This is a genomic window from Demequina maris, from assembly GCF_000971155.1.
Taxonomy (GTDB): Bacteria; Actinomycetota; Actinomycetes; order Actinomycetales; family Demequinaceae; genus Demequina; species Demequina maris.
The window spans coordinates 98,064-324,580 of record NZ_BBLX01000001.1; the positions used below are offsets into that span (position 1 = coordinate 98,064).

Here is a 226,517-nt window from a genome sequence, read left to right on the forward strand (position 1 = left end):
GCGCCCGCCTACGACTGGACGCCGGAGCTGTGGCCCGCGCTGCTCGACGGGACGTTCCCGCCCGGCTCGGTGTCGGGCGCGCCGAAGTCGTCGGCGCTGCGCATCATCGACCGCGAGGAGACCACCGACCGCGGTGCGTACTGCGGCGGCATCGGCTGGATCGACGCGGACACCCGGACCGCCGAGCTCGCGGTCGGCATCCGCACCTTCGCGTGGTCCCCGGACCAGGGCGGACGCCTCCGCTTCGGCACCGGTGCGGGCATTACGTGGGGATCTGACCCATATGGGGAGTGGGAGGAGACCGAGCTCAAGGCGCGTCGGTTGATCGGCCTGGCCTCGGGCACCACAATGACGCCATGACAACGCTGGTGTGGGCTGGGGGGCTCCTGCGTGCCGAGGACGATCCGATCGTCCGCGCGGGGGACCACGGATGGACCGTCGGTGACGGCGTGTTCGAGACGATGGAGGTGGTCGGCGGCCGCGCGTTCGCGCTGCGCCGACACCTCAAGAGGCTGGCCTACTCGGCCGCGCGCATGGGCATGCAGCCCGTGGACGAGGACGCGGTGCGGGAGGCGATCGGCGAGGTGCTCGCCGCCGGGACCGGGCTCACGCGGGTGCGCGTGACGGTCTCCTCGGGTCCGGGGCCGATGTCCTCGGCCCGCGGGACGGGACCGCACACCATCGTCGTGACCGCGAACGACGGGCCCGCGCTCACCGAGTGCCGGGCCGTCCGCGTGCCGTGGCGGCGCAACGAGCGCTCGCCCATCGCGGGCGTGAAGAGCACGTCGTACGCCGAGAACGTCGTGATGATGGAGTTCGCGCGCTCGCGCGGCGCCGACGAGGCGCTCATGGCCAACACCCACGGCCACCTGTGCGAGGGCACCGCGAGCAACATCCTCATCGAGCGCGGCGACGAGATCGTCACGCCGCCGCTGGCCTCGGGCTGCCTGCCCGGCATCGTGCGCGGCCTCGCGCTCGAGTGGGGCTCCGACGCCGGGATCCCGATCCGCGCCGCCGCGCCGGGAGAGCTCGACATGGGCGTGCTCGACGAGGTGGTGCGCGGCGAGGCCTTCGCCGCGGTCACGTCCTCGACGCGCCGCGTCCAGCCGCTCACCGCGCTCGACGGCACGCTCGTGGAGAGGGGCCCGCTGCTCGAGCAGCTGGCGGCGGTCTTCGACGTGCACGCCGCGCGGGACGCGGACCCTGCACCGAGGCACTCCAAATAGCCGCTATAGTGGTCTCCGCACCGCAAGGGGCGATTGGCGCAGGGGTAGCGCGCTTCCTTCACACGGAAGAGGTCACTGGTTCGATCCCAGTATCGCCCACCACGACGAGAGGCCGTCCGGATCATCCGGACGGCCTCTCGGCTTTTCCAGGCACGATGCGCGCTCGTCACGCCGGGGTCGACGCCCTGGTCCTACGCTGAGGTGTGCGGCTCTTCGTGGGGATCATGACGCCCGACGCCGTGGACGACGCTCTCGACGCCGTCCTCGACGCCGCGGTCGTGTTCCGCGCGCGCGAGGCCGGGGTCGACCGGTGGACGCCGCGGGACGAGCGCCACGTCACGCTGCGCTTCATCGGCGAGACGGAGTCGCGCGCCGACATCGAGGCCGCCGCCGCGCTCGCGGCCGCGGCCTCGGGCCCGCCGCGGCTCCTCATCGGCCCGCTCGCGGTCGCGCTCACCGCACGCGTCGTCGCGCTGCCGGTCGAGGGCGCCGATCGCGCCGCCGACAGCCTCGACGCGGCGCTCGCGGAGGCCGGGCTGCCCGTCCGCGACCGGCCCTTCACGGGCCACCTCACGGTGGGGCGCTCGCGCCATCGCATCCGCGGCGCCGCCGCGCACGACGCGCTGCGGCACGCGCCCATCGCGGTGCCATGGCAGCCCGCCGCCCTGCACGTGGTCGCGAGCGAGCCGGGACCCGGCGTCCGCTACCGCGTGCTCTCCACCCATCCCTTCGCCGGACCGGGCGCCGCCGCCGCGTGACGCTTGCCCGCATCGTCGCGCGTCGCTAGCGTCCCCGTAAGGGATGGACGGGGAGGCGCGCATGGCAAGGACCGCGGGACGCGGACGGGCCCCCGAGCCGCCTGAGATGCCGGGCGCCGAGGCGGTCGACACCCAGCCCATCGACACCGCCAACACGCCCGCCGCGACCGACCCGCGCGTCGCGCGCTCCGTGCCGGAGGGCCTCGACGAGTTCCAGCTGGTCGAGTACCGGCCCGAGTACCGCGTCGACCTCGAGCGCATCCGCTTCTCGCCGTACTTCTCCCGCCTGTCCGCGGTCACCCAGGTGATCTCGCAGTCGGGGGCCGGGCTCGCGGTGCACAACCGCCTCACGCACTCGGTCAAGGTGACCGCCGTCGCCCGCGCCATCGCCGTCTCGCTCGCGGGTGACTGGGGCGAGCGCGGCGCGCTGGTGCGCGACCTCGGCGGCTGCGACGCCGTCGTCGTGCAGGCCGCGGCGAGCGCGCACGACCTGGGCCACCCGCCGTTCGGCCACCTGGGGGAGCAGACCCTCGACCGGCTCGCGCGCGAGCGCTTCGGGCTCGAGGAGGGCTTCGAGGGCAACGCGCAGACGTTCCGCATCCTCACGCGCCTCGACGAGTACGACCGTGCCGGCTCGGGCCTCAACCTCACCTCCGCGGTGCGCGCGGCGGTGCTCAAGTACCCGTGGACGCGCGCCGAGGGCGAGGGCTGGACGCCGGGGTCCGGCACGCCCCGCGGCCTCGCGCCCCGCCGGCCGGGGGAAGGCGCCCGCAAGTTCTCCGCCTACACGCTCGACCTCGACGACATGGAGGCCGCCCGCTCCGCCTTCCCGGCCATCGGCAGCCTCCAGCAGACCGTCGAGTGCTCGGTGATGGACATCGCCGACGACATCGCCTACTCGCTGCACGACCTCGACGACTTCTACCGCGCGGACCTGCTCAACCAGGCGGCCGTGTCCGCCGAGTTCCGCACCTGGATCCGGGACCGCGCCGCGCTCGCGCGCATCCCGCGCGAGGACCTGCTGCGCGCTCGCCGAACGCCGGGCCACGGCCTCGAGCTGCTGCGGCGCCGCCTCGTCAGCCACGACCCGTGGGTCGCGGGGGACGATGCGTTCGGCGAGTCGGTCGCCCGCGTCGCCGACGAGGTCGTGGACGGGCTGCTGTCGGTGCCGTACGACGGCTCCCTGGCGGCCGACCGCGCGCTCGCGGTCTTCATGGCCGGATGGATCGCGCGGCTGCAGCACTCGATCTCGGTGTCGCGCGACCCGGACGTGCGCTCGGGCCACGTCAGCCTGGACGCGGCGGCCTTCCACGACGTCGCGGTGCTGAAGTTCCTCCAGGAGCGGTTCGTGCTCCACCGCCCCGACCTCGCGCTCTATCAGCGCGGCCAGGCCAGCGTGATCGAGCGGCTCGTCACGAGCTTCGCGGCGTGGCTCGACGACGACGACGAGGTGCGCCGCGCCCCGCGCCGCCTGCTCGACCTCGTCGAGCTCGCGGCCGAGGACTACCTCAAGGTCCGCGACCGTCGCCCGGGGTCGCTGCCGACCACGGACGCGAGCGCGCTGCGCCGCTACGCGACCGGGCGCGGCATCATCGACTACGTCGCGTCGCTGTCCGACGCGCAGGCGATGTCGGTCGCCAACCTCGTCTCCGGCGCGTCCGAGCGCCTGTGGGACGGGGGACAGGGGCTGTAGGCGCGGCCCGCGGCGGCGGTGACCCGAGGCCCGCCGGCTCGGTAGCATCGTCCCGTACAACCGAACCTTCTAGGGAGTGACCTGTGCCCAGCGTGAATGCGACCATCGACGGCGTCGAGCGAGAGCTCGAGGCGGGCACGACGGGCACCGACCTGTTCGGCGACCGCAGGGACGTCGTCGTGATGCGCGTGGACGGCGCCCTGTGGGACCTCGCGCGCGAGGTCCCGGCCGGCGCGGACGTCGAGGCCGTCACCACGGCCGACCCCGACGGCCTCATGGTCCTGCGCCACTCGACCGCGCACGTGCTCGCGCAGGCCGTGCAGCAGGTGAACCCCGACGCCAAGCTCGGCGTGGGCCCGCCCATCGAGAACGGCTTCTACTACGACTTCGACGTCGAGACCCCCTTCACCCCCGAGGACCTCAAGGCCCTCGAGAAGGCCATGCAGCGCATCGTCAAGGAGGGCCAGGCGTTCGTGCGCCGCGAGGTCACCAAGGACGAGGCGCTCGCCGAGCTCGCCCACGAGCCCTTCAAGTGCGAGCTGCTCACGCACGACACCGCGGGCGCCGAGGGCGCGTCGGTCGAGATCGGCGAGGGCGACATCACCATCTACGACAACGTCCGCCGCGGCGGCGAGGTCGCATGGAAGGACCTGTGCCGCGGCCCGCACGTGCCGTCGACGCGCGTCCTGCAGAACGGCTGGTCGCTCATGCGCTCGGCCGCCGCGTACTGGAAGGGCTCGGAGAAGAACCCGCAGCTCCAGCGCGTCTACGGCACCGCGTGGCCCTCGAAGGAGGAGCTCGTCGCGTACAAGGAGCGCCTGGCCGAGGCCGAGCGCCGCGACCACCGCAAGCTCGGCGCGGAGATGGACCTGTTCTCCTTCCCGGACGAGATCGGCTCCGGTCTCGCGGTCTTCCACCCCAAGGGCGGCGTCATCCGCATGGAGATGGAGGAGTACTCGCGCAAGCGCCACGTCGAGGAGGGCTACGAGTTCGTCTACACGCCCCACGCGACCAAGGGCCACCTCTTCGAGGTCTCGGGCCACCTGGACTGGTACCGCGACGGCATGTACCCCCCGATGCACCTCGACGAGGAGCGCGACGCCGAGGGCAACGTGACCAAGCAGGGCCAGGACTACTACCTCAAGCCCATGAACTGCCCGATGCACAACCTCGTGTTCGACTCGCGCGGCCGCTCGTACCGCGAGCTCCCGCTGCGCCTGTTCGAGTTCGGCACCGTGTACCGGTACGAGAAGTCCGGCGTCGTGCACGGCATGACCCGCGCGCGCGGCTTCACGCAGGACGACGCCCACATCTACTGCACCCGCGAGCAGATGAAGGACGAGCTCACCAAGACGCTCGAGTTCGTGCTGGGCCTGCTCAAGGACTACGGCCTCGAGGACTTCTACCTCGAGCTGTCGACGAAGAACCCCGAGAAGTCCGTCGGCTCCGACGAGGTGTGGGACGAGGCCACCGAGACGCTGCGCGAGGTCGCGGTCGCCTCCGGTCTCGAGCTGGTCCCGGACCCGGGCGGCGCCGCCTTCTACGGCCCCAAGATCTCCGTGCAGACGCGCGACGCGATCGGCCGCACCTGGCAGATGTCGACCATCCAGCTCGACTTCAACCTGCCCGAGCGCTTCGAGCTCGAGTACACCGCCTCGGACGGCTCGCGTCAGCGCCCCGTGATGATCCACCGCGCGCTGTTCGGCTCGATCGAGCGCTTCTTCGCGATCCTCACCGAGCACTACGCCGGTGCCTTCCCGGTGTGGCTGGCCCCGGTCCAGGTGCGCGCGATCCCCGTCGCCGAGCCCTTCAACGACTACCTCCGCGAGGTCGTCGTCCGGCTGCGCGCCGAGGGCATCCGCGCGGAGCTCGACGCCTCGGACGAGCGGTTCCCCAAGAAGATCCGCACCGCGTCCAAGGAGAAGATCCCCTTCACGCTGATCGCCGGCGGAGACGACGCGGACGCGAACGCCGTGTCGTTCCGCTACCGCGACGGCAGCCAGGACAACCAGGTGCCGGTCGACGAGGCCGTCCGCCGCATCGTCGAGGCCGTGCGCACGAAGGCGCAGGTCTGACGACGTGACGGAGGCCTTCGACGCGGAGACGATGGGAGGGGTCCCGGACGGCTTCGAGCGTCTGTGGACGCCGCATCGTCTCGCGTACGTCGAGGGCGAGAAGCCCGCGGACCGCCCCGCGGGCTGCCCGCTGTGCAAGAAGGCCGAGTCGGACGACCGCGAGCACCTCGTGGTCCACCGCGGCGAGCACTGCTACGTGGTGCTCAACCTGTACCCGTACAACCCGGGCCACCTCATGATCTGCCCGTACCGCCACTTCGCCTGGTACACCGAGTGCACCGACGCGGAGCGCGACGAGATGAGCGCCCTCACGCAGCGGGCCATGCGGGTGCTGGCCAAGGTCAGCGGTCCGCAGGGCTACAACATCGGCATCAACCAGGGGGGAGCGGGCGGCGCCGGCATCTCCGGCCACCTGCACCAGCACGTGGTGCCGCGGTGGGAGGGGGACACCAACTTCCTCCCGATCGTGGCGCAGACCAAGGCCATCCCCCAGCTGCTCGACGACACGTGGCGGCGCGTCAGCGACGCCTGGAGAGAGGACGACTGAATGCTCGGCAGGCTCCGGCCCTACATGGCCGCCCTGTGGCAGGCGCCCGCGCGCTTCCTGCTCGCCCGGGGCATCCACCCCAACGTCATGACCGTGATCGGCACGGTGGGCGTGGTGCTGGGCGCGCTGCTGTTCTTCCCGCACGGCGGCATCTGGCTGTTCTGGGGCACGCTGTTCATCACGTTCTTCGTGGTGACCGACATGCTCGACGGCACGATGGCGCGCCTGGGCGGCAAGAGCTCGCGGCTCGGCGCGTTCCTGGACTCCACGCTCGACCGCGTGGCCGACGCGGCGATCTTCGGCACGCTCACGTGGGTGTTCATCGACATCGACCGCCTGACCGCGCTGGGCGCGCTGCTGTGCCTCGCGATCGGCTCGCTCGTGCCGTACGCGCGCGCCAAGGCCGAGGGCATGGGCGTCGCCGCGAACTTCGGCCTCGCCGAGCGTTCGGACCGCCTCGTCATCTCGCTGGTCGCCACCGGCTTCTACGGTCTCGGGCTGTTCCCGCTGTGGGTGCTCACCGCGGCGCTGTGGATCCTCACGGTGCTCGCGGCCATCACCGTCGGCCAGCGCATCTGGGCCGTGGTGCGCCAGGCGCGCCAGCACCCCGAGTGGAACGCGCGGCTCGACGGCCAGCCCCAGCCGTACCCGCACGAATGAACGGCATGCTCCTCGCGTTCCGCGCCTCGCGGTACGCGCCCCGTTCGCTCACCCGCGGCCTGCTGTGGTCGGGGACGATGCTGCAGTGGGCCAGGCGCGCCAAGCCCGCGCGCCGGCTCGAGGACAACCTCCACCGCGTGACCGGGCTCGAGGGCGGGGAGCTGCGCGCCCTGTCGCGCCGGGGCATGGCCTCGACCGCGCGCTACTACGCGGAGACGTTCGAGCTCGGGCGCATGACGCCCGCGGTCGTGGACGCGCGGGTCCGGCTCGACGACCCGCACGACGCGATGTCCCGTATCGAGGCCGACGGCCGCGCGGTCCTCGCGCTGTCGCACTCCGGCAACTGGGACCTCGTGGGCGCGTTCGCGTGCCGGCACATCCTGCCCGTCGTGTCCGTCGCCGAGGTCCTCAAGCCGCGCGAGGTGTTCGACGAGTTCGTCGCGCTGCGCGAGAAGGTCGGCATGCGCATCCTCGGCCACGAGGGCGGCTCCACCTTCCGCGAGCTCATCCGCATCGCGCGCACCGACAACGTCCTGGTGTGCCTGCTCGCCGACCGCGACCTGTCCGGCTCGGGCATCGAGGTCGACATGTGGGGCCACGGCGTCAAGGTCGCGCCCGGCCCCGCCGCGCTGTCCGCCGCAACCGGCGCGCCGCTGTTCCCCGTGCACGTGCACTATGAGCGCCTGCGCGGCCGCGCCCGCCTGCGCGCGCGCTCGCGCTGGGGCGTCGTGCTGCGTTTCGGCCCGGTGATCGAGCCCGCCGACGCGCCCGCCGACGACCGCGTCGGGCACCTGTCGCGCGCGTGGGTACAGTTCATGAGCGAGGCCATCGGGGACCACCCCGAGGACTGGCACATGCTGCAGCGGTTCGGGTGGACGGAGACCAACGGGTGAGGATCGGCATCGTCTGCCCGTACTCGCTCGACCGGCCCGGCGGCGTCCAGCTCCACGTCCTCGACCTGGCGAAGGCGCTCATGGAGCGCGGCCACGAGGTCTCGGTGCTCGCGCCCGCGGCCAAGGACACCCCCGTGCCCGCGTACGTCTCGAGCGCCGGCCGGTCCGTGCCCATCCGCTACAACGGCTCCACCGCGCGCCTCACCTTCGGTCTCATGGCGGCGAGCCGCGTCCGCGAGTGGCTCAAGCTGGGCCACTTCGACGTGGTGCACCTGCACGAGCCCGGCGCGCCGTCGCTCAGCGTGATCGCGATGTGGGCCCGCGTGGGCCCCACGGTCGCGACCTTCCACTCGTCGCAATCCGAGTCGCTCGCGATGCGTCTAGGCAAGCCGTGGATCAAGCCCGGCTACGAGGAGCTCGACGCGCGCATCGCCGTGTCGCCCTCCGCGGCGGCCACCATCCGCGACCACCTGCGCGTCCAGGCGACCCACATCATCCCCAACGGCGTCGACACCTCCCGCTACGTGCGGGCCCGCGCCGACACGCGCTGGGAGGGCACCCGCGAGGCGCCCACCATCGGCATCCTCGGCCGCCTCGACGAGCCCCGCAAGGGCCTCGAGGACCTGCTCGCCGCGATCCCCGCGGTCCGCGCGCGCCACCCGCACGCGCGCTTCCTCGTCGCCGGGCGGTTCTCCGACCGGATCGCCGCCAAGGCGGCCCGCGCGGGCGCCGAGGTCGTCGGCGAGCTCGACGAGGACCAGAAGGCGCGCTTCATGGCCTCGGTCGACATCTACTGCGCCCCCAACACGGGAGGCGAGAGCTTCGGCATCGTCCTGGTCGAGGCGATGGCGGCGGGAGCCGCCGTCGTCGCCTCCGACCTCACGGCCTTCATGGACGTGTCGACGATCGCCGACGGCGGCCACGCGGCCGCGCATCACGCGGTGGGCGACCCCTCGTCGCTCGCCGCACGCATCAACGAGCTGCTCGACGACCCGGCGGGTCGCGAGGAGCTGGCCGAGCGCGGACGCGAATGCGCGGCCGCCTTCGACTGGTCCAATGTCGCGCCACGCGTCGAGGAGACGTACCGCGACGCCATTAGGATGGACGCCGAGTTCCATCCCCATCCGACGAAGGACGTCAGCACCCCATGACCACCACCGATGAGACCACGAAGCCCCAGGTAGGCACCGACCTTGTGAAGCGCGGCATGGCCGAGATGCTCAAGGGCGGCGTCATCATGGACGTGGTCACCCCCGAGCAGGCGAAGATCGCGGAGGACGCCGGCGCCGTCGCCGTCATGGCGCTCGAGCGTGTCCCCGCCGACATCCGCGCCCAGGGCGGCGTCTCGCGCATGAGCGACCCGGACATGATCCAGGGCATCATCGACGCCGTCTCGATCCCCGTCATGGCGAAGGCGCGCATCGGCCACTTCGTCGAGGCGCAGGTCCTCGAGAGCCTCGGCGTCGACTACATCGACGAGTCCGAGGTGCTCACCCCCGCGGACTACACGCACCACATCGACAAGTGGAACTACACCGTGCCGTTCGTGTGCGGTGCCACCAACCTGGGCGAGGCGCTCCGCCGCATCTCCGAGGGCGCGGCCATGATCCGCTCGAAGGGCGAGGCCGGCACGGGCGACGTGTCGAACGCCACCACCCACATGCGCAAGATCCGCGCCGAGATCAAGGCCCTCACGGCCCTGCCCGAGGACGAGCTCTACGTCGCGGCCAAGGAGCTCCAGGCCCCGCTGCCGCTGGTCCAGGAGATCGCGAAGACCGGCAAGCTGCCCGTCGTGCTCTTCACCGCGGGCGGCATCGCCACCCCGGCCGACGCCGCGATGATGATGCAGCTCGGCGCCGAGGGCGTGTTCGTCGGCTCCGGCATCTTCAAGTCGGGCGACCCGGCGACCCGCGCGAAGGCGATCGTCAAGGCGACCACCTTCTTCGACGACCCGGCGGTCATCGCCGACGTGTCGCGCGGCCTGGGCGAGGCCATGGTCGGCATCAACGTGGACGAGATCCCCGAGCCGCACCGCCTCGCCGAGCGCGGCTGGTAAGCACCGGCCGGTAGACGGAGACGTATGGGCGCCGCGTCGGGGGATCGCATCCACCGTCGCGGCGCCCGCGTGCTCCTCGTCTCCCACTCCGCCGGGGAGCCCCGGCTCCTCATGGTGCGCGGCCACGACCCGCACGACCCCGACCGCTACTTCTGGTTCACGCCGGGCGGCGGGCTCGAGGAGGGGGAGACGATGCGCGCCGCCGCGGTCCGCGAGCTCGCCGAGGAGACGGGGCACGTCCTCGAGACCCACGAGCTGGTCGGGCCGGTGTGGCGCCGCACCGCGGTCTTCGACTTCGCGTCGCGGCCGTATACGCAGTTCGAGGAGATCTTCGTCGGGCTGCACGTCCACGCCGAGCGGCGCGACCGCACCGCGGAGGAGTGGACCGAGATCGAGCTGGAGACCATCGACGAGGTGGCCTGGCTGACCGAGAGCGAGCTGCGGGAGTCGCCCATCGAGGTGTTCCCCGCGCAGCTGCGCGAGACGTGGGCGTGGTTCCTCGAGTGGGACGGCGTCACCCGAGACCTGGGAGAGGTGGACGAATGAGCACCGTTGGCGTGCTGGCCCTGCAGGGCGACGTGCGGGAGCACCTGGCCGCGGCGACGCGGGTGGGGGCCACCGCGATCGGCGTGCGCCGCCTGGGCGAGCTCGAGTCCGTCGACGCGCTCATCATCCCCGGCGGCGAGTCCACGACGATCGACAAGCTGCTGCGCGCCTTCGACCTGTTCGCGCCTCTGAAGGAGCGCATCCACGCCGGGATGCCGGTGATGGGATCCTGCGCCGGCATGATCATGCTCGCCACCGACCTCGTGGGCGGGATCGAGGGCCAGCAGTCACTCGCCGCGATCCCCATGACCGTGCGCCGCAACGCGTTCGGCCGCCAGGTCGACTCCGCCGAGACCGAGCTCGTGTGGGAGCCCGACGGCTCCGCCATGCACGCCACCTTCATCCGCGCGCCGTGGGTCGAGTCGTGCGACCCGGCCGTGGACTTTCTGGCCACCGCGGCCGGCCCCGACGGCACCCGCCACCCGGTGGCCGTGCGCCACGGCTCCGCGATCGCGACGAGCTTCCACCCCGAGATCGCCGCGCCCGGCGCGGTCCACGACGACCGGGTGCACCGGCTGCTGCTCGACCTGATCTGAGCCCCGGCCGCCCGGCCCCCGCCCCTCCCGTCGCTCCCACGAAAGTGGTAGCTGGTGGTCGCTTCTCGGGGATCGCCGCGCCCCATGGGTAGGTGAGTGTCGGTCCTCAGCCCTCGATGCCGGGCGGCTCCTCGCCGGTGACGCCGTCGATGACCGTACGGTCGTCGAGCGGCGCGTCCAGCTCGACCTTGAGGCTGTCCTCCACGCACTCAGCACCCCAGCCGGAGTCGGTCGACGTGACGGTGACCGTGACGGTCGTCTCGTCCTCCACCACGGACGCCACCGGGTCGCCGTCGCACGTGTGCACGTCCACGTTGATGACGTCCCCGCCGTTGGACCAGCCGGTGATCTCCTGAGGCCCGCGCTCGGCGGGGTGCGCGCACGCCGCGAGGGCCATCACGACCAGGGGCGCCACGGCCGCGGGATGCACGCGCATGAGGGCACGCTACCGCGCGGCGGCCCGGCGGCGGAGGCACGGCTCCCGCGCGGCCCAGCCGCCGCATCGTCCCTCCGTGCACGCACTACACTGGACGGGATTCCAGACCGACATTCGACGAGGAGCACACGTGTCCGGGCATTCCAAGTGGGCGACGACCAAGCACAAGAAGGCCGCGATCGACGCCAAGCGCGGCAAGCTGTTCGCCAAGCTCATCAAGAACATCGAGGTCGCGGCGCGCGTGGGCGGCGGCGACCCGGCCGGCAACCCGACGCTGTTCGACGCGATCCAGAAGGCCAAGAAGTCGTCCGTGCCGAACGACAACATCGACCGCGCGGTCAAGCGCGGCTCGGGCGAGGACGCGGACGGCGTCAACTACGAGACGATCATGTACGAGGGCTACGGCCCCAACGGCGTCGCGATCCTCATCGAGTGCCTCACCGACAACCGCAACCGCGCGGCCACCGAGGTCCGCGTGGGCCTCACCCGCAACAACGGCACGCTCGCGGACCCGGGCTCGGTCTCGTACCTGTTCTCGCGCAAGGGCCAGGTGATCGTGTCCAAGGAGGGCGACGTCACCGAGGACGCGCTCATGGAGGCGACCCTCGAGGCCGGCGCCGAGGAGATCAACGACCTCGGCGACGTGTTCGAGATCATCTCCGAGGCCACCGATTTCGTCTCGGTCCGCTCCGCGCTGCAGGAGGCGGGCATCGACTACGAGAGCGCGGAGGCCACCTTCATGCCCTCGATGAAGGTCGAGCTCGACGTCGACGGCGCCCGCAAGATGCTGCGCCTCATCGACGCCCTCGAGGACTCGGACGACGTCCAGAACGTCTACGCGAACTTCGACGCGTCGGACGAGGTGCTCGAGGCCGCGCAGGCCTGACGGCAGCCGGCAGGGGGACGATGCGCATCCTGGGGGTCGACCCCGGCCTCACCCGGTGCGGGCTCGGCGTGGTCGAGTCCGGATCGGCGCGCCGGGTCACGATGCTCGACGTGCGCGTCGCGACGTCCCCCTCGACCCACGAGACCCCCGCGCGGCTCGCGCAGATCGCGACGGTCCTCGAGGCCATGCTCGACGAGCATCGGCCCGAGGCCGTCGCGATGGAGCGCATCTTCGCGCGCTCCGACGTGTCCACGATCATGGGCACCGCGCAGGTCTCCGGCGTCATCATGCTCGCCGCCGAGAGGCGCGGGCTCCCGCTGACGCTCTACACGCCGTCCGAGGTCAAGGCCGCCGTCACCGGCAACGGCCGCGCCGACAAGGCCCAGGTCACCACGATGGTGACGCGCCTGCTCGGGCTCGCGGAGGCCCCGCGCCCGGCCGATGCGGCGGACGCCCTCGCGATCGCGATCGCGCACGCCTGGCGCGGAGGCGCCGCCCCCGTCGGCTCGGGTGCGACCACGCCCGCCCAGCGGCAGTGGGCCGAGGCCGAGAAGGCGGCGCGGCGTCGTGGTTGAGACACGCCCGCCCGCCCGAGGCGGAGACGTCCCACCCATCCGCTAGCCTGTTCGCACAGGTGTTCGAAAGGGGAGCCGGGTGATCGCGCAGCTGTCGGGAACCGTCGCGCATGCGGGGGCCGCCTCGCTCGTGCTGGACGTCCAGGGCGTGGGCTACCGCGTGCTGTCGACACCGGCCACGCTCGGCGAGCTGCGCACCGGCCAGGACGCGACGCTCCACACCCAGCTCGTGGTCCGCGAGGACTCGATGACGCTGTTCGGCTTCCTCACGTCGGGGGAGCGCGACACGTTCGAGCAGCTCCAGAACGTCCAGGGCGTCGGCGCCAAGCTCGCCCTCGCGATGCTCGCCGTGCACTCGCCCGAGGCGCTCGCCGGCGCGGTCGCCGCGGGCGACCAGAAGGCCCTCACCAAGGTGCCCGGCATCGGGCCCAAGGTGGCGGCGCGCCTGCTGCTCGAGCTCGGCGGCAGGCTGGTGCTGCCGGACGATGCGCCGGGCGCCCCGGCCGCGGACGCGCGCGCCGAGGTGGTCGAGGCCCTCGTGGGGCTCGGCTACCCGCTCAAGAGCGCGCAGGCCGCCGTCGACGCCGTCGCCGAGGAACCCGTGGCGCCGGGGGAGACCGCCGCGACCCTGAGGGCCGCGCTCAAGCACCTGGGAGGCACGCGTGGATGACGAGACCCGGGTGGTGAGCCCCGACGCGGACGCGATCGAGCGCTCCAACGAGGCCGCGCTGCGGCCCGTCAACCTCGACGAGTTCGTGGGCCAGCGCGTCGTGCGCGAGCAGCTCGGCCTGGTGCTGAGCGCCGCCACCGGCCGCGGTGCCCCGCCCGACCACGTGCTGCTGTCCGGCCCGCCCGGCCTGGGCAAGACCACGCTCGCGATGATCATCGCCGCGGAGCTCGGCTCGACGCTGCGCGTCACCTCGGGCCCCGCGATCCAGCACGCGGGCGACCTCGCCGCGATCCTGTCCTCGCTCGACGAGGGCGACGTGCTGTTCCTCGACGAGATCCACCGCCTCGCGCGCCCCGCCGAGGAGATGCTCTACCTCGCGATGGAGGACTTCCGCGTCGACGTGGTCGTGGGCAAGGGCGCGGGCGCGACGTCGATCCCGCTGAGCCTGCCGCCCTTCACCGTCGTGGGCGCGACCACGCGCGCGGGCCTGCTGCCAGCGCCGCTGCGCGACCGCTTCGGCTTCACCGGGCACCTGGACTTCTACGAGGACGACGAGCTCAAGGCGATCGTCGTGCGCTCCGCGGGCCGGCTGGGCCTGTCCATCACGCACGACGCGGCGCATGAGATCGCGTCGCGCTCGCGCGGCACCCCCCGCATCGCGAACCGTCTGCTCCGCCGCGTGCGCGACTGGGCCGAGGTGCACGGCACCGGCCGCGCCAACCTCGACGCGGCCCGCGAGGCGCTCACGGTGTACGAGGTCGACGAGCGCGGCCTCGACCGCCTCGACCGGGCCGTCCTCAAGGCGCTGTGCACGCGCTTCGCCGGCGGGCCGGTCGGCCTGTCCACGCTCGCCGTCACGGTGGGCGAGGAGACCGAGACGGTCGAGACCGTCGCCGAGCCGTTCCTGGTCCGCGAGGGTCTCATGAGCCGCACGCCGCGGGGCCGGATCGCCACCGCGGACGCGTGGCATCACCTGGGGCTCACGCCGCCGGCGGACGCGATCGGCGGCGAGGCCGGCGGGCGTCTCTTCGACTGAGCCCGGCCCGGCGGCACCTGGTGCCCCCTCAGGCTGGCTAGAATCGCTCGGGGCTCGAATCGAGCCGAGACCGTGAGGATTCCTGTGGCACGTGTGAAGAACGAGGCGCGTCGAGCGCTGACCTGGCTGGGCGCGATCGTCGTCGGCCTCTATGGAGCTTTGGCGATCGGTGTGCTGACCGGGGGCGCGTCGTGGACGCCGTCCCTCGCGCTCGACCTCGCCGGCGGACGCGAGATCGTGCTCGCGCCCACGCTGGCCGAGGGCAGCGACCAGACGATCGACCAGGCCGACCTCGACCAGGCCGTCGACATCATCCGCCGCCGCATCGACGCGTCCGGCGTCGCCGAGGCGGAGATCAGCACCCAGGGTCAGAACATCGTCGTCGCGCTCCCCGGCAACCCGTCCGAGGAGACCGTGGACCTCGTGCGCCAGAGCGCACAGCTGCAGTTCCGCCCCGTGCTCGTCGCGGGCTCGCCCGCCGCCTCCACGGCCACCGACGCGAGCGCCACCGCCGAGCCGAGCGCCTCCGCGTCCGCCGAGGCGACCGCCGAGCCCTCCGCCGACGCCAGCGCCTCGGCCGAGCCCACCGCCGAGGCCTCCGCCTCGGCGGAGCCGAGCGCCGACGCCTCGTCCGACGCGTCCTCCACGGAGCCGGCCGAGGGCACCGACGCCTCGTCGCTCGACTGGATCACCGACGACGTCCAGGCCAAGTACGACGCGCTCGACTGCACCGACCCCGAGAACCTCTCGGGCGTCACCCCGGGCGACCCGACCAAGGCCGACGTGGCCTGCGACCAGGACGGCTTCGCCAAGTACATCCTCGGCCCGGTCGAGATGGACGGCACCGACGTCGACACCGCGACCTCGGGCCCCGAGTACAACTCGACCGGCTCGCTGACCGGCCGCTACGAGGTGCGCCTCGAGCTCACCAACGACGGCGGCAAGAAGTTCGCCGACATCACCGGCCGCATCAAGGACCTCGAGTCGCCGCGCAACCAGTTCGCGATGGTCCTCGACGGCGTCGTGATCTCGGCGCCCAGCGTGTCGACCTCGATCACCGGCGGCCAGGCGTCCATCACCGGCTCGTTCACGCAGGAGAGCGCGCAGCAGCTCGCCAACCAGCTGAAGTTCGGCGCCCTGCCCCTCACGCTCGAGGTGCAGTCCGAGCAGCAGATCTCCGCGACGCTCGGCGCCGACCAGCTCCAGAAGGGCCTCATCGCCGGCGCGATCGGCCTGCTGCTGGTCGTCATCTACTCGCTGATCCAGTACCGCGCGCTCGGCCTCGTCACGGTCGGCTCGCTCGCGATCGCCGGCGCGATCACGTACGTGCTCATCGCGCTGCTGTCGTGGACCATCGGCTACCGCCTCTCGCTCGCCGGTGTCGCGGGTCTGATCGTCGCGATCGGTGTGACGGCGGACTCCTTCATCGTCTACTTCGAGCGCGTGAGGGACGAGCTGCGCGAGGGCCGCTCGCTGCAGGCCGCGATCGACCACGGCTGGCGTCGCGCCCGCCGCACGATCCTGGCCTCGGACGCGATCAACATCCTCGCCGCGGTGGTGCTCTACATGCTCGCGGTGGGCGGCGTGCGCGGCTTCGCGTTCACGCTGGGTCTGACCACGCTGGTCGACATCCTCGTGGTGTTCCTCTTCACCCACCCGATCCTCATGCTGCTGAGCAAGCGCCCGTTCTTCGCGCACGGCCACAAGTGGTCGGGCCTCGACCCGCGCCAGCTCGGACGGGACACGATGTACAAGGGCCGCGGCCGCATCGTCCCCACCGGCCAGCCCACCCTCGCCGAGCGCAAGGCGGCCGCCGCCGGCATCGGCGCCGCCTCGGCCCCGGCCCAGGACGACACCCGCCCCGAGGGGGAGGAGAACTGATGAAGCTCAACCTGGCCCAGTGGGGCAACAAGCTGCACTCGGGGGAGAAGACCTACCCCATCGTCCAGCAGCGCAAGCGCTGGTTCATCGTGTCCGGCGTGCTCGTCGCGCTGTCGCTCCTGCTGCTCTTCACCAAGGGCCTCAACCCGGGCATCGACTTCGTCGGCGGCACCGAGTTCCGCGTGACCGACACCCAGATCTCCGAGCCCGCCGAGGCGCAGGCCGTCGTCGAGGAGCTCGCACCCGAGTCCACCGCGCGCGTGACGATCCTGGGCGAGAACGACGTCCGCATCCAGATCGGCGTGGTCGACACGCAGACCGCGCGCGACATCACCACCGCCCTCGCGGACGCGTACGAGGTGCCCGAGGCGCAGGTGAGTTTCACGCAGATCGGCCCCACGTGGGGCGCGTCCGTGGGCAAGGCGGCGGTCACCAGCCTCATCGTGTTCCTCGTCCTCGTGACGATCGTGATGTCGCTGTACTTCCGCGCGTGGCGCATGGCCGTCGCGGCGCTCGTCGCGCTGGCGCACGACCTCATCATCACGGCGGGCGTGTACGCGCTCGTGGGCTTCGAGGTGACGCCCGCGTCCGTGATCGGCTTCCTCACGATCCTCGGCTACTCGCTGTACGACACGGTCGTGGTCTTCGACAAGATCCGCGAGAACACCGCGAACCTCACCGCGCAGCACCGCTACACGTACGACGAGCTCGCGAACCTGGGCCTCAACCAGACCCTCGTGCGCTCGATCAACACGTCCGTCGTGGCGCTGCTCCCCGTGAGCGCGATCCTGTTCATCGGCTCGTTCCTGCTGGGTGCGGGCACGCTCAAGGACATCTCGCTCGCGCTGTTCGTCGGCATGGCGGTCGGCACGTACTCGTCGATCTTCGTGGCGACGCCCGTCGAGGTGCAGCTGCGCGACAACGAGGAGCGCATCAAGCAGCACACCGCGAAGGTGCTCGAGCTGCGCGCCGCCGGCGACACCGACGTCGCGATCTCCGCGACCGGCGACGTCCGCGTGGGCGCGGTCGACAAGGGCCGCCACCAGGGCGCCGCGGCGCAGCCCAAGCGCAAGAAGCGCAAGGCCTGACACCAGGCCTCCGGCGAGGGGACGATGCGGTGGCAGCCGCATCGTCCCCTTCGTCGCGTATGGGGGCGTGTCCCTGAGGGGGTATGCGCGGATAGACTGTCCGTCTACCAGCCTCGGAGGTGCGCGTGACTGAGACCCGTCCCTCGACCGGGACGCTCGGGCTCGGGTTCCTCCGCCGGGGGAGCCGCGAGGCGAGCGCGATCGACGGCGTGCTCGACACGTACCGGCGCATGTACCCGCGCGGACGGACCGGCCTCATCGAGCGCGCCTACCGCGTGGCCGAGGAGGCGCACCGCGGCCAGAAGCGCAAGAGCGGCGAGCCGTATATCACGCACCCCATCGCGGTCGCGCAGATCATCGCGGACCTGGGCCTCACCGACACGGTCATCGCGGCGGCGCTGCTGCACGACGTGGTGGAGGACACCGAGTACCCGCTCGAGCGCATGGAGCAGGAGTTCGGCGACGAGGTCGCGATGATCGTCGACGGCGTCACCAAGCTCGACAAGGTGCAGTACGGCGACGCCGCGCAGGCCGAGACGGTCCGCAAGATGGTCGTCGCGATGGCCAAGGACATCCGCGTCCTGCTGCTCAAGCTGTGCGACCGCCTCCACAACGCCCGCACGTGGAAGTACGTGGCGCCGGAGTCCGCGCGCAAGAAGGCGCAGGAGACGCTCGAGATCTACGCGCCGCTCGCGCACCGCATGGGCCTCAACGCCATCAAGTGGGAGCTCGAGGACCTCAGCTTCCAGACGCTGTACCCGAAGATCTACCAGGAGATCGTCGACGTCGTCACGGATCGGGCCCCCGAGCGCGAGAAGTACCTCGCGCAGGTCCGCGCGGAGATCGAGAAGGACCTCCGCCAGATGAAGATCAAGGCGGAGATCACCGGCCGCCCCAAGCACTACTACTCTGTGTACCAGAAGATGATCGTCCGGGGCCGCGACCTCAACGACATCTACGACCTGGTGGGCATCCGCATCCTCGTCGAGACGGTGCGCGACTGCTACGCGGTCCTCGGCGCGATGCACGCCCGCTACCAGCCCGTGCCGGGCCGGTTCAAGGACTACATCGCGATGCCCAAGTTCAACCTGTACCAGTCGCTCCACACGACGGTCATCGGTCCCACGGGCAAGCCCGTCGAGCTGCAGATCCGCACGTACGACATGCACCGCCGCGCCGAGTACGGCCTCGCGGCGCACTGGCGCTACAAGGAGACCGCGAAGACCGGCCAGCCGTCCAAGGGCGGCGAGATGGGCTGGCTGCGCCAGATCGCCGACTGGCAGCAGGAGACCGCGGACCCCACCGAGTTCCTCGACAGCCTGCGCGGCGAGATCTCCAAGGCCGAGGTGTACGTCTTCACGCCGCGCGGCAAGCTGCTGTCGCTCCCGCAGGGCGCCACGCCCGTGGACTTCGCGTACGCGGTCCACACCGAGGTGGGCCACAAGACCATCGGCGCGAAGGTCAACGGGCGCCTGGTGCCGCTCGACTCGACGCTCGAGAACGGCGACACCGTCGAGGTGCTCACCACCTCGGACGAGAACGCGCATCCCAAGCGTGACTGGCTCGAGTTCGTGCAGTCCACCCGCGCGCGCAACAAGATCCGCCAGTGGTTCACGCGCGAGCGCCGCGAGGAGTCGATCGAGACCGGGCGCGACATGCTCGCCCGCGCGATCCGCCGCCAGCAGCTGCCGATGCAGCGCCTCATGAGCCGTCCCACGCTCCTCGCCCTCGCGAAGGAGATGCATTACGACGACGTCGACGCGCTCTACGCGGCGATCGGCGAGCACAAGGAGCAGGCGGCCGACGTCGTCGCGCGCATGACCGAGGCCGTCGGCGGCCAGGAGGGCGCCGACGAGGACCTCACCGAGATCACGCGCCCCGGCCTGCCCGCCGCGCGCCCCGCGCGCCGCGGCGACCCCGGCGTGTCCGTGCACGGGCTGACCGACGTGGTCGTCAAGCTCGCGCGCTGCTGCACCCCGGTGCCCGGCGACCCGATCCAGGGCTTCATCACCCGCGGCTCGGGCGTCTCGGTGCACCGGGCCGACTGCGACAACCTCGCGCAGCTGCACAACCAGAGCGAGCGCCTCATCGACGTCGAGTGGACCGGCCACAGCGCCGGCACGTTCCTCGTGCAGATCGAGGTCGAGGCGCTCGACCGCAACCGCCTGCTGTCGGACGTCACGCAGGTGCTGTCCGACCACCACGTCAACATCCTGTCCGCCAACGTGTCGACCACGCGCGAGCGGGTCGCGATGTCGAGCTTCCAGTTCGAGATGGCCGACCCGTCGCACCTGGGCGCCATCCTGTCGGCCGTGCGCCGCATCGACGGCGTCTACGACGCGCGCCGCGTCACCGGGGCGAAGCGGCCGTAGCCGGCGTGGTCGTCGCGACCGCCTCGACCAGGGAGGCCAGCCGCGCGTAGCCGCTCCCCGTGGGCGAGTCCGGCACGAGGGCGTCCCGGAGGTCCGCGGGGACGATGCGGCCCTCGGCGATCGCGCCGCACACCGCCGCGAGGGCGTCGGCGGGAGGCTCCCACCGCAGCGCGTCGAGGCACGCGCGTGCCGGGGGAGCGAGCAGGAGGCCGCCCCCGACCCGGACGCCCAGCCGGGCCGTGACGCCCGAGTGCAGCGCGACCTCCGTGCCCGGCGGCCGGTAGAGGCCCCTCAGGCCCACCGCGTGCCACCCGACCGGCGCATCGTCCACCCAGCCGTGGACCCACAGCGCCGCGGTCCCGGTGAGGACCACGTGGGCCGGGACGCGCGGCGCGGCCGCGAGGGCGCGCAGGCCGGGGGAGTCGGGCACGTCGCGCGGACGGGCGGCGCCGGGGCCGTGCGGCGCGACGATGCGCTGGCGGAGCAGGCGCGCGAACGCGGGCCGGCCCACGTCGTCGGCGCGCAGCAGGATCACGCTCCCAGCGTCGCGTGCGGGGGCGTGCCGGGCCACCCCCTGTGGACGGCGCCCCGGGGAAGCGAAGGGCCCCGCCACCTCGCGGTGACGGGGCCCTTCGGGACGATGCGGCGCTAGGCCAGTCCCTCGATCTGCTTGAGCCACGCCTGGCGGGCGGCCAGCGACTCCTCGAGCTTCTTGGTGTTCTTGCCGGCGGCCTTGGCCTCGGCGATCTCGTCCTCGAGGGCGGTGATCGCGGAGTGCAGCTGCGCGGCGGCACCCGAGGCGCGGGCCTCGAGCTCGGGGTTGCGCGAGTTCCACTCGGCGTCCTCGGCGTCGCGGACGGCCTTCTCGACCGCCGCCATGCGCTTGGACAGGCGGGCGATGTCGGCGCGCGGCACGCGGCCGGCGGCCTCGAAGCGGTCCTGGATGGGACGCAGCGCCTGCTTGGCGGCGGCGAGGTCCTTGACCGGGAGGAGCGCCTCGGCCTCGGCGACCGCGGCCTCCTTCGCCTCGACGTTGCCCGACAGCGCCTCGTCCTCGGCGTCGGCGGCACCCCGGCGGGCCTCGAAGAACGAGTCCTGCGCGGCCTGGAACCTCTTCCACAGCGCGTCGTCGACCGAGCGGCGGCCGCGACCGGCGTTGCGCCAGTCGTTCATCAGGTCGCGGAAGCCGCGGGCACCGTGGTCCCAGTCGGTGGTCTGGGCGAGCGCCTCGGCGCGGGCGACCAGGTCCTCCTTGCGCGTCGCGACGTCCGCGTTGGAGCGGTCGAGCTCGGCGAAGTGGTGCTTGCGGGCCTTCTCGAAGGCCGAGCGGGCGTGCGTGAAGCGCGTCCACAGGGCACGCTCGACGTCCTTGGGGATGCGGGCGCCGGAGCGCTGCGCCTCCTTCCACTGGTCGAGCAGGCCGCGCAGCGTCGCGGTGTCGTTCTTCCAGTGGACCTTGTCCTCGGGCTTCGCGGCGAGCGCCTCGGCGGTCGCGACGATCTCCTCGCGGGAGGCGATCGCCGCCTCGCGGGCCACACGACGCTCCTCGTGGATGCGGGTGCGGGTCTCCTCGGCCTCGGACTTCACCGCGGCGTAGCGCTCGACGAGCGTGTCGAGGTCGCCCACGACGCTCGGCGGCGTCAGCACGGCCTCGATGGTCGCGATCGACTCGTCGATGTCCTTGGGGGAGAGCTCGGCGGACGCGAGGCGCGCATGGAAGCGCTCCACCGCGGCCTCGAGCTCGAAGAACGCGTGGGCGTAGGGCTTGAGGGCCTCGTCGTCGGCGGCGGGGCCGACCTCGACGCGCTCCTCGGCCACGATGACGAACGCCTTCCCGTCCTCGACGAGCCCGTGCGCGAGGGCCTCCTCGAAGCGCTCCTCCGGCACCTCGGCTGCCACCGGCACGGCGACCACGGTGTGCGTGGTCTGCTTCGCGACGGCCACCGGCGACGGCGCCTTGAAGGCGCCGGGCTTCGGGGCCTTCGGCTTCGGCGCGCGGGGGGCCTTGGGCGCCTTCGGAGCCTCTGCGGCGGGCTCCTCTGCGGAAGCGGGCTCCTCGGGTGCCGGCTCCTCAGCCGGAGCATCGGCCTCGGCGGCAGGCGCCTCGGCGGGCTCCTCCGCGGGTGCCTCCTCGGCTGCCGGCGCCTCCTCGACCGGGGCCTCCGCGGCGGGCGCGGCCTCCTCGGTCACGGCCTCGGCCGCGGGCTCGGGGGTGGACTGGGACGGGGCCTCGGCGGCCTCGGTCTTCGACGCCTGAGCGTCGGGCGACTCGGTCATGAGACGGATACCTCGTTCACGATGACGGACATGGCCGGCGGACCGTCGGTGTCCCCGGTGATGGTGCCTGCTTCGGCAACACGGCTCACACTACCGTTTCCCTCGACCACCTGGCCCAGCACCGTGTAGCCGCCCGCGCTGTCCGACGGGATGGTGGAGTCCTGGTAGACGATGAAGAACTGGCTTCCCATGGACTCGCCGTCGCCGCCCACGCGGGCCATCGCGACGGTGCCCGCGGGGTAGAAGTCGTCTGCCGGCGCGTTCTCGACCGGGCCGAAGCGGTAGCCCGGCCCGCCGGTGCCCGTCCCGGTCGGGTCGCCGCACTGCAGCACGTAGATGCCGGACGTCGTGAGGCGGTGGCAGTCGGTGCCGTCGAAGTAGCCCTCCTTGGCCAGCTCGACGAAGCTCGCGACCGCCTGCGGCGCGGCCGCGCCGTCGAGCTCCACCACGATGTCGCCCTGGCTCGTCGCGAGCGTCGCGGTCCAGGTGCGGTCCTCGGCGTAGGACGGGTCCGGCGGCTCGGGGGAGACGGCCCAGCCCGACTCGAGGGTCACCTCGTCGTCCGCGGTGGACGATGCGGTGGCCTCGGTGGTCGACGCCGCCTTGGCCTGGTTGTTCTCGTGCATCGCGATGAGCAGCACCGCGAGCCCGCCGCCGAGCAGCAGCGCCCCGGCGGTGACGAGCGCGGTGACGCGGATGATCCGCTCGCGGCGGCGCCGCTTGGCCGCCACCCGCGCCTCGTAGGCGTGCTGCTTCTTGAGGGCGTTGGCCTTCGCCTGCTTCTTGGTTGTCATCGAACCTTCCCGTGCCGCGGATGTGCCAGGTCAGTCTAGGTGGGGACGATGCGGAACAATGGCGGGCATGGCACGCGTGCAACCCCTCTCCGGATTCCCCGAATGGTCCCCGCAGGAGCGCCTCGTCGAGGCGCACGTGATCGGCACCCTGCGCGAGGTCTTCGCCCTCCATGGCTTCGGCGAGATCGAGACGCGCGCGGTCGAGCCCGTCGAGCGCCTCGCGGGCGACTCGGACGCGTCCAAGGAGATCTACGCGATCGGCCGCCTCAACGCCGACGAGCAGGCCGGCCGCGAGGCCAAGCTCGGCCTCCACTTCGACCTCACGGTCCCGTTCGCGCGCTACGTCGAGGAGAACCAGGGCCGCCTGCAGTTCCCGTTCCGGCGCTGCCAGATCCAGAAGGTGTGGCGCGGCGAGCGTCCCCAGGAGGGTCGCTTCCGCGAGTTCTACCAGGCCGACATCGACGTCGTGGGCCGGGACACCCTGCCCGAGCACCTCGAGGCCGAGGTCGCGATCGTGATGGCTCGGGCGCTGCGCGCGCTGCCGCTGCCGCCCGCGCGCATGCACCTCAACAACCGCGGCCTGGTCGAGGGCTTCTACCGCGGCGTCGGCATCGTCGACATCGCGGGCGCGCTGCGCAGCGTGGACAAGCTCGACAAGATCGGCCCCGAGGGCGTCGCCGAGGAGCTGCACGCCAAGGGCGTGAGCCCCGAGTCCGTGCACGCGATCCTCGAGCTCGCGGCGATCCAGACGACCGACGGCTCGTTCGTCGACCTCGTCGAGGCGCTGTGGGACCACTCGCCGATCGTGGACGACGCCGACGATGCCCGCGAGCAGTTCGACCGCGGCGCGCGCTCCCTCGCGACGCTCGTCGACGCCGTCAACGCCGCCGTGCCCGACACCGCGATCGCGGACCTGCGCATCGCGCGCGGCCTCGACTACTACACGGGCGCCGTCTACGAGACGGTGCTCGACGGCCACGAGGACCTCGGCTCCATCTGCTCCGGCGGCCGCTACGACTCGCTCGTCGCCGGCGGAGGCTTCCCCGGCGTGGGCATGTCGATCGGCGTGAGCCGCCTCGTCAGCCGCATGCTCGGCGCCGGCCTCGCGACCGCGAGCCGCTCGGTGCCCCAGGCCGTGCTCGTGGCGGTCACCGACGAGGAGCACCGCGGCGCATCGTCCGCCATCGCGGACCGCCTGCGCGCCCGCGGCATCGCGTGCGAGGTGTCGCCCAACGCCGCCAAGTTCGGCAAGCAGATCCAGTACGCGGACCGTCGCGGCATCCCGTTCGTGTGGTTCCCGGCGGCCGGCGACGGCACGTCGCCCGACGGCGAGGTCAAGGACATCCGGTCGGGCGAGCAGGTGCCCGCCGACGCGGACGTCTGGGCGCCCCCGACCGAGGACCTGAACCCGCGCATCGTCCGCGGCTAGACTGAGACCCGCTCTTCACAACCCCGCGCGCCTCCGCGCGATAGAAAGGCCTTGACTTGCTCCGCACGCATCTCGCTGGAAACCTGCGCGCCGCCGACGCCGGCGCCACCGTCACCCTCGCCGGCTGGGTGGGCCGCCGCCGCGATCACGGCGGCGTCGCGTTCATCGACCTGCGTGACGCCTCGGGCCTCGCGCAGGTGGTGCTCCGCGAGGAGATCGCGCACGCGCTGCGCACCGAGTACGTCATCCAGGTGACCGGCGAGGTGCGCCTGCGCCCCGAGGGCTCGGCCAACCCGAACATGCCGTCGGGTGAGATCGAGGTGGCCGTCACCGACGTGGTGATCCTCAACGAGTCGGCCCCCACGCCGTTCCCGATCGACGAGCACGTCAACGTGGGCGAGGAGGCGCGCCTCAAGCACCGCTACCTCGACCTGCGCCGCCCGCAGCCGCGCGCGAACATCGTGCTGCGGTCCGAGGTGAACAAGGCGGCCCGCCGCGTGCTCGAGCGTCACGACTTCCTCGAGATCGAGACCCCGACCCTCACGCGCTCGACCCCCGAGGGCGCCCGCGACTTCCTGGTGCCCGCGCGCCTGTCGCCCGGCTCCTGGTACGCACTGCCGCAGTCGCCGCAGCTGTTCAAGCAGCTGCTCATGGTGTCGGGCATGGAGCGCTACTACCAGATCGCCCGCTGCTACCGCGATGAGGACTTCCGCGCGGACCGCCAGCCGGAGTTCACGCAGCTCGACATCGAGATGAGCTTCGTGGACCAGGACGACGTCATCGCGCTGGGCGAGGAGCTCGTCCGCGAGCTGTGGTCGCTCATCGGCTACGAGGTGTCGCTGCCGATCCCGCGGATCACGTACAACGACGCGATGGCGCGCTTCGGCACCGACAAGCCGGACCTGCGCTTCGGCCTCGAGCTCACCGAGCTGACCTCGTACTTCAGCGAGACGCCGTTCCGCGTCTTCCAGGCGGAGTACGTGGGCGCGGTCGTCATGCCCGGCGGCGCCTCGCAGCCCCGCAAGACGCTCGACGCGTGGCAGGAGTGGGCCAAGCAGCGCGGCGCCAAGGGCCTCGCGTACGTGCTGGTCCAGGAGGACGGCACGCTCGGCGGCCCGGTCGCCAAGAACCTGTCCGAGACCGAGCTCGCCGGCCTGGCCGAGGCGACCGGCGCCAACCCCGGCGACTGCATCTTCTTCGCCGCGGGCAAGGCGGGCGCGTCGCGCGCGCTGCTCGGCGCCGCCCGAAACGAGATCGCCCGCCGCGTCGGCCTCATCGACGAGGACCGCTTCGAGTTCTGCTGGGTCGTCGACGCTCCGCTGTTCAAGCCGGTCGACGTGGACGACGACGACGTCGCGCTGGGCACCTCGGCCTGGACGGCGGTGCACCACGCGTTCACGAGCCCCAAGCCGGAGTTCATGGACACGTTCGACACGGACCCGGGCCCGGCCCTCGCGTACGCCTACGACATCGTCTGCAACGGCAACGAGATCGGCGGCGGCTCGATCCGTATCCACCGCCAGGACGTGCAGCAGCGCGTGTTCAACGTGATGGGCATCGGCCCCGAGGAGGCGCAGGAGAAGTTCGGCTTCCTCCTCGACGCCTTCCAGTTCGGCGCCCCGCCGCACGGCGGCATCGCGCTCGGCTGGGACCGTGTCACGGCGCTCCTGGCCAAGGCCGACTCGATCCGCGACGTGATCGCCTTCCCGAAGTCGGGCGGCGGCTACGACCCGCTGACCCAGGCGCCCGCCCCGATCACCTCGGAGCAGCGCGCTGAGGCCGGCGTGGACTTCGTGCCCGAGGCCGAGGAGGCCGGCGCGGAGGCGTAGAGCTCACCGCACGTCACGAGGGCGGGATCCCGGTGCGGGGTCCCGCCCTCGGCGTGTGTCCTGGGCGTGTCGCGCCGCGTTCGCCATGGACCCTCTCGCGTGTGTCAGCGTGAGCTGACATGGGCGGCCGGGGCCTCGCGTGCCGAGCGGGAACAGCGCACCGCCGGGGGCGCTGTTTCAGCCAGGGCTGATACGCGGATCCGAGGTCATCGCCTGAGCGCGGGTGCGGGCCCGGGTACGGGCAACGGCCGGGCGGCCGGCCCGGGGCCCGCCGGGACGATGCGCGCCCGCGCCGGGCGCGACGCCCAGAGCACGCAGCCGACCACCAGCACGCCGCCGGCCAGCTCGAGCGCGGCGGGACGCTCGCCGAGCGCCAGCCAGGCGGTCGCGATGCCGACCACCGGCACCAGCATCGAGAACGGCGCCACGCGGCCCGCGGGATGGCGTGCCATGAGCCACACCCAGATCCCCGAGCCGACGAGCGTGCCGAGCAGGACCGTGTAGGCGAGCCCGAGCCACGCGGGCACGGCGGCGGCCGTGAGCGACGTCGCCAGCGCGTCGCCGATCGCGGCCGGGCCCTCGACCGCGAGCGACAGCGCGAGCATCGGCAGCGGCGGCACGACGCTCATCCACAGCACGAGGTGCAGCGGCCGCGGGGCCCGCGCCTGGCGGCTCGCGAGATTGCCGAGTGCCCAGCCGAGCGCCCCGAGCAGCACCAGCAGGAACGGTCCCGCCGGCGCCGAGGTCCCGTAGCTGAGGCCGACCACCGCGAGCCCGGCCGTCGCGACCGCGACGCCCGCGATGGCACGCACCCCGAGGCGCTCGCGCAGCAGCACGGCGCCGAGGACCACCGTGAAGGGTGCGGAGGCCTGCAGCACGAGCGACGCGAGGCCCGTGGGGAAGCCGGCGTTCATGCCCAGGTAGAGGAAGAGGAACTGCAGGGTCCCGAAGCCGAGCCCGTAGCCGATCAGCCAGCGCGCGGGCACCTGCGGGCGCGGCACGAGCAGGACGGTGGGGATCGCGATGATAGCGAAGCGCAGCGCGACGAGGAACAGCGGCGGGAAGTGCGTGAGCGACGCGTGGATCGCGAGGAAGTTGAGTCCCCAGAGGACCGCGACGAGGACGGCGAGGGCGGTGTGGCGGAGGGGCATGGCGCCAGTCTGTAACCGCCGTGCATGTAGGACAAGCGCATTGTCGTACATGTGATGTTTAGGATGCCTACATGGAGGTCCGTCATCTCGAGCTGCTCCGCGACCTGAAGGAGCGGGGCACGCTCGGCGCCGTCGCGGCGGCCACGTACCGCACCGCGTCGGCGCTGTCGCAGCAGCTGCGCACCGCCGAGCGCGAGCTCGGCGTCGCGCTCGTCGAGCCCGCGTCGCGCGGGCTGAGGCTCACGTGGGCGGGGGAGATCCTCGCCTCCGGCGCCGACGACGTGCTGTCGGCCCTCGCTCGTGTGCAGGCCGCGCTCGACGAGGGCAGGGGCGAACCGAGCGGGACGGTCCGCATCGGCACCCTGCCGAGCGCGGGCGCGGCGCTGCTCCCGGGCGTCATGGCACGGCTCGCGGGCACGCGGCTGCAGATCGCGCTCGAGGACTTCGACCTCGCCGAGGCCGACTACGCGGGCCGCACGCTCGACCACGACCTCGTCATCGCGCACAGCCTCAGCGCGGACGTGCCGGCGGGCGCCGAAGGACTGTTCTCGGGTGTGGTCGCGCGCGAGCCGATCGACGTGGCGGTGCCCGCGGAACACCCGCTCGCGGCGCGCGCGAGCCTCGTCCCCGAGGACGTCGTGGGCCATCCTTGGATCGCGGTCCCGCGCGGCTTCCCGTTCGCGACGGTGCTCGAGGGCGTCGAGGCCGCGACGGGGGCGACGCTCGAGCGGATCGTCGAGATCCGCGACAATCGCCTCGTCGAGTCGCTGGTGGGCCGGGGTCTCGGGCTCGCGCTGCTGCCGCGCTTCTCCACGCCGCCGTCCGAGGACTACCGTCTCGTGCCGCTCACCGGGGTGAGGGCGACGCGCGCGATCGTCGCGATCGGCCGGCACGACCGCGTCGCGCGGCGTGCGGTGAGCGCCGTGCTCGACGCGCTGGCCGACGTGGGCGCCGGGCTCAGCTGAGGCGCGGCCACCGCGCGAGCGCCAGCGCACCGATCGCCAGCACCGCGGCCGGCAGCCACAGCGCGGCCGCGCTCGACGTGGCTCCCGCGAGCACGCCCAGGCCCGCGGTCGTGACGATCGCCGTGCCCTGCATCGCCATCGAGTTGAGCGACAGCACGGTGGCGCGCTGCGCGGACGATGCGGCGGCATGCGTGAGCTCCTCGACCAGCGGTACCGCGATGCCCAGCAGGACGTAGAAGGCGACGAACGCGACCGCGGCGGCGAGCGGCGCCGGCAGCGCCACCGCCGCGAGGGCGACGGCCGCGCCGAGGACCCCCACGAGCGCCGCGCGCGACGGGCCGCGCGTGAGACGGGCGACCGCCGGCGCGAGCGCCGAGCCGGACGCCGAGCCCAGGAAGCCCGCGGTCACGAGCACCGCGTACGCGCCTGCCGCGGCGGACTCGCCTCCGAGCAGCGCGGCGAACCGCGGCGGCGCCAGCAGCTCGAGTCCGGACAGGGCCGCGCCCACGGCGGCCGTAAGGAGCAGGATCCGCCGGAGCGCCGGGTGGGTGCGCGCGAGGCGCAGGCCGGCGGCGATGGTCTCGCCCAGCCCGCGCCTCGTCCCCGGTGAGGGAGCGTCCGCGGGGCGTGCCGGGTCCCGCACCCACACGAGCACGAGGACCGCGTGCAGCACGGACAGCGCGGCCGCGACGAGGAACGGCGTCGACAGCGCCACCAGCCCGTCGCCGCTCGTCGGCAGGGGCGAGATCGCGACGAGCCCGCCGCCGGCGAGGGCGCCCGCCGCGAGGGCGACCGACTCGGCGACGCCCGCGCGCGACAACCCGGTCCGGAGCGAGGCATCCGGGTCCACCTCGTGGGTGCGGTCGACGAACCACGCCTGCAGCGGTCCCGAGTCGAGCGCCCGGGCGATGCCGCCCAGGAGGTACCCGAGGGCCAGCACGAGGGCGCCGCGCCCGAAGGCGAGCGTGAGGCTGGACACGGCGGCGACGAGCGCGGCCGTCGCGAGCACGGGCCGGCGGCCGATGACGTCGGCGAGGCCGCCGGTCGGCAGCTCCAGCACCAGCGTCGCGGCGCTGTAGACCGCGACGATGAGGCCGATGGTGGGCAGGTCGAGCCCCCGTTCGCGCAGGAGCAGCACCGTCACCGGCACGACGAAGCCCGTGGGCAGCCAGCGCAGCGCGGTGAGCGCGACGAAGCGGCGACGGATCGAGACGAGCGCGGCCGCGGTCGCGGGGGCCTCGGCGGGTGGGGTCGGGGACATCGCCGCTCAGTGTGACAGGCCGATGCGCCGGTGCAGGCGCCGCAGCGGACCGGGCGCCCACCAGTTCCAGTCGCCGAGCAGCGTCATCGTGGCCGGCACCAGGAGCATGCGCACCACGGTGGCGTCGAGCAGCACCGCGAAGGCGAGGCCCACGCCCACCTCCTTGATCATCAGCAGCTCGCCGAGCGCGAAGCCCAGGAACACGAGCACGATCACCGCGGCGGCGGACGTGATGATGCGGCCCGAGCGCTGCAGGCCCTTGCGCACGGCCGCGTCGTTGTCCTCGCCGGCGTCGACGTACTCCTTGACGCGCGACAGCAGGAACACCTCGTAGTCCATCGCGAGGCCGAAGCCGAAGGCCGCGATGATGACCGCCACGTAGGTCTCGATGCCGCCCGTCGAGCTGAAGCCGAGCGTGCCTTCGAGGTGGCCCTCGCCGAAGATCCACGTGACCACGCCGAGCGTCGCGGCGAGCGACAGCGTGTTGATGACCAGCGTCTTGATGGGCACCAGCAGCGAGCCCGTCATGAGGAACAGCAGCACGAGGGTCGCGAGCACCACGAGTCCGCCCGCGAGCAACGCGCCCTCGACGATCGCGTCGAGGAAGTCGATCTGCGTGGCCGCGACCCCGCCCACATGGACCTCGACCGGCGCCTCGAGGGCGCGCACGTCCGTCACGGCGTCGACGGCCTCGGGGCCCGACGGGTCCGTCGAGTCGAGCCGGACGCCGACGAACGTCTCGCCGTCGCGGACCAGCGGCGCGTCGACGGCGCGCACCCCGTCCACCTGCGCGACCTCGTCGAGCCAGCCGTCGAGCGAGTCCGCGGGCTCGAGCGTGTGGATCCAGATCGCGGGCTCGCCGAGGTCAGGGAAGCCCTCCCGGAACTCGGTGACGAACTCCCGACGCTCGTTGCCCGGGGGCAGCGCCTCGATGTCGGAGTTGCGCAGGGTGAGGTGGAGGACCGGGCTCGCGAGCACGAGCAGCAGCCCGACGCACGCGATCACCACGAGCCACGGGCGCCGCTGCCCCCACGCCGCAAGCCGCGAGAACGCGCCCTCCTCGCGGTCGACGTTCGACGTCGTGGCGAGGATGCGGCGCAGCCCCGGCACCCGCGACAGGATCCCGGGCTTGGCGATGCGTGGTGCGAGGAGGAACAGCACCGCGGGCACGATGGTGAGCGCCGCGATCATCGCGGTGGTCACGACCCCGACCGCGGCGCCGCCGATGCCCTGCATGATGACGGGTTCGAACAGCAGCATGCCGCCGACGGCGATCGCGACGACGATGCCGGAGAACGTCACCGTGCGGCCCGCGGTCGCCATGGTGATCTCGATCGCCTCGGCGCGCGCCTCGCGCGGGCCGCCGCCGAGGCGGTGGATCTCCTCGCGGAAGCGGGACACGATGAGGAGCCCATAGTCGATCGACAGGCCGATGCCCAGCACCGTGACCACGTTGACGGCGCTCTGGTCGAGGTCGAGCAGGAACGAGAAGCCGTAGAGCACCGCGAGCCCGCCCGCGATCGACGCGATCGCGCCGGTGAGCGGGGTCGCCGCGGCGAGGAAGCCGCCGAAGACGAAGACCATCACCACCAGGGCCGCCGGCAGGGCGATGATCTCGCCGGTCACCAGGTCCTGCTCGAGCTGCGCCGTGAAGTCGTCGAAGACCAGCGGGTTCGAGGACGTCGCGACGGTCGCGTCGGGGTTCGTGGCGCGCATCTGGTCCACCGCGTCCGCCACGATGGCCGCGACCTCCTCGTGGACGGGCAGCGGGTCCTCGTCCCCGAACGACGTGAAGCCCACGTCGATGAGGAAGCCCGTGCCGTCCGCGTCCACCAGGCCCGCGGTCGGGTCGCCCGACCCCGCGGACGAGGCGGCGGCCGGGTCGAAGGCCGGGCCCGTCACCACGCCGAACGGCGAGACGACGGTGGTGACCAGGTCCATCTCCGCGATGCGCGCGGCGGCCTCGTCCGTGGCCTCCTTGACCGCCGCATCGTCCATCCGTACGTCCATGACGTACGAGGTGACGCCGGGGCCCACCGTGTCGTCGGCGGTGCGCTCGAAGGCCTCGTAGACCTCCCACGAGTCGGAGCCGTCGACGAGCGGCGGGCCCGTGGTGACGCGCTGGAAGAGGCCCTCGCCGTTCACGCCGACGGTGGCGAGCGCGTAGAACCCGAGCGTGCCGATGACCGCGAGCAGCACGACCAGGCGCGGCGCGCGGGCGATGAGACGCCCGACACGGGCGAAGCCCCCCATGGCCTCCAGGCTAGGCCCGGGGTGCGACATCGTGAAGTGCGTGAGATACAGCACGGCGGCTGGACTCGTCCCTTATGTCACGCTAACGTCACGGGCTCAAGGGCTGGCGAGGGGCAGCCCCGCACGGACGCCGGGGAGGGCTTGGCGTCTCAACGGAAGGAAACTCATCGATGACCGCCACCTCGACGCGACGTCGCGCCGCCGGCCTGATCGCCGGACTGCTCGTGACGGCCACCCTGGCCACCGCTCCCGCCGCCTCCGCCGCACCCGCCGGCACCGACCTCAGCACCGCACCCCTGGCGGCCGCCCCGGCGTCGGGCCAGGTGCTCTTCGTCGACAAGTGGAGGCTCAGCTTCCGCTGGAAGCCCAGCTTCAACAGCAACACCCGCCTGTCCGGGTTCCGTGACGCGCGCGTGGTCGCCACCGGCAACGCCAAGAACGGCTTCATCCAGGTCAACGCCGCCGGCCTCAAGGCCTGGGCGCCCGCCGAGTACCTCACCACCGAGAAGCCCGGGTGGCGCAAGGCCACCAAGGTGGGCACCAAGCCCACCAGCATCAAGCTCCGCGCCAAGCCCAGCAAGGACGCGAACGTGATCGCGACCGCGCCGCGTGGCACGGTCGGCAACTACATGCGCTTCAAGTCGAACGGCTGGTGGCGCGTCAAGATCGACGGCAAGGCGTCCTGGGCCCAGGAGAACCTGCTGTGGGTCGGCGGGTACTACGACGTCGACCGCATCCTCGAGGTCGCCCACTCGCAGGTGGGCTACCGCGAGCCCGCGTTCCAGGTGAACAAGTACAACACCTGGATCGGCGGCGCCAACCCGTGGTGCGAGGTCTTCGTGTCGTGGGTCTTCGACAAGTCCGACTACGCGGCGGGCGTGCCCAAGCACGACACCTTCCGCGAGTACGCCAAGGAGCTCCGCCAGCTCGGCATCATGGACATGACGCCGACCGCGTCCGAGCTCAAGAAGGGCACGGTCGTGCTGCTCGACTGGGGCCTCGGCGACGGCCCCAAGCACACCGCGATCGTGGACCACGTGTCGGGCGGCTACGTGTACCTGGTCGAGGGCAACACCACCGACGGCACCGGCGACAAGACGCGAGGCGTGTTCTACCGCGCCCGCCCGCTGTCGTACATCTGGTCCTGGTACAACCCGGCGGAGTACGCGCGCGTCACCATGTGACGTCTCGCCTCCCGCTGAACCGCGTCGGCCCCGGCCCTCTCCTCGTCGAGAGCGCCGGGGCCGTCCGCGTTGTCGGAGGGAACGCCTACGCTGGCCCCATGGATCTGTTCGACGCGGCGCGCACCGACGCCTCGGGCGTCCCCGAGACGCTCGGCAACGCGCCCCTCGCGGTCCGGATGCGGCCGCGCGGGCTCGACGAGGTCGTGGGGCAGACCCACCTGCTCACCGAGGGATCGCCGCTGCGGCGCCTCATCGGGGACGATGCGCCGGCCACGTCGGTGGTCCTGTGGGGCCCGCCGGGCACGGGCAAGACCACGCTGGCCTACCTCGTGGCCGGGAACCGGCGCTTCGTCGAGCTGTCCGCCGTCACCGCGGGCGTCAAGGACGTGCGCGCGGTCGTCGACGACTCGAAGCGCCGCATCGCCACCGGCGAGCGCGAGACCGTTCTGTTCATCGACGAGATCCACCGCTTCACCCGCTCGCAGCAGGACGCGCTCCTGCCGGCGGTCGAGAACCGGTGGGTCACGCTCATCGGGGCCACCACCGAGAACCCGTCGTTCTCCGTCGTCGGTCCGCTGCTGTCGCGCTCGCTGCTGCTCGTGCTGCAGCCCCTCGCCTCCGCGGACATCGCGGCGCTGCTCGCACGGGCTGTCGCGGACGCGCGCGGGCTCGGTGGGAGCGTGTCGCTGGACGATGCGGCCCGCGAGCACATCCTGCGCGTCGCCGGCGCCGACGCGCGCAAGGCGCTCACGCTGCTCGAGTCGATCGCTCAGGCCGCGGGCAAGGATGGTGTCATCACCGCGGAGCTGGCCGAGGCGACGATGGACGCCGCTCTCGTCGCGTACGACAAGTCGGGCGACCAGCACTACGACGTCATCAGCGCGTTCATCAAGTCGGTGCGCGGGTCGGACGTCGACGCCGCGCTGCACTACCTGGCGCGCATGGTCGTGGCGGGGGAGGACCCGCGCTTCATCGCACGGCGGCTCGTGATCCTCGCGGCCGAGGACATCGGCATGGCGGACCCCCAGGGGCTCGTCATCGCGCAGGCGGCCGCGGACGCGGTGAGCTTCATCGGCATGCCGGAGGGGCGGATCGTGCTCGCCGAGGCGACCACGTACCTCGCGAGCGCGCCCAAGTCGAACCGCTCGTACCGGGCCATCGACGCCGCGATCGCGGACGTGCGGGCCGGCAAGGCGGGCGTGGTGCCCGAGCACCTGCGCGACGCGCACTATGCGGGGGCCGAGCGGCTGGGCCATGGGAAGGCGTACGTGTACGCGCACGACGCCCCGCACGGCGTCGCCTCCCAGGAGTACCTGCCCGAGACGCTGCGCGGCTCGCGCTACTACGAGCCCACCGAGCACGGCTATGAGCGCGCGCTGGGGGAGAGGCTCGGGACCATCCGGAGGCTGCTCGGGCGGTGAGTGCCCGGGTGCCCGCCTTCCGGAATTGGTAGGTGGTGGTCACCTTCACGGGGTGGCGGCGCCTCAGTGGTAGGCGGTTGTCGCTCGCCTGGTGGGACCGACAGTGACGTACCCATGGCACGCACGAACCTGCCAGAACCGACTTCCACCTACCACTTCGGGGGAGCGGGGCGGGGGTTCACCAGCCCTCGGGCTTGGAGTCCTTGCCGTCGAGCCAGAGGTGGTCCTTGGGGTCGGAGTGCGTGCCGCCCGAGTCGACGTGCTTGTCCGAGATCTGGTCGCCCTTGGTGATGACGTGGACCATCGCCATCGCGTGACCGCGACCGAGGCCGTAGTCATCCTTGAGCCACTCGATGATCGGGGTCGCCTTGGTGCCGGGGCCGAAGCCGCGCTCCGTCGCGAGGTCGACCAGCTGGCGGGGCGTGAGCCCGGTCTTCGTCTCGACCGCGTCGAGGTACGCCTGGAAGGACATGGCTACGATCGTAGGACCGTCGCTGGCTTCCCCGCAGGAGGAGCAAACCTCCTGAAACCGTCGGTGTGTTCCCCATAGCCGGGGCGGGGCGGCCCTGGTATAGTTGTGGAGCCCTCGCGGACGGTTGGCTGCTGTCGCCGCGAACTCAGCAAAGCAACGATCATTTCTCCGGTCGCATCCGCGCGCCCGGAGAGCTGTGAAGGAAATCATGACCTCTGTTCAGAAGGCACGTCGCCAGGTCCGCCTGTCGCGCAGCCTCGGGATCGCCCTGACCCCGAAGGCCGTCAAGCACTTCGAGAAGCGCCCGTACCCCCCGGGCGAGCACGGCCGCACCGCCCGCCGCAAGGAGAGCGACTACGCCGTCCGCCTGCGCGAGAAGCAGCGTCTTCGCGCGCAGTACGGCCTTCGCGAGAAGCAGATGACCTCGACCTACGCCGAGGCCAAGAAGGAGACCGGTCTGACCGGTGAGGCCTTCGTCGAGCTTCTCGAGATGCGCCTTGACGCCCTCGTGCTCCGTGCGGGCTTCGCTCGCACGATCCTTCAGGCGCGTCAGTCGGTCCTGCACCGCCACATCCTCGTGGACGGCAAGATCGTCGACCGCCCGTCGTTCCGCGTGAAGCCGGGCCAGACCATCCAGGTCAAGCCCAAGGCCGTCACGCTGGAGCCCTACATGGCCGCCGCCGCCGGCGCGCACCGTGACGTGCTCCCGCAGGTGCCCGAGTACCTCAACGTCACGCTTGAGAAGCTCACCGCGACGCTGGTCCGCCGCCCGAAGCGCGCCGAGGTCCCCGTGACCTGCGACGTGCAGCTGGTCGTCGAGTACTACGCTCGCTAAGGCGCACCCGTGAGGCCCTGACGGGCCGCACATGCAGTGGCCGCGGTGCGCCGCCCCTCGGGGTGGTGCACCGCGGCTTTTTCTGCACCATGGCAGGGTGGGCGGATGCGCACGATGCGCACCTGGCCCCGGAGACGAGAAGGACCTAGAAGCAAGCATGCAGACCTCTGAGATCGCCACGCGGTGGGTCGACTACTTCGCGAAGAACGACCACCACATCCAGCCGAGCGCCTCGCTCGTCTCGCCCGATCCGTCGCTGCTGTTCACGGTCGCCGGCATGGTGCCGTTCATCCCGTACATCATCGGGACGGACACCTCGCCGCACCCGCGCATCGCCTCGGTCCAGAAGTGCATCCGCACCAAGGACATCGAGGAGGTCGGCAAGACCACCCGCCACGGCACGTTCTTCCAGATGCTGGGCAACTTCTCGTTCGGCGACTACTTCAAGGAAGGCGCGATCGACCTCGCCTTCCAGTTCCTCACGGGCCCCGAGTCGGAGGGCAACCTCGGCTTCGACCCGGAGCGCTTCTGGGTGACCATCTGGAACGAGGACGAGGCCGCGTTCAGCCACCTCAAGAACGTCGGCGTCGACCCGTCGCGCATCGTCAAGCTGACGCGCGAGGAGAACTTCTGGGACACCGGCCAGCCCGGTCCCGCCGGCCCGTGCGCCGAGTGGCACTACGACCGCGGTCCCGAGTTCGGCCCCGAGGCGGTGGGCGGCACCGTCGACCCCGGCGGCGACCGCTACCTCGAGGTGTGGAACCTCGTGTTCGACCAGTTCCTGCGCGGCGAGGGCGCCGGCAAGGACTACCCGCTCATCCGCGAGCTCGACCAGAAGGCGATCGACACCGGCGCCGGCCTCGAGCGCCTGGCGTACCTCAAGCAGGGCGTCGCCAACATGTACGAGATCGACGAGGTCTTCCCGGTCATCGCCAAGGCGCAGGAGCTCTCGGGCCGCACTTACGGCGCCGACACGACCGACGACGTCCGCATGCGCGTCATCGCGGACCACGTCCGCAGCTCGCTCATGCTCATCGGCGACGGCGTCACCCCCGGCAACGAGGGCCGCGGCTACGTGCTGCGCCGCCTCATCCGCCGCTCGGTGCGCGCGATGAAGCTGCTGGGCGTCGACGAGCGCACCATGCCCAAGCTGCTGCCGGTCTCGCTCGACGCGATGAAGGCGTCGTACCCCGAGCTCGAGGCCAACCGAGTCAAGATCGAGGCCGTCGCCTACACCGAGGAGGACGCGTTCCGCCGCACCCTCGCGCAGGGCACCACGATCTTCGACGTCGCCGTCGGAAAGGCCAAGGAGGCCGGCACCCCCGCGCTGTCCGGCGCCGACGCCTTCACCCTCCACGACACGTACGGCTTCCCGATCGACATCACGCTCGAGATGGCGGCCGAGCAGGGCGTCCAGGTCGACGAGGCGAAGTTCCGCGAGCTCATGAAGGAGCAGAAGGAGCGCGCCCGGGCCGATGCGAAGGCCAAGAAGGGCGGCCACGCGGACGTGGGCGTCTACCAGGGCATCAAGGAGGACGCGGGCGCCACCGAGTTCCGCGCCTACGAGGAGCTCACCACCGCGACCGAGATCACCGCGCTCATCAAGGACGGCGTGTCCGTGCCGGTGGCGAGCGAGGGCGAGACCGTCGAGGTCATCCTCCCGCAGACGCCGTTCTATGCGGAGTCCGGCGGCCAGGAGGCCGACTCGGGCACCATCCGCTCGGCGCACGGCACGCTCGAGGTCATCGACGTGCAGCGCCCCATCAAGGGCCTCATCGTGCACACCGCGCGCGTGGTCGAGGGTCAGGTCGCCCAGGGCGACGCCGTGTCCGCCGAGGTCGACCCCGAGTGGCGCATCGGTGCCCGTCAGGCGCACTCCGGCACGCACATCCTTCACGCCGCGCTCCGTGAGGTGCTCGGCCCCGACGCGCTGCAGTCCGGCTCGTACAACAAGCCCGGCTACCTGCGCCTCGACTTCTCGTGGCCCTCGGCGCTGTCCGCGGAGACCCGCTCGGAGATCGAGGAGGTCACCAACCGCGCGATCCGCGCGGACCTGGGCGTGTCCGCGCAGTACATGACGCTGCCCGAGGCGAAGGACTGGGGCGCCGTCGCGCTGTTCGGCGAGACCTACGACGAGACCGTGCGCGTCATCCAGATCGGCGGCCCGTGGTCGCGCGAGCTGTGCGGTGGCACGCACGTCGAGCACTCGAGCCAGGTCGGGATGGTCGCCCTCATGGGCGAGTCGTCCGTCGGCTCGGGCTCGCGCCGCATCGAGGCGACCGTGGGCATCGAGGCGTTCCAGAGGCTCGCCGCCGAGCGCGCGCTCGTCTCCGAGCTCACCACCACGCTCAAGGTCCAGCCGGGCGAGCTGCGCGGCCGGGTCGAGAAGCTCCTCGAGCGCCTCGCCGAGACCGAGAAGCTGCTGTCGGGCTACCGTCAGCAGGCGATGCAGCAGGTCGCGGGCGAGCTCGTGGGCAAGGCCGTCGACGTCGCGGGCGTCCGTGTCGTCACGCACGAGTCCACCAACGCCGCCGACGGCGACGACCTCCGCACGCTCGTCACGGACGTGCGCGGCCGCCTCGGTGACTCCGCGCCCGCCGTGGTCGCGATCGCCGGCGCCTTCAACGGCCGTCCGCAGATCGTGATCGCCACGAACCAGGGCGCGCGCGACGCGGGCCTGCGCGCCGGCGACCTCGTCAAGGCCGCATCGTCCGTCCTGGGCGGTGGCGGCGGCGGCAAGCCGGACCTCGCGCAGGGCGGCGGCCAGGACCCGGCGCAGATCGGCGCGGCCCTCGAGGCCGTGCGCGCCACCGTGGCGGCGCGTGGCTAGGGGCGCGCGACTGGGGGTCGACGTCGGCACCGTCCGCATCGGCGTGGCGGCGTCCGACCCCGACGGCCTCATGGCGTTCCCCGTCGACACCGTGCAGCGGGGCGACGGGGACGCGCAGGCCGTGGCGGCGATCGCCGAGGAGCGCGGTGCCATCACCGTGTTCGTCGGGCTGCCGCGCAAGCTGTCGGGCCAGGAGGGGACCAGCGCGGAGGACGCGCGCGGGTTCGCCGCCAGGCTCGCGGAACTGTGCTCCGGCACGGTTCGTTTGATCGACGAGCGTTTCTCGACCGCCACCGCATCCCAGGCGATGCGCAGCGCGGGCCGCAATGCCAAGAAGCAGCGGCAGGTGATCGACCAGGCCGCGGCCGTGGTGATCCTCGAGAACGCCTTGGACGTAGACAGGAACGGTAACCTCGAGGCTGTGACCATCGAGGTTCCGCGACAGGGGAATGATGACTGACCTTTTCGAGGCCGAGGCGACCACCACGACGTCGCTTGACCTGCGCAGGCTGCAGCGCCAGAAGCGCCGCGCCGCGCGCCGCCGGCTCACGCTCGTCGTGACGGCGGTCGCTCTCGTCGTGTTCGCGCTCGGCGCGTCCGTGACCTGGAACTTCCTCCAGGGCTTCGAGACGTCGTCCAACGAGGTCGCCGACTACGAGGGCCCCGGACAGGGCAACGTGCAGGTGGTCATCGAGAGCGGCGCCACCGGCGCCGACATCGCGTCGACCCTGTACGACGCGGGCGTCATCGCCTCGCCGCAGTCGTTCATCATCGCCGCGAACGACAACCCCGACTCGGCGTCGATCACGCCCGGCTACTACTTCATGCACAAGGAGATGAAGGCCGAGTACGCGCTCGCCGCGCTGCTCGACCCCTCGAACCGCGACGTGCGGTCGATCACCATCCCCGAGGGCAAGACGCTCGACTACTACTTCCAGTCGATCGCGAACCTCACCGGCACCACCAAGGAGGAGGTCGCCGCGGCGGCCGAGGACACCGAGGCGCTGGGGCTTCCCGAGGAGGCCGAGGGCAACCTCGAGGGCTGGCTGTTCCCGTCGACGTACGAGTTCAACCCCGGCGTCACCCCGCAGGAGGTGATGTCGAAGATGATCCAGCAGACCGTCAAGGTGCTCGACAAGTACGACGTCGCCATCGAGGACCGCGAGAAGATCCTCACGGTCGCGTCGCTCGTCGAGCGCGAGGCGAAGCTGGACGAGGACCGCGCGCAGATCGCGTCGGTCATCTACAACCGCCTCGACATCGACATGAAGCTCGAGCTCGACTCGACGGTCAAGTACCTCACCCAGTCCGAGGGGGTGTGGACCTCCGACGAGGAGCGCAACACCGACTCGCAGTACAACACGTACATGTACACCGGCCTCCCGCCGGGCCCGATCGCCGGACCGGGCGAGGCGTCGATCAAGGCCGCGGTCAAGCCCGCCGACACGAACTACCTGTTCTTCGTGACGGTCAACCTCGACACGGGCGAGACGCTCTACGCGTCGGAGTACACGGACCACCTCGCGAACGTCCAGCAGCTGCAGGACTGGGTCGCCGCGAACCAGTCCGACGACTCCTGACGTGGGGGCGGCTCCCGGCCCGCGGCGCGCGGGCGTGCTCGGGCACCCGATCGCGCATTCGCTGTCCCCGGTGCTGCACCGGGCCGCGTACCGCGAGCTGGGGCTCGACTGGGAGTACGACGCGTACGACGTCGAGTCCGGCGGGCTCGCGTCCTTCCTCTCGGGGATGGACGATGCGTGGGCCGGGCTGTCGCTGACCATGCCTCTCAAGGTGGAGGCCGTCCCGCTGATGGACTTCGTCGAGTCGATGGCGAAGCTCGTGGGCGCGGTCAACACCGTGCTGGTGCAGGACATCGGCGGCTCGCGCCAGCTGGTGGGCGCCAACACCGACGTGTGGGGCGTCCAGGCCGCGTTCCGCGAGGCCGGGGTGTCCACCGCATCGTCCGGTCTGATCATCGGCGGGGGAGCGACGGCGACCTCCGCGATGGCCGCGCTCGGGGCCCTCGGGGTGACCGCGCCCTTCGTGGCCGTGCGGTCCCGCGGGCGGGCCGGCGGTCTGCTGCGCGCCGCGACCAAGATGGGCGTGACGCCGCGCTTCATCGGGCTCGACGAGATCCCCGCCGCGATGCCTCTTGCGGACGTCGTCGTGTCCACCGTGCCGGCCTCGGCGGGGGCGGAGATCGCATCGTCCCTTTCCGGAATTCGGGAGGGTGCGGCGCTGCTCGATGTCGTTTATGAACCGCTTATCACTCCGCTAAGTATCCGATTTGCCGGTTTTGGTGGAATTGCGATCGGCGGGGAGCGGATGCTGCTCCATCAGGCCGCTGAGCAGGTACGACTCATGACGGGAAAGTCGGCGCCGATTAATGCAATGGATGCCGTTCTACGAGAAATGTTGAATAGGTAACACTTCAGCCTTCACCCCTCCCTGCCGATGGTAGGTTCACGATCGTTCATCGAGCGCATGAGGGGGCGGCAGATGAAGCAGCTGGGGACCATCCTGCTCGAGGATGGTGCGCTCACCGAGGAGATGCTCGCTGAGGGCATCGACGAGCAGCAGGCGCGCGGGCAGTCGCTCGGCCGCACGCTCGTCGAGCTCGGCTTCATCTCCGAGGGCCAGCTGGTTCGCGCGCTCGCCTCACAGGTCGGCATGGAGTTCGTGGAGCTCGCCGAGTACCCGGTGGATCGCGCCGCTGTCGCGCTCGTCCCGGGTGCCGTGTGCCGCCGCCACATGGCGCTGCCGATCTCGGTGGAGGACGGCCTCGTCAAGGTCGCGATGTCCAACCCCGGCAACGTGGTCGCGGTGGACGACATCAGCACGATCACCCGCATGCGGGTCGTCCCGGTGGTCGCCGCGCACGACGACGTCGCCACCGCGATCGACCGCTACTGCCGCTCCGACGCGGAGATGGAGGACCTCCAGGAGTCGATCGAGACCGAGGCCTCGATCGATGAGGAGGACATCGGCTCCGTCGCGGACGACGACGCGCCCATCGTGCGCTTCGTGAACCTGCTCATCACCCAGGCCGTCCAGGACCGCGCGTCTGACATCCACATCGAACCCGCCGAGCACGACCTGCGCGTCCGGTACCGCATCGACGGTGTGCTGCACGAGATGCAGCGCGCGCCCAAGGCGATCACCGGTGGCGTGATCTCGCGCCTGAAGATCATGTCGGACATCGACATCGCCGAGCGCCGCAAGCCTCAGGACGGCCGCCTTTCGGTCAACCACCAGGGACGAAAGATCGATCTGCGCGTCGCGACCCTTCCGACGGTGTGGGGCGAGAAGGTCGTCATGCGTATCCTCGACAACTCGACCGCGAGGCTCGCGCTCGAGGACCTGGGCATCCGTGAGCGCAACGAGTCGATCTACGCGGAGGCGTACAGCAAGCCCTACGGGATGATCCTCGTCACCGGACCGACCGGCTCCGGAAAGTCGACGACCCTCTATGCGACGCTCAACCAGATCTCGCGCCCCGAGGTCAACGTCATCACTGTCGAGGACCCCGTCGAGTACCGCATCCCGGGCATCAACCAGGTGCAGGTCAACCCCAAGGCGGGTCTGACGTTCGCAGCTGCTCTGCGCTCCATCCTCCGCGCCGACCCGGACGTGGTCCTCGTCGGCGAGGTCCGTGACGGCGAGACGGCTCAGATCGCGATCGAGGCGGCGCTCACCGGTCACCTCGTGCTCTCGACGTTGCACACCAACGATGCGCCGTCGGCGATGACGCGTCTCATCGAGATGGACATCGAGCCGTTCCTCGTCGGGTCCGCGATCGACTGCGTCGTCGCCCAGCGCCTCGCGCGACGTCTCTGCGAGCACTGCGCGGTCGAGCATCAGGTCGACCCGTACGACCTGCCGCCGGCGATCAAGTGGGACCCGAACAAGGCGATCCCGCCGATCATGCGGCCCGAGGGGTGCGCGCGCTGCTCGAACACGGGTTACCGAGGCCGCGTCGCGCTCCACGAGATCATGCCGATCAACGAGGAGATCGAGCGGCTCACCGTCGCTCGCGCCTCTTCCGCGGAGATCGCCAACGCCGCGGTCGACGCCGGCATGGAGACGCTGATCCAGGACGGGTGGGCGAAGGTCATGGACGGCACGACTTCCTTGGAGGAATTGCTCCGAGTCGTGAAATAAGTCACATCTCTACAGACACGCCACGTAAATGCCGATATCTCTATGCGAAGGAAGCGTAGTTTTTGCTTCCAGTTGAGGGAGGAAAAGTGAACGAGTTCACGCCTGGCGAGCCCTGGCGGCCCACGCCGCCGCCCGCCGCACAGCCGCCCGCCGCACAGCCGGCCGCGGCGCCGCAGCCGAGTTCGAGCGCGCCCGTTCCTCCCTCCGCCGCACCTGCCGCGCCGGCCTCGCAGCCCGCCGCTCCGGCGCTTTCGCAGCAGCCCGCGCCCCAGCACCCCACGCTTCCCACCGGCCCGGCGCTGCACAGCGCGCCGACCGGCCAGGCGCTGCGCCGCGCGCCGTTCCTCGAGGAGCAGCGACCGCACTCGGCCCAGGCGATGCAGCAGACGCCGCCGCCCACCACGCCACGTGTTCCCGCTCCGGCCCCTGTGGGCGCCCCGGCCGGCGCGGACGCCGCTGCCGCCTTCGCGGCGGCCGCACAGGAGCAGTTGCCCTCGTCGCAGCGGGCGTTCATGCCTGCCGACGAGCCGGTCAAGGAAGAGCAGCCCGAGAAGCCGGCTCCCGCCCAGCCCAAGGCCACGGCCGTCACCACGCCGGGCCGTTCGCGCATCGGTGCGAACAACGAGCGCCAGGAGGGCGACCTCGACATCAACGCCGCGCTGCGGCAGATGATCCAGGTCAAGGCCTCGGACCTTCACCTCACCACCGGCGTCCCGCCGATGGTGCGCCTCGACGGCGGCCTGACGCCGCTCGAGGGCTTCGGCCGGCTGACACCCGAGAGCCTCCACCGTTCGCTCTACGGGATCCTCACGCAGGCACAGCGCGAGAAGTTCGAGGAGGAGCTCGAGCTCGACTTCTCGTACTCGGTGGTGGGCGAGGCTCGCTTCCGCGTAAACCTGTACCGCCAGCGCGACTCGCTCGGTGCCGCGTTCCGTGTGATCCCCTACGAGATCAAGCCGCTCGAGGCGCTCGGCATCCCCGAGGTCGTCGCCGACTTCGCGCAGCTGCCCCGTGGTCTGGTCCTCGTCACCGGCCCCACCGGGTCCGGCAAGTCGACCACGCTCGCGTCGCTCGTCGACCTGGCGAACCGCTCGCGCAGCGCCCACATTATGACGGTCGAGGACCCGATCGAGTTCCTCCACCGTCACAAGCGGTCGATCGTGAACCAGCGCGAGGTCGGCGCGGACACCCGGTCGTTCGGCAAGGCGCTCAAGCACGTGCTGCGCCAGGACCCGGACATCATCCTCATCGGTGAGATGCGCGACCTCGAGACCATCTCCGTGGCGCTGACCGCCGCGGAGACCGGCCACCTCGTGTTCGCGACGCTGCACACGCAGTCCGCGCCGCAGACGATGGACCGCATCATCGACGTGTTCCCGCCGGAGCAGCAGGGCCAGGTGCGCACGCAGCTCGCGGCCGCGATCCAGGGCGTGCTCTGTCAGACGCTTCTCAAGCGCGCGGACGGCCCGGGCCGTGCCGTCGCCGTCGAGGTCATGGTCGCGACGCCCGGTATCCGCAACCTCATCCGCGAGGGCAAGACGCACCAGATCTTCACCTCGATGCAGGGTGGCGCGTCGCAGGGCATGCAGACGATGGACTCCCACCTCGCGGAGCTGGTGAAGTCCGGGAAGGTCGACTACGACGTCGCCGTCGAGATGGCGCAGTCGTACGAGGAGTTCAACCGCCTCTGCGGACGGCACGGCCGGTAGCGGGGGCGAGGGGGAGTCATGGCAACTGCGACCGCGGTTAAGAAGTTCGACTACGAAGCACGCGACGCCGCTGGCAAGGTCCGCAAGGACACGATGGAGGCGCCGACCTCGCAGGCCGTGGCGGCGCGACTTCGTGAGCGCGGCTTCACTGTGCTTTCCGTGGAGGAGGCTGGAGGCAAGGGTCTGCAGGCCGAGATCAACATCCCGGGACTCGGGGACAAGATCGGTCTCAAGGACATCGCCATCATGTCGCGCCAGCTCGCGACCATGATCGGTGCGGGGCTCTCTCTGATTCGCGCGATGACGATCCTCACGGAGCAGACCGAAAACAAGGCGCTTCAGAAGGTGCTCTCGGACGTGCGCACCGACGTCGAGACCGGCAAGGCATTCTCCGTCGCGCTGTCACGCCATCCGCAGGTCTTCCCCCCGCTCATGATCAACATGGTCAAGGCGGGTGAGATTGGTGGATTCCTCGACCAGGTTCTCGTGTCTATCGCCGAGAACTTCGAGAAGGAAGTCGCGCTGCGCGGCAAGATCAAGTCGGCGATGACGTACCCCGTGGTGGTGTTCTTCATCGCGATTCTCGCAACAGCAGCGATGCTGATCTTCATTGTGCCGGTCTTTGCGGGCGTGTTCGAAGGTCTTGGCGGCGAACTTCCGGCTCCGACCCAGTTCCTCGTAATGCTCTCGGGTCTCGTCAAGGTCGGCGCGATCCCGTTCGTGATTGCACTCGTGTTGTTCACCATGTGGTGGAAGCGCAACAAGAACCGCCATGAGATTAGAGACAAGGTGGAACCCGTCTATCTCAAGCTCCCGGTCTTTGGATCGCTTATTCAGAAGATCGCTGTGGCGCGGTTCACGCGTAATTTCGGCGCGATGGTGCGCTCGGGTGTTCCGATTCTGCAAGCGCTGGACATCGTTGGCCAGGCTTCCGGGAACATCGTGATTGAGCGGGCAACCAAGGATGTGCAGGACTCCGTACGACGGGGCGAGTCACTGGCGGGTCCACTCGCAAATCACAAGGTATTCCCCCCGATGGTGACGCAGATGATAGCGGTCGGTGAGGACACTGGCGCTCTCGACGAGATGCTCGACAAAGTTGCGGACTTCTATGACCAGGAAGTCGAATCCACGACCGAGCAGCTGACAAGCCTCATCGAACCGCTCATGATCGCGTTTCTTGGGGCCATGATCGGTGGCATGGTCATCGCTTTGTACTTGCCGCTATTCAAGGTATTCGACCTCATTCAATGAGACTTCCGTGCGGTACGCCGTGCGGTGGATGAACTGGATCTGAGGGTTCAGTTCGCATCAACCCATAGAGAAGACAATGAAAGGGAGGGAGCATCATGCTCGCTCGCATCCGCAAGTCCATGGAGGAGAAGGACCAGGGCTTCACCCTCGTCGAGCTCCTCGTCGTGATCATCATCATCGGCATCCTCGCCGCCATCGCCATCCCGATCTACCTCAACCAGCAGGCGAAGGCGAAGGATTCCGCTGCTAAGGCCGACCTTGCGTCGTTCCGCACCATGACCGCTGCCTGGGCGGTTGACAACCCGAACGCCACGACCGCGCCGACGGCGACGACCATCGGTTTCTCGGGTAGCCCGAACAACACCATGGCTGTTGCGGCCTACAACTCGCCGAACGTTGGCGACTTCTGCATCTCGGCGTCCTACCCGAACGGCACCCTCGGTGGCGCCATCTCGTCCGACGAGAGCGGCAACCTGTACCAGTCTGCCGACTGCACCGGAACGATCGTTCCGTAACTTGGGCTCGTGCTGCCTGGAAAGCGCGCGAGCGCTTTCCAGGCAGCATCACCCTGCGAATCTTGTCTTGGGGGAGGGATGATGACGATCATCAGGAAGGACGAAGCCGGCTTCGGCCTCACGGAGGTCATGATTGCCATGCTCGTCCTGTTCATCGTGATGGTTGCCATGATTTCTGCCGTCATTGCGGCACTGCAAGTGACGTCTAGCAACGCGACGGGCTCCACCGCGGCGGAGGCCGTGCAACAGCGGATCGAGGACGTGCGCGCGGCGTCGGTCGCAGGCGACTGCGACGTGCTCGAGGGCGCGGCGCTGCCTGTTACCACGGTGACCGACGGAAGAGGCGTCGACATTACCATCTCCGGTTCACTCGCCTCCACGTGCGTGCGAGCAGCGACATCAGGGGATCGCGACCCTGTCCAGGTGTTGCGTTTGACGGTCGAAGCTGATTCGGCCGCGCCAGGCGCGAGCAACCCCGTGGTGACCACGACCACCGATATTCTTGTGAAGTTCCAGCCATGAGCGCGGCAATGGCAGTACCCGATCGCGAGTCCGGTTTTACGCTCGTGGAGTTGATTATCTACATGGTCGTCCTGGTTGTGGCCATGATCATTGCCGGTTCGCTATTCATCAATGTGATTAACCACGAGCGCTACGCGCGCGCAACGGCTGAGGCAAACAACCAAATTCAAACCGTGTTCCGAGAACTCGAGTACGACCTCCGAAGCGCGGACTGGGCAGATGTCAGCGGTGACGGAGATCTCGTCGTGATCCTGACGCGCAAGGCGTCGTCGAGCGGTTCGAATGTGGCGCAGTGCGTCGGCTATTACTACGACGAGACAACGGGTGAGCTCCGACGAACAACGCGCACCGACAACATCGATACCGCTCCGGCAATCTCGGCGACGTCTACCGCCGCGATTCGAGCGGCGACTGACACGTGGCCGTTGGTGCGCACGGATATGGCAAGCATCGACGGTGCAGCGGTGTTCGGTCTAGAAGACAAGTACGGGGCAGGCAAGGCCGTGACAATTCAGTTGCGCGCAGAGGCATTTGAAGGTCGAGCCCCGATCGACTTCGTGAAGAGCGTCGCCTTGCGCAAGCAAGCTGACCTGACCCTGTCGTGCAAGTGAGGGAGCCTGCTGCGATGAGTATTCGACAGATGAGGAAGCGGCTCGCGGTCGCGTCGGACGATTTCGGCATGGCACTCGTCATGACCCTCATGATCATGTCGGTCGGTGCGATCATCATCACCACTCTCGTAATCGTGACCGTGTTTAACACCGGATTCAGCGCGAAGAGTCGGGCTGATATGCGCGTGCTCGCCTCTGCGGACTCGGGCATCGACATGATCATGGGCCTGCTGGACGGCAAGACTTACGCGGACCTCTCGACGGTGTGCGGCCCGATGAACTACGTGATCAACAACGACACCGTTGTCGTCACCACCAAGTACGAGGTGGTGAGCGGTACCGGGACGACCACGACAACGTGCCCGACGAGCTCGCAGATCACTCGGACCCTGACGGTTCAGTCCACCGCGACCTCCACCAATGTGCCGGTGGCCAACGAGATCGTCTCCCGTACCGTCGAGGCAGTTCTCTATGCAACGCCCGAAGAGGTGCCCCTCGACAAGGCGATCTTCTCCGAAGCAACGACCACGGTGACGTCGAATACGACCATCCAGGAGAGCACGTCAGGCGCGAAGGACGCGTTCATCTACACCAACGGTGGCTTCAACTGCGAGACGCAGGACGCCATCGAGGGCAGCATCTACGCGGCACACGGCGACGTGTACTTCAAGAACGACTGCGACATCAAGCTATCGGTTTGGGCGTCTGGCACCGTCATGTTCGACTCTGGCACCGTAGTCGACGGCGACGTGTACTCTGCGTCGACGGCGGATCCCGCCATCAACATCCAGAACACCAACGCTGAGGTGCTCGGCTCGATCATCTCGAACGGTTCGATCAAGCTCGATGCAGAGGTCGGCGGCAACGTCGTCTCGCTTGCGAACAAGATCGACATGTATTCGAAGACCGTAGTGACCAAGAACGCACACGCTGCGCTCAAACTGACGATGAACAACGGTGCGCTCATCTCGGGCAACGCTGCCTCGAATACTGAGATCGCGACCACCAACGACAACAAGAACAAGGTCACCGGAACCGCGACCGCACCGATCATCGGCGCGAAGCTCACCGCGGGCAGCAAGGTCATCGGCACCGCATCGCGGCCGTCGATCGCGGGCCTTCCTGCAGCGCTCGGTTACCCCACCGAGGTTGTCGCACCTCCGCGCGAGCAGTTCCCGTACCTCACCATGAACGCCGACGACATCGCGCTTTGGCAGGCGGACGGGTACAAGGTGACGGAGACCACCGCATGCGACAGCCCCGCTGCACTGAACGCGATCAACAGCGCGGACTACGGCGACCAGGGCAAGGCCCTCGTCATCTTCAAGGGCTGCACCAAGCCCGTGTATTTCGCACAGCACTCGAATCTCAGCGTCAAGGGCAACCTCGGGCTCGTGTCGACCTCGGGCTTCCACGTCGACAACCAGGTCGACATCGCCACGACTGTCACGGGCACCCGTCCGGAGCTGGTGTGGATGGTCCCCGCGGACTCGCCGAACATTACCTGGGGTCCCACGACCGAGGCGAGCCAGACGACGCCGGTGTGCACCAGCACAGCCACCCGTACCACCAGCACGGGCGTCACTCAGGACCTCTACTTTCAGAAGTTCAAGGTCAAGGGCGTCGACATGTTCGCGTACACGCCGTGTGAGTTCCAGCAGGACACCGGATGGGACACCAACTCGGATCCGTGGACCGGTCAGATCTATTCGGGCACCGTTGATCTCCACAATTCTTTCGACATGCAGATGTCCACCATCGGTATCCCCTCGAATGCCGACAAGACCCCCGCGCTGACCAAGCCGGCGAATATGCAGCTCATCTCGCGCTACGACCTGTTCAACTGACGTGGAAGATCTGACACCGCTCGCAGCGGTCCTCGCAGGAGTCTTTGGACTCCTCCTAGGCTCGTTCGCAAACGTGCTGATCCACCGGATCCCTCTGGGTGAGTCGGTCGTGCGGCCTGCGAGCCGCTGCCCGCGTTGCGGCCGGGCGATTCGTCCCGGCGAGAACATTCCGGTCATCAGTTGGCTATGGCTCCGAGGACGATGTGCCGGGTGCCGCGCACCCATCAGCGGACGCTATCCGCTCGTCGAGCTCGCGACGGGTATCGCCTTCTTCCTCGTGGTGCTGCTCGCTGGGCTCACGTTCGAGTCGCTCATCGGTCTCGCGCTGGTGTACTTCGGCATCGTGCTGAGCGCGATCGACTTGGAGCACCATCGTCTGCCGAACGCGCTGACGTCCGCCTACGCGATCGTGACTGCGGTGACCGTTCTCACGGCAGGTGTGGTGACCGGTTCGTGGGACTCAAGCCTTCGGGCACTCGTGGGCGCAGTTGCATTGGGCCTCATCTACGGACTCGCCTTCGTGATCTATCCGAGGGGCATGGGACTCGGCGACGTGAAGCTCGCGCCGACTATCGGGGCCGCTCTCGGCTTCCTGGGTTGGCCTGTGCTGATCGTCGGGGCGTTCGCAGCATTTCTCTGGGGAGCGATCGCTGGCGTCGTGGCGATGAGTCGGCAGCGCCAGCGCAAGGGTGTAGGCATCCCTTTCGGCCCATGGATGTTCGTTGGTGCCCTCACGGGAATCCTCATGGGCGACGTGATCGCCGATTGGTATCTCGGATTGATGGGATTTTGACCTTGAGAGGGGAGAGGGTCGTGCCGATGTTTCAGAAGATGGTGAAGGAGGTTCCCTCATGGGCGCCAGGACAGTAGCGGTCGACGTCGGCACGTCGACGGTGCGGATTGCTGAGGTCGAGCTCGGCAGCGGACAGGATCCTCGGGAGGGTGCGACTCTGCATGCCTTCGCCGAGGCGGTGGTCCCGGCCGGCGTCATCCGTGATGGCGTGGTGCAGGAGCCGCAAGCGCTGGCGTCGACCATTCACGAAGCCTTCGTCCACGCGAAGCCCTCGACCAAGCACGTGACAGTGGGGCTCGGACACCCGAGCATCGTGGTACGCGAGGTTGATATCCCTGCCCAGCCGATGGACAAGCTGCGTCAGTCGCTCGCCTTCCACGTCCAGGATCAGCTTCCCATGGCTGCCGATGAGGCCATCCTTGACTTCTACCCGACGGCTGAGATCGAGGCTCAGGGCGGAGAGACGCTGAGGGGTCTGCTCGTCGCCGCTCCGCGCGAGCTTGTTCGTGACACCATCGCTGTCTTCGACCGGGCGGGCCTTCAAGTCGGTGCTGTCGACCACTCGGCGCTCGGCCTCTGGCGGAGCGGGTCGCGTGGCGTATACATGGACGCGAAGGTCGCCTTCGTCGACGTCGGCGCCGCGACGACGACCGTGGTGATCTCGCAGGGCGGTGTGACGCGGCTGGTGCGAACCCTGTCGCAGGGCGGGCAGGACGCCACCAAGGCGATCTCGCTCGCTCTCAAGGGTGCGAGTGTCGACGCGGAGTCGCTCAAGCGCGAAGTTGGCCTGGACCTCAGCGTGGGCCAGGACAGACGCGGACTCGCGGAGGCCGCGTCGCACGCGCTCTCGCCACTGATCGAATCGGTCCGCAACACGCTCGTGTACTTCGCAAGTTCCAATCCCGGTGGCGCGGTCGAGAGGCTCGTGCTCACGGGCGGTGCCGCCTACACGCGCGGGCTCGGACAGGCCCTTGCGAGCGCAACAAGGCTTCCTGCGGTGATCGGTGAGCCGCTCGCTGGGCTGAGGCTCGGCAAGAAGGTCAACACCGCGTCGATCCAGGGTCGCGAGCACGAGCTCGCCACCGTCGTCGGCCTGGCGATGAGGAGCACCAAGTGAACGCCACTGCTCAGAAGTACGGCGCGCCGCCGCTCGCGGGCGTCAACCTCATCCCCGTCGAGATCGCCGAGCGCAAGAAGATGCGCGCCGTCATCACGGCGGCGGTGATGGCAGTGATCGTGGCGGCAGCGCTCGTGGCTGTAGCATTCGGCGCCGCGCTCGTGGCCAAGATCGCGGTCGAGGCAGACCGTGACACCGCGGCGCAAGACGAGGCGACCGCCCTGGTCGAACGCGATGCCAAGACGCAGGTGTATTACGACGTCCTCGCGCGCGAACAGGAAGAGTTCACGCTCGCGCAGATCGGGTACGGCGAGATCGACCAGGCCGACCTCGCTGCCTCGATTCAGCAGACCGCCAATGACGACACATCCTTCGAGGTCATCCACGTGGTCGGGCCCAACGCCCAGGGCATCGTGGAGGCCGGCGGCGACGGCGACGTGTACGGCACCGGGATCGGTACCGTCGAGTTCACCGCTCGTGCCACCACCCTGGAGACGGCGACGGCTTTGCTCCGTCGGCTCGAGAACGTTCCCGGTCTGGCGAACGTGCGGGGCGCTACCGAGAGCATCGGGTCGGACGGCGCGGGCAACTACTGGCAGATCGAGGGCACTGCGGTGCTGACCGACCTGCTGCTGACCAACCGGCTCATCCCCACCGAGGGGATCTCCGATGTCGCGGGCGTGCTCGCGCCGATCGTCGAGCCTGATGCGGAGGCCTCGGCGAGCCCGTCGCCCGAGCCGACCGCGACCGAGGAGGGTTGACATGTTGAGCTCACGCTACGCACCCGTGATCGCCATCTCTGTGCTCGGCGTCGTTCTGGTAGCGGTGCTCGGATGGTTCCTCGCCATCAAGCCGCAGTTGAACGCCGCGAGCGAGGCCTCTGCGCAGGCCACGAGCATCCGTGACAACACCGTGCTTATCCAGGCGAGTTCCGCCAAGCTCGACGAGTATCAGTCTCTTCTCGAGGAGGATGACAGCACGGCGGACGCGATCGCACTCAACGCTCCTTCCCGGCTCGACATGGACGCGTTCCGCACGCGACTGTGGAAGATCGCCGACGGTGCGAACGTCGACGTGATCTCCTACGCGCTCGGCACCGGCCAGGCGGTCGACGGGTGGGAGACCGAACCGGGAATCCTCGTGTCCAACCAGGTCGCGAGCCTCTTCGGTACCGGTCCGGTCGCCGGCACAGCCGATCAGGCCTCGGCTGAGACAACCACGACGGACACCGAAGGTACCGACGCCGCCACGACCGCTCCCGGTGCATGGACGCCTGTCATCACCCCGAACACGGAGCCAGGTCCCGTCGCGGGAGATATCCGCATGGTCGATGTCACCCTCGATATCGCTGGCACGGCATCCGAGGTGGACGCGTTCCTGTCGAAGTTCATGGACGTCAAGGAGCAGATCTTCCAGGTGTACGACGTGACCGAGACGGTCGGTGGCCCGACGGACACGCTTGACGGTGCCGAGCCGAGCGACGACGACCTGACGGTCACCATCATCGGTGCGCTCTACGTGCACAATGCCGATCTGAGCATCCAGGACCAGTCCTCGCTCAAGAAGGCGACGCCGAAGGACGGGGCCTTCGCGGCCTCGGCCAGCTGACACACAGCCACGAGCCGAATCAGGAGGGCCGTCCCAACCGGGGCGGCCCTCCTTCGCGTCTACCGAGCCCGCGCAACGTCCCGTCTCACCATCCGGACCGGCGGTCCACTCGTGGAAGAATGACGACCATGCTTCGATGGCTCACCGCAGGAGAATCGCACGGCCCCGCGCTGGTCGGCACGCTGGAGGGCCTTCCGGCCGGCGTCAACATCACCAGCAGCGAGGTCCAGGACGCGCTTGCCCGCCGCCGCCTCGGCGCCGGCCGCGGCGCGCGCATGTCCTTCGAGAAGGACCAGGTCACCATCCTCGGAGGCGTCCGCCACGGCGTCTCCCAGGGCGGACCCGTCGCCGTCATGGTCGGCAACACCGAGTGGCCCAAGTGGGAGACCGTGATGTCCGCGGACCCGGTCGAAGCCGAGGAGCTCACGGGTGCCCGCGCCGCCGCGCTCACGCGCCCGCGCCCCGGCCACGCCGACCTCGTCGGCATGACCAAGTACGGCTTCGACGACGCCCGCCCCGTCCTCGAGCGCGCCTCCGCGCGCGAGACCGCCGCGCGCGTCGCGCTCGGCCAGGTCGCCGAGAACTTCCTCGAGCAGGCCGCCGGCATCCGCCTCGTCGCGCACACCGTCCAGGTGGGCCCCGTCGCCACGCCGGACGATGCGCCGCTCCCGCCCGCGGACGCTACCCCCGCGCTCGACGCCGACCCCATCCGCTGCTTCCACGCCGAGACGTCGCGCGCCATGCTCGCCGAGATCGACGACTGCCAGAAGGCGGGTGACACCCTCGGCGGCGTCGTCGAGGTCGTCGCCTACGGTGTGCCCGTCGGCCTCGGCAGCCACGTGCACTGGGACCGCCGGCTCGACGCGCGTCTCGCGGCCGCGCTCATGGGCATCCAGGCCATCAAGGGCGTCGAGGTCGGCGACGGCTTCCGCACCGCCGCCCGCCGCGGCTCGCAGGCACACGACGAGATCGAGTACGGCGAGAACGGAGTCCAGCGCCGTACCAACCGCGCCGGCGGCGTCGAGGGCGGCATGACCAACGGCGAGCCGCTCCGCGTCCGCGCCGCGATGAAGCCCATCAGCACCGTCCCGCGCGCGCTCGACACGATCGACACGTCGACCGGCGAGGCCGCCAAGGCGATCCACCAGCGCTCCGACGTGTGCGCCGTCGCGCCGGCCGCCGTCGTCGCTCAGGCGATGGTGGCGCTCACTCTCGCGGACTCGCTGCTGGAGAAGTTCGGCGGCGACTCCGTCGCCGAGGTACGCCGCAACATCGACGCCTACGTCGCGCAGATCCCGGAGCACCTGCGCTGATGGCACCCCGCGCGGTCCTCATCGGCCCGCCCGGATCGGGCAAGAGCACGGTCGCGAAGGCACTCGCACGCTTGTGGGACGTGCCGCGCCGCGACACCGACACCGACATCGAGAGGCGGGCCGGCAAGCCCATCCCCGACATCTTCGTCGAGGACGGCGAGGCACGCTTCCGGGAGATCGAGCGGGAGGCGGTGGACGATGCGCTGCGCACCCACGACGGCGTACTCGCCTTGGGTGGCGGCGCGGTCCTCGCGCCCGAGACCCAGGCGCTCCTCGAGGGCTACGCGCGCGAGGGGGGAGCGGTCGTCTTCCTCGACGTCTCCCTCGCGGCCGCCGCGCCGCGCGTCGGTCTCAACGCCTCGCGCCCGCTGCTCGTGGGAAACCCGCGCGCACAATGGGTCGCGCTGATGGACGCCCGCCGGCCCATCTACGAGCGCCTCGCGACCGTCCAGGTGCTCACCGACAAGACCAGCCCGACCGACGTCGCGGCGCAGATCGACGCCGCCCTCAAGGAGCGTGCATGACCGCCCACCGGACCATCACCGTCGCCACCGCCGCGCCCTACGACGTGACGGTCGGGGAGAACCTGCTGCCGGAGGTGGTGGCCGCGGTCCCGGAGGCCGCGACGCGCGTGCTCGTCGTCACCGCCGCGCCGCTGCGCCGCCACGTCGGCAACCTCAAGGCGCTGCTCGACGCCCGCGGACTCACCGTCGTCATCGCGGAGGTGCCCGACGCCGAGGAGGGCAAGACCGCGGAGGTCCTCGCCTTCTGCTGGCAGGTACTGGGCAAGTCCGACTTCACCCGATCGGACGTGGTGATCGGTTTCGGCGGGGGAGCGGTGACCGACCTCGCTGGCTTCGTGGCCGCCACCTGGTTGCGCGGCGTCGGCGTCATCCAGGTGCCGACGACGCTGCTTGCGATGGTCGACGCGGCGGTGGGCGGCAAGACGGGCATCAACACGTCCGAGGGCAAGAACCTCGTCGGCGCGTTCCACGAGCCGCTCGCCGTGTTCTGCGACGTGCGTGCCCTCGACACGCTGCCGCGGAACGAGCTGGTGCCGGGCCTGGCCGAGGTCGTGAAGTGCGGGTTCATCCGCGACCAGGAGATCCTGGCGATCGTCGAGGCGAACCTCGACGGCCTCCGCGACGCCGACCTCGATGCCGTTCGCCCCGTCCTCGTCGAGCTCATCGCCCGCGCGATCCAGGTCAAGGCCGACGTGGTCGCCGCGGACCTCAAGGAGTCCTTCCTCCGCGAGATCCTCAACTACGGCCACACGTTCGGCCACGCGATCGAGTACACCGAGCGCTACCAGTGGCGTCACGGCGCCGCGGTGTCGGTCGGCATGGTCTTTGCCGCCGAGCTCGCGCACCTCGCCGGCCGCCTGTCCGAGGCCGAGGTCGAGCGCCATCGCGCGATCCTGTCGGGTCTGGGCCTGCCGACGTCCTACCCGGGTCACCGATGGGACGCGCTGTTCACCGCGATGAAGCGGGACAAGAAGACCCGCGGCGATCTGTTGCGCTTCGTCATCCTCGCCGGGATCGGCAACCCGATCCGTCTCGAGGGGCCGGACCCGGCGCTTGTGCAGGGTGCCTACTCGGCGATCGCCGACTGAACCGGCGCATCGTCCCGCCGCGCGCCCAAACCGAGCGAGCGCATCGTCCCCCGATACGCTGAAACCATGAACGTCCTGGTCGTCAACGGTCCCAACCTGCGCAGGCTCGGCACCCGCGAGCCCGAGAAGTACGGCACCACCACCCACGACGAGCTCGCCGTGCTCGTCACCCAGTGGGGCGCGGACCTGCAGCTCGAGGTCGAGGTGCGGCAGTCCGACGACGAGGCCGACCTGGTCCACTGGATGCACGAGTCCGTCGACGCCGGCTGGCATGTGGTCCTCAACCCGGCGGCCTTCACGCACTACTCGTACGCCCTGCGCGACGCGTGCGCGCTCGTGTCCGCGGCGAACCTCTCTCTGGTCGAGGTGCACCTCACCAACCCGCACGCGCGCGAGACGTTCCGCCACACGAGTGTGATCTCCGGCGTCGCGACCGGCACCATCGCGGGCTTCGGCGTCGAGGGCTACCGGCTCGCTCTCGAGGCCGTCGCGCGGCGCGTCGGCTAGAATCGTCTGCGGACTAATCCCAGTTACTTCTGTAAGGACACCCCTGTGGCGACTTCGAACGACATCAAGAACGGCTCCGTGCTCAACCTCGACGGCAACCTCTGGTCCGTCATCGAGTTCCAGCACGTGAAGCCCGGCAAGGGCGGCGCCTTCGTCCGCACCAAGCTGAAGAACGTGCTCACCGGCAAGGTCGTCGACAAGACCTTCAACGCGGGCGCCAAGGTCGAGTTCGAGACCGTCGACCGCCGCGACATGCAGTACCTGTACTTCGACGGCACCTCGTACGTGTTCATGGACCCCTCGACGTTCGACCAGATCCCCGTCTCCGAGGCGGTCATGGGCGACGCGACCGACTACCTGCTCGAGAACGAGTCCGCGGTCATCGGCTCGCACAACGGCAACCCGATCTTCCTCGAGCTCCCGGGTTCCGTGGTCCTCGAGGTCACGTACACCGAGCCGGGCCTCCAGGGCGACCGCTCGTCGGGCGGCACCAAGCCCGCCACGCTTCAGACCGGCAAGGAGATCCAGGTCCCCCTGTTCCTCGAGGCCGGCACCAAGGTCAAGGTCAACACCTCGACCGGCGAGTACCAGTCCCGCGTCAACGACTAGTGGCCGCCCGTACCAAGGCGCGCAAGCGCGCCCTCGACGTCCTCTTCGAGGCGGATCAGCGCGGCGAGAACGTGCTGGCCGCGCTGGACCGTCGCGTCCTCGACTCGGGGCGTGAGACGCCGCTGCCGACGTACTCGATCGAGATCGTGCGCGGCGTCGTGGCGTGGTGGCCGGAGCTGAACTCGATCATCCAGTCCGCCTCGCCCGAGTGGCAGCTCTCGCGGATGCCCGCCGTCGACCGTGCGCTGCTGCGCATCGGCGCGTGGGAGATCCTTTGCAACGACGAGGTCGAGACCGCGGTCGCGATCGACGAGGCCGTGTCCCTCGCCGCCGACTTGTCGACGGATGACTCGCCGGGCTTCGTGAACGGGATCCTCGGGACGATCGCGCGCGAGGCGCCGGCGCTGCGGCACGCGGACTAGTTCGGCTGTCGGGGTAGGGCTCGCACCTTGGTGCGGGCCCTTCTTCTTTGCCCTGGCGGCAGCCTGTGGACAACTGTCCGGATTATCCGGTTCGTTGTCTGAGGGCGGTGGTGGACTTGTCACATGGCCGAGCCGACCGCCGCCGATCCCCTCGAGGGGCTGCGTGCGCGGGTCGAGGCGGCGGGCGGGCTCACCGACCGGGAGCTCGAATCGCTTCAGGGCGAGGTCGTCGGGGTGCGTCGCGAGACGGACATCCTGCTCGCGCTGCTGACGGCGCACTCGGACAAGCGGGGCCTCGCGAAGCGGCGCGGCCACAGGAGCACCGCGCAGGCGCTCGCCCACAGCCTCGGCGGCACGCTCGCCGAGGCTGAGCGCATCCGCAAGCTCGGCGAGACGATCGACGAGGGTGAGGACGATGCGCCGGACGGGCCGGGCGGTGAGGAGTCCGCGGGCGGCGGGGGCGCGAAGGAGAAGGCCCGGCCTCGGCCCAAGCCGCCCGTCCTGCCGTACCTCGCCCGCGTCGCGCGCGCCGGGCGCCTGAGCCCCGACGCCGTCTCGCTGCTGAGAGACGTGCTCATGCTCCACCCCGAGGCGCGCGAACGGGCCGGAATGCCGGTGGACGATGCGGCGCGGAGCACGCGCCTAGGTAGCCTCCCGCTCGGCACGGTGGAGAGGACGGCGGTGGACAAGGCGGTGAGCCTGCCGCTGCGGCGGGTGAGGGCGTTCGTGGCCAACCTGCGCGCGGACCTCACGCCTCGGAAGACCGCCGAGGAGCGGTACGACGACCAGTTCCGCCGTCGGATGGCGATGACCACCGAGGAGAGCGACGGGATGATCCGTCTCACCGCGCTCCTCGATCCGATGACGGCGGCGCCGCTGATCGCCGCGATGGACGGGTACGTGAAGAAGGCGTTCCGCGCCCGCCGCGAGGGCGATGGCAGCGACCAGCGCACGCCCATGCAGCTGCGCGCCGACGCGCTCGGCTGGCTGGGGCGCCACGCCACCGGCTGCCGCGCCGCCCACGACGGCATCAAGACGACCATCTCCATCCGCATGACCCTCGAGGACCTCGTGGGCGGCGACGGGCATGGGACCGTGGATGGCGTGGCGGCACCGGTGCCCGCCGGCGTGCTGCGGCGCCATGCAGCGGACGCCCAGATCATCCCGACCGTGCTGGGCGGGCGCTCCGAGATCCTCGACCACGGAAGGGCAGAGCGGCTCTTCACGCCCGCGCAGCGACGGGCCATCGCGGAAAGGGATCGCGGTTGCGCCCACTGCGGCGCCCCGCCCAGCCACTGCGACGTCCACCACCTCCGGTACTGGGAGAACGGCGGCCGAACGGACCTCGCCAACGGGATCATGCTCTGCGTCGCCTGTCATCACTGGGTCCACCGGGACCGGTGGGAGGTGCGGATACGGGAGGGGAGACCGGAGTTCGTGCCGCCGGCAGCCGTGGATCCCGAACGAAGGCCCCGGCCCGGGTATCGACACCAGGTGACATGGGCGAGAGAGGAGGTGAGCGTGGGGGAGAGCCCCGGGCCCCCGTGAGGCTCCGCGTCAGGTAGTGTGTGACCCGCAACCCAGACATCCTTTAAGGACCGTCCAGAGAGGCGGGGAAGGAGGTCGCCAGGTGACTGGCACCATCATGGGGGCGGCGGATATCTCGCGCGCCCTGACTCGAATCGCGCACGAGATCGTCGAGCGCAACGACGGCGCCGCCGACGTGGTCCTCATGGGCATCCCGACCCGAGGCCTCCCGATCGCGCACCGCCTCGCCGCCCGTATCGCGGAGATCGAGCCCGGTTACGACGCCGAGCACGCCTGCGGCGCCCTCGACATCACGATGTACCGCGACGACCTCTTCAAGAACCCGACGCGCACCATCGGCACCACCTCGGTGCCCGACGCCGGCATCGATGATGCGGTGGTGGTCCTGGTCGACGACGTGTTCCATACCGGGCGCACCATTCGCGCCGCCCTCGACGCGATCCGCGACCTGGGCAGGCCCCGCGCCGTCCAGCTCGCCGCGCTGGTGGATAGGGGCCACCGCGAGCTGCCCATCCGCGCCGACTTCGTGGGCAAGAACATCCCCACGGCCCGCTCCGAGCGCGTCGACGTGCGCCTCGAGGAGATCGACGGCGAGGACGCCGTCATCCTGCGGAAGGGGGAGTGACGATGCGCCACCTCCTCTCGACGAAGGATCTCAGCCGGGACGACGCGATCCTCATCCTCGACACCGCGGCCCAGATGGCCGCCACCCAGGAGCGCGAGGTCCGCAAGCTCCCGACCCTGCGCGGCAAGACCGTGGTCAACCTCTTCTTCGAGGACTCGACCCGCACCCGCATCTCGTTCGAGGCCGCCGCCAAGCGCCTCAGCGCGGACGTCATCAACTTCTCCGCCAAGGGCTCGAGCGTCTCCAAGGGAGAGTCCCTCAAGGACACCGCCCTCACCCTCCAGGCCATGGGCGCCGACGCGGTCGTGGTCCGTCACTGGGCCTCCGGCGCCGCCTACCAGCTCGCCCACGGCGGCTGGCTCCACGGCTCCGTCCTCAACGCGGGCGACGGCACCCACCAGCACCCGACCCAGTCGCTGCTCGACGCCTTCACCATCCGCAAGCACCTCGTCACCGACCCGATGGGGAACGACCTCGCCGGACTCACCGTCGCGATCGTCGGCGACGTGCTCCACAGCCGCGTCGCCCGCTCCAACGTGCACCTGCTGCACACGCTCGGCGCGAAGGTCGTCCTCGTGGCGCCCGCCACGCTCGTGCCTGTCGGCGTCGAGCCCTGGCCCTGCGACGTGGTCCACACCCTCGACGAGGCGATCGAGTCCTACGACATCGACGCGCTCATGATGCTCCGCGTCCAGCGCGAGCGCATGACCGGCGGCGGCTTCTTCCCGAGCCCCAACGAGTACACGCGCCTCTTCGGCCTCGACGGCGACCGCCTGCGCCGCCTGCCCGACCACGCCATCGTCATGCACCCCGGCCCCATGAACCGGGGCCTCGAGATCTCGGCCGAGGCCGCCGACTCGCCCCGCTCCGTCATCGTGGAGCAGGTCGCGAACGGCGTCGCCGTCCGCATGGCCGCCCTGTACCTGCTGCTTGCCGGAGAGGAGGGCGCCCAGTGAGCCGCCCCATCGTCATCGAGAACGCGTCCCTGTACGGGGACATCACCGCCAGCCTCCTCATCGAGGACGGCGTCATCACGAAGATCGCCGACGCCATCGACGCACCGGACGATGCGGTGGTCATCGACGCGACCGGCCTCGTCGCCCTCCCGGGCCTCGTGGACCTCCACACCCACCTCCGCGAGCCCGGCCGCGAGGACGCCGAGACCATCGAGACCGGCTCCCGCGCCGCCGCCCGCGGCGGCTGGACCGCCGTCTTCGCGATGGCCAACACCAACCCTGTCGCCGACACCGCCGGCGTGGTCGAGCAGGTGTGGAGCCGCGGCCGCGAGATCGGCCTGGTGGACGTGTTCCCGGTCGGCGCCGTGACGGTGGGCCTCAAGGGCGAGCACCTCTCCGAGATGGGCGCCATGGCCGACTCGAAGGCCAAGGTGCGCCTCTTCTCCGACGACGGCGTCTGCGTCTACGACCCGGTCATCATGCGCCGCGCCCTCGAGTACGTGAAGACGTTCGACGGTGCCGTCGTCCAGCACGCCCAGGATCTGCGCCTCACCGAGGGCTCACAGATGCACGAGGGCGTCGTGAGCGCCGAGCTCGGCCTCGCCGGCTGGCCGGCTGTCGCCGAGGAGTCGATCGTCGCCCGCGACGCGCTGCTCGCCGAGCACGTCGGCTCCCGCGTCCACGTCCAGCACCTCAGCACCGCCGGTTCGGTCGAGATCATCCGCTGGGCCAAGGCCCGCGGCATCAACGTCACCGCCGAGGCGACCCCGCACCACCTCCTCCTCACGGACGAGAGCGCCCGCACCTACGACCCGCTGTTCAAGGTCAACCCGCCGCTGCGCACCCAGGCCGACGTCGATGCCCTCCGTGCGGCGGTCGCCGACGGCACCATCGACATCATCGCCACCGACCACGCGCCGCACGCGGCCGAGGACAAGGACTGCGAGTGGGCCGCCGCCTCGTTCGGCATGCTCGGCCTCGAGACCGCGCTCGGCGTGATCCAGAAGGCGCTCGTCGACACCGGCGCGCTCACCTGGCGCGACGTGGCCCGCCTCATGTCGGAGGCCCCCGCGCGCATCGGCAAGGTCGACGACCAGCACGGCCGCCCGCTCGCCGAGGGCGAGCCCGCCAACATCACCCTCGTCGACCCGACGGCGGCCTGGACTGTCGACGGCGCCCAGCTGGCCTCCCGCGCCAGCAACACCCCGTACGGCGGCATCGAGCTGCCCGGCCGCGCCGTGGCCACCCTGCTGCGCGGCGTCCCCACCCATCTCGACCCGCAGCTGGAAGGAGCCTTCGCATGAAGGCAGTGCTCGTCCTCGAGGACGGCCAGACGTTCGAGGGCCGCGCGTACGGCGCGACCGGCGAGACGCTCGGCGAGATCGTCTTCAACACCGGCATGACCGGCTACCAGGAGACGCTCACCGACCCGAGCTATCACAAGCAGATCGTCGTGATGACGGCGCCGCACATCGGCAACACCGGAGTGAACGACGAGGACGACGAGTCGCGCCGCTACTGGGTCGCCGGCTACGTGGTCCGCGACCCCGCACGCCGCCCCTCTAACTGGCGCGCGCAGCGCAGCCTCGACGAGGACCTCGTCGCGCAGGGCGTCGTCGGCATCTCCGGCATCGACACCCGCCAGCTCACCCGCGTGCTCCGGACGGCGGGCGTGATGCGCGCCGGCATCTTCTCCGGCGAGGACCTTCCCGGGCACGATGCGCTGGTCGAGAAGGTGCGCACCAGCGCACAGATGAAGGGCGCCCACTTGGCCGACGAGGTCTCGGTCATCGAGCCCTACACCGTCGAGCCGGAGGGGGACCAGGTCGCGCACGTCGTGGCCGTCGACCTCGGCATCAAGGCGATGACCCCGCAGCAGATGGCCCAGCGCGGCATCAAGGTGACCGTCGTGCCCTCGACCACCCCCGCATCGTCCATCCTGGAGATGCACCCCGACGGCGTGTTCTTCTCGAACGGCCCCGGCGACCCGGGCGCCGCCGATGCCACCGTCGCGACCCTGCGCGAGGTGCTCGACGCGAAGGTGCCGTTCTTCGGCATCTGCTTCGGCAACCAGATCCTGGGCCGCGCGCTCGGCTACGGTACCTACAAGCTGCAGTTCGGCCACCGCGGCATCAACCAGCCGGTGATGGACCGCACCACCGGCAAGGTCGAGGTCACCGCCCACAACCACGGCTTCGCCGTCGACGCGCCGCTCGAGGGGGAGTCCGACTCCCCGTACGGCTACGGCAAGGTCCGCGTCAGCCACGTGTGCCTCAACGACGACGTGGTCGAGGGCCTCGAGTGCGTCGACATCCCGGCGTTCTCGGTCCAGTACCACCCCGAGGCCGCGGCCGGTCCGCACGACGCCTCGTACCTCTTCGACCGCTTCCTCGACCTCATGAAGGGCCAGCATGCCTAAGCGCGACGACATCAAGTCCGTCCTCGTCATCGGCTCCGGCCCGATCGTCATCGGCCAGGCCTGCGAGTTCGACTACTCCGGCACCCAGGCGTGCCGGGTCCTCAAGTCCGAGGGCATCCGCGTGGTGCTCATCAACTCCAATCCGGCCACGATCATGACCGACCCGGAGTTCGCCGACGCCACCTACGTCGAGCCCATCACCACCGAGGTGATCGAGCGCGTCATCGCCAAGGAGCGCCCCGACGCGCTGCTGCCGACCCTGGGCGGCCAGACCGCGCTCAACGCCGCGATCGCCGCGGCCGAGGCCGGCATCCTCGAGAAGTACGACGTCGAGCTCATCGGCGCGAACCTCGAGGCGATCCACCTGGGCGAGAACCGCGAGCTGTTCAAGGGCGTCGTCGAGCGCTGCGGCGCGGACTCCGCCAAGTCGGTCATCTGCCACACGATGGACGAGTGCCTCGCCGCCGCCGAGGAGCTCAACTACCCGGTCGTGGTGCGCCCGTCGTTCACCATGGGCGGCCTGGGCTCGGGCTTCGCGTACGACGAGGAGGACCTGCGCCGCATCGCGGGCGCCGGCCTGCACTACTCGCCGACCACCGAGGTGCTCCTCGAGGAGTCCATCCTCGGCTGGAAGGAGTTCGAGCTCGAGCTCATGCGCGACAAGCACGACAACGTCGTGGTCGTGTGCTCGATCGAGAACGTCGACCCGGTGGGCGTCCACACGGGCGACTCGGTCACCGTCGCCCCCGCGCTCACGCTGACCGACCGCGAGTACCAGCGCATGCGCGACGTCGGCATCGCGATCATCCGCGAGGTGGGCGTCGACACCGGCGGCTGCAACGTCCAGTTCGCCATCGAGCCCGACACGGGCCGCCTCATCGTCATCGAGATGAACCCGCGCGTGTCGCGCTCGTCGGCGCTGGCGTCGAAGGCGACGGGCTTCCCGATCGCCAAGATCGCCGCGCGCCTCGCGATCGGCTACTCGCTCGACGAGATCCCCAACGACATCACCGGCTCGACCCCGGCGTCGTTCGAGCCCACGCTCGACTACATCGTGGTCAAGGTGCCCCGCTTCGCGTTCGAGAAGTTCCCGGCCGCGGACCCGGTCCTCACCACCACCATGAAGTCGGTCGGCGAGGCCATGAGCCTCGGCCGGTCCTTCACCGAGGCCCTCGGCAAGGCGCTGCGCTCGATCGACAAGAAGGGCATGAACCTCCACTGGGACGGCCCCGTGCCCACCGGCGCGGCCCTCGCGGACCTCCTCAAGCAGATCGAGGTCCCCACCGAGAAGCGCTTCGTCCAGGTGCAGCAGTGCCTGCGCGCCGTCGAGGCCGGCCACCTCACCCTCGAGGACGTCTTCGGCGCGTGCAAGATCGACCCGTGGTTCCTCGACCAGATGCTGCTGATGAACGAGGTCGCCACGAAGGTCAAGGCCGCGGCGACCCTCGACGCGGAGCTCCTGCGCGAGGCCAAGGGCCACGGCCTGTCCGACCAGCAGATCGCGGACCTGCGCGGCCTCAAGGTCAACGAGGTCTTCCAGATCCGCAAGGCCATGGGCGTGCTGCCGGTCTTCAAGACCGTCGACACCTGCGCCGCCGAGTTCGAGGCCCGCACGCCGTACCACTACAGCTCGTACGACGCCGAGACCGAGGTGCAGCCCCGCGACCGCGAGGCCGTCATCATCCTCGGCTCGGGCCCCAACCGCATCGGTCAGGGCATCGAGTTCGACTACTCGTGCGTGCACGCGGCCCTCACGCTCAAGGACCGCTACGAGACCATCATGGTCAACTGCAACCCCGAGACCGTGTCGACCGACTACGACACCGCCAACCGCCTCTACTTCGAGCCGCTGACGTTCGAGGACGTCATGGCCGTCTACGAGGCCGAGAAGGCCGTGGGCCCGGTCAAGGGCATGTTCGTCCAGCTGGGCGGCCAGACCCCGCTGTCGCTCGCGCAGCGCCTCGAGGACGCCGGCGTGCCGATCCTGGGCACCACCCCCGAGGCGATCGACAACGCCGAGGACCGCGCCGCCTTCGGCCGCGTCCTCGACGCCGCGAACCTCCCGGCCCCGGCCTACGGCACCGCGCACGGCATCGACGAGGCGATCGAGATCGCCGAGCGCATCGGCTACCCGGTGCTCGTGCGCCCGTCGTACGTGCTCGGCGGCCGCGGCATGGAGATCGTCTACGACCGCGAGCAGCTCGAGGACTACGGCACCCGCATGGCCGACGTGGGCGACCACGCCACCGACGCGCCGCTGCTGGTGGACCGCTTCCTCGACGACGCGATCGAGATCGACGTCGACGCGCTGTTCGACGGCGAGGAGATGTTCCTCGGCGGCGTCATGGAGCACATCGAGGAGGCCGGCATCCACTCCGGCGACTCGGCCTGCGTGCTCCCGCCGTTCTCGCTGTCCAAGGCCGAGCTCGAGCGCATCCGCACCTCGACCGAGGCCCTCGCCCGCGGCATCGGCGTGCGCGGCCTCATGAACGTGCAGTACGCGCTCGTGTCCGACGTGCTCTACGTCCTCGAGGCGAACCCGCGCGCGTCCCGCACGGTGCCGTTCGTCGCCAAGGCCACGGGCATCCCGCTCGCCAAGGCCGCCTCCGAGGTCATGGCCGGCGCCACGATCGCGGAGCTCCGTGCGAGCGGCATGCTGCCCGAGCACGACGCCGCCACCATCGACATGGGCCAGCGGATCGCCGTCAAGGAGGCCGTGCTCCCGTTCAAGCGCTTCCGCACCCACGAGGGCATCGCGGTCGACTCGGTGCTCGGCCCCGAGATGCGCTCGACCGGCGAGGTCATGGGCTTCGACGAGACCTTCCCGCTGGCCTTCGCGAAGTCGCAGTCGGCGGCCTTCGGCGGCCTGCCGACCGGCGGCCGCTTCTTCGTGTCGATCTCCGACCGCGACAAGCGCTCGATCACCTTCCCGGTGGCCCGCATGCGCCAGCTCGGCTTCGAGATCCTCGCGACCGCCGGCACCGCCCAGGTGCTCCAGCGCATGGGCATCCCGTCCACCGTGGTGCGCAAGCACTCCGAGGGACGCGGCCCCAACGGCGAGCCGACCATCGTGGACCTCATCCACGAGGGCCAGGTGGACCTCATCGTCAACACGCCGTCCGGCCAGGGCGCGCGTGCGGACGGCTACGAGATCCGCGCCGCCGCGACCGCGGCCGACATCGCCATGGTGACCACCACCCAGCAGCTGTCGGCGGCCGTCCTGGCCATCGAGGCGCTCCAGGCGGGCCCGTTCGACGTGCTCAGCCTCCAGGACGCCGCGCGCGCCTAGAAGTGGCACCGCGGGTCGCGCATGACCGATGCGCGACCCGCCCGGGCGCGCCCGCGCGCCCGCTCAACATCGCAGGTAGAGTGACAACGGCTGCACATTTCGGGTAGCCCATGAGGGAGGTAGGGATGGCGTTCGGCGCCCGTCTCGCGACCGCGATGGACCGGTTCGGTCCGCTCTGCGTGGGGATCGATCCCCACCCCGGGCTGCTCGCGTCCTGGGGCATGGAGGACACCGCGGCATCGCTGCGCGAGTTCGGCGACGCGGTGCTCGAGGCGAGCGCGGGGGAGTGCGCCGCCGTCAAGCCCAACGCCGCGTTCTTCGAGCGGCACGGCTCCGCCGGCGTCGCCGCCCTCGAGCACGTGCTCGGCCGCGCCCGTGAGCTGGACCTGCTCACGGTCCTCGACGCCAAGCGCGGCGACATCGGGTCGACGATGCAGGGCTACGCCGAGTCGTACCTGCGCCCCGGCGCGCCCCTCGAGTGCGACTCGCTCACCGTGTCGCCGTACCTCGGCTTCGGCTCACTCTCGCCCGCGCTCGACCTCGCGCGCGAGCACGGCAAGGGCATCTTCGTGCTGGCCCTCACCTCGAACCCCGAGGGGCCCGAGGTCCAGCACGCCATCACGCCGGACGGCCGTGCCGTCGCGGCCGTGGTCGCCGACGAGGCGGCCGCGCTCAACAGCGGTGCCAGCCCCATGGGCGACGTCGGCCTCGTGGTCGGCGCGACGGTGGGGGACGCGGTGCAGCGTCTCGGCATCGATCTCGACCGGGTCAATGGTCCTATCCTTTCCCCCGGAGTGGGGGCACAAGGGGCCGGACCAGCGGAATTGTCCCTGGTCTTCGGGAACGCGCGGGGTCGCGTGCTCGTCAATCAGTCGAGGGGCGTGCTCAAGGCCGGCCCCACTGTCGAGAAGCTGCGCGAGGCCGTCATCGAGGCGTCCGCCGCAGCACGGAGCATCCTGCGCTAGCCGCAGGGGAAAGGGAGAGGCCATGGCCACCCCGGAACTTACTGATGAGCAGCGCGCGGCCGCGCTGGTGAAGGCCACCGCGGTGCGCTCCGCGCGCCGCGTCTTCAAGGAGCAGCTGACGCGCGGCGAGATGAGCCTCGCCGAGGCGATCCGCAAGGCGAAGGCGGACGAGGCCCTCGCGGGCATCCGCGTCCGCGACCTGCTGCAGTGCCTGCCGGGCATCGGCCCGAAGCGCGCGCAGCTGGTGATGGAGGAGATCGGCATCTCCCTCGCCCGCCGCATCCGCGGGCTCGGCCAGCACCAGGTGGAGGCCCTCATCGAGCGCGAGCGCCGGTGAGCAGACTCGTCGTCCTTGCCGGCCCCACCGCGGTCGGCAAGGGCACCGTCGTGCGCGCGCTGCGCGACATGGCACCCGAGGTCTACATCTCCGTCTCCGCCACCACGCGCGCCCCGCGTCCCGGCGAGATCGACGGCGTGCACTACCACTTCATCGAGCGGGACGACTTCGACCGCCGCATCGAGGCGGGCGAGTTCCTCGAGTGGGCGACCGTGCACGGGCAGAACAAGTACGGCACCCTGCGCGGCCCCGTCGACGAGCGTCTCGCCGAGGGCGAGCCGGTGCTCCTGGAGATCGACCTCCAGGGCGCCCGGCAGGTCAAGGAGACGATGCCCGACGCGCATTTCGTGTTCCTGTCGCCCCCGTCGTGGGACGAGCTGGTCAACCGGCTCGTCGGCCGCGGCACCGAGGACGAGGAGGAGCGGGAGCGTCGGCTCGCCACCGCGCGCGACGAGATGGCCGCCGTCGAGGAGTTCGACCAGGTCATCGTCAACGACACCGTCGAGCGCGCCGCCGCGGAGCTCCTGTCCGTGGTCCGTGGAACCCGGTAGAATGCCGGAAGTCTTTTTCAAACCTTAAGGAGCAACCGTGGCCGGAACCGTCGCGAACCCCATCGGCATCACCAACCCGCCCATCGACGAGCTGCTCGACAAGGTCGACTCGAAGTACGCCCTGGTGATCTACGCGTCCAAGCGTGCCCGCCAGATCAACTCGTACTACGAGGCTCTCGGCGAGGGCCACTTCGAGAACGTGGGCCCGCTGGTCGAGGCCGACACCACCGACAAGCCGCTGTCCGTCGCGCTCCGTGAGCTCAACCAGGGCGACCTGCTCGAGCTGGGCGACTCCGCCGAGCAGCAGTAGCCCGTGCGCGTCCTCCTGGGCGTCACCGGCGGGGTGGCGGCGTACAAGGCCGCCATCGTGCTGAGACGCCTCAAGGAGGACGGGCACATCGTCCGCGTCGTCCCCACGCCTGCCGCGCTGCAGTTCGTGGGGCGCGCGACGTGGGAGGCCCTGTCGGGCCTCCCCGCCACGTCGGACACGTTCGACAACGTCCCCGCGGTCGAGCACGTGCGGCTCGGCCAGCAGGCGGACCTCGTGCTGGTCGCCCCCGCGACCGCCGACTTCCTCGCGCAGCTCGCCCACGGCGAGGCGCGCGACCTCCTGGGCAACGCCCTGCTCGCGACCCGCGCCCCCGTCGTGGTGGCGCCCGCGATGCACACCGAGATGTGGGAGAAGGCCTCCACGCAGGCCAACGTCGCGACCCTCCGCGCGCGGGGGATCACCGTGATCGAGCCGGCCGTCGGCCGCCTCACGGGCCCCGACACCGGCCCCGGCCGCCTTCCCGAGCCCGACGACATCGTCGCCGCCGCCTACGCCGTCGCGGAGGGCGCCCTGCCGCCCGAGACCCTGTCGCCCGGCGGCGCCTGGGGCGACCTCGTCGGCACGCGCATCGTCATCACCGCCGGCGGCACCCGCGAGCCTCTCGACGCCGTGCGGTACCTCGGCAACCGCTCGTCCGGCCACCAGGGCTTCGCCCTCGCCGAGGCCGCCCGCGAGCGCGGCGCCGACGTCACCGTCATCGCGGCGAACGTGACCCTGCCGCTGTCCGAGGGCGTGTCCCGAACCGACGTCGAGACCAGCGCGCAGCTGGCCGAGGCGGTCCGCTCCGCCGCCGCATCGTCCGACGTCGTCATCATGGCCGCCGCCGTCGCCGACTTCCGGCCGGTCGCGGCGTCCACGACCAAGATCAAGAAGGACGGCTCGGGCGGCATGACCCTCGCGCTCGTCGAGACCGAGGACATCCTCCGCGGCCTCGTCGAGGAGGCCGTCCCCGGCCGCACCGTCGTCGGCTTCGCGGCCGAGACCGGGGACGATGCGGCGTCCGCCCTGGACCACGCGCGCGCCAAGGCGCGCCGCAAGGGCGCCGACCTGCTGGTGTTCAACCCGGTGGACGGCGGCAAGGGCTTCGGCGACGTCCCCAACGAGGTGACGATCCTCGACCGCGAGGGCGCCGAGATCGCCCGGGCCGCCGGCAGCAAGCTCGCGGTCGCGCACGCGGTGCTCGACGCCGTTGTCTCAGCCCGCCAGTAGGCTGGCCGCCATGAACAGGCTCTTCACGTCCGAGTCCGTCACCGAGGGCCACCCCGACAAGATCTGCGACCAGGTGTCGGACGCCATCCTCGACGAGATGCTCCGCCAGGACCCGCTGTCGCGCGTCGCGGTCGAGACGATGGTGACCACCGGCCTCGTGCACGTCGCCGGCGAGGTGACCACCGAGGCGTACGTCGACATCCCGGGCATCATCCGCGGCGTCGTCAACGACATCGGCTACACCTCCTCGCACGTGGGCTTCGACGGCGACTCGTGCGGCGTCTCGGTGTCGATCGGCGAGCAGTCGCCCGACATCTGGATGGGCGTGGGCCACGCCACCGATTCCGACGTCGACGAGCTCGGCGCGGGCGACCAGGGCCTCATGTTCGGCTACGCGTGCCGCGACACGGCGGAGCTCATGCCGCTGCCCATCCACCTCGCGCACGGGCTGACCGCGCGCCTGGCCGAGGTGCGCCGCTCGGGCGCGGTCTTGGGGCTCCGCCCCGACGGCAAGGCCCAGGTGACCATCGGCTACGACGGCGACCGCGCCGTGTCCGTCGACACCGTGGTGGTGTCCACCCAGCACGCCGAGTCCGTGGAGACCGCGGACCTGCGCGCCGCCGTCGAGGAGCTCGTCATCGCCCCCGTGCTGGCGCGCTACGACCTCGACGCGTCCGGCCACCGCTCGCTCATCAACCCCACCGGCCGCTTCGAGATCGGCGGCCCCAAGGGTGACGCCGGTCTCACCGGCCGCAAGATCATCGTCGACACGTACGGCGGCATGGCCCGCCACGGCGGCGGCGCGTTCTCCGGCAAGGACCCGTCCAAGGTGGACCGCTCGGCGGCCTACGCGATGCGCTGGGTCGCCAAGAACGTGGTCGCCGCGGGGCTCGCGGACCGCTGCGAGGTCCAGGTCGCGTACGCGATCGGCACCGCGCACCCCGTGGGGCTGTACGTCGAGACCTTCGGCACGGCGACCGTCGCCGAGGACCGCATCGTGTCCGCGATCCGCGACGTGTTCGACCTGCGCCCCGGCGCCCTCATCGACGCGCTCGACCTGCGCCGCCCGATCTATCGTCAGACGGCGGCGTACGGGCACTTCGGCCGCGAGCTGCCCGATTTCACGTGGGAGCGGACCGACCGCGCCGACGACCTCGCGGCCGCGGCGCATTAACGGTGGCCGTCGCCCGCGTCTGCGTCGACAGCGCGATGCCGCACCTCGACCGGCCGTTCGACTACGCGATCGCGGACAAGCTCGCCGACACGGTCGACGTGGGCTCGCGCGTCCGGGTGCGCTTCGCGGGGCGGCTGGTCAACGGCGTCGTGGTGTCGACGGCGGGCGCGAGCGACTTCGAGGGCCGGCTCACCCCGATCCACTCGTCGTCCGCGGTGCCGTCCTACACCGCGGAGGCGATCGCCTTCGCGGAGCAGGTCGCGCGCCGGTATGGCGGCGGGCTGTGGGACGTGCTGCGGCTCATGGCGCCGCCCCGCGTCGCCGGCGTCGAGAAGCGCGACTGGTCCACCGTCGAGCACGACGAGCAGGCCTTCCGCGAGGCGCACGCCACGCTGGCCCCGGCGGCGGAGGCGGTTTCCTTGCCGTCCGCGGCGGTCGCCAGCGGTGCGCGCATCGTCTGGGAGGCCGTGCCCGACCCGGCGCTGAGGCACGGGCTGCCCATCGAGGCGCTGCTCGCGCCGGCCGCGGAGGTCGCCGCGCGCGGACTCACGTCGATCGTGATCCTGCCGGACGCGCGCGCCCTCGCCGCGGCCGCCGACGCCCTGACCCGCGCGGGCCTGTCCCGCTGGACCGCGCGCTCGGGCGGCCACTTCACCGTCCTGCACGCTGACGACGGCCCGGCCGTCCGCTTCGGCTCGTACCTGGCCGCCATGCATGGCCACGCCCGCATCGTGCTCGGCACCCGGCCCGTCGCGATGCAGCCGGTCAGGAACCTGGGTCTCCTCGTCATGTGGGACGAGGGCTCGACCGTCTACGAGGACCCGCACGCGCCCTACCCGCACGCCCGCACGGTCGCCGCGATGCGCGCCGACGAGGCGGGCGCGGGCGTGCTGCTCGCCGGCTACGCGCCATCCGTCGAGGCGATGGCGCTCGTCGCCCACGGCTGGGCCGAGCGGGCCGCGGTGCCACGCGCCGACGTCCGCGCCGCGACGCCGCTCGTCACGATCATCGACGACCAGCGCCGCGAGGCCGAGGGCGCGTCCGGCTGGCACTGGATGCCCGGCCAGGTGTGGCGTCGCGCCCGGGCCGCGCTCGAGGACGGCCCCGTCGGCATCGTGGTCCCGCGCGCCGGCTACGTGCGGGCCACCGCGTGCGCACGATGCGGCGAGTGGGCCTCGTGCGGGGAGTGCGGCGGGCCGCTGCGCAAGGAGTCCGCCGTCGCGACCCTGCATTGTGCCGGCTGCGGCGCCGAGCACCCGCACTGGCACTGCGCCGAGTGCGGCTCGCCGGCCACCAAGCAGCTGCGCCAGGGCGTCGAGCGCATCGCCGAGCAGGTGCGCGCCATGGCCGGGTCCGTGCCCGTGACGCTGTCCGCGGGAGCGACCGGGACGGTCGCCGACGGCGAGGTCACCGAGGGCCTGGTGGTGGCGACCCCCGCCGCGCTGCCGGCCGTCACCGGGGGCTACGCGCGCATCGTGATCGTGGGCGCCGAGGTGCCGGCCGGTGGCGCTCTCGGGGCTGAGCTGCAGGCGATGCGCTGGTGGCTGTCCATCGCCGCCCTCGCGCGCCCGCGCGGCGCCGGGGGAGAGGTCATCGCCGTCGGCGAGCTGCCACCCGTGGTGCGCGAGGCGCTGGTCGGCTGGAACGCCGCCGAGGCCGCCTGGGACGCGTACGGCGAACGCGCCGACCTCGCGCTGCCGCCGTTCCGCCGCGCGATCCGGCTGTGGGGCGAGGCGCCGGTCCTCACGCTCGCGCTGTCGGAGACGGTCGAGGGGGAGCGGCTCGAGCGCCACCGCGACGTCGCGATCGTCGACGCCAAGGGCGGCGTGATCCTGCTGGTCACTCGGCGGGCCACGCAGGCCGTCGTGGACACGCTCCGCCGCCGTCAGCAGCAGTTCTCCAAGGCGGGCGACGGCGAGCTGCGGATGCGCGTCGACGCGCCGCTCGACCCCGTCTCGTAGCAGTCCCCGACGGACCGTGCGAGGCGGCCCCGCCACTACGATGGAGGGATGCGCCTGATCTTCGCCGGAACGCCCGAGATCGCCGTCCCGACGCTGGCCGCCCTCGAGGGCGCGGGCCACGAGATCGTGGCCGTCCTCACCCAGCCCGACGCCCGCGGCAAGCGGGGCCGCACGCTCCACCCGTCGCCCGTCAAGGCCTACGCGCTCGAGCGCGGCCTCGACGTGTGGACCCCCGAGAAGGCGTCCGCGCCCGAGGTCGTGGAGCGGATCCAGGCGCTCGAGGTCGACGCCGCCGCCGTGGTCGCGTACGGCCAGATCCTCCGCCCCGCGCTGCTCGCGGCGGTCCGGCTCGCGTGGGTCAACCTCCATTTCTCGGTGCTGCCCACGTGGCGCGGCGCGGCCCCCGTGCAGCGCGCGATCATGGCCGGCGACGACGTCACGGGCGCGAGCACGTTCGTCATCGAGAAGGGCCTCGATACCGGCCCGGTGATCGGCACGCTCACCGAGCGGATCCGCGCGACCGACACCGCGGGCGACCTGCTCGAGCGGCTCGCGCAGCTCGGCGCGCCGCTCATGGTGCAGTCGCTCGAGGCGCTCGACTCCGGCATCGCCCGTCCCGCCCCGCAGAGCGAGGACGACATCAGCTACGCCCACAAGCTCACCCGCGAGGACGCGTACGTCCGCTGGGACCTCGCCGCCCACGTGGTGGACCGCCGCATCCGTGGCTGCACGCCCGCGCCGGGCGCCTGGACCACGCTGCCCGACGGCAGCGTCGCGAAGCTCGGTCCGGTGTCGCCGCGGCTGCAGCGGTCGCGGACCGCGCCGGGCCAGGTGCGGTTCGAGGAGGGCGAGGTCCTGGTCGGGACGGGCACCGAGCCGGTCGCGCTCGGCTGGATCGCGCCGGCCGGCAAGCGGCCGATGGACGCCGCCGCCTGGTGGCGCGGCGCACGCCTGGGCGAGAGCGCCCAGCTGGGGGAGGCATGAGCCGCGCACGGGACGTCGCCTACGACTGCGTCATGGCGGTCTCGACCGAGGGCGCGTACGCGAACCTCCTGATGCCGTCGCTGCTCGAGCGGATGCGGCTCGAGGGCCGCGACGCCGGCTTCGCCACCGAGCTCGCGTACGGCACGCTGCGCATGCGCGGCCTCTACGACGCGATCATCGAGAAGGCGTCCGGACGCGACCCGCGCGACCTCGACCCCGAGGTGCGCGTGTCGCTGTGGCTCGGCATCCACCAGCACCTCGCCATGCGGGTGCCCCCGCACGCGGCCGTCAACGAGACCGTCTCCCAGGTGCGCCGCGAGCGCGGTCAGGGCGCCTCCAAGCTCGCCAACGCCGTGATGCGGCGCGTCACGGAGCGCGACGCCGAGGCGTGGCTCGCGCTCGTGGCCCCCGGGGACTCGCGTCAGGCCCTCGCGACCCGCAACTCGCACCCGGAATGGGTGGTGCGCGAGCTCGAGGACGCGCTCGCCGCCGACGGGCACGCCGGCGAGGTCGCGGCCCTGCTCGAGTCCGACAACTCGCCCGCGCGCGTGACCCTCGTCGCCCGACCCGGGCTCATCGACCGCGAGGAGCTGATCCAGCAGGCCGGTGGCGAGGCGGGGGAGTACTCGCCGTACGCCGTCGTGCTGCCGGGCGGGCGCCCGGGCGACCTCGAGGCCGTCGCGGAGGGCACCGCCGCGGTCCAGGACGAGGGCAGCCAGGTGGTCGCCGCCGCCCTCGTGGCCGCGCAGCCCGTCGAGCCCGGCGAGCGCTGGCTCGACCTGTGCTCGGGCCCCGGCGGCAAGGCCGCCCTGCTCGGCGCGCTCGCCGCGGACGGCGCCGCCACGCTCGACGCCGTCGAGCTGCACCAGCATCGTGCCGACCTGGTGCGCCGCTCCACCCGCGCCGTGCCCGAGGGCGTCGTCACGATCCACACCGGCGACGGCACCACGTGGGGCGACGATGGGACGTACGACCGCATCGTCCTCGACGCGCCGTGCTCGGGCCTGGGCGCGCTGCGCCGCCGCCCCGAGTCCCGTTGGCGACGTCAACCCGAGGACCTCGAGGAGCTCGTGCCGCTGCAGAAGGGCCTGCTCGCGAACGCCGAGCGGCTGCTCGCGCCGGGCGGGCTACTCGCGTACATCACGTGCTCGCCGGTGCTCGCCGAGACGCGCGACATCGTCGCCGGCACCACGCTGCGCCAGCTCGACGCCCGCGAGGCGGTCGCCGCCGTCACCGGGACGACCCCGCGCATGTGGGGCGCGGGCCCGCACGTGCAGCTGTGGACGCACATCCACGGCACGGACTCGATGTACCTCGCGCTGCTCGAGAAGCCGGGCGTCTGACCCCCGCGATACGCTCGCGACAGACGAACGCCGAGGAGGGCGGATGCCGTACATCGACATGAGCCTCGACCAGCTCGGGAGCTACGCCCCCGTGCTCGAGGCGCCGGCGGACTTCGACGACCGCTGGGCGGCGACGCTCGACGAGGCGCGCGAGCACCCGCTCGAGGTCGAGGTCACGCCGGTCGCGACGCCGCTCGCGCTCGTCGACGTCGCTGACGTCACCTTCGCGGGCTTCGGCGGCGACCGCATCCGCGCGTGGCTCGTCACACCGGCCGGCGCGACCGGTCCGCTGCCCACGATCGTCCAGTACTGCGGCTACGGCGGCGGCCGCGGGCTGCCGCACGAGCGCCTCTTCTGGGCCGCCTCCGGGTACGCGCACCTCGTCATGGACACGCGCGGCCAGGGCTCGGCCTGGGGCCACGGCGGGCACACGCCGGACGCCTCCGGCGGGGGCGACGCCGCCGGTCCCGCGCACCCCGGCTACATGACCCGCGGCATCCTCGACTTCGACACGTACTACTACCGCCGCGTGCTCACCGACGCCGTGCGCGCGGTCGAGGCGGCCCGCGCGCTGCCCGTCGTCGACGGGGACCGGCTCGCCGTCGCAGGCGCCAGCCAGGGCGGCGGCATCGCGATCGCCGCCGCGGGCCTCGCCGACGTGGCCGCCGTCCTCGCCGACGTGCCCTTCCTGTGCCACATCGAGCGCGGCATCGACATCGCGGACACCGACCCGTACCAGGAGGTCGCCCGCTACCTCGCGGTCCACCGCCTCCACGAGCACGCGGCGCTGCGGACGCTCGCGTACGTCGACGGCGTCCACCACGCCGCCCGGGCGACGGCGCCGGCGCTCTTCTCCGCGGCCCTGCGCGACCCCACCTGCCCACCCTCGACCGTCTACGCCGCGTACGCCGCGTGGGGCGGGCCCAAGGAGATCGACACCTACCGCTTCAACGCCCACGAGGGCGGCGAGGGGTATCAGCAGGAGCGGCAGGCGCGCTTCCTCGCGGAGCTGTGGGGCTGACATGACGCCGGGAGACGCCGCCTACCTCGCCGCCCAGCGCGCCGACCTCCTGCGCTTCGCGCACCGCGCGGCGGCCCCCGACGGCTTCGGCTGGCTCGACGAGTCCGGCCGCCTCGACCCCGACCGCCCGGTCGAGCTGTGGATCACGTGCCGCATGACCCACGTGGCGGCCCTAGGCATGCTGGCCGCGGAGCCACCCGCGCCGGGCGGCCCTGACGCCGCGGCGCTCGGCGCGATGGCGGCCCACGGCGTGCGCGCCCTGCGCCGCCGGCTGCGCGACCCCGATCACGACGGCTGGTTCGCCGCGATGGCGGACGGCGTCCCCACCGTCACCACCAAGCAGGCGTACGGGCACGCGTTCGTGGTGCTCGCCGCCTCGTCCGCCGTGGCCGCCGACGTCACCGGGGCCCGCCAGCTGCTCGAGGACGCCCTTGAGGTGTCGCTCACCCACTTCTGGGACGAGGAGGAGGGCCTCTCGGTCGAGGAGTGGGACGCGGGCTGGCGCAAGCTCGACCGCTACCGCGGCGTCAACGCCAACATGCACACCGTCGAGGCGTACCTGGCCGCCGGGGACGTCACCGGGCAGCGCGAGTGGCACGAGCGGGCCGGACGCATCTCCGCCCGGGTCGCCGGCTGGGCGCGCGACAACGAGTGGCGGATCCCCGAGCACTTCGACGCCGCGTGGCGACCCATGCTCGAGCACCACCGCGACGAGCCCGCCCACCCGTTCCGGCCGTACGGCGCGACCGTGGGGCACGGGCTCGAGTGGGCGCGGCTGCTGCTCAGCGTCGACCTCACGCTGTGGGAGGACGCGCCACCCGGGCTGCGCGAGGCCGCCATGGCGCTCTACGACCGCGCCGTCGCCGACGGCTGGGACGCCGACGGCGCCCCCGGCTTCGTCTACACGACCGGCTGGGACGGCGTCCCCGTGGTCCGCGAGCGCATGCACTGGGTGCTCGCCGAGGCCGTCAACGCCGCCGAGGCGCTGCGACAGGTCACCGGGGAGGACCGCTACGCGGAGGACGCCGCCCGGTGGTGGGAGTACGCGGACCGCCACCTGATCGACCACGAGCGCGGCTCGTGGCACCACGAGCTCGACCCGCAGAACCGGCCCGCCGGCACCGTGTGGCCGGGCAAGCCCGACGTCTACCACGCGTATCAGGCGGCCCTGCTGCCCGCGCTGCCGCTCGTGCCGTCGTTCGCGACCGCGCTCAGGTCGGGGGGACTGCGCCGCTAGGCTCGTTCCCATGGGCATCCAGATCGCTCCGAGCATCCTGTCCGCCGACTTCGCGAACCTCGAGCGGGACATCCTGACCGTCAGCGACGCCGACTGGCTCCATGTCGACGTCATGGACGGCCATTTCGTCCCCAACCTCACCCTCGGTCTGCCCGTGGTCGAGCGCCTTGCCCAGGTGTCGCCGCTGCCGCTCGACGTCCACCTCATGATCGAGGACCCGGACCGCTGGGCGCCGCGCTACGCCGAGATCGGCGCGACCTCGGTGACCTTCCACCTCGAGGCCGCCGCGGACCCGCGCACCATCGCCGCGGACCTGCGCAGCATGGGCGCCCGCGCCTCGTGCGCCATCAAGCCCGGCACCGCCGTCGAGGACGTGCTGCCGCTGATCGACACCCTCGACATGGTGCTCGTCATGACCGTCGAGCCGGGCTTCGGCGGCCAGGCCTTCATGGCCGACATGATGCCCAAGCTGCGCACCCTGCGCGCCGCCGCCGAGGCGGCCGGCCGCGACCTGTGGCTGCAGGCCGACGGCGGCGTCGCCCGCGAGACCATCCAGACCGTCGTCGAGGCGGGCGGCGACGTCCTCGTCGCGGGATCCGCGATCTACGGCGCCGACGACCGCGGCGCGGAGATCGCCGCGCTGCGCGCGCTGGGCGAGGCGGTGCACCATCGCTGATCACCTCGACCGCGCCGTCGAGCTCGCGCTCCGCGGCCCGGCGTACGGGCCCAACCCGCGCGTCGGCTGCGTGATCGTCGGCGCCGACGGCACCGTCCTGGGCGAGGGCTGGCACCGGGGCGCCGGCACGCCGCACGCCGAGCCCGCCGCGCTGGACGATGCGCGCGCCCGGGGCCTCGACGTCACCGGGGCGACGGCGTACGTCACGCTCGAGCCGTGCGCCCATACCGGCCGCACCGGGCCCTGCACGGACGCGCTGACCCGCGCCGGCATCGGCGCCGTCCGCTACGCCGTCGAGGACCCCAACCCGGTCGCCTCCGGCGGGGGAGAGGTGCTGCGCTCGCGCGGCATCGACGCCCGCCACGCCCCGCTCCGCGCCGCGTGGGAGGTCAACCGGCGCTGGATCGGTGCGGTCGCGCACGGCCGTCCCTGGGTGATCGCGAAGTGGGCGCAGACCCTCGACGGCCGCACCGCGGCGGCCGACGGCACGAGCTTCTGGGTCACGGGCGAGGAGGCACGCGCCCACGCCCACACCGTCCGCGCCGAGGTCGACGCGATCCTCGTGGGCACCGGCACCGTCAAGGCCGACGACCCGGCCCTGTCCGCCCGCCCGGCCCACGTCGAGTCCCCGCACCAGCCGCTGCGCGCCGTCCTGGGCATGTCCGACACGTTCGGCGCCAAGGTCTGGCGCGACGAGAACGCGATCGCCATCCGCTCGCACGACCCGCACGAGGCCCTCGCGGCGCTCGAGGCCCGCGAGGTGCGTACCGTGGTGGTCGAGGGCGGCGGCACCGTGACCACGGCGTTCCTGCGCGCGGGCCTCGTCGACGAGGTCCACGCCTACATCGCTCCCGCGATCCTCGGCTCCGGCACGAACGCCGTGGGAGACCTGGGAATCGGGACGATGGGCGGAGCGTTGAGGGGCCAGGATGTGACGGCGACCGCCCTGGGCGTCGATACGCTTGTCACCGCCTTCTTCCAGAGAGGACCGCAGTAGATGTTCACCGGCATCGTCGAGTCCCTCGGCACCGTCACCGAGGTGACCGGTACCGGGGCGAGCTCGCGGCTCACCCTCGAGGCCCCCGGCCTCACCGACCTCGTCCACGGCGAGTCCATCGCCGTCCAGGGCGTCTGCCTCACCGTCGCCGACCACGCGGGCTCCACGTGGACCGCCGACGTCATGCGCGTGACGCTCGAGACCACCGCCCTCGCCGGCCTGCAGCCGGGCGACCGCGTCAACCTCGAGCGTGCGACCCCCGCGGGCGGCCGCCTCGGCGGCCACATCATGCAGGGGCACGTCGACGGCGTCGCGGTCCTGGTCGAGCGCGACGCGCAGCCCGAGTGGACCGACCTCACGTTCGAGGTGCCCGAGGACCTCACGCGCTACATCGTCCGCAAGGGCTCGATCGCGCTCAACGGCGTGTCGCTGACCGTCGCCGAGATCGACGGCACCCGCGTGACCGTGTCCCTCATCCCGACGACCCTCGCGGAGACGACCTTCGGCACCATCGGGGTGGGCGACCGTGCCAACGTCGAGGTGGACGTGGTCGCGAAGTACGTCGAGAAGCTCGTGGCGGCCCACGCATGACCGTCGACCCGATCGCCCTCGTCGAGCAGGCCCTCGAGGACATGCGCGCCGGCAAGCCCGTGCTCGTGTCCGACTCGCGCGACCGCGAGGACGAGGCCGACTTCATCATGGCCGCCGAGACCGCGACCGTGGACTGGATCGCGTGGGGCATCCGCCACTCGAGCGGCTACCTGTGCGCCCCGATGCCCACGGAGCGGGCCGACGCGCTCAACCTGCCTCTCATGGTGCCGAGCAGCCAGGACCCCCGCCGCACCGCCTACACGGTCTCGGTCGACGCCGCAGCGGGCGTCACCACCGGCATCTCCGCGGCGGACCGCACCACCACCCTCAAGGTGCTGGCGAACCCCGACTCCGCGGCCGACGACCTCATCCGTCCCGGCCACGTGCTGCCCCTGCGCGCCGTGCCCGGCGGTGTCCTGCATCGTCCCGGCCACACCGAGGCCTGCGTGGACCTGTGCCGCCTGGCCGGGCTGTCGCCCGTGGGCGTCATCGGCGAGATGGTCAACGACGACGGCACGATGATGCGCCAGGGCGACGCGACCGCGATCGCCGAGCGCGACGGGCTGACGTTCCTCACCATCGCGGACCTCATCGACTACCGTCGCGCGGTCGGCGACCAGCCGCCGCCGATCGCGGCCCGGCCCGAGCGGGTGCTCCACGTGGGCGAGTCGCGCCTGCCGACCAAGCACGGCGAGGTGACGATCCACGCGTACCGCGACGCCCGCACCGGCGACGAGCACGTCGCGCTGGTCGTGCCGCCCAAGGACGGCACCGTGCCCGTGGTGCGTGTCCACTCCGAGTGCCTCACCGGCGACGCCTTCGGCTCGCAGCGCTGCGACTGCGGCCCGCAGCTCGACGCGGCCATCGCGCGCATCGTCGAGGACGGCGGCGCGGTCGTGTACCTGCGCGGCCACGAGGGACGCGGCATCGGCATCGCGGCCAAGATCCAGGCCTACGCGCTCCAGGACAAGGGGCTCGACACCGTCGACGCCAACACCCACCTGGGGCTGCCGGTGGATCGTCGCGAGTACGGCGCCGCCGCCTCGATCCTGCACGACCTGGGCCTCACGCGGATCCGGCTGCTGACGAACAACCCGGCCAAGGTCGAGGGCCTGCGGGCGTCGGGCGTCGACTGCATCGAGCGCATCCCGCACCGCGTGGGCGCGCACCCCGAGAACGAGCAGTACCTCCGCACCAAGATCGAGCGGATGGGCCACCTGTTGGGAGACAACGCATGAGCGGTGCCGGAGCACCCGTCGTCGAGGTCGACGCGAGCGACCTCACCGTCGAGATCGTCGCGAGCCTGTGGCACACCGAGGTCATGGACGGCCTCGTCGCCGGCGCGATCCGCGCCGCCGAGAAGGCCGGCGCGGCCTATCGCGTGACCCGCGTGCCGGGCGCCTTCGAGCTGCCCGTCGTGGCGGAGGCCCTCGCCCGCAAGGGCGCCGACGCGATCGCGTGCCTCGGCGTCGTGATCCGCGGCGGCACCCCGCACTTCGAGTACGTGTGCGACGCCGTCACCCGCGGCCTCACGGACGTGGCGCGCACCCACGCGACGCCGGTCGGCTTCGGCATCCTCACCACCGACGACGACGCCCAGGCCCTCGACCGCGCGGGCCTGCCCGGCTCGAGCGAGGACAAGGGCGCGGAGGCCGTCGAGGCCGCGCTGGCGACGGCGCTGGTGCTGAAGGGCCTGTAGCGCCCCGAGGGCCGATAGGCTGGCCGACGTGAAGACGTTCGAGAGCCTGTTCGAAGAGCTGCAGCGCCGCGCCCTGGAGCGCCCCGAGGGTTCGAGCACCGTCGCGATGCTCGACAAGGGCGTCCATGCCATCGGCAAGAAGCTGGTGGAGGAGGCCGCCGAGTCCTGGATGGCCGCCGAGTACCAGTCGCCCGAGGAGGCCGCGGAGGAGATCTCCCAGCTGCTCTACTGGGCGCAGGTGATGATGGTGGCCAAGGGCCTCACGCTCGACGACGTCTACAAGAACCTCTAGGGGAGAGAAGTGCTCCGCATCGCCGTGCCCAACAAGGGCTCCCTGTCCGATCCCGCCGTGCAGCTCCTCAAGGAGGCCGGCTACAAGCAGCGCCGCGACCCGCGCGAGCTGGTGCTCGTCGACGAGCGCAACGACGTCGAGTTCTTCTTCCTGCGTCCGCGCGACGTGGCCGTCTACGTCGGCGCCGGCACGGTCGACGCCGGCATCACCGGCCGCGACCTCCTCATCGACTCGGGCGCCGACGCCGTCGAGCACCTCGAGCTCGGCTTCGGCGGCTCGACCTTCCGCTACGCGGCCGCGCCCGGCGTGGCCTCCGACATCCGCGACATCGACGGCAAGCGCGTCGCCACCAGCTACCCGCGCCTGGTCGAGGAGCACCTCGCGTCGCACGGCGTGACGGCCAGCGTGGTGCGTCTCGACGGCGCGGTCGAGTCCTCGGTGCGCCTCGGCGTCGCCGACGTGGTCGCCGACGTCGTCTCCACCGGCACGACGCTGCGCGCCGCGGGCCTCGAGATCTTCGGCGAGCCGATCCTCAGCTCCGAGGCGATCCTGATCCGCGCGCAGGACGCGCCGGTCGAGGACATCGCCATCGTCACCGGGCGCCTCCGCGGCGTGCTCACCGCCCGCCGCTTCGTGCTCGTCGACTACGACGTGCCGTCGGACCGCCTCGACGCGGCCATCGCGGTGAGCCCCGGCTTCGAGGCGCCCACCGTGACGCCGCTGCACGGCTCCGACTGGCACGCGGTCCGCGTGATGGTGCCGCGCGCCGAGATGAACCACATCATGGACGCGCTGTACGCGGTGGGGGCGCGGGCGATCCTCACCACCGAGCTGCTCGCGGTCCGCGTCTGATGGCGGTTCCCAAGCACCAGCGCCTGCTCAACCTCATCATCGGCCTCTCGAGCACGAGGCACCGCCTCACCCGCGACCAGATCCGCGACACGATCGAGGGCTACGAGCCGCTGCCGCACGGCGCCTCCGAGGAGGAGGTCCGCAAGGCCGAGCAGAGCTTCGAGCGCATGTTCGAGCGCGACAAGAAGGAGCTGCGCGAGCTCGGCGTCCCGGTCGAGACCGTCGAGGACCCCGTCCACGGCGACGAGATCGGCTACCGGATCCGCCCGGCGGAGGCCGCGATGCCGGCCCTCGACCTCACCGCGGCGGAGCTGGCGGTGCTGGGCGTCGCCACCGACTACTGGCGCGGCGCCGTCCTCGGTTCCGACGCCACGCAGGCCGTCGCGAAGCTCGCCTCGTCCGCCGAGCACGGCCCGCGCGTCGAGCTCCCCTTCGCCGCGCTGCCCGCGGTGGGGAACGATGCGGTGGCCGCCCTGGTCGAGGCCGTCGCCGACCGCCAGACGGTCCGCTTCGAATACTCGTCGTCCAGCTCGGGCGCCGGCACGCGCACCATCGAGCCGTGGCGCGTCGTGCTGCGCGCGGGCGTCGCGTACGTCATCGGCTTCGACCGCGACCGCGAGGCCGCCCGCACCTTCCGGGTGCAGCGCATCGGCGGCGCCGTCACCCCCGTCGGCGAGCCGGGCGCGTACGACATCCCCGACGAGATCCCGCTCGGCGCCCTCGCCGAGAGCGGCGACGTCGCCACCGCGCGCGTCGCGGTGCGCCCCGAGTCCGGGCACGCCCTGCGTCGTCGCGGCACCGCGGCCGGCGCCGACGGCGGCTGGGACCTGTACGACGTCGAGTACGCCCACGCCGACGCGCTCGTCGCGGAGGTGCTCGCGCTGGCCGGGGGAGCGCGCATCGTCTCCCCGGCCGGGCTCGCGAAGGCCGTCACGAAGGCCGCCACCGCGGCGCTGGAGGTGGAGCGTGGCTGAGCAGGCGACCGACCGGCTGGTGCGGATGCTGGGCATCCTCACGTACGTAGAGAAGCACGGCGACACCCCCTTCGCGGAGCTCGCCGAGCATTTCGGCGTGAGCGTCGCGCAGGTGCGCGCCGACCTCAACGCGCTGTGGGTCGCGTCCGAGCCGGGCGACTCGTGGTTCCCCATCGACTTCTCCGCGGACGCCTACGAGGCGGACATCGCGGCGCTCGTCCGCAACGACGGCGTCTCCCAGGTGCGGCTCTCGCCGCGCGAGGCGGTCGCGCTCGTGGGCGCGCTGTCGACGATGGGCGCCGCGGGCGCGCTGCCCGAGGCCGGCACCCAGGTGCTCGCGAAGCTCCGCGAGGCGCTCGCCGAGCCGGTCACCGTGATCGGCGACGACCACGTCGCCCCCGAGATCCGCGAGTCGCTGCTCGAGGCGATGCGCCGCTACCGCCTCGCCGAGGTCGAGTACGTCGACGCGCAGGACCGCCGCAGCACCCGTGTCGTGGACCCGCACCGGCTCGTCGTGATCGACGGGCACGCCTACCTCGAGTGCTTCTGCCGGCGCGCGGAGGACTACCGCGTGCTGCGCCTCGACCGCATCGCGTCGGTCACCGTCCTCGACGGCGCCGTCGAGCACCCGCCGACGGACACCGCGGGCTTCACGCTCACGCCGGCGTTCCGCGCCACGGTGCGCATCGCCCGCTCCGGCCGCTGGGCGCTCGAGGACATGCCGGGGGTCGTGATCGAGGACGCCGAGGAGGACGTGATCGCGACCTTCGACGTCGCCGACGCGGCCTTCGTGGCCGGCCGGCTGCTCTCCGTGGCCCCGCACCTGCGCTCGGTCACCCCGAACCGCCTCGTCGACGAGCTTCGCCGTCAGGCGCAATCCGTGCTCGACGTCCAGCGCTAGACTGGCCGCCAGCCACCCGCCCTAAGGAGCATCATGGGACCCCGCGAGATCCTCATCATCCTGCTGATCGTGCTGCTGCTGTTCGGTGCGCCGAAGCTCCCGCAGCTCGCGCGCTCGCTCGGCCAGTCGCTGCGCATCCTCAAGGACGAGACGAGCTCCCTCACGGACGACAAGAAGTCCGAGTCCGACAACGACAAGCCCGCGACGTCGTCCTCGGACGAGCCGCGTGACGGCCAGAAGTAGCGCGCGCGGGAGCAATCCCGATGCTCGGATGCCGCTGGCCGAGCATCTGAGGGAGGCCCGCAAGCGACTCGTCCTCGCCGTCGCCGGCCTCGCCGTCGGCATGGTGGCGGGCTGGTTCCTCTACACCCCGGTCTTCGAGGCACTCCAGCGCCCCGTCCTCGACGCGGCCGCGCGCGACGATGCGCTCGTCACCGTCAACTTCTCCGGCGTGGCCACCGCGCTCGACATGCAGATCAAGATGTCGCTGCTCATCGGCCTCATCGTGAGCGCGCCGTGGTGGCTGTACCAGCTCTGGGCGTTCATCGCCCCGGGCCTGCACCGCCGCGAACGCCGCTACACGTTCGGCTTCCTCGGCGCCGCGATCCCGCTGTTCTCCGCGGGCGTGCTGTTCGGCTGGTGGGTGTTCCCGCGCGCCATCACGATCCTCACGGGCTTCACGCCCGAGGGCGCCGCGAACTTCCTCGACGCGCAGACGTTCATGACGTTCGCGATGCGCCTCATCCTCGCCTTCGGGCTCGCGTTCGTGTTCCCGGTGGTGATGATCGCGCTCACCTGGACCGGCCTGGTCAAGGCCCGCACGTGGCTGCACGGATGGCGCTGGGCGGTGTTCCTCATCTTCCTCGCCGCCGCGATCCTCACGCCCACGCCCGACGCGGTGACGATGCTGTTCATGGCGGGACCGATGGTCGCGCTCTACTTCGCGGCCGTGGGCGTCGGGGTGCTCCGGGAACGCGCGGTCGCCAGGAGGACCCCCGCGGCATGAGGACCGTCGGCATCATCACCAATCCGACATCGGGGTCGGGGCGGGGCGCCCGCAGGGGAGCCGAGGCGAAGGCCGCGCTGGCAGCCGGCGGGCACCACCTGATCGACCTCTCGCGCGGCTCGTGGGCCGCGTCGTACGAGGCCGCTATGGCGCATCGTTCCTCCCTCGACGCCCTCGTGGTCGTCGGCGGCGATGGGATGGCGCACCTGGGTCTGCAGGTGTGCGCCGAGACCGAGCTGCCCCTCGGCATCGTCGCCGCGGGCTCTGGCGACGACATCGCCGCATCGGTGGGCCTGCCGCGTCATGACATCCCGGCCGCGGTCGCGCGCATCGAGGCGGGCCTGCGGGGCGACGTCCTCCGCACCGACGTCGGCAAGGTCACGGGCGCCTCCATCGAGGAGCCCGCCAGCCCGCGCTACTTCGGCGCCGTGCTGTCCGCGGGCCTCGACGCCGCGGTGGCGTCGTACGCCCGCGCCATCTCGTTCCCGCGCGGCCCGCTGAAGTACAAGGTCGCGACGATGCGCGAGGTGCCGCGCTTCCGGCCGTACGGCGTGCGCGTCACGGCCGACGGCCGCGAGCGGACGATGCGCTGCACCCTGGTCGCGGTCGCGAACGCCGCGGTCTTCGGCGGCGGCCTCGTGATCTCGCCGGAGTCCTCGGTGACGGACGGACGGCTCGAGCTGGTGACGGCCGACGGGATGACCAAACGCGACATCCTGCGGCTGTTCTCCAAGCTCCGCGACGGCAGCCACACCACGGACCCGCTCGTGCACATCGAGCGGGTCGAGTCGGTCACCATCGTGCCCGAGAGCGCCGAGGGCGCGCCGCTGCCGCCGGCCTTCGCCGACGGCGAGCTCGTGGGCGCCACGCCGCTGACGATCACCGTCGCGCCGCGCGCCCTGACCGTCCTGGGAGGCAAGTAGCCTGGCGGCATGACCAGCCCCGCCGAGAGGTACGCGGCCTCGCGCGCGCGTGCCCGCCACGCCGACCTCGCCGAGTTCGAGGCCGAGCTGTCCTTCCCGCTCGACCCGTTCCAGCGGGAGGCCTGCGAGGCGGTCGCCGAGGGCCACAGCGTGCTGGTCGCCGCCCCCACCGGCGCCGGCAAGACGCTCGTGGGCGAGTACGCCGTGCGCCATGCCTGGAACCGCGGGGAGAAGGCGTTCTACACGACCCCGATCAAGGCGCTGTCGAACCAGAAGTTCCACGACCTCGCGAAGGTCTACGGCCCCGAGAACGTGGGCCTGCTCACGGGCGACACGACGCTCAACCACGAGGCGGACATCATCGTGATGACCACCGAGGTGCTGCGCAACATGATCTACGCGGGCTCCGACACGCTCGACTCGCTGGGCGTGGTCATCCTCGACGAGGTGCACTACCTCGCGGACCGCTTCCGCGGCTCGGTGTGGGAGGAGGTCATCATCCACCTCTCCGACCGCACCTCGATCGTGTCGCTGTCGGCCACCGTGTCCAACGCGGAGGAGTTCGGCGCGTGGCTGGGGGAGGTCCGCGGCGACACCCGCGTGGTCGTGTCCGAGCATCGTCCCGTGCCGCTGTGGCCGCACGTGCTGCTGCGCGAGGGCATCTTCGACCTGTACGCGCCGGGCGAGGACCCGCAGGACCCCGGGCCGACGCCCGCGCTCAACCCCGAGCTCGAGGCCATCGCGAAGCGGTCCCGCTTCGACGACAGCCGCGCCCGCCCCACCCGCGGGGGCCGCCGGCCCGCCGGCAGGCGCGCCCCGCCGCGCTTCGCGGTCGTGGACGTGCTCGACCAGCAGGGCCTGCTGCCCGCGATCGTGTTCATCTTCTCCCGCGCGGGCTGCGAGGACGCCGTCGACCAGGTGCGGGCCTCCGGCATGGTGCTCACCACCGAGGCCGAGCGGCACGAGATCGCGCACATCATCGAGGAGCGCTGCGAGGGCGTGCCCAGCGAGGACCTCGGCGCGCTGGGCTACCACCGCTGGCGCGACCACCTCGAGGCGGGCATCGCCGCGCACCACGCCGGGATGATCCCGCTGTTCAAGGAGGTCGTCGAGGAGCTGTTCGCGGCCGGCCTCATCAAGGTGGTCTACGCGACCGAGACGCTCGCGCTGGGCATCAACATGCCCGCCCGCTCGGTGGTCCTCGAGAAGCTCGTCAAGTGGGACGGGCAGGCGCACAAGGACCTCACCGCGGGCGAGTACACGCAGCTCACCGGCCGCGCCGGTCGCCGCGGCATCGACATCGAGGGCCACGCCGTCGTGGTCGAGCACCCGGGCTTCGACGCGGCCCAGCTGGGCCGGCTCGCGTCGCGGCGCACGTACCCGCTCATCAGCTCGTTCCAGCCGTCGTACAACATGGCGGTCAACCTGGTCGCGCAGCTGGGCGCCGCGCGGGCCCGCGAGGTCCTCGAGATGTCCTTCGCGCAGTACCAGGCCGACCAGTCCGTGGTCGGCAAGGCCCGCAAGGCGCGCGAGCTCGACTCCACGCTCAAGGGCTACGCCGAGGCCGCGGCCTGCGACAAGGGTGACTTCATGGAGTACGCGGCGCTGCGCGAGCGTCTCGCGAGGATCCAGAAGCAGGCCTCCAAGGCCGCGTCCCGCGCGCGCCAGGAGGCCACCGCCTCCACGCTCGCGGCGCTGCGGCGCGGCGACGTCGTGAAGGTGGGAGGCGGGCGCCGCGCGGGCCTCGCCGCGGTGGTCGAGCCCGACGACAACCCGGTGGCGCCCCGACCTGTGGTCGTGACCGAGCACGCGCGGGTCCATCGGCTCGCGATCTCGGAGCTGCACCACGGTCTCGAGAAGGTCGGCGTGGTCCGGCTCCCCAAGCGCTTCGACCCGCGCAACGCGCGCTCGCGCCGCGAGGTCGCCCAGGTGATCGTCGATTCGCGCCGCGACTTCGACCTCGCCCGCGCCAAGCGGCGCGCGCCCGCGGCCGACGACGGCGCCGCCCAGGAGCTCGAGGTGCGCCGGCTCATGCGCGAGCACCCGTGCCACCAGTGCCCGGACCGCGAGCAGCACGCCCGCTGGGCCGAGCGCTACCACCGCGCGCTGCGGGACAAGGACCGGGTGGTGAACGAGATCCAGCGCGCCACCGGATCGATCGCGCGGGTGTTCGACAAGCGCCTGCAGATCCTCGACGCGCTCGGCTACCTCGACATGGTCGACGGCGAGCCCGAGCTCACCCGCGCGGGTCTCATGATGCGCCGCCTCTACGCGGAGAACGACATCGTCATCGCGGAGGCGCTGCGCACCGGCGCGTGGGAGAAGCTCCACCCGCCGGCCCTCGCGGCAGTCGTCTCAACGCTGCTCTACCAGGGACGACGTGATGACGAGACGCGGCCGCCGCGCGTGCCCGGGGGTCCCGGCGGCGTGCTCGGCGGCGCCCTCAAGGACACGGTGCGCCTGTGGTCCAAGGTCGACGACATGCAGAAGGAGCGCGGCCTGCCCGACCTGCCCGCCCCGCACTGGGGGATCGTGGGCCCCATCCACGGCTGGACCCAGGGCAAGGGCCTCGACACGGTCCTCAAGGGCGCGGAGATCGCGCCCGGCGACATGGTGCGCTGGTGCAAGCAGGTGATCGACGCGCTCGACCAGATCGCGGAGGTCGCCCCCAGCGCCACGGTGCGCGCGGCCGCGCTCCAGGCGATCAAGGGCATGCGCAGGGGAGTGGTGGCCTACTAGCCGCCGCGCCTGCGCGAGGCACCCGGTGTCCTCGCATACCCTTGGCGGGTGCTGACCGGACTGAGGAACCTCCTGCTGGCGGTCGCCGCGGGAGCCGGTCTCAACCTCGCCTTCCCCGACACGGGCTGGTGGTACCTCGCGCCCGTGTCGATCGCGGTGCTGTGGTGGGCCCTCGAGCGCGCCGGCGCGTGGGGCGGCTTCCTCCTCGGCTGGGCCTACGGCACCGCCTTCATGCTCACCCAGGTGTGGTGGGCCAACGTCGCGGTCGGCCTGATCCCGTGGATCGCCTTGAGCGTCGCCGAGGGCCTCGCATGGGCGCTCGTGGGCGCCGCCTGGGCGCACGTGCGCCGCTCGAACATCCTCGAGGCGCATCGCTGGGCCGAGACCGTCACCTTCGCGGCCATCTGGGTCGCCGCCGAGCAGCTCCGCAGCATGGTGCCGTTCGGCGGCTTCCCCTGGGGCCGCGTCGGCTACGCGTTCGTGGACGCACCGGTCGCGCGCCTCGCGTGGGCCGGCGGCGTCCCCCTGGTGTCCTTCGCGGTCGTGCTGGCGGGCGCGCTGCTCGGGCTCGCGTGGGAGTCGGCGCGGCTGCGCCGCGGCGTCACCGCGGCACTCGCCCCGGTGCTCGCGATCGTGGTGCTCGGCGCGGGCTACCTCATCCCGCTCGACAACCAGGCGCAGGACGGCACGATGCGCGTGGGCGCGGTGCAGGGCAACGTGCCGGACCTCGGGCTCGAGGCCTTCTCGCAGGCCAGGCTCGTCACGGAGAACCATCTCGCGGGCACCCTCGAGATGGCCGAGGCGACCGCCGACAACCCGGTCGACCTCGTCGTGTGGCCGGAGAACGCCGCGGACCTCGACCCGCGCGTCGACGACGAGACCCTCGCGGCCGTCGAGGAGGCGCAGGCCGCCACCGGCGCGCCGCTGCTGCTCGGCACGGTGGACTACACGCCCGTCGACGGCCGTTACAACACCATGCTCCTGTTCGGCGGCAGCGGCGCCATCCTGGACACGTACTCGAAGCAGCGGCCCGCGCCGTTCGCCGAGTACGTGCCGCTGCGCAGCATCGCCCGCCAGGTCGCGCCGGTGGTCGACAACGTCACCGACATGCTCGCCGGCACCGGCGCGGCCGTCATGCAGGTGCCGATCGCCTCGCTCGACCGCACCGTGACGATCGCGACGCCCATCTGCTTCGAGGTCGCGTACGACTCGATCGTGCGCGAGGCCGTCGCCAAGGGCGCCGAGCTCCTCATCGTGCCCACCAACAACGCGTCCTTCGGTCACACCGCGGAGAGCACGCAGCAGCTCCAGATGACCCGCATGCGCGCGATCGAGACGGGACGCTGGGCCATCCAGATCTCGACGGTCGGCGTGAGCGCGGTGGTCGACCCGAGCGGCCGCATCGTCGACGACACCGAGCTGTTCACCGCCGACCAGCTCGTCGAGCGGGTCGGGCTGCGCAGCGAGCTCACGCCCGCGGTTCGGCTGGGCTGGTTCATCGGCTGGGGCATGGTGATCGTCCCGACGGTGATCGTGCTGCTCGCGATCCGCCGCCGCATCGGCGAGAGGTACGACTGGTGACCCGCACGCTCGTCATCATCCCCACGTACAACGAGCGGGAGTCGCTGCCGCGCCAGCTCGAGGCCGTGCATGCCGCGGCGCCGGACGTCGACGTGCTGGTCGTCGACGACGGCTCTCCCGACGGCACCGGAGACTGGGCCGAGGCCCGTAGCAGGGACGATGCGCGGGTCCACGTGCTGCGCCGCACCGCCAAGAACGGCCTCGGCGCCGCCTACCTGGCCGGCTTCGCTTGGGGGCTCGACCGCGCCTACGACCTGCTGTGCGAGATGGACGCCGACGGCTCCCACCGCGGCGCCGACCTGCCCGCCCTGCTCGCCCGCGCATCGTCCGCCGACCTGGTGATCGGCTCGCGCTGGGTGCCCGGGGGAGAGGTGGTCAACTGGCCGCGCCACCGGCTGCTGCTGTCCACCGGCGCGAACACGTACGTGCGGCTCGCGCTCGGCCTCGGCGTGCACGATGCGACGGCCGGCTTCCGCGTCTACCGCGCCGACATGCTGCGCCGTCTCGCGCTCGACGACGTCGAGTCGCAGGGCTACTGCTTCCAGGTCGACATGGCGTGGCGCGTGGTCCGCGCGGGCGGGACCGTCGTGGAGGTGCCCATCACGTTCGTCGAGCGCGAGGTCGGCACCTCGAAGATGAGCGGCGCGATCATCCGCGAGGCGCTGCTCAAGGTGACCGCGTGGGGCGTCGCGCACCGCGTGCACCAGCTCGCGGAGCTGCTGCCGGGCAGGAGCCGGTCCGCCCAGCGCGATTGACCCCGCCGCATCGTCCCTCCTAACCTGGCCGTGACCCCTCGCCGACGACGGGAGCCGCCATGGGTAGGCACGAGGACGCCAGGATCGCGCTGAACGACCTCGCCGGCGGGGGAGCGGTGCCGGTGCACGTGGGCGACGGGCCGTGCGGGGTCACCGCGCACCCGGGCGCGACCGCGGTGCCGAGCTCGCTCAACCTCGCCTCGACCTTCGACGTCGCGCTCGCCGACGAGTACGGCGCGCTGCTGGGCACCGAGTCCCGGGCCGCGGGCCGCAACGTCCTGCTCGCGCCCGGGCTCGACATCGCCCGCACGCCGTGGGCGGGCCGGCTCGGCGAGGCGCTCGGCGAGGACCCGCTCCTCGCCGGCACGCTGGGCGGCCACGTCGCGCGCGCGGTCCAGTCCTGCGGCGTCGTCTCGGTGCTCAAGCACTATCCGGCCTACCAGTTCGAGCGCAACCGCACGGGCGAGGGCCCCAAGCCGCTCCGCACGCCCGCCCGCGACGTGGTGGTCGACGCGCGCACCCTGCACGAGCTCTACCTCGAGCCGTTCCGACGGGTCACGCAGCAGTACGGCGCGCAAGGCATGCTGTGCTGCTACAACCGCGTCAACGGCGAGTACCCGTCGCAGTCGCGCGAGCTGCAGGAGATCCCGCGCCGGCGGTGGGGCTTCACCGGGTTCACGCTGCCGGACATGGTGTTCGCGGTGCGGGACGCGCGCGCCGCGCTCGAGGCGGGGCTCGACCTGCCCCGGCTCGCGATCGAGGCGCCCGAGGAGCTCGACCCGTACTCGCCACGCACCGACGCCATGGTCGACGCCGCCCCGGACGCCACGCTCGCCGCGATCGGGGCGCACGTGCGCGGCGCCCTCGCGGCGGTCCGGACCGCCGCGCCGGACGCGGGGTTGGACCCCGCCGCCATCGGCTCGGCGGCGCACCTGGAGCTGGCCGAGCGTCTCGCGATCGAGAGCGCCGTGCTGCTGCGCAACGACGGCGCGCTGCCGCTCGCCGCGGGGTCGCGGGTCGCGCTGATCGGCGCGGAGGAGCTCGAGCACCGCATCGTCATGGGCGGCGCCGCGGCCGTGATGCTGACGCCGGCACGGCTCGCGTCCATTGCGGACCGGCTGGCGGACGCGGGGCTCACGGTGGCGGCCGAGTCCGAGGGGCTTCCCGCGGTGCCGGCCCCACCCCTGCGCGCCGCAGCCGGCGAGACGTTCGGGTGCGTGCTGACGGACGCCGCCGGCACCCGCGAGCTGAGGCTCACCGAGGCGGTGCTGCCGGTGGAGGCCGCCGACGCATCGGCGCCGTGGGAGGCGACCCTCACGGCTTCCCTTCCGCCCTCGCCCCACCACCGAACGGTCGCCGTCGAGTTCGCCGGCGAGGTCGAGCTGCTGCTGGACGGGGACGTGATCGGGCGGGGTTTCCGCGACGCGTCGCCGCTGCTGGGCGGCCCGCCCTACGTGCTCGGCGGCGTGGCCCCGCCCGCGGATCGGCCGCGCACGCTGACCGTCCACTACCGGACGGGCCCCGCCTTCGTCTCGCCGGGCGTGGGCCTGGTCCCGCACCTGTCGCTCGGCGTCGTGCCCTGGGAGCCGGCGTTCGACACCGCGGTCCGGGACGCGGCCCAGGCGGACGTGGCCGTCGTGCTCGCCGGGCGTCCGACCGGGGGCGGGATGGACGCCGAGGAGCTGGGCCTTCCCGCGGGTCAGGCGGAGCTGATCGAGGCGGTCGCGGCGACGGGCGTGCCGGTCGTGGTGGTGACGCACGGCTCGGGCCCCATCGACCTGCCCTGGCGGGACAGGGTCGCGGCCGTGCTGCACGTCGGCTTCGCGGGCGAGCGGCTGCCGGAGGCGCTGGCCCGCGTGCTCGCGGGCGAGGCGGAGCCGGGCGGCCGGCTGCCGCTCACGTGGCCCGCCGGTCCGCCCGTCGTCCCGCGCGAGGCGTTCGACGAGAAGGACCGGTTCGTGTACGCCGAGGGCGTTGACATCGGCTACCGCGGGCACGAGCGCGCGTCCGTCGAGCCGGCGTACTGGTTCGGCCACGGCCTGGGCTACGCCGACATCGCGCTGGTGAGCGCCGCGTCATCGGGCGAGGGCGTCGAGGCGACGCTCGCGTGCGGGCCCGGTCGGGGCGGCAAGGCGGTGGTCCAGCTCTACGCCCGGCCCGCCGACGGCGAGACGCTCAAGCTCGTGGGGTTCGCGGTGGCGCGCCTCGCGGCCGGCGAGCGGCGCACGCTGCGAGTGGAGGTGGACGCTGCGGCGCTCGCCACCTGGTCCGGGGAGTCGCTCGCGCCGGCCTCGGGGACGTACGCCGTGCACGTCGGGCTCTCGCGGGGCGACCTCCCGCATCGTGCCGCGGTCACGCTCGGCTGAGCGGCCCGGACACGAGGAAGGGACCCCCGCCGTGGCGAGGGTCCCTTCGATTCGAGTTTCAGCGGCGGCTGGCGCGGAGAAGCTCGAGACGCTCCTCGAGCAGCTCCTCCAGCTCCGGGATCGTGCGACGCTCGAGCAGCATGTCCCAGTGGGTGCGCTGAGGCTTCACGTCCTTGGGCTCGGGGCGGTCGCCATCGCGCAGGAGCGCGAGCGCTCCGCAGTGGCACTCCCACGAGAGGGGGACGTCGGCCTCGACCGAGAACGGCATCGCGAGCACGTGACCGTTGGGGCAGTCGTAGTGCACCTCGACGCGCTCGGCGAGCTCGGCGTTGTGGATCGATTCCATCGACTGGGTGCCCAGTCGCATTCCTCGAAGCGCGCGGTCGGCCATGGGCGTCCTCCTTCCGGCAGGCGGGCGCCTGCACGCGGACATAACGAGCGTAGCGCTTGAGTTGTTCCTGGTTCTCGCCGGGAAGGGCGCGTTTCTCGGGGCCTACGTGCCGGCGCCGACCAGCTCGCGCTGGCGGGGCGCCTCGGCGTCCACGACGGGGGGACGATGTTGCTCGCGTCCCGCATACGCGCCGACGCCGACCGCGACCAGGATGGTGACCCCACCCGCGAGCTGCAGCGGCGAGAGCGACTGTCCCAGGATCGCCCAGCCGAGCGCGCCGGCGGTGAGCGGCGTGAGGAAGCTCAGCAGGCTGACCCGGCTCGCCGGGAGCCGCAGGATGCCCGAGAACCAGGCCAGGTACGCGAGCGCCGTGCCGGGGATGGCGAGCCATGCGTAGCCCAGCACGTTGGTGGCCGTGAGCGCGGGCGGCGGGCCCTCGAGCGCCAGCGTCGGCAGGACCAGCACGAGCCCGCCCGCGAGCAGCTGCCAGCCCGTGAAGGCGAGGATCGGCACCGGGCGGCCCCACCGCTTGGTGAGCAGCACCCCCGCGGCCGTCGTGGCGGCCGAGCCGAGGCCCGCCAGCACGCCCCAGGCATCGAGACGGGCGCCGGGCGTGAGCACCAGCATGGCGACGCCGACCACGCCCGTACCTGCGGCGATGCGCGCCAGGGGAGCGACCCTCTCGCCCAGCACCCCGCTCGCGAGGGCGGTCACCAGCAGCGGGTGCACCGCCGCGAGAGTGGCGGCGACGCCGCCGGGCAGCCGGTACGCGGAGACGAACATCAGGGCGAAGAAGGCGCCGATGTTGAGCGCGCCGAGGATCGCCGCCTTCCACCACCACGCGCCGCGGGGGAGGAGCCGGATGATCGCCAGGAGGAGGAGCCCCGCTGGCAGGGCGCGGAGCGTCGCGGTGAGCAGCGGCCGGTCCGGCGGCAGGAGCTCGGTGGTGACGAGGTAGGAGGTGCCCCAGGTGAGCGGGGCGATCGCCGTGAGGGCGAGGGTACGTGCGGGGGTCATGCGTTCCGTCCAAACATCTTGATATCAAGATATCAGACATATCTCGACGTCAAGATATTCCGCTGGCAGGATGGGAGCTATGGGAGAGACGAGGCAGCGGGACGCGATCGACCGGATCCTCGACGAGTGGGCGGTCCAGCGGCCGGACCTCGACGTGAGCGCGCTGGCGGTCATCGGGCGGCTGTCGCGCTACGCGGCGCTCGTCCAGGCGCGGCTCGACGCGGTGTTCGCCGAGCATGGCCTGCAGTCGTGGGAGTTCGACGTGCTGTCGGCGCTGCGCCGCGCGGGCGCGCCGTACGAGCTCACGCCGGGTGAGCTCGACCGGGCACTGCTCATCACGTCGGGCACCACGACGCATCGGGTGCAGCGGCTCGAGGCGCGAGGCTTCGTCACGCGGCGTCGTGACAATGACGACCGGCGCATCGTGCGGGTGCGTCTCACGGAGACGGGCCGTGCGGCTCACGAGGCGACCCACGACGCGCACGCCGCCAACGAGACGCGCATACTGGCGGGATTGAGCCCGGACGAGCGCGACGCGCTGCTGGGCGGGCTCCAGGCGCTCGGGCGCGTCCTGGGCGACGCTGCGGAAGGCGGTGCGTGATGAGGTTCCTCATGAACGTGGTGCACGACAGCACCGAGCCGGCGTCGGACGACGAGATGGCGGCGATCGACGCGTTCAACGTCGTGATCGAGGCGTCGGGCCAACGCGTCATGGCGGCCGGCCTCGCCGCGCCGTCCGACAGCGCCGTCGTGGACGCGCGCGGCGCACGGTCGTCGGTGACGACCGGCCCGGCCGTCGCGTCCGACGAGTTCGTCGTCGGCTTCTGGGTCATCGAGGCGGCCGACCGGGACGCCGCGATGATGCTCGCCGCGGAGGCGTCCCAGGCATGCCACCGGAAGATCGAGCTCCGGGCGTTCCTGTAGGGCGCGGACGGGCCGGTCGGCGGCCGCTTCCGGGCGCATCGTCCCACTCCCGCATACCGCCGATAATGCGCATTATGTCAGGTTACGTGCGGAGGGTGGCGGAAGGGGTCTCCCCTCAACGCCCTCGGAACGACGCGAGCGCCTGGAGGCCCTTGTCCATGAACGCCTCCTCGCCGAACGTGTTGATCTTGAAGAAGACGGCCTCGCTGCCGCCCGAGGTCGTCAACGCGACCTCCATGCGGTCGCCGACGGCGAGGATGCTCGCCGACAGCGTCACGCGGTTCGAACCGGTCATGCTGTACCGCTCGTAGGTCCGCAGGAGCATCCGTGCGTCGCCGATGGACAGCTCGTCCTGGTGCTCGAGCGATGCCGAGGCGCTTCCTCGCACGATCTCGTCGTCCAGGTGCGCGACGAGCGCGTCCGCCGAGCCCGTGAGCGATCGGGTCTGAAACATGAACGGCCCCCTCGATGGCGCATCTGCCTGGGTGTTCACGCGTGCGCCGGTGCGCTCACGGTACCTGCCGGTGCCTAGCGGGCCGTGCACCGACGCGTCGCTACCGCAGCGGGTCCTGGGGCTCCCGCCCGCCGAAGGCCCGGCGGATCGCCCAGCCCGAGCCCGCCACCGTCGCGGCCACGATCAAGACCGCCTGGACGAGGTCCACGGCGCCGTCGCCGGTGCACGCGGTCTCGCCCGAGGCGCAGGACCGCACCGACGCGAACCCGAACACCACCCAGCCCGCCAGCGCGATGCCTGCCGCCACCAGCAGCCAGCCCCACCGCATCGTCCTCATGGCCCCATCATGACCCTTCTCCCCCGGCGCCACCCCGAAGACGGCGCGGAGGCCGGAAAACCCCAGGTTGAAGGGGTATCGGTGCTGATGCGGGTAGTCTCGGGCCACCGGCGCATCCGTGCGGACCACCCTGAGAAGGCTGGAGGACCTGGCGAATGACCCACTCCGACGAGACCGTGCACGACTCCCCCGCGGCCGACGTGATCGACATCTCCACCCGCTGGCGCGAGCTCGACGCCCGCTTCGGGAAGGCCCGCAAGCGTGCCGGGGACGACGACCCCGCCCTGCTCGTCGACCGCGGCAGCGCGCTGGTCCTCACGGCCCCGCACGGCACGAAGCACTACCGCGCCGGCGCGATGAAGGCGGCCGACCTCCACACCGGTTCCCTCACGCTCCTCGCGGGCGAGGTCGCCCGGGTCTCCGCCGTCGTTTCCGCCGGCGCGCGCGCCGAGTGGGACACGTGGGACGAGCGCGACGACGCCTTCGCCCGCCACCTGCGCGACCTGCGCGAGCCGGCCCGGATGCTCATCGACATCCACGGCATGGGCGACCACCACGGTCCGGACTTCTGCCTCGGCACGGGACCGCGGCCGGGGCCGCTCGAGCAGCTCGCGGTGGAGGTGCTGCGTGCCGAGCTCGAGGACTTCGAGGTCGCGGTCGACGCGCCGTTCGACGCCCGCCCGCACTACACGGTGACGAGCCTCGCGCAGCGCCACCTGGGTCTCGCGGGGCTGCAGATCGAGGTGGCCGCGCGCTGGCGCAGCCCGCACGACGACGCCACGGCCCCCGCGGTCTCGGCGCTGTCCCGCGCGCTCACCACGGTCGAGGAGCAGCTGCGCGAGGCGGCGTGAGCCGCGCTACCCTGCCCGGGTGACCACCGGCCGCCTCCCCAGCACCATCGCGGCGCCGGTCGAGCACACGCTCGAGATCAAGAGGTCGGTCTTCCTCACGCACCTCGCGCCGGTGGCCGGCATGGACGAGGCCGACGAGGTCATCGCCGCGATCCGCAAGCTCCGCTGGGACGCGCGCCACCACTGCACCGCGCTCGTGGTCGGGGCCCACGCGGACCGCCAGCGCAGCAACGACGACGGCGAGCCCGCCGGCACCGCCGGGGTGCCGATGCTCGAGGTGCTCCGCCGACGCGAGGTCACCGACGTCGTCGCCGTCGTGAGCCGGTGGTTCGGCGGAGTGCTGCTCGGCGCGGGCGGCCTCGTGCGGGCCTACGGCACCGCGGTCGCCTCGGCGCTCGACGAGGCCACGATCGTCGGCCGCGCGCTGCGCACCCAGGTCACGATGGAGGTCCCGCACGCGGAGGCCGGGCGCGTGCTCGCGTTCCTCCACCAGTGGGTCGGGACGCACGATGCGGTGCTGGACTCCCCCGCCTACGGCCAGGCGGCGACGCTGTCACTCTGGGTCGCGGAGGACGACATCGCGACGCTGGACGCCGATCTCGCGGCCCACACCGGCGGCGCGATCGCCGCGCGGGCGGGCGAGATCCGGGTGGTCGACCTTCCCTCTCGATAGGGTGAGCGTCATGCGACGTGTGCTCATGGTGATCCCGCTGCTCGCGATCGCCGCGTGCTCGTCGAGCACCCCGTCGGACATGCCCGAGGACGTCGCCGCGCAGTTCGCGCAGCTCGAGACGGCCGTCCAGGAGTGGTCGGAGGCCGGCACGATCGAGGAGGCGCACGCCGCCGCCGAGGCCTCGCGGAACCTCGTCATGGGTCCCGGCGGCCCGCTCTACGGCGACGCCGACGGCGACGGCGTGATCGCCGGCGAGTCCGAGCTGGGCCTGCTGCCCGGCGACGCGGGCGAGCCGGGGCTCGTGCACGACCCTGCGGTCAACCCGTGCGTCGAGCGCGACGTCCTGGGCGGCTCGTGGGAGCGCCCGCAGGCCCGCTGGGCCGAGGTGATCGACGCGATCGGCGCGTGGACCGAGACGAACAACACCTTCCCGTCGCTCGCGTCGCACCCGCAGCGGGTGGTGGGGTGGGCGACCCTGACGCTCGCCACGGACGACCTCGACACCGCGCTCGAGTACGCGGGCCACGCGCAGCTGCACGTCGACGTGACGCGCGCGGCGTACGAGAGCTGCGACGCGTAACCCCTGCTCAGGGGCAAGCCGGGCGCCGCATCGTCCCGCTGTCGGACCCCCGTGGCAAAGTACCAAGATGTAACAAGGCGTCATAAGGAGGCGGCGATGGCGGTCAACCCCTTCAAGCCGACCGCGGGCGCGGTCCCTCCCCTGCTGGTGGGCCGCGACGCCCCCCTCGCGGAGGTGGACGAGGGCATCCAGGCCGGTCCGGGGCACCCCGCGCGCATCACCATCTTCACCGGCGCCCGTGGCACCGGCAAGACCGTCATGCTCACCGAGGCGGGTGACCGGGCGATGGCGCACGGCTGGCTCGTCATCGACGAGTCGGCCTCCCCCGGCATGCTCGCGCGCATCGGCGAGGCCGTCGACCGGCTGCTGGACGGGGTGAACCCGCGCGCGCGTCGCCGCGTCACCGGCGTGTCGATCGGCGGGCTCGGCTCCGTCGAGACGCAGCTCACGCCCCAGCTGACGGAGGGCGTGCGCCATCGCATCGGCCGCCTGCTCGACACGTTGGAGAAGGACGGGACCGGCCTGCTCATCACGGTCGACGAGGTACAGGCGCGCTCCGACGACCTGCGCGAGCTCGCGCTCATCACCCAGCACCTCGTGCGGGAGGGCCGCGAGTTCGCGATCGTCATGGCGGGGCTGCCGTCCGCGGTGTCGGACCTGCTGCGCAGCGACACCCAGGGCCGCGTGCTCACGTTCCTGCGTCGCGCCGACAAGCACGTGCTCGCGGACGTCGACATCGACGAGGTGCACGAGGCGCTCGTCCAGACGGTCACGGACAACGGCCGCACCATCGACGAGGACGCCGCCCGCGCCGCCGCCGAGGCGACGCATGGCTACCCGTTCCTCATCCAGCTCGTCGGCTTCCACGTGTGGCGCGCCGCGTCCGGCGACCGGATCACGCGCGCCGACGTCGACGCGGGCATCGACGCCGCGCGCGAGCGGCTCGGCACCCTCGTCACGGAGACCGCGCTGGCCGACCTGTCGCCCCGCGACCTCGACATGCTCCGCGCGATGGCGCTCGACGGCGGCCCGTCGCGCATGGTCGACCTGGCCGAGCGCACGGGCATGGCCCGTCAGAACGCGGACACGTACCGGCGGCGCCTGCTCGACGCGGGCGTGATCGTTCAGGTCGGGCGGGGCCAGGTCGACTTCGCGCTCCCCTACCTGCGGGAGCATCTCCGCGCGCGGCTCTGACACGCGCGGACGATGCGCGGCTCAGTCCCGCGCGGCCGCCTCGTCGTGCGGCACCACCACGTCGTCGGCGGCCTCGCCCGCATCGGGATAGAGCGCGAGCACCAGGCCGATCGCGACGGCGAGCCCCACGAGTTGGGCGCCGATGAACGGGGCCACCGACGCGGGCGCGATGCCGGCGAACGTGTCCGAGAAGACGCGGCCGATCGTCACGGCGGGGTTGGCGAAGGACGTCGAGCTGGTGAACCAGTACGCCGCGCCGATGTACGCGCCCACCGCGGGCGCCGCCAGCGCGCCGCGCCCGGAGCGGGCGAGCGCGAAGATGATGAGGACGAGGCCGGCGGTGGCGACGACCTCGGCCAGCAGGTGCGGGCCGGTCGCGCGGTCCTTCGTCGACAGCAGCGTGTCGACGTCGAACATGAGGTTCGCGAGGATCGCGCCGCCGATGCCGCCGACGATCTGCGCGACCGAGTAGGCGCCCACCTCGCCGAGCGACAGCCCGTGGCCGGAGCGGCGACCGAGGAACCAGTCCGCGAGCGACACCACCGGGTTGAAGTGCGCCCCCGACACCGGGCCGAACATCAGGATGAGCACCGTGAGCCCGAGCGCGGTCGCGATCGCGTTCTCGAGCAGCTGCAGGCCGACGTCGTGCGGGGACAGCTCCGCCGCGGCGATGCCGGAGCCGACGACGACGGTGACGAGCAGTGCGGTGCCGAGCAGCTCGGCGAGCAGGGCGCGTGCCCGCGCGGCGCTCATGCGGCGCCCAGCGCGCGCGAGACGCGGTCGAGCGCGCCGGGCACCAGCGCGTAGTACGCCCAGGTGCCCCGCTTGGACCGGCTGAGGAAGCCGGCCTCGGTGAGCACCTTGAGATGGTGCGACACGGTGGGCTGGCTGAGGCCGACGGGTCCGGTGAGGTCGCACACGCACGCCTCTCCCCCGGCGGAGGCCGCCACGATCGACAGCAGGCGCAGCCGGGCGGGGTCGGCGAGCGCCTTCATGGTGTGGGCCAGGTCCGCGGCGGCCGCCTCGCTGAGGGGCTCGCCGACGAGCGACGTGCCGCACGCGGCGGTGACGTCCGTGATCTCGATCTCGGTCATGACATCGACGATAGTCGATATTGACAGAGATCGATAGAGCGAGGCAGACTCGACGACCGAAGACATCTGGAGGCGTCATGACCCTGCTCGACCTCACCCCGCGGACCGCGACCCGGCCCGCCAACGACCACCTCCCGGTGGCGGTCATCGGCGCCGGCCCCATCGGGCTCGCCGCGGCCGCGCACCTGCTGCGCCGCGGTATCGATTTCGTGGTGCTCGAGGCGGGCGACGCGGTGGGCGCGAGCATCCGCGCGTGGGGCCACACCCGGCTCTTCTCACCGTGGCGCCACCTCGTCGACCCGGTGGCGCAGGAGCTGCTCGAGGTGCGCGGCTGGACGCTCGAGAGGCCCGACCGTGCCCCCACGGGCGCCGAGCTCGTCGACGAGTACCTCGTGCCCCTCGCCGCGCTGCCGGGCATCGCCGAGCGCCTGCGCCTGGCCGTCGCCGTCACCGACGTGACGCGCGAGGGCATGGACCGCACCCGCACGCGCGGCCGGGCCGCCGCGCCGTTCGTGGTCCGCACCCGCGATTCCGACGGCACGGTCGTCGACACGACCTACCGGGCGGTCATCGACGCCTCGGGGACGTACCTCACGCCCAACTCTGTCGCCTCGAACGGCCTGGTGCTGCCCGGCCTCGAGGACGTGGCCGAGCGTGTCCTGCCCGCCCTGCCCTACGTCCTCGGCCGCGACCGCGAGGCCTTCGCCGGCCGCCACACCACCGTGATCGGCGCCGGGCACTCCGCCGCGAACACCGTGCTGGCCCTCGCCTCGCTCGCGCGCGACGAGCCGGGCACGCGCGTCACCTGGGCCATCCGCAGCGCGAGCCCGGACCGCGTTACCGACTCGGATGCCGACGGCCTGCCCGGCCGCGCCTCGCTCGGGGCCCGCGCGCGGCGCGCCGTCGCCGACGGCCGCGTCGCGCTGCTCGACGGCTTCGAGACCGTCGGCGCGCGCCGCGACGGCGACTCGGTCGCACTGGTGGGCCGCCGCGGCGGCGACCTCGTCACGCACCGCACCGATCTCGTCGTGAACGCGACCGGGTTCCGGCCGGACCTCTCGCTCTACCGGGAGATCCGCCTCGACGTCGACGAGGTCGTGGAGGCGCCGCGACGCCTCGCCCCGCTGATCGACCCCAACGAGCACTCGTGCGGCACGGTCGAGCCCCACGGCTTCCGCGAGCTCGCCCACCCCGAGCAGGGGCTGTTCATCGTGGGCATGAAGTCGTACGGGCGCGCTCCGACGTTCCTGCTGAAGACGGGCTACGAGCAGGTCCGCTCCGTGGTGGCCTGGATCGCCGGCGACGTCGCGGCCGCCCAGGTCGTGGAGCTCGTGCTGCCCGCGACGGGCGTGTGCTCGACGGACGACGGCGGCTGCTGCTGATCAGCGGTGGCGCCGGTGGTGGTTCTGCACGGCCGTGGTGACGGTGCCGACGATGCCGGCGGCGAGCAGGGCCAGCATGAGGTAGAACCCCGGGGCGAACGAGGTGGCGGGCGTGGTGGCGGCGCTGAGGGTGACGGCCGCCGCGGTTGCGGTGAACATGAACTCTCCATCGAGTCGTTCCGCGAGGACCGATGGATCGCACCGGCCCCGCTGCCAGGCGGGGACCTTTCCCCAGCGTAGCGGCGCCCGGCGGCGACGATGGACGCCTCACCCGGGTGTCGCATCGTGCCGTCGCCGGGGACGCGGAAGGGCCGCTCCCCCGCGATGGGGAGCGGCCCTTCCGACGTGGCGCGCTACGCGGCGGCGATGGACTCCAGCTGCGTCGCGACGCCCGACGCCCACTCGCGCACCGCGGTGAAGTCGCGGAAGTCGCCCTTGGGCGGGTTGAGGACGCGGATCAGCGCCTTCTCCCCCACGTTGAGCTTGTCCCAGTCGAGCGCGCCCGGGAAGCGGGCGTGGTCGTGGGCCTGGATGTCCTCGGCGAAGCCGTCGGCCTCGTCGAGCGGCTGGCCCGGCTGCACCACCGTCTCCATGCCGACCGAGAACATCCACACGTCCTTGTCGCGCAGCTCGTCGCGGTGCTCGCGCACCAGGCCCGAGGCGTCGCGTCGCCACAGCCCGCCGTAGACGGCCGAGCCCAGCACCACGGCCTCGTAGTAGTGGATGCCCTGCACGTCGCACGCGTCCTGCAGGTCGACCTCGAAGCCGTGATCGCGGATCTCCTCCGCGATGCGCTCCGCGACCTCGCGGGTCGCTCCGTACTTCGATCCGACCGCTACCAGCACCTTCATGGTGACCTCCTCCGGGGTGAACGGCACCATCGTCCCGTGACGCGTCGTCACGCCGACGGGACGATGGTCCCCGACCACCGGTTCTATTCGACCACGAGCACCAGGTCGCCGCCCGCGAGCGACTGCGAGCCGCCGATCACGACCCGCGTGACCGTGCCGGCCACCGAGGACGTGATGGAGGACTCCATCTTCATCGCCTCGATCACCGCGACCGTCTGGCCGGCCTCGACCTCGTCGCCCTCCGCCACGCGCGGCGTCACGAGCCCCGTGAACGGCGAGGCGATGTGGCCCGGCTTCGAGGCGTCCGCCCGCTCCCGCTCGACCACGTCCACCTTCGCGGACAGGTCGCGCACCTGGATGGGCCGGATGCCTCCGTTGTAGTTGAAGATGACCGTGCGCTCGCCGTGCGAGTCGGGCTCGCCGACCGCCTCGATGGTCGCGATGATCTTCACGCCGCGGTGCAGCTCGATCACGGCCTCCTCACCCGAGCCGACCGACAGGCCGTACAGGTAGTGGAACGTATCGATCACCGAGATGTCGCCGTACTTGTCGACCGCCTGGTCGAAGTCCTTGGCGGGCCCGGGGAACAGCAGGTGGTTGAGCCGGCGGCGACGGGCCTCGCCCGGCTCCGCGAGCACGGCGCGGTCGTCGTCCGTGAGCTCCGCCATCTTCCGCTCCACGTCGCGACCCTGGAGGGCCTTGGTGCGGAACGGCTCGGGCCAGCCGCCGGGCGGGTCGCCCAGCTCGCCTGCGAGGAAGCCGATGACCGAGTCGGGCAGGTCGTACTTGTCCGGGTTCTCCTCGAAGTCGGCCGGGTCCGCGTCGTTTGCCACGAGGTGCAGGGCGAGGTCGCCCACCACCTTGGACGAGGGCGTCACCTTCACGAGGTTGCCGAGGATGCGGTTCGCCGCCGCGTACATGTCCTCGATCGCCTCGAACTTGTCCGCGAGGCCCAGCGAGATCGCCTGCTGGCGCAGGTTGGAGAGCTGGCCGCCGGGGATCTCGTGGTGGTAGACGCGACCGGTCGGGCCCGGCAGGCCGGACTCGAACGGCGCGTAGAGGCGGCGCACCGACTCCCAGTAGGGCTCGAGGTCCTGCGCGGCCGCCAGCGACATGCCGGTGTCGCGCGTCGTGTGCTCGAGGGCCGCGATCAGCGCGGACATCGGGGGCTGCGACGTGGTGCCGGCCATGGCCGCGCTGGCGACGTCGACCGCGTCGACGCCCGCCTCCGCCGCCGCGAGGAGCGTGCCGATCTGGCCGCCCGCCGTGTCGTGCGTGTGCAGGTGGACCGGCAGGTCGAAGTTCGCACGCAGCTGCGAGACCAGGATGGCCGCGGCCGCGGGACGCAGCAGGCCCGCCATGTCCTTGATCGCGAGCATGTGCGCGCCCGCCTCGACCAGCTGCTCGGCGAGGCGCAGGTAGTAGTCGAGCGTGTACAGCTTCTCGGACGGCGAGATCATGTTGCCCGTGTAGCAGAGCGTCGCCTCCGCCACCGCGGTGCCTGTGCCGCGCACGGCCTCGATCGCCGGGCGCATCTGCTCGACGTCGTTGAGCGCGTCGAAGATGCGGAAGATGTCGATGCCGGTGGCGGCCGCCTCCTCGACGAACGCCACGGCGACCTCGTCCGGGTACGGCGTGTAGCCGACCGTGTTGCGGCCGCGCAGCAGCATCTGGATCGCGATGTTCGGCATCTTGGCCCGCAGGTCCTCGAGCCGGATCCACGGGTCCTCGGAGAGGAATCGCATCGCGACGTCGTAGGTCGCGCCGCCCCAGGCCTCCATCGACAGCAGCTCGGGCGTCATGCGGGACACGTGTCCGGCCGCCGCGAGCAGGTCGTACGTGCGGACACGGGTCGCGAGCAGCGACTGGTGCGCGTCGCGCATCGTCGTCTCGGTCACGGCGAGCGCGTTCTGCTCGCGCAGCGCGCGGGCGAAGCCCTCGGGCCCGAGCTCGAGCAGGCGCTGGCGCGAGCCCGCGGGGGGCTCGGTCGACAGGTCGATCTGCGGCAGCTTGTCCGCGGGACGCACGAAGACCTCGGCGTGCTCGCCGTGCGGGCGGTTCACCGTGGTGTGCCCCAGGAAGGCCAGCAGCTTGGTCGAGCGGTCCGGCGTGGTCGCGAGGTCGAGCAGCTCGGGGTGCGTCTCGATGAACGACGTGGTGAAGCCGCCCGTCTGGAAGTCGGGGTGCGCGAGCACGGTGCGCAGGAACTGGATGTTCGAGGTGACGCCGCGGATGCGGAACTCGGCGAGCGCGCGCAGGGCGCGGCGGTTCGCGGTCGCGAAGTCGTGGCCGCGGCACGTGAGCTTGACGAGCATCGAGTCGAAGTGGCCGGTGATCTCGTTGCCCGCCATGCCGGTCGCGCCGTCGAGGCGGATGCCGGCGCCGCCCGGGGAGCGGTAGGCGACGATGCGGCCGGTGTCGGGCAGGAAGCCGTTGGCCGGGTCCTCGGTGGTGATGCGCGTCTGGATCGCGAAGCCGCTGACGCGGATGTCCTCCTGGCGGATCCCCATGTCCTCGAGCGTCTCGCCGGCGGCGATGCGCAGCTGCGAGCTCACGAGGTCGACGCCGGTGACCTCCTCGGTCACGGTGTGCTCGACCTGGATGCGCGGGTTCATCTCGATGAACACGTGCTGGCCGGCGCGCTCGCCCTCGGTGGCGAGGAGGAACTCGACGGTGCCCGCGTTGACGTAGCCGAGGCTCTGGGCGAACTTGACGGCGTCCGCGCACAGGGCGTCGCGGATCGCGGGGTCGAGCGCAGGCGCCGGGGCGATCTCGACCACCTTCTGGTGGCGGCGCTGGAGCGAGCAGTCGCGCTCGAACAGGTGGACCACGTTGCCCTCGGCGTCGGCGAGGATCTGCACCTCGATGTGGCGCGGGCCCAGCACGGCCTGCTCGAGGAAGACGGTGGCGTCGCCGAACGCGTTCTCGGCCTCGCGCATCGCGGCCGACAGCATCTCGACGAGGTCCTCGCGGCGCTCGACGCGACGCATGCCGCGACCGCCGCCGCCGGCGACGGCCTTGACGAACACCGGGTAGCCGATCCGGTCGGCCTCGCCGACGAGGAAGTCGACGTCGCGCGACGGCTCCGACGAGTCGAGGACCGGGACGCCGGCCTCGCGGGCGGCCTTGAGCGCGGCGACCTTGTCGCCGGCCTTGGCGAGCACCTCCGGCGGCGGGCCGACGAACGTCACGCCTTCCTCGGCGCAGCGCCGGGCGAAGTCGACGTTCTCGGAGAGGAAGCCGTAGCCCGGGTAGACGGCGTCGGCGCCGGCCTGCTTGGCCACGTCGAGGATCGCGTCGATGTCGAGGTACGCCTTGACCGGGTGGCCCTTCTCACCGATCTGGTAGGACTCGTCCGCCTTGACGCGGTGCTCGGACATCCGGTCCTCGTAGGGGAACACGGCCACGGTGCCGGCGCCGTTCTCGACGGCGGCCCTGAAGGCTCGGACGGCGATCTCTGCACGGTTGGCCACGAGGACTTTGGCGAACATCTGCTTCCCTTCGTCGTTGGGGGCCATCCTGCCAGGTTTCGGGACGGCAGTCAGCCGCCGTCCACCAGGTGAGACGGGGCGTGTCGGGGCGCCGCCCCGCCCGCACGATGCGCGGGCAGGAGGGCGCGCATCGTCCCCGGGGACGATGCGGGGAGGAGGCTCAGCCGGCCTGGCTGCGGCGCGCGCGACGCTCGGCGAGATCGTCGACCGCGGAGACCCGCGCGGGGTCGTCGGCACGGTCGGCGGGCAGCGAGGACAGCGAGCCCTCGAGCTCGCGCCACACCTTGCCCAGCGCGATGCCGAACACGCCCTGGCCGCCCTGCACGAGGTCGATGACCTCGTCGTCGGACGTGCACTCGTAGACGGAGGCGCCGTCCGACATCAGCGTGATGCGGGACAGGTCCTCGACGCCGCGCTCGCGCAGGTGCTCGACCGCGCTGCGGATCTGCTGCAGCGAGACGCCCGAGTCGAGCAGGCGCTTGACGACCCGCAGCACGAGGATGTCGCGGAAGCCGTAGAGGCGCTGCGTGCCCGAGCCGGTCGCGGAGCGCACGGTGGGCTCGACCAGGCCGGTGCGGGCCCAGTAGTCGAGCTGGCGGTAGGTGATGCCGGCGGCCTTACAGGCCGTGGGACCTCGGTAGCCCGCGTTCTCGTCGAGCGGCGGGAGGCCGTCGTCGAAGAGGACCCCCTGATCGAGCCGCGGAGGTGTGCGGTGGCCGGGTCCGTCGGTCATCTGTCCTCCTAGGTTCAACCTTCACTCAAACGTTAGGGCTGGTGAGGGGCCGGGTCAACGACCGCGCGCACGTGTCGCGCGACGTCGTGCCTATCCTCCCACCTGGTGCCGCACGACGGCGGAGAATGCGGCGATCGACGCCTCGCCGAACTCCGCGGCGGCGGCCTCGGCCTCTCCCCCGCCTCGGCGGCGCAGCGGCGCGGCATGCGCCTCGGCGCGGTCCGCCTCGCGGCGGGCGGCCAGCACCAGCGTGCGCAGCGATCGCACGTCGCCGCCGGCGTTGAGGTACGCGGCCGCGGCCACGACCACGGTCAGCACGCCGGGCTCGTAGCCGTCCGGCACGGACGCGCCGACGATGCCGGCGTCCTCCAGCTCGCGCAGCGTCGCGAGGGTCACCCCGCCACGCTCGGCCACCGCCTGCGCGGTCAGGTAGTCGTCGGGCGCCTCGCCGATCTCGGTGAGGGTGACGGGCTCGTGCAGGAGCCCGGAGTCGAGCGCGTCGAGCTGCTCGCGGATGACGGTGAGCGGGCGGTAGTGGTCGCGCTGCTGGCGCAGCACGAACCTCACGCGCTCGACGTCCGCCGGCGAGTACTGCCGGTAGCCCGACGACGTCCGCTGCGGGCACACCAGTCCGTTCGCGTCGAGGAAGCGCAGCTTCGACGTGGTGAGCGTGGGGAACTGCGGCTGCACGAGGCCCAGGACGTCGCTCACGCGGAGCATCGGCTCGTGCGACAGCGCGTGCGGCCACGTGCCGACGAGCGCCGCGGGCGCCTCGCATCCCGTGGGCTCCTGCGCGACGCGTTCCGGCGCCGCCTGGGGACGTGCGGCCTGCGCCATCCGTCAGGCCTGCGAGCCGGGGTGGAACGTCAGGCGGTACTTGCCGATCTGGACCTCGTCGCCGGCCTCGAGCCTGCGCTCCGAGACGTTCTCCCGGTTGACGTACGTGCCGTTGAGCGACCCCTGGTCGCGCACGAAGAACGCGTGGCCGTCACGGATGAACTGCGCGTGCTCGCGGCTCACGGTGACGTCGTCGAGGAAGATGTCCGACTTCACCGACCGGCCGGCGGTGGTGACGTCGACGTCCAGCAGGAACCGGGCTCCGAGGTTGGGGCCATGGTGGACGATGAGCAGCGCGTGGTCCGGGCCGAGCGCCTCGACGGCGGCCTGGTCCTGCGAGCTCAGGCGGTGCGGGGCCGCCTCGTCCACGGGGGCTGCGGAGTCGAGCGACATCGTGCGCTCGACGGGGCTCTCGTCATAGGTCATGACGCCTCCTTCAGCTCGACCGTTCGCTGCTCATCCTAGGCCCGCGGGGCCCTCGGGCGACACCTCGCCACGCCCGTGCTGCGCCGCCATCCGGGCACGCAGATCCAGGACGTAGCCCACGCCCGAGTACCAGTAGAAGACCGCGGCGACGGACGCCCCGGCGATCGCGACGCCGTGGAGCACCGCCCACTCGGGGAACGCGACGCTCACGAGGTACGCCATGGGCAGGAACAGGTACAGCAGCGCGGTCGCGAGCTTGCCGACGAACGTCACCTGCGGCGACGGCACGTGGTGGTGATGCGCGATGAGCAGCACGGTGCCGACCATGATGTCGCGCGCGAGCAGCAGCGCGACGAGCCACCACGGGATGATGTCGCGGAACGCGAGCCCGAGGACCACGGCCACGGTGAGGAGCCGGTCCGCCGCGGGATCGAGCAGGCGGCCCAGACGGGTGACCTGGCCCCAGCGGCGCGCGAGGTAGCCGTCGAGGAAGTCGCTGATGCCGGCGGCGGCGAGCGCGATGATCGCCCACGTGTCCCGGTCCGCGCTCAGGAGCGCGCCGAACACCGCGATCAGCAGCAGGCGGACGCCGCTGATGGCGTTGGGGATCGTCCACACCGCGGTCGACGGGACCGGGTGGACGTGCCCATGGCGAGGGTGCTCGACGGCTTCCACGCCGCACAGTCTAGAGGGATGTCAGGACGAGGACTCCTGCTCCATCACCTTGTCGACGGTCGCCGCCGCGATCCGGGTGGCCTCATCCTCGCTCGCACCCCGCGCGAGCTCCTTCGCCTTGATCTGCTCGAACTTGTAGTGCCGGGTGTCGAGGACCTTGTCGTCGCTCATGATCCACCTCCATCGCTGGTCCAAGGGACGTCTCCAGCCTAGGCCGGGCCCGGGCGCCGCGCGAGGGCGGCGCGCGGCCTCCGTGACACGGCACGTGGCCGCCTCTAGCATGGTGGCGTGACCACCCCCGCCCTCGAGCCGCGCGACTGGGCCCTCTGGCGAGCCCTCGCGCTGATGGGACGCCGCCTCGTGGCCGGCCTCGAGCAGCGTCTCCAGGCCGAGGTGGGCATCTCCGTGCCCGACCTCGACATCCTCATGGCGCTCGACGCCGCGCCCGACGGCCGGCTGCGCGCGGGCTCGCTCGGCGAGATGCTCGGCTGGGAGAAGTCGCGGATCTCGCACCACGTGTCCCGGATGGAGGCGCGCGGGCTCGTGAAGCGCGTGACCTGCGTCGAGGACCACCGCGGCACCTGGGTGGAGATGGACGATGCGGGCCGCGGCGCGCTGGCGGACGCCCTCCCCGTCTTCGCCGCGCACCTCAAGCACGGTCTCGTCGACGTGGTGCCCGAGGACGAGGCCGAGGTGGTCGGCCGCGTGGCCCTGCGCGTCCTCGACGCGTCGCCGGCGACGAGCTGCCAGGCCGAGATCGACCGCCTCGGCGTCGAGCTGGGGCTGCGGGCCGCCGGCTACCCCTCCTGACGGCCGTGAGCCTGCCGGAATCCCTTCGCTGACCACGTACTGTTGACCTATGCCCGACCGGACGCACCGCACCGCCGACGTGGTCGTCATCGGGGCGGGCCAGGCCGGCCTCGCCGTCGCGTACCACCTCGGCCGCCGCGGCCTCATGAGCGGCCGCGAGGTGCTCGTGCTCGACCGCGGTCCGGGCCCCGGCGGGGCCTGGCAGCACCGCTGGTCGTCCCTCACGCTGGGTGGCACGCACCACCTCCATGACCTCCCCGGCATGGCGGACACCGGGCTGTCGTTCTCGACCGCGCCGGGCGACCGGCCCGCGCGGGAGGTCGTGTCCGAGTACTACGGCAGCTACGAGGAGCGCCACGGGATCGAGGTGCTGCGTCCGGTCACGGTCGCGCGCGTCGAGCGCTCCGGCGACCGCTACCGGGTGCTCGCGGCGACCGGCTCGGCGGTCGAGGAGGTCGACGCGCGTGTCGTGGTGTCGGCCACGGGCACCTGGACGAGCCCCCGCATGCCGTTCATGCCCGGGCGCGACCGCTTCCGCGGGCTGCAGGTCACGACGGCCGCGTACACCGGTGCGGCCCCCTTCGCCGGGCTGCGGGTCGCGGTCGTCGGCGGCGGCACCTCCGCGCTCACGTTCCTCGACGAGGTCGGCGACGTCGCGTCCGAGGTGCTGTGGTTCACGCGCCGCACCCCCACGTTCCACGACGAGGAGGTCGAGCTCTCCCCCGAGCGCGGCCGCGTCGCGGTGGCGATCCAGGACGAGGCGGCGCGTGCCGGGCGACCGCTGCCGTCGATCGTGTCCGTCACGGGCCTTCCGCGGTCCGGGCTCGTGCGACGCCTCGAGGCCGCCGGCAGGCTCGAGCGGCTCCCGATGTTCGCCGAGATGACCGAGACGGGCGTGATCACGCGCGAGGACGCCGAGATCCCGCTCGACGCCGTCATCTGGGCGACCGGCTTCCGCCCCGAGATCGCGCACCTGCGGCCGTTGGGCGTGGTGAACGACGCGGGCGGCATCGTCGTCGAGGACGGCCGCGTGCCCGGCGAGCCCGGGCTGTTCCTCGCGGGCTACGGCCCGCAGGCGTCGACCATCTCGTCGAACCGCGCCGCGCGCACCACGGCCAAGGCGATCGCGGACATCCTCGGCCGCTAGCGACGCACCCGGTAGCGCAGGTGCAGCACGCGGTCCCCCTGGACCGCCTCGTCCGGCCCGTCCAGGAGCTGCGGCGCGCTGACCGCCCCGAAGAAGCGCCTGCCGGAGCCGAGCACGACGGCGACGACGTCCATCCGGACCTCGTCGACCAGCCCCGCGGCGAGCGCCTGGCCGCCGACGTCGCCGGCCGCGACCTCGACGATGCGGTCGCCCGTCAGCTCTCGCGCCCGCGCCACCGCCGGCTCCACCCCCTCGACGAACTCGAACGGCGCCCCGTGATCCCAGCCGGCGGGCGCGGCCCGGTGCGTCACGACGACGACGTGGCCGACCCCGCTCGGAGGGGTGCCGTCGAAGCCGTCCGCGAGGTCGAAGGACCGGCGGCCGACGACGGTCGTGCCGATCCGGTCCCAGTAGGCCCGCGTGTAGTCGTGGGAGGCCCGCGACACCTTCAGGACGCCGCCGTCGTCCAGCGGCACGTCCCCGGACACCAGCCAGTCGAACAGCGGTCCGGGCCGGTCGTGGTCGTCGGCGATGAAGCCGTCGACCGACACCGAGCCGTACATGACCACCGTGCCCATGGGCGCTCCCCTGTCTCGGGATCCCCTCAGGCTAGCCCCGCGTGGATCGGCGGGGGCGCCCCTCTCGCCGTGCGCCTCCGCCGATCACGCGGCTCGTCTAGAGGCTGGCGACCACCGCGTCGGCCACGGGCCAGGCGGTGCCGAACCGGTGCATCGTCACCGCGACGGCCTGCTCCTTGAGGAAAGGCAGCAGCTCGACCTCCGGCGCCCCGGTCACGGCGGCGTCGTAGACGGCGAGGTCGATCCGCTGCGCGGGCGCCGCGCCGACCGCACGGACGCGTGCGCCGTCACCCGACACGCGGGCGACGAGGGCCTCCTCGGTCTCGACCGTCACCGCGAGGCCCGCGTCCTCGAGGAGCGCGCGGAAGCGCGGGGTGAGCTCGACCGCGGACGAGAGCCCGCCGGTGCCGCCCGCCCGCAGCCGCGCCGCGAGGACGCGCTGCAGCGCGGCCTTGTCGACGCCGTCCCAGCGGATCTCGGTGGTCGCCGGCGCGTAGCGGAGCGCGTTGCGCTCGGCGGCGAGGCCGCTGCGGTCCACGGCGGCACCGAAGGTGCGCGCCCAGGCCCGCTGGTCGGCGGCGGCCGCGGCGCGCACCCACGCCGGGGCGTCGTCGAGCAGCGGCAGGCGTGCGGCGACGGCCTCCTCCGTGGTCTCCGCGCGCTCCCAGCCGGTGAGCTGGACGAGGTAGGACGGGCCGCCCGCCTTCGCGGTCGGTCCGACCACCGAGCGCTTCCAGCCGCCGAAGGGCTGGCGCTGCACGATCGCGCCGGTGATGCCGCGGTCGACGTAGACGTTGCCCGCCTCGACCGTGTCCAGCCAGCGGGTGATCTCCTCGGCCTCGAGCGAGTGGAGCCCGGCGGTGAGCCCGTAGTCGACGCCGTTCTGCAGCGCGATCGCCTCGTCGAGCGTGTCCGCGGTCATGATGCCGAGCACCGGGCCGAAGCACTCGGTGAGGTGGAACCACGAGCCCGGTGCCACGCCGAGGCGCACGCCCGGCGTCCACGACCGGCCCTCGTGGTCGAGGCGGCGCGGCTCCACGAGCCACCGCTCCCCCGGCTCGAGGCTGGTGAGGGCGCGCAGCAGCTTGCCCCCAGCGGGCTCGATGACGGGCCCCATCTGCGTGGTGGGGTCGTCGGCCGGGCCGGCGTGGAGCGACCGCACGGCGTCCTCGAGCTGCGTGAGGAAGCGGCGCGAGGTCGCGACGGACCCGACCAGGATCGCGAGCGAGGCCGCCGAGCACTTCTGGCCCGCGTGGCCGAACGCGGACTGCACCACGTCGCGCACGGCGAGGTCGAGGTCGGCGCTGGGCGTCACGACGATCGCGTTCTTGCCCGACGTCTCGGCGAAGAGCCGCAGCCCGGGCGCGACGCGGTGGAACAGCGCGCCGGTCTCGTACGCGCCGGTGAGGATGACCTGGTCGACGGCCCGGTGGCCCAGCAGGGCGTCGCCCAGCCCGACCTCGATGCCGTCCGCCGAGATGTCGACGAGGCGCAGCGCGTCGCGCGGGACCCCGGCCTCCCACAGGATCTCGGCGAGCAGGGCGCCGCACCTGGCGGACTGCTCGGCCGGCTTGAGCACGACGGACGATGCGGCGGCGAGGGCCGCGAGCGTCGAGCCCGCCGGGATCGCGACCGGGAAGTTCCACGGCGGCGTCACGACGGTGACGTCGCGGGGCACGGGGCGCGCGCCCGCCAGGCGGTGGAGGTCGAGCGACCGCTCCGCGTAGTAGTGCGCGAAGTCGACGGCCTCGGAGACCTCGGGGTCCGACTGGTCGATGGTCTTGCCCGCCTCGGCCATCATCACCGCGACGAGGTCGCCGCGGCGCGCCTCGAGGGCGCGGCCCGCGGCGTGCAGGATCGCGGCGCGCTCCTCCGGCGACCGCGCCTGCCACGCGGCGGCGCCGGCCTTGGCGGCGTCGACCTCGGCGGCCACGGCCGCATCGTCCTCGACCCGGGCGGCGGCGAGCGTCGCGAGGCCCGCCTCGGTGGTGGCGGCGCGGCCATGGATGCCGCGGGCCCACGCGCGGCTCGACCCGAGGGACGGGTCGGTGTCCGCCGCGTTCGCGAACCCGGTGGTGGGCGCGGGTGCGGGGGCGGCGTCGCGGTGCGACGCGGGGACCGCATCGTCCACCCGGGCGAGCGACGCGCGGAAGCGCGCCTCCTCCCGTGCGAACGTCCGCGCGTCGTCCAGGTCGAACAGCGCGGACATGAAGTTCTCGCGGCTCGCGACCTCCTCGAGGCGTCGGACCAGGTACGCGAGGGCGACGTCGAACTCGCCGGGGTGGACCACGGGCGTGTACAGCCGCAGGGGGCCCGTGTCCTCCGCGACCGCGGCGGCGACATGCTCGCCCATGCCCAGCAGCATCTCGAAGTCGAGCCCGTCGGTCACCCCGCGCTCGCGCGCGGTGAGCAGCGCGTGCGCGATGTCGAAGAGGTTGTGCCCGGCGACGCCCAGGCGCACGCATGCGAGGCGCTCGGGCGTGAGGGCGAGGTCGAGGATGCGCTTGTAGTGCGCGTCCGACTCCTCCTTGGAGCCCCACGTCGCGAGGGGCCAGCCGTGCTGCTCGGCGTCGACGCGCTCCATCGACAGGTTCGCGCCCTTGACCAGGCGCACCTTGATGGGCGCGCCGCCGCGGGCGACGCGCGCCGCGGCCCAGTCCTGCAGGTGGCGCATCGCGCCGAGCGAGTCGGGCAGGTAGGCCTGCAGCACGATGCCCGCGGTGAGGCCCTCGAGCCCGGGCCGCTCGAGCAGCCGGGTGAAGACGGCGACCGTGAGGTCGAGGTCCCGGAACTCCTCCATGTCCAGGTTGACGAACGCGCCGTCCTTGCGGGCGGCCAGCTCGTAGAGGGGCGCCAGGCGCTCGACCACCGCGTCCACGGTGGCGTCGAAGGCCCACGGCGAGTGCGGCGCGACCGCGGCCGAGACCTTGAGCGACACGTAGTCGACGTCCGGGCGCGCGAGCAGCGCGAGGGTGCGCTCGAGGCGCCGGTCGGCCTCGGCGCCGCCGAGCACGGCCTCGCCGAGCAGGTTGAGGTTGAGGTTGCTGCCCTGCGCGCGCAGCCTCGCGAGCGCGCGGCCGAGGCGGTCCTCGGTGGCGTCGACGATGAGGTGACCGACCATCTCCCTGACCACGCGCCGGCACACGCCGACCACGAGGCTGGGGACGGCGTGGGAGGCGAGGGCGCCCGCGCGCAGCGCGATCCGCTGGTAGCCCGGCAGGAACGCGTGGTCCCGTCCGGCCATGCGCCGCAGGCTCGCCGCCGCGACCGCCGTGTCCTCGGGGCGCACGATGCCGTCGACGAAGTCGGTGAGGAACGGCAGCCCCTCGGGATCCCGCAGCATGCGCGCGAGCAGGCGCGCCGAGCCGTCGACGCGGTGCGACTGTGCGGCCTCGAGCCAGGCCCGCACCTGCGCGACGGTGTCGTCGGCGGTGTGGAGGCGCTCGGGAGCCAGGGGGGACATGGTCATGGGACTCCTTCGGTGAAGGCATCAGTGTCGGCCCGCACAACCCCACAGCACCAGCGCGCCAGACTTACGAATATCCGTAAGCGCTGCTTATGCTTTCGACATGCTCGATCTGGTCCGGCTCGTCGCCCTGCGGGAGCTCGCGCTGCGCGGCACCATCGCCGCCGCCGCCGACGCACTCGGCTACACCGCCTCGGCCGTGTCGCAGCAGCTCGCGGGCCTCGAGCGGGAGGCCGGCGTGCCGCTCACGATCCGCTCGGGACGCCGGGTGATCCTCACGCCCGCGGGCGAGCGGCTGGTCGGGCGCACCCACGAGCTGCTCGACATCATGGAGACCGCGGAGGACGAGCTCAGCGCCGCCTCGGGCCGCGTCACCGGCACGGTGCGGCTCGCGGTCTTCCAGTCCGCGGCCCTCACCCTCGTCACGGGCGCGCTGCTGCGCCTGCGGGAGTCCCACCCCGGCATCCGCGTCAAGGTCACGCAGACCGAGCCCGAGGAGGCCTTCGCCGACACGTGGGCGCGCGAGTACGACCTCGTCGTGGCCGAGGAGTACCCGCACCACTCCGCCCCGCACTACCCCGGCATCGTCCGTCGGCCGCTCGTGCGGGACGAGCTGCTGCTCGCCGTCGGCGGCGAGTGGGCCGGCGCGTCCACCGTGGCGGATCTCGCGGAGGCCGCGTGGGTGATGGAGCCCGCCGGCACGGCCACGCGCCACTTCGCCGAGCAGACGTGCCGCGTCGCCGGCTTCGAGCCCGACGTCCGCTTCGAGAGCTCCGACCTGCAGGCGCACGTGCAGCTGATCCAGAAGGGGCTCGCCGTCGCGATCCTCCCCGGCCTGATGGTCGCGTACGCGGGCATCGACGCGCGCGTGCTGCCGCTCGAGGGCGGGCCGCGGCGCACCGTGTTCACCGCGATGCGCGCGAGCTCGCGTCGCGACGCCTCGGTGGAGGCGGTGCGGGCGGCCCTCGAGGCCTCCGCCACCTGAGCAAGCGACGGTTCGCTTCGCACGGAACCGCTGGCGACACGCCGAGGATCAGGGCCGTGCAGACCGATCAGTCCGGCGTGTCGGTCCCAGATCCGTGCGGAGCGTACGGAGGTGGGGCGGGGAGGCCGCGGACCAGCAGCGTCGCGCCCGCCACCACCGCGGGCATCGCGAGCACCGCGCCGAGCGGCAGCAGGAAGATCAGGAAGGCCGTCGCGCCGAAGGCGATGACGCGCAGCCGATGCGGCCGCAGCGCCCTCACCCGGTCGCGCCGCGCCACGATCCCCCGCCTCGCCATGGGGTACGCCACCAGCTCGATCGCCAGCAGGCGCCCGCCGACGAGCGCGCCGAGCGCGAAGGCCGTCGCGGAGCCCACCACCGGCAGCAGGCCGATGCCGAGCAGCAGCAGCGACACGCCGATCGAGATCGCGAGGGTGACGAGCCCCTCGCCGATCCCGCGGACGAGCGCGGGCCACCACGGCTCGTCGGCGGGGGCATCCGCGAGCTCGGCGTCGACGCGGCGGGAGATCGCCTCGAAGAACGGCTGGCCGATCGTCAGCGTGAGCGTCGCGAACAACGCGACGGCGACCAGGGACGATGCGGCGAGCACCGCGATGGACGCGGTCACCGCGGCGACGGACGCGATCCAGCCGTCGTCGGCGCCGAGCGCCCCCGCGATGGCGCGGCCGATCGCGCCGACATTGACCGCGAGCACGCCGAGGGCGACGCCGAACGCGGTCGCGACGAGCAGGCCAGGCACCATGCCGAGGGCGAGCAGCCGCGGTGCGCGCCCCCATGCGCGCAGGCCGTCGACGACCGCGCGGACGCCGAGCGCGACCTCCCGCGCGCGGGAGGAGACGGCGCTGGCTCGAGGCATGGCGCCGATGCTAACGGCGGGGTGTCCCGGCGGCTACAGTGACGCGCAGCGCGCCCGATGGTCGGGGCGGATCCGGCGAGGAGCACCCATGCACGACCTCATCCTGCGCGACGCGCGCGTGCGCGGCCACGACGGCCCGCTCGACGTCGCGATCGACGACGGCAGGATCACGGCGCTCGGCGACGGGCTGGGCCGCGGCCGCGAGGAGCTCGCCCTCGGCGGGCGCCGGGTGGTCCCCGGGCTCTGGGACGCGCACGTGCACTTCGGCCAGTGGGCCCGCACCCGGGGCCGCCTCGACGTGTCGGGAGCCGGTTCCGTCGAGGACGCCTGCGCGACCGTGCGTGCGGCCGCGCCCGACGGCATGCTCGTCGGCTTCGGTTTCCGCTGGGCCACCTGGGCCACGCCTCCCACCGCGGCGGCGCTCGACGCCGCGCGCCCGGCGCCCACGGTGCTGCTGTCGGGGGACCTCCACACGGCGTGGGTCAACACGGCCGCGGCGCTCGCGCTGGGCTGCCGGCCGGGGCTGCTGCGGGAGGACGAGGCCTTCGCCGCCGAGGTGGCGCTCGACGCGGTGCCGCTCCCCCGGTCAGCGGTGGCCGACGCGGTCCGGGCCGCGTCGGCACGCGGGGTCGTCGGCGTGGTCGACCTCGAGTTCGCCGATACGGTCGACCAGTGGGCCGCGCGCATCGGCGCGGGGATCGACGGCCTGCGCGTCGACGCCGGCTTCTACTCGGACCTGCTCGACGCGCGGGTGGCGGCGGGCGCCCGCTCCGGCCTGGCGGTCCCCGGGACGCGCGGCCTGCTGCGGCACGGCCCGCTGAAGGTGATCGCGGACGGGTCGCTCAACACGCGCACCGCGCACTGCTGCGACCCGTACCCCGATGGCGGGGTCGGCATGCAGAACGTCGACGCGGCGGCGCTCGGCGAGCTCATGCTGCGGGCCACGGGCGCGGGCATCGCGTGCGCCATCCACGCGATCGGCGACGCGGCCAACGCGATCGCGCTCGACGCCTTCGAGGCGACGCGCGCCCGCGGCAGCATCGAGCACGCGCAGCTGCTCGCCGACGCGGACGTCGCGCGCTTCGCACGGCTCGGCGTCGTCGCGAGCGTGCAGCCGGAGCACGCGCTCGACGACCGGGACGTCGCCGATGAGCTGTGGGCCGGGCGCACCCACCGCGCATTCCCCCTGCGCGCGCTCCTCGACGCGGGCGCCACCGTGGCGCTGGGGTCGGACGCGCCCGTCGCACCGCTGGATCCCTGGATCGCGATCGCCGCCGCCGTGCGCCGCACCCGCGGCGAGCGTCCCGCGTGGCACGCCGAGCACGCGCTGACGGTCGACGAGGCGCTCGCGGCGAGCGCCCGCACCGCGCTCACGCCCGGCGCGCCCGCGGACATCGCCGTGCTCGAAGGCGACCCGTGGACCGCCGCCGGCGATGCGCTGCGGACCCTGCCCGTCGCGCTCACCCTCGTGGGCGGACGGGTGACGCACGCCGCGCTCTAGATGATCGACTCCTCGAGCGTCGCGCTCTCGAGCGAGATGTCGACGCCCGCGAGGGCCTTCGAGACCGGGCAGTTGTCCTTCGCGTCCTCGGCGAAGCGCGAGAACTCGAGCTGGTCGATGCCCGAGACCTTCGCGTGCACGGTCAGCATGCTGGACTTCACGCCCACGCCGGCCTCGAACTTGACCTCGGCCTCCACCTTGACCCAGTGCGGCGGGGTGCCGTTCTGCTCGAGCGCGAACGACAGCGCCATCGAGTAGCACGAGGCGTGCGCCGCCGCGAGCAGCTCCTCCGGCGTCGTCGCGTTCGCGCGGCCCTCCGAGCGGGCCTTCCAGTCGACCTCGAACTCCCCGTTCCCGGAGGCCAGGGTCGCCTTGCCCTGACCGGTGGTGAGCCCGCTGTACCAGTCCACACTCGCCTTGCTCGAGACCTCCATGGTCTCCTCCTTCGCCTCGATGCGCGTCCGCCGACGGGTGCCGCCGGACCGGTGTCCACCCTCCACCTCCCACGTTACGTCCCTGTTAAACCTTTGCGCGCGCTCTTGCGGGACTTCCCACGCCGATGGCACGGTCCTCTCAAGTTGGACGACCGTCCAACATGAAGGGAGGCGCCGCCATGACCCGCATGCCGGTCGAGCAGCGCCGCGCCGCGCTGGTGGAGGCCACGCTCGCGGTGGTCGAGCGCGACGGCCTCGCGGGGGCGTCGGCGCGTGCCATCGTGACCGAGGCGGGGATGCCGCTCGGCGCGCTGCACTACGCCTTCGCCTCCCTGGACGACCTGCTCGCGGCCGCGGCCGCGGCGGTCACGGAGCAGGAGCGCCTCGCGGTCCAGCACCTGCTGGCCGCGCCGGGCGCCGGCCTCGAGGACGCCCTCGCGGCCGGCCTGTCCGCCTACGTCGACCTGCTCGCCGCACGCCCCGCGCGCGAGCTCGCCTTCCTCGAGCTCACGCTCCAGGCCTCGCGGAGCCGCCTCGGGGACCCGCCCGCACCCGGCGGCTACGCGCCCGCCCTCGCGCTCATGGCCGAGCTGCTGGCCGCCGCCGCGGCCGCGGCCGGAGTGCGCTGGCGCGAGCCGGTCGACGCGCTCGCCCGCCATGCCGTCGCGATGCTCGACGGGATCACGACCACCTGGCTCGCCGACCACGACACCGACGCCGCCCATGCGACGGCCCGCTTCCTCGCACGCGCGCTCGCCGCCTGCGTCACCGCACCGGAGGGATGATGCTCACCGACACCGATCCGCGCGTCCTCGCGCACATCAACCTGTTCGCCGTGCTCGGCGCGCTCCCCGCGCTCGCGGCGCACGCCCCGGAGGCGGCCGCGATCCTCGCCGCCGTCGACCGGCCCACCGTGGTCCGTCTGCGGGTGCGCGGCATGGCCGAGACCCCCCTGCTGTTCACGGACGGCGCGATCACCGCCGGCGGCGCGGGCAAGCGCGAGGCGGTGCTCCTGCTGCGCTCCCCCGCGCACCTCAACGCCATGGTCGACGGCGCCGCGCAGCCCCTCCCCCTCACCGGCCTGGCGGGCCTGCGCTTCCTCACGCGGGTCTTCGCGCCCATGACGGACCTCCTCGGCCGCTACCTCAAGCCGTCCGACGAGGACCTCGCGGACCCCGCGTTCCGCGCGACGAGCGCCCGCCTCACGCTGCACGTCGCCATCGCCGCGGTCGCCCAGGTCGCGAACACGGACCGCTCGGGCCGGTTCTCGGCCGCGCACATCCCCGACGGTCAGATCGGGGTCGAGGTGGGCGACGGGATCGGCCTGCGCCTCCACGCGCGCGACCACGCGCTGACCTTCGATCCGGCCCCCGCCTCGTCCCCCGCCCGCGCGGCGCTCGCGTTCCGCGACCTCGACGTGGCCGGCGACGTGCTCGCCGGCCGCGCCAGCGCGCTGGCGTGCCTCAGCGACGGCCGCCTCGCCATGCGCGGCTTCATCCCCATGATCGACAACGTGAGCCGGATCCTCGACCGCGTCGGCCACTACCTCGGAGACTGACATGACCGTCACCGCCACCACCCCGTACACCTACACGCGCAGCCGCGAGGCCTTCGCCCGCGCCCAGCGCGTCATCCCCGCCGGCATCCCGGGCCACCAGGGCCCGTCCGAGGGCTGCTACATCCCGCAGGCCGCGTTCCCGCTGTTCAGCGAGCGGGCGCAGGGCAGCCGCTTCTGGGACGTCGACGGCAACGAGTACCTCGACTACATGTGCGGCTACGGCCCCAACGTCCTCGGCTACGCCGACCCGGTGGTCGACGCGGCGGCGCGGCGCCAGGCCGCCCTGGAGGACGTGGTCACGATCCCGTCGGCGACGATGGTCGACCTGGCCGAGCTGCTCGTCGACACCGTCGCCAGCGCGGACTGGGCCTTCTTCGCCAAGAACGGCGGCGACACCACCACGCTCGCCGTGATGACCGCGCGCGCCGCGACCCGCCGCAAGAAGGTCGTGTTCGTCAAGGGCTACTACCACGGGGTCGCGCCGTGGACGCAGAAGCTCGACTACCCCGGCGTGCTCGAGGAGGACGTCGCGCACAACCTGATGGTGCCGTGGAACGACCTCGCGGCGCTCGAGGCCCTGTTCCGCGAGCACCGGGGCGAGATCGCGGCGTTCATCTCGACGCCGTACATGCACGGCGACTTCGTCGACAACGAGCTGCCCGCCGAGGGCTACTGGGAGGGCGTGCGACGCCTGTGCGACGAGCACGGCATCGTCCTCATCATGGACGATGTGCGCGCCGGGTGGCGCCTCGATCTCGCGGGCTCGGACCACCACTACGGCATCGAGGCGGACCTCATCTGCTTCTGCAAGGCGATCGGCAACGGCTACAACCTCGCGGCGCTGTGCGGCCGGGAGGAGCTGCGGGAGACCGTCGCCTCGCTCACCTACACCGGCTCGTACTGGATGAGCGCCGTGCCGTTCGCCGCGTCCATCGCGACGATCACGCGGCTCAAGGAGCTCGACGCCCCCGCGATGTTCCGGCGCCTCGGCACCGCGCTCACCTCGGGGCTGGTGGAGGCGGCGGCCGGGCACGGGCTGACCCTCGTCGCCTCGGGCGAGCCCGCGCTGTTCTACCTGCGCCTCGCCGACGACGACTCGCTCGCCCTCCACCAGCGGTGGGTCGCGGAGTGCGTGCGGCGCGGCGTGTGGTTCACCTCGCACCACAACCACTTCCTCAACACCTCCCTCACCGACGCGGACCTCGCCCGTACGCTCGAGATCGCCGACGAGGCCTTCGCCGTCGTCGCCGCCGGATAGGAGCACCGTGAGCGCGTCCCCCGCCATCGCATCGTCCCTGCGCACCGCGCGCGCCGGCGTCTACGCGGCCTATGCCGCCCAGGGCCTCGGCTACGCGACCGTGGTGACCGCGCTGCCGCAGCTCAAGGCCCGCTACGCCATCAGCGACGACACGGTCTCGCTCATCACCCTCACTGTCGTGATCGGCGCGGCCGCGGGCTCGATGCTCGCCGACCGGGTCGCCGTGCGGCTCGGCTCCCGCATGGCGGTGGTCCTCGGCCTCGCGCTGCAGGCCGTCGCGCTGCTCGCGGTGGCCGCGCCCGTGCCGCTGCCGGTGTTCTGGGCGCTGTTCGCCGTGTACGGGCTCGGCCTCGGCTGCGTGGACGCGTCGGCCGCGATGCAGGGCGTGATCGTGCAGCGGCGCGCGGGCGTGGCGGTGATGGCGTCGTTCTTCGCCGCGAACACGGCGGCGTCGATCGTGGGCGCCCTGGTGATGTCCGCAGGAGCGACCACGTCGGCCGGCGCGGGCATGGGCCTCGCGACCGCGGGCGTGGTGGCATGCGCGATCGCGCTGCTCGGCACGCGCCTGCTCGACCCCGCGCGCGAGCGCGCCGCCGTCGCGGACGAGGCCCGGGCCGCGCTGCCGTGGCGCGGCCTCGTCGTGGTGGGCATGGTCGTGTTCGCGGCGTTCACGGCGGACTCCACGGTCGCCACGTGGTCCGCCGTGCACCTCACGGACGGTGTGGGCGCGTCGGCGGCGGTCGCCCCGCTCGGCTACGCGGTCTACGCCGGCTTCACCCTGCTCACGCGGCTGACCTCGGACCTCGTGGTGCGCCGCTACGGGCGGGCGCGGCTCGCCGTCGTGACGGTCGCCGTCGCCGCGGCGGGGCTCGTGGTCGCGGGGCTGGTGCGCACCGAGTGGGGCGCGCTGACCGGCTTCGCGCTCGCGGGCCTGGGCGTGGGCGCGCTGGTGCCGCTCGCGTACGCGGCAGCGGGCGACCTGGACCCGCGCCGCAGCGACGAGATCGTCGCCCGCGTCAACCTCTTCACGTACCCGGGCTCGCTCATCGGCGCGGTGCTGCCCGGGCTCATCGCGACCGGCTCGGGCATGGGCGCATCGTTCCTGCTCGCCGCGGTGCTGCTGCTGCCGGCGCTGGGAGCGGTGGGGCGTTTCCGCGCGGCGGCGCGCTCCTAGCCCCTCAGGCGTCGACGCGCTCGCGCGTCGGCAGCGTGCACGCGTACTCGTTGCGCACGCGCGACACGAGCGCCCACCCGAGCAGCACGATCGCACCCACCGCGAGGTAGGGCTGGATCGGCTCGAAGAACTGGATGGCGCCCGTGTAGCCGAGCGCGAGCAGCACGAGCTTGTTGCACACCGGGCAGCCCACCGCGAAGAACGTGACGAACGCGCCCGCCATGCCGAGCCTGCCGTCGCGCTGCGCCTTCGCCTCCTCCGGCGTCGCGACGTACGTCGCCGCGAGCAGGCCCGACAGCACGGCGGACAGCGCGAGCGCCCAGTACGACCAGGCGGTGGGCGGGATCTCGCGCCCGAACACGGGGTTCGGGACGAGGTCCGTCGGCAGCGCGATGAACAGGTACGTGGCGACCGCCGTACCGAGCGCCACCAGCCAGCGGCGCGCCGGCCAGCGGCGCAGGGAGATCAGGACGTCCACGCGGAGAGCATACCCCAGGGGGTATCAGCCGACGGGGTGGTCCAGGAGCCGGCGCAGCGTGGTGATCACGCCGGCGTCCTCGTTCGACGGCGCGGTGTACCGGGCGCGCGCGGCGACGTCGGGATGCGCGTTCGCCATCGCGAAGGAGAGCTCCGAGGCGTCCATCATCTCGAGGTCGTTGAGGTAGTCGCCGAACACCACCGTCTGCGACGGCGTGATGCCGAGCGCCTCCTGGAGGCGCCGCACCGCCACCCCCTTGTCGACGCCCGCGCCCATGATGTCGATCCAGTGCCGGTCGGACACGACGACCTTGAGGTCGCCGTCGAACCGTGCCAGCACGGGCGCGGTGTCGTGCGCCGCGTCGCCGAAGTCGTAGACCGCGACCTTGAGGAAGTCGTCGTCGACCGCCGCCAGGTCGTCCACGACCTCGAGTGCCGCGTAGTACGGCTGCGAGCGGGACAGGAACGCGTCGTCGGAGCGCTCGATGTACGCCGAGCGCTTGCCGCACAGCACGGCGCCCACGTCGTAGCCCGCGGCAGCGTGCGCGCGCACGGCCGCGACGATCTCGGGCACGGTGCCCGCCGGCATGGGCGAGGACGAGATCTCCGCGTCGCCGCGGCGGACGTACGAGCCGTTCTCCGCGATCACGACGAGCCCCTCCCCGAGACGCGCGAACTGGCGCGCGAGCGTCGCATGCTGACGCCCCGAGGCCGGCGCGAACAGGATGCCGCGCTCGCGCATGCGCTCGACGAGCGGCCAGAGCGCGTCGGGGATGCGCTTGGCGCCGTCGAGGAGCGTGCCGTCCATGTCGCACACCACCAGCCGGATGTCGTGCGGGCCGTCCGGCACGTGGAACGCGTCGGCGTGGGTCATCGTCCCTCCTGGTCTGTCGGCGGACTCCAGCCTAGCCGGGGGACGATGCGCCGCCCGCCCGGCTGCAGGGTGGTCTTCGGCGCCTCCCAGGACCGCTAGATTCCTCCACCAAGGGGGCGCGTGCGCGCCACCACCCCGGGGGGAAGCCATGGGAGCACCGGTCATCGGCGTCACGTCGTACGTCGAGGAGTCGAGCACGGGCATCTGGCACGACATGGAGGCGGTGTGGCTGCCCGACGCCTACATCGCCCCGCTGCGCTCCGCCGGCGGCCTCGTCGCGGTGCTGCCCGAGCAGGATCCGGCGCACGTCGCCGACGTGCTCGCGCGCGTCGACGCGCTGTACCTCACGGGCGGCTACGACGTGGACCCCGCCGCCTACGGCGCGGCCGCGCACGAGGCGTGCGACGCCCCCCGCGCCGGCCGCGACGCCTGGGAGATCGCGCTCGTGCGGGAGGCGCTGGCCCAAGGGATGCCCGTGCTCGGCGTGTGCCGCGGCGCGCAGGTGCTCAACGTCGCCCGCGGCGGCACCCTCCACCAGCACGTGCCCGACGTCGTCGGTCACGACGACTACCAGATGGGCGACGCGATCTTCCGCGAGCTGGGCGTGAGCGTCCTGCCCGACACCCTGCTCGCGAGGCTGCACCCGCTCGAGCGCGAGGTGCCGATGTACCACCACCAGGCGATCGACCGCATCGGCGAGGGCCTGGTCGTCTCGGCGCGCAGCGTTCACGGGCTCGTCGAGGCGATCGAGGATCCCGAGCAGGTGTTCTGCCTCGCGCTGCAGTGGCACCCGGAGCACGACGAGCTCACCGCCGTGTGGGACGGCTTCGTGGCCGCCGCCCGCGCGTACGCCGCGCGCTGACCCCCGCGCCTAGAGCGCGAGCGCGATCCTGGCCGCGACGTCGAACTGGGTCTCGCGCTCCTCGGAGGTCATGCTCTCCCCCGTCACGAGGTGGTCGGACACCGTGACGACGGCCAGCGTGCGGATCCGCTCCGCCGCGCCGACGGCGTACAGCGCCGCCGCCTCCATCTCGACCGCGAGCGTGCCGTGCGCCGTCAGCGCCTCGGTGAGCGCGGGGCGCTCGAGGTAGAAGTGGTCGGACGTGAACACCGCGCCCGCGTGGATCGCGGCGTCCCCTCCCATCCGCTCCGCCTCCGCGACCGCGCCGCGGGCGAGCGAGAAGTCGGCCAGGTGGCTGAACTGGACGCCCGGGATGCGGCTGGCCGTCATGACCGAGTCCGTGTGCGCCCCGGTCGCGATGATGACGTCGCGGACCGCGACGTCCGTGCTCATCCCGCCGCACGTGCCCACGCGGACGATCTGACGGACGCCGTACTCGCGCGCGAGCTCGGTGGCGTAGATGGTGATCGACGGCGCGCCCATCCCCGAGGCCATCGCGGTGACCCGCCGCCCCTCCCACGTGCCGGTGAAGCCGAGGATGCCGCGCACGTCGGTGACCAGCTCGGCGTCCTCGAGGTAGTCCGTGGCGATGCGCTCGGCGCGGCGGGGGTCGCCCGGCATGATGACGCGGTCGGCGATCTGGCCGCGCTCGGCGCGGATGTGAGGCGTAGGCATGGCGCCACCCTCTCACGACCGCGCGGACCCCGGATCAGCCCGCCTGCTGCAACGCGAGGAAGTCCTCGACGTCCTCCCGCGTGGGGATCGAGTCCGCGGAGCCCGGCCGCTGGACCGCCAGCGCGGCGGCCGCCACCGCGCGGGTCGCCGCCTCGTCGACGCTCTCGCCCCGCGCGAGCCCGGCGGCGAGCGCCCCGCAGAACGTGTCGGTGACGGCCGAGGCGTCCAGCGCGTGGGCGACGTAGCGCGGCAGCGCGCGCACGCCCGCGACGTCGGCCAGCACGGAGCCGCGCAGGCTCCCGAACACGATGACGGACGGCACGCGCGCGGCCAGCGCGGCCGCGATCTCCTCCGGACCGGCGTCGGTCATGCCGGCCAGCTCGGCCGCCTCCTCCTCTTCCGCCACCAGGACGTCGACCAGGTGCAGCATGCCGGCGGCGGTGCCGCCGCGCGGACCCGCGTTCAGCACCACCAGGCCGCCCTCCTCGCGCGCGAGCGACGCCGCCTGCGCGGAGCCGGTGACGGGGCTCTCGAGCTGCAGCAGCAGCACCGAGGTGTGGGACACGATGTGGTCCGCGCGGTCCGACAGCACGTCGAGCGTCGCGTTGGCGCCGGGCAGCTCGATCACGGTGATGTCGCCGGCGTCGTCCACCGCGATGAGGGCCGCGCCGGTGGCGCGCCCCTCGATCTCGTCGACGCACGCCTCGACGCCGGACTCGGCGAGGCATCGCAGCAGCATCGCGCCGTGGTCGTCCGTGCCCACGGCCCCGACGAACGCGGTGCGCGCACCCATGCGCGCCGCCGCGACGGCCTGGTTGAGCCCCTTCCCGCCGGGCCCCATCTCGAGGTCGTGCGCGACCTTCACCTCGCCCCGCAGCGGCGGCGCGTCGACGAGCACCCGCAGGTCCGCGTTCGCGCTGCCGAAGACGGTCACTTCGCGGTGCACTGGGCCTCCTGTCGTGGGATCGCGCGCCGTTGCGCGCCCGTGGGAGCCGTCATCTGGACCCTAGGCGCGCGGTGGGAGCGGCGCAACGGGACCCGACGGCAGCGGCTAGAGGTCGGCCTTCCAGTGGAAGCCGCCCTCGATCGCCTCGCGCATGGCCTGCATCGCGTTGGCGATCGTCGTCTGGTAGATCCGCGACTCGTCGGACTGCGCCGCGGTGGCCTTGGCGCGGGCGCTGTGCTCGTGGAAGGCCAGGTACGCGACGATGCGTGCGCGCTCGATGTCGCGACCCTCGTCCGCGCCGGGGGTGTGCTCGCTCATGCCACCGCATCGTACGCGCGCGCACGTCCGCCGCCGGGGAACCGCGATACTGGGCGCGTGGCACACCTCCGCTCGGTCCTCTCCCCCGTCCTCCCCGACGCCGCCTCGCCCGCCGTCGGCCTGCTGCTCCACGGCTTCGGCTCGCACGAGCGCGACCTTCCCGGCATCGCCCGCTGGCTGCCCGCGGGCCTGCCGTGGGCCTCCCTGCGCGCGCCGCTCGAGATGGGCTACGGCGGCGCGGCGTGGTTCCCGCTGTCGCCCGACGGCGCGATGGACCAGGACGCGATCGACACCGCGACCGACGCCGTGTGGGCGTGGGTCGACGTCCACCTCGCCGACGACGCGCGGATCGTGCCGATCGGCTTCTCCCAGGGCGGCCTGATGGCGCTCCAGCTGCTGCGCACGCGGCCGGCGCGCGTGATCGCGCCCGTGGTCCTGGCCGGGTTCGTGCCCGAGGCCCCGCAGGCGGAGGACGCGGCGCTCGCGGCGGCACGGCCGCCGGTGTTCTGGGGGCGCGGCGACGCCGACCCGGTGATCTGGCCGGACGCGGTCGCCCGCACCCGCGCGTTCCTGGCGACGCACGCCACCGTCGACGCGCACGTCTACCCGGGGCTGGGCCACTCCATCTGCGAGGAGGAGATGGAGGACGTGCGCGCGTTCCTGGAGACGCACCTCCCCGCTTGACGACCGGCGCCGGCTGGGTTCCGATGGAGGCAGGCGGTCGCCCGCCCCGGGGCGACGGGGAGGAGCCGGCATGTCACCCCAGGCGCATGCCCCCGCGGACGAGTGGGCGGACCACGTGGTCGGCTCCGCGATGGCGGCGATGGAGACGCTCGCGATCCATCTGGGCGACAGGCTCGGCTGGTACCGCGCGCTCGCGGAGTCCGGGCCGCACTCCGCCGCGTCCCTCGCGCAGACGACCGGCACCCACGAGCGCTACGCGCGGGAGTGGCTCGAGCACCAGGCCGTCGCGGGCATGGTCATCGCCAGCGGGCCCGCGGGCGAGCGGACGTACACGCTGCCGCCGGGCGCGGCCGAGGCGCTCACCGACGGCACGTCGCTCGCCTACGCGGCGCCGATCGCGCGCATGGTGGCCGCCGCCGCGACCCAGATGCCCGCCCTGCTCGAGGCGTACCGACGCGGCGGCGGCGTGAGCTGGGCCGACCTCGGCGACGATGCGCGATGGGCGCAGGCGGAGGTCAACCGGCCGTGGTTCGACACGATGCTCGCGCCCGCGCTCGCCGCCGTGCCCGACCTCGACGCGATCCTGCGACGTCCCGGCGCGCGCATCGCGGACGTCGCCTGCGGCGCGGGATGGTCGGCGCTCGCGCTCGCCCGCGCCTACCCGGAGGCCCGCGTCACCGGGATCGACGTCGACGAGCCGTCGATCGTGCAGGCCCGCGCCAACGCGGAGGCCGCCGGGCTCGCCGACCGGGTCGAGTTCCTGCACCAGGACGCCGGTGCCCTCGAGGGGCCCTACGACGCGGCCTTCGTGCTCGAGGCCCTGCACGACATGCCCCAGCCCGTCGAGGTCCTCGAGGCGATCCGCGCCGCCGTGCGTGAGGACGGCGCCGTGGTCGTGATGGACGAGGCCGTCGCCGAGCAGCCCGCCGAGCCCGGCGACGACGTCGAGCGGCTGATGTACGGCTACAGCATCCTCGTGTGCCTGCCGGACAGCATGTCGGCCTCCCCGACGGCCGCCACCGGGACGGTGATGCGGCCCGCCGTGCTGCGGGGCTACGCCGCGGACGCGGGATTCGCCGACGTCACGATCCTGCCCATCGAGGACTTCGCGTTCTTCCGGTTCTACCGGCTCCATCACCCGCGCTGATCGGCGTCCGGCAGCGCGTCGAGCAGCCACCCCGCGCCACGCGTCGCGGCCACCTCCTCGACCCGCGCCCGCAGCCCGCGATCGGAGGTCGCCACGGTGACCGCGTGGCCCGCGGCGGCGAGCGCGCGCGCCTGGGCGACGATCGCATCGTCCCCGGAGCCGGGCGCGTCGACGACCTCGACGCCGGGAGCCGAGGGGACGCCGCGGGCGCGGCCCTCGACGACGGCGACGATGCGCGGGAACCAGCGGTGCAGCGGCAGCGCCCAGTCCTCGGCCGCCACGCCCGCGCGCGCGAGGGCCTCGAGCCGGCCGACCAGCCGGGCGGCGGCCCCGGCCCGGTCGCGCCACCATCCGTCGGGGACCGCGCCCACCACGTTCGCCGCGTCGACGACGAGCGCGGGGCGCAGGCCCAGGGTGTCGCGCAGCAGCGGCCACGAGGCGGCGAAGCCGGGGTGGAGCTCGCGCGTCGCGACCTCGTCGACCGGCACCCACGCGAGCTCGAGGCTCTCCTCGTCGCCAGCGACAGGCTCGAACGGGGTCGCGACATGGGCCACGACGGTCGTGTACGTCCACACCTCGCGGTCGAGCACGTGGACCGCCTCGGCGCGCAGGGCGCTCGCCGGCGCTCCCGCCTCCTCGGCGGCCTCCCGCAGGGCCGCCGCCAGCGCCGCCTCGCCCTGGTGGCGCGCGCCGCCGGGGATGCCCCACGTGCCACCGTGGTGGCTCCACGCGGCACGATGCTGCAGCAGGATCCCCCGCTCGGGGTCGTGGGCGAGCAGCCCCGCCGCCCCGAACGCGCCCCAGTAGCGGGTGCCGTCGGGCGCGACCGCCCAGTTGTCGCCCGGATCGCGATCGGCGCGCAGCCGAGGCGGGCGGCTCACGCGTCCCCCTCGCCGCGCGCCCGGGCCGCCGCCCGCGCCACGAGGTCCTCGTCGCCCGGGTCCGCCAGGCCGGCCACCGCGCGGCGCTCGGCCCGTCGCGAGGCCTCCCTCAGCACCTCGGCCTCGGCGGGCGGCGCGATCCGCAGCAGCCCGCCGATCACGCGCTGGACCCGCAGGCCGACCTCCACGAGAGGTGCCCCGTCGCGGGCGACCGGCCGGACGCCGTCCTCGACCAGGTCCGCGAAGGAGACGGCCGGCACGTGGACGCGGGGATGCGAGGGTTCGGCCTCGGGCTCCGTCGTGAGCGCCGCCGTGAGCACGCGCTGGATCGCGTTGAGCGCCTCGATCGCGGTGCCCGGATCGTTGGTCGACGGCGAGAGCGCGCGGCTTCCGATCTCGCCGAGGGCGACCAGCCCGAGCCGCGGGTCCTGGTCGTAGGTCCGGTGCCGCTCGATCATGAAGGCACGCCGGACCTCCGCCTCGGCGTCGTCCGCGCGGGGCCCCTCGACGCGCGCGAGGTCCTCGCCCCGGGCGACCGCCGCGCCGGCACGGACGAGCACATGGATCCGGACCGCCGAGCCGTCGGCCGCGGCGGACAGCGCCGCCATGTCGACGTGCGTGACCACCCCGGCGTCCTCGGCCGGCACCGCCCAGGCCTGCGGCGGGACCGCGACGGGGGCCACCCCGCCGAGGTGCGGGCGCCGGGCGGACGCGGTGGCCGCCTCGCACGCGGCGGCCTCGACGCGATCCAGCACGTCGGACATGCGCCCGAAGTCGACGAGGTGCTGGATCCAGCGCAGCAGGGTGACCACGATGATCGCGATGACGACGAGCGTGCCCGCGTACAGCACGATGCGCCCGTCCTCGCCGTAGTAGCCGGTCGACAGCGCCGCGATGCCCACGATCGAGTACACGAAGGCGCCGAGGAACGTCGCGAGCGCGTGCTGCGAGGTCTGGTCCCGCACGAGGAGCTGGGTCGCGCGCGGCGTCGACACCGACGCCGCCGACGCGTAGGCGGACACCATCACGGTCAGCGAGAAGGTGGTCACCGCCAGCATGGAGGAGGCGAGGATCTGCAGCAGCGTCTGGACCGCGTCCTCGCCCAGGTCCACCGGCAGCACCGAGGACGGCCACGAGCCCACCGCGCCCGCGAGCAGCGCGACCGCCACGGCACCCGCGGCGAAGGCCGCGAGGCGCGCCCACAGGCGCCGGGAGAAGCGCACGAAGGCGAGGCGCCACCCGCTCGCATCCATGGCCGCTCCCTCCGTGCTCGCCTCCATCCTGCCTGCCCAGGGGCGGTTCCGCCGCCGCACGCGCCGGTGCCAGAATGGAGCGATGAGCACGCTGCACGACTTCTCCGCGACCGCGCTGGACGGGTCCGAGCGCGACCTGTCCGAGTACGAGGGCCGGGTGGTGCTGGTCGTCAACACCGCCTCACGGTGCGGGCTGACGCCCCAGTTCGAGGGCCTCGAGGCGCTGTACCGCGAGCTCGGCGACGACGGCCTGGTCGTGCTCGGCTTCCCGTGCAACCAGTTCGCGGGCCAGGAGCCCGGCACGTCGGAGGAGATCGGCGAGTTCTGCCGCGGCAGCTACGACGTGACCTTCCCGATGTTCGCGCGCATCGACGTGAACGGACGCGACGCGCATCCGCTCTACCGGTGGCTCAAGGCGCAGACGCGCGGCGTCACCGGCGGCCGCGTCAAGTGGAACTTCACCAAGTTCCTCGTGGGCCGGGACGGGCGCCTGATCCGTCGCTACGCACCGACCACCGATCCCGCGTCGATCGCGGCGGACGTGCGGGCGGCGCTGGCCGCCGTGCCGGCTCAGCCGAAATAGCGCCCCGGGCGGTGGTTGATCGCGACCACGAGGTTGAGCAGCACGCCGCCGACGACCGAGCACACCAGGATCCACGGCTCGACGAGCGCGACCGAGGCGCCGATGACCACGATGTCGAGCGCGAGCTGCACGTAGCCGGCGCGCCAGCCGCGGGTCTTCTGCAGGTACTGCGCGAGGATGCCGAAGCCTCCGGCGCTGGCGCCGTGGCGGAACAGCACGATCATGCCGGTGCCGACCGCGAGGCCCGCGAAGATCGCGGCGTACATCGGGTCGATGCCCGCCACGTCGATGAAGTGCGGGTGCAGGCCCACGCCGACCGAGATGAGGGCCACCGCGGACAGCGTCTTCAGCGTGAACGCCCAGCCCATGCGGCGCACCGCGAGCCAGTAGAACGGCACGTTGATGAGGAAGTAGACGACGCCCAGCTGCCAGCCGGACACGTAGCTCGTGAGGAACGCGACGCCCGCGAGGCCGCCGGTCACGCCGTCGATGGCGTTGAGCAGGTACATGCCCCAGGACATGAGGAACGAGCCGATCAGCAGCGCGAGCACGTCCTCCCAGACGGCATGCTTCTTGACGTCGACGGGCGGCTCGATGACGGTCACGGGGTCCTCCGGTGATGCGCGGGCGTGCGGGTCGCCCCCTTCGGGGTCGGGGCGGCGGCCGGTCTCAGGACCCGGGGCGCGCGGCGACCCGGTCGTCGTCGGCCGCCAAGGAGGCTACCGCATCGTCCGCCGGGACCCGGGTGACGGCCCAGCCGGCGACGGCCGCGAGGACGCCGGGCACGCACAGCGCGAGGCCCACCCAGGTGGGCGCGAGGTAGCCCCAGCCGGCGGCGATCACGGCGCCGCCGAGGAACGCGCCGAGGCTGTTGCCCAGGTTGAGGGCGGAGTGGTTGACGGCGGCGGCGATGGTCTGGCTGTCGCCGGCGACGTCCATGAGGCGGGTCTGGATCGCCGGGGAGATCGCCGAGGCGGTCGCGCCGACGAGGAAAAGCCCGAGCAGCAGCCCGGGGACGGTGCCCGAGGCGAGGGCGAGGATCAGCATCGACCCCGCGAAGGCGCCGAACAGGCGGAACACGGCGCGCATCGCGCCGTCGTCGGCCATGCGGCCGCCCACGAGGTTGCCGACCGTCATGCCGAGGCCGAGCACGATGAGCGCGAGCGGCACGAAGGCCTCGCTCGTGCCCGTCACCTCGGTGGCGAGGGGCGACACGTACGAGTAGACGGCGAAGAAGCCGCCGAAGCCCAGCGCGCCGGTGGCGAGCGCGAACCAGACCGCCGGGCGCGCGAAGGCCGACAGCTCGCGGCGGACGGTCGCGTGGGGGTCGCCGGGCGCCCGCGGCACGAGCAGGGCGATCGCGAGCGTGGTGAGCGCGAAGATCGCCGCGACGCCGAGGTAGGCGACGCGCCAGCCCGACTGCTGACCGACCCAGGTGATGACGGGGACGCCGATCACGTTCGCGATCGTGAGCCCGGACAGCACGAAGGCGACCGCGCGCCCGCGCTTGCCGGGCCCCATGAGGTCGGCGGCCGCGAGGGCAGCGACGCCGAAGTAGGCGCCGTGCGGCAGCCCCGCGAGCACACGGGCGGCCACGACGGTCTCGAACGTGGGCGCCAGCGCGGAGGCCACGGTGCCGACGGTGAAGGCCACGGCGAGGACGGTGAGCAGCGCCTTGCGCGGGAAGCGTGCCGCCACGGCCGCGATCGTGGGCGCGCCGATGACGACGCCGATCGCGTACGCGGAGATGACGATGCCCGCCTTGGCGATCGCGGCGTCGGGGTCCTGCGCGTAGAGGCTCGGCAGCAGGTCGCGCGCGATGTCCGGAAGGAGCCCCATCGCGACGAACTCCGTGGTGCCGATGCCGAAGCCGCCGAGGGCGAGCGCGAGCAGGGCGAGGCGCGTGCGCGCGGGGCTGAGCGTGGTCATGCGGGCCCGATCTGTGACGAGGAGCTGGGACTCGCTCGTCGTCGAGCGGGGGCGGGGCGCGGAGGGGGGATGGCGCCCCGCCCGACCAGTGAACCACGGGCGGACGGCAACGATTCCCGCGCGACGGCGGGCCGACCGGGTCCTCAGGCGTCGAGCACGGGCGCCGTCAGCCAGTCGCGCGGGATGCCGAGGCCCTCGACCAGGGCCAGCGCGTGCGGCCGCAGCTCGCGGCACAAGGCGTCGATCTGGTCGCCGATCGCCTTGGACCGCGCCGCGGTCACGCGGTTGTGCTCGAGGAACCAGGCGCGGTCGCCCGCGATGCTGGAGAGCGCGTACAGGCTGCACACGCGCTCGAGCACGTCGCGCGCCTCGGCGTCCTCGCACGCGTCCACGAGCTTCACCAGCGCGGCGAGCGTGACACGCTCCATATGGGCGCGCGCGACGAACTGCACGTGCGGCCCCAGCCGGTTGAAGGCCTCGAACTGGTCGCCGCCGGACTTCGCCGCGGCGCGCATGCGCCGCGCGAGCGACTCCAGCGAGTGCCGCTCCCTGTCCTCGAACATGAGCGCGTGCCAGCCGCGGTCGACCAGGGTGGTCTCCTCCGGGCGCCGGCGCGCCGTGTTCGCGAGGCGGTCGAGCATGAGGCCCGCCGCGGTGCGCTCCATCACCATCTCGCCGACCGCCTTGGTGGTGGCCTGCACCACGCCGGAGCGGTCGAGCGCGCCCCACGCGTGCTTGTAGTCGGTGAGCAGCGCCTTGGTCACCAGCTGCATGAGCACGGTGTTGTCGCCCTCGAACGTCGCGAAGATGTCGACGTCGCCGCGCAGCGCGGTGAGCTCGTTCTCGCTGAGGTACCCGGCGCCGCCGCACGCCTCGCGCGCCTCCTGCACGGCGCGGTTGGCGAACCAAGTCTGCATCGCCTTCATGCCGGCGGCGAAGGTCTCGAGCTCGCGCTGGTCACGCTCGGTGCTCTCGTCCTCGCCCTGCACGTGCACGAGCGCGCCGATCAGCTCGTTCTGCGCCGCGCCGAAGGCGTACGCGCGGGCGACGAGCGGGAGCAGGCGCCGCTGATGCACGACGTAGTCGAGCAGCAGCACGCCGTCGGGACGCCCCGGGGCGGGGAACTGCCGTCGCCGCAGCGCGTGGCGCGTCGCGATGGACAGCGCGCGCCGCGCCGCCATCGCCCCGCCGCCGCCGACGCACACGCGGCCGCGCACCAGCGTGCCGAGCATCGTGAAGAAGCGGCGGTTCGGGTCGGCGATCTCCGAGCGGTACGTGCCGTCCGCGTCGACGCCGCCGTAGCGGTCGAGGAGCATGCGGCGGGGCACCCGGACGCGGTCGAAGCGGAGCGTGCCGTTGTCGATGCCGAGCAGGCCGCCCTTGTGCCCGTGGTCGCCGCTGGTGACGCCGGGCAGGTCGCGCCCCTCCTCATCGCGGATGGGCACCAGGATCGTGTGGACCCCGTGCCGCTCCCCCGCGACGACGAGCTGGCCGAACACCGCCGCCATGCGGCCGTCGCGCGCGGCGTTGCCGATGTACGCCTTGGTCGCGGCGTCCGTCGGCGAGTGCACCTCGAGCTCGTCGGTCTCCGGCAGGTACGTGATCGTGGTCTCGAGGCTCGCGACGTCCGAGCCGTGGCCGAGCTCCGTCATCGCGAAGCAGCCGAGCAGCTCCATCGACGTCACGCCGGGCAGGAACGTGTCGTGGTGCCACGCCGTGCCGAGGTTCGCGATGGCGCCGCCGAACAGCCCGAACTGGACGCCCGACTTGATGGTGACCGACAGGTCCGTCTGCGCGAGGGTCTCGAACGTGAGCACGGCCTCGAGCGGGTCCGCATGCGCGCCGTGCCGCTCGGGCACGCCGGCCGACCCGAAGCCCGCCTCGTCGAGCGCCCGCAGCCGCGCGAGCGTCCAGTCGCGCGACGCCTCGATCCCCAGCTCGACCGGGCGCAGCGCGCCCTCGGCCGGGAAGGTCGCCCGGTTCACCGCGCGCTCGGCCGCGTACGGCCCGTCGAGCGCGCTCCGCAGGGCCGCGCCCAGCGTGGTGAGGCGCTCCTCGGCGAGCGGGGCGGGGGTCTCGTCGGTCAACGTCATTGTTGCTCCTTCGATCTCGTGAGGGGTCAGGGGGCGATCGCGCCCTTGAAGCCGGGCGTGAAGAGTGCGGTGATGTGGGTGACGACCTCGGCGCGCGGGGGCCGCGGCTCGGTGAGCATCCACTGGTCGGCGGCCGCGCGGATGAAGCCCACGAGCCCGTGGCCCCAGATCGGGGCGGACGAGGCGTCGAGCCCCGAGAGCTCGAGGCGCTCGGCGATCGCAGCGGACACGTGGCGCCCCATGATCTCGGGCATCGCGCCGGCCGGGTCGGACTCGGGCGAGCCCTGCGCCGCGGGCGCGGCCATGACGAAGCGGTAGATGTGGGGGTCGTGCTCGACGAGGCCGAGGTAGGCGTCGGCGAGGTCCCCGGCCATGCGGCCGAGGTCCGCCGGGTCGGTGAGCTCGAGCGCCGCCATCAGGCCCGTGTGGATGTAGTCGTGGACCGCCTCGACGATCGCGCCGTAGAGGCCCGCCTTGTCCCCGAAGTGGCGGTAGATCACTGTCTTCGAGGTGCCCGCCCGCGACGCGATGTCCTCCATGCCGACCCCGGGTCCGTGGACGCGGATCGCGCGCAGGGCGTGGGAGACGAGCTCGCGGCGCCTGTCGACGCGATGCTGCTCCCAGCGGGTGTCCCTGCCATCGGTGGCCATGGCACCACCATAACCAGTACTCGCGGTATCTGCTACCGTCAGTATCGGTTAGTCACCGAGACGTATCGGAGGAGCTATGCACCACAAGGTCGTGGTCGTCGGCGGGAACAGGATCCCCTTCGCCAAGGCGGGAGGCCCGTACGCGCGGGCCTCCAACCATGACATGCTCACGGCGGCGCTGGACGGGCTCGTCGCCCGCGCCGGGCTCGCCGGAGAGCGCCTCGGGGAGGTGGCCGGCGGCGCCGTCCTCAAGCACCCGAACGACTTCAACCTCACCCGCGAGGCGGTGCTGAGCTCCGCGCTGGCGCCCGAGACGCCGGCGTGCGACCTCCAGCAGGCGTGCGCGACGGGCCTCGAGACCACGATGTACATCGCGAACAAGATCGCGCTGGGGCAGCTCACCAACGGCATCGCCGCGGGCGTGGACTCGGCCTCGGACGCGCCCATCTCCGTGAGCGACCCGCTGCGCCGCATCCTGCTGCAGGCCTCGCGGGCCCGCAGCGCCAAGGAGCGCCTCGCCGCGTTCGCGAAGGTGCGTCCCGCGCACCTCGCGCCGGCCGCGCCGCGCGTCGCCGAGCCGCGCACCGGCCTGTCGATGGGCGACCACCAGGCGCTCACCACGACCCGCTGGCACATCGACCGCGCGTCGCAGGACGAGCTCGCCGCCGCCAGCCACCACCGTCTCGGGGAGGCCTGGGGCCGCGGCTTCTTCGACGATCTCGTCACGCCCTACCTGGGCGTCACGCGCGACGCCGTCCTGCGTCCCGACACCAGCGTCGAGAAGCTCGGCACCCTCAAGCCCGCGTTCGGCGGCCCGGACGGCACCATGACGGCCGGCAACTCGACCCCGCTGTCGGACGGCGCCGCCGCGGTGCTGCTCGCGAGCGAGGAGTGGGCCGCGGAGCATCACCTCACCCCGTGGGCGCGCATCGTCGACGCCGAGGTCGCCGCGGTCGACCACCCGGGCGGCGCGGACCTGCTGCTCGCCCCCGTCGGCGCGACCGGCCGGCTCCTCGCCCGCCAGGGCCTCACCGTCGACGACATCGACCTGTTCGAGATCCACGAGGCCTTCGCCTCGACCGTGCTCGCGACGCTCAAGGCGTGGCAGGACGAGGACTACTGCCGCGCGCTCGGGCTCGACGGCCCGATCGGCACGATCGACCGCGACCGCCTCAACGTCACCGGCTCGTCGCTCGCGGCGGGCCACCCGTTCGCCGCCACCGGCGCGCGCATCGTCCCCACCCTCGCCAAGCTGCTGCACGAGCGCGGGCCCGGCACCCGGGGGCTGATCTCGGTGTGCGCCGCGGGCGGCCAGGGCGTCGTCGCGATCCTGGAGGCCGTGTGATGAGCATCGTCGAGAAGGCCTACTACTCCCCCGCCGGACGCAAGGTCGCGGCCAAGGCGGGCCTCGCCGAGCCGCCGCGCCTGCGCCGCGGGCGCGAGTTCCCGCACGGCCCGATCGTGCTGGCACCGCTCGGGTCGTCGAATCTCGTCGCCGACGCGCTCACGCTCCTCGGCCGCGCCCACGAGGCGCCGGTGGTCGACGCGGGCGCGGACGCGCCGGGCTACGGGGACCGGATCGGCGCCCTGGTCGTCGACGCGACGGACGTGGGCACCGTGGCCGAGCTGGAGGGCCTGCGCGCCGTGCTGCGCCCGGCCGTCCGCGGCATCGAGCGCTCGGGCCGCATCGTCCTCATCGCGCGTCCCTCAACCGGCCGCGGCTGGGAGGCCGACGCCGTGGCCCGCGCCCTCGACGGGATCAACCGCACCGTGGCGAAGGAGCTGCGCGGCGGCGCGACGGCGACGCTGATCTACGCCCACGAGGGCGTCGAGGCCGGCGACCTCGTGTCGACGCTCGGCTTCGTGCTCCAGGGCCGCTCGGCCTTCGTCGACGGGCAGTCGTGGCACATCCGGCACGGCGGCGCCACCGTCGAGCGCCTCGCCGACCGCCCGCTCGAGGGCCGCGTGTGCGTCGTCACCGGCGCCGCTCGCGGCATCGGCGCGGCCATCGCCCGCACGCTCGCGCGCGACGGCGCCACCGTCGTCGCCGTCGACATCCCCGCGGCGGGCGAGTCGCTCGCCGCCGTCGCCAACGAGATCGGCGGCACCGCGCTGCAGCTCGACATCACGGCGCACGACGCGGGCGCCCGGATCGCGGAGCACGTCGCCGCGCGCGGCGCCCGGATCCACGCGATGGTGCACAACGCCGGCATCACGCGCGACAAGATGCTGGTCAACACGGATGCGGCGCGCTGGGCCTCGGTGCTCGACGTCAACCTCGCGGCCGAGATGCGCATCAACGCGGTGCTGCTCGACCCCGACGTCGCGGGCGGCATGGCCGACGACGGCCGCATCGTCGGCGTCGCGTCGACCTCGGGCCTCGCCGGCAACAAGGGCCAGACCAACTATGCGGCCTCGAAGGCGGGCGTCGCCGGGCTCGTGGCCGCGATGGCGCCCGACCTCGCCGAGCGCGGCATCACCGCGAACGCGGTGGCGCCCGGGTTCATCGAGACCGAGATGACGGCGCGCATCCCCTTCGTGCAGCGCGAGATCTTCCGCCGCGTCAACAGCCTCAACCAGGGCGGTCAGCCCATCGACGTCGCCGAGACCATCGGCTACCTCGTCGACCCGGCGTCGCAGGGCGTGACGGGCCAGGTCGTCCGGGTGTGCGGGCAGAACATGGTGGGTGCCTGATGGCGCGCGACGTCGAGACGTTCGAGGCGCTGCCCGCCATGGGCGCCGCGTTCGCGCGGGCGCTCGTGCCGAGCCGCGCCACCGAGGCGCGGATCCCCGGGCACGCGGTGCGCGTCGACGGCGTGGCCCAGGACCTGGACCGCTTCGCCGACTACGCGCGGGTGTGCGGCTTCACCCTGCGCGACGCCGTGCCGGCGACCTGGATCCACGTGCTGACGTTCCCCCTGCATGTGGCGCTGCTGGGCGACCGTCGGTCGTCGGTGCGGCTCGTCGGCGCGGTGCACGCGACCAACACGATGACGATGCGCCGGAGCGTGGGCGTCGGCGAGCGGCTGTCGCTGGAGGTGCACGCCGACAATCTGCGCCCCCACGCGCGCGGCGCGATGCTGGACCTCGTCGGCCGCGCCGAGGTCGAGGGCGAGACCGTGTGGGAGGGCGTCTCCACGTACCTCGCCACGGGCATGACGGCGCCCGGCGAGGCCGCCGCCGTCGAGCGCGAGCCGTGGGAGCCCGTCCAGCCGATCGCCCGCTGGCGCCTGCCCGCGGACCTGGGCCGCAGCTACCGCCGCGTGTCCCAGGACCCGAACCTCATCCACACGAGCCGGGTCGCGGCGCGCGCGTTCGGCTTCGCGCGGCCGATCATCCACGGCATGTGGACCCACGCCCGCGCGCTGGCCGCGGTCGAGGGGCGGCTGCCCGAGGCGCACCGCGCCGACGTGGCCTTCCTCAAGCCCATCCTGCTGCCCGCTACCGTGGGCCTTGCGGTATCCCCCAACGTTGAGGGCCTCCGCTTGGCGGTGACCACCAAGGACGGTGCGAAACCCCACGTACTGATGGACGTCGGCCCCGCGCGTTGATTGGCGCGGGCCCGCGCCCGGATGCCACGATGCAGCCCAGCACCATCCACCCATCGATGAGGATGACACTCCCCATGGCTTCTCAGCTCCCCCCGGCCTACGACCCCGTCAACGGCGACGAGCGTCCCTGGTACCGCTACTACGGCCCGGGCGTGCCGCACGCGATCGAGCCGGCCCACGAGGCCTCGCTCGGCGAGATGGTCGCGGAGGCCGCGCGCAACCACGGCGACAAGGTGGCCTTCTCCAACCTCGGCGGCACGCTGACGTTCCGCGACGTCGACCGCCTGGCGACGCGCTTCGCCGCGTTCCTCCAGCACGACCTCGGCCTGGTCAAGGGCGACCGCATCGTCATCCAGATGCCGAACCTGCTGCAGTACCCGGTCGCGCTCTACGGCGCGCTCCGCGCGGGCCTCATCGTCGTCAACGCCAACCCGCTGTACACCGCGCGCGAGATGGAGGGCGTGTTCCGCGACGCCGAGCCCAAGGCGATCGTGGTCCTCGCCAACTTCGCGGACAAGGTCGCGGAGATCGTCGCCGACACCACGATCGAGCACGTGATCGTCACCCAGGTCGGCGACCTGCTCAAGCAGCCCAAGCGGGCGATCACCAACTTCGTCGCCGCCAAGGTGAAGAAGATGGTGCCGGACTACGACCTCCCGCAGGCCATCCCCTTCACCAAGGCGATGGCGGCCGGCGCGCACGAGCGCCTCACCGACCCCGGCCTGACCCACGACGACGTCGCGTTCCTGCAGTACACGGGCGGCACGACGGGCGGCGGCGCCAAGGCCGCCGTGCTCACGCACGGCAACCTGCTGGCCAACCAGGACCAGTTCATGGCGCAGATCCGCAACACGCTCGGCGAGGAGCGCCAGTCGGTCATCATCGCCGCGCTGCCGCTGTACCACGTGTTCTCCCTGACGGTGAACTGCATCGGCTTCTTCCGCTTCGGCTCCCACAACGTGCTCATCACCAACCCGCGCGACCTCGGCGGCTTCGTCAAGACGCTCGGCGCGGTCAAGCCCGACGGCCTCATCCTCGTGAGCACGCTTGCCGGCGCCCTCCTCGACGCCGACGGCTTCAAGGACATCGACTTCGGGCGCCTGCGCCTCACGGTCGGCGGCGGCATGGCGGTGCGCTCCTCGGTCTCCGACCGCTGGAAGGCCGTCACCGGTCACGACATCACCGAGGGCTACGGCCTCACCGAGGCGTCGCCCGTGGTGAGCGTCAACCCCACCCACGTGCCCCCGCGCATCGGCACCATCGGCGTGCCGCTGCCGTCGACCGACGTCCGCATCGTCGACGACGAGGCGAGGCCGCTGCCCCTAGGCGAGCGCGGCGAGCTCGCGGTCCGCGGCCCGCAGGTGATGCAGGGCTACTGGAACAACGAGGCCGAGACGCGTCGCGTCCTCACCGAGGACGGCTGGCTGCTCACGGGCGACGTCGCCATCGAGGACGAGGACGGCTTCTTCCGGATCGTCGACCGCAAGAAGGAGATCATCGTCTGCGGCGGCTTCAACGTGTACCCCGGCGAGATCGAGGACGCGGCCATGCTGCACCCGGGCGTCGTCGAGGCGGGCGCGATCCCGATCCCGAACGAGCACTCGGGCGAGGTGCCCAAGCTGTTCGTGGTGCGCCGCGACGACTCCCTCGACGAGGCGACGCTCCGCGCGTTCCTCAAGGAGAGCCTCACCGGCTACAAGCGCCCGCGCGAGATCGAGTTCATCGACGTGCTGCCCAAGAACAACGTGGGCAAGGTGCTGCGCCGCGAGCTGCGCGAGCTGGAGGCGTCCCGCCACGAGGGCGCCGACGCCTGACGCCCGCTGTGGCACGATCGTCGGCGTGACCCCGGCCCTCCCCGTCCCGCTCGCGTCCGCGGTGGACGATGCGCGGGAGGCGCCGGCGGGCCGCGTCACCGAGGTCTACCCGGCGCTCGCCACGGTGGATCCCGCGCTGCTCGCGGCGGCGTGGCAGCCGCTCGACGGACCGCCGACGGCCGCTGGGCACGTCGAGGCCCGCTTCATCCTCATGTCGGTGGCGAAGGCCTTCGTGCTCGCCCTGGCGGTGGACGCGGCCGGCGCGGACCGCGTGCTGTCCCTCACCGGGATGCGGTCCACCGGCCGCGCGTTCAACGACCCGGCCGCCATCACGGACGATCCGGGCGGGCGCACGAACCCGATGGTGAACCCGGGCGCGATCACGGCGGCGAGCCTGCTCGGCAATGGCGACGTGCGCGCGGGCGAGGCCGCCATCCGCGACGGGCTGTCCGCGTTCGCGGGGCGGCCCCTCGCCGCCGACGCCGTCATGGTCGAGGCCATCCGCGCCACGAACCAGCGGAACCGGGTGCTCGCGGGGCTGCTCGCCGAGCGGGAGCTGCTCGGGTGCGGTCTCGAGGACGCGCTGCACCTCTACACGTACCAGTCGTGCCTCGGCGTCACGGTCGGGGACCTCGCCCGCATGGGAGCGGTGCTCGCCGCGGAGGGCACGGACCCGGTCGGCGGCGACCGCGTCGTGAGCCGGGAGGCGGCCCGCGTGGCGGTCGACGCGATGGCCCTCGCGGGCCTGTACGAGGCGACCTCGGGGTGGATGGCGACCGCGGCCCTGCCCGCCAAGAGCGGGATCGCGGGCGGCCTCGTGATGGTGGCCCCCGGCGCGGGCGCGCTCGCGGCCTACTCCCCCGGGCTCGACGACGCGGGGAACCCGGTGCGCGCCCAGGTGGTCGCCAGGACCGTCGCGGCGAGCCTCGCGGCCCGCGCCTGATTCAGCCGAGCGCCCCGGCGCCCAGCCCGAGCAGCGCCTCGAGCGAGCGCAGCAGCAGCGGCGCGTGGTCGGCCCGGTCACGCCAGCCCGCGAGGGCGTGCGCGTTGACGCCGTCGATCATCCCGAGCAGGGTCCTGGCCGCCGGCGCCGGGTCCCGCACGCCCGCATCGGCGAGCGGACGCTCGAGCAGCGCCTGCCACGCGTCCATCTCGGCGCGCACGGCGCGCGCGAGCTCGGCGTTGGCGGGCGAGCCCGCCCACGCCTGCACCCACACGAGGGTGACGGCGTCGCGGCTGCCGTCGGTCAACGTCCGCACGAGCGCGACCACGCCGTCCAGCCCCGGCCCGGCGTCGCGCACCACGGCCTCCACCTCGTCGCGCTCGCGCGCGGAGATCCCGGTGAACACCTCGGCGACGAGCGCGTCCATGCCGTCGACATAGTGTGCGACCAGGCCCGAGGCGACCCCGGCGCGCAGGCCCACCCGCCGCAGCGTGAGCGACGCGAGGCCCTCGGACAGCGCGAGCTCGGTGGCGGCCGCGAGGATCGCGGCCCTGCGCTCGGGTCCGGCGAGCCGGGTCGTCGCGGCGGGAGTCGTTGACGGCATGGGCACGATTCTGTAGCGTCTCGCCCAATTGATCAACCGATCAACTCGGTGGGTCGGGAAGCATCGGACGTGAGGAGACCGGGTGTTCGACGTCGTCGAGGCCAGCATCGCCGACCTGCGCGCCGCGCTCGAGGACGGGAGCGCCACCGCCGTCGACCTGGTCCGCGCCTACGAGGCGCGGGCCGCGGCCTACGACGCGCCCGGCACCGCGACGGCCCTCAATGCCATCGTGGTGCGCAACCCCGACGCGCTCACGGAGGCGGAGGCCTCGGACGCCCGCCGCGCGGCGGGCGCCACGCTCGGACCGCTCGACGGCATCCCGTACACCGCGAAGGACTCCTACCTGGTGCGGGGGCTCACGGCCGCCTCGGGCAGCCCCGCGTTCGCCGACCTCGTCGCGCAGCGCGACGCCTTCACGATCGGGCGCCTGCGCGCCGCGGGAGCGATCTGCCTGGGGCTGACCAACATGCCCCCCATGGCGAACGGCGGCATGCAGCGCGGCCTCTACGGCCGCGCCGAGAGCCCCTACAACGCTGGCTTCCTCACCGCACCGTTCGCCTCGGGCTCGTCGAACGGCTCGGGCACCGCGACGGCGGCCAGCATGGGCGCGTTCGGGCTCGGCGAGGAGACGTGGTCCAGCGGGCGCGGCCCGGCCTCCCACAACGCGCTGTGCGCGTACACGCCGTCGCGCGGCGTGGTCTCGGTGCGCGGCAACTGGCCGCTCGTGCCCACGATGGACGTGGTCGTGCCCCACACCCGCACGATGGCCGACCTGCTCGAGGTGCTCGACGTCGTCGTCGCCGACGACCCGGAGACCCGCGGCGACCTGTGGCGCGCTCAGCCGTGGGTCGACCTGCCCCGCGCCTCGGAGGTCCGCCCCGACCGTTACCCCGCGCTCGCCCCGGCGAACCCGGCCGCCGCGCTCGCCGGGCTGACGCTCGGCGTGCCCCGGATGTACGTGAATGCCGACCCGGAGGCCGGCACCGCATCGTCCCCGGGCATCGGCGGCCCCACCGGCGCGCGCATCGTCACGCATCCGGACGTCATCGCGCTGTGGGAGCGTGCGCGGGCGGACCTGGAGGCGGCCGGCGCGACGGTGGTCGAGGTGGACCTGCCGATGGTGTCGCGCTACGAGGGCGACCGGCCCGGCTCCCCCACCATCCGCGACCGCGCCGAGCTGCCGCCGGGCTTCCTCGCCCGCGAGATCCTCGACCTGTCCGCGTGGGCGTGGGAGGACTTCCTCGATGCGAACGGCGACCCGGCGCTGCGCACCCTCGCCGATGTCGACGGCGCGACGATCTTCCCCGCGCCCCCGGGCGCCCTTCCCGACCGGTACGACGGCTTCGACGACGACATCGCCGACTACCCCGCGTGGGTGCGCGCGCACCCGGGCACCCGGCTCGAGGGCATCCCGACGCTCGCCGAGGGCCTCGCGGGCCTCGAGGCGATCCGCGAGGCCGACCTCGAGGACTGGTTGGACGGCCTCGGGCTCGCCGCGCTCGTGTTCCCCGCGGTCGCGGACGTGGCGCGCGCGGACATGGACGTCAACCCGTCGTCGGCCGACGACGGCTGGCGCAACGGCGTGTGGATCGCGAACGGCAACCTCGCGATCCGCCACCTCGGCGTGCCGACCGTCACCGTCCCCATGGGCACGATGCGCTCCTCCGGGATGCCCGTCGGGCTCACGTTCGCGGGGCGCGCGTACGACGACAGCGCGCTGCTGCGCCTGGGCTGCGCGTTCGAGGCTCTCGCGCCCCGCCGCGTGGCGCCGCCCCGCACCCCCCGACTGCCCGAGCCCGAGGAGGCACGATGACCCGCCGCATGCCCGCCGAGTGGGAGCCGCACTCGCGCTCCTGGATGTCCTGGCCCAGCGCCGGCTACCTGCTCGAGGAGGGCGGCGGCGATCCCGAGGAGGCGCTGCGCGCGTGGTCGCAGGTCGCGAATGCGGTCGTCGCGCGGGAGCCCCTGACGATGCTCGTGTCGCCCGAGGCGGTCGACGTCGCCCGCGCGTGGCTGGACCCGCGCATCGTGCTGCTCGAGGTGCCCTTGGACGACGCATGGTTCCGGGACGCCGGGCCGACCTTCGTCGTCGACGACGGCGCGCTCGCCGGTGTCGACTGGGTGTTCAACGGCTGGGGCGCGCAGGACTGGGCGACCTGGGACAAGGACGCGCTCGCCGCGCGGGCCGCGCTCGCGTCGGCGGGCGTGCCGCGGATCGCGAGCGAGCTGGTCAACGAGGGCGGCGGCATCCACACCGACGGCCGCGGCACCTTCCTGGTCACGGAGACCGTGCAGCTCGATCCGGGCCGCAACCCCGGGTGGACGCACGCGCAGGTCGAGGACGAGCTCGCCCGCACCGTGGGCGCCCGCAAGGTCATCTGGCTGCCGCGCGGCCTCACGCGCGACTCGGAGCGCTACGGCACGCGCGGCCACGTCGACATCGTCGCGTGCTTCACGCCCGGCGGCCAGGTGCTGGTGCACGACCAGCGCGACCCCGCGCATCCGGACCACGAGGTCTCGGCGCAGGTCCGCGAGGTGCTCGCGGCGGCCACGGACGCGGACGGGCGCCCGCTCGAGCTCGTCCCGATCCCGGCGCCGGCCACGCTGCGCGACGACGAGGGCTGGGTCGACTGGTCGTACGTCAACCACTACGTGCTCAACGGCGCCGTCGTCGCGTGCGTGTTCGACGACCCGCACGACTCCGAGGCGCTCGAGGTGCTGGCCGCGGCCTACCCGGGCCGCGAGATCGTGCCGGTGGACGCCCGCCCGATCTTCGACCGCGGCGGCGGCATCCACTGCATCACGCAGCAGCAGCCCGCGATCGAGGCCTGAGCCGTACACCCTGCCGTTCCCCTCGGCGTTTTCATGCACTTTGCACGCGTGGAGGCGCATCCCGCGGATGCAACGCCGGGGCACAGCCGCCGGCGCCTTGCGAAAACCCTGCTAGATCGACGGCCGCCCTCCCGTCATTAGGCGGCTGAGCAGCGAACCGCCCGCGCCCCGCGCCGCAACTGCATGAAAACGCCGAGCGTGCGAGTACGCGACACGGCGGCCTGGCTTCTTCGAACAAGGCACGAGCGTTGATACAACGGGATCAGCTGAGCGGGTCGTTCAAGGGGGATCGATCATGTTCGGTGGGAGCAAGCGTCGTCGCGAGGACCTCACAGCGGAGACATCGTCAACAGGCACCGGCAAGGATGGCCCCAACGGACACGACTGGGTTGCGCTTTCGGTCTCGGTGCTCGCCCTCGCGGTGAGCGGCCTTGCCTTCTTCGCACCCACGGTCCACAAGTCGCACACGCAGGAGGTGATAGCGGGCGCACTGGGCGCGAAGACCATCAACGAGCTCATGTCAGGCAGAAGCGTGACTGCGCCCGACTCCCCCGCCGATGTGTTCTTCGAGCGACTCGCTCTTATCTGGCGTGCGGCGGAGGACGCGAAGGTCGAGGTGGACGCGCCCGTTTGCCCCCCCCGACCGCCCCAACTTCAGCATCGGCAAGCGGACCGTCTGCATCTTCGCCGCCGGCGGGTTCGGCGATGCGAACGTCACCCATACGATCACCGAGTTCCAGCATGACGGCAATGGGCTGGTCACGAGCTTCTCGGTCGACGGCCTGCCTCTCACCACGCTCGTTCCTGACAATCCCAAGGAGTACGACGCGGGCATCCAGCACGCACCGTTCCAGGCCTTCTTCCTCGGGTCCGTCATGATGCCCGGCGACCCGGCCAACGCGAGCGCATCCGCCGAAGGCGGAAGGTCCGCAGGTGGTGGTACGCACAGTGGCACCGCGACCTACAGCTACATCCTGCGCATCGACTTCGCGAGCAGTCTGCCCGGGCGCCAGTTCACGGATGTCACCGCGTCGGGCGAGGACGTGCACTACGACGCCGTAGAGGTGCCCGCGATCGCGCCGGCGGCGTTCGATGCGAACGACGAGCCCACCGTCGTGTTCACGCTGAGCGACCCGAACGTGGGATTCCTCGAGCTATGCCTCACGCATACCGACGACGAGGGCAACGTCGTGGGGCTCGCCACACAGAACGCGGCAGGTGAGGACGTGGTCGTGCCCTGGAAGGACATCTGCGGCCGTGCACATCCGGACCACTAGCCCAGACGAGCGAACGGCACCGCGTGCCCGACCGCGAGCGAGCCCGGCACGTCAAGAACGCGCTGGTTGCGGCTGCCGCGGAACGCCAGCGAGAGGTCGCGCTCGGCGAGCTCGAACGGGCCGTCGACCAGCACGTCGACCTGCGCGAGCAGCGCCCGCTTGTCCTCGCTCTCGCCCAGCAGCTCCTCGAACGTGTAGCCCGTCCAGCACCACACGTCCTTGCCGGGCAGCTCGGCGCGCATGCGCCGCACCAGCGACAGGCACGTGCCGGTGTTGAGGAACGGCTCGCCGCCCACGAGCGACAGGCCCTGCACCGCGGGATGCGCGAGGTCGGACAGGATCCGCTCCTCCAGCTCCAGCGTGTAGGGCTCGCCGCAGCGGAAGCTCCACGCGTCCTCGTTGAAGCAGCCCTCGCACTGGAAGAGGCAGCCGCTCACGTACAGGCTGCACCGCACGCCCTCGCCGTCGACGAAGACGAAGGGCTTGTAGTCGGCGACGTGGCCCTGGCTGACCCGGGAGGCCAGCCAGGACTCGCGCACCGGCGCGCGGTGCATCGTCAGCCCTCCTGCGTGCGCGCCAGCCGCTCGCACGGGTCGAGCGCCGACAGCGGCACCCGCACGTCGTCATCCATGTGCTTGACGCGCGAGGAGATCTCCTGGTGGCGGCCGTGCACCATGGGCCGCTGCTGCGGATTGCCGAGGTAGCCGCACGTGCGCTTGACCACGTCGCACGTGCGCGGGTCGTCGTTGCCGCACGCCGGGCACGCGAAGCCGCGTGCGGTCGGGTCGAAGTCGCCCGCGTAGCCGCACGCGAAGCAGCGGTCGATGGGCGTGTTGGTGCCGAGGTACCCGACGCGGTCGTACGCGTAGTCCCACACCGCCTCGAGCGCCTTCGGGTTCTGCTGCAGCACCGGGTACTCGCAGTAGTGGATGAACCCGCCCGAGGTCAGCGGCGCGTACTCGGCCTCGAAGTCGAGCTTCTCGAACGGCGTGGGGTTCTTGCGCACGTCGTAGTGGAACGAGTTCGTGTAGTAGTCCTTGTCGGTGATGTCCGCGACGGAGCCGAAGCGCTCCTTGTCGAGACGGCAGAACCGGTCGGTGAGGCTCTCGGACGGGGTCGAGTACACGCTGAAGTGGTAGCCGGAGGCGGCCTTCCACGCGGCCGCGCGCTCCCGCAGCGTCCGCAGCACGCGCACCGTGAGCTCCTTCGCCTCGGGGTTGGACTCCCATTCGCCGCCATAGAACGCGGTGGCGACCTCGTACAGGCCGATGTAGCCCAGCGAGACCGTGGCGCGGCCGTCGCGGAACAGCGAGTCGACGTCCTCCGCCGGCGCGAGCCGCTTCCCGAACGCGCCGTGGATGTAGAGGATCGGCGCGTTGCCCGGCACCGCCTCCTTGCACCGCTCGATGCGGTAGCTCAGCGCATCGTGCATCGTCTCGAGCCGCTCGTCGAGCAGCCGCCAGAAGGTGGCCTGGTCGCCCTCGGACTCGAGGGCGATGCGCGGCAGGTTCAGCGTCACGACGCCGAGGTTCATACGCCCCTCGACCACGTCCTGACCGTCCTCGTCCTCCCAACCCTGCAGGAACGAGCGGCAGCCCATGGGCGCCTTGAACGAGCCGGTGATCTCGACGATCTTGTCGTAGCTCAGCACGTCCGGGTACATGCGCTTGGTCGCGCACTCGACGGCGAGCGCCTTGATGTCGTAGTTGGGGTCGTCCTCGGCGAGGTTGAGCCCCCGCTTCACCGTGAACAGCAGCTTGGGGAAGATCGCGGTCCGGCCCTCGCGGCCCAGCCCCCGGATGCGGATCTGCAGGATCGCCTTCTGGATCTCGCGCTCGTACCAGCCGGTGCCGAGCCCGAAGCCGATCGACGTGAACGGCGTCTGGCCGTTCGAGGTGAAGAGCGTGTTGATCTCGTACTCGAGCGACTGCATCGCGTCGTAGATGTCCTTGCGCGTCTTCTCCTGGACGTAGTCCTCGCGGCGCGCGGGGTCGTCGATCCAGGCGGCGGCGTCGGCCTCGTGCTTCGCGCGGTTGAGCGCGGCGTAGGGCGCGAGCAGCTCGTCGATGCGGTTGACCGTGCAGCCGCCGTACTGGCTCGACGACACGTTCGCGATGATCTGCGAGATCTGCGCGGTGGCCGTCTGGATCGAGCGCGGCGGCTCGACCTGTGCGTTGCCGATGCGGAAGCCGGCCGACAGCATCGTCTTGAAGTCGATGAGGCAGCAGTTCGTCATCGGCGCATACGGGTGGTAGTCGAGGTCGTGGTAGTGGAGGTCGCCCTTCTGGTGGGCGTTCGCCACGTGCGCCGGCAGCATGCGCAGGCCGATCGCCTTGCCCACCATGCCCGCGGTGAGGTCGCGCTGCGTGTTGTAGACCTCGGCGTCCTTGTTGGCGTTCTCGTGGACCACGCTCGAGTCCTTGGACATCAGCCGCGTGATGGAGTGGTTGAGGTCCATCGCCTTGGAGCGAGAGAAGTCCCGGTCGACGCGGTAGTCGATGTAGGCACGCGCGACGTCGTATTCCCCCGCCTCCAGCAGCTCGTGCTCGACCACGCTCTGGATCTCGTAGATCTTCACGGTGTCCGTGAAGCGCGCCGTGAGCTCGGAGTCCACGCGCGCGACGAGCCCGTCGAGCGCCGCCTCCTGCGCGGGCGTCAGCGCGCCGTGCACCGCGGTGAAGGCCTTGGCGAGCGCCGCGGCGATGCGGCGGTCGTCGAAGATCAGCGTGCGTCCGTCGCGCTTGACGACCCGGAGGACGGGGCGGTCGTCCCCCTCGTCGGTGTGCGTCCGGTCCAGCTCGGTGATGCTCATGAGGGCTCCCCTTCGTGTCCTGTCATCCCGCCGGCCCGCCCCTCAACACAACATCTAGGGCCTCCGGTCGCATGTGAACACTAGATCTCGTGGTCGCGGGAGACTGGGCCCTTGGTCCCAAGCAGGCCTCTTCGGGGACGATGCGGCGGTCGGCCGTGCGGGGCGGGGGCCGAAGAGGGCGCGGGCGGATCCACCGCCCCCCGGCGTGTCGCGTGCGACACGCGCCGCCTTCGCTCCGAGGCCGCGCACCTTAGTGCCACCCGGCACCGACGGTTGACATATCCGCCACTGTGAGACGGAGATCACACGGCGACCCCGCCGCATGCCCCCGGGGAGATGTCGCCCCTGCATACACCCCCGATGGGAAGGCTCACCTCACCCGGCACCCCGGCCGCACCGGGCGCCGAGCACGAATCGTGCACGGGCACGCACGGATATCGCAGTTATGGTCTTACGAGCCCTCGCACCACGAAGCGCCGCTGGCACGGCCGCGGCAGCTCGGTGCATCAGGCAGTCCTTGACCCCCACCCTGGAGACATGTGCGCAAGTTTCACCTGCCCTTCCGATGGCAGACGGCGACGACGTTCGCCGTCTGCTGCTTTCTTGGCGGCATCGCCGTCGCGCTCGGCGTGCACGAGCAGCGCGTGGGAAGCGCCGTCGAGGAGGCACGTGCGCAGGCACGTCTCCTCGACGAGGAGCGGGAGAAGCTGGAGCTGACGCTCGCCAAGGCGCGCGAGGTCTCCGAGGTCTCGGAGTCCGTCGCCGACGAGGACCTGGTCGCCTCGGCGGCGGCCGAGCTCGCGCAGGCCGCGACCTCCGCGGCCTTCGCTGCCGAGCAGCACAACATCCTCGTGAGCGCGTCCGCCGTGGTCCCGCCGGCGTGGGCGAACGCCCCCCTCGGCGTCGAGACGGCGCGCGGCCCGTACGCCGCGACCCCGTCGCTCGAGGTCGACGTGGCGGCCGTCCTCGGTGAGGTCGAGGCCGCGGTCTCCGACGAGGCCGACGACGCGACGACGTCCGACGCCACTGTCGAGGCCTCGCCGGACGCGTCCGCCAGCGCCTCGCCGTCGACCGAGCCCAGCGCGACGGCCAGCGCCTCTCCCTCGGTCGAGGCCAGCGCCTCCACCGAGCCCTCGCCGAGCGCCTCCGCGTCCGCGGACGCGAGCGTCGAGCCCTCGGCCGAGCCCAGCGCGTCGCCCGAGGCGGAGCCCACCGAGACGACCGCCGCGGAGGACGCGGCCGCGCTCGCCACCCTCATCGACGACTCCGAGGTGGCGCAGGTGCTGCTCGGCGAGATCGACGACCTCGAGACCGTTGCCGCGACCGTCACCCGGCTCGAGCAGGCCGCCGCGCAGCTCGACGCCGCCACCCGCCGCATCGAGGGCACCACCGCGGTGCTCGAGGCCGCCACGGCCGAGGCCGCGCTCGAGCGCGCCAACCTCACGCTCGAGCAGAAGCTCGACGCCGTGAAGGCCGTCGGCGACTCCGCGAAGGACATGATCGAGGCGGTCGACGGCAAGGTCGCCAAGAAGTCGACGATCACGGACCTCACGCAGGCCCGCCGCACCCTGCTCGACCTGCGCAAGACGGAGGTCGACCGCGACGACGCCGAGGCCGTCGAGGTGCTCATCACGGACGTGCGGAACGCGACGCTCAACGTCGAGGCCGCCGAGCAGGCGCTGTACAAGTCCCACCACGCGTGGGTGAAGTCCGAGAACAAGCGCCGCACCCAGATCAACAAGAAGCGTCTCGCGACGTACGAGCGCCAGGTGGACAAGGCGTACGCCAACGCGCACGCCCAGTACGCGAACGCCGCGGCCGCCCGCCAGGACGGCTGGTCGGGCGCCCCGTCCGGAATCTCGTACAGCAACGGCCAGGTCCCGTCGTCGCAGCTGTGCTCGCTGTCGTTCGCCGCGGGCCACCAGCTCCAGTGCGACGCCGCCGAGGCGCTCGAGCGCGCCGACGACGCCTACTACGCGCAGACCGGCAGCCACCTCTCGGTGAGCTCGTCGTACCGCTCGTACGGGGCGCAGGTCGCGACCAAGGCCTCGAAGGGCTACCTCGCCGCGACGCCCGGCACCTCGAACCACGGCTGGGGCATGGCCGCGGACTTCGCGCCCGCCTCGGCGGCGTGGATGTCCGCCAACGGCGAGAAGTACGGCTGGGTGCACCCCCTGTGGGCCCGTCCCGGCGGATCGAAGCCCGAGTCGTGGCACCTCGAGTTCGTGGCGCCCGACATCACCGTGAACATGCCGTCCAAGCCGACCCTGATGAAGAAGGTGTCGAGCTCGCTCAAGGGCTAGACGGGCACCGCCCGCACCGCGGCGCCGAGCCCGGGGTCGATCATGGCCCCGGTGGCGCTCATGACGGCGTCCGCGCCGGCGGCGCGGTAGGCGGCGTAGTGCGCGGCGGTCAGCACGCCGCCCACGCCCACGATCGCGAACTCCCCCGCCCCCGCGTCGCGCAGGCGCGCGAGCCGGGCCGTCATCTCGAGACCGGCCCATCGGATCGCGTCGCCGCACACGCCCGCCACCTCGCGGCCCGCTCCGGGCAGCGCCGGCCCGCCGGCACGGTCGACCAGCCGCGCGGGCAGCGTGTTGACCGCCGCGTACCCGTCCACGATGCCGGCCGTCGCGTCGACGAACCGCGCCAGCGCCGCATCGTCCCGGACGTAGGCCAGCTTGAGGATCAGCGGCACGTCCCCGACCGCCTCCTTCACGGCCCCCGAGATGCGGGCCACCTGAGCCGCGTCGAAGCACAGCAGCGCGCCCGTGCCCTCGTTCGGGCAGCTGAGGTTCATCTCCAGCACGGGCGCCCCGGTCTCCGCGACGAGCCGTGCCGCCGCCACGTGGTCGGCCACGTACGCGGTCTCGCGGTCCGCCACCCCGACGGGCGGATGGGTGCCCTGGAACGAGCCCACCAGGAGCTGGCCCTCACCGGCCGCCGCGACGGCGGCGGCCATGTCGGGCTGCCACGCATCGGGATCTCGCGACGGCACGCCGAACGAGTTGGAGATGCTCGTCGCCCCGTCGAGGTCGCCGTCGGCCACGAGAGGCTCGGTGCGGTCCGCCGCGAGGTCGCCGTCGACGTGCACGGCGAGCGCGTTGGGGAACGGGTGGGACGCGCGCGCCCCGGTGCGCACGGTCTTGTACACGTTGACGTCGAAGCCGTGACGGAACGCGGCGGCGGCGAACGCGGCGTTCACCAGCGGACCCGCGGGGATCCCGAAGGGCCGCGCGACCTCGAGCCCGAGGAACGTCTCGGTCCGCACGGGCGCCTCGAGGCCGTCCGCCGGCCCGGCGAGCGGCCCGAAGGGGCCGTGCGCGTAGTTGTCGTCGTACGTGCGGCGCGGATCGTAGAACCAGGTCATCGTGGCTCGAGGCTAGCGGCGAGCGGAACGCCGTGGCCGGGACCTCGGGGCCGCGCCGTGCAGGCGGGCCGCGCGCGTGATTCGCTGGGCAGGTGACCCCGGTGCTCGACGTCGACTACCTCGTGGTCGGCGCGGGCGCGGCCGGCCTCGCCTTCGTCGACTCCCTCGTCGACCACGCCGACGCGACCGTGGCGATCGTCGACACGCGCGAGTCCCCCGGCGGGCACTGGCGGGACGCGTACCCGTTCGTGCGCCTGCATCAGGCCTCCACCTTCTACGGCGTCGCGTCGACGGTGCTCGGCGGCGCGCTGCAGGAGTCCGGACCGGAGGCCGGGCTCCAGGAACGCGCGACCGGCGCGGAGATCCGTGCCTACTACGAGGCCGTGGTGGCGCGCCTGGTCGGCACGGGCCGCGCGACGCTCCTCGGCGGCGCGCGGCACGTGGGCGAGGGCCGCATCGTCCCCGCCGACGGCGGCCAGGAGGTGCGTGTGCGGCCCGGGTGCCGCATCGTCGACGCGCGCTACCTCTCCCCCGTCATCCCCGCGCTCGCTCCCCCGCCGTTCGCCGTCGCCGACGATGCCCGCGTGCTCCCGGTCGGCCGGATCGACGAGGCGCTCGACGCGCCCCGGCAGGTGGTGGTCGGCTCCGGGAAGACCGCGACCGACGCCATCGTCCACCTGCTCGACCGCGGGACCGACCCGGACCGGATCGCGTGGATCCGCCCGCGCGACCCCTGGATGCTCGACCGCGCCGTCATCCAGCCCGACCCGGCCGTGTTCCAGGGCATGGTCGCCGCGACGTGGGAGGCGGCCGCGTCCGCCCGCACGCTCGACGACCTCTTCACCCGGCTCGAGGCCGCCGGGGTGATGATGCGCATCGACCCGGCGGTGACGCCCACCATGGCGAAGTGCCCCACGCTCGGCCGCTGGGAGCTCGCGCTCCTGCGCTCGGTCGAGCACGTCGTCCGGCTCGGGCACGTGCGATCGGTCGGAGCGCGCCGCATCGTGCTCGCCGAGGGCGACGTCGCCGTGCCGGCGGGCACGGCGGTGATCCACTGCGCCGCGGACGGGCTGCCGCGACCGCCGCGGATCCCCGTGTGGGCTCCCGAGGCGATCACGCTCCAACCCATCCGGTCGGGCTTCCCGTGCTTCGGCGCCGCGCTCGTCGGGTACGTCGAGGCGACGCGCGCGGACGACGCCCGCAAGAACGCGCTGTGCCCGCCCACGCAGTACGGCGACACGCGTGCCGACTGGGCGGAGATGACGCTGCGCGGGGCACGCTCCTCCGCGGCGTTCCTCGCGGAGCCGGACATCCGCGCGTGGGCCGACAGCGTGGCGCTCAACCCGGCGCGCGTCCCCGCGGGCTCGGCGTCGCCCGCGCTCGACGACGCGCGGGAGAGGATCGCGCACCATGGCCCGGAGGCCATGAGGAGGCTCGCGGCCCTCGCCGGCCTCGCCGCATAGACCGGCTCTCGGCAAACCCTGAGCCGGGTGCCAGGGAAAACGCGGTACACGCTTCCTAGCCTGGCCGGCATGACCTCGACGATCCCCGCCCGCCCTCATCGCCTCCGCCGCCGCATCGTGGCCGGCGTCGCCACGTTCCTTCTCGTGCTCGCCGCGATCGCCGCGTGGGCGCTCGACCGCTACGTGGTCGACCACGTCGAGGTCGCGAACGCCTCGGCGTACGAGGCCGAGCTCGCCGCGGCGGACGCCGCATCCGACGACGACGGCGACGATGCGGCGCTGACGACGACGGAGGACGCGACCGACGAGGACGCGCCGGAGATCACCGTCACGGAGCACACGTACGGCAGCGGCGCGGACCAGGCCACCTACTACGTGGCGGACGTCGTGCTGAGCGACATCACCCAGCTGCGCTCGGCCTTCGCCGACGACGCCTTCGGGGAGAACATCGTCGAGTACCCGTCGGACATCGCGGCGGACGTCGGCGCGCCGCTCGCGATCAACGGCGACTACTACGGCTTCCGCACCACGGGCATCGAGATCCGCAACGGCGTCGTCTACCGGGACGAGCCGGCGCGCGAGGGCGCGGTCATCTGGGCCGACGGCACGATGGAGGTCTACGACGAGACCACCACGTCGGCCCAGGAGCTGCTCGACGCGGGAGCGTGGCAGACGCTGTCCTTCGGGCCCGCGCTGGTCGACGACGGGGAGATCGTCGACGGGATCGACGCGGTCGAGGTCGACACCAACTTCGGCAACCACTCGATCCAGGGCGACCAGCCCCGCACCGCCATCGGCATGATCGACGCGAACCACTACGTCCTCGTGGTGGTGGACGGCCGCTCGAGCACCAGCGCGGGCGTCACCCTGACCGAGCTCGCGCAGATCATGCTCGACCTCGGCGCCACCGAGGCGTACAACCTCGACGGCGGCGGGTCCTCCACGATGGTGAGCGACGGCACCGTCGTCAACGTGCCGGGCGGCCGCGGCGAGGAGCGCGGCACGTCCGACATCCTGTGGGTCGGCTGACATGCGCGTGCTGATCCCCGCCTACGAGCCCGACGAGCGCCTCGTCGCGCTGATCGACGCGCTGCTGCCGGCGCACCGCGTGGTGGTGGTCGACGACGGCTCCGGCGATCGCTTCGCGCCCGTCTTCGCGGCCGTCGCGGCCCGCGGGGCCACCGTGCTGCGCCACGCGGACAACCGCGGCAAGGCCGGGGCGCTGCGGACCGGCTTCGCGTGGATGGTGGCGAACGCCCCGGGCGAGGCGGTGGTGTGCGCCGACAGCGACGGCCAGCACACGGCCGAGGACATCGGCCGCGTCGCCTCCGTCCTGCACGAGCGCGCGTCCGCGCGGCGGGACGATGCGGTGGTGCTGGGCGCGCGCGCGTTCACGGGCGAGGTCCCGCTACGGTCGCGCGCGGGCAACCGGGCCACCGCCGCCCTCCTCGCGGCCGCGACCGGGCGCCGGGTCTCCGACACCCAGACCGGCCTGCGCGGCTACCCGGCGGGGCTGCTGCCCTGGGCGCTCGGCGTGCGCGGCGAACGCTTCGCCTACGAGCTCGAGCTGCTGCTGGACGCGAGCCGGACGGGCATCCCCGTGGTCGAGGTCCCGATCAGCACGGTCTACCTCGAGGGCAACGCCTCGTCGCACTTCCGTCCCCTCGTCGACTCGTGGCGCGTGATGTGGCCGCTCGCGCTCTTCGCGGCGTCCTCGCTGCTCGCCTTCGCGATCGACACGGTCGCCGTGCTCGTGCTGTCCGCCCTCACGGGCTCCCTGGGGGTCGCGGTCGTCGGCGCGCGGGTGTTGAGCGCGACGACGAACTTCGCCGTCAACCGGAGGGCCGTCTTCCGTGCCCGCGGCGGGGTGACCGGTCAGGCGGCGCGCTACACGGCCCTCGCCCTGCTGCTGCTGTTCCTGAGCTACGCGTCGCTGCGCACGCTCACCGAGCTCGGGGTGCCGCTCCTGCCCGCAAAGCTGGTCACGGACCTCTCGCTGTGGGCGCTGTCGTACGGCGTCCAGCGGGCCGTGGTCTTCGCCCCGCAGTCCGCAGCGGATTCCAGCGCGCTGACGCCGAGGACGCACGATACTGCCGCCATTACGCAGGTATAGCGCCGGTCTCGTGCGTCTGTGGCCCCCTATCCTGACTCGGTGATCCCCAACCCCGGCCCCGAGGACATCCGTCCCGAGCGCATGCACGCCGTCTCCGCGGAGAGCCGCGCCATCGTCGAGGCGGTGCTCGACTACTCCCGCGGGCGCGCCCTGTACGAGGACATCCCGCTGGACGTCCCCGCCACGCCCGCGGAGCTCGCGGAGGTGGCCTCCGGGTCCATCACCGCGACCGGCATCGGCGCCACGCGCGCCCTCGCGCTGTTCGGCGACGTGCTCGCCCCCACGTGCCTGTCGACCGACCATCCCGGCTACCTCGCCTTCATCCCGTCCGCGCCGAGCAAGGCGGCGTCGGCCTTCGACCTCGTGGTCTCCGCGTCGTCGATCTACGCGGGCTCATGGCTGGAGGGCGCGGGCGCGGTCTTCGCCGAGAACGAGGTGCTCTCGTGGCTCGCCTCCGAGTTCGGGCTGCCGGACACCGCCGGCGGCGTCTTCGTGCAGGGCGGCACGATCGGCAACCTCTCCGCCCTCGTCGCCGCGCGCGACGAGGCGCGCCGACGCAACCGCGAGGCGGGCCGCCCGGACCCGGCGCGGTGGGCGGTCGTGTGCAGCGCCGAGTCGCACGCCTCGGTCGCCTCCGCGGCCGCCGTGATGGACATCGACGTGGTCGGCATCCACCCCGATGACGACGGGCGGCTGCACGGCCACGCCGTCGCCGAGGCGCTCGCGGAGCACGGCGACGCGGTCGTGGCGGTCGTCGCCACCGCGGGCACCACCAACTTCGGCATCGTCGACGACATCGCGGGCATCGCCGAGGTGACACGGCGGCACGGCGTGTGGCTGCATGTCGACGGCGCGTACGGCCTCGCCGGCATGCTGGTCGAGCGCATGCGCCCGGCCTACGCCGGCGTCGAGCATGCCGACTCGCTCATCGTCGACCCGCACAAGTGGCTCTTCGCGCCGTTCGACGCATGCGCGCTGCTCTACCGCGACCCGCGCATCGCCCGCCGCGCGCACACCCAGCACGCGTCGTACCTGGACACGCTCACCGAGGCGCCCGAGACCAACCCGTCCGACCTGTCGGTGCAGCTCACCCGGCGCGCCCGCGGTCTGCCGCTGTGGTTCTCGCTCGCGACCTACGGCACGGACGAGTACCGCTCCGCCATCGGCCGCGGGATCGACATGGCACGGCGCATCGCGGACGAGATCGAGCGCCGCGACGGTCTGTCGCTCGTGCGACGCCCGCAGCTGTCGGTCGTGGTGTTCCGCAAGGACGGCTGGACGCGCGCCGACTACGACGCGTGGTCCGCGCGCCTCCTGGGCGATCAGCGCGCGTTCGTGGTGCCGAGCTCCCACCACGGCGAGCCGGTGCTGCGCTTCGCGATCATCAACCCGCTCACCACGTACGAGCTGCTGTGCGAGGTGCTCGACACCCTCGGCTGACGGCTCCCGCCCCGCCCCTCTCCACACACGCGGGCTGGTGTGAACGCTCTACCGATGCAGCTGCGGCCGCGGACCTCGAGGTTCGCGGCCGCAGCTGCATCACGCGTGTGGAGAGCGGTCGCGGGCGACCGGGCGTCGGTCAGCCGTTGAGCAGCGTCGCGGCGCGGCGCGCGCCCTCGCCGAGCGACTCGAGCTTGGCCCACGCGATCTGCGGGTGGACGCGGCCGCCGAGGCCGCAGTCGGTCGACGCCACGACATTGTCGGGGCCGACGATCTCGGCGAAGCGGACGATGCGGTCCGCGACCAGGTCGGGGTGCTCGACCACGTTGGTGGCGTGGCTCACGACGCCCGGGAGGAGCTTCGTGCCGGCGGGGAGCTCGACGTCGCGCCACACCTTCCACTCGTGCTCGTGGCGCACGTTGCCCGCCTCGAACGAGATCGAGCCGGCGTTGATCTCCGCGACGAGGTCGACGATGTGGCGCAGCTCGAGGTCCGTGGTGTGCGGGCCGTGCCACGAGCCCCAGCACAGGTGGATCCGCACCTGGTCGCGCGGCAGGCCCTCGATCGCGTGGTTGATCGCGTCGATGCGGGTGCGCAGGAACGCGCGGTAGTCGTCGACGGACGGCTCGGGGTTGATCTGGTCCCAGCTCTCCGCGAGCGACGGGTCGTCGAGCTGCACGGTGAGGCCCGCGTCGACGATCGCCCGGTACTCCTCGCGCATGACGTCCGCCCACGCCCAGATGTGCTCCTCCTCGGACGCGAAGTACGCGTTGCCGATGCGCGCGGCACTGCCCGGCGCGAGCGACGTGATGAAGCCGGTCTCGAGGCCCGCGGCGTCGAGGCCGCCGCGCAGGTGCGCGATGTCGGCGGCGATCGCGTCCTGACCGCGGTAGGACAGCGGGCCCACGGCGATGGGCCAGAAGGGCGGCTCGCCCATGAGGACGCCGGAGGTCGGGTCGAAGTACGCCTCCTGGAAGGCCACCCAGTCGCGACGGTCGTTCATCGACGTGAGACGCACGTTGCCCGGCGACGAGCGGACCGGCTCGGGCATCGGCGCGTCCTTCGGCGGCAGCGCGAGACCGGCGGTGCGCTGGAACGAGTACGACCACCAGGCGCCGAAGTCGTGCGAGGCGGTCATCGCCTTGCCGTACTCGCCGTCGCCGACGATCGTGATGCCCGCGTCGACCTGACGCTGCACGAGGTCACGGACCGCCTGGCCCGCGAGCTCCTTGTACTCGTCGGTCTGGACGAGCGTGAACCCGTCCTCCGCGACCTCGAGGGCGGCGGTGGCCGCGACGAGCTCGGGCGATCGCGGCAGCGAGCCCGCGGTGGTGGTCTGGATGGTCAGCTCGGACATCGAGGCTCCTTGGCGCGCGCCCACGGCGCTCGCATCGAATCGGTGCGCGGGCACACGGCCCGCCCGGCGTGCAGTGACGACCCGCCCGCAATGCCCACCCGTGGTGGATCCGAGGCCTCGTTTGATGCGCGGCGGCGCGGCCATTCTGCCCGGTCGCGCCGCGTGTCGGCAAACGCGCTGGGACCGGTCACGACCGGACGGGAGCCTCGTCGAGCAGGGCCGGCAGAGCCTTCTCGATGGCCTCGTTCGTCGCGGTGAGACTGAGGCGGAAGTGGCCCGGCCGGTCGAACAGCGTGCCCGGCATGATGAGCACCCCGCGCGCCGCCAGACGCCGCGCCAGGGCGTCCGAGTCGCCGTCCGGCGCCTCCGCCCACAGGTAGAAGGTGCCCTCGGCCCGCGTCACGCGGAAGCCGGCGTCGGCGAGGGCCGCGTGCAGCCGGTCGCGGCGGCGCTGGAGCTCCTCGACGTCGATGGTGACGTCCTCGAGCGCGGGCGCGGCGTGCTGCATGAGCGCGTCGGGGAACCCCCAGCCGATCGCGAGCTGGGTCGGCACCAGCGCGTCGCGCAGGGTGGCGCGCACGTCGTCGGGCATCAACGGGCCGATCGCGAGGTAGCCGAGCCGCTGCCCGGGGGCGAGCAGCACCTTCCCGTAGCTGTAGTCGATGAGCGTCCACGGGTAGACCGCGGCGGGGCTCGTGAACGGGACGCCGTCGAACCGGATCCGCCGGTAGGGCTCGTCCGACAGGATCCAGATGCGGCGCCCGATCGCGGCGGAGCGCTCGTCCAGCGCGGCCGCGAGGCGCGCGAGCTGGTCGCGCGGGTAGACCCGTCCGGTGGGGTTCGCCGGCGAGTTCACGATCACGATGCGGGTGCGGTCCGTGACGGCGTCGACGATCGCGTCGACGTCGAGATCGAACGTGTCCGCGTCGAGCGCGACCGGGACCGGCACAAGGCCGCTGACCCGCAGCATCGGCGCGTAGCAGAACCAGCCCGGCACGGGGATGATCACCTCGTCGCCCTCGTCCGCCACCAGGTGAAGCGCGAGGTCGATCGCGCCGAACGCCCCCTGGGTCATCGCGATGTCGGCGCCCTCGAACGGCAGCCCGAGCTCGTCGCGCAGGCCCGCGGCGACCGTCGCCCGCGCGGGCTCCTCGTTGGTCTTGTACGCGAACCAGGCCTCCGACCGTGGCTCGACCTGGGTGCGCAGGGCGTCGACGAGGCCCGCGAGCGGCATCTCATGCGGGTTGCCGAAGGTGAGGTCGGCGATCCCGGGTTCGTCCGCCCGGGCGGAGACCTCCGCCAGGAACCGGGTCACCGGCCCGATCTCGTCCTCCGCGGCCCGGGCGCGCGTCGACAGCTCCATGGCATCCCCCCGTGCGTCCGGACCCGCGCCGGACCCCCGTCCATCGTCACCGGGGAGGCGGACGCCCGCAACCGGGCGCCGCCTCCCCCGCCGCTCACGCGGCCGCCGGCGCGGGCTCGCGCAGGAAGCGCGCGTACGCGGGAAGCGTGAGGAACGTCGGGAAGTCCTCGCCCAGGCAGAGCTCGCGCAAGAGGTCCGCGGCGTCGTCGAAGCGATCCGCCTCGCCGCGAGGGAGCCCCGCCAGCACCTGGTCGAGCACGCGCCCCACGTACGACGGCGTGACGAGGTTCCCCTCGGCCGTGACGACGCGCAGGCGGATCCACTGCCACAGCTGGGAGCGGCTGATCTCCGCGGTCGCGACGTCCTCCATCAGGTTGTCGATGGCCGCGGCGCCCGTGCCGCGCAGCCAGCTCTCGACGTAGCGCAGCCCCGCGGCGACGTTCGCACGCACGCCCGCCGCGGTCACCCGGGCACCGTCGATCCTGACATCGAGGAGGTCCTCCGCGGTGACGTGGACGTCGTCGCGCCGGCGGTCCATCTGGTTCGGGCGGTCGCCGAGCACGGCGTCGAACTCGGCGCGGGCCACCTCCACGAGGCCCGGGTGGGCGACCCAGCTGCCGTCGAAGCCGTCCCCGGCCTCGCGCCGCTTGTCGGCGGCGACGCGCGCGAGGGCCCGCTCCGTCGCCTCCGGGTCGCGCCGGTTCGGGATGAACGCGCTCATGCCGCCGATCGCCTGCGCGCCGCGGCGGTGGCACGTGGACACGAGGAGCTCGGTGTAGGCGCGCATGAAGGGCACGGTCATCCCGATCTCCGACCGGTCGGGCAGCACGTGCGCGGCGCCGCGCGCCCGGTAGCACTTGATCATCGAGAAGATGTAGTCCCAGCGCCCCGCGTTGAGGCCCGCACAGTGGTCCCGCAGCTCGTACAGCATCTCCTCCATCTCGAAGGCGGCGGGCAGCGTCTCGATGAGCATGGTCGCGCGGATGGTGCCGTGGTCGAGGCCCAGGTGCTCCTCGGCGAGGGTGAACACCTCGTCCCACAGCCGCGCCTCCAGGCGGCTCTCCATCTTCGGCAGGTAGAGGTACGGCCCCGACCCGGACTCGACCAGAGTGCGCGCGTTGGTGAGCACGTAGAGCGCGAAGTCGACCAGCGACGCCGACGCCGGGTGGCGGTGCCCATGGGGGTCCACGTGCAGCAGGTGGCTCTCGACCAGGTGCCAGCCGCGCGGGCGGAACACGATCGTGGGCGTCGTGTCGCCGAGACGGTACTCCCGGCCCTCGGGGCTCGTGTACGCGATCGTCCCCCGGATCGCGTCCTTGAGGTTGAGCTGGCCCTCGATCATGTTCGCCCAGGTGGGGGTGTTCGCGTCCTCGTGGTCCGCCAGCCACACCTTCGCGCCGGAGTTCATCGCGTTGATGGTCATCTTGCGGTCGGTCGGCCCCGTGATCTCGACGCGCCGGTCGTGGAGCCCCGGGCCGGGCCCGGCGACACGCCACGACGGGTCCTCGCGGATCGCGCGCGTCTCCGGCAGGAAGCCCGGGTCCGCGCCGGCCGCCATGGCCTCGGCCCGCTCCTGACGGGCGTGCAGCAGCTCCGCGCGGGTGCCCGCGAAGCGGCGGTGGAGGAGCGCGAGGAAGGCCAGCGCGTCGTCGGTGAGGATCTCGTCGTACCGGTCCCCCAGGGGTCCGGCGATCTCGATGCGGGTGTGGCACATGGCTCCTCCTAGAACTGCTCGGCCTCGGTCGAGCCCACGAGCGCGAGCGTCGACGCGGTGGGGTTGAGCGCGGTCGACACCTGGTCGAAGTACCCCGTGCCCACCTCCGCCTGGTGCTTGGTGGCGGTGTAGCCGCGGGCCTCGGCGGCGATCTCCGCCTCCTGCAGCCGCACGTACGCGCTCATCTGGGTGGCGGCGTAGTCCTGCGCGAGCTCGAACATGCCGTGGTTGAGGGAGTGGAAGCCCGCGAGGGTGATGAACTGGAACGCGTAACCCATCGCCGCCAGCTCGCGCTGGAACGACGCGATCTGCGCGTCGTCGAGGTGGCGGCGCCAGTTGAAGCTGGGCGAGCAGTTGTACGCGAGGCGCTTCTCGGGGTGCTCGGCGTGGATCGCCTCGGCGAAGCGGCGTGCCAGGTCGAGGTCGGGCGTCGACGACTCGACCCACAGCATGTCCGCGTAGGGCGCGTACGCGAGCCCGCGCGCGATCACCGGCTCGATGCCGCCGCGCACCTCGTAGAAGCCCTCCGCCGTCCGCTCGCCGGTGAGGAACTCGCGGTCCCGCTCGTCGACGTCGGAGGTGAGCAGGTTGGCGGCCAGCGCGTCGGTGCGCGCGATGATGACCGACGGGACGCCCGCGACGTCGGCCGCGAGGCGCGCGGCGTTGAGCGTGCGCACGTGCTGGGAGGTGGGCACGAGCACCTTGCCGCCCATGTGACCGCACTTCTTCTCCGAGGCGAGCTGGTCCTCCCAGTGCACCCCCGCGGCGCCCGCGGCGATCATCCCCTGCATGAGCTCGAAGGCGTTGAGCGGGCCGCCGAAGCCGGCCTCCGCGTCCGCGACGATCGGCGCGAGCCACTCGCGGCTCGTCCGCCCGGCCTCCGCGTGCTCGATCTGCGCCGCGCGCAGCAGCGCGTTGTTGATGCGCCGCACGACCGCCGGCACGGAGTTCGCCGGGTACAGGCTCTGGTCGGGGTACGTCTGACCCGCGAGGTTCGCGTCGGCCGCCACCTGCCAGCCGGACAGGTAGATGGCCTTGAGGCCCGCGCGGACCTGCTGCACGGCCTGGTTGCCCGTCAGCGCGCCGAGCGCGGACACCCACTGCTCCGGCCGGGTGCGGTTCGTCTCGATCATGTCCCACAGCGACTCGGCGCCGCGGCGCGCCAGGGTCGCGTCCTCACGGACCGGCCCGCGCAGCCGGACGACGTCCTCGGCGGTGTAGTCGCGTCGCACGCCGGACCAGCGCGGGTCCCAGGCCCACTCGGCCTCCAGCTCGGCGGCGGTCTGGTGCTGATCCCCGGGGCGGATCGTCATGTCCATGGTCGGCTCCTGTTCTCCCCACGTCGTCGTGGGCGTGACACGACCGTAGGCAGCACTTCAGGGACGATGCGCCGGGCTCCAGGGCAGAACTTCTCACGAAATTCTGGCTTCCGGAACGTTACCGTGCCAGGATCGCCGCATGAGCACGCCAGAGACGGCCCTCGACGACGAGGCCGGCCCCACCCCCCTCACCATCGGGCGCCGCGTGCGCAGCCTCCGTCAGGCCCGCGGCATGACCGTGAGCCAGCTCGGCGCCGCGATCGGGCGCGCGGCCTCGCAGATCTCCGTGATCGAGAACGGCCGTCGCGAGCTGCGGGTCTCCGAGCTGCGCGCGCTCGCCACCGCGCTCGGCGCGACGCTCGACGACCTGCTCGATCCGGCCCCGCCCTCGCGCCGGGACGCGCTCGAGCTCGCGCTGCAGCGCGTGCAGGAGGGGCCGCTGTTCGCCTCGCTCGACCTGCCGCCGCTGGCCGTGCGCCGGTCGCTTCCGGACGAGGCCATCGAGACGGTGCTGGCGCTGCACGCCGAGCTGGTGCGCCTGCACGAGCGGCGGGCGACGACCCCCGAGGAGGCCCGCCGGGCCAACACCGAGCTGCGCGCGGCCCAGCGCGAGCGCGCGAACTACTACCCCGCGCTCGAGGCGACCGCGCGCGACCTGCTGGGCGCGATCGACCACGGCGGTGGCCCGCTCTCCCACTCCGCCGCATCGTCCCTCGCGCGCCACCTCGGCTACTCGGTGCACTACGTGCACGACCTGCCCGTGACCACGCGGTCCGTCACGGACGGCCGCCACGGCCGCATCTACCTGCCCATCCGCCACGACGGTGGGGACCGCCGGGTGGTGCTGCTCCAGGCGATCGCGGCCTCGGTGCTCGGCCACGACGAGCCCGGCGGCTACGCGGAGCTGCTGCGCCAGCGCGTCGAGGCGAACTACCTCGCGGCGGCGCTGATGATGCCCGAGGACTCCGCGATCCGGATGCTCCAGGAGGCGAAGGCGGCCAAGGAGCTGTCCGTCGAGGACCTGCGCGACGCCTTCTCGGTGAGCTACGAGGCCGCGGCGCACCGCTTCTGCAACCTCGCGACGGAGCACCTCGGGCTGCCGGTGCACTTCCTCAAGGTGAGCGCCTCGGGCGTGCTGTCGAAGGCGTACGAGAACGACGACGTGCGGTTCCCGCAGGACGCGCTGGGCAACGTCCTCGGCCAGCGCGTGTGCCGCCAGTGGAGCGCGCGCCAGGTGTTCGAGCGCGACGACCGCTACGGGATCTACCACCAGTACACGGACAAGCCCAACGGCACCTACTGGTGCACGTCGGCGGTGCAGACCGATGCCGGCGGGGACTTCTCGGTGTCGGTGGGCACCCAGTACGCGCATTCGAAGTGGTTCCGCGGACGCGACACCACCACGCGCCGCTACTCGAGCTGCCCCGAGCCCGGCTGCTGCGGCGAGCCCGCGCCCGGCCTCGCGGAGCGCTGGACCGACGCCGCGCGCCCGGCCGCGCGCATCAACTCGTCCCTGCTGGCCGCGACGCCGTCCGGCTCGGCGACCGGGATCGACCGCGTCGCCGTCTACGAGTTCCTCGAGCAGCACGCCCCCGAGGCCTGAACGCGTCCCTCCCCGGCTCGGCGCCATGTGTGAGCGAAGACACGCGCGGAGATCCTTCAAATCGACGTAAAGACTTGGTAACGTCCGTTGGCGTGAGCAAAGACGCCACCATCCGGACCCTGCGCCTCATCGGCGCGTCCATCATCCTGTCCGCGCTGGGCTTCCAGGCGTGGGCGGACCTCTCCTACGGGACCTTCACGTGGGGCCAGCTGCCGGGCTACTTCACGCCGCTCGCCAACCTCGCGGGCATCGTGGCGCTGCTCGCGGCCGCACGGCGCGGCCGGCCCGAGGCGCGCTGGGTCACGGTGCTGCGCGTGAACTCGGCGACGTACCTCGTCGTGGTCGGCGCGGTCTACTGGGCGCTGCTCGCACCGTTCACCACGCCGTACTACCCGTGGGCGAACGCGATCCTGCACGGCGGCTCGGGGCTCATCCTGGTGCTGGACTGGATCCTCATCGGCGGCCGCCGCAGGCTGCCGCTGAGCACCCTGTGGAGCGTCCTCGGCCTGCCGGCGGTCTGGGTGTCCTACCTGCTCTTCCGCGCGTTCCTCGACGGCTGGGTGCCCTACCCGTTCCTGGACCCGGCGCGCGGCCTCGCCGCGATCCTGGCGACGCTGGGCGCGATCGCCGCGGTGGGGCTCGGGGTCTCCGGCCTCCTGCGCGTGCTCGCGGTGCTCAGGCCGGCGACCTTCTGGCCGGTCCCGGTGCGTGCGCGCGTGAACGCGCGGGCTCCTCGCGACTGAGGGCGCCACCTCGGCCCTCAGGACGATGCGCGGGCTCGCCCTGCACCCGCGGCCCGCCGGGTCTACGTTGATTCAGGGGGGATCCCACCTGGCAGCACGGCCGAGGAGGTTCGCGATGGCATCCGAGCAGGGCGACCACGAGGACGGGGCGCCGGGGCGCCGCGCATTCACCAACGACTTCGACGACTTCGCCGAGCCGTGGTACACGATGCCCCCGGACAGCATGCCGCCGGAGATGGCGTACCAGATCGTCCACGACGAGGCGCTGCTCGACGGCAACGCGCGCCTCAACCTCGCGACGTTCGTCGGCACGTGGATGGACGAGCACGCCAACCGCCTGTACGCGCAGACGTTCGACAAGAACATGATCGACAAGGACGAGTACCCCAAGACCGCGGAGATCGAGACGCGGTGCTGGCGGATCCTCGCCGACCTGTGGCACGCGCCCGACCCGGAGCACGCGATCGGCACCTCCACCATCGGCTCGTCGGAGGCGGCGATGCTCGCCGGGCTGGCGCTGATGCGTCGCTGGCGCGCGCGCCGGCGCGCGGAGGGCAAGCCGACCGACCGTCCAAACCTCATCATGAGCGCCGCCGTGCAGGTGTGCTGGGAGAAGTTCTGCAACTACTGGGACGTCGAGGCCCGCCTCGTGCCGGTGTCGCTCGCGCATCCCACGTTCGACGGCAGCGACCTCGGCTCGTACGTCGACGAGAACACCATCGGGGTCGTCGCGATCATGGGGGTGACCTACACGGGCGCGTACGAGCCGGTCGCGGCGATCGCGAAGGCGCTCGACCGCGTCCAGGCCGATACGGGGCTCGACGTGCCCATCCATGTCGACGGCGCCTCGGGCGCCATGGTCGCGCCCTTCATCCAGCCGGAGCTCGCGTGGGACTTCCAGGTGGAGCGGGTCGTCTCGATCAACACGTCCGGCCACAAGTACGGGCTCGTCTACCCCGGGCTGGGCTGGGTGGTGTGGCGGACCCGCGAGCACCTGCCCGACGACATGATCTTCTCCGTCAGCTATCTCGGCGGCGACATGCCCACGCTCGCGCTCAACTTCTCGCGGCCGGGCGCGCAGGTGCTGCTGCAGTACTACCTCTTCCTGCGCCTCGGACGCGAGGGGTACGCCGAGGTCCACGGGCACACGCGGGACGTGGCGCTCTACGTCTCGGGGCAGATCGGAGCGATGGGGCCCTTCGAGCTCGTGAGCGACGGCAGCGACATCCCGGTCTTCGCCTGGCGGCTCAAGGAGGGCCACACCGACAACTGGGACCTCTACAACCTCTCCGACAAGCTGCGCGCCCGCGGCTGGCAGGTGCCGGCCTATCCGCTCCCCGAGGACATGCAGGACGTCACGGTCCAGCGCATCGTCGTCCGGCGCGGGCGCCGTGCCGTGGCGCGCGACTTCCTGGAGGACTTCCGGGCGTGCGTCGAGTACCTGGACGGGCTCGACGGTCCCATCCCGGTCGAACGGCCGGGCTCCGCCTTCCACCACTGACGCTCACGCGCGCGCGACGGCCGCGGTCGCGCCCGGGCGGACCAGCACCGCCGCGGCGAGGAAGCACAGCCCGCCCAGGACCGTGCCGAGGTTCGCCCAGAACAGGCTGACGAAGGTCGTGGTGTCGGGCACCACGTACGCGCCGATGGCCGACACCCCGAACGCGACCGACCCGACCATGTTGAGCCACGCCGCCTGCGGCGTGCGCGCCCGCACCTGCCAGAGCTCGTGCCGCCTCCGGGAGGCGGCGAGCGCGAGGCCGCCCGACACGAGGAAGGCGAGCGAGCCCCACGCGTTCGACCGCCACCCGATGCCGACGGCGTCCGGAGCCGCGATCGCCGCGAGGAGCGCCGCGAACGTGCTGACGTTGAAGAGCACGGTGCCGACGGACTGCACGGCGGCCGACCACCAGTCGTAGCGGTCCGCCGTCGAGGCGCCCCGATGGGGCGGGCGGCGGCCGCTCAGCAGCAGCTGGATGAGGCCCGCGGCGGTGAACAGCAGCGAGCCCGTGAAGAACGTCACACCGGTCGCCACCGCGCCCACGGCCTCGGCGTACCAGGGCAGCGCCCCGGCGATGAAGCACAGCGACCCGAGGCCGAAGCCCCACGCCTCCGCCCGAAGCCGGATGTACCTGCGAGGAGACACCTCGTCGCGCGGCCGATCGTCCATGCCTCGACTGTAGGACGGGAGGTCCCACGACGGCGGCGCGAGCGTCCGTGCGCACCGGTCGCAGGCACCCCGGATTCCCTACCGCATCGGCGACGCGAAGTTGCTTCTCGTAATCAATTTGTTATCTTCTTTCGAGATCTTCGAGGAGTACCGCTTGTTCTTCACCCGCCTTCCCTTCCCCCGCCGCGCCCAGCGCGCCGCCTCCGCCACCGTCGCCACCGGCGCGATCAGCCTGGGCTACGCCACCGCCGCGCTCGCCTCGCCGGCGGGCACCCCGGCCGATGCGGGCGACCTGCCCGCACAGCACCCGGAGACCGCGCAGACCGCCGAGCTGACCGTCGCGCCGATCTCGGCCGACACCGAGGCCAGCTGGGGCGGCGCGGAGATCCCCGAGGTGGAGGTCACGCCGCTGTGGGAGCAGCCCAAGCAGATCGCCAAGGCCCGGCGCCTCGCGTCGGACCCCGAGGTGGTCGCCACCGCCGCGGTGCACCTGCGGGCGGACGCGTCGCTCAAGGCCGACTCGCTGACGATCGTGCCCGAGGGCGCGGAGCTCGGCACGGACGCCGACGCGGTCACGCAGGGCAAGTTCACCCGGGTGTACACCGAGGACGGCCTCACGGGCTTCATCGCGACCCGCCTGCTCGACGACTACGTGGTCGAGGCCGTCGAGACCGCCGCGACCGCCAGCACGTCGAGCTCCTCGAGCGCCTCGACGAGCTCGGCCGCGGCCTCGGGAAGCTACGCGAGCATCGTCTCCGCGGCCCTCTCCCAGGTCGGGTCGGCCTACGCCTACGCCTCGGCGACGCCGGGCGCGTTCGACTGCTCGGGGCTCGTGTCGTGGGCCTACGCGCAGGTGGGCATCAGCGTCCCGCACTCGTCGAGCGCCATCCGCGCCGCCGGCACCGTCATCTCCTCTGCCGACGCCCAGCCCGGCGACATCATCTGGTCGCCCGGCCACGTCTCGATCTACCTCGGCAACGGCCAGCAGGTCGAGGCCGTCGGTCCCGGCAGCGGCGTCCAGCAGACCAGCATCTGGCAGTCGAGCCCGGTCTTCCTGCGGTACTGACGGTCCGCAACGCGTCGCGCAGGCGCGTCGGCACCGGTCGGCGGTCCCGGCCGGAACGCGATACGGTCGCGCCATGACCCACGTGTCCGGAACCCAGCTCACCCTCACCCACGGCGACCAGGTCGCCACGCTCGCCACGGTCGGCGCCGCGCTGCGCGCGTACACCGTCGGCGGGCGCGACGTCGTGGTGCCCTTCGGCGCGGACGAGATCGCACCGGCCTTCCACGGCATGGTGCTCGCGCCCTGGCCGAACCGCCTGCGCGACGGCCAGTACTCCTTCGGCGGCCTCGACCTGCAGGTCGCGCTCACCGAGCCCGCGCGCGGCACCGCTCTCCACGGCCTCGTGTGCTGGGAGGACTGGACCGTCGCGACGTCCGGCGAGTCCTCGGCCACCCTGAGCCTCGACCTCCCCGCGAGCCCCGGCTACCCGTTCCAGCTCGCTCTCGAGGCCACCTATGCGCTCTCCGACGAGGGCCTCACCATCACCACGGTCGCCCGCAACCGCGGCAACGCCCCCCTCCCCTACGGCGTGGGCTTCCACCCCTGGTTCGCTCCGGGCGGCACCCCGCTCGACGACTGCACGCTGCAGCTCGACGCCGCGTCCCGCGTGACCGTGGACGAGCGGCTGCTGCCCGCGGACGTCGTGCCGGTGGACGGCGACTTCGACCTCCGTGAGCCGCGCGCGCTGCCCGGCGTCGCCTTCGACGATGCGTGGGTGGACCCGATCCTCGACGCGGACGGCCGCTCGTGGGCCCGCCTGGGCTGGGCCGACGGCTCCACCGTCGAGATCTGGGCGGACTCCGAGGCCACGGCGTGGCAGATCTGCACCGGCGACGAGGTGCCCGGCGTGCGCCGCGCGGGCGTCGCGATCGAGCCGATGTCCTGCATCGCCGACGCGTTCCGCACCGGCGAGCACCTCGTCACGATCGAGCCCGGCGCGACCCACACGCTCGCCTGGGGCATGCGCCTGCGCTGAGCCGCCACGCTCGCACGACGCCCCCGCGACGCCTCGACGTCCGGGGGCGTCGTCGTCCCCGCTCAGGACACCGTGCGCCGACGTGCCACGCCGACGGCCACGAGGAGGCACCCGACGGCGGCGACGACCACCAGTCCCGCGATCGCCCCGCCGGCGGGCCCGAAGCCGAGGCATGACGCGAGGAGCCGGCGGGCGGCCTGGGTCGGCAGCAGCGCGACCCCGTCCAGCGCCGCAGGCACCGTCGAGGAGGTCCCCACCGCGAGCGTGGCGACCGCGACCACGACCGCGACCACGCGTCCCACCCCTCCGAGGGCCGCGGCGAGCCCCGCGTGGGCGATCCCGAACACCGCGCCGATCGCCGCGGCCGCCGCCGCGAACGCCACCCGTGAGCCCAGGCCGGCATCGACGAACCACACCACGGCCGCCGCCACGACCACCCCCTGCGCGAGCCCGGCCAGGCCCGCGGAGCGGATCGACCCGCCCGCGATCGCCCCGGTGGACGCGGCGGTCATCAGACGCCGGCGCGGCACCGCGCGGTGCGCCAGCGCGAGCGCGATCCCCCCGACCCACAGGCCCAGGACGGCGAACAGCGGCACGGACACCACGCCGTCCGGCGCCGGGTCCACGACCGCGTCCACCGGCCGTGCGGCCACCGTCGACAGGGTCGCGATGTCCTTCTTCGAGTAGGTGGGGATCTGGGCGGCCGCCTCGTCCAGCCCGTCGGCGAGCTGGCCCGCCCCGTCATCGAGCGAGGCCGCGCCCTCGTCGACGGAAGCGGCGCCCTCCGCCACCGAGGCGCCCCCGGCCGCCGAGTCCGCGGCACCGGACGCCACCTCGTCCGCGCCGGCCGCCGCATCGTCCACGCCCGTGACCAGGTCCGGCATGCTCGCGACGAGCGCCGCGTCGCCCGCCGCGACCCGATCCGCGCCGCCCGCCAGCGTCGCGACCGTCTGCTGCGCGGCCCGCACGCGGCCCTCGAGGACCGTCCCGCGTGCGCAGCCCGGCTGACGGGGGCGCGCGCACAGGTCGTCGACCAGGCCACCGAGCGCTTCCGCGGCACCGGCGAGCAGCACCGCCTCGGCGTCGAGCCCCGCCGCCACCTCGGCCGCGCCCGTCGCGAGCCGCGCCGTCTCGCCCGGGAGCGCCTGGACCGAGGCCGCGAGCGTGCCGAGCCCCGTCGCCAGCGCCGCCGCGCCCGCGTCCAGCGAGTCGAGCCCCGCGGCCAGCTCGTCCGCGCCGTCGGCGAGCTCGGCGGCTCCCTCCGCGAGGGAGTCGGCGCCCGCGGCGAGCTGCGCCGCGCCGTCCGCGGCCTGCGCGACCGAGTCCTGGATCTGGTTGAAGCCGTCGTACACGTTCGCGAGGTAGCGCGCGGTGAGCTGGGCGTTGAGGCTCGCCACGGCCGCCTCGGCCACGACGTCGGTCAGCGCGGGGTCGAGGAAGGCGGTCGCGGGCGTCGTCCGCACGTGGATCGTCGCCGCGACCGCATCCTTGGCCGGGCCCGACAGGGACGTCGCGTCGGCGGAGAACGACGGCGGGATCCGCACGATCGCGGCGTACCGGCCGGCGTCGAGCCCGGCGTCCGCGTCGGTCTGGTTCGTGAGCACCCAGGTGAAGTTGGGCGTCGACGGAGCGGGGCTGGCCGACGCGTCGGGTCCCGGGTCGTCGGGCGCGCCGGTACCCGCCTGCCCGCCGATGAGCTGCCCGGCGAACTCGCGGCCGAGGGGCACGAGCTGCCCCTGCACCTTGACGGGCGTGTCCGCGTTGACGACGGCCGCGGTGACGCGCTCGAGGTCCCCGGACGGCGCGGCGAGCGCCCATGCGAGCAGGCCCGCGACCGCGAGCGGCACCGCGAGGATCCCGAGCAGGGTCCTCCAGGACCAGGTCTCCGCGCCGGCGGTGCCGTCGAACGGCCGGGCGCTCATGCGGGCGCCCCCGCGACAGCCACGACGGGCACGCGGCCGAGGTCGGCCGTGTGGATCCTCACGCCTGCCGGGAGGAGCCCGACGATGTCGACCTCGTGCTCGTTCGCGACCACGACGGTGAGCGGCGCACCGGCGCGTGCGGAGACGTCCCGTCGGATGCCGTCCAGAGCGCGCGCGAGCGCCTGCCGGTCCGCGGCGTCGCGCATCGTGCCGATGCCGTCGATCGCGACGATCGCGGTGCGCGCCCCCGCCGCCGCATCCGCCAGCGCATCGGCCACATCACGCGCGACAGCGAGGTTCGCGTAGCCGGACCTGCGCCGGAGCGACGCGGCGCGCACGGGCAGCACCAGGCCGTCCACCTTGGCCGAGCCGGCGACCACGGGCACGCGTCCCGTGAGCCCGAGCAGCACGCGGGTCCGCTCGGCGGCGGACCCGCCCTCGACCACGAGCACCTCCCCGGGTGCGACGGTCGCGGCGAGCGGTCGCGCGTCCTCGGGCACGCCCGCGACCCGGACGCCCTCCAGGGCCAGGGCGAGGTCCGCGCCCGGCTGGGGCCAGTCCGCGAGGGCGTCCTCGGCGGTCAACCCGGTGCCCTCGACGTCGACGTGCGGCAGGATCCGGTCGAGCGCGGCGGGGAACCACCAGGTGGCGCGGCCGAAGAGCGCCGAGACCGCGGGGATCAGCGTCATCCGCACGAGGAACGCGTCGCATGCGACGCCCACGGCGAGCCCGAGCGCGATGGGCTGGATCGAGGCCTCGCCGCCGCGCACGAAGCCACCGAAGACCGCGGTCATGATGATCGCCGCCGCGGTGACCACCCGCGCCGACCCGACGAAGCCGTGGTGGATCGCCCGGCGCGGCTCGGGTCGTTCGAGGTACGACTCGCGCATGCGGCTCACCAGGAACACCTCGTAGTCCATCGCGAGCCCGAACAGCACGCCCATCACGATGATCGGCATGAAGCTGATGATGGAGCCCACGTGGGCGACCTCGAGGGGACCGGTCAGCGCGCCGTCGATGAAGACCAGCGACGTCACGCCGAACGCGAGGCCGATGGACAGCAGGTAGCCCAGCGCGGCCGTCACCGGGACGACGATCGAGCGGAAGACCATGGCCAGCAGCACGAGCGAGATCCCGACCACGAGCAGCGCGAACGGGACGAGGGCGCCGCCGAGCTGGTCCGAGATGTCGATCCCCACCGCGGTGTAGCCCGTGACGGAGAGCTCGACCGCGTAGTCCTCGAGCCAGGTCGGCTCCAGCGCGCGCAACGCGTGGACCACGCGCTCGGTCTGCTCGGAGTCGGGCGCGCCGTCCGGGATCGCCTGGATGATCGCGGTGTCGCCGGTCTGGTTCGGGGTCGCGAGGGCGATGGACGCGACGCCGGGGACGTCGGCGATCTGGTCGGCGATGTCGTCGACGAGCGTGACGGGGTCCGTGCTCTGGATGACCGAGCCGGTCACGAGCAGGGGTCCGTTGAAGCCGGGTCCGAAGTGCTCGCCGATGAGGTCGTACGTGGTGCGGCCCGGCGTGCCGTCGGGCAGCGAGCCCGCGTCGGGCAGGGCGAGCCGCAGGTCGAGCGCGGGCAGGGCCGCCGCGCCGAGCAGCCCGACCACGAGCACCACGGTGACGGCCGGCCACCGCGTGACGGCGCGGACCCAGTGCCCGAACACGCCGCCGACGGGCGCCTCGGGGGGCGGCTCCGGCGGCGGCTCCGCTGGCGGGGGCGGGTCGGCGCCCTCCGTCTCCCGCGCATCGTCCGGCGGGACCGCGTCGCCGCCCGCCGCATCGTCCCCGGCGTCGGCGGCCTCCTCGGGCGGGGGGTGCCCCGGTCGGAAGGGTCTCCCGACGGCGCGCCAGCCCGCGAAGCCCAGCAGCGCCGGCGTGAGCGTAAGCCCGATGAGCGCCGCGGCCGCCACGCCCGCGGCGGCCGCGATCCCCGTCACCGTGAGGAACGGGATCCCTGCGACCGACAGCCCGGCCAGCGCGATGATGACGGTGGTCGCGGCGAAGGCCACCGCCGAGCCCGCGGTGGCGATCGCGCGGGGCGCGGACTCCTCGGGCGTCATGCCCCGCCGGAGCTGGTCCTGATGGCGGCTGATGACGAACAGGGCGTAGTCGACGCCGACGGCGAGCCCGAGCATGACCGCGAGCAGCGGCGCGGTCGAGGTGATCGTGACCCACCGCGTCACCGCGAACACCAGCGCGACGGCGATGCCGACGCCGAGCGTCGCGGTGACCAGCGGCATCCCCGCCGCGACGAGCGACGCGAACGTGATCGCGAGGACCACGTAGGCGAGGCCGAGGCTGGTGACCTCGCTCGCGCCGATGCCCGGGTCGGTCTGCGAGAACAGCTGCCCGCCGACCGCGACCTGCGACCCGTCCGGAAGCTGCTTCTCGAGCTGGCGACCGGCTCGTTGCAGCGCGGACTCCGTCGACGGCAGCACCTCGGGCACCTGGACCGCGAGCTGGATGGGCACCAGCGCGGCCGCGTCGTCGGGCGCGATGTTGCTGCTGGTCGTGTCCCCGTACGGCGACGTCGCGCCTGCGACCTGGTCGATCTGCGCGATCTGCGCGACGGCGTGCTCGACGGCGTCCCGGAAGCGTTCGGTGGTGACGTCGCCGCCGGCGGGTGCCACGGCGATCAGCTGCGCGGACGTCCCGGAGAACTGCGGGAACGTGCGCGCGAGCGCGTCGAGCGCGTCCTGCGACTCGGTGCCGGGGAACGTGTAGCTGTTGTTGGTGCCGGTGCCCACCGCGGCGGACAGCGCGATCGCGGCGCCCAGCACCACGATCCAGCCCACGAGCACGAGCCGACGCGCCTCGTAGGCCCACCGGCCCAGGGCGAAGAGCATCGCGGACATCGGCTCACCTCGCTCCGCTCGCACCGGCGGGGAGGCGCCCCAGTGAGAGGAATCGTCACGAATGCTGCGCGTTCGTCAGGCTACGCCCGGCCGATGGTCGCGGCAACGGGAGCCGCGGCGGCGCTAGATCTCCGTGAGCGCGAGCCCGTCGATGTCGCGCTGCTCCCACTCGTCGAAGGGGTCGTCGGCGACCGCGGCGCGCGCGATCGGCGCGAGGCGCTCGAAGTCCTCGCGCGACTCGAAGATCGCGAGCCCCACGAGCCGGTCCGAGCCCGCGTCGGCGAGCGTGTGGATCGACGTGAGCCCGGCCTGGCCGCGGATCGCGGCGCCGTAGCGGTGCATCGAGTCGATGAGCGCCTCGCGGTGCTCCGGGTGGGGGTGATGGACCGACATCAGCACGAACATGAGGCCACCCTAGATCGGCCGGCTCAGTCGCGCTCGACCCACCGGTCGATCGCCCACACCAGGGCGAACGCGAGCCCCGGCTCGACGCCGTCGAGGATGTCGATCGTGTACTTGTCGCGGACGGTCACCCACTTCTGGGTGATCTGCACCGCGACCGTGCCGTCCTCCTTGCGCAGCGTGTAGTCCTTCTCGATCACGTTGCCCTCGAGCAGCCACTCCTCGCCCGTGGCAAGGGAGACCTCGATCTTGTCCTTGACGAACTTGAAGGGCTGCGCGTGGAGGTGGGCCGCCTGGGTCCCCTCGGGATCGGTGACGTCCATGCGCTTCGGGATGCCGAACATCCTCCCGGTGACCTCGAACAGCAGCGCGCCGTCGGGCCCCTGCACGTCGGCGCGCGGCCGCGGCCCCGCCTTGCCGTCCACGAAGAAGAGCTGCTCCTCGGTCTCCGGCTCGAGGATCGCGAAGTCGCGTCCCATGCCGAACTTGCTCTTCATCAGGTAGCGCGTGTACCCCTCGGCAACGGGCGGCAGTGCCATGGTGTGCTCCAATGACGTCGGTGCGGCCACGGTAGCGCCGCCGCGCGAGGGATGCCAGGGACGATGCGGAGAGTCGCGCGTTACTCGCGGCCCTCGTCGAGCGGGATCAGCATGGTCCGGAACTCGTCGGCGCCGGCATGCAGCGCCCAGATGCGGTCCGCGACCTCGTCGAGCGTGTAGCGCAGCTTCGGGATCGCGCCGGGGATGACCAGCTGGACCACGCGCACGCCCTCCTCCGCGAGCGCATCGTGCAGCATCTCGCCGTACGCGCTCTCGGCGGGGAACGCGACCGAGGTGCCGGCGAAGCCCGCACGCGCCTGCACGGACGTCCCGCCGTTGATGAGGACGATGCTGCCCTCGCCCGCCGCTCGCATCGCGGGCAGCACGGCGCGGGCGGCGTGGATGAGGCCGAGCGCGGAGAACCGGAGCGCCTCGAGCGCGAGGTCGGGCGTGAGGTCGAGGACGGGCTTGAGGTAGTCCCGCGACGGCAGCGGGCTGTACTGGAGCGCGGTCACCGGGCCGAGCTCCGCGGCGGCGCGGCCGAGCGCGGCCTCGAGCGAGTCGCCGTCGCGCACGTCGGCGGCGTAGCCGCGAGCCGTGACGCCGTCCGCGGCGAGCTCCTCCGCGAGGGCGTCGAGCCTGCCCTGGTCGCGCGAGATCAGCGCGACGGAGAAGCCCTCGCGGGCGAACCTCCGTGCGACGGCGGCACCGAGTCCGGGTCCTGCTCCGACGATGGCGAGCGTGGGCATGCGTGTCTCCTTCGACTGCTGGGGGGCTCGCCTCCGACCCTAGCGCGCGCCGTCGCCCGTCTTCGAGCCGCCGTCCCCGCCGTGGTCGTCCTTGCTGCCGCCATGCTTTCCATCGTCGCGCGACGCGTCCCCGTCGCCCTTCGCGTCCCCACCGTCACCGTCGTCCGCGTCGTCGTCCTCGCGTCGCCTCGCGGCGAGGGCGCCGGCCTGCGCCGAGTGCGCGGCGGTCGCCGTGCCGAAGTAGAAGGCCGCGACGGCGGTCACGAGGGTGCCGACCGTGGTGACGAGCTGCTTGGCGATGTCGTCCGAGGTCGCGGTGTTGCGCGACGGCGGGTACAGGATCACGTCGTAGACCGTCTCGCCGTCGACGAGGCGCGGCGTGGCCTCCTTCAGGAGCTCCGTCGGGATGCCGTTGTAGCGGTCCTGAGTGATGCCGGTGAGCTCGCGCACGTCGGCGGTGTCGGCGGTCTGCTGGGTGCTGTTGAAGATGAAGATCGCGGCGATGAAGAACAGCATGATGAGCAGCAGCGCGATCACCGCGCGGATGCTGCCGGCGGGCAGGCCCATCGCCTGCGACGCGTCGTGCAGCTTGAGTCGCTTGAGGACGACGGCCAGCGCCGAGATCACGAGGACGAGCACCACGGCCGCCGCCACGAAGACCAGCGACAGCGCGGCCTCCGGGCTGTCCTGCGTCTCGGTGGCGAGGCGTCCGAGCAGGTAGACCGAGGCCCCCAGGACGCCGACGGAGATCACGGCCGACAGGAAGAGCGCCCACAGCGCCGAGTACCGCGGCGTCGCCGTCGCGTCGTGATAGACCCACCGCCTGAACCAGCCGCGCACGCCTGCCATGACAACCCCCTTGGCCCCGCTGCGAAGGGTGATCCCCTCCACTGTAGGTCGGATGCGCGGGCGGGGCGCGGCGTGCGGCGGGGCGGCACGACGGGCCCCTCCTCGCGGAGGGGCCCGGAGGACGGCACGCTAGGCCGCCGCAGGGTGCTCGATGTGGTCGACGACGCGGTCGAGTCGCGCCTGGACGCGCGCGATCATGGACTTCCGGCCGAGCCGGTAGCTCAGGGTCACGTCGGGCACGCGCACCTCGACGCCGATCCGCGTGCCCCCGTCCTCCGGCATGAACGTCCAGATGAACGTGTCGGGCGGGAAGCCGTGGTGCGGTGCGTGGTGCCCCCGCATCCAGAGGGTCGGAACCGCCTCGAAGACGATCCGCTCGTCGGGGACCTCCTCCGTGAAGGTGAAGGCGACATCCTCGTCCAACGGGAACGGGGCCGGGTACCGCAGCTGCGCGGTCGTGCCGGGACCCTTCTCGGTGACCTGGGCGTCGACGACCTCGATCGGGTCGCCGTCGTGGAGCTTGCGCGGGTCACGGCAGTACTCGAACACCGTGTGCACGGGTGCGTCGACGTGGGCCGAGAGCGCGAAGTAGGGCTGCGTCACAGTCATGTTGCTCACCCCCTCTCGTGACCGAGACGGTGGTGGTGCGCCCACCTCTCCAGCCTACGTCCGTGGCGCGTCGACGGCGTGCGGGCGGCTCACCCGGCGTCCGCGATCCAGCCCGCGAAGCCGAGCTGGATCTGCTGGTCGTAGTAGCCGGCCGCCACGTAGAGGTCGAGCTCCAGCCCCTCCAGCCCGTCGTCGCCGGTGAAGCGCGCCTGCCCCATCCAGATCGGGTCGATGTAGCGCGCCTGCGGGAGCACGCTGTTGTAGCTCATCGCGGCCGCCAGCTCCCCGCTCCACGTGCCGTCGTCCGCCGTGAGGACGGCGTCGTCGCTGCTCGCCCAGCCGCCGATGGCGGCGTCCGCGACCGTCTCGTCGACCTGCATCTCGAGCAGGCCCGACACACGAGCGTCCGTCGCGTCCATCTCGCATGTCCACCGGGCGGTCACGGTCATCTCCTCGCCGCTGTCGCGGACGGTCTTGCCGGCGGGGTCGCAGATCGCGGTGCCGTTCACCGGCGTCGCCCCCTCGGGCACCGATGTCGAGCCGGGATCGGACCCGCCGCACGCGGCGAGCACCAGGACCGCTGCCAGGATCGTCGGAGATCGCATGATGGTCCCCTTCCTCGGGGACCCGCCTCCATTGTCCCGCCGCTCGCCCGGCCGCGCAGGACGGCTCGGGGCGGCCACCCGCGGGCGCATCCGCTAGTGTCACGCTCACCCACGGACCACTCGCGACGGAGCCACGGCACGCATGGAACAGCTCGACACGATCGTCATCGGAGCCGGCGTCGCCGGCCTCACCGCGGCCCGGCTGCTGCACGGCGCCGGGCGCCGCGTCGCCGTCCTGGAGGCCCGGGACCGCGTCGGCGGGCGGGTCTGGACGGACCGGTCCGCCGGGAACGTCACCGACCTGGGCGCCTCGTGGATCCACGGGGTGGACGGCTGCCCGGTCGCCGCCGCCTCCGAGGCGTTCGGGATGCGCACGATCGAGTTCACCGTCGGCAGCTATCAGCCGGACGGCCGTCCGATCGCATACTTCTCCCCCGACGGCAGCCGCCTACCGGACGATGCGGCGCGGGCCTTCGCCGCCGACGTCCGGGCGGTCGACGCGACGCTGCGCGACGTGATCGAGCGCTCGGAGCCGCTCGACTCGTACCGCGACGTCACCGAGCGGGCGCTGGCCGCGCAGGGCTGGGACGAGGAGCGCGCCGCGCGGGTGCGGGAGTTCCTCGAGCACCGCACGGAGGAGCAGTACGGCGCGTGGATCGAGGACCTCGCCGCGCACGGGCTCGACGACGACGCGGTCGACGGCGACGAGGTGGTCTTCCCCGGCGGCTACGACCGGCTCCCCGGCGCGCTGGCCCAGGGGCTCGACGTGAGGCTCGGCCACGTCGTCACCCGCGTGCGATGGTCGGACGACGGCGTGCTCGTCGCGACGGTGCACGGCGAGCGCCGCGCCGCCACCGCCGTGCTGACGGTGCCGGTCGGGGTGCTGCAGGGCGGGGACCTGACGATCGAGCCACCGCTGCCCGCGCCCGTCGCGGGCGCGCTCGGGCGTCTCACGATGAACCGCTTCGAGAAGGTGGTGCTGCGCTTCCCCACCCGCTTCTGGGGCGACGACGTCTACGCGATCCGCCAGCAGGGGCCCGAGGGACGCCGCTGGCACTCGTGGTACGACCTCACGCCGCTGCACGGGACCCCGACGCTGCTCACGTTCGCCGCCGGCCCGACGGCGCGCGAGATCGAGGGCTGGGACGATGCGCGGGTGGCCGCCTCGGTGATGGAGCAGCTCCGGCGCCTCTACGGCGAGGCGGCGGAGGACCCGACCTCCGTCCAGGTGACGGCATGGCACGCGGACCCGTTCGCGCGAGGCTCCTACGCCTACATGACGGTGGGCGCGACCACGGCGGACCACGACGACCTCGCGACGCCGGTCGGCGGCGTCCTGCACGTGGCCGGCGAGGCGACCTGGACCGACGACCCCGCGACTGTGCCCGCCGCGATGCTCTCGGGGCATCGTGCCGCGGAGCGCATCCTCGGCCGCGACGTGCCGATCGAGCGGTTGTGGTCGCGGGTCTGACGGGGCACGGGTCCGGGCCGCACCCGCGGCCCGGACGGTGACGAGGCCGCTAGGCCATCGCCTCGATCTCGCGCTTGAACGTCTCGAGCGCGTCCTCGACGTCCCGATCCCCGTGTCCGAGCACGGCGTCGAACGCCTTCATCAGTCGCGAGGCGTCCCAGTCGAAGGTCAGCGCGGTGCCCCCAGCCTCGGGCTTCACGGCGTAGGTGAAGACCGGCCCGCGCGACGAGTGGTCGACGACGCGCTCGCCGGGCAGGAACTCCTCCCGCGTGAAGGTGGCGTGACGGCGCATGCCCATGGTGCGGTACTCGACCGTGTACGAGCTCACGTGTCCGTCCTCGGCGCGAGCGACCTCACCCAGGTGCATGTGATAGCTCTCGGGCATGGCGGCGATCAGGTGGGCCGGGTCCGCGGCGTAGGCGAACACCTTCGCGGGAGGCGCGTCGACCCCGATCACGTGGTGATGCTTGCTGGCGACCATGGCAGTCGCCTCCTCTCCAGGACGGCGTGCCGCCGGAGGACGCGGCGGCATCGAAGCACCGCCCTCGCTCTCCAGACTTCTCGCGCACCTGCGCCCCGCAAGGGACGTTGGTCCCGGCCCCGATCCATCCGGGGATCAGGCCCGGCGGTCGTCGAAGCCGAGCGTGATGCCGCCGTGCGCCGACGTGCAGATGAGGACGAGTCCGTCGCGCTCGGCCGTGCCGGTCGCCAGCCCGGTCGCACGCTCGGGCCGCACGGACCCGGCCGCGGCGATGGCCTCGTCGACGATGGCGGGGTCGACCCCCAGCGTGTCCGCGAGGTGCGTCGCGAGAGCGACGAGCTCGGCGCGCGCGACCGCGCCGTCGGCATCGAGGAGCAGCAGGCCGTCCACGGTGTCGGCGACCCGGCCGCCCAGGTCGATGAAGTGCTCGACCTCGGCGATGTTCGCGTCGAACGCGCGATCCAGCGCGCTGCCCACCGCGGCTGCTGCCGGTGCCGCGGCCACTGCGGCCCCCGGCACCCCGACTGGGCCGCCGCCGGGGATCGCGCATGCCACCAGGGTCACCGCGAGCGCGACCGCCACCCCCAGCACGCTCCCGTTCCTCAGTCCTCCGCCGCCGTCCGTGCTGGCCATGTCGTCCCGTCTCCCTCGTGCCCGCGCCGCCGGTCGGCGACGAGACCAGCCTGGCGAGCGCGGGTCCGCGCCGCATCGTCCACCCGCAGGCTTCGCGATGTACCGCGTCCGTCGTAGCCGGGCCTACGCGGGAGGCTCGGGCAGCGCGCACACGGCGCCCTCCGAGAAGCCCGCCGCGCCCAGGTCGAGCGCCACGCCGTAGCGGCCGCGCATGTTCTCGAGGGCGACCTGGTGGGTGAGCTCGAGGATCTGCCGCTCCGTGAACCTCTCGCGCAGGGCCGCGAACAGCTCGTCCGGCACCACCGCGGGGGTCCGCGTCATCCCGACCGCGAGGTCGATCACGAGCCGGTCGGTCTCGTCGAACAGGTCGCTGGTCTTATAACGCGGCAAGGCGAGCAGCTCGTCGTCGCTGAGCCCGCGGTTGCGGACGATCTGCGACCCGAGGTCGATGCAGTACGGGCAGGTGACCATCGTCGACGCCTTGAGGGTCGCGAGCGCCATGTACCGGTCGTCGACCGTCATGGGCCGCGCGGAGGCCTGCTCCATCCGCCCGTACGCGCGCAGGAGGCGCGGGGCGTGCGCGTACACCTCGAGGGGCTCGACGGCGCGCTCGGGGTTCCGCCCCGAGGCGGCCGCGAGCCCGCGCCGCGTGAAGAACATGATCGCGCGCGTCCCGGGGCCGCCGCGCACCTTCGTCAGACGAACCATGGCTCCTCCGCACCCAGGCTACGTCGGACCCGACCGCCTTGCGGAGCCGCGGCACCGGTGCTGGAATGGTCGGGACGCAGCGACGCCGGCGCACCGACCAGGGGGGACGGGAAGCGCATGAGCAGCAACGAGCACGCCTTCGAGGTGCCGACGATGGCGCCTGCGTCCGCGACCCGCCTCCCCCGCCCGCTCGAGCGGCACCGGCGCGCGAGGCGCGCCGCGCGTGCGGCCTCGACCGCCGCGCCCGAACCCCAGGCCGTCAGCGGCCGGATGCCGGCCTGGGCGCGCATCCCCGGAGACGAGGCCGGCACCCCACAGGAACGGTCCCCAGCATGGCCACCACCACCAGCAGCACCCCCACCCCCTTCTCGGTCGACGCGGAGAGGCTGAGCGAGCTCGGCGCGGTCTTCCGCGGTCCCCTCGTCACCCCCGGCGACCCCGGCTACGACGACCTTCGGCGGCTCGACAACGCCGCCATCGATCGCCGCCCCGCGCTGATCATCCGGTGCACCGGACCGGCCGACGTCATCGACGGCGTCAACCTCGCGCGCACCACCGGCGCTCCCCTGGCGATCCGCTCCGGCGGCCACCACGTCGGCGGGCACGGCTCGGTCGACGACGGGATCGTGCTCGACCTGCGCGACATGAACGGCGTCTGGGTCGATCCCGCGAACCTCACCGTCCGCGTGCAGGGGGGCGCCACCTGGGGCCAGGTCGACCGCGAGACCCAGGTCTTCGGGCTCGCGGTGCCCGGCGGCATCGTGTCGTCGACCGGCGTGGGCGGCCTCACCCTCGGCGGCGGCGTCGGATGGCTGGTCCGTCGGTGGGGGCTCAGCTGCGACAGCCTGCTCTCGGCCCGGGTGGTCCTCGCCTCGGGCGAGCTCGTCACCGCGAGCGAGACCGAGAACGCGGACCTGTTCTGGGCCATCCGCGGCGGCGGCGGGAACTTCGGCGTCGCGGTCGAGCTGACGTTCCGGGCGCACCCGCTCGGGCCGGAGATCGCGGCGGCCTTCGTGCTCCATCCGCTCGCCGGCTCCGAGGACGTGCTGCGCGGCTGGCGGGACCTCGCCGTCGACGCCGACGAGACGGTGACCTCGCGCGCCATGCTGTGGGCGATGGCCGACGACGAGACCGTGCCGCCGCCGGCACGCGGCAAGGAGGTCCTCATCATCGGCGCCGTCTATGCGGGCGACGCCGCGGAGGGCCGGGAGGTGCTCGCCCCGTACCGCGCGCTCGGCGAGCCGCTCGTCGACATGAGCGAGCTCCTCACCGACTACCGGTTCCTCCAGTCGGCGTTCGACGGCGACGACACCCCGGTGCACTCGTACTGGAAGTCGCTCTACCTCGACCGCCTCACCGACGACGCCCTCGCCTTCATCTACGCGCGCGCGCTGGAGCGCCCGGACCCGAGCATCCTGGTACACATCCCCGCGATGGGCGGCGCGTGCGCGCGCACGGCCGCGGACGCCACCGCCTTCGGGGATCGGAGCGCGCCGTTCATGCTGAGCTTCGACGGCATGACGCAGGACCCCGCCAAGCTCGCCGAGGTGCGCGACTGGGTGCGCGCGAGCGTCGAGGCGGCGCGCGAGCTCGACGGCGCCGGCGGGACCTACCTCAACTTCGTCGGGGACGATGCGTCGGACCGTCAGGTGGTGCACGAGCAGTTCGGCGCGAACTACGGACGGCTGCGCGAGGTCAAGCGCCGCTACGACCCCGGCAACCTGTTCCGCGTCAACAACAACATCCCGCCGGCCTGAGCGCTCAGACGGGCGGGACGAAGTCCGCGGGCACGACGAGCACGGGCACGCGCGCGAACTCGATCACGTGGAGGGTGTGCGAGCCGATGCCCGGCAGCACGTGGCCCGGCCGCTCCATGCGCCCGAGCACGATCATGCTCGCCCCGCACGCGGCGGCCTCCGCGAGGAGGCGGGACGCTATCCGCCCGTGATGGAGCACCGCCTCGGTGGCGACTCCCGCCTCCTCGGCGCGCCGGGTCACGTGCGCGAGCGCGGCCTCGCACGCGCGCTCGTGGCCGCGGATGAGGGCCTCCTCGGCGGCGAGCCCGTGCGCCGCGCCCTCGTGGTCGACGACGGCCACGAGCCGCAGGTTCGCGCCGGTGCGGCGCGCGTGCGCGATCGCGACGTCGGCTGCCGCGAACGATGCGGCGGAGTCGTTGATCCCGACGAGCACAGTGGTCACGGCGTCGCCCCTTCACGGGTCCCCCGCTGTCGCGCGGGACGCGCGCCGTCCGCGGCCCACCGCACGCGCAGGCTCTCCTCCCGCTCGAGCTCCTCGAGCGCGCCCTCGATGCGCTCGAGCTCGGCCTCGAGCGCGGGGATCCACCGGTGCTCGATCGCGCGTCGCCGGGTCCGGGTCGCCACCAGCTCCGCGTGCATCGTGACCGCCGCGCGCCGCACCGCCGCATAGGCCACCGCCGCCTCGAGCGCGGCACCCATCGCACGGGACGCGTACGCGAGCGCCGAGCCGCCGCCGGCCGGTCGCGGCGGGGTGCCGTCGAGGCGCGCCTCGTTCGGGAACTCGATGCCCATGACCCGGCCGGGCTCCACGGTCACCCGGGGTGGACGAGCCGGCGCGGCCGCGTGCAGCGCGTGCCACCCGTCGAGGGCGGCGGCGCGTCGCGCCCAGCGGTCCGCCTCATGGGCCGCGTCCTCCCACTCCGCGCGGAGGTCGTCGGCGCGCAGCAGGAGGCGCTCGTGCTCGGCGGCGACGATGCGCTGCTTGCGCTCGAGCAGCCCGACCCCGTGCCGCGCGACCGCGAGGCGTCGGCGCACCCGTAGCCGGGCTGCCCGTCCGACGTCACCCATGGGCCTCCTCCTCGTCGATCGGGAGGCGGCGCTCGAGCATGTCGGTCGGCACCATCGTGAGCTCCTGGCGCGGCAGGGTCGCCAGCGCGCGCCACGCGCGGTCCAGGGTGTCGTCGAGGGTGCGCGTCTCGTCGTCGCCCTGCTGCAGCAGACCCCTCTCGAGCGCGTCGCGGTAGGCGAGGTAGCGCCGGTCGGTCTCCCCGAGCGCCGATGCGCCGACGAGCTCCGCGAGGGCCGCGGACTGCCGCGCGCGGGCGAGCGCCGCGAGCACCTGTGCCGCCACGTCGAGATGGTCGTCCCGGGTGCGTCCGGGCCCCGCGCCGTGGCGCATGAGCCGAGACAGCGAGCCGAGCGTGTCGACCGGCGGGTACACCCCGCGCGCCGCGAGCTCCGGCGACAGCACGATCTGCCCCTCCGTGATGTAGCCGGTGAGGTCGGGGACGGGATGGGTGATGTCGCCGGCGGGCATCGTCAGCACGGGCACGACGGTGACCGAGCCGTCACGGCCCCGCACACGCCCGCACCGCTCGTACAGGCTCGCGAGGTCGCTGTAGAGGTAGCCGGGGTAGCCGCGCCGTGCGGGGATCTCGCGGCGCGCGGCCGAGACCTCGCGCACGGCCTCGGCGTAGTTCGTCATGTCGGAGACGACGACGAGCACGTCGGCGCCCTCCTCGAAGGCGAGGTGCTCGGCCACCGTGAGGGCGAGGCGGGGCGTGAGGATGCGCTCGATCGCGGGATCGTCGGCGGCGTTGAGCAGGAGCACGAGCTCGCCGGTGGCGGTGCGCTCCTCCAGCCGGTCGCGCACGTATGCGATGTCCGCGTGCGTGAGGCCCAGCGCCGCGAAGACCACGCGGAACTGCTCCCCCGCGCAGGTCGCGTGCGCGGCGATCTGCGTCGCGAGCCGGAGGTGCGGCAGGCCCGCCACCGAGAAGATCGGCAGCTTCTGGCCGCGCACGAGCGTGGTGAGCGCGTCGATCACCGACACCCCCGTGACGACCGGCTCGTGCGGCGCTTCACGCTCGACCGGGTTGAGCGGCGATCCCGTCACCGGGGCGAGACGCCCGCCGGTGATGGGCGGGCCGCCGTCGAGGGGCGCGCCGCGGCCGTTGCACACGCGGCCCAGCCACCCGGGGCCCACCTCGATGCGCAGCGGCTGCCCCGCGAAGCGCACGTCGACCGCGCCGGGCGCGATCCCCGCGGTGCCCTCGAACACCTGGACCGTCGCCTCGTCGCCGTCGAGCTCGAGCACGAGCCCGTGACGCACCCCGTCGGCCGCCACCACGTCCGCCGACTCATCCCACCCCACACCGGCGGCGCCGCCGACGACCAGCAGCGGCCCACGCATGGCCCGTACGTCCCGATGCGCGACGCGGGTCCCGGCGAGCGTCACCGTCCACGTCCCGGTGTCGGTCGCGCGCGACCCGGCGGTCATCGCAGGCCCCCGATCGTGGCGAGCATCCGCTCGCGGATCGCGGCGACCCCGTCGGCGTCGTCGGGACCGACCGCCTGAGCGGCCCGCAGCACCGGCCCGACGTCGACCGCCTCGATGGCGGTGGCGGTGACGCCCCGCGCGACCCCGGCGTGGCACGCGTCGACGCAGGCGAGGACGAGGTCGAGCAGGGCCGCACCCTTGCGGTCGGAGCACGTCGCGTCGTTCGTGCTGAGCGCGTTCTGCGCGAGCACCGCCTCGCGCAGGAGCCGCCCCCCGAGCACGATCACCCGCTCCCGGCCCGGGAGGGAGTTGACCCCGATGACCTCGGCGAGGGACGCGAGGCGGTCCGCCTCCGCCAGGATCTCCAGCGCGGTCGCGCGGCGGGCCGCCCACTCGGCGTCGCCCTGGACGGCCTGCCACCGGGCCAGGCCCTCAGCGTCGCGCGCGAACGACCCGCCCCAGTGCACCGCGGGATAGTGACGCGCGTACGCCAGGTCGCGGTCGAGGGTCCACATCGACCGGACGAAGCGCTGGGTGATGGTGGTCACGGGCTCGGAGAGGTCGCCGCCGGGAGGCGACACGGCGCCGACGACGGTGACGGACGCATCGTGCCCGCCGAGCGTCGTGACGCGGCCCGCACGCTCGTAGAACGCGGCGAGCTCCGACGCGAGGTCCGCGGGGAAGCCCTCCTCGGCGGGCAGCTCGCCCCGGCGGTTCGCAAACTCCCGCAGCGCCTCCGCCCAGCGCGACGTCGAGTCCGCGATCACCACCGCGTCGTACCCCATGTCGCGGTAGTACTCGGCGATCCCGATTCCGGTGTAGATGCTCAGCTCGCGGGCCATCATCGGCATGTTCGACGTGTTGGCGACGACCACGGTGCGGTCCATGAGCCTGCCGCCGGTCCGCGCGTCGACCAGGCGAGCGAAGTCGTCGAGCACGTCGGCCATCTCGTTCCCCCGCTCGCCGCAGCCGACATAGACGATCACGTCGGCGTCGCACCACTTCGCGATCTGCTGCAGCAGCATGGTCTTCCCGGTGCCGAACCCGCCGGTCACCGCCGTCGCGGCACCGCGGGCGACCGGGAACAGCAGGTCGAGCACCCGCTGCCCGGTATGCAGCGGGGCCACGTCCGAGTGCCGCTCGCGCACCGGTCGCGGCCGCCGGAGCGGCCACCGCTCGGTGAGACGGACCTCGCGCCCGGCGACCGTCGCGACGTGATCGCGGGTGCCGAGCTCCCCCTCCTCGGCCAGCCAGGTGAGCGTGCCGCCGTGCCCCGCGGGCACCATGACCCGATGCTCGACGGCGCCCGCGCCCGGCACGGTGCCGAGCATCTCGCCCTCGCGGACCGTGTCCCCCACCCGCGCCGACGGGACGAACCTCCACCGGGCCTCGGCGCCCGCGTCCGCGGCCTCGACGGATCGCTCGGGTCCGAGCCACACGGGCGCGTCGGTGAGGGGGCGCATGAGGCCGTCGAACGCCCGTCCCAGAAGCCCCGGGCCGAACAGCCCGGTCAGGGGACGGCCGCTCGGCTGCGCCGGGTCCCCCACACGGAGGCCGCCCGTGTACTCGTATGCCTGCAGGGTTGCGCGATCGCCCTCGATCGCGACGACCTCGGCGCTGATGCGGCCCGCGCCCAGGTGCAGGATCTCCCCCATCGTGACGCCTGCAAGCCCGCCGGCCTCGACCAGCGGGCCGCTCACGCGGACCGTGCGGCCCTGACCGACGGGGGCGGACGTCGACCCGCTCACGACGTCCACAGCGCCGCCACCTCGTCGCTCATCGAGTCGAGCGTCGCCCGCGCGAGCACCGGCAGCCGCAGGTCGAGCATGCGCGTGCCCGCGGTCGCGACGATGCCTCCCTCCGGGGCCTCCTCGACCACGGCCGCCGGGCCCAGCACGGCCCGCGCGCGGTCCGCCAACGCGTCACGCAGCCCGGGGTACGCGGGATCGGCCCGCAGCGCGGAGGCGCGCTCGAGGATCCGGGCCTCGAGGCGCCGGCGCAGGTCCTCCCGACCGCGCAGCTCGCGCTCGTGCGCGGTGCGGCGGGCTCGTGCCGAGCGCAGCGCCGCGTCGGAGCGTGCCGCGGCGGTCCCGGCCTCGACCGCGCGCCTGACGATCGCCTCCGCCTCGCCGTGCGCGTCGTCGAGGAGCTGGCGGGCTCGGCTCTCCGCCTCCGCGTCCGCCTCCCGCGCCGCGGCCTCCGCTCGCGCGCGGATCGTCGCGCGCAGCGGCGCGAGCGACGCGTCCGCGCCCGGGGCGAGCGTGCTCATGGCGGCATCACCACCGTCAGCGGCGACCCGAGGTCGTCGACGCGGGCGCCGAGCGCGGACGCCGCGGCGGGCGCCAGGACGACGAGCCCCACCCCGGGGCCGAGCGCGTCCCACGCCGCGCGGACCTCGTCGGGCGACGCGGCCACGCGGACGTCGACGCCGGCCAGCGCGAGCGCGCCGACGGCCGGGCGGTCGCCGAGCGCGACGACGACACCCTCCACGCGCGGGACCGGATCGTTCATGCCTGTCCGATCAGGATGATCGCGATGATGAGGCCGTAGATCGCGATGCCCTCGGCGAGGCCGACGACCACCATGGCACGGCCGAACATCTCGGGCCTCTCGCTCATCGCGGCGAGCGCAGCGGAGCCGGTGTAGGCGACCGCGATCGCGGCACCGATCGAGGAGCCGGCGACGGCGATCGCCGCCGCGATGAGGGCGGAGCCCGAGGCGCCGCTGCTCGCGGCATCGGATGCCGCGGCCGCGGCGGGTGCGGCCGCGGTCGCCGCGGGTCCGGTCAGCAGCACCAGCGCGGCGCCGACGAGCACCGCGAGGTTCGCGGCGAGGAGGGTGACGACGCCCGCCTTCCGGCGGCGTCGGAGGAGCATCGTCGCGGCGACCGCGACGATCGCGAGGACGGGCAGCGCCGCCCACCAGACAGTCATGGCTCGGTCCTTTCGGTTGGCCGGGGGTGCGGCACCAGGTCGCCGGGGTCGGATGCGGGCAGCGCCGGCCGCCACGGCCGGAACGCCCGGCCCTCGCCGACGAACACGCGGGAGAAGAGCTCGTAGTACTCGAGCCGCAGGGCCTGGATCCCCGCGATGAGCGCCTCGAGGCCGAACGTGACGGCGTTGCCGATCACGAACACGAGCACGGCGGCCACGGCGCCCCAGCCGGGCCCCCACAGCGCGGTGGTCCCCGCCCAGATCACGGCGAGGAGGGCGGCGTGGGTGAGCCCGAAGGCGGCCAGACGCGCGAACGACACCACGTTCGAGGCGAGGCGGCTGACGCTGTCGAACGACTCGATGCCCGCCTCGAGGACCCCGGCCGCACCGCCGCCGGAGCTGGACAGGACGCCGATGAAGATGAGCACCAGCGCGGTGAGCGCCAGCGCGGCGCCGGCCACGATCAGGGGCGTGATGGCGGCGGCGAGGCCCCACGCGAGCAGGGCGAGCGCGACGAACAGGCCGGCGCCCGCGAGCCCGGAGCGGGCGTAGAGGGCGTAGCCCCAGCCGCCCTCGCGGACGCGGTTGACCGCGCCCGTCGCGTACGACCCCGCGAGCAGCACCGCGCCGATCGCGACGGCGGCGATCAGCAGCGGCACCGGCTCGTCCATGGGGTTGAGCCAGAGGACCGGGACGAGGCCGGTGGGGCCGAAGGCCTCGCCGTACAGCGCTCCCCACACGATCGCGGCGAGGCCCGCGAGCGTGACGAAGCCCCCCATGCGGCGCAGCCCGCGGAGCCGCCGGATCCAGCCGGCGCGCAGCACCAGCCCGACCGCGACCAGCAGCGCGCCGTGCCCGACGTCGCCGAACATCATCCCGAACATGAGGATGTACGCGAACGCCGCCGTCCGCGCGGGGTCCACGTCGGCGTAGGGGACGACGCCGTACGTGTCGACCAGCGCGCGGGAGGTGTCCCCCTCGGCATGCGCGATGAGCGTCGGCGGCTGCTCGCCGGCGGGCGCGCGCAACGGGACGAGCGACCCGCCGGCCTCCGCAAGCGACCGCGCCAGCGCATCGTGCTCGCGCCGGGGCATCCACCCGACCCACCCCACCAGGCGGTCGTGCGTCACCGCGGCGCCGGCGGCGCGGCGCAGCTCGTCGGCCTCACCGGTCGGCGCGTCCCTGAGGTCGAGCTCCACGACGCCGGCGCGTGCGACCGTCTCCAGCGCGCGCTCGCGGTCCTCGGCGAGCGCGACGATCGCGACGCGCTCCATGGCCACCGGGCCCCCGTGCTCACGCCGCGGCATCGAGCACCTCCGAGCCGGCCCGGCCGGACCCGACCGCGGCGACGGCGGCCTGGACCCGCCACGCATCCACGTCGAGCAGGGCGATCCCGGCCACGACAACCTCGGACCGCGCGGTGCCGGCGCGCAGCTGCGCGGCCGCCTCGGCCTCGATCAGGGCATGGTGGCGCGACTCGGCGCGCCACAGGTCGTGCGGCCCGTCGACGCCGTCCAGCACCGTCGCCACCCGTCCGGGCAGCGCCGCCGCGAGCGACCCGAGGTCGTCAGCACGCTCCCAGCCGCCTCCGAGCAGGGGGCGCAGCCGTCTGCGGAGGACGGCCGCGGGCACGGTCCGGCCGACGGCCACGATGCGGGCGGCGAGCAGGGCGGCGCCGCGGGCCGCCCACGTGCGGGCCGCCGGAGAGGCACTCGCCCGGCGCTCGAGCGACGCGGCGGCGAGGATGTCCGCGAGCTGCGCCTCGTCCTCGTCCGGCACCTCGCCCCACGCGCTGCGCGCCAGCAGCGATCGCAGCTCGTCCGGGCCCTCGGCACTGCTCAGGAGCGTCCAGGAGGTCTCCATCGCACCGAGGTCGTACGGGCGTTCGCGGGCGCCGCCGCGGAGCTCCCGCATCCGCATGAGGATGTTGTCGCGCTCGAAGTCCGCGGCGGCCGCGCGCATCAGGCGGGTGCCGCCTGCGGGCGCCCATCCCGCGAGCACGCGCAGCTGCCACAGCAGCGTCTCGCGCGCCGCGCGCTGGAGTCCCTCGGGCGTCGACGGTCCCACGACCCGGGCACCGTAGCTCCAGGAGCGCATCAGCTCCGCCGCCTCGTCGAGCGTCGGCGCCGCCGCGAGCCGGGCGGCCCCCTGCGGCCCCGCGCGGCCCGCCGCCAGCGCGCGCACGCGCACCGCGGCGCCGACCCACGCGGCGCTCACGAGGTCCCTCGCAACCCGGCGGCGAGCCGGTTGACCACCGCGTCGGCCGCCTCGTCGATCCGGGGCGAGCGCGAGGCGAGCAGGGCGTCCGCGCGCGCCTGCGCCTCCTCGAGCAGCCGCGCGTCCGCGGCCTCCGCCGCGTCCCGCACCGCCGCCGCGGCGACCGCCTCACGGCCCGGCGCCTCGGCGCGCGCCGCGGCGATGACCTCCGCACCCGCGGCACGTGCCCGTGCGACGCGCTCCTCGGCGCTCGCCTCACCGGATGCGGCGAGCGCGGCCGCGGCGGCGAGGTCCTCGTCGAGCGCGGCGAACACGGGAGCGAGCTCGAGCGCGATCCCCGTGCGTGCGGCGGCATGCGCGGCAGACTCAGCCGCGCCTCCCGGCGCCGTCGCCGGGCGGAAGCGGTCGAGGATCTCCTGCCAGCGCATCTCTCTTCCTCGCGCGAGCGGCGACGCGGGCGTCCCGGTCGCCCATCTTCTTCGAATCTACCCCCGGCGCGCGGTCCCGCGAGGGTCAAGAGTCCTCGTACGGGCGCGCGAGCGCGTCAGTTCGCGACGGGCGAGAACGTGTCGTACTGCTCGATGACGAACCGGATGCGGTCGATCGCGTCGGCGTCGAGCCCGGCGTCGCCGGTGACCTGGTGGAGGCCGTCGACGGCGAGGTTGCCGTACTTGTGTCCCGCATCCTCAGGCACCGCCGTCGACAGGATGAGGTCGACGACGCCCTGGAACGCCGTGACCACCGGGATCCACACCATGTCGTCGCTCACGGACTCCGAGCGCTGGCCCGGCTTGAGCCATTCCGGCTCGGCCCAGATCACGCGCGGGCCGATCCACACGATGGGGTCGTTGCCGTGCTGCAGGTACGCGAGCCGCGTGGAGTCCCACGCTCCCCCGAGCGTCTCGAGCCCGCCCCAAGCATCGGCCCACCGCACGTGCTCGCCGTCGTCGAGCACCGGCAGGGTGTACGGGCTGCCCTCGTCGCGGGCGTCCTGCTCCTGGCTCCAGATCGGCGTGAACGACGGCGTGCCGGCCAGCACCGCACCCTCGGTGGAGGCGAGCAGGTCCGCCGCGTCGTCGTAAGCGGCCTGGATCCCGAAGCTTCCGAGGCTGAGCCCATACACGACCAGCTGCGGCCGATCGTCCTCGGGGAGCGTGGCCCACCACTCTGTGACGGCGTGGACGAGCGCGGACGTGCCGTCCTGCGACAGGTCGGGCGTGAGCAACGCGGACACCGGGCTGCCGGTGGCGCCGTACTGCAGCGCGACGAGGGCGGTATCGCCGGCGTGCAGGTACTCGAAGCCGTCGATCGCGGCCGGGTCCAGCCACCCGGAGCCCGTGGTCCCGGCGATCATCAGCACCGAGCGGTCCGCGGCCCCGGTGCGCTCGAGCTCGTCGACCGCGAGCTGGGCCCGCTCCTCGAACGTGCCGGGCACGTCGACGCCGACGTACACGCGGACCGGCTCCTCGGCGGGGACGCCGGTGACGAGCTCTATCTCGGCGGCGGTCGGTCCTCCGGCCACGACCTTCACACCGGCCTGCCCGAGCTCCTCCCACGCGACGAGGCTGTCGGGGCTGCCCGAGCGGAGCGGGCTGGTCGGCTGGGCGTACTCCGGGTCGTACTGCCGGTTCGCGTGCTGGGAGGCGAGCGTCAGCAGCAGCGACAGCGCCGACAGCCCGAGCGACGCCACGACCAGCATCGCCACCACCGTGGTGGCGCCGGAGGCGACCGCGGCGAGCCGCGGGCGGGTCTCACGCCCGGGCATGCGGGGCGAGATGAGCGCCCACAGGCGGCGGTAGCCGGCGGCGACGCCACGACCGATGGCGAACGCGAGCCACGAGCCCGCGGCGAACCCGAGCGCGGCGACCAGCCAGTCGAATCCGTTCGTGTCGGGCATCCCCACGGCCTCGCGCACCGAGTTCTGCCAGCCGAGCGCGAACGGCATGATCACCGCGGCGCCGGCCAGGCCGATGAGGGCCACGATCCACGCGCGCGCCTCCGCCGCATCGGGCAGACGTCCCGGTGACAGCCGGGCGATGCCCCTCCACAGCAGCACGCCCACGCCGTAGCCGACCGCGAACGCGAGCCCCGACACGAGGCCCTGGCCCCACGCGGGCCGCGGCAGCAGCGACGGCGTCAGCGACACCGCCATGGCGACCAGGCCGACCGTCGCTCCCGCGACGTCCAGCCGTGAGCCGATGCGCACCACACGGATCACAGCGTCCTCCCTCGTTGCGCCCACAGTAGCGGCGGGCGAGCGGGAGCCCGGACGGCGCCGCGCCTACGACCGCGGGTGCGCGAGCAGGAAGTCGATGAGGTCCGGGACGACGTCGGGCTGGAAGTCCATCGTGTGGTCGCCGCCCTCGACGGTCCAGAGCTCGAGCCCGATGCCGGTCGGGCAGCCCGAGACGGCCGACACCTCCGTCTCGTCGCCGGGCACCGACGAGTCCGCATCGCGGCTCTCACCCGTCGGCGCGAGGCTGCCCTCGCACCCGTCGTAGGCCGCCCAGGCGGCCACCGACTCGGGGGCCGACGGGTAGGCCGCGTCGATGTTCGCGCCGCCGTCGAACGCGATGATCTCGTCCGCGGTGCCGTGCACCTCGACCAGGCTCACCGGCTCCGAGGGTGCGCAGTCCTGCGGATCCAGGTAGGTGGCGCCCGCGATGCTCACGATCGCCGCGACCGTGTCGGCGTGGTCGCACGCGAGCCGGTAGGCCATGAAGGCGCCGTTGGACACCCCGAGCGCCACCACCCGGTCCTCGTCGACCCGGTAGTCGGACGCGACCTGGGCGATCACCGCGGCGAGGTAGCCCGAGTCGTCGACGTCGATCCCGCCGGCGTTGCAGCAGGCGTCGGTGGCGTTCCAGAAGCGTTCGCCGTCGGCGTCGACCGTGCCGTCGGGCGCGACGTAGAGCACGCCCCGCTCGTCGGCCAGGGCGGACACGTCGTAGATGTAGGCCAGCTCCTCCCCCGTCATCCCGTAGCCGTGCAGCAGGACCAGGAGCGGGGCCGCCTCCGAGCCGTCGTAGGACGGCGGTACGTGGACCTCGTACGGGCGGTCGGCGAGCGGGCCCGCCTCCGCGGGCGAGGGCGCCTCGTCGACGCCGTCACCACCGCCGCAGGCGGAAGCGAGGAGCATCGCAGCGGCCGCGAGCGCCCACCACCGTCGCGGTCGGCCCCGGCGCGACCGCGCGTGCTGTCCGCGCGACGACCCCACCTCTCGATCGTAGGACCGAGCCACGCGCCGGGACGGGGCGCCCGGGAATACCGCGGCGCATCGTCCCGGTTGCCCTGAACACGACGGGCCGGCACGGGCGCCGGCCGCGGGGACGGGAGGGCGGTCATGAGCGAGGTACCCGACGCGTCGGACGTCACGCCCCTGCTCAGCAGCCCGCTCGGGACCGAGGACGCGCTGCGCGCCGTGCCCGGCGAGGACGGCCGCACCCCGCTCGTGCTGGTGCTCGGCGCGACCGGCTACATCGGGGGCCGGCTCGTGCCGCGCCTGCTCGCCGGCGGTTATCGCGTGCGGACGCTCACGCGGTCCGGCGCGCGCGTGGCCGCCCTGCCGTGGGCGGACGACGTCGACGTGGTGGAGGGCGACGCGGCGGACGTCGGCGCGATGGACCGCGCGATGGACGGCGTCGACCTCGTCTACTACCTCGTGCACTCGATGCACAGCGGCCGCGACTACGGCCGGCTCGATCGGGCCATCGCCCTCACCGTCGCGAAGGCGGCGGCGGCGCACCGGGTCGGGCGCATCGTCTACCTCAGCGGTCTCCATCCCGAGGGCGTCGAGCTGTCGGCGCACCTGGCGTCGCGCCAGGAGGTCGGCGACATCCTGATCGCCTCGGCCACGCCGACGCTGGTCCTCCAGGCGGGCGTGGTGATCGGCTCGGGGTCCGCGTCGTTCGAGATGATCCGGCACCTCACGGAGGTGCTGCCGTACATGCCCGCGCCGCGCTGGGTGCGCAACCTCATCCAGCCGATCGCGGTGCGAGACGTCGTGTACTACCTGCTGGCGGCCGCGCGGGCCGAGGGCGATCTCAACCGCGAGTACGACATCGGCGGGCCGGACGTGATGCGGTACTCCGAGATGATGAACGGCTACGCCGAGGTGGCGGGGCTGCCCCGGCGCGGCATCACGGCGCTCCCGGTCCTCACCCCCAGCCTCGCGTCGCACTGGGTGGGGCTCGTCACCCCGGTGCCGCGGCAGATCGCGCGCCCGCTGGTCGAGTCGCTCCTGCACTCGTGCGTGGTGAAGGACGATGCGATCGACGCGTTGATCCCGCCGCCGCCGGAGGGGCTGACGGGCTACCGCGACGCGGTGCGGCTCGCGCTGGGCCGTATCGAGATCGACCAGGTGGAGACGAGCTGGGTCGACGCCCGGGTCACGGGCGCGCCGAGCGACCCGATGCCGAGCGACCCGGAATGGGCGGGGCGGACCGTCTTCCAGGACGCACGCCGACGACGCACGACGGCGGACCCCGACGCCGTGTGGCGCGTGATCGCGCAGATCGGCGGCGCGACCGGGTGGTACTCGGCCTCCGTGCTGTGGGCGACGCGAGGCCTGCTCGACCGCGTGACGGGCGGCGTGGGCGCGCAGCGGGGGCGGCGGACACTCGCTCAGGTGACCGAGGGCGACGCGATCGACGTGTGGCGGGTCGAGCGGGTCGAGCCCGGACGGCTGCTGCGGCTGCGTGCCGAGATGCGGGTGCCGGGCAAGGCCTGGCTCGAGCTCGGTGTCGATCCGAGCGCGGACGGCTCGGAGTACTGGCAGCGCGCCGTGTTCTTCCCCCGCGGGCTCACCGGGCGGCTCTACTGGCTCTCGATGCTGCCCTTCCACGGCCTCGTCTTCAGCGGCATGGTCAACCGCATCGTCGCGGAGGCCGAGCAGGCACCGGCCGCCGACGCGTGAGGCACCCGACGGGTCACGGGCGCCCGGGTGCCGCCCGCTCCCGTGTGCCACGATGAGGATGACGGCCGGGAGGGATACGTGACGGACTATCCGAGCATCGAGGACCACGGCCTGATCGGCGATCTCCAGACGGCGGCGCTCATCGCGACCGACGGCACGCTGGACTGGTTCTGCGCCCCCCGCTTCGACTCGCCGAGCATCTTCGCCTCCCTGTTGGACGCGGAGCGGGGCGGGCACTGCCGGATCCGCCCGACGGTCGACGACTACGTGACGCGCCAGCTCTACCTGCCGGACACCGCGATCCTGGTCACCCGGTTCCTCACCGACGACGGGGTGGGCGAGGTCGTCGACTTCATGCCCGTGGTCGGTACCGAGCCGACCGCGCGGCACCGCATCGTGCGCCTCGTCCGGGTGGTGCGCGGCACCATGGAGTTCACCGGCGAGATCCAGCCGCGCTTCGACTACGGACGTGTGGGGCACACCCTCGACAACCTGAGCGAGGACGGCGCCGTCTTCACCGCCGGCGACCAGTCCCTCACGGTGCACCGCATCGGCGACGTCGTCATGCACGGCGACCAGCGCGCCGGCGGCATGGTGGCGGAGGGCGACGGCCTGCGCCTCACCGGGACCCTGCACGAGGGCGACGTCACCGGCGCGGTGCTCGAGACCGGCGGGGCCGCGCCCGCCCGGGTCGCGCCGGACGAGGTCGAGGCGCTGCTGCGGGAGACGAGCCGCTTCTGGCGCGAGTGGAACGGACGCTCCACCTATCGCGGTCGCTGGCGCGAGACGGTCGCCCGCTCCGCCATGACGCTGAAGCTCATGACGTACGCGCCCACCGGCGCGCTCGTCGCGGCCCCGACCGCCGGCCTGCCCGAGCAGGTCGGGGGTGAGCGCAACTGGGACTACCGCTACACGTGGGTCCGCGACGCGTCGCTGTCGGTGCACGCGCTGCTGGGCCTCGGCTACACGGAGGAGGCCGCCGCCTTCGGGGTGTGGCTCATGGACCGCGTGCACGAGAGCGTCGGCGAGCGGTCCGGGCCGCTCAAGATCATGTACCGCGTCGACGGCACGTGCGACCTCGTCGAGGAGAGCCTCGACCACCTCGACGGATACAAGGGATCGCGCCCGGTCCGCATCGGCAACGGCGCCTCCGACCAGGTCCAGCTCGACATCTACGGGGAGGCGCTCGCCGCGCTGTTCGTGGCCGCCGAGGCCGGGCTCGAGCTCTCCCACGCGGGCTGGAGCCAGCTCACCGCCCTGCTCGACTGGGTGAGCGAGCAGTGGGACCAGCCGGAGGAAGGCATCTGGGAGACGCGGGGCGGCCCGCAGAACTTCACCTACGGCCGGGTGATGTGCTGGATCGCCCTCGACCGCGGCATCCGGCTCGCCCGCCTGCACGGCCGGCCCGCGCCGCTCGACGCGTGGACCCAGGCCCGGGACGCCATCTACCGGCAGGTGATGGAGCGCGGCTGGGACGGCGGCCGCGGTGCCTTCGTCCAGCACGACCGCACCGACGTGCTCGACGCGTCCCTGCTGCTCATGCCGATCCTGGGCTTCGTCGCGCCGCTCGACCCCATGTGGCTCTCCACGCTCCGCGCGATGAAGGACGAGCTCGTCTCGGACAGCCTCGTGTACCGCTACAACCCGGCGGCCTCCCCGGACGGCCTGGCCGGCTCGGAGGGCACGTTCACGCTGTGCTCGTTCTTCTACGTCGACGCGCTCGCCCGGTCGGGCTTCCTCGAGGAGGCGGAGCTGACGTTCGGCAAGATGCACACATACGCCAACCACCTGGGCCTCTACGCCGAGGAGATCGGCCTGACGGGCGAACAGCTCGGGAACTTCCCGCAGGCCTTCAGCCACCTCGCGCTCATCAACGCCGCGATCGTGCTGGACCGCCAGCTCGACCAGGAGCAGGACCTCGTGGGACCGACCGTACGCGAGGCGATGCGGCGGCTCGACGAGCCGGGACGCGGTGACGGTTCCTGGCGGGTGCCGGGGACGGACGACGGCGCGTAGCGGGCGCCCTCAAGTCGCCGATGCGCCGGTCTCGCAGCGCGCCTTGAGCCCGTTGGCCTCGTTCGCCAGGTAGCGGTCGGTCAGCCCGCGGTAGAGCCTTCCCATGATCGCGCCGAGGGCGCCGGACTGCGCCACGGCGAGGCGGACGCGGGCGCCGCCGCCGGGCAGCGGCTCGACCTGGTGCGTGGCGGTCGTCACCAGTCCAGGACGCGTCGCCACCCAGGTGAACCCGGATCCCGCGATGAGGTCGGTGACGACGTACTCCGCATCGGCGAGCCTCGGCTGCACGACGGTCGCGCGGCTTCCCACCGCGAAGGCGCCCTCGTCCGCGCGCCGCACCGAGGTGACCGTCGGGGTCCACTCTGGCCATCGAGCGACGTCGCTCAGCACCTCCCACACGCGGGCGGGCGGGGCCGCGATGTCGATCGACGCGCTCCGGGTCACGTCTCGATTGTCGCGCCGCGCCCGCCATCCGTCGAGAACTTGCACGCCCGCTGACGAGGGTGCGCGGCCCGCGCATCGTCCCTCATGCCTCCTGAACGCCTACGGTGGTGTCATGACCTCCGATGACGCCTCCGCCGAGGCCACCGACGGACCCACCCAGACCTTCGCCGATCTGGGCCTCGACGGGCCGATCCTTAAGTCCCTCAAGTCCGTCGGCTACGAGACGCCGTCCGCCATCCAGGCGGAGACGATCCCCCTCCTGCTCGAGGGCCGCGACGTGGTCGGGCTCGCGCAGACCGGCACGGGCAAGACCGCGGCCTTCGCGCTCCCAATCCTCGCGCGCCTCGACAAGGGCCAGAAGGCGCCGCAGGCGCTCGTGCTCGCCCCGACGCGCGAGCTCGCGCTCCAGGTCTGCGAGGCGTTCGAGCGCTATGCCGCCGACCTCAAGGGCGTCCACGTGCTGCCCGTGTACGGCGGCCAGGGCTACGGCGTCCAGCTGTCGGCGCTGCGGCGAGGCGTCCACGTGGTGGTCGGCACCCCCGGGCGCATCATGGACCACCTCGACAAGGGCACGCTCGACCTGTCCGAGCTCAAGTACCTGGTGCTCGACGAGGCCGACGAGATGCTCAAGATGGGCTTCGCCGAGGACGTCGAGACGATCCTCGCCTCCACGCCCGACGACAAGCAGGTCGCGCTGTTCTCGGCCACGATGCCGGCCCAGATCCGCCGCCTGTCCCAGCGCTACCTCCACGATCCGGCCGAGATCACGGTCAAGCGCAAGACGACCACCTCGTCCACGATCACCCAGCGCTACCTCATCGTGTCGTACCAGCAGAAGATGGACGCGCTCACGCGTCTCCTCGAGGTCGAGAACTTCGAGGCGATGATCGTGTTCACGCGCACCAAGAACGACACCGAGACGGTCGCCGAGCGCCTGCGCGCCCGCGGCCTCGCGGCGGCGGCGATCAGCGGCGACGTCGCGCAGGCGCAGCGCGAGCGCACCATCAAGCAGCTCAAGGACGGCAAGCTCGACATCCTGGTCGCGACCGACGTCGCCGCGCGCGGCCTCGACGTCGACCGCATCAGCCACGTCGTCAACTTCGACATCCCCATCGACACCGAGTCGTACGTCCACCGCGTGGGCCGCACGGGCCGCGCGGGCCGCACGGGCGACGCGATCAGCTTCATCACGCCGCGCGAGCGTCGCCTCCTCACGGCGATCGAGAAGGCGACCCGCCAGCCCCTCACCGAGATGCACTGGCCGTCCGCCGATGAGGTCAACGCGACCCGGCTCGCGCGCTTCGACGACTCGATCACGTCGGCGCTCGAGCAGAGCGACCGCATCAGCCGCTTCCGCGACATCATCGCCCACTATGTCGAGCACCACGACGTGCCCGAGGCGGACGTCGCCGCTGCGCTCGCGGTGGTCGCGCAGGGCGAGACTCCGCTGCTGCTCGACCCGGCGGACGAGCCCAAGCGGCAGTCCTTCGCCCCCGACCGCCGGTCGCGCGACGAGCGCGGCGACCGACGGGACGATGCGCGGGGCGGCGGGCGCGAGGACCGCGGCAGCCGCGCGTCGCGCGCCCCGGGCGAGGGCTTCACCGCCTACCGCATCGAGGTGGGCAAGCGTCACAAGGTCGAGCCCCGCCAGATCGTGGGCGCGCTCGCGAACGAGGGCGGCCTGTCGCGCGGCGACTTCGGCAAGATCACGATCCTGCCCGAGTTCTCGCTCGTCGAGCTCCCCTCGACGCTGCCGCCCTCGGCGCTGGACCGGCTGAGCGGGACCCGCATCTCGGGTCGCCTGATCGACATCCGGCCCGACGGCGGGGGGCCGTCGCGGAGCGGCGGGTCTCGCGGCAGGCGCGACGGCGGCGGCTACGGCGACCGTGACCGCGGCCGGCGGGACGACCGCGGGCCGCGCAAGCCGCGGCGGTACTAGCCCGCAGGGTCGCTCCACCCCGCGCCGGCGGGCGCTCGCTAGCATCGCCCCATGGGGGACATGACGGTGGAGGCCGCCGTGGCGGCGACGCCCGCGACGCGTGACCGCTACGTCGACCTGGTCCGCGTGGGATCGCTGCTCGGCGTGGTGCTGGGCCACTTCGCGATGGCGGCCGTGGTGCTCGACCACGCGACCGGGACCGTCGAGGTCGCGAACGTCCTCGAGACCGCGGCGTGGACGCGCCCGCTCACCCTCGCGTTCCAGGTGATGCCGCTGTTCTTCGTGGTCGGCGGCTTCGCGCACGCGACGTCCTGGCGATCGCTGCGCGCGCGGGGCGGGGGCTACGCCGACTTCGTGCACGCGCGCATCGGTCGACTTCTCCTGCCCACGGCCGTGTTCGTGGGGGTCTGGCTCGTCCTCGGCGCCGCCGTCGAGCTGCTCTGGCCCGACTCCCCCGCGACGGCGCCGCTGCTTCAGATCTCCGGCCAGCTGCTGTGGTTCATCGGGATCTACCTCATCGCGGCGGCCTTCGCGCCCGCCCTGCTCGCGGCGCACGACCGCTGGGGCGGGTGGACCCTCGCCGTCCTCGTGGGGGCCGCTGTGGCCGTGGACGCGTTGCGGCTGGCGGCCGGGCTCGACGGGGTGAAGTGGCTCAACTTCGCGTTCGTCTGGCTCGCGATCCACCAGCTCGGTTTCTTCTACGCCGACGGCGTCGCGGAGCGGGTCGGTCCGCGAAGGCTCGGGGGGACGATGCTCGGGCTGGGCACGGCGTCGCTGGCCGCCCTGGTGGCGTGGGGACCGTACGGCTGGTCGATGGTCTCGTACGACGGCGAGCCCCTGTCGAACCTCGCGCCGCCGACGGTCGCCCTGCTGGCGTTCGCGTGCGCCCAGGCGGGGCTCGCGCTGCTGCTGCGCGAGCCGGCCCGGCGCCTGCTCGAACGGCGCCGCGTCTGGACGTTAGTGGTCGCCGGCGGCGCGGTGGCGATGACGGCGTTCCTGTGGCATTTCACCGCGCTCGTCGCGGTGCACGCGGGCCTCTGGGGCGTGGGCGTGGACCTCGCGGGCGACCCGACCGCCGCACCGTTCTGGTGGGCCAAGCTCGCCATGCTTCCCGCGTTCCTCGCCCTCGTCGCCGTCCTGGTGCTCGCGTGGCGGCGCTTCGACCGGCCGCCGGGGCGCACGGACCTGGCGGGGCCGTCGGCGTGGCGCGCGTGCGTCGCCGGCCTCTCGGTCGCGTGCGCGATCGTGGGCATGCTCGGTTTCGCGGTGGTCGGATTCCGCGGCGTCACGACCGGATACGTGGGCCACGTGGCCGTGCTGCCGATGAACGTGTGGGCCGCGGCGGGGCTGACCGCCGCGGCGATCGCGCTGTCGCGGCTCGCGGTGGCGGCACCGGCGCGGCGGCGGTAGCGCTCTCGACCCTCACAGCTCGTCGAGCAGCTCGCGCACCTGGGCGACGACCGCCACCTGCGGAGGCGTGTCCTCCCAGATCTCGATGTGCTCGCCGCCCTCGACGAGCACGACCTCGGCGTCGTAGCCCGCCGCGCGGAGCGCATCGGCGAAGTCCTCGGAGGCGCTCAACGGGATGTCGAACCAGGAGAAGTCCTCGGCGTCACCATGGAGCAGGCGCAGCACCAGATCGGGGTTCCCGCCGATCTGCGCGTACGGATCCGCGGCCTCGTCGCCCGGAGGGTCGAGCGGCGCGCGGTCGTTCGTGTAGTCGACGGTCGCGACGTCGTAGGGCCCCTCGTAGCCGACGAAGGCGTCGGGAAGCCGGTCGGCCTCCGCCCCGACCGCGCAGCCGTCGAGATGAGCGGCGCCGCCGAGCGCGGCCGCTGCGCCGATCCCGGCGCCGAGCGAATGCCCGACGTACACGACCCTGGCGGTGTCGCCGCCGTGCGCGGCCGCATCGTCCACCGCGACGCTGATCGCGCAGGCGAGGCTGTCCACGGCCTCCTCCGCGGGCCCGACGCCGGACGGCCACTCCACGTTGTAGGTGAGCGCGCCGCCCGCGGCGATCCCGGTGGCCCAGTCGCTCACGGCCGAGCGGTGCTGCACCGAGCCGTGCGCGAGGATGACCACGGGCCAGCTCCCGTCGTCCGCCGGACCAATGATGGTCATCTCCCGCAGCACCGATGCCGGCTCGGTGTAGCCCAGCGTGCGCGGCTCGGCGAGCTCGCAGCCCTCGGTGGGGCACGCGGACGGGCCTTCCTGAGCCGAGCAGCCCGCCGCGCACAGGAGGCCTGCGGCGATCGCTACCGCTGTCATGCCACGCATCGGCCACCCCCTGCCGGCGGCGGGTCCCCCTCCTTCCATCCTGGCACCGCGAACCCCGCCTCGCGCGGCCTCGGCGGCACCCCTCGGGGGCCGTCAGCGGTCGAGGAGCCCGTCCTGGTCGAGGACCTCGGCGGCGGCGGTGATGGTCTGCTCTCCGCCGTCCCACGTCACGTTGACGACGACCTCGTCTGCGAGGTCGGCCACCTCCGCCAGGTAGTCGCCGGCGCCGTCGAGGTGCCGCGTGTCCTCGAACTCGATCCCGACCGCGCCCTCGGACGGCACCTCGTCGCGAGGCGTGTCGGCGGGATAGATGCGGTCGACGCCGTCGACCGGAAGCGTCGCCGCACCTGCCGGCATGTACGCGTCGAGCGCATCGTCGAGGACGACGGCCACGGCCACGTCATCCAGCACGACATCCGTGACGTTGACGACCGTGCCGCCGATGCGGAGCGCCGGGCCCTCGTCGGTGGCGACGATCGCCACCGTCGGGTCGGTGAGCTCGAAGGCGTTCGCGTCGCTCGCGGCGCTCGAGCACCCCGCCAGGACAACCGCTCCGACGACCACGATCGTCCGCGCCGCGCGCCGCTCAGATCCCACCATGATGCCCCCGTCCCGCGCGCGGTCCTCGATGACGACGTCGCTGGTAGCGGGAGCATATCGCCCCGGGAGCCCGCTCGCGCGGGCGGCCGCACCGGCGTGCCGTCTGGACCGCGATCGAGTCCGGCTCCGCCGGCGCGACGATGGCGCCGGCCTCGAGATCTGGATCGGGACGGTTCACCACGGGCACCTCCTGCGTCGCCGCCGGGTCGGACACGCCCGGCCAAGGACGAAAGCCCCGTCGGCGCGCATCTTTTGACGGTCTGCCAGGGCGCACGTACGTTGAGGAGAAATCCGCGCGACGCCGCGCCGTTCCAGCGAGGAGCGCCGCCATTCCTGACACCGGCCTGATCCTCATCATCGGAGACGACCCCGCCTGCGCCGCGGAGCTGCAGGAGGTCGTCGAGGCCGGCGGCTACGCGGTCACCACCGCGGCCGGCAGCGCCTTCGCGATCGACGCCGTCATGCGCGTCTCCCCCGACCTCGTCATGGTCGATCCGAGCATCTCGGGCGTCCACCCGTCCACGTTCATCCGTGACCTCAAGGCGAACCCCCGCACGCAGGACACCCCCGTCATCCTCATCGCCAACGCGGACGACCCGACCTCGCGCGCGCTCGGACTCGAGGCGGGCGACGACCTGATCAGCCGACCCTTCGACCCCCGCGAGGTGCTCGCGCGGGTGGAGCGCCAGGTCACCGTGTCGAAGGTGCGCATGGCGCTGCGCGAGTCGGAGGCGAAGTTCAGGTCCGTGATGGAGTCCGCCATCGACGCGATCATCTCGGCGGACGCCCGCGGACGGATCCGGTCGTGGAACACGGCCGCGGCGGCGCTGTTCGGCTACACCGAGGACGAGGTGATCGGACGCCCGCTCGAGCTCATCATCCCGCCGACCTACCGGCAGCAGCACCGTACCGGCGTGGACCGCGTCTCGGGCGGCGGCGAGACCCATGTGATCGGCAAGACGGTCGAGCTCTCCGGGCTGCGCGCGAACGGCACCGAGTTCCCCGTGGAGCTGTCGCTCGCGACCTGGTTCCTCGACGACTCGCGCTACTACACCGGCATCATCCGCGACATCAGCGAGCGCAAGCAGGCCGAGGAGAAGTTCCGGTCCGTGACCGAGTCGGCGATCGACGCGATCATCTCGGCGGACCACTCGGGCGAGATCATCAGCTGGAACAAGGCCGCCACCAGGATCCTCGGCTACACGGAGGACGAGGTGGTCGGGCACCGGCTCGAGATGATCATCCCGCCACGGTTCCACGAGGCGCATCGCGCGGGCATGGCACGCTTCACCGCGACCGGCGAGGCGCACGTGATCGGCAAGACCGTCGAGCTCGCCGCGATCCACCGGTCCGGCGAGGAGCTGCCGATCGAGCTGTCGCTGTCGACCTGGACGGTGCGGGACACGCGCTACTACACAGGCATCATCCGCGACATCCGCGAACGCAAGCGCGCCGAGGACGCGCTGCGTACCAGCGAGGCCGAGCTGCGCGAGCGCACCGAGGAGCTCGGGCGCAAGAACGATGCGCTGGTGGAGACCCTGGCCCGGTTGAACGAGATGCAGGACCAGCTGGTGATCCAGGAGAAGATGGCCTCGCTGGGCAAGCTCAGCGCCGGGATGGCGCATGAGATCAACAATCCAGCGGCGTCCGCGCAGCGCGGAGCGGCTCAGCTCCGTGCGGCCTTCACGCGGCTCGACCGGATCCACCGGCGGCTGTGCGCCGTCGGTCTGACCCCGCCCCAGCACGCGGAGATCGATCGGCTCGACACCCTCATCGTCGACCGGGCGCTGCGTCCGGCGGAGCTCAACGCCGTCACGCGCAGCGATCGCGAGGAGCAGCTCGAGGAGTGGCTCGAGGAGCTCGACGGCGAGGTCGCCGGCGACGTGGCCGCATCGCTCGTCAGCCTCGGGTTCACCACCGAGGACCTGGAACGACTCCGCTCCACCTTCGACGATGCGGCGATGCCGACGGTGGTCGAGTGGGTCGGCTTCACCTACACGGTCCATTCCCTCTTCTCCGAGATCGCCGTCGGCACGAGCCGGATCGTCGAGCTGGTGAAGGCGCTGAAGACCTACACCTACATGGACCAGGCACCGGTGCGGGAGACGGACGTTCGCGAGGGGCTCGACAACACCCTGATCATCCTGCACAACAAGCTCAAGAAGGGCGTGACCGTCGTGCGGGAGTACGAGGAGGCCCTTCCCCGGATCCAGGCGTTCGCGAGCGAGCTCAACCAGGTGTGGACCAACATCGTCGACAACGCCGTCGACGCCATGAACGGCGAGGGACGGATCGTCGTGCGGGCGTTCCACCGCGACCCGTGGGTGGTGGTGCAGATCGAGAACGACGGCCCCGTGATCCCCCGCGAGGTCAGGTCGCAGATCTTCGACCCGTTCTTCACCACGAAGGGCCCCGGTGAGGGAACCGGCCTCGGTCTCAACATCTCGAGGTCGATCGTCGTGCAGAAGCATCACGGCGAGATCGATGTCACCTCGCGGCCAGGCCAGACCTGCTTCGAGGTCAGGCTCCCGGTCGACTACACGCCGCCGGAGCTCTAGGGGTTCACCATGGCCAAGCCGATCATCCTCGCCGTCGACGACGAGCCGCACGTCCTGAACGCCGTCGCGCGCGACCTCCAGGAGCGCTACCGCGGCGACTACCGCATCGTGAAGGCGCTGTCCGGGCAGGAGGCCCTCGAGGCGGTCCAGGAGTTCAAGCGGCGCGGCAACGCGGTCGCCCTGTTCGTGGTGGACCAGCGGATGCCGGGGATGAGCGGCGTGGAGCTGCTGACCGAGGCCATCACGTTCTATCCCGACGCGAAGCGGGTGCTGCTGACGGCGTACGCCGACACCAACGCAGCGATTGCCAGCATCAACGAGGTCGCCCTCGACTACTACCTGATGAAGCCGTGGGATCCTCCCGAGGAGCAGCTCTACCCCGTCCTCGACGACCTGCTGGACGGCTGGGCCGCGGACGTCCCGGTGCCCTACGACGGCATCAGGGTGGCGGGCACGCTGTGGTCGCCTCGCTCGCACGCGGTGAAGGAGTTCCTCGCGCGCGGACAGATCCCGTACCAGTGGCTCGACATCGAGAAGGACGACGAGGCGCGCGCCCTCGTCGAGGCGTCCACCGGGGACCGGAGCGTGGTCCCCGTGCTCTTCTTCCCCGACGGGACCCTGCTCGAGGACCCCGACCTGCACGTGCTGGCCGACAAGGTGGGGCTGCGGACGCCGGCGCTCAAGCCGTTCTACGACCTCATCGTCATCGGCGCCGGCCCCGCGGGCCTCGCGGCCGCGGTGTACGGAGCCTCCGAGGGACTGCGCACGGTGGTGGTCGAACGGGAGGTCCCGGGGGGCCAGGCGGGGACGAGCGCGCGCATCGAGAACTATCTGGGATTCCCCCAGGGCATCGGTGGGGCGGACCTCGCGAGGCGCGCCGCGACCCAGGCGAGGCGGCTCGGCGCGGAGCTGCTGGTCGCGCAGGAGGTCACGGGGGTGCGCCTGGAGGGGCCGTACCGCATCGTCACGCTCGACGACGGCAGCGAGCTTCGCTGTCATGCGCTGCTGATCGCGACCGGGGTGACCCTCCGGACCCTCGACGTCCCCGGGCTCGAGCCGCTGCTCGGCGCATCGGTCTACTACGGCGCGGCCACATCGGAGGCGTCGAACTACCGCGACCGGGACGTGCTCGTCGTCGGGGGCGCGAACTCCGCGGGGCAGGGCGCGCTGTTCCTGTCGAGATTCGCGCGCAGCGTCACCATCCTGGTGCGCAAGCACTCGCTCCGCCACAGCATGTCCCAGTACCTGATCGACCAGATCGAGCGCACGCCGAACATCGCGGTGAGACCGAGCACGGAGATCAGCGCCGTCACCGGCGACGCGCGTCTCGAGACCGTGACCCTCGTGGACCGTGGGGCCGGAGAGAGCACGACGATGCCGGCCGACGCGATCTTCATCTTCGTGGGCGCGGTCGCGCGGTCGGACCTGGTCGCGGACCTCGTCGAGCTCGACGCCGCGGGCTTCGTCCTGACCGGACAGGACCTGATCGCGGGCGGCAGGCGCCCGCGCGGCTGGCACCTGCAGCGTGACCCGCTGCTGATGGAGTCGAGCGTCCCGGGCATCTTCGCCGCGGGCGACGTGCGACACGACGTGGTGAGACGCGTCGCGTCCGCCGTGGGCCAGGGCTCGGTCGCGGTGAGCGCGGTGCACCGGTACCTCGAGACCGTCTAGGAGGGCGCGCTCCCGGCGCGGTCGGCGGGCCGGGGTCGGCGACGGTGTCGGGGCTATCGACGCGCGAGGATGTCCCGCCAGTCCTCCGGCACGCGATCCGCGGGCCCGGGAGCGGGCTGATCCTCCGGGTGGCTCGTGGGCTCGGCGAGCGGCGGCCCCTCGAGGAAGGCCTCGCCCGGGTAGTCCCAGCACCAGTCCTCCCCGGGCTCGTAGCTCTGGACCACGGGGTGGCCCGTCGCGGCGGCGTGCCGGCGGGCGTGGGTGCTCAGCGATCCGTCGCAGCACCCGACATGACCGCACCGGGCGCAGCGCCGCAGGTGCCACCACCAGCCACCGGTCTGCTCGCACTCGAGGCAACCGGGCCCGCTCGGCGGCACGGTGGTGTCGAAGGCATCAGCTGCTCCGGTCGGCATCGCATCCTCCTCATCGAGTGGCGCCCCACGGCAGAACACGTGGCCGCCCACCCCGCAGGCGCAGAGTCGGGCGGACCGCTGATGACGAGGGTAGCCAGTCGCGTCCTTCCTTGGGCGGCGGGCCGAGACGGGAGGCCGGAGAGCATCGCACCGGACCTCGCTCCGTCTCCCCGCACCGCTGCGACGGCTCGCACCCGAGGGTCCGAGCCGCCGCAGCGGTCCAGGGTGCGCGAACGCGCGTCAGTCGCAGAACCCGTCCGCGGCCAGGGCGCGCGCCAGCGCGTTCTTGCCCTGACCCTTGTCGTCGAAGGACTGGACCAGCGGGCCGACGTCGACCGCCTTGTGGATCTGGCCGAAGCAGGCGGCGTCGGCGGGCGCGGCGTTCGCGGTGCCTGCGAAGCCGACCACGGCGAGAGCGGTGATGAATCCGGTGGCGATGATGCGCTTCATTGGGCTTCTCCTTCCATCGGCGGTCGCCCGGTGCGACCGCTTCACCCCGTACTTCCGACGGAGGCGGCCGTTTGGATGCAACCGCCGCAGATTCTGCTCTGAGCGAACACTCGCGCGATGCGGCGGAACCCGCGCCAGCAGTACTGCGCCGTGCGGTCGTGCCGGGCACCACGAGGACCGCGAGACGGTCCGCCGTGGCGCCTCGCCGCGGCAGGCGTGCGACCATCGTCAGCAGCGCACGATGCGATGGACCATCAGGAGGATCCACGTGGCAGCAGTGGGAACGGAGAGCTCTGAGCTCGTGGCGTCGCAGATCTCGCGCGCACTCGAGGCGCTCGCGGGACGCAGCATCGCGGTCCTCACCGGCGCGGGCGTGTCGACCGACTCCGGCATCCCCGACTACCGCGGCGACGGTTCCCCTCGGCGCACGCCCATGACGTTCCAGGAGTTCACGGGCGACGAGGCGAAGCGACGACGTTACTGGGTCGGTTCGCACCTGGGCTGGAGGTCCTTCTCCTCCACGCGCCCGAACCGCGGGCATCGCGCTCTCGCCGCGCTCGAGGCCGCTGGCACGGTCACCGGCCTGGTCACCCAGAACGTGGACGGGCTCCACCTACGGGCGGGCTCGCGCGCGGTGGTGGAGCTGCACGGGGACATGCGGAGCGTGTCGTGCCTCGCGTGCGGCACCCGCTTCCCTCGCGAGCTGGTCGCCAGGCGGCTCGAGCGCGACAACCCGGCGCTCGCGCTCCCCGATGGTGTCGCGCTCGGACCCGACGGCGACGTGCTGCCGCAGTCGTGGGAGGACGTCACGGTGCCCGACTGCACCGTGTGCGAAGGGATCCTCAAGCCCGACGTGGTCTTCTTCGGGGAGCTCGTGCCCGCCGCGCGGACCCGCGTGGCAGAACAGGTCGTCGACGATGCGGAGGCCCTCCTGGTCGCGGGATCGTCGCTCGCCGTGAACTCCGGTCTCCGGCTCGTGTCGCGCGCTCATCGGCGCGGGTCGCCGATCGTGATCATCAACCGCGGCGGCACCAAGGGCGACGGCCGTGCCGACGTCAAGATCGACGCCGGCACCACAGAGACCCTCGAGGCTCTCGCGTCCGCGTTGATGTAGACGGTCCGTGACGACCCGGCCGCGGCGCCGCTCCCGGTCGGCGACGCGGGCGGTGTCGCCGGTACCATCGACCGAGTGCCCGACACCCCCGCCCCCGCATCCGCCCCGCACGTCATCGATCCCGCGGACCTCGAGGTCACGCTGCGGGTGCTGGCGGCGCTGAGCGACGTGGACGAGGACGATCCCGACTTCACCGCCGTGCGCAACGCGACCGCGAGCATGATCAAGTCCGTCAAGCGCGCGCGTCGCCGCGAGCGCCGCAACGCCATCAACGTCGCCGACTCCGCCATCGTCGCCGCGACCGCGACCGGGGCGGCGGACCGGATCGACGACGAGACGCGGGGGCTGACCCTCACCGCGCGCGCCGCCGCGCCGACGGTCGGCGACTACGTCAAGGCGCGCCCCTGCTACATCTGCAAGCAGAAGTACACGCAGGTCGACGCGTTCTACCACCAGCTGTGCCCCGCGTGCGCGGAGACAGGACACGCCAAGCGCCACGCACGTGCGGATCTGCGCGGCCGTCGCGCGCTGCTCACCGGCGGTCGGGCCAAGATCGGCATGCACATCGCGCTGCGTCTCCTGCGTGACGGCGCGGACCTCACGCTCACCACCCGGTTCCCCCGCGACGCGGTGCGCCGCTTCGCGGCGATGCCTGATGCGCCCGAGTGGCTGTCGCGCCTCACCGTCGTCGGCATCGACCTCCGGGACCCGGCCCAGGTGGTCGCTCTCGCGGACTCGGTCGCGGCGCACGGACCGCTCGACATCCTCATCAACAACGCGGCGCAGACGGTGCGTCGCTCCCCCGGCGCCTATGCGCCGCTCGTGGACGCCGAGAACGCACCGCTCGCGCCGGGCCTCTGGCAGGAGGGCTCCGGACCGAGCCTGCTGACCTTGGGTCGCACCCACGACGCGCACCCCGTGAGCATCGAGGCCTCCGCGACGGCGCACCCGCTCCTCGCCTCGGCGCATGCGGCGGAGACCGGCGTGCGCGAGGCGCAGCGGCTCACCGACCTGGCACTCGCCCCGGGGTCGTCGTCGCTCGAGCGGCTCGCCGACGGCACGGCCATCGACGCCGGCGGGCTGGTGCCCGATACCCACGACACCAACTCGTGGGTGCAGGCGGTCGGCGAGGTCACCCCGCTCGAGCTGCTCGAGGTGCAGCTGTGCAACTCGACCGCGCCCTTCATCCTCATCAACCGCCTGCGCCCATCCCTGGCCGCCGCGGCCGCCGCATCGTCCACCGGCCGCTCCTACGTGGTCAACGTGTCCGCGATGGAGGGCGTGTTCGAGCGCGGCTACAAGGGCCCCGGCCACCCCCACACCAACATGGCGAAGGCGGCGCTCAACATGCTCACGCGCACCAGCGCGCGGGAGATGTTCGAGACGGACTCGATCCTCATGACCAGCGTCGACACCGGCTGGATCACCGACGAGCGTCCCCACCCCACCAAGGTGCGGCTCGCCGAGGAGGGCTTCCACGCACCGCTCGACCTGGTCGACGGCGCAGCTCGGGTCTACGACCCCGTGGTGCGCGGCGAGGCGGGCGAGGACCTCTTCGGGGTGTTCCTCAAGGACTACGCGCCGTCGAAGTGGTGAGCGCATGATCCGCCTCCCCGCGCCGGGCCAAAGGGTGGTCGTGCGCTACGTCCTGCCCACCGGCCAGGCGACCGATGCGCTCGGTGACCTCGTGAGCGTGACCGCCGAGGAGGTGGTGGTGGAGACCAAGCGCGGCACCGCGCGGATCGTCGGCGACACCATCATCGCGGCGAAGGAGGTGCTGCCGGCGCGCGAGTGACTGCGCGCTGGGGTGATCGCCGCCCGCGCCTGCGTCGCCACGGTCGCGCAGCGTTCGAGGTCCCGCTCTCCGCCGCGCACGTGTGACAGATTGGCGGGGTGAGCGAATCCTCCCTGGTGGCACCTGCAGAGGCCGTCCGTGTCGCAGCGGAGAACCGCGCACGCCGCAGGCATGTCGCTGCGCAGCTTGAGACCGCCGCGACTCTGGTCGCCACGCGACGGGATGAGCTGGCCGAGCTCGAGCGCACGCTGCAGGCGGAGCGCGCGGATGTGGGCCGTCTCGAACAGCTGTCGCTGACGAGAATCTGGGCGGCCCTGCGCGGAGACACCGCCGATCGCCTGGCCGTCGAGAGGGCCGAGGCTGACGCGGCCTCGCTGGCCGTGGCCTCAGCGCAGAGACGGTTCGACAGCGCCCATCGCGAGTACACCAAGGTGCGTCGCGAGCACGATGGGTTGAGCGGTGTCGACCGCGCGTACACCGATGCGCTCGCCGAGTACGAGTCCGCGCTCCGCGCGGCTGGAGGACGCGGTGCGGCGGAGCTGACGACTATCGCCGAGGACCTGGGCACCGCTGGCGCGCGTCGGCGCGAGATCACGGAGGCCGTCGGCGCGCTGCAGGACACCCGGCAGGCGCTCGGCCGCGCACTCGAGAGCCTGGACAGTGCGGGAGGCTGGTCGACGTACGACACCTTCTTCGGGGGTGGGTTGGTGGCCGACATGGTGAAGCACTTCAAGATCGACGCCGCCACGGAGGCCTTCACACGGGTGAATCGCGCGCTCGAGCGGCTGTCGGTGGAGCTGGCGGACATCGGGGTATCCGCGCTCGACGGTGTGGACATCTCGACCACGCTGGCGGTGTTCGATGTGCTGTTCGACAACATCGTGAGCGACTGGATGGTGAGGGATCGGATCGCGCAAGCCAGGTCGCGCGCCTACGATCTGCGCGATCGCCTCGCTGATCTGGCCGACGAGCTCGCCGCTCACGCGCGGGACAACGCTGCCGGCATCACCGCGCTGCTCGCGCGACGCGAGGAGATTCTCACCGCGGTCTGACGGGGCGTCCGAAGACCGTCCACGGCTAGGCTTTCACGGTGATCGGCCCCCACCCCCGCATCGTCCCCACGCGCATCCGTACGCGCCCGCTCGCCCTTGCCCTGGCGGCTCGGTGCGAGGACGGCGATGTGATGCGGTGAGCGCGATCTTCGACGCGCTGCGGCGCTGGCCCGATGTCGAGGCGCCGGACCTGGTCGCCGTCGACGCGGCGGATCGATTGATCCTGGACGAGTCCGCAGAGCGGCGCGCGTCCGCCCTGCCAGGCGACATCGTGGTGATCAACGACTCCTACGGCGCGCTCACCCTCGGGGCGGCCCATGCCGGCGCGAGCGGGATACGCACGCACATCGACGCGATCACCGGCGAGCGCGCGCTCGAGGCCAATGCCTCGCGCGTGGACCTCAGCGGCCACTTCCGCTCCGTCCCTCTCGACGCTGAGCTGGTGAACGGGGCTCGGATCGTCCTGCTGCGCCTGCCCCGCACCGTCGACGCGCTGCGCGACATCGCCGGCCTGATCGCCGCGCATGCCGATCCGAGCGTGGTGGTCTTCGCGGGCGGGCGCCTGAAGCACATGTCGGTGTCGATGAACGCGGTGCTGCGCGAGAACTTCGGGCAGCTGGATATCAGCCATGCCCGGCAGAAGTCGCGGGTGCTCATCGCCCGCGCGCCCCGGGATGGCCGAGACCCCACTCCCGCCGCCGCTCATGTCGATGGTCTTGAGGTGCGCGCGTTCGGCGGTGCCTTCGCTGGGGCGCGGCTCGACATCGGAACCCGGCTGCTCCTCGAGAACCTCCCCGACGCACCCGTCGGCGGGACGCCGGATGATCCCCTCATCGATCTGGCCTGCGGCACGGGGATCATCGGTGCGTGGATGGCGACGCGGTATCCCGGCGCGCACGTGCACTCGTGCGATCAGTCGTCCGTCGCGGTCGCGTCGGCGCACGCGACGATGCTCGCCAACGGCATCGAGGACCGCGTCACGGTGGTGCGCGACGACATGCTGGGCGCCAGGCCTTCCGCCAGCGCGTCCTTCATCGCGTTGAACCCGCCGTTCCACTCAGCCGCGGCCGTGACCGACCTCATCGCGCCACGGATGTTCGGAGACGTGGCCAGGGTCCTGCGCCCCGGGGGTCAGCTCTGGTGCGTGTGGAACTCCGGACTCAGGTATCGGCCGCTGCTCGAGCGCGCGATCGGCCCCACCGAGCAGGTCGCCCGCAACGCCAAGTTCACCGTCACCGTCTCGACGCGTCGATGAGCCTGCGATGAGGGGCCGTGCCCTACCAACAAGAAAAGTCCTGGCAACCCGTGAGTTACCAGGACTTTCCGCTTGCTACACGTCGGGCTGACAGGATTTGAACCTGCGACCCCCTGACCCCCAGTCAGGTGCGCTACCAAGCTGCGCCACAGCCCGTGACAGCCCGATAACTATATCGGAATCCGACGGCGCCGCTGACCACTTCCGCCCACTCGCGGAAAGAATCCCCCGGATAACTTGGTCACCCCTGGATCCGCCGACACGCACGACCCCTCCCGCGAAACCCCAGGCAGCCCCTACTATCGCGGTACTGCTCAACGACGAGGAGAACCGTGCTCGACACCGCCATCATCGGCGCCGGTCCCGCGGGCCTGGCCGCCGCCCACGCGCTCAAGGAGCGCGGGCTCCCCTACACGCACCTCGAGCGCCACACGGCCGTGGGCGGGCTGTGGGACATCGACGCCCCCGGCACCCCCATGTACGAGTCCGCGCACTTCATCTCCTCCAAGACGCTGTCCGGCTTCCCGTCGTTCCCCATGCCCGACGACTACCCCGACTACCCGGACCACCGGCAGATCCTCGCCTACCTGCGCGCCTTCGCCTCAGAGAACGACCTCGACGAGGGCATCGAGTACGACACCGCGGTCGAGCGGGTCGAGGCGACCCCCGAGGGCTACCGCGTCACCCGTGCGGACGGGCGGGCCACCGAGCACGCGCACGTGGTCATCGCCTCGGGCGTGCAGTGGATCCCGAACATCCCCGACCTGCCCGGCACCTTCGACGGCGAGATCCGCCACACCGTCACGCACCGCAGCGCACGCGAGCTCGAGGGCCGCCGCGTGCTGGTGGTGGGCGCGGGCAACTCCGGCGCCGACATCGCGTGCGACGCCGCCCGCTCCGCCGACCACGCCGTCATCAGCCTCCGGCGCGGCTACCACTTCATCCCCAAGCACGTCTTCGGCGTCCCGTCCGACGTCTTCGCGGACGGCGGTCCCACGATGCCGATGTGGCTCGAGCAGCGCGTCTTCGGCGCCCTGCTGCGCGTGCTCAACGGCGACGTCACGCGCCTCGGGCTGCAGAAGCCCGACCACAAGGTCTTCGAGACGCACCCGCTGATGAACACGCAGCTGCTGCACCACCTGGGCCACGGGGACATCACCGCCCGCCCGGGCATCGCGGACGCCGCGGGCACCACCGTCACCTTCACGGACGGCACCCAGGAGGAGGTCGACCTCATCCTGCTGGCCACCGGCTACCAGCACGCCGTGCCCTACGCGCCGGAACTCGTCGGCGACGGCCCGCAGACCGACTTCTACCTCACCGCGTTCTCCCGCCATGCCGGCCTATACGGCCTCGGCTTCGTCGAGACCAACGGCGCCGCCTACGTGCTCATGGCGCAGCTCGCGGCGATGGTCGCCCAGCACATCGAGGACCGCACCGCGCGCCCTGCACGGTGGCGCGAGTTCGAGACGCTCATCGCCACGGACACGCCGGATCTCACGCGCGGCATCCGCTTCGTCGACTCGCCCCGCCACGCGGGCTACGTCGACGGGGTCGCCATCACCAAGTACCTCGAACGCACCGCGAAGCGCATGGGCTGGAGCATCCCGTGAGGCGGCGGATGGACCTCACGGACCGCATCGTCGTGGTCACCGGCGGCGCGGGCGGCATCGGCAGCGCCTTCGGAGCGCTCGCCGCAGAGCGGGGCGCACGCATCGTCGTGGTCGACGTGCGGGACGATGCGGCGGCCGCGGCCGTCGCGTCCCTCCCGGGCGACGAGGGCCGGCACGCCGCCGAGTCCTGCGACCTCACCGATCGCGCGCAGGTCGAGGCGCTGCTCGCGCACATCGGCGACCGGCACGGCCGCATCGACGTCCTCGTGAACAACGCCGGCATGACGAGCGCCGACCGATTCGACGTGCGCTCGGTCGAGAGCATCGAACGCGAGCTCGCCGTCAACCTCACGGCTCCCCTGGTGCTCACCCGCCTGGCCGTGCCGCTGCTGCGCGCGTCCGACGACCCGCGCGTCCTCACGACCGTCTCGCTCGGCGGGATCTTCCCGCTCGGCGAGACCCCCATCTACACGGCGTCCAAGTTCGGGCTGCGCGGCGCGATGCTGTCGATCGGCCTCGACCTGCGCGACAAGGGCATCACCGTGAGCTCGGTGCTGCCGTCCGCGACCGACACCCGCATGCTGCGGCAGGAGGCGCTCGAGGGCGGCAACACGCTCCAGTTCCAGGACCCGCCGCAGTCCCCCGCGCACGTCGCGCGCACCATGATCGGCCTGCTCGACCGGCCCCGGCTCGAGGCGTATCCGCGCACGAGCGAGTCGTGGCTCGTGCGCGCGGCCATGCTGGTCCCGGACGCCCTGCCCCGGCTCATGCCGCTGTTCCGCGGCAAGGGCGAGCGCGGGCAGGAGCGCTACCTGCAGGGCCTGCGCGAGCGCGGGCTCATCGCGACCGTCGACGGCGTCGAGCAGGCCGTCGACGGCTGAGCCGCCGGCTCAGCCCAGGTGCTCGACGAGCGCGTCGAGGAACGCGCCCGGACGCTCGAGGTGGGGCGAGTGCCCGCAGCCGTCGAACGCGATCTCGCGGTAGGTGCCGCCGTTCGCCACGTAGCGGTCCAGCACCGCGCGCGTCTGCGCGATCATCGGCTGCGCGGGCGCCTCGTCCTCGCCGGGCCAGCCCGGGATCGCGCCGAGCGCGCCCAGGTGGTTGAGGTCGAACAGCGAAGTGTCGGAGACGATCGCGTCCTGCTCGCCCCGCACCCACAGGACCGGCGGCTTCGCCTCGGACTCGGCGATCCCGGACACGTCGAACCAGCACGGCGCCATGGTGTTGAGCACGCCGCGCCGGCCCGGACCGAAGCCCGGCCAGCCCTCCGCCGGACCCGCGTCCCCGGGGTAGTTGTCCTCGCCGGTAGCCGTCGTCAGCATCGACTCGACCCACAGGTCCTCGAGCACCGCGGGCTCCGCCGCGGCCGCCACGTAGGCGGTCCGGAACACCGACCGGGGCGACACCGGCTGATCCGCGGTGCGGTCCCCCGCCGCGATCGCCGCGACGAAGGCCGGGTTGGCGCCGCCGCCGCCGGTGCCGGCGCAGTCCTCGCGCAGCAGCCGGCCCTCGGGTCCGGCGGTGCCGCCGAAGCCGTACGGAGACACGGGTGCCACGAGCGTCAGCCCGGACACCAGCTCGGGCCGGTCGAGGAGCAGCTGCATCGCGACGCCGCCGCCCATGGACCAGCCGACGAGCTCCACCGGGCCCGTGCCGAGCTCGTCGAGCACCGAGGCGACGTCGTCGGAGAAGTCCCGCACGCCGCGGGTCGCGTCCACCGGCAGCGTCTCGGAGGTGCCGAAGCCGCGCAGGTCGATGGCGAGCGCGCGCACGTCCGCGGGCAGGCCGAGCATCGTCGGCTGCCAGAACAGCGCCGAGGAGACGTTGCCGTGCACGAAGACGACGGTGTGCCGCGGCGTCGCCGCCTCCCGCTCGATCACGTGCGCGACGAGCCGGGGCGTCGTCACGAGCCGCGAGCTGAGCCCCTCCATCGGCGCGATGCGGTCCTCCTGCGTGGCGGTCATGCGGTGCTCCTCTCCCCTGCCAAGGCGCCTGCCACGGTGGGGGCGACGGCGTCGGCGCCCTCCGGTGACATCACCAGCGTGTAGTGGTTGACGTCGTCGACCCGCACGTGCCGGATGGCGGGCAGGTCGGCGAGCATGGATTCCAGGCGGGACTCCTCGTACAGGCCCGGCTCCTCGTCGAGCAGGCCGCGCGGCGCGGTCATGAGCAGCGTCGGCTTGTCGAGCGCCGCGAGCGCCTCCCGGAGCGCGGCCCCGGTGTTGAGGTCGATCGTGTCGTCGACCGTGGTGGCGTAGCTGGTCGCCGGCCGCAGGCCGCCGTCGCCGGGCACGAGGTCGTACGCGAAGTAGGCCTCGAGCTCGCGGGTCCAGTGGTGCGCGAACGCGGGGTGCCCGCGCCAGAAGTCGAGGTAGGCGTCGACGTCGGGGAACCGCATCGACAGCCGCGCCGCCGTCGGGCCGAGGATCGCGGCGACGGTGTCCTCGGCGGACAGCCCCTCGGGCACCGCGAGCGGCAGGCCGCCGTCCAGCAGCACCAGGCGGGACACCCGCGCGGGGGCACGATGCGCGAGCACCACCGCGACGAACGCGCCCATCGAGTGGCCCACCACGGGCACCTCGTCGAGGCCGAACGCGTCGAGCACCGCGACGAGGTCCCGGGCGTGGGCCTCCATCCCGGCGGGCCCGCGCACGCCGTGGCTGCCGCCGCGGCCGCGCAGGTCGGGCGCGATGAGCCGCATGCCGGGGAGCCGCCGCGCGAGGTGCGTGAAGGCGAGGTGCGAGCTGGTGACGCCATGCACGAGCAGAGCGGTGCCCGTAGGCTCGCCCGCGGGCTCCCACACGCCGACCGCGAGGTCTCCGCCCTCGACGGGCACCGTGATGCGCCGGTAGCCGGGGGCGCTCATCGCGCCGTCCAGCCGCCGTCGATCGTGTACGAGGCACCCGTGGCCATGCCGGCCGCGTCGGACGTGAGCCAGCCGACCAGCGACGCCACCTCCTCGGGCTCGACCAGGCGCTTGACCGCGGTCTCCGTGAGCATGATCCGCTCGACCACCTCGTCCTCGGGGATCCCGTGCACCCGCGCCTGATCCGCGATCTGCTTCTCCACCAGCGGCGTGCGCACGTACGCGGGGTTGATGCAGTTGCTCGTGACCCCGTGCGGGCCGCCCTCGAGCGCCGTCACCTTGGACAGCCCCTCGAGCCCGTGCTTGGCGGACACGTACGCCGACTTGTAGGCGGACGCCCGCAGCCCGTGCACCGACGAGACGTTCACGATGCGCCCCCAGCCTCGCTCGTACATGTGCGGCAGGGCGGCGCGGATGAGCAGGAACGGCGCGATCAGCATGATGTCGTGCAGGAGACGGAACGTGTCCGGGTCGAACTCGTCGATCGGCGACACGCGCTGCAGGCCCGCGTTGTTGACGAGCACGTCGACGTCGAGCGTGAGCGCGTCGAGCTCCCGCGTGCGGGACAGGTCGACGTGCCAGGCCTCGCCGCCGATCTCGGCGGACGCGGCCTCCGCGGCCTCCGCGTTGATGTCCGCCACCACGACGCGGGCGCCGCGGCCGGCCAGCTCCCGCGCGCACGCGAGCCCGATGCCGCTCGCGCCGCCCGTGACCAGTGCCTTGCGGCCCTCGAGATCGGTCGCCATCACCCTTCCTCCCCGGCGGTCAGCGCGTTGCGCACCACCCTCATCACGGACTCGAACACGTCGTCGGGCAGCCGCGGGGCGCCCTCGTCGGTGCGCTCCCACAGCAGGTAGCGCATCCCGATGAGCTCGCCGATGCCCATCAGCGTCCACGCGGTGACCTCGGGGTCGAGGCCGCGGTCGACGTCGCCGTCGGCCTGCGCGCGGCGCAGTCCGTCCTCGTACCCGGCGACGATGCGCTGATAGTGCTCGCGCATCGTCCCCGGCGAGACGTACTCGGCCTCGCGCACCACCCGGTACAGCGCGGGGTGCTCCGAGGTGAACCGGAAGAAGCCGGCGAAGCCCGCGCGCTCGGCCTCGATGCGGGTGCTCGCACCCGCCATCTCCTCGCTCATCGCGTGGCGCACGCGCCGGTTGAGGTCGAGCACCAGCGCCTCGAAGATGGCCTGCTTGGAGTCGAAGTAGAGGTAGAACGTGCCCAGGCCGATGCCGGCGCGCTCGGTGATCTTGACGATCGACGCGTCGTGATAGCCCTGGTCGGCGAACACGTGCTCCGCGGCCTCGAGCAGCCGGCCGCGGGTCTTCTCGCCCCGCTTGGTCAGCGGCTTGCCGGCCGCCGACGTGGGCTCCTCGATCTCATCCACGCTCACGGGACACCTCCTTCGCGACGCGCGCAGCACGGTCCCTCAAGAGCGTGCGGCGGACCTTCTGGGACCCGGTGCGGGGCAGCTCGTCGACGAGCACGATCCGCACCGGCACCTTGAAGCCGGCGAGCTGGGTGCGTGCGTGCGCGAGGAGCTCGTCCTCGGACACCAGCGCCCCGGCCCGCGGCTCGACGAACGCGACGCCGCGCTCGCCCCACACCGGGTCGGGCGCCCCCACCACGGCCGCGGCCTCGACGAGCGGGTGGCGCTCGAGCGCCCGCTCCACCTCGGCGGGCGCGACGTTCTCGCCGCCCGAGATGTAGATGTCCTTGAGCCGGTCGACCACCCGGTACACGCCGGACGCGTCGCGTGCCGCGAGGTCGCCGGTGCGCAGCCAGCCGTGCTCGAGCGCGCGGGCGGTCGCCTCGGGGTCGCCCAGGTAGCCGGCGAACACGCTCGGTCCGCGCACCTGCAGCTCGCCGGTCGCCGGGCCGTCGAGCGTGAGCCCGGTGTCCGGGTCGACGAGCCTCACCTCGACGTGCGGGTAGGGCCGGCCGACGGCGCCGACGTGCGCCTCCGCCTCCGCGGCAGGGAGGCACAGCACGTTCGGGCCGGCCTCGGTGAGCCCGTAGCCCGCCGTCAGGGCGACGCCGCGGTCCGCCCAGGCCGCGAGCAGGTCCGGGGCGGCGGTCGCGCCGCCGACCACGGCGAGCCGTAGCGAGGACACGTCCGCGGCGTCCCAGCCCGGGTCGTCGGCGAGCAGCCGGTACTGGGTGGGCACGCCCATCGTGCAGGTGACGCCGCGCTCGGCGATGAGGCGCAGCACGCGCGACGGCTGGAAGGTGCTCTCGAGCACCACGGTCGCGCCGCGCCACCAGGCGAGCAGCGGCTGCACGTTCCACGCCGCCACGTGGAACTGCGGCAGCATCGCGAGCACCACGTCGTCCTCATGCAGCGGCAGGGCGCCGGACAGCGCGAGGTTGTTCCAGAAGCAGCCCTCGTGCGTGAGGATCGCGCCCTTGGGCTCGGCCTCGGAGCCGGAGGTGTAGACGATCAGCAGCGCGTCGCCGTCGCGCACCGCGCGGGGTGTGCCGTCACGGCCGGAGGCCGGCACCCGGGCCTCGAGCCCGGCGCTGCCGAGCGTCGCGACGGGCGGCGCCTGGCCGTCCCAGCCGGCGGCCTGCATGGCCTCGGCCACGAGCGTCGCGTGCTCGTCGTCGGCCGCCACGATCGCCGGACGGGTGCGGGCGAGGAGCTCCCCCAGCTCGGCGGCGGTGAGCCGCCACGACAGTGGGACGAACGCGACGCCGGCGAGGGCGCAGCCGAAGAACAGCGTGACGTGGTCGGCCGAGCTCGCGGACACGGTCGCGATCCGGTCGCCGGGGCCGTAGCCGGCGTCGCGCAGCCGCGCGGCGAGCGCCACGGCGCGGTCCGCCAGCGTCCGGTAGTCGACGGTGAGGCCGCGGTCGTCGATCGCGATGCGCTCGGGCGAGCGCGCCGCGCGGTCGACGAGCCAGCGTCCGACGGTGTGCGACGCGGTCACGACCGCGCCTCCTGCCCCGCCGTCTCCAGGACCTGCTCGGCGCCCTCGATCCGCCCGGCCGGCGCATCGTCCGACATCTCGGCGTCGCCGTGCGCGCTGCCCGCCCGACGCCGGCTCATCCACGAGTCGACGGTGCCGGCGATGCCGCCGGGCAGGAACATCACCACAAGGATGAACAGCGCGCCGAGGATGAACAGCGGCTCGGACAGCGGCACCCGCAGCACCGACGGCAGCGACTCAATCATGTCGGAGCCGGCGAGCACCGTGAGCCGCTGGTCGAGGATCGTGTAGACCACACCGCCCACGATCGCACCCCAGCGGTAGCCGACGCCGCCCAGCACCACGATGACGAGCACCGTGATGGTGAGGTCCGCCGACACGGAGCGGGGCACGGTGCCGGACTGCAGCAGCATGTACGCCACGCCGACGAGCGACGCGCAGAGCGCGGCGATGACGAACACGAGGAGCCGGGCGCGCGAGGGCTCGAGGCCGAGCACCCGCACGCGGAGCTCGTTCTCGCGGGTCGCCCGTGCGAGGTGGCCCAGGCGCGACCGGTCGACCCAGACCGAGACGAGGTACACGACGAGGAGCACCGCGAGGGTCGCCCAGTAGAGGTTGCGGGTGTTGACCACGCCGACCAGCCAGTCGGGCACGCCGGCCGTGTTGAGGCTGAGGCCCTCCTCGCCGCCCGTCACCGACGAGTTCCGTCGCACCAGCACGGAGCCAGCCTGCGCGAAGGCGAGCGTCACCATCGCGAACGGGATGCCGGATACCCGCATCGACACCGCACCCGTGACGAGCGCGATGACGAGGCCGCCGATCAGCGCGACGAAGACGCCGGGCCACAGCGGCACCCCGAGGTTCTCGAGGCCGATGCCGAGGCCGTAGGCGCCGGCGCCGAAGTAGAGCGCGTGACCGAACGAGAGCATGCCCGCGGTGCCGAGCAGCATGTTGTAGCTGAGCGCCAGCGCCGCGAAGATCATCGCGAGCGACAGCAGCGCGAGGGTGCCGGGCTGGTAGGTGGGCGTGGGCAGCACGCCGGGCACCGAGATGTTGAGCAGCGGCAGGCACGCCATGAGGATGACGAGCCCCACGCCCACGACGAGCGGGACGGGGATGCGGCGCGCGGCCGCGACGGCGGCGGTCATGCGAACCTCCTTCCGAGAAGGCCGGACGGTCGCACGAGCAGCACGCCCGCCAGGGCGACGACGACGATGATGTCGCCCGTGCCGCCCAGGTAGTAGTTGGCGAACTGCTGCAGGACCGCGACCATGACGGACGCGATGGCCGCGCCCGGCAGCGAGCCGAGCCCGCCGATGACGGTGACGATGAACGCGAAGATCAGCAGCGTCGAGCCGAGGTGCGCGGACACGTAGCCCGTGTAGTGCGCGGCCAGCACGCCGCCGACGCCGGCGGCGGAGCCGCCGATTGCGAAGACCAGCAGGAACGCGGTGCGGACGTCGATGCCGAGCGCGGTGACCATGGCCCGGTTCTCGACGCCGGCGCGGATGATCGTGCCGAAGCGCGTGTAGCGCAGGAAGACCACCAGGGAGATCAGCAGCGCCGTGGCGGCCGCCATGAGCACCCAGTACGTGTTGGGCACCTGCGCGCCGAGCACGCCGGTGGTCTCCCGCATCCACGCGGGCGCCTGGATGTAGATGGGGTCCGAGCCCCAGATGCCCTCGTACAGCGCGACCGCGGCGAACGCGAGGCCGACGGTCACGAGCACCTGCTCGATGTGTCGCTCGTACAGCGGCCGGATGAGCGCGAGCTCGGTGAGGGCCGCGACGCCCGCGCCGACGAGCCCGCCGACCAGGATCGACACCGCGAACGCCCACCACGAGGTGGAGTCGAGGCGCCGGGCCACCTCGAAGCCCATGAAGGCGCCGAGGGTGAGGAACGCGCCGTGGGCGAAGTTGAGGACGTGCATGAGGCCGTAGATGAGGCTCAGGCCGGAGGCGACCAGGAAGTACAGCGCGCCCAGGCCGATGCCGGTGAGGAGGACGAGGACGAGGGTGCTCATCGGGCGCCTCCCGTCGCGGGCGCCACGCCGACGCCGAGGAGGCGATGCGTGAGCTCTTCGTCGCCGAGGATGTCCGCGGCGCGGCCGGTGTGGACCACGCGGCCGCCGCTGATGACGATCGCGTCGGTGGCGAGGCGACGGACGACCTCGAGGTTCTGCTCGACCAGGAGGATCGGCACGGTGGCGGACGCCTCCTCGAGCGCGTCGGCGACCTGGTCGACGATGAGCGGGGCGAGGCCCTTCGTCGGCTCGTCGACCAGCAGGAGCCGGTTGTCGTTGATGAGCGCGCGGGCCAGCGACACCATCTGCTGCTGGCCGCCCGAGAGCGTGCCCGCCATCTGGCGGCGCCGCTGCACGAGGTCCGGGAACAGGGCGTCCACGAGCTCGCGGCGCGGCTGGCGCTGGCGGACCGCCAGCTGGAGGTTCTCCTCGACGGTCAGGCTGCCGAAGACCTCGCGGTCTTCCGGCACGTAGCCGACGCCCTTGCGGACGATGCGGTGAGTGCGCAGGCCGTCGATGCGCTCCCCCGCGAGGCGCACCTCGCCGCCGCGGTCGATGAGGCCGAGGATGGCCCGGAGGGTCGACGTCTTGCCGACGCCGTTGCGGCCGAGCACCGCCGTGATGCCCGTGGCGGGCACGGTGAACGACACGTCCTCGACGACCTGCTGGCCGTTGATGGAGGCGTGGAGGCCCTCGACCTCGAGGATGGTGCTCATGCGGCGCTCCCCAGGTAGGCGGCCTGGACCCGCGGGTCGGCCATGATCCGTTCCGGCGTGTCGAAGGCGACGATGCGGCCTGCGACCAGCACCGCCACCTTCTCGACGAGGCCCATGAGGACCTCGAGGTGGTGCTCCACCATCAGCACGGTGCAGCCCTTGACCCGGTGCAGGTCGCGGATCCGCTCGACCAGGCCGGGGACGTCGCCCGAGCCCACGCCCGCCATCGGCTCGTCGAGGAGGACGAGCCGCGCGTCGGTCGCGAGCAGCACGGCGATCTCGAGCTTGCGCTTGTCGCCGTGGGAGATGTCCCCGGCCGGGACGTGCGCGCGGTGCTCGAGCCCCACCTGGGCCAGGGCGTCGCGTGCGGCCGCCGTCGCCGCATCGTCCCCACGCGGGAAGCGCAGGAGCGAGTAGCTGCCGCCGCGGGAGGCCTGCGCGGCCACCCGGACGTTCTCGAGCACGCTCAGCCGGGGGAAGTTGCTCGAGGTCTGGAACGTGCGGCCGAGTCCCGCCCGCGCCCTCGCGGGGACCGAGGTCCCCGTGATGTCACGGTCGTCCATCAGCACGCGGCCCGACGTAGGCGTCACCACCCCGGAGATCGCGTTGAAGAGCGTCGTCTTGCCGGCCCCGTTGGGGCCGATGACGCCGACGAGCGAGCCGGGCGGGATGTCGAGGTCGATGCCGTCGAGGATGGTGGCGCCGCCGATCTTGAGGCCGAGGCCCTCGATACGGAGCGCGGACGGGACTGCGGTGCTCATGCGTCCGGTTACTCCGCCTCGGCCGGCGACACGTCGGCGGCGGGGACCGTCGCGACGAGCTCGGGCGAGTAGGAGTCGCCGTCGGCGACGAGCTTCACCTGGAACATGTCCTGCAGCAGGGCGTGGTCGCCCTCGCGGACGGTCATGGTGCCCTTGGGACCCTCGAACGAGAAGCCCTCGAGCGCCGCGATCATGGCGTCGACGTCGCCGGCGCCCTCCTGGATGGCCTGGACCACCATGAGGGCGGCGTTGAATCCGTCGGGGCTGAACAGGTCGGCGGTGCCGCCCGCGGCCTCGATGTGCTCGACCATCGCGGCGTTGACCTCGTTGTCGGTCGCGCCCGCGAAGTAGTGGTTGAGGAACTTGATCGACTCGGAGGCCTCACCGTACGCGCCGTACGTGGCGACGTCGCCGAGGCCGGTGACGACCGGGACCTCGTCGAGCACGCCCTGCTGGCTCATCGACTGCCACATCGCGCCCGAGGTCGCGCCGGCCCAGGCCACGAACACCAGGTCCGGCTTGGCGTCGAGCACCTGCTGGGCGAACGTCGTGAACTCGGTGATGTCCTCGGCGACGAGGATCGAGTCGACCTTCGCACCCTGAGCACCGAGGATCGCGTCGACCGCGGCGAAGTTGCCCT

215 protein-coding genes and 2 tRNA genes (2 of these 217 cut by a window edge) are annotated in these 226,517 nt (G+C 72.7%); 132 read left to right on the forward strand and 85 right to left on the reverse strand.

Features of this window, described 5'->3' with window-relative positions:
• The 13 genes from AOM02_RS00475 to pdxT all read left to right on the forward strand — a co-directional run.
• Positions 1-360 carry the 3' end of a chorismate-binding protein gene (locus AOM02_RS00475; RefSeq protein ID WP_062295497.1) on the forward strand. 738 nt of this gene lie to the left of the window's left edge, so 360 of the gene's 1,098 nt are visible here — the last part of the coding sequence; the start codon falls outside the window, past its left edge; its stop codon occupies positions 358-360.
• The gene (locus tag AOM02_RS00480) at positions 357-1,226 is read left to right on the forward strand and encodes an aminotransferase class IV (protein WP_062295499.1); all 870 of its coding nucleotides are present in this window, start codon (positions 357-359) and stop codon (positions 1,224-1,226) included. The genes AOM02_RS00475 and AOM02_RS00480 overlap by 4 nt, the downstream gene beginning before the upstream one ends.
• 27 nt (positions 1,227-1,253) lie before the next feature.
• Positions 1,254-1,328: transfer RNA gene (locus AOM02_RS00485), tRNA-Val, on the forward strand.
• 122 nt (positions 1,329-1,450) lie between these two features.
• Positions 1,451-1,984: a 2'-5' RNA ligase family protein gene (locus AOM02_RS00490; protein ID WP_156156013.1), complete on the forward strand. Its 534-nt coding sequence runs from the start codon at positions 1,451-1,453 to the stop codon at positions 1,982-1,984.
• Positions 1,985-2,045: 61 nt separating this feature from the next.
• Positions 2,046-3,677: a deoxyguanosinetriphosphate triphosphohydrolase family protein gene (locus AOM02_RS00495; RefSeq protein ID WP_169746575.1), complete on the forward strand. Its 1,632-nt coding sequence runs from the start codon at positions 2,046-2,048 to the stop codon at positions 3,675-3,677.
• Positions 3,678-3,760: 83 nt separating this feature from the next.
• Positions 3,761-5,752: a threonine--tRNA ligase gene (gene thrS / locus AOM02_RS00500; protein WP_062295505.1), complete on the forward strand. Its 1,992-nt coding sequence runs from the start codon at positions 3,761-3,763 to the stop codon at positions 5,750-5,752.
• Positions 5,753-5,783: 31 nt separating this feature from the next.
• Entirely contained in the window at positions 5,784-6,299 is a 516-nt protein-coding gene (locus AOM02_RS00505; RefSeq protein ID WP_156156036.1) for an HIT family protein, read from the forward strand.
• Positions 6,300-6,959 carry a phosphatidylinositol phosphate synthase gene (pgsA, locus tag AOM02_RS00510; RefSeq protein WP_062295508.1) on the forward strand — a complete coding sequence of 220 codons (660 nt, stop codon included), beginning with the start codon at positions 6,300-6,302 and terminating at the stop codon, positions 6,957-6,959.
• Positions 6,956-7,852, forward strand: coding sequence for a phosphatidylinositol mannoside acyltransferase (locus AOM02_RS00515; protein ID WP_082104786.1), 897 nt, complete (start codon positions 6,956-6,958; stop codon positions 7,850-7,852). The genes pgsA and AOM02_RS00515 overlap by 4 nt, the downstream gene beginning before the upstream one ends.
• Positions 7,849-9,003, forward strand: a complete 1,155-nt coding sequence (locus AOM02_RS00520) for a glycosyltransferase family 4 protein (RefSeq protein ID WP_062295510.1) — start codon at positions 7,849-7,851, stop codon at positions 9,001-9,003. The genes AOM02_RS00515 and AOM02_RS00520 overlap by 4 nt, the downstream gene beginning before the upstream one ends.
• Entirely contained in the window at positions 9,000-9,908 is a 909-nt protein-coding gene (pdxS, locus tag AOM02_RS00525) for a pyridoxal 5'-phosphate synthase lyase subunit PdxS (protein WP_062295511.1), read from the forward strand. Before AOM02_RS00520 ends, pdxS begins: the two co-directional genes overlap by 4 nt.
• Positions 9,909-9,932: 24 nt before the next feature.
• Positions 9,933-10,454 carry an NUDIX hydrolase gene (locus tag AOM02_RS00530; RefSeq protein WP_062295512.1) on the forward strand — a complete coding sequence of 174 codons (522 nt, stop codon included), beginning with the start codon at positions 9,933-9,935 and terminating at the stop codon, positions 10,452-10,454.
• Positions 10,451-11,050, forward strand: coding sequence for a pyridoxal 5'-phosphate synthase glutaminase subunit PdxT (gene pdxT / locus AOM02_RS00535; RefSeq protein WP_062295513.1), 600 nt, complete (start codon positions 10,451-10,453; stop codon positions 11,048-11,050). Before AOM02_RS00530 ends, pdxT begins: the two co-directional genes overlap by 4 nt.
• 106 nt (positions 11,051-11,156) lie before the next feature.
• On the opposite strand, the gene AOM02_RS00540 is transcribed toward pdxT, so the two are convergent.
• Positions 11,157-11,486, reverse strand: a complete 330-nt coding sequence (locus AOM02_RS00540; protein ID WP_062295514.1) for a hypothetical protein — start codon at positions 11,484-11,486, stop codon at positions 11,157-11,159.
• Positions 11,487-11,616: 130 nt separating this feature from the next.
• Between AOM02_RS00540 and AOM02_RS00545 the strand changes: the two genes are divergently transcribed.
• From AOM02_RS00545 to AOM02_RS00575, 7 genes are all read left to right on the forward strand, one after another.
• Positions 11,617-12,372, forward strand: coding sequence for a YebC/PmpR family DNA-binding transcriptional regulator (locus AOM02_RS00545; protein ID WP_062295515.1), 756 nt, complete (start codon positions 11,617-11,619; stop codon positions 12,370-12,372).
• 20 nt (positions 12,373-12,392) lie between these two features.
• Entirely contained in the window at positions 12,393-12,947 is a 555-nt protein-coding gene (gene ruvC, locus AOM02_RS00550) for a crossover junction endodeoxyribonuclease RuvC (RefSeq protein WP_062295516.1), read from the forward strand.
• A 79-nt stretch (positions 12,948-13,026) separates the two neighbouring features.
• Positions 13,027-13,617: a Holliday junction branch migration protein RuvA gene (gene ruvA / locus AOM02_RS00555; protein WP_062295517.1), complete on the forward strand. Its 591-nt coding sequence runs from the start codon at positions 13,027-13,029 to the stop codon at positions 13,615-13,617.
• A complete protein-coding gene (gene ruvB, locus AOM02_RS00560; RefSeq protein WP_062295519.1) occupies positions 13,610-14,653 on the forward strand; it encodes a Holliday junction branch migration DNA helicase RuvB in 1,044 nt (347 codons plus the stop codon). Before ruvA ends, ruvB begins: the two co-directional genes overlap by 8 nt.
• 84 nt (positions 14,654-14,737) lie before the next feature.
• Positions 14,738-16,534: a protein translocase subunit SecD gene (gene secD / locus AOM02_RS00565; protein ID WP_228373740.1), complete on the forward strand. Its 1,797-nt coding sequence runs from the start codon at positions 14,738-14,740 to the stop codon at positions 16,532-16,534.
• Positions 16,534-17,622 carry a protein translocase subunit SecF gene (gene secF / locus AOM02_RS00570; protein WP_062295523.1) on the forward strand — a complete coding sequence of 363 codons (1,089 nt, stop codon included), beginning with the start codon at positions 16,534-16,536 and terminating at the stop codon, positions 17,620-17,622. Before secD ends, secF begins: the two co-directional genes overlap by 1 nt.
• A gap of 125 nt (positions 17,623-17,747) precedes the next feature.
• Positions 17,748-19,994 carry a RelA/SpoT family protein gene (locus AOM02_RS00575; RefSeq protein ID WP_062316451.1) on the forward strand — a complete coding sequence of 749 codons (2,247 nt, stop codon included), beginning with the start codon at positions 17,748-17,750 and terminating at the stop codon, positions 19,992-19,994.
• Here the strand turns inward: AOM02_RS00575 and AOM02_RS00580 are convergent.
• The 3 genes from AOM02_RS00580 to AOM02_RS00590 form a co-directional block, all read right to left on the reverse strand.
• Positions 19,972-20,529, reverse strand: a complete 558-nt coding sequence (locus AOM02_RS00580; protein WP_062295527.1) for a hypothetical protein — start codon at positions 20,527-20,529, stop codon at positions 19,972-19,974. The genes AOM02_RS00575 and AOM02_RS00580 overlap by 23 nt on opposite strands.
• Positions 20,530-20,642: 113 nt before the next feature.
• Positions 20,643-22,271, reverse strand: coding sequence for a DUF349 domain-containing protein (locus AOM02_RS00585; protein WP_062295529.1), 1,629 nt, complete (start codon positions 22,269-22,271; stop codon positions 20,643-20,645).
• Entirely contained in the window at positions 22,268-23,065 is a 798-nt protein-coding gene (locus AOM02_RS00590) for a peptidylprolyl isomerase (RefSeq protein ID WP_062295530.1), read from the reverse strand. Before AOM02_RS00590 ends, AOM02_RS00585 begins: the two co-directional genes overlap by 4 nt.
• Before the next feature lie 67 nt (positions 23,066-23,132).
• On the opposite strand from AOM02_RS00590, the gene hisS reads away from it, so the two are divergent.
• Together hisS and aspS are read left to right on the forward strand one after the other, a co-directional pair.
• The gene (hisS, locus tag AOM02_RS00595; RefSeq protein ID WP_062296197.1) at positions 23,133-24,494 is read left to right on the forward strand and encodes a histidine--tRNA ligase; all 1,362 of its coding nucleotides are present in this window, start codon (positions 23,133-23,135) and stop codon (positions 24,492-24,494) included.
• A gap of 56 nt (positions 24,495-24,550) precedes the next feature.
• Complete coding sequence (gene aspS, locus AOM02_RS00600) at positions 24,551-26,323, forward strand: aspartate--tRNA ligase (protein WP_062295533.1); 1,773 nt, start codon at positions 24,551-24,553, stop codon at positions 26,321-26,323.
• Between the two features lie 206 nt (positions 26,324-26,529).
• Here aspS and AOM02_RS00605 read toward each other — a convergent pair whose 3' ends face one another.
• Complete coding sequence (locus tag AOM02_RS00605; protein WP_062295535.1) at positions 26,530-27,474, reverse strand: EamA family transporter; 945 nt, start codon at positions 27,472-27,474, stop codon at positions 26,530-26,532.
• A gap of 71 nt (positions 27,475-27,545) precedes the next feature.
• Here AOM02_RS00605 and AOM02_RS00610 point away from each other — a divergent pair, with 71 nt between their 5' ends.
• The gene (locus tag AOM02_RS00610; protein ID WP_062295537.1) at positions 27,546-28,439 is read left to right on the forward strand and encodes a LysR family transcriptional regulator; all 894 of its coding nucleotides are present in this window, start codon (positions 27,546-27,548) and stop codon (positions 28,437-28,439) included.
• Here AOM02_RS00610 and AOM02_RS00615 read toward each other — a convergent pair.
• Positions 28,432-29,700 carry an MFS transporter gene (locus AOM02_RS00615; protein ID WP_062295538.1) on the reverse strand — a complete coding sequence of 423 codons (1,269 nt, stop codon included), beginning with the start codon at positions 29,698-29,700 and terminating at the stop codon, positions 28,432-28,434. The two genes, AOM02_RS00610 and AOM02_RS00615, sit on opposite strands and share 8 nt — an antisense overlap.
• A gap of 6 nt (positions 29,701-29,706) precedes the next feature.
• The gene (locus AOM02_RS00620; RefSeq protein WP_062295540.1) at positions 29,707-31,953 is read right to left on the reverse strand and encodes an MMPL family transporter; all 2,247 of its coding nucleotides are present in this window, start codon (positions 31,951-31,953) and stop codon (positions 29,707-29,709) included.
• Positions 31,954-32,123: 170 nt separating this feature from the next.
• On the opposite strand from AOM02_RS00620, the gene AOM02_RS00625 reads away from it, so the two are divergent.
• Both AOM02_RS00625 and AOM02_RS00630 read left to right on the forward strand, forming a co-directional pair.
• On the forward strand, positions 32,124-33,137 hold the full coding sequence (locus AOM02_RS00625; protein WP_062295542.1) for a CHAP domain-containing protein: 1,014 nt from the start codon (positions 32,124-32,126) through the stop codon (positions 33,135-33,137).
• A gap of 98 nt (positions 33,138-33,235) precedes the next feature.
• The gene (locus AOM02_RS00630) at positions 33,236-34,558 is read left to right on the forward strand and encodes a replication-associated recombination protein A (RefSeq protein ID WP_062295544.1); all 1,323 of its coding nucleotides are present in this window, start codon (positions 33,236-33,238) and stop codon (positions 34,556-34,558) included.
• Between the two features lie 178 nt (positions 34,559-34,736).
• Here AOM02_RS00630 and AOM02_RS00635 read toward each other — a convergent pair whose 3' ends face one another.
• Positions 34,737-35,030, reverse strand: coding sequence for a DUF4287 domain-containing protein (locus tag AOM02_RS00635; RefSeq protein WP_062295546.1), 294 nt, complete (start codon positions 35,028-35,030; stop codon positions 34,737-34,739).
• A 208-nt stretch (positions 35,031-35,238) separates the two neighbouring features.
• On the opposite strand from AOM02_RS00635, the gene rpsD reads away from it, so the two are divergent.
• The 55 genes from rpsD (at position 35,239) to AOM02_RS00910 (ending at position 93,597) form a co-directional block, all read left to right on the forward strand.
• Positions 35,239-35,865 (forward strand): 30S ribosomal protein S4, encoded by a 627-nt coding sequence (gene rpsD / locus AOM02_RS00640; RefSeq protein ID WP_062295548.1) that lies wholly within the window; start codon positions 35,239-35,241, stop codon positions 35,863-35,865.
• 157 nt (positions 35,866-36,022) lie between these two features.
• On the forward strand, positions 36,023-38,695 hold the full coding sequence (alaS, locus tag AOM02_RS00645; RefSeq protein WP_062295551.1) for an alanine--tRNA ligase: 2,673 nt from the start codon (positions 36,023-36,025) through the stop codon (positions 38,693-38,695).
• Positions 38,688-39,155: a Holliday junction resolvase RuvX gene (gene ruvX, locus AOM02_RS00650; protein ID WP_062295553.1), complete on the forward strand. Its 468-nt coding sequence runs from the start codon at positions 38,688-38,690 to the stop codon at positions 39,153-39,155. The genes alaS and ruvX overlap by 8 nt, the downstream gene beginning before the upstream one ends.
• Positions 39,148-40,275, forward strand: a complete 1,128-nt coding sequence (mltG, locus tag AOM02_RS00655; RefSeq protein WP_062295555.1) for an endolytic transglycosylase MltG — start codon at positions 39,148-39,150, stop codon at positions 40,273-40,275. The genes ruvX and mltG overlap by 8 nt, the downstream gene beginning before the upstream one ends.
• 1 nt (position 40,276) lies before the next feature.
• Complete coding sequence (locus AOM02_RS00660; protein ID WP_062295557.1) at positions 40,277-41,122, forward strand: shikimate dehydrogenase; 846 nt, start codon at positions 40,277-40,279, stop codon at positions 41,120-41,122.
• 72 nt (positions 41,123-41,194) lie between these two features.
• The gene (locus tag AOM02_RS00665; protein WP_062295559.1) at positions 41,195-42,856 is read left to right on the forward strand and encodes a GspE/PulE family protein; all 1,662 of its coding nucleotides are present in this window, start codon (positions 41,195-41,197) and stop codon (positions 42,854-42,856) included.
• A gap of 86 nt (positions 42,857-42,942) precedes the next feature.
• A complete protein-coding gene (locus tag AOM02_RS00670) occupies positions 42,943-44,565 on the forward strand; it encodes a type IV pilus twitching motility protein PilT (RefSeq protein ID WP_228373741.1) in 1,623 nt (540 codons plus the stop codon).
• A gap of 18 nt (positions 44,566-44,583) precedes the next feature.
• Positions 44,584-45,819 carry a type II secretion system F family protein gene (locus tag AOM02_RS00675; RefSeq protein ID WP_062295561.1) on the forward strand — a complete coding sequence of 412 codons (1,236 nt, stop codon included), beginning with the start codon at positions 44,584-44,586 and terminating at the stop codon, positions 45,817-45,819.
• A gap of 95 nt (positions 45,820-45,914) precedes the next feature.
• Positions 45,915-46,334 (forward strand): prepilin-type N-terminal cleavage/methylation domain-containing protein, encoded by a 420-nt coding sequence (locus AOM02_RS14720; RefSeq protein ID WP_062295563.1) that lies wholly within the window; start codon positions 45,915-45,917, stop codon positions 46,332-46,334.
• Between the two features lie 78 nt (positions 46,335-46,412).
• On the forward strand, positions 46,413-46,856 hold the full coding sequence (locus tag AOM02_RS00685) for a PilV family protein (protein ID WP_062295565.1): 444 nt from the start codon (positions 46,413-46,415) through the stop codon (positions 46,854-46,856).
• The gene (locus AOM02_RS00690) at positions 46,853-47,467 is read left to right on the forward strand and encodes a PilW family protein (RefSeq protein ID WP_082104790.1); all 615 of its coding nucleotides are present in this window, start codon (positions 46,853-46,855) and stop codon (positions 47,465-47,467) included. The genes AOM02_RS00685 and AOM02_RS00690 overlap by 4 nt, the downstream gene beginning before the upstream one ends.
• 29 nt (positions 47,468-47,496) lie before the next feature.
• Entirely contained in the window at positions 47,497-49,314 is a 1,818-nt protein-coding gene (locus AOM02_RS00695) for a hypothetical protein (protein ID WP_156156016.1), read from the forward strand.
• 1 nt (position 49,315) lies between these two features.
• Positions 49,316-50,107 carry a prepilin peptidase gene (locus tag AOM02_RS00700; RefSeq protein ID WP_082104791.1) on the forward strand — a complete coding sequence of 264 codons (792 nt, stop codon included), beginning with the start codon at positions 49,316-49,318 and terminating at the stop codon, positions 50,105-50,107.
• Positions 50,108-50,165: 58 nt separating this feature from the next.
• On the forward strand, positions 50,166-51,224 hold the full coding sequence (pilM, locus tag AOM02_RS00705) for a type IV pilus assembly protein PilM (protein ID WP_062295573.1): 1,059 nt from the start codon (positions 50,166-50,168) through the stop codon (positions 51,222-51,224).
• Positions 51,221-51,985 (forward strand): hypothetical protein, encoded by a 765-nt coding sequence (locus AOM02_RS00710; protein WP_062295575.1) that lies wholly within the window; start codon positions 51,221-51,223, stop codon positions 51,983-51,985. Before pilM ends, AOM02_RS00710 begins: the two co-directional genes overlap by 4 nt.
• Positions 51,986-52,010: 25 nt before the next feature.
• Positions 52,011-52,832, forward strand: coding sequence for a hypothetical protein (locus AOM02_RS00715; protein WP_169746576.1), 822 nt, complete (start codon positions 52,011-52,013; stop codon positions 52,830-52,832).
• Positions 52,833-52,960: 128 nt separating this feature from the next.
• Complete coding sequence (gene aroC, locus AOM02_RS00720; protein WP_062296201.1) at positions 52,961-54,145, forward strand: chorismate synthase; 1,185 nt, start codon at positions 52,961-52,963, stop codon at positions 54,143-54,145.
• A complete protein-coding gene (locus tag AOM02_RS00725) occupies positions 54,145-54,669 on the forward strand; it encodes a shikimate kinase (protein WP_062295579.1) in 525 nt (174 codons plus the stop codon). Before aroC ends, AOM02_RS00725 begins: the two co-directional genes overlap by 1 nt.
• Entirely contained in the window at positions 54,666-55,757 is a 1,092-nt protein-coding gene (gene aroB, locus AOM02_RS00730) for a 3-dehydroquinate synthase (protein ID WP_062295582.1), read from the forward strand. The genes AOM02_RS00725 and aroB overlap by 4 nt, the downstream gene beginning before the upstream one ends.
• Positions 55,758-55,823: 66 nt before the next feature.
• Positions 55,824-56,264 (forward strand): type II 3-dehydroquinate dehydratase, encoded by a 441-nt coding sequence (aroQ, locus tag AOM02_RS00735; RefSeq protein ID WP_062295584.1) that lies wholly within the window; start codon positions 55,824-55,826, stop codon positions 56,262-56,264.
• A gap of 45 nt (positions 56,265-56,309) precedes the next feature.
• On the forward strand, positions 56,310-56,873 hold the full coding sequence (gene efp / locus AOM02_RS00740) for an elongation factor P (protein WP_062295587.1): 564 nt from the start codon (positions 56,310-56,312) through the stop codon (positions 56,871-56,873).
• The gene (nusB, locus tag AOM02_RS00745) at positions 56,873-57,295 is read left to right on the forward strand and encodes a transcription antitermination factor NusB (protein WP_062295589.1); all 423 of its coding nucleotides are present in this window, start codon (positions 56,873-56,875) and stop codon (positions 57,293-57,295) included. Before efp ends, nusB begins: the two co-directional genes overlap by 1 nt.
• Positions 57,296-57,418: 123 nt before the next feature.
• Positions 57,419-58,843, forward strand: a complete 1,425-nt coding sequence (locus tag AOM02_RS00750) for an HNH endonuclease (RefSeq protein WP_062295590.1) — start codon at positions 57,419-57,421, stop codon at positions 58,841-58,843.
• Between the two features lie 97 nt (positions 58,844-58,940).
• A complete protein-coding gene (pyrR, locus tag AOM02_RS14570; RefSeq protein WP_062295593.1) occupies positions 58,941-59,468 on the forward strand; it encodes a bifunctional pyr operon transcriptional regulator/uracil phosphoribosyltransferase PyrR in 528 nt (175 codons plus the stop codon).
• 2 nt (positions 59,469-59,470) lie between these two features.
• The gene (locus AOM02_RS14575) at positions 59,471-60,424 is read left to right on the forward strand and encodes an aspartate carbamoyltransferase catalytic subunit (protein WP_062295595.1); all 954 of its coding nucleotides are present in this window, start codon (positions 59,471-59,473) and stop codon (positions 60,422-60,424) included.
• The gene (locus tag AOM02_RS14580; protein WP_062295597.1) at positions 60,421-61,728 is read left to right on the forward strand and encodes a dihydroorotase; all 1,308 of its coding nucleotides are present in this window, start codon (positions 60,421-60,423) and stop codon (positions 61,726-61,728) included. Before AOM02_RS14575 ends, AOM02_RS14580 begins: the two co-directional genes overlap by 4 nt.
• Positions 61,725-62,843, forward strand: coding sequence for a glutamine-hydrolyzing carbamoyl-phosphate synthase small subunit (carA, locus tag AOM02_RS00770; RefSeq protein ID WP_062295599.1), 1,119 nt, complete (start codon positions 61,725-61,727; stop codon positions 62,841-62,843). The genes AOM02_RS14580 and carA overlap by 4 nt, the downstream gene beginning before the upstream one ends.
• The gene (gene carB / locus AOM02_RS00775; protein ID WP_062295601.1) at positions 62,836-66,132 is read left to right on the forward strand and encodes a carbamoyl-phosphate synthase large subunit; all 3,297 of its coding nucleotides are present in this window, start codon (positions 62,836-62,838) and stop codon (positions 66,130-66,132) included. The genes carA and carB overlap by 8 nt, the downstream gene beginning before the upstream one ends.
• A gap of 125 nt (positions 66,133-66,257) precedes the next feature.
• The gene (gene pyrF / locus AOM02_RS00780) at positions 66,258-67,097 is read left to right on the forward strand and encodes an orotidine-5'-phosphate decarboxylase (RefSeq protein WP_228373742.1); all 840 of its coding nucleotides are present in this window, start codon (positions 66,258-66,260) and stop codon (positions 67,095-67,097) included.
• Positions 67,098-67,119: 22 nt separating this feature from the next.
• A complete protein-coding gene (gene mihF / locus AOM02_RS14605; RefSeq protein ID WP_062295605.1) occupies positions 67,120-67,434 on the forward strand; it encodes an integration host factor, actinobacterial type in 315 nt (104 codons plus the stop codon).
• Positions 67,431-67,985 carry a guanylate kinase gene (gene gmk, locus AOM02_RS00790; RefSeq protein ID WP_062295607.1) on the forward strand — a complete coding sequence of 185 codons (555 nt, stop codon included), beginning with the start codon at positions 67,431-67,433 and terminating at the stop codon, positions 67,983-67,985. The genes mihF and gmk overlap by 4 nt, the downstream gene beginning before the upstream one ends.
• A gap of 37 nt (positions 67,986-68,022) precedes the next feature.
• Positions 68,023-68,295 carry a DNA-directed RNA polymerase subunit omega gene (gene rpoZ / locus AOM02_RS00795; RefSeq protein ID WP_062295609.1) on the forward strand — a complete coding sequence of 91 codons (273 nt, stop codon included), beginning with the start codon at positions 68,023-68,025 and terminating at the stop codon, positions 68,293-68,295.
• A gap of 3 nt (positions 68,296-68,298) precedes the next feature.
• Positions 68,299-69,525, forward strand: coding sequence for a bifunctional phosphopantothenoylcysteine decarboxylase/phosphopantothenate--cysteine ligase CoaBC (gene coaBC / locus AOM02_RS00800; RefSeq protein WP_062295611.1), 1,227 nt, complete (start codon positions 68,299-68,301; stop codon positions 69,523-69,525).
• A 10-nt stretch (positions 69,526-69,535) separates the two neighbouring features.
• Complete coding sequence (gene metK / locus AOM02_RS00805) at positions 69,536-70,699, forward strand: methionine adenosyltransferase (protein WP_062295614.1); 1,164 nt, start codon at positions 69,536-69,538, stop codon at positions 70,697-70,699.
• A gap of 2 nt (positions 70,700-70,701) precedes the next feature.
• Entirely contained in the window at positions 70,702-72,660 is a 1,959-nt protein-coding gene (locus AOM02_RS00810) for a primosomal protein N' family DNA-binding protein (RefSeq protein ID WP_062295615.1), read from the forward strand.
• Positions 72,661-72,708: 48 nt separating this feature from the next.
• Positions 72,709-73,644, forward strand: a complete 936-nt coding sequence (fmt, locus tag AOM02_RS00815; protein ID WP_062295617.1) for a methionyl-tRNA formyltransferase — start codon at positions 72,709-72,711, stop codon at positions 73,642-73,644.
• Positions 73,641-74,987 carry an RsmB/NOP family class I SAM-dependent RNA methyltransferase gene (locus AOM02_RS00820; RefSeq protein ID WP_062295619.1) on the forward strand — a complete coding sequence of 449 codons (1,347 nt, stop codon included), beginning with the start codon at positions 73,641-73,643 and terminating at the stop codon, positions 74,985-74,987. Before fmt ends, AOM02_RS00820 begins: the two co-directional genes overlap by 4 nt.
• Before the next feature lie 43 nt (positions 74,988-75,030).
• Entirely contained in the window at positions 75,031-76,008 is a 978-nt protein-coding gene (locus AOM02_RS00825; RefSeq protein ID WP_062295620.1) for an acetylxylan esterase, read from the forward strand.
• A gap of 1 nt (position 76,009) precedes the next feature.
• The gene (locus AOM02_RS00830; protein WP_062295622.1) at positions 76,010-77,245 is read left to right on the forward strand and encodes an AGE family epimerase/isomerase; all 1,236 of its coding nucleotides are present in this window, start codon (positions 76,010-76,012) and stop codon (positions 77,243-77,245) included.
• A 10-nt stretch (positions 77,246-77,255) separates the two neighbouring features.
• Positions 77,256-77,921, forward strand: coding sequence for a ribulose-phosphate 3-epimerase (gene rpe / locus AOM02_RS00835; RefSeq protein ID WP_062295623.1), 666 nt, complete (start codon positions 77,256-77,258; stop codon positions 77,919-77,921).
• On the forward strand, positions 77,914-78,918 hold the full coding sequence (gene ribD, locus AOM02_RS00840) for a bifunctional diaminohydroxyphosphoribosylaminopyrimidine deaminase/5-amino-6-(5-phosphoribosylamino)uracil reductase RibD (RefSeq protein WP_062295625.1): 1,005 nt from the start codon (positions 77,914-77,916) through the stop codon (positions 78,916-78,918). The genes rpe and ribD overlap by 8 nt, the downstream gene beginning before the upstream one ends.
• A complete protein-coding gene (locus AOM02_RS00845; protein WP_062295627.1) occupies positions 78,919-79,509 on the forward strand; it encodes a riboflavin synthase in 591 nt (196 codons plus the stop codon). It begins immediately after the preceding gene.
• Entirely contained in the window at positions 79,506-80,747 is a 1,242-nt protein-coding gene (ribA, locus tag AOM02_RS00850) for a GTP cyclohydrolase II (RefSeq protein WP_169746577.1), read from the forward strand. The genes AOM02_RS00845 and ribA overlap by 4 nt, the downstream gene beginning before the upstream one ends.
• Positions 80,744-81,208 (forward strand): 6,7-dimethyl-8-ribityllumazine synthase, encoded by a 465-nt coding sequence (ribH, locus tag AOM02_RS00855; RefSeq protein WP_062295629.1) that lies wholly within the window; start codon positions 80,744-80,746, stop codon positions 81,206-81,208. Before ribA ends, ribH begins: the two co-directional genes overlap by 4 nt.
• A 28-nt stretch (positions 81,209-81,236) precedes the next feature.
• Positions 81,237-81,500 (forward strand): phosphoribosyl-ATP diphosphatase, encoded by a 264-nt coding sequence (locus tag AOM02_RS00860; RefSeq protein ID WP_062295630.1) that lies wholly within the window; start codon positions 81,237-81,239, stop codon positions 81,498-81,500.
• A gap of 9 nt (positions 81,501-81,509) precedes the next feature.
• Positions 81,510-82,352, forward strand: coding sequence for an ATP phosphoribosyltransferase (gene hisG / locus AOM02_RS00865; RefSeq protein WP_062295632.1), 843 nt, complete (start codon positions 81,510-81,512; stop codon positions 82,350-82,352).
• Entirely contained in the window at positions 82,352-83,326 is a 975-nt protein-coding gene (locus AOM02_RS00870; RefSeq protein ID WP_062295634.1) for a helix-turn-helix transcriptional regulator, read from the forward strand. The genes hisG and AOM02_RS00870 overlap by 1 nt, the downstream gene beginning before the upstream one ends.
• Positions 83,319-84,227 carry a helix-turn-helix transcriptional regulator gene (locus AOM02_RS00875; protein WP_062295636.1) on the forward strand — a complete coding sequence of 303 codons (909 nt, stop codon included), beginning with the start codon at positions 83,319-83,321 and terminating at the stop codon, positions 84,225-84,227. The genes AOM02_RS00870 and AOM02_RS00875 overlap by 8 nt, the downstream gene beginning before the upstream one ends.
• Before the next feature lie 33 nt (positions 84,228-84,260).
• Positions 84,261-84,470 (forward strand): twin-arginine translocase TatA/TatE family subunit, encoded by a 210-nt coding sequence (gene tatA, locus AOM02_RS00880; protein ID WP_062295638.1) that lies wholly within the window; start codon positions 84,261-84,263, stop codon positions 84,468-84,470.
• A gap of 28 nt (positions 84,471-84,498) precedes the next feature.
• The gene (tatC, locus tag AOM02_RS00885) at positions 84,499-85,233 is read left to right on the forward strand and encodes a twin-arginine translocase subunit TatC (RefSeq protein WP_062295640.1); all 735 of its coding nucleotides are present in this window, start codon (positions 84,499-84,501) and stop codon (positions 85,231-85,233) included.
• Positions 85,230-86,156 carry a diacylglycerol/lipid kinase family protein gene (locus AOM02_RS00890; RefSeq protein ID WP_062295642.1) on the forward strand — a complete coding sequence of 309 codons (927 nt, stop codon included), beginning with the start codon at positions 85,230-85,232 and terminating at the stop codon, positions 86,154-86,156. Before tatC ends, AOM02_RS00890 begins: the two co-directional genes overlap by 4 nt.
• 9 nt (positions 86,157-86,165) lie before the next feature.
• Positions 86,166-88,895 carry a DEAD/DEAH box helicase gene (locus AOM02_RS00895; RefSeq protein WP_062295645.1) on the forward strand — a complete coding sequence of 910 codons (2,730 nt, stop codon included), beginning with the start codon at positions 86,166-86,168 and terminating at the stop codon, positions 88,893-88,895.
• A 48-nt stretch (positions 88,896-88,943) separates the two neighbouring features.
• Entirely contained in the window at positions 88,944-90,476 is a 1,533-nt protein-coding gene (gene lnt / locus AOM02_RS00900) for an apolipoprotein N-acyltransferase (protein WP_062295647.1), read from the forward strand.
• Positions 90,470-91,231 carry a polyprenol monophosphomannose synthase gene (locus AOM02_RS00905; protein ID WP_062296205.1) on the forward strand — a complete coding sequence of 254 codons (762 nt, stop codon included), beginning with the start codon at positions 90,470-90,472 and terminating at the stop codon, positions 91,229-91,231. Before lnt ends, AOM02_RS00905 begins: the two co-directional genes overlap by 7 nt.
• Positions 91,232-91,290: 59 nt before the next feature.
• Positions 91,291-93,597 (forward strand): glycoside hydrolase family 3 protein, encoded by a 2,307-nt coding sequence (locus tag AOM02_RS00910; RefSeq protein WP_062295648.1) that lies wholly within the window; start codon positions 91,291-91,293, stop codon positions 93,595-93,597.
• Positions 93,598-93,655: 58 nt separating this feature from the next.
• On the opposite strand, the gene AOM02_RS00915 is transcribed toward AOM02_RS00910, so the two are convergent.
• Entirely contained in the window at positions 93,656-93,988 is a 333-nt protein-coding gene (locus AOM02_RS00915; RefSeq protein WP_062293240.1) for an RNA polymerase-binding protein RbpA, read from the reverse strand.
• Positions 93,989-94,090: 102 nt separating this feature from the next.
• Positions 94,091-95,005, reverse strand: a complete 915-nt coding sequence (locus AOM02_RS00920) for an EamA family transporter (protein ID WP_062295651.1) — start codon at positions 95,003-95,005, stop codon at positions 94,091-94,093.
• A 79-nt stretch (positions 95,006-95,084) separates the two neighbouring features.
• On the opposite strand from AOM02_RS00920, the gene AOM02_RS00925 reads away from it, so the two are divergent.
• A complete protein-coding gene (locus AOM02_RS00925; protein WP_062295653.1) occupies positions 95,085-95,606 on the forward strand; it encodes a MarR family winged helix-turn-helix transcriptional regulator in 522 nt (173 codons plus the stop codon).
• Complete coding sequence (locus AOM02_RS00930; RefSeq protein ID WP_062295656.1) at positions 95,606-95,929, forward strand: YciI family protein; 324 nt, start codon at positions 95,606-95,608, stop codon at positions 95,927-95,929. Before AOM02_RS00925 ends, AOM02_RS00930 begins: the two co-directional genes overlap by 1 nt.
• A gap of 115 nt (positions 95,930-96,044) precedes the next feature.
• On the opposite strand, the gene AOM02_RS00935 is transcribed toward AOM02_RS00930, so the two are convergent.
• Both AOM02_RS00935 and AOM02_RS00940 read right to left on the reverse strand, forming a co-directional pair.
• Positions 96,045-96,383: a DUF6054 family protein gene (locus AOM02_RS00935; RefSeq protein ID WP_062295658.1), complete on the reverse strand. Its 339-nt coding sequence runs from the start codon at positions 96,381-96,383 to the stop codon at positions 96,045-96,047.
• Positions 96,384-96,483: 100 nt separating this feature from the next.
• Entirely contained in the window at positions 96,484-96,720 is a 237-nt protein-coding gene (locus AOM02_RS00940; RefSeq protein ID WP_156156018.1) for a hypothetical protein, read from the reverse strand.
• Positions 96,721-96,875: 155 nt separating this feature from the next.
• Here AOM02_RS00940 and AOM02_RS00945 point away from each other — a divergent pair, with 155 nt between their 5' ends.
• The 4 genes from AOM02_RS00945 to AOM02_RS00960 all read left to right on the forward strand — a co-directional run bounded on the left by AOM02_RS00945 (position 96,876) and on the right by AOM02_RS00960 (position 100,018).
• Positions 96,876-97,571: an N-formylglutamate amidohydrolase gene (locus tag AOM02_RS00945; protein WP_062295662.1), complete on the forward strand. Its 696-nt coding sequence runs from the start codon at positions 96,876-96,878 to the stop codon at positions 97,569-97,571.
• A gap of 19 nt (positions 97,572-97,590) precedes the next feature.
• Positions 97,591-98,244 (forward strand): IMPACT family protein, encoded by a 654-nt coding sequence (locus AOM02_RS00950; RefSeq protein WP_062295664.1) that lies wholly within the window; start codon positions 97,591-97,593, stop codon positions 98,242-98,244.
• Between the two features lie 10 nt (positions 98,245-98,254).
• A complete protein-coding gene (locus AOM02_RS00955; RefSeq protein WP_062295666.1) occupies positions 98,255-98,824 on the forward strand; it encodes a hypothetical protein in 570 nt (189 codons plus the stop codon).
• 96 nt (positions 98,825-98,920) lie between these two features.
• On the forward strand, positions 98,921-100,018 hold the full coding sequence (locus tag AOM02_RS00960; protein WP_082099391.1) for an ATP-binding protein: 1,098 nt from the start codon (positions 98,921-98,923) through the stop codon (positions 100,016-100,018).
• 21 nt (positions 100,019-100,039) lie between these two features.
• Here AOM02_RS00960 and AOM02_RS00965 read toward each other — a convergent pair whose 3' ends face one another.
• Together AOM02_RS00965 and AOM02_RS00970 are read right to left on the reverse strand one after the other, a co-directional pair.
• Positions 100,040-100,771 (reverse strand): aquaporin, encoded by a 732-nt coding sequence (locus AOM02_RS00965; RefSeq protein ID WP_062295668.1) that lies wholly within the window; start codon positions 100,769-100,771, stop codon positions 100,040-100,042.
• On the reverse strand, positions 100,768-101,112 hold the full coding sequence (locus tag AOM02_RS00970) for an ArsR/SmtB family transcription factor (RefSeq protein WP_062295670.1): 345 nt from the start codon (positions 101,110-101,112) through the stop codon (positions 100,768-100,770). Before AOM02_RS00970 ends, AOM02_RS00965 begins: the two co-directional genes overlap by 4 nt.
• A gap of 77 nt (positions 101,113-101,189) precedes the next feature.
• Here AOM02_RS00970 and AOM02_RS00975 point away from each other — a divergent pair, with 77 nt between their 5' ends.
• Complete coding sequence (locus tag AOM02_RS00975) at positions 101,190-102,494, forward strand: FAD-dependent oxidoreductase (RefSeq protein WP_062295674.1); 1,305 nt, start codon at positions 101,190-101,192, stop codon at positions 102,492-102,494.
• On the opposite strand, the gene AOM02_RS14170 is transcribed toward AOM02_RS00975, so the two are convergent.
• The 8 genes from AOM02_RS14170 to AOM02_RS14175 form a co-directional block, all read right to left on the reverse strand.
• Positions 102,495-102,653 (reverse strand): hypothetical protein, encoded by a 159-nt coding sequence (locus AOM02_RS14170; protein ID WP_156156019.1) that lies wholly within the window; start codon positions 102,651-102,653, stop codon positions 102,495-102,497. It abuts the gene before it with no gap.
• A 194-nt stretch (positions 102,654-102,847) separates the two neighbouring features.
• A complete protein-coding gene (locus AOM02_RS00980; RefSeq protein ID WP_156156020.1) occupies positions 102,848-103,396 on the reverse strand; it encodes a flavodoxin domain-containing protein in 549 nt (182 codons plus the stop codon).
• Between the two features lie 32 nt (positions 103,397-103,428).
• The gene (locus AOM02_RS00985) at positions 103,429-106,863 is read right to left on the reverse strand and encodes a pyruvate carboxylase (RefSeq protein WP_439645387.1); all 3,435 of its coding nucleotides are present in this window, start codon (positions 106,861-106,863) and stop codon (positions 103,429-103,431) included.
• A 133-nt stretch (positions 106,864-106,996) separates the two neighbouring features.
• Positions 106,997-107,569, reverse strand: a complete 573-nt coding sequence (locus AOM02_RS00990) for a MerR family transcriptional regulator (RefSeq protein ID WP_062295690.1) — start codon at positions 107,567-107,569, stop codon at positions 106,997-106,999.
• A 90-nt stretch (positions 107,570-107,659) separates the two neighbouring features.
• The gene (gene ftsR, locus AOM02_RS00995; protein WP_062295693.1) at positions 107,660-108,406 is read right to left on the reverse strand and encodes a transcriptional regulator FtsR; all 747 of its coding nucleotides are present in this window, start codon (positions 108,404-108,406) and stop codon (positions 107,660-107,662) included.
• Between the two features lie 3 nt (positions 108,407-108,409).
• Entirely contained in the window at positions 108,410-108,832 is a 423-nt protein-coding gene (locus AOM02_RS01000) for an FHA domain-containing protein (RefSeq protein ID WP_062295695.1), read from the reverse strand.
• A 30-nt stretch (positions 108,833-108,862) separates the two neighbouring features.
• On the reverse strand, positions 108,863-109,507 hold the full coding sequence (locus AOM02_RS01005) for a CDP-alcohol phosphatidyltransferase family protein (RefSeq protein WP_062295697.1): 645 nt from the start codon (positions 109,505-109,507) through the stop codon (positions 108,863-108,865).
• A gap of 21 nt (positions 109,508-109,528) precedes the next feature.
• Positions 109,529-109,678: a hypothetical protein gene (locus tag AOM02_RS14175; RefSeq protein WP_156156021.1), complete on the reverse strand. Its 150-nt coding sequence runs from the start codon at positions 109,676-109,678 to the stop codon at positions 109,529-109,531.
• A gap of 117 nt (positions 109,679-109,795) precedes the next feature.
• On the opposite strand from AOM02_RS14175, the gene AOM02_RS01010 reads away from it, so the two are divergent.
• Together AOM02_RS01010 and AOM02_RS01015 are read left to right on the forward strand one after the other, a co-directional pair.
• Entirely contained in the window at positions 109,796-110,317 is a 522-nt protein-coding gene (locus AOM02_RS01010; protein ID WP_062295701.1) for a MarR family winged helix-turn-helix transcriptional regulator, read from the forward strand.
• A gap of 49 nt (positions 110,318-110,366) precedes the next feature.
• The gene (locus tag AOM02_RS01015) at positions 110,367-111,464 is read left to right on the forward strand and encodes an FAD-dependent oxidoreductase (RefSeq protein WP_062295703.1); all 1,098 of its coding nucleotides are present in this window, start codon (positions 110,367-110,369) and stop codon (positions 111,462-111,464) included.
• Here AOM02_RS01015 and AOM02_RS01020 read toward each other — a convergent pair.
• Both AOM02_RS01020 and AOM02_RS01025 read right to left on the reverse strand, forming a co-directional pair.
• Positions 111,461-112,042 (reverse strand): dihydrofolate reductase family protein, encoded by a 582-nt coding sequence (locus tag AOM02_RS01020; RefSeq protein WP_062295705.1) that lies wholly within the window; start codon positions 112,040-112,042, stop codon positions 111,461-111,463. The genes AOM02_RS01015 and AOM02_RS01020 overlap by 4 nt on opposite strands.
• Before the next feature lie 97 nt (positions 112,043-112,139).
• The gene (locus AOM02_RS01025) at positions 112,140-115,505 is read right to left on the reverse strand and encodes a bifunctional proline dehydrogenase/L-glutamate gamma-semialdehyde dehydrogenase (protein WP_062296209.1); all 3,366 of its coding nucleotides are present in this window, start codon (positions 115,503-115,505) and stop codon (positions 112,140-112,142) included.
• Positions 115,506-115,611: 106 nt separating this feature from the next.
• Between AOM02_RS01025 and AOM02_RS01030 the strand changes: the two genes are divergently transcribed.
• Positions 115,612-116,493, forward strand: coding sequence for a LysR family transcriptional regulator (locus AOM02_RS01030; protein WP_062295716.1), 882 nt, complete (start codon positions 115,612-115,614; stop codon positions 116,491-116,493).
• 67 nt (positions 116,494-116,560) lie between these two features.
• Here the strand turns inward: AOM02_RS01030 and AOM02_RS01035 are convergent, their stop codons facing one another.
• On the reverse strand, positions 116,561-117,367 hold the full coding sequence (locus AOM02_RS01035; RefSeq protein ID WP_062295718.1) for an EI24 domain-containing protein: 807 nt from the start codon (positions 117,365-117,367) through the stop codon (positions 116,561-116,563).
• A gap of 88 nt (positions 117,368-117,455) precedes the next feature.
• On the opposite strand from AOM02_RS01035, the gene AOM02_RS01040 reads away from it, so the two are divergent.
• Positions 117,456-118,868, forward strand: coding sequence for an amidohydrolase (locus AOM02_RS01040; protein WP_062295720.1), 1,413 nt, complete (start codon positions 117,456-117,458; stop codon positions 118,866-118,868).
• Here the strand turns inward: AOM02_RS01040 and AOM02_RS01045 are convergent.
• Positions 118,865-119,302, reverse strand: a complete 438-nt coding sequence (locus AOM02_RS01045) for an OsmC family peroxiredoxin (protein WP_062295722.1) — start codon at positions 119,300-119,302, stop codon at positions 118,865-118,867. The two genes, AOM02_RS01040 and AOM02_RS01045, sit on opposite strands and share 4 nt — an antisense overlap.
• A 179-nt stretch (positions 119,303-119,481) precedes the next feature.
• Between AOM02_RS01045 and AOM02_RS01050 the strand changes: the two genes are divergently transcribed.
• The 4 genes from AOM02_RS01050 to AOM02_RS01065 are packed head-to-tail and all read left to right on the forward strand — an operon-like array spanning position 119,482 to position 123,292.
• Positions 119,482-120,087: a TetR/AcrR family transcriptional regulator gene (locus tag AOM02_RS01050; protein WP_062295724.1), complete on the forward strand. Its 606-nt coding sequence runs from the start codon at positions 119,482-119,484 to the stop codon at positions 120,085-120,087.
• Positions 120,084-120,860 carry a hypothetical protein gene (locus AOM02_RS01055; RefSeq protein ID WP_228373744.1) on the forward strand — a complete coding sequence of 259 codons (777 nt, stop codon included), beginning with the start codon at positions 120,084-120,086 and terminating at the stop codon, positions 120,858-120,860. Before AOM02_RS01050 ends, AOM02_RS01055 begins: the two co-directional genes overlap by 4 nt.
• A gap of 1 nt (position 120,861) precedes the next feature.
• Positions 120,862-122,118: an aminotransferase class III-fold pyridoxal phosphate-dependent enzyme gene (locus tag AOM02_RS01060; RefSeq protein ID WP_062295726.1), complete on the forward strand. Its 1,257-nt coding sequence runs from the start codon at positions 120,862-120,864 to the stop codon at positions 122,116-122,118.
• A gap of 7 nt (positions 122,119-122,125) precedes the next feature.
• On the forward strand, positions 122,126-123,292 hold the full coding sequence (locus AOM02_RS01065; RefSeq protein ID WP_082104797.1) for an MFS transporter: 1,167 nt from the start codon (positions 122,126-122,128) through the stop codon (positions 123,290-123,292).
• Between the two features lie 4 nt (positions 123,293-123,296).
• Here AOM02_RS01065 and AOM02_RS01070 read toward each other — a convergent pair whose 3' ends face one another.
• Both AOM02_RS01070 and AOM02_RS01075 read right to left on the reverse strand, forming a co-directional pair.
• Positions 123,297-123,770, reverse strand: a complete 474-nt coding sequence (locus AOM02_RS01070) for a hypothetical protein (RefSeq protein WP_228373011.1) — start codon at positions 123,768-123,770, stop codon at positions 123,297-123,299.
• Positions 123,771-123,794: 24 nt separating this feature from the next.
• Positions 123,795-124,643 (reverse strand): Cof-type HAD-IIB family hydrolase, encoded by an 849-nt coding sequence (locus AOM02_RS01075; RefSeq protein ID WP_062295728.1) that lies wholly within the window; start codon positions 124,641-124,643, stop codon positions 123,795-123,797.
• A gap of 148 nt (positions 124,644-124,791) precedes the next feature.
• Here AOM02_RS01075 and AOM02_RS01080 point away from each other — a divergent pair, with 148 nt between their 5' ends.
• Entirely contained in the window at positions 124,792-125,505 is a 714-nt protein-coding gene (locus AOM02_RS01080) for a gamma-glutamyl-gamma-aminobutyrate hydrolase family protein (protein WP_062295732.1), read from the forward strand.
• A 9-nt stretch (positions 125,506-125,514) separates the two neighbouring features.
• On the opposite strand, the gene deoD is transcribed toward AOM02_RS01080, so the two are convergent.
• From deoD to AOM02_RS14430, 3 genes are all read right to left on the reverse strand, one after another.
• A complete protein-coding gene (gene deoD, locus AOM02_RS01085) occupies positions 125,515-126,219 on the reverse strand; it encodes a purine-nucleoside phosphorylase (RefSeq protein WP_062295737.1) in 705 nt (234 codons plus the stop codon).
• Between the two features lie 34 nt (positions 126,220-126,253).
• Positions 126,254-127,165: a PfkB family carbohydrate kinase gene (locus tag AOM02_RS01090; RefSeq protein WP_082104798.1), complete on the reverse strand. Its 912-nt coding sequence runs from the start codon at positions 127,163-127,165 to the stop codon at positions 126,254-126,256.
• A gap of 105 nt (positions 127,166-127,270) precedes the next feature.
• Entirely contained in the window at positions 127,271-127,483 is a 213-nt protein-coding gene (locus tag AOM02_RS14430; protein ID WP_062295742.1) for a hypothetical protein, read from the reverse strand.
• A 57-nt stretch (positions 127,484-127,540) separates the two neighbouring features.
• On the opposite strand from AOM02_RS14430, the gene AOM02_RS14435 reads away from it, so the two are divergent.
• A complete protein-coding gene (locus AOM02_RS14435; protein WP_062295744.1) occupies positions 127,541-128,167 on the forward strand; it encodes an alpha/beta hydrolase in 627 nt (208 codons plus the stop codon).
• Positions 128,168-128,237: 70 nt separating this feature from the next.
• Entirely contained in the window at positions 128,238-129,314 is a 1,077-nt protein-coding gene (locus tag AOM02_RS01105; RefSeq protein ID WP_062295746.1) for a class I SAM-dependent methyltransferase, read from the forward strand.
• Here AOM02_RS01105 and AOM02_RS01110 read toward each other — a convergent pair.
• Both AOM02_RS01110 and AOM02_RS01115 read right to left on the reverse strand, forming a co-directional pair.
• On the reverse strand, positions 129,302-130,195 hold the full coding sequence (locus AOM02_RS01110; protein WP_062295748.1) for an NUDIX domain-containing protein: 894 nt from the start codon (positions 130,193-130,195) through the stop codon (positions 129,302-129,304). The genes AOM02_RS01105 and AOM02_RS01110 overlap by 13 nt on opposite strands.
• A complete protein-coding gene (locus AOM02_RS01115) occupies positions 130,192-131,448 on the reverse strand; it encodes a DUF2254 domain-containing protein (RefSeq protein ID WP_062295750.1) in 1,257 nt (418 codons plus the stop codon). The genes AOM02_RS01110 and AOM02_RS01115 overlap by 4 nt, the downstream gene beginning before the upstream one ends.
• 82 nt (positions 131,449-131,530) lie before the next feature.
• Here AOM02_RS01115 and AOM02_RS01120 point away from each other — a divergent pair, with 82 nt between their 5' ends.
• The gene (locus tag AOM02_RS01120; protein ID WP_062295752.1) at positions 131,531-132,031 is read left to right on the forward strand and encodes a glutathione peroxidase; all 501 of its coding nucleotides are present in this window, start codon (positions 131,531-131,533) and stop codon (positions 132,029-132,031) included.
• On the opposite strand, the gene AOM02_RS01125 is transcribed toward AOM02_RS01120, so the two are convergent.
• From AOM02_RS01125 to AOM02_RS01140, 4 genes are all read right to left on the reverse strand, one after another.
• Positions 132,019-132,636 (reverse strand): YitT family protein, encoded by a 618-nt coding sequence (locus AOM02_RS01125; protein ID WP_062295755.1) that lies wholly within the window; start codon positions 132,634-132,636, stop codon positions 132,019-132,021. The genes AOM02_RS01120 and AOM02_RS01125 overlap by 13 nt on opposite strands.
• Before the next feature lie 64 nt (positions 132,637-132,700).
• Positions 132,701-133,960: an MFS transporter gene (locus AOM02_RS01130; protein ID WP_062295757.1), complete on the reverse strand. Its 1,260-nt coding sequence runs from the start codon at positions 133,958-133,960 to the stop codon at positions 132,701-132,703.
• A 143-nt stretch (positions 133,961-134,103) separates the two neighbouring features.
• A complete protein-coding gene (locus tag AOM02_RS01135; protein ID WP_082104799.1) occupies positions 134,104-136,053 on the reverse strand; it encodes an acyl-CoA dehydrogenase family protein in 1,950 nt (649 codons plus the stop codon).
• Between the two features lie 26 nt (positions 136,054-136,079).
• Positions 136,080-136,703, reverse strand: a complete 624-nt coding sequence (locus tag AOM02_RS01140) for a TetR/AcrR family transcriptional regulator (RefSeq protein WP_062295759.1) — start codon at positions 136,701-136,703, stop codon at positions 136,080-136,082.
• A 76-nt stretch (positions 136,704-136,779) separates the two neighbouring features.
• Here AOM02_RS01140 and AOM02_RS01145 point away from each other — a divergent pair, with 76 nt between their 5' ends.
• The 5 genes from AOM02_RS01145 (at position 136,780) to AOM02_RS01165 (ending at position 143,011) form a co-directional block, all read left to right on the forward strand.
• Positions 136,780-138,048, forward strand: coding sequence for an acetyl-CoA C-acetyltransferase (locus AOM02_RS01145; protein ID WP_062295761.1), 1,269 nt, complete (start codon positions 136,780-136,782; stop codon positions 138,046-138,048).
• Entirely contained in the window at positions 138,048-139,397 is a 1,350-nt protein-coding gene (locus AOM02_RS01150; RefSeq protein WP_062295763.1) for a 3-oxoacyl-ACP reductase, read from the forward strand. Before AOM02_RS01145 ends, AOM02_RS01150 begins: the two co-directional genes overlap by 1 nt.
• Positions 139,397-140,254 (forward strand): MaoC/PaaZ C-terminal domain-containing protein, encoded by an 858-nt coding sequence (locus AOM02_RS01155; RefSeq protein WP_062295765.1) that lies wholly within the window; start codon positions 139,397-139,399, stop codon positions 140,252-140,254. The genes AOM02_RS01150 and AOM02_RS01155 overlap by 1 nt, the downstream gene beginning before the upstream one ends.
• 74 nt (positions 140,255-140,328) lie before the next feature.
• Complete coding sequence (locus tag AOM02_RS01160) at positions 140,329-142,068, forward strand: AMP-binding protein (RefSeq protein ID WP_062295767.1); 1,740 nt, start codon at positions 140,329-140,331, stop codon at positions 142,066-142,068.
• Between the two features lie 25 nt (positions 142,069-142,093).
• Positions 142,094-143,011 carry a glutaminase gene (locus tag AOM02_RS01165; protein WP_169746578.1) on the forward strand — a complete coding sequence of 306 codons (918 nt, stop codon included), beginning with the start codon at positions 142,094-142,096 and terminating at the stop codon, positions 143,009-143,011.
• Between the two features lies 1 nt (position 143,012).
• Here the strand turns inward: AOM02_RS01165 and AOM02_RS01170 are convergent, their stop codons facing one another.
• On the reverse strand, positions 143,013-143,615 hold the full coding sequence (locus AOM02_RS01170; RefSeq protein ID WP_062295771.1) for a TetR/AcrR family transcriptional regulator: 603 nt from the start codon (positions 143,613-143,615) through the stop codon (positions 143,013-143,015).
• Between the two features lie 82 nt (positions 143,616-143,697).
• Here AOM02_RS01170 and AOM02_RS01175 point away from each other — a divergent pair, with 82 nt between their 5' ends.
• The 3 genes from AOM02_RS01175 to AOM02_RS01185 all read left to right on the forward strand — a co-directional run bounded on the left by AOM02_RS01175 (position 143,698) and on the right by AOM02_RS01185 (position 147,724).
• Positions 143,698-145,428 carry an amidase gene (locus AOM02_RS01175; RefSeq protein ID WP_062295773.1) on the forward strand — a complete coding sequence of 577 codons (1,731 nt, stop codon included), beginning with the start codon at positions 143,698-143,700 and terminating at the stop codon, positions 145,426-145,428.
• Entirely contained in the window at positions 145,425-146,447 is a 1,023-nt protein-coding gene (locus AOM02_RS01180) for an agmatine deiminase family protein (protein ID WP_062295775.1), read from the forward strand. Before AOM02_RS01175 ends, AOM02_RS01180 begins: the two co-directional genes overlap by 4 nt.
• A gap of 590 nt (positions 146,448-147,037) precedes the next feature.
• Positions 147,038-147,724 (forward strand): hypothetical protein, encoded by a 687-nt coding sequence (locus tag AOM02_RS01185; protein ID WP_062295777.1) that lies wholly within the window; start codon positions 147,038-147,040, stop codon positions 147,722-147,724.
• On the opposite strand, the gene nrdG is transcribed toward AOM02_RS01185, so the two are convergent.
• Together nrdG and nrdD are read right to left on the reverse strand one after the other, a co-directional pair.
• On the reverse strand, positions 147,721-148,278 hold the full coding sequence (nrdG, locus tag AOM02_RS01190; RefSeq protein WP_062295779.1) for an anaerobic ribonucleoside-triphosphate reductase activating protein: 558 nt from the start codon (positions 148,276-148,278) through the stop codon (positions 147,721-147,723). The two genes, AOM02_RS01185 and nrdG, sit on opposite strands and share 4 nt — an antisense overlap.
• Positions 148,279-148,280: 2 nt before the next feature.
• A complete protein-coding gene (gene nrdD, locus AOM02_RS01195) occupies positions 148,281-150,536 on the reverse strand; it encodes an anaerobic ribonucleoside-triphosphate reductase (protein WP_082104800.1) in 2,256 nt (751 codons plus the stop codon).
• A gap of 539 nt (positions 150,537-151,075) precedes the next feature.
• Here nrdD and AOM02_RS01200 point away from each other — a divergent pair.
• Positions 151,076-152,839, forward strand: coding sequence for a M15 family metallopeptidase (locus AOM02_RS01200; RefSeq protein ID WP_062295781.1), 1,764 nt, complete (start codon positions 151,076-151,078; stop codon positions 152,837-152,839).
• On the opposite strand, the gene AOM02_RS01205 is transcribed toward AOM02_RS01200, so the two are convergent.
• The gene (locus AOM02_RS01205; RefSeq protein ID WP_062295783.1) at positions 152,836-153,906 is read right to left on the reverse strand and encodes a beta/alpha barrel domain-containing protein; all 1,071 of its coding nucleotides are present in this window, start codon (positions 153,904-153,906) and stop codon (positions 152,836-152,838) included. The two genes, AOM02_RS01200 and AOM02_RS01205, sit on opposite strands and share 4 nt — an antisense overlap.
• Before the next feature lie 92 nt (positions 153,907-153,998).
• On the opposite strand from AOM02_RS01205, the gene AOM02_RS01210 reads away from it, so the two are divergent.
• The 4 genes from AOM02_RS01210 (at position 153,999) to AOM02_RS01225 (ending at position 158,922) form a co-directional block, all read left to right on the forward strand.
• The gene (locus tag AOM02_RS01210; RefSeq protein ID WP_062295785.1) at positions 153,999-155,369 is read left to right on the forward strand and encodes an NAD(P)-binding protein; all 1,371 of its coding nucleotides are present in this window, start codon (positions 153,999-154,001) and stop codon (positions 155,367-155,369) included.
• Positions 155,370-155,438: 69 nt separating this feature from the next.
• The gene (locus AOM02_RS01215; RefSeq protein WP_156156022.1) at positions 155,439-156,398 is read left to right on the forward strand and encodes a phosphodiester glycosidase family protein; all 960 of its coding nucleotides are present in this window, start codon (positions 155,439-155,441) and stop codon (positions 156,396-156,398) included.
• A gap of 1 nt (position 156,399) precedes the next feature.
• The gene (locus AOM02_RS01220; RefSeq protein WP_062295787.1) at positions 156,400-157,482 is read left to right on the forward strand and encodes a glycosyltransferase; all 1,083 of its coding nucleotides are present in this window, start codon (positions 156,400-156,402) and stop codon (positions 157,480-157,482) included.
• An 81-nt stretch (positions 157,483-157,563) separates the two neighbouring features.
• Positions 157,564-158,922, forward strand: coding sequence for a pyridoxal phosphate-dependent decarboxylase family protein (locus tag AOM02_RS01225; protein ID WP_062296215.1), 1,359 nt, complete (start codon positions 157,564-157,566; stop codon positions 158,920-158,922).
• Positions 158,923-159,061: 139 nt separating this feature from the next.
• Here the strand turns inward: AOM02_RS01225 and AOM02_RS01230 are convergent, their stop codons facing one another.
• From AOM02_RS01230 to aceA, 4 genes are all read right to left on the reverse strand, one after another.
• The gene (locus AOM02_RS01230) at positions 159,062-160,279 is read right to left on the reverse strand and encodes a cobalamin-independent methionine synthase II family protein (protein ID WP_174442413.1); all 1,218 of its coding nucleotides are present in this window, start codon (positions 160,277-160,279) and stop codon (positions 159,062-159,064) included.
• A gap of 187 nt (positions 160,280-160,466) precedes the next feature.
• The gene (locus tag AOM02_RS01235; protein ID WP_062295789.1) at positions 160,467-161,642 is read right to left on the reverse strand and encodes an aminotransferase class I/II-fold pyridoxal phosphate-dependent enzyme; all 1,176 of its coding nucleotides are present in this window, start codon (positions 161,640-161,642) and stop codon (positions 160,467-160,469) included.
• Between the two features lie 94 nt (positions 161,643-161,736).
• Complete coding sequence (gene aceB / locus AOM02_RS01240) at positions 161,737-163,356, reverse strand: malate synthase A (RefSeq protein ID WP_062295791.1); 1,620 nt, start codon at positions 163,354-163,356, stop codon at positions 161,737-161,739.
• Between the two features lie 8 nt (positions 163,357-163,364).
• Positions 163,365-164,675 carry an isocitrate lyase gene (aceA, locus tag AOM02_RS01245; protein ID WP_062295793.1) on the reverse strand — a complete coding sequence of 437 codons (1,311 nt, stop codon included), beginning with the start codon at positions 164,673-164,675 and terminating at the stop codon, positions 163,365-163,367.
• Between the two features lie 139 nt (positions 164,676-164,814).
• Between aceA and AOM02_RS01250 the strand changes: the two genes are divergently transcribed.
• From AOM02_RS01250 to gad, 3 genes are all read left to right on the forward strand, one after another.
• On the forward strand, positions 164,815-166,278 hold the full coding sequence (locus AOM02_RS01250) for a helix-turn-helix transcriptional regulator (RefSeq protein ID WP_062295795.1): 1,464 nt from the start codon (positions 164,815-164,817) through the stop codon (positions 166,276-166,278).
• A gap of 92 nt (positions 166,279-166,370) precedes the next feature.
• Positions 166,371-167,021, forward strand: coding sequence for a Pr6Pr family membrane protein (locus AOM02_RS01255; RefSeq protein ID WP_062295797.1), 651 nt, complete (start codon positions 166,371-166,373; stop codon positions 167,019-167,021).
• Positions 167,022-167,136: 115 nt separating this feature from the next.
• The gene (gene gad, locus AOM02_RS01260; protein WP_082104801.1) at positions 167,137-168,522 is read left to right on the forward strand and encodes a glutamate decarboxylase; all 1,386 of its coding nucleotides are present in this window, start codon (positions 167,137-167,139) and stop codon (positions 168,520-168,522) included.
• A 3-nt stretch (positions 168,523-168,525) separates the two neighbouring features.
• Here gad and AOM02_RS01265 read toward each other — a convergent pair whose 3' ends face one another.
• Positions 168,526-169,191, reverse strand: a complete 666-nt coding sequence (locus AOM02_RS01265) for a hypothetical protein (protein WP_062295799.1) — start codon at positions 169,189-169,191, stop codon at positions 168,526-168,528.
• 100 nt (positions 169,192-169,291) lie between these two features.
• On the opposite strand from AOM02_RS01265, the gene AOM02_RS01270 reads away from it, so the two are divergent.
• A complete protein-coding gene (locus AOM02_RS01270) occupies positions 169,292-170,257 on the forward strand; it encodes a C40 family peptidase (protein WP_228373745.1) in 966 nt (321 codons plus the stop codon).
• Positions 170,258-170,330: 73 nt separating this feature from the next.
• Positions 170,331-171,233 carry an aldose 1-epimerase family protein gene (locus tag AOM02_RS01275; protein WP_062295803.1) on the forward strand — a complete coding sequence of 301 codons (903 nt, stop codon included), beginning with the start codon at positions 170,331-170,333 and terminating at the stop codon, positions 171,231-171,233.
• Positions 171,234-171,295: 62 nt separating this feature from the next.
• Here the strand turns inward: AOM02_RS01275 and AOM02_RS01280 are convergent, their stop codons facing one another.
• From AOM02_RS01280 to AOM02_RS01315, 8 genes are all read right to left on the reverse strand, one after another.
• On the reverse strand, positions 171,296-173,155 hold the full coding sequence (locus tag AOM02_RS01280) for a YhgE/Pip domain-containing protein (RefSeq protein WP_062295805.1): 1,860 nt from the start codon (positions 173,153-173,155) through the stop codon (positions 171,296-171,298).
• Positions 173,152-176,016, reverse strand: a complete 2,865-nt coding sequence (locus AOM02_RS01285; RefSeq protein WP_062295807.1) for an MMPL family transporter — start codon at positions 176,014-176,016, stop codon at positions 173,152-173,154. Before AOM02_RS01285 ends, AOM02_RS01280 begins: the two co-directional genes overlap by 4 nt.
• 123 nt (positions 176,017-176,139) lie before the next feature.
• A complete protein-coding gene (locus AOM02_RS01290; RefSeq protein ID WP_062295809.1) occupies positions 176,140-176,421 on the reverse strand; it encodes a hypothetical protein in 282 nt (93 codons plus the stop codon).
• A 23-nt stretch (positions 176,422-176,444) separates the two neighbouring features.
• Positions 176,445-176,957 carry an LURP-one-related/scramblase family protein gene (locus tag AOM02_RS01295; protein WP_062295810.1) on the reverse strand — a complete coding sequence of 171 codons (513 nt, stop codon included), beginning with the start codon at positions 176,955-176,957 and terminating at the stop codon, positions 176,445-176,447.
• 80 nt (positions 176,958-177,037) lie between these two features.
• The gene (locus AOM02_RS01300; RefSeq protein WP_062295812.1) at positions 177,038-177,706 is read right to left on the reverse strand and encodes an SDR family NAD(P)-dependent oxidoreductase; all 669 of its coding nucleotides are present in this window, start codon (positions 177,704-177,706) and stop codon (positions 177,038-177,040) included.
• A 39-nt stretch (positions 177,707-177,745) separates the two neighbouring features.
• On the reverse strand, positions 177,746-178,555 hold the full coding sequence (locus AOM02_RS01305) for a hypothetical protein (RefSeq protein WP_062295814.1): 810 nt from the start codon (positions 178,553-178,555) through the stop codon (positions 177,746-177,748).
• A 129-nt stretch (positions 178,556-178,684) separates the two neighbouring features.
• A complete protein-coding gene (locus AOM02_RS01310; RefSeq protein WP_156156023.1) occupies positions 178,685-179,164 on the reverse strand; it encodes an SRPBCC family protein in 480 nt (159 codons plus the stop codon).
• An 89-nt stretch (positions 179,165-179,253) separates the two neighbouring features.
• On the reverse strand, positions 179,254-179,769 hold the full coding sequence (locus AOM02_RS01315; protein WP_062295818.1) for a hypothetical protein: 516 nt from the start codon (positions 179,767-179,769) through the stop codon (positions 179,254-179,256).
• 142 nt (positions 179,770-179,911) lie between these two features.
• Between AOM02_RS01315 and AOM02_RS01320 the strand changes: the two genes are divergently transcribed.
• Positions 179,912-181,240 (forward strand): flavin monoamine oxidase family protein, encoded by a 1,329-nt coding sequence (locus AOM02_RS01320; RefSeq protein ID WP_062295820.1) that lies wholly within the window; start codon positions 179,912-179,914, stop codon positions 181,238-181,240.
• Between the two features lie 49 nt (positions 181,241-181,289).
• Here AOM02_RS01320 and AOM02_RS01325 read toward each other — a convergent pair whose 3' ends face one another.
• The 3 genes from AOM02_RS01325 to AOM02_RS01335 form a co-directional block, all read right to left on the reverse strand.
• Positions 181,290-181,721: an SRPBCC family protein gene (locus AOM02_RS01325; RefSeq protein WP_062295822.1), complete on the reverse strand. Its 432-nt coding sequence runs from the start codon at positions 181,719-181,721 to the stop codon at positions 181,290-181,292.
• 135 nt (positions 181,722-181,856) lie between these two features.
• On the reverse strand, positions 181,857-182,354 hold the full coding sequence (locus AOM02_RS01330; RefSeq protein WP_156156024.1) for a hypothetical protein: 498 nt from the start codon (positions 182,352-182,354) through the stop codon (positions 181,857-181,859).
• Positions 182,355-182,477: 123 nt separating this feature from the next.
• Positions 182,478-183,062, reverse strand: coding sequence for a carboxymuconolactone decarboxylase family protein (locus AOM02_RS01335; RefSeq protein WP_062295827.1), 585 nt, complete (start codon positions 183,060-183,062; stop codon positions 182,478-182,480).
• 332 nt (positions 183,063-183,394) lie between these two features.
• On the opposite strand from AOM02_RS01335, the gene AOM02_RS01340 reads away from it, so the two are divergent.
• Complete coding sequence (locus AOM02_RS01340; protein ID WP_062295829.1) at positions 183,395-184,819, forward strand: FAD-binding oxidoreductase; 1,425 nt, start codon at positions 183,395-183,397, stop codon at positions 184,817-184,819.
• 4 nt (positions 184,820-184,823) lie between these two features.
• Here the strand turns inward: AOM02_RS01340 and AOM02_RS01345 are convergent, their stop codons facing one another.
• From AOM02_RS01345 to AOM02_RS01400, 12 genes are all read right to left on the reverse strand, one after another.
• Complete coding sequence (locus AOM02_RS01345; protein WP_082104805.1) at positions 184,824-185,261, reverse strand: universal stress protein; 438 nt, start codon at positions 185,259-185,261, stop codon at positions 184,824-184,826.
• A complete protein-coding gene (locus AOM02_RS01350; protein WP_062316669.1) occupies positions 185,258-185,887 on the reverse strand; it encodes a V-type ATP synthase subunit D in 630 nt (209 codons plus the stop codon). The genes AOM02_RS01345 and AOM02_RS01350 overlap by 4 nt, the downstream gene beginning before the upstream one ends.
• A complete protein-coding gene (locus AOM02_RS01355; protein ID WP_082099402.1) occupies positions 185,880-187,319 on the reverse strand; it encodes a V-type ATP synthase subunit B in 1,440 nt (479 codons plus the stop codon). Before AOM02_RS01355 ends, AOM02_RS01350 begins: the two co-directional genes overlap by 8 nt.
• On the reverse strand, positions 187,316-189,076 hold the full coding sequence (locus tag AOM02_RS01360) for a V-type ATP synthase subunit A (RefSeq protein ID WP_062295835.1): 1,761 nt from the start codon (positions 189,074-189,076) through the stop codon (positions 187,316-187,318). The genes AOM02_RS01355 and AOM02_RS01360 overlap by 4 nt, the downstream gene beginning before the upstream one ends.
• Entirely contained in the window at positions 189,064-189,588 is a 525-nt protein-coding gene (locus AOM02_RS01365; protein ID WP_062295841.1) for a hypothetical protein, read from the reverse strand. The genes AOM02_RS01360 and AOM02_RS01365 overlap by 13 nt, the downstream gene beginning before the upstream one ends.
• Positions 189,585-189,830, reverse strand: a complete 246-nt coding sequence (locus tag AOM02_RS01370; protein WP_062295845.1) for a hypothetical protein — start codon at positions 189,828-189,830, stop codon at positions 189,585-189,587. Before AOM02_RS01370 ends, AOM02_RS01365 begins: the two co-directional genes overlap by 4 nt.
• On the reverse strand, positions 189,827-190,252 hold the full coding sequence (locus AOM02_RS01375) for an ATP synthase subunit C (protein WP_062295847.1): 426 nt from the start codon (positions 190,250-190,252) through the stop codon (positions 189,827-189,829). Before AOM02_RS01375 ends, AOM02_RS01370 begins: the two co-directional genes overlap by 4 nt.
• Complete coding sequence (locus AOM02_RS01380) at positions 190,249-191,526, reverse strand: V-type ATPase 116kDa subunit family protein (RefSeq protein WP_228373752.1); 1,278 nt, start codon at positions 191,524-191,526, stop codon at positions 190,249-190,251. Before AOM02_RS01380 ends, AOM02_RS01375 begins: the two co-directional genes overlap by 4 nt.
• A 19-nt stretch (positions 191,527-191,545) precedes the next feature.
• Positions 191,546-192,469 (reverse strand): V-type ATPase subunit, encoded by a 924-nt coding sequence (locus AOM02_RS01385; RefSeq protein WP_062295849.1) that lies wholly within the window; start codon positions 192,467-192,469, stop codon positions 191,546-191,548.
• Complete coding sequence (locus tag AOM02_RS01390; RefSeq protein ID WP_062295852.1) at positions 192,466-192,897, reverse strand: hypothetical protein; 432 nt, start codon at positions 192,895-192,897, stop codon at positions 192,466-192,468. The genes AOM02_RS01385 and AOM02_RS01390 overlap by 4 nt, the downstream gene beginning before the upstream one ends.
• 116 nt (positions 192,898-193,013) lie before the next feature.
• Positions 193,014-194,687: an alpha/beta-hydrolase family protein gene (locus AOM02_RS01395; RefSeq protein ID WP_062295859.1), complete on the reverse strand. Its 1,674-nt coding sequence runs from the start codon at positions 194,685-194,687 to the stop codon at positions 193,014-193,016.
• 63 nt (positions 194,688-194,750) lie between these two features.
• Positions 194,751-195,608, reverse strand: coding sequence for a CE1 family esterase (locus AOM02_RS01400; protein WP_062295861.1), 858 nt, complete (start codon positions 195,606-195,608; stop codon positions 194,751-194,753).
• A 204-nt stretch (positions 195,609-195,812) separates the two neighbouring features.
• On the opposite strand from AOM02_RS01400, the gene AOM02_RS01405 reads away from it, so the two are divergent.
• Positions 195,813-197,384 carry an SDR family oxidoreductase gene (locus AOM02_RS01405; RefSeq protein ID WP_062295864.1) on the forward strand — a complete coding sequence of 524 codons (1,572 nt, stop codon included), beginning with the start codon at positions 195,813-195,815 and terminating at the stop codon, positions 197,382-197,384.
• Between the two features lie 78 nt (positions 197,385-197,462).
• Complete coding sequence (locus tag AOM02_RS01410; RefSeq protein WP_082104807.1) at positions 197,463-199,400, forward strand: glycoside hydrolase family 15 protein; 1,938 nt, start codon at positions 197,463-197,465, stop codon at positions 199,398-199,400.
• Between the two features lie 9 nt (positions 199,401-199,409).
• Here AOM02_RS01410 and AOM02_RS01415 read toward each other — a convergent pair whose 3' ends face one another.
• Positions 199,410-199,844: an SRPBCC family protein gene (locus AOM02_RS01415; RefSeq protein ID WP_062295867.1), complete on the reverse strand. Its 435-nt coding sequence runs from the start codon at positions 199,842-199,844 to the stop codon at positions 199,410-199,412.
• A 112-nt stretch (positions 199,845-199,956) separates the two neighbouring features.
• Between AOM02_RS01415 and AOM02_RS01420 the strand changes: the two genes are divergently transcribed.
• Together AOM02_RS01420 and AOM02_RS01425 are read left to right on the forward strand one after the other, a co-directional pair.
• Positions 199,957-201,783 (forward strand): DEAD/DEAH box helicase, encoded by a 1,827-nt coding sequence (locus tag AOM02_RS01420; RefSeq protein WP_062295872.1) that lies wholly within the window; start codon positions 199,957-199,959, stop codon positions 201,781-201,783.
• A gap of 51 nt (positions 201,784-201,834) precedes the next feature.
• Entirely contained in the window at positions 201,835-203,193 is a 1,359-nt protein-coding gene (locus AOM02_RS01425; RefSeq protein WP_082104808.1) for an acyltransferase family protein, read from the forward strand.
• Between the two features lie 12 nt (positions 203,194-203,205).
• On the opposite strand, the gene AOM02_RS01430 is transcribed toward AOM02_RS01425, so the two are convergent.
• On the reverse strand, positions 203,206-204,051 hold the full coding sequence (locus AOM02_RS01430) for an alpha/beta hydrolase family protein (protein ID WP_156156026.1): 846 nt from the start codon (positions 204,049-204,051) through the stop codon (positions 203,206-203,208).
• A 102-nt stretch (positions 204,052-204,153) separates the two neighbouring features.
• Entirely contained in the window at positions 204,154-204,660 is a 507-nt protein-coding gene (locus AOM02_RS01435; protein ID WP_062295881.1) for a hypothetical protein, read from the reverse strand.
• A gap of 140 nt (positions 204,661-204,800) precedes the next feature.
• Between AOM02_RS01435 and AOM02_RS01440 the strand changes: the two genes are divergently transcribed.
• Positions 204,801-207,218, forward strand: a complete 2,418-nt coding sequence (locus tag AOM02_RS01440) for a PAS domain S-box protein (RefSeq protein WP_082104809.1) — start codon at positions 204,801-204,803, stop codon at positions 207,216-207,218.
• A gap of 9 nt (positions 207,219-207,227) precedes the next feature.
• Positions 207,228-208,889 carry an FAD-dependent oxidoreductase gene (locus AOM02_RS01445; protein WP_062295885.1) on the forward strand — a complete coding sequence of 554 codons (1,662 nt, stop codon included), beginning with the start codon at positions 207,228-207,230 and terminating at the stop codon, positions 208,887-208,889.
• 53 nt (positions 208,890-208,942) lie between these two features.
• Here AOM02_RS01445 and AOM02_RS01450 read toward each other — a convergent pair whose 3' ends face one another.
• Together AOM02_RS01450 and AOM02_RS01455 are read right to left on the reverse strand one after the other, a co-directional pair.
• Positions 208,943-209,302 (reverse strand): UBP-type zinc finger domain-containing protein, encoded by a 360-nt coding sequence (locus tag AOM02_RS01450; RefSeq protein ID WP_062295887.1) that lies wholly within the window; start codon positions 209,300-209,302, stop codon positions 208,943-208,945.
• A gap of 240 nt (positions 209,303-209,542) precedes the next feature.
• Positions 209,543-209,752 carry a hypothetical protein gene (locus AOM02_RS01455; RefSeq protein ID WP_062295889.1) on the reverse strand — a complete coding sequence of 70 codons (210 nt, stop codon included), beginning with the start codon at positions 209,750-209,752 and terminating at the stop codon, positions 209,543-209,545.
• 268 nt (positions 209,753-210,020) lie between these two features.
• Between AOM02_RS01455 and AOM02_RS01460 the strand changes: the two genes are divergently transcribed.
• The 5 genes from AOM02_RS01460 (at position 210,021) to AOM02_RS01480 (ending at position 214,968) form a co-directional block, all read left to right on the forward strand.
• The gene (locus AOM02_RS01460; RefSeq protein WP_228373746.1) at positions 210,021-210,866 is read left to right on the forward strand and encodes a Sir2 family NAD-dependent protein deacetylase; all 846 of its coding nucleotides are present in this window, start codon (positions 210,021-210,023) and stop codon (positions 210,864-210,866) included.
• 75 nt (positions 210,867-210,941) lie between these two features.
• A complete protein-coding gene (locus AOM02_RS01465; protein WP_062295893.1) occupies positions 210,942-212,462 on the forward strand; it encodes an SDR family NAD(P)-dependent oxidoreductase in 1,521 nt (506 codons plus the stop codon).
• 4 nt (positions 212,463-212,466) lie between these two features.
• Entirely contained in the window at positions 212,467-212,661 is a 195-nt protein-coding gene (locus AOM02_RS01470; protein ID WP_062295895.1) for a putative acetyltransferase, read from the forward strand.
• Between the two features lie 98 nt (positions 212,662-212,759).
• The gene (locus AOM02_RS01475; RefSeq protein ID WP_062295897.1) at positions 212,760-213,713 is read left to right on the forward strand and encodes a hypothetical protein; all 954 of its coding nucleotides are present in this window, start codon (positions 212,760-212,762) and stop codon (positions 213,711-213,713) included.
• 136 nt (positions 213,714-213,849) lie between these two features.
• Positions 213,850-214,968 (forward strand): class I SAM-dependent methyltransferase, encoded by a 1,119-nt coding sequence (locus AOM02_RS01480; RefSeq protein WP_062295899.1) that lies wholly within the window; start codon positions 213,850-213,852, stop codon positions 214,966-214,968.
• 82 nt (positions 214,969-215,050) lie between these two features.
• Here the strand turns inward: AOM02_RS01480 and AOM02_RS01485 are convergent.
• Positions 215,051-215,124, reverse strand: a tRNA-Pro gene (locus tag AOM02_RS01485).
• A gap of 176 nt (positions 215,125-215,300) precedes the next feature.
• Between AOM02_RS01485 and AOM02_RS01490 the strand changes: the two genes are divergently transcribed.
• Positions 215,301-216,581, forward strand: a complete 1,281-nt coding sequence (locus AOM02_RS01490) for a flavin-containing monooxygenase (protein ID WP_228373747.1) — start codon at positions 215,301-215,303, stop codon at positions 216,579-216,581.
• A complete protein-coding gene (locus AOM02_RS01495; protein ID WP_156156027.1) occupies positions 216,578-217,462 on the forward strand; it encodes an SDR family NAD(P)-dependent oxidoreductase in 885 nt (294 codons plus the stop codon). The genes AOM02_RS01490 and AOM02_RS01495 overlap by 4 nt, the downstream gene beginning before the upstream one ends.
• 9 nt (positions 217,463-217,471) lie before the next feature.
• On the opposite strand, the gene AOM02_RS01500 is transcribed toward AOM02_RS01495, so the two are convergent.
• The 10 genes in view from AOM02_RS01500 to AOM02_RS01545 are tightly spaced (at most 8 nt apart) and all read right to left on the reverse strand, a layout consistent with a single transcriptional unit that may run on beyond the window.
• Positions 217,472-218,545, reverse strand: coding sequence for an alpha/beta hydrolase (locus AOM02_RS01500; protein ID WP_062295907.1), 1,074 nt, complete (start codon positions 218,543-218,545; stop codon positions 217,472-217,474).
• Entirely contained in the window at positions 218,542-219,447 is a 906-nt protein-coding gene (locus AOM02_RS01505; RefSeq protein ID WP_062295908.1) for an alpha/beta hydrolase, read from the reverse strand. Before AOM02_RS01505 ends, AOM02_RS01500 begins: the two co-directional genes overlap by 4 nt.
• Positions 219,444-220,193 carry a 3-hydroxybutyrate dehydrogenase gene (locus AOM02_RS01510; protein ID WP_062295910.1) on the reverse strand — a complete coding sequence of 250 codons (750 nt, stop codon included), beginning with the start codon at positions 220,191-220,193 and terminating at the stop codon, positions 219,444-219,446. The genes AOM02_RS01505 and AOM02_RS01510 overlap by 4 nt, the downstream gene beginning before the upstream one ends.
• Positions 220,193-220,840 carry a TetR/AcrR family transcriptional regulator gene (locus AOM02_RS01515; RefSeq protein ID WP_082100414.1) on the reverse strand — a complete coding sequence of 216 codons (648 nt, stop codon included), beginning with the start codon at positions 220,838-220,840 and terminating at the stop codon, positions 220,193-220,195. Before AOM02_RS01515 ends, AOM02_RS01510 begins: the two co-directional genes overlap by 1 nt.
• Positions 220,827-222,377: a class I adenylate-forming enzyme family protein gene (locus AOM02_RS01520; RefSeq protein ID WP_062295912.1), complete on the reverse strand. Its 1,551-nt coding sequence runs from the start codon at positions 222,375-222,377 to the stop codon at positions 220,827-220,829. The genes AOM02_RS01515 and AOM02_RS01520 overlap by 14 nt, the downstream gene beginning before the upstream one ends.
• Complete coding sequence (locus AOM02_RS01525; protein WP_082099408.1) at positions 222,374-223,525, reverse strand: branched-chain amino acid ABC transporter permease; 1,152 nt, start codon at positions 223,523-223,525, stop codon at positions 222,374-222,376. Before AOM02_RS01525 ends, AOM02_RS01520 begins: the two co-directional genes overlap by 4 nt.
• Positions 223,522-224,400, reverse strand: coding sequence for a branched-chain amino acid ABC transporter permease (locus tag AOM02_RS01530; protein WP_062295914.1), 879 nt, complete (start codon positions 224,398-224,400; stop codon positions 223,522-223,524). The genes AOM02_RS01525 and AOM02_RS01530 overlap by 4 nt, the downstream gene beginning before the upstream one ends.
• Positions 224,397-225,116, reverse strand: a complete 720-nt coding sequence (locus AOM02_RS01535; RefSeq protein WP_062295916.1) for an ABC transporter ATP-binding protein — start codon at positions 225,114-225,116, stop codon at positions 224,397-224,399. Before AOM02_RS01535 ends, AOM02_RS01530 begins: the two co-directional genes overlap by 4 nt.
• On the reverse strand, positions 225,113-225,877 hold the full coding sequence (locus AOM02_RS01540; protein ID WP_062295918.1) for an ABC transporter ATP-binding protein: 765 nt from the start codon (positions 225,875-225,877) through the stop codon (positions 225,113-225,115). Before AOM02_RS01540 ends, AOM02_RS01535 begins: the two co-directional genes overlap by 4 nt.
• Before the next feature lie 8 nt (positions 225,878-225,885).
• Positions 225,886-226,517 carry the 3' portion of a substrate-binding domain-containing protein gene (locus AOM02_RS01545; protein ID WP_062295920.1) on the reverse strand. It continues 589 nt past the right edge of the window, so the window shows 632 of its 1,221 coding nt (coding positions 590-1,221); its start codon lies beyond the right edge, outside the window; its stop codon occupies positions 225,886-225,888.

Bases quoted from the DNA above. Each gene is read 5' to 3' on its own strand.
- AOM02_RS00480 (WP_062295499.1), top strand. From the start codon at position 357: ATGACAACGCTGGTGTGGGCTGGGGGGCTCCTGCGTGCCGAGGACGAT.
- AOM02_RS00490 (WP_156156013.1), top strand. From the start codon at position 1,451: ATGACGCCCGACGCCGTGGACGACGCTCTCGACGCCGTCCTCGACGCC.
- AOM02_RS00495 (WP_169746575.1), top strand. From the start codon at position 2,046: ATGGCAAGGACCGCGGGACGCGGACGGGCCCCCGAGCCGCCTGAGATG.
- AOM02_RS00505 (WP_156156036.1), top strand. From the start codon at position 5,784: ATGGGAGGGGTCCCGGACGGCTTCGAGCGTCTGTGGACGCCGCATCGT.
- pgsA (WP_062295508.1), top strand. From the start codon at position 6,300: ATGCTCGGCAGGCTCCGGCCCTACATGGCCGCCCTGTGGCAGGCGCCC.
- AOM02_RS00515 (WP_082104786.1), top strand. From the start codon at position 6,956: ATGAACGGCATGCTCCTCGCGTTCCGCGCCTCGCGGTACGCGCCCCGT.
- pdxS (WP_062295511.1), top strand. From the start codon at position 9,000: ATGACCACCACCGATGAGACCACGAAGCCCCAGGTAGGCACCGACCTT.
- AOM02_RS00530 (WP_062295512.1), top strand. From the start codon at position 9,933: ATGGGCGCCGCGTCGGGGGATCGCATCCACCGTCGCGGCGCCCGCGTG.
- pdxT (WP_062295513.1), top strand. From the start codon at position 10,451: ATGAGCACCGTTGGCGTGCTGGCCCTGCAGGGCGACGTGCGGGAGCAC.
- AOM02_RS00540 (WP_062295514.1), bottom strand. From the start codon at position 11,486: ATGCGCGTGCATCCCGCGGCCGTGGCGCCCCTGGTCGTGATGGCCCTC.
- ruvC (WP_062295516.1), top strand. From the start codon at position 12,393: ATGCGCATCCTGGGGGTCGACCCCGGCCTCACCCGGTGCGGGCTCGGC.
- secF (WP_062295523.1), top strand. From the start codon at position 16,534: ATGAAGCTCAACCTGGCCCAGTGGGGCAACAAGCTGCACTCGGGGGAG.
- AOM02_RS00585 (WP_062295529.1), bottom strand. From the start codon at position 22,271: ATGACCGAGTCGCCCGACGCTCAGGCGTCGAAGACCGAGGCCGCCGAG.
- AOM02_RS00590 (WP_062295530.1), bottom strand. From the start codon at position 23,065: ATGACAACCAAGAAGCAGGCGAAGGCCAACGCCCTCAAGAAGCAGCAC.
- hisS (WP_062296197.1), top strand. From the start codon at position 23,133: ATGGCACGCGTGCAACCCCTCTCCGGATTCCCCGAATGGTCCCCGCAG.
- AOM02_RS00605 (WP_062295535.1), bottom strand. From the start codon at position 27,474: ATGCCCCTCCGCCACACCGCCCTCGCCGTCCTCGTCGCGGTCCTCTGG.
- AOM02_RS00610 (WP_062295537.1), top strand. From the start codon at position 27,546: ATGGAGGTCCGTCATCTCGAGCTGCTCCGCGACCTGAAGGAGCGGGGC.
- AOM02_RS00615 (WP_062295538.1), bottom strand. From the start codon at position 29,700: ATGTCCCCGACCCCACCCGCCGAGGCCCCCGCGACCGCGGCCGCGCTC.
- AOM02_RS00620 (WP_062295540.1), bottom strand. From the start codon at position 31,953: ATGGGGGGCTTCGCCCGTGTCGGGCGTCTCATCGCCCGCGCGCCGCGC.
- AOM02_RS00625 (WP_062295542.1), top strand. From the start codon at position 32,124: ATGACCGCCACCTCGACGCGACGTCGCGCCGCCGGCCTGATCGCCGGA.
- AOM02_RS00630 (WP_062295544.1), top strand. From the start codon at position 33,236: ATGGATCTGTTCGACGCGGCGCGCACCGACGCCTCGGGCGTCCCCGAG.
- AOM02_RS00635 (WP_062295546.1), bottom strand. From the start codon at position 35,030: ATGTCCTTCCAGGCGTACCTCGACGCGGTCGAGACGAAGACCGGGCTC.
- rpsD (WP_062295548.1), top strand. From the start codon at position 35,239: ATGACCTCTGTTCAGAAGGCACGTCGCCAGGTCCGCCTGTCGCGCAGC.
- alaS (WP_062295551.1), top strand. From the start codon at position 36,023: ATGCAGACCTCTGAGATCGCCACGCGGTGGGTCGACTACTTCGCGAAG.
- mltG (WP_062295555.1), top strand. From the start codon at position 39,148: ATGACTGACCTTTTCGAGGCCGAGGCGACCACCACGACGTCGCTTGAC.
- AOM02_RS00665 (WP_062295559.1), top strand. From the start codon at position 41,195: ATGAAGCAGCTGGGGACCATCCTGCTCGAGGATGGTGCGCTCACCGAG.
- AOM02_RS00675 (WP_062295561.1), top strand. From the start codon at position 44,584: ATGGCAACTGCGACCGCGGTTAAGAAGTTCGACTACGAAGCACGCGAC.
- AOM02_RS14720 (WP_062295563.1), top strand. From the start codon at position 45,915: ATGCTCGCTCGCATCCGCAAGTCCATGGAGGAGAAGGACCAGGGCTTC.
- AOM02_RS00685 (WP_062295565.1), top strand. From the start codon at position 46,413: ATGATGACGATCATCAGGAAGGACGAAGCCGGCTTCGGCCTCACGGAG.
- AOM02_RS00690 (WP_082104790.1), top strand. From the start codon at position 46,853: ATGAGCGCGGCAATGGCAGTACCCGATCGCGAGTCCGGTTTTACGCTC.
- AOM02_RS00695 (WP_156156016.1), top strand. From the start codon at position 47,497: ATGAGGAAGCGGCTCGCGGTCGCGTCGGACGATTTCGGCATGGCACTC.
- pilM (WP_062295573.1), top strand. From the start codon at position 50,166: ATGGGCGCCAGGACAGTAGCGGTCGACGTCGGCACGTCGACGGTGCGG.
- aroC (WP_062296201.1), top strand. From the start codon at position 52,961: ATGCTTCGATGGCTCACCGCAGGAGAATCGCACGGCCCCGCGCTGGTC.
- AOM02_RS00725 (WP_062295579.1), top strand. From the start codon at position 54,145: ATGGCACCCCGCGCGGTCCTCATCGGCCCGCCCGGATCGGGCAAGAGC.
- aroB (WP_062295582.1), top strand. From the start codon at position 54,666: ATGACCGCCCACCGGACCATCACCGTCGCCACCGCCGCGCCCTACGAC.
- aroQ (WP_062295584.1), top strand. From the start codon at position 55,824: ATGAACGTCCTGGTCGTCAACGGTCCCAACCTGCGCAGGCTCGGCACC.
- AOM02_RS00750 (WP_062295590.1), top strand. From the start codon at position 57,419: ATGGCCGAGCCGACCGCCGCCGATCCCCTCGAGGGGCTGCGTGCGCGG.
- pyrR (WP_062295593.1), top strand. From the start codon at position 58,941: ATGGGGGCGGCGGATATCTCGCGCGCCCTGACTCGAATCGCGCACGAG.
- AOM02_RS14575 (WP_062295595.1), top strand. From the start codon at position 59,471: ATGCGCCACCTCCTCTCGACGAAGGATCTCAGCCGGGACGACGCGATC.
- carA (WP_062295599.1), top strand. From the start codon at position 61,725: ATGAAGGCAGTGCTCGTCCTCGAGGACGGCCAGACGTTCGAGGGCCGC.
- carB (WP_062295601.1), top strand. From the start codon at position 62,836: ATGCCTAAGCGCGACGACATCAAGTCCGTCCTCGTCATCGGCTCCGGC.
- pyrF (WP_228373742.1), top strand. From the start codon at position 66,258: ATGGCGTTCGGCGCCCGTCTCGCGACCGCGATGGACCGGTTCGGTCCG.
- mihF (WP_062295605.1), top strand. From the start codon at position 67,120: ATGGCCACCCCGGAACTTACTGATGAGCAGCGCGCGGCCGCGCTGGTG.
- metK (WP_062295614.1), top strand. From the start codon at position 69,536: ATGAACAGGCTCTTCACGTCCGAGTCCGTCACCGAGGGCCACCCCGAC.
- fmt (WP_062295617.1), top strand. From the start codon at position 72,709: ATGCGCCTGATCTTCGCCGGAACGCCCGAGATCGCCGTCCCGACGCTG.
- AOM02_RS00820 (WP_062295619.1), top strand. From the start codon at position 73,641: ATGAGCCGCGCACGGGACGTCGCCTACGACTGCGTCATGGCGGTCTCG.
- AOM02_RS00825 (WP_062295620.1), top strand. From the start codon at position 75,031: ATGCCGTACATCGACATGAGCCTCGACCAGCTCGGGAGCTACGCCCCC.
- AOM02_RS00830 (WP_062295622.1), top strand. From the start codon at position 76,010: ATGACGCCGGGAGACGCCGCCTACCTCGCCGCCCAGCGCGCCGACCTC.
- rpe (WP_062295623.1), top strand. From the start codon at position 77,256: ATGGGCATCCAGATCGCTCCGAGCATCCTGTCCGCCGACTTCGCGAAC.
- AOM02_RS00845 (WP_062295627.1), top strand. From the start codon at position 78,919: ATGTTCACCGGCATCGTCGAGTCCCTCGGCACCGTCACCGAGGTGACC.
- ribA (WP_169746577.1), top strand. From the start codon at position 79,506: ATGACCGTCGACCCGATCGCCCTCGTCGAGCAGGCCCTCGAGGACATG.
- ribH (WP_062295629.1), top strand. From the start codon at position 80,744: ATGAGCGGTGCCGGAGCACCCGTCGTCGAGGTCGACGCGAGCGACCTC.
- AOM02_RS00870 (WP_062295634.1), top strand. From the start codon at position 82,352: ATGGCGGTTCCCAAGCACCAGCGCCTGCTCAACCTCATCATCGGCCTC.
- tatA (WP_062295638.1), top strand. From the start codon at position 84,261: ATGGGACCCCGCGAGATCCTCATCATCCTGCTGATCGTGCTGCTGCTG.
- tatC (WP_062295640.1), top strand. From the start codon at position 84,499: ATGCCGCTGGCCGAGCATCTGAGGGAGGCCCGCAAGCGACTCGTCCTC.
- AOM02_RS00890 (WP_062295642.1), top strand. From the start codon at position 85,230: ATGAGGACCGTCGGCATCATCACCAATCCGACATCGGGGTCGGGGCGG.
- AOM02_RS00895 (WP_062295645.1), top strand. From the start codon at position 86,166: ATGACCAGCCCCGCCGAGAGGTACGCGGCCTCGCGCGCGCGTGCCCGC.
- AOM02_RS00910 (WP_062295648.1), top strand. From the start codon at position 91,291: ATGGGTAGGCACGAGGACGCCAGGATCGCGCTGAACGACCTCGCCGGC.
- AOM02_RS00915 (WP_062293240.1), bottom strand. From the start codon at position 93,988: ATGGCCGACCGCGCGCTTCGAGGAATGCGACTGGGCACCCAGTCGATG.
- AOM02_RS00920 (WP_062295651.1), bottom strand. From the start codon at position 95,005: ATGACCCCCGCACGTACCCTCGCCCTCACGGCGATCGCCCCGCTCACC.
- AOM02_RS00925 (WP_062295653.1), top strand. From the start codon at position 95,085: ATGGGAGAGACGAGGCAGCGGGACGCGATCGACCGGATCCTCGACGAG.
- AOM02_RS00930 (WP_062295656.1), top strand. From the start codon at position 95,606: ATGAGGTTCCTCATGAACGTGGTGCACGACAGCACCGAGCCGGCGTCG.
- AOM02_RS00935 (WP_062295658.1), bottom strand. From the start codon at position 96,383: ATGTTTCAGACCCGATCGCTCACGGGCTCGGCGGACGCGCTCGTCGCG.
- AOM02_RS00940 (WP_156156018.1), bottom strand. From the start codon at position 96,720: ATGAGGACGATGCGGTGGGGCTGGCTGCTGGTGGCGGCAGGCATCGCG.
- AOM02_RS00945 (WP_062295662.1), top strand. From the start codon at position 96,876: ATGACCCACTCCGACGAGACCGTGCACGACTCCCCCGCGGCCGACGTG.
- AOM02_RS00955 (WP_062295666.1), top strand. From the start codon at position 98,255: ATGCGACGTGTGCTCATGGTGATCCCGCTGCTCGCGATCGCCGCGTGC.
- AOM02_RS00960 (WP_082099391.1), top strand. From the start codon at position 98,921: ATGGCGGTCAACCCCTTCAAGCCGACCGCGGGCGCGGTCCCTCCCCTG.
- AOM02_RS00965 (WP_062295668.1), bottom strand. From the start codon at position 100,771: ATGAGCGCCGCGCGGGCACGCGCCCTGCTCGCCGAGCTGCTCGGCACC.
- AOM02_RS00970 (WP_062295670.1), bottom strand. From the start codon at position 101,112: ATGACCGAGATCGAGATCACGGACGTCACCGCCGCGTGCGGCACGTCG.
- AOM02_RS00975 (WP_062295674.1), top strand. From the start codon at position 101,190: ATGACCCTGCTCGACCTCACCCCGCGGACCGCGACCCGGCCCGCCAAC.
- AOM02_RS14170 (WP_156156019.1), bottom strand. From the start codon at position 102,653: ATGTTCACCGCAACCGCGGCGGCCGTCACCCTCAGCGCCGCCACCACG.
- AOM02_RS00985 (WP_439645387.1), bottom strand. From the start codon at position 106,863: ATGGCCCCCAACGACGAAGGGAAGCAGATGTTCGCCAAAGTCCTCGTG.
- AOM02_RS00990 (WP_062295690.1), bottom strand. From the start codon at position 107,569: ATGACCGACGGACCCGGCCACCGCACACCTCCGCGGCTCGATCAGGGG.
- ftsR (WP_062295693.1), bottom strand. From the start codon at position 108,406: ATGGCGCAGGCCGCACGTCCCCAGGCGGCGCCGGAACGCGTCGCGCAG.
- AOM02_RS01000 (WP_062295695.1), bottom strand. From the start codon at position 108,832: ATGACCTATGACGAGAGCCCCGTCGAGCGCACGATGTCGCTCGACTCC.
- AOM02_RS14175 (WP_156156021.1), bottom strand. From the start codon at position 109,678: ATGAGCGACGACAAGGTCCTCGACACCCGGCACTACAAGTTCGAGCAG.
- AOM02_RS01015 (WP_062295703.1), top strand. From the start codon at position 110,367: ATGCCCGACCGGACGCACCGCACCGCCGACGTGGTCGTCATCGGGGCG.
- AOM02_RS01020 (WP_062295705.1), bottom strand. From the start codon at position 112,042: ATGGGCACGGTGGTCATGTACGGCTCGGTGTCGGTCGACGGCTTCATC.
- AOM02_RS01025 (WP_062296209.1), bottom strand. From the start codon at position 115,505: ATGTCCCCCCTGGCTCCCGAGCGCCTCCACACCGCCGACGACACCGTC.
- AOM02_RS01030 (WP_062295716.1), top strand. From the start codon at position 115,612: ATGCTCGATCTGGTCCGGCTCGTCGCCCTGCGGGAGCTCGCGCTGCGC.
- AOM02_RS01035 (WP_062295718.1), bottom strand. From the start codon at position 117,367: ATGCCTCGAGCCAGCGCCGTCTCCTCCCGCGCGCGGGAGGTCGCGCTC.
- AOM02_RS01040 (WP_062295720.1), top strand. From the start codon at position 117,456: ATGCACGACCTCATCCTGCGCGACGCGCGCGTGCGCGGCCACGACGGC.
- AOM02_RS01045 (WP_062295722.1), bottom strand. From the start codon at position 119,302: ATGGAGGTCTCGAGCAAGGCGAGTGTGGACTGGTACAGCGGGCTCACC.
- AOM02_RS01050 (WP_062295724.1), top strand. From the start codon at position 119,482: ATGACCCGCATGCCGGTCGAGCAGCGCCGCGCCGCGCTGGTGGAGGCC.
- AOM02_RS01055 (WP_228373744.1), top strand. From the start codon at position 120,084: ATGATGCTCACCGACACCGATCCGCGCGTCCTCGCGCACATCAACCTG.
- AOM02_RS01060 (WP_062295726.1), top strand. From the start codon at position 120,862: ATGACCGTCACCGCCACCACCCCGTACACCTACACGCGCAGCCGCGAG.
- AOM02_RS01075 (WP_062295728.1), bottom strand. From the start codon at position 124,643: ATGACCCACGCCGACGCGTTCCACGTGCCGGACGGCCCGCACGACATC.
- AOM02_RS01080 (WP_062295732.1), top strand. From the start codon at position 124,792: ATGGGAGCACCGGTCATCGGCGTCACGTCGTACGTCGAGGAGTCGAGC.
- deoD (WP_062295737.1), bottom strand. From the start codon at position 126,219: ATGCCTACGCCTCACATCCGCGCCGAGCGCGGCCAGATCGCCGACCGC.
- AOM02_RS14430 (WP_062295742.1), bottom strand. From the start codon at position 127,483: ATGAGCGAGCACACCCCCGGCGCGGACGAGGGTCGCGACATCGAGCGC.
- AOM02_RS01105 (WP_062295746.1), top strand. From the start codon at position 128,238: ATGTCACCCCAGGCGCATGCCCCCGCGGACGAGTGGGCGGACCACGTG.
- AOM02_RS01115 (WP_062295750.1), bottom strand. From the start codon at position 131,448: ATGGATGCGAGCGGGTGGCGCCTCGCCTTCGTGCGCTTCTCCCGGCGC.
- AOM02_RS01120 (WP_062295752.1), top strand. From the start codon at position 131,531: ATGAGCACGCTGCACGACTTCTCCGCGACCGCGCTGGACGGGTCCGAG.
- AOM02_RS01130 (WP_062295757.1), bottom strand. From the start codon at position 133,960: ATGACCACGCTCAGCCCCGCGCGCACGCGCCTCGCCCTGCTCGCGCTC.
- AOM02_RS01135 (WP_082104799.1), bottom strand. From the start codon at position 136,053: ATGACGTTGACCGACGAGACCCCCGCCCCGCTCGCCGAGGAGCGCCTC.
- AOM02_RS01140 (WP_062295759.1), bottom strand. From the start codon at position 136,703: ATGGCCACCGATGGCAGGGACACCCGCTGGGAGCAGCATCGCGTCGAC.
- AOM02_RS01145 (WP_062295761.1), top strand. From the start codon at position 136,780: ATGCACCACAAGGTCGTGGTCGTCGGCGGGAACAGGATCCCCTTCGCC.
- AOM02_RS01150 (WP_062295763.1), top strand. From the start codon at position 138,048: ATGAGCATCGTCGAGAAGGCCTACTACTCCCCCGCCGGACGCAAGGTC.
- AOM02_RS01155 (WP_062295765.1), top strand. From the start codon at position 139,397: ATGGCGCGCGACGTCGAGACGTTCGAGGCGCTGCCCGCCATGGGCGCC.
- AOM02_RS01160 (WP_062295767.1), top strand. From the start codon at position 140,329: ATGGCTTCTCAGCTCCCCCCGGCCTACGACCCCGTCAACGGCGACGAG.
- AOM02_RS01170 (WP_062295771.1), bottom strand. From the start codon at position 143,615: ATGCCGTCAACGACTCCCGCCGCGACGACCCGGCTCGCCGGACCCGAG.
- AOM02_RS01180 (WP_062295775.1), top strand. From the start codon at position 145,425: ATGACCCGCCGCATGCCCGCCGAGTGGGAGCCGCACTCGCGCTCCTGG.
- nrdG (WP_062295779.1), bottom strand. From the start codon at position 148,278: ATGCACCGCGCGCCGGTGCGCGAGTCCTGGCTGGCCTCCCGGGTCAGC.
- nrdD (WP_082104800.1), bottom strand. From the start codon at position 150,536: ATGAGCATCACCGAGCTGGACCGGACGCACACCGACGAGGGGGACGAC.
- AOM02_RS01205 (WP_062295783.1), bottom strand. From the start codon at position 153,906: ATGACCTGGTTCTACGATCCGCGCCGCACGTACGACGACAACTACGCG.
- AOM02_RS01215 (WP_156156022.1), top strand. From the start codon at position 155,439: ATGACCTCGACGATCCCCGCCCGCCCTCATCGCCTCCGCCGCCGCATC.
- AOM02_RS01220 (WP_062295787.1), top strand. From the start codon at position 156,400: ATGCGCGTGCTGATCCCCGCCTACGAGCCCGACGAGCGCCTCGTCGCG.
- AOM02_RS01225 (WP_062296215.1), top strand. From the start codon at position 157,564: ATGCACGCCGTCTCCGCGGAGAGCCGCGCCATCGTCGAGGCGGTGCTC.
- AOM02_RS01230 (WP_174442413.1), bottom strand. From the start codon at position 160,279: ATGTCCGAGCTGACCATCCAGACCACCACCGCGGGCTCGCTGCCGCGA.
- AOM02_RS01235 (WP_062295789.1), bottom strand. From the start codon at position 161,642: ATGGAGCTGTCGACGCGCGCCCGGGCCGCGGAGGACGAGATCGGGCCG.
- aceB (WP_062295791.1), bottom strand. From the start codon at position 163,356: ATGTGCCACACCCGCATCGAGATCGCCGGACCCCTGGGGGACCGGTAC.
- aceA (WP_062295793.1), bottom strand. From the start codon at position 164,675: ATGGACATGACGATCCGCCCCGGGGATCAGCACCAGACCGCCGCCGAG.
- AOM02_RS01250 (WP_062295795.1), top strand. From the start codon at position 164,815: ATGAGCACGCCAGAGACGGCCCTCGACGACGAGGCCGGCCCCACCCCC.
- gad (WP_082104801.1), top strand. From the start codon at position 167,137: ATGGCATCCGAGCAGGGCGACCACGAGGACGGGGCGCCGGGGCGCCGC.
- AOM02_RS01265 (WP_062295799.1), bottom strand. From the start codon at position 169,191: ATGGACGATCGGCCGCGCGACGAGGTGTCTCCTCGCAGGTACATCCGG.
- AOM02_RS01275 (WP_062295803.1), top strand. From the start codon at position 170,331: ATGACCCACGTGTCCGGAACCCAGCTCACCCTCACCCACGGCGACCAG.
- AOM02_RS01280 (WP_062295805.1), bottom strand. From the start codon at position 173,155: ATGAGCGCCCGGCCGTTCGACGGCACCGCCGGCGCGGAGACCTGGTCC.
- AOM02_RS01285 (WP_062295807.1), bottom strand. From the start codon at position 176,016: ATGTCCGCGATGCTCTTCGCCCTGGGCCGGTGGGCCTACGAGGCGCGT.
- AOM02_RS01290 (WP_062295809.1), bottom strand. From the start codon at position 176,421: ATGTTCGTGCTGATGTCGGTCCATCACCCCCACCCGGAGCACCGCGAG.
- AOM02_RS01295 (WP_062295810.1), bottom strand. From the start codon at position 176,957: ATGGCACTGCCGCCCGTTGCCGAGGGGTACACGCGCTACCTGATGAAG.
- AOM02_RS01300 (WP_062295812.1), bottom strand. From the start codon at position 177,706: ATGCCCACGCTCGCCATCGTCGGAGCAGGACCCGGACTCGGTGCCGCC.
- AOM02_RS01305 (WP_062295814.1), bottom strand. From the start codon at position 178,555: ATGGCAGGCGTGCGCGGCTGGTTCAGGCGGTGGGTCTATCACGACGCG.
- AOM02_RS01310 (WP_156156023.1), bottom strand. From the start codon at position 179,164: ATGACTGTGACGCAGCCCTACTTCGCGCTCTCGGCCCACGTCGACGCA.
- AOM02_RS01315 (WP_062295818.1), bottom strand. From the start codon at position 179,769: ATGCGATCTCCGACGATCCTGGCAGCGGTCCTGGTGCTCGCCGCGTGC.
- AOM02_RS01320 (WP_062295820.1), top strand. From the start codon at position 179,912: ATGGAACAGCTCGACACGATCGTCATCGGAGCCGGCGTCGCCGGCCTC.
- AOM02_RS01325 (WP_062295822.1), bottom strand. From the start codon at position 181,721: ATGGTCGCCAGCAAGCATCACCACGTGATCGGGGTCGACGCGCCTCCC.
- AOM02_RS01330 (WP_156156024.1), bottom strand. From the start codon at position 182,354: ATGGCCAGCACGGACGGCGGCGGAGGACTGAGGAACGGGAGCGTGCTG.
- AOM02_RS01335 (WP_062295827.1), bottom strand. From the start codon at position 183,062: ATGGTTCGTCTGACGAAGGTGCGCGGCGGCCCCGGGACGCGCGCGATC.
- AOM02_RS01340 (WP_062295829.1), top strand. From the start codon at position 183,395: ATGGCCACCACCACCAGCAGCACCCCCACCCCCTTCTCGGTCGACGCG.
- AOM02_RS01350 (WP_062316669.1), bottom strand. From the start codon at position 185,887: ATGGGTGACGTCGGACGGGCAGCCCGGCTACGGGTGCGCCGACGCCTC.
- AOM02_RS01355 (WP_082099402.1), bottom strand. From the start codon at position 187,319: ATGACCGCCGGGTCGCGCGCGACCGACACCGGGACGTGGACGGTGACG.
- AOM02_RS01365 (WP_062295841.1), bottom strand. From the start codon at position 189,588: ATGAGCACGCTCGCCCCGGGCGCGGACGCGTCGCTCGCGCCGCTGCGC.
- AOM02_RS01370 (WP_062295845.1), bottom strand. From the start codon at position 189,830: ATGAACGATCCGGTCCCGCGCGTGGAGGGTGTCGTCGTCGCGCTCGGC.
- AOM02_RS01375 (WP_062295847.1), bottom strand. From the start codon at position 190,252: ATGACTGTCTGGTGGGCGGCGCTGCCCGTCCTCGCGATCGTCGCGGTC.
- AOM02_RS01380 (WP_228373752.1), bottom strand. From the start codon at position 191,526: ATGGAGCGCGTCGCGATCGTCGCGCTCGCCGAGGACCGCGAGCGCGCG.
- AOM02_RS01390 (WP_062295852.1), bottom strand. From the start codon at position 192,897: ATGCGCTGGCAGGAGATCCTCGACCGCTTCCGCCCGGCGACGGCGCCG.
- AOM02_RS01400 (WP_062295861.1), bottom strand. From the start codon at position 195,608: ATGCTCCTCGCTTCCGCCTGCGGCGGTGGTGACGGCGTCGACGAGGCG.
- AOM02_RS01405 (WP_062295864.1), top strand. From the start codon at position 195,813: ATGAGCGAGGTACCCGACGCGTCGGACGTCACGCCCCTGCTCAGCAGC.
- AOM02_RS01420 (WP_062295872.1), top strand. From the start codon at position 199,957: ATGACCTCCGATGACGCCTCCGCCGAGGCCACCGACGGACCCACCCAG.
- AOM02_RS01425 (WP_082104808.1), top strand. From the start codon at position 201,835: ATGGGGGACATGACGGTGGAGGCCGCCGTGGCGGCGACGCCCGCGACG.
- AOM02_RS01430 (WP_156156026.1), bottom strand. From the start codon at position 204,051: ATGACAGCGGTAGCGATCGCCGCAGGCCTCCTGTGCGCGGCGGGCTGC.
- AOM02_RS01435 (WP_062295881.1), bottom strand. From the start codon at position 204,660: ATGGTGGGATCTGAGCGGCGCGCGGCGCGGACGATCGTGGTCGTCGGA.
- AOM02_RS01440 (WP_082104809.1), top strand. From the start codon at position 204,801: ATGGCGCCGGCCTCGAGATCTGGATCGGGACGGTTCACCACGGGCACC.
- AOM02_RS01445 (WP_062295885.1), top strand. From the start codon at position 207,228: ATGGCCAAGCCGATCATCCTCGCCGTCGACGACGAGCCGCACGTCCTG.
- AOM02_RS01450 (WP_062295887.1), bottom strand. From the start codon at position 209,302: ATGCCGACCGGAGCAGCTGATGCCTTCGACACCACCGTGCCGCCGAGC.
- AOM02_RS01455 (WP_062295889.1), bottom strand. From the start codon at position 209,752: ATGAAGCGCATCATCGCCACCGGATTCATCACCGCTCTCGCCGTGGTC.
- AOM02_RS01470 (WP_062295895.1), top strand. From the start codon at position 212,467: ATGATCCGCCTCCCCGCGCCGGGCCAAAGGGTGGTCGTGCGCTACGTC.
- AOM02_RS01500 (WP_062295907.1), bottom strand. From the start codon at position 218,545: ATGACCGCCACGCAGGAGGACCGCATCGCGCCGATGGAGGGGCTCAGC.
- AOM02_RS01505 (WP_062295908.1), bottom strand. From the start codon at position 219,447: ATGAGCGCCCCCGGCTACCGGCGCATCACGGTGCCCGTCGAGGGCGGA.
- AOM02_RS01510 (WP_062295910.1), bottom strand. From the start codon at position 220,193: ATGGCGACCGATCTCGAGGGCCGCAAGGCACTGGTCACGGGCGGCGCG.
- AOM02_RS01525 (WP_082099408.1), bottom strand. From the start codon at position 223,525: ATGACCGCCGCCGTCGCGGCCGCGCGCCGCATCCCCGTCCCGCTCGTC.
- AOM02_RS01530 (WP_062295914.1), bottom strand. From the start codon at position 224,400: ATGAGCACCCTCGTCCTCGTCCTCCTCACCGGCATCGGCCTGGGCGCG.
- AOM02_RS01535 (WP_062295916.1), bottom strand. From the start codon at position 225,116: ATGAGCACCATCCTCGAGGTCGAGGGCCTCCACGCCTCCATCAACGGC.
- AOM02_RS01540 (WP_062295918.1), bottom strand. From the start codon at position 225,877: ATGAGCACCGCAGTCCCGTCCGCGCTCCGTATCGAGGGCCTCGGCCTC.